Source organism: Luteimonas composti (assembly GCF_042678665.1).
GTDB classification, from domain to species: domain Bacteria; phylum Pseudomonadota; class Gammaproteobacteria; order Xanthomonadales; family Xanthomonadaceae; genus Luteimonas; species Luteimonas composti.
This window is the reverse complement of the sequence record NZ_JBHTKU010000002.1, coordinates 727162-898450: the sequence shown is the minus strand read 5'-3', so window position 1 is coordinate 898450 and position 171289 is coordinate 727162. Positions and strand designations below refer to the sequence as shown.

Sequence of the window (171289 nt, the reverse complement as noted above, 5' to 3'; positions counted from 1 at the left end):
CAAGATGGACAGTCATCCACCCGCCAGACGCCCGCACAAGTCACCTGCGCACACTGTCAAAGATCTTCGAAACACCGGCCTCAGCGCCTGGGTTTCGCCCCGAAGCATTTCGCCCCAGGGAGCCGCACATTCTGTCACGGCCTTTCCGCTTCGTCAACACCCCGCGAGGGGCTTCGACCTCCCTTCAGCGTCCGGCCCGTGGGGGCGTTTCGTCGAAGGGAGCCGCATATCCTAGCGCGCTTTTCGGTTTCGTCAACTTCTTGTGAAGCCTGGTTGGCGAGATCCGTTCAGCGGGCCGGCAGAACCTGCGTGCGGGCCGGAAATGATAGGCCCACACCGGTGACATGTCACCCCGTCTCACGAAGCGACCGGTGCAGAAGTTCTCAGCGCAAGGCCGCAAGCGCCTGCGTCAGGATCCGCGCGGGTGGCAGATGGATGCCGATGGCGAACACGTCCGGCTCGCCGGCCGGCAACTCGAGGGCGGCGAACTGGCTGTCGAGCAGGGCGACGGGCATGTAATGGCCCACACGCTCGTCCATCCGGGTGGCGACGAGGTCGCGATCGCCCTGGAGGAACAGGAAACGCAGCGGCAGGCCGGTCTCGCGCAGCATGTCGCGGTGGCGGCGGCGCAGGCCCGAAAACGCGAGCGCCACCCGCTCGCCCGCGGCGACGCGGCGCTGCAGTTCCGCGGCAATGCGCTCCACCCAGGGCAGGCGCATTTCGTCCGTGAGCGGGCGGCCACTGGCCATATGCGCCCGGGCCTGGGGAGTGTGGAAGTCGTCGGCGTCCAGGAAGGTGGCGGGCCAGGCGTCCGCCAGCGCGCGACCGATCGTGGTCTTGCCGCTGCCCGACACCCCCATCACCACCGCCACCGACACCTCGCCCGCGCTCATGCCGGCAGCTCCACTCGGACCGAGTAGCGGCGTCCCGGCTCGATGCCGGAGATGCGGCTGCCCAGCAGCGGCGCCCCATCCACTTCGACGCGCTGCGATGCCAGTCCACCCATCCGCACGATCTCCACCTCGAAATCCGCTCCACGGAAAACGCGGCGGGCCCGCACGCGCGGCCAGTGGGAGGGCAGCTGCGGCGCGACCTGCAACCCGTCGCCATCGCCACGCAGCCCGAGCAGCGATTCGATGATGCAGCGGTACATCCAGGCTGCGGTGCCGGTGTTGAACAGCTGGCTCGAACGCCCCGCGGTACGCGGGTGCAGTCGCCACGCGCCGCGGTAATAGTTGGGGACGAACACCGGCAACTGGCCGCGCTGGAGGCACTCGTCCGGGTCCGGGCCGGTGAGCATGGTGCGCAGGCTCCACCAGGCGCGATCGGCCTCGCCGCGGGCGTACAGCGCATGCATCCAGAACGCCGCGGCGTGGTTGTAGACCGCGCCATTCTCGGCCGAACCGGGGAACTTCTGGGTCAGGCGGCCCACGTCCTCGCGCATCCCGGTATACGGCGGGCCGAGCATGGCCATGCCGTGCGGAGAAGCGAGTTCGGCTTCGACCGCGGCGATCATCCGTGCCTGCCGCGACGGATCGGCCGCGCCGCTGAGCATCGCCCAGCTCTGCGGGTTGAGGTAGATGCGCCCCTCGGCATCGTGCGCGGCGCCGAACACCACGCCGTCGTCGGTGATGCCGCGCGCGTACCAGTCGCCATCCCACAGCTGCGCGTTGACCGCCGCATTGAACGAGGCGGCCCCGTCGCGGAACTCGGCCACCTGCGCGGCGCGGCCGGCGCGCTCGCAGACGGCAGCCCACAGACCGAGCGCATGGGCGCTGGCCAGCGACAGCCAGCCGGACACGCCCCGCCCCTTCCAGCCGACCATGTTCATCGGATCGCACCAGTCGCCCTGCGCGATCCAGCTCAGGCCGCGGTCGTCGCGCTGCGCGAGCAGCCAGCGCATCGCGCGGTCGATGCGTTCGGCGACGGTGGCGACCTGGCCACGCGCATCGGCGACGGTTTCGCCGAGCAGCGCGTCGTCGCCGGTCTCGTCCAGGTAGGCCTGCAGGCAGACCGGAAGCCAGACGCAGTGGTCGGTGTGCGGGACCTGGTTGATGTACTTGAGCTGCGCGCCCTCGGCCAGCAGGATGCCGTCCGGCATGGCGCCGCTGTCCTCCTGCTGCGACAGCGCCAGCAGGAAGGAGGCACGCGCGGTGGAAGGCTTCAGGTAGGCCATGCCCATCTGGTCCTGCAGGTAGTTGCGCGTCTGCGGATCGGTGGTCAGGCGGTTGGAATCGCCGTGGTAATACACCTGCCGCGGCAGCCAGTGGTTGGCGAACGCGTCGAACCAGGGATCGGGGGTTTCGATCTCGATGCAGCCCCGTGCCTCCGCGAGCCTGGCGACGGAAGCGGCGGCCGCCACGGCGAACCCGCCGGGCGCGAGGTAACGCTGGCGCAGCGCGACGATGTCGGCCTCGTCCTTCGCCGGTGCGAACACGAAGTGGAACTCCTCGGCCGCGCCGTCCGCGAGCGAGAGGCGGTACTGCAGGGCGGCCACCGGCGTCTCGTACAGCGCGTCGCCGTTGCCCAGCGACGCATCCAGCACTCCGTCGGGCGCGTGCAGTCCGCCAGCGCCCTCGAACGCGGCCTGGTTGGCCTCCCAGGCGTCGGGCGCGCGATCGTGGAGCAGGACGGTCCGGTCCTTGAAGTCGCGCTGGCGGAACCAGTCCTCCACCTTCTGGTAGGGCGTCACGCTGTCGCAGACGATGCCGCCGAGGTCCGCGCGGTAGCGGCCGGACTGGTTCATCCAGGACATGTATCCGACCGGAAAATACGGATACAGGGACAGCCGGCGCGCGCGTCCCGACACGTTGCGCACGCGCAGGGTCCACAGTTCGGCGACGTCGTCGGCGGGAAGACGGACGGCCAGTTCGATCTCGAGGCCGCCGCTGCGCACCGTCCAGGCCGCGTCGGCGGCACCGACGGAGAAGCGGAACGCCTCGGGCTCGCGATTGACCGGCGCATGCGGCACCGAGAACAGCGCGCCGTCGTCCTCGTCCTTCACGTAGCAGAAGCGGCCCGGATGGTGCGCGTAGTAGGGCTGCTCCGGCTGCATGAAGGTTTTCGCCTCCAGCGCCGGTGCGTGCGCGTACTTCGCCGGTTCGGGCTGCATGAACTGGGCGGTGGCGTAGCCGCGGCAGTTGAGCTGCAGCAGCATGCGACGGTTCCACAGGAAGGTAGATGCCTGCGGCATCGCCGTGGGACTGGTCAGCACGCAGCGGCGGCCGCCGCCCTCGAACGCGCAGGGCCCGTCACTCACGTCGTCGATTCCCGCCGCGCCTGCAGCTCGGCCTGCACCTGTTCCAGCGCGCGGTCGTCGAGCGGGTAGAACCGCATCACCCAGGCCGCGAGCAGCGCCACCACGCCGGGGATCACGGTCAACAGCAGGGCGATGCCCTGGCGCGAGGCGTCGCTCTGCGCCTCGTTGGCCACGTAACCCAGCGCCGCCAGCACCCAGGCGATCAGCGCCGAGGCCAGCGCGCCTCCGAGCTTCTGCGAGAACGTCGCGGCCGAGAACGTCATCGCGGTGGCCCGGCGGCCGGTCTTCCACTCCGTGTAGTCGGCGCAGTCGGCGTACATGGAGAAGGCCAGCGGCGACTTCGGACCCAGCAGCAGGCCGATCAGGGTGTTGATGCCCAGCAGCAGCCAGACCTGGTCGGGCGGCACCAGGTACATCGCGCAGCTGAGCACGCCCACGGCGGCCATCAGCCACATCATCAGGCGCCGCTTGTCCACGTAGCGCGTCATCAATGGCGTCAGCGCAGCGCCGATCGCCAGCGCGACCGAATACACGCCCAGGAAGGTACCGGTGAGTTCCGGCTGGCCCACGTAGTACTTGAGGAAGTACACCAGCGAGCCGCTGCGCATCACGATGGTCACCATGATCACCAGCGCCAGCACGAACAGCACCAGCCAAGGCCGGTTGTGCAGCAGGTCGGCGATGTCCTGGCGGATCGCGCTGCGCTGCGACGGGGGCGGCGCGATGCGCTCGCGGGTGGACAGGAACACGGTGGCGAAGGTGGCCGTCGCGATCAGTCCGTACAGGGCCAGCGTGAGCTGCCAGCCCAGGGCCTCGTCGCCGCGCCCCAGCCAGCCGACGAGATCGAGCGTGAGCCAGCTGACCAGGGTGGTGCCGGCGAAGGCGGCGATGAAGCGGAAGCTGATCAGGGTGGTGCGCTGCTGGCTGTCGGCCGTCATCACCCCCGACAGGGCCGAGTAAGGCATCGAGAGCACGGTGTAGGCCAGCATCATCAGGCTGAATGTGGCGTAGGCCCAGAGCAGCTTGCCGCCCTGGTCGAGGTCGGGAACGGTCCAGGTCAGCACGCCGGTGACGGCCAGCGGCAGCGCGCCCCACAGCAGGTAGGGACGGAACCGGCCCCAGCGGGTGCGGGTCCGGTCGGCCAACGCACCGATCAGCGGGTCGGTGATCGCGTCGACGATCTTGGTCACCAGCATCATCGTGCCAACCGCGGCCGCGGCCAGGCCCATGACGTCGGTATAGAAGATCAGCAGGAAGGCCGAGATGTTGGCCCAGTAGAGGTTGAAGCCGAAATCGCCGATGCCGTACCCGGCCTTCTCGCGGAAACGCAGGCGCGCGCGCGCGCCGCCGTCCGCACTGGTGGCTGCTGGCTGGACCATGTTCCTCCCGTCCACGCCGATGACCGGCGGCTGTGCCGGCATGGCGTGGTAGCGCTACCAAGAGTGCCGGGATCGGGGCGCCTTGGCAAACGCGGTTGCGGATGTCACCGATGTCCGTCTTCCGGGCGCGGTCGTGGAACGGTGACGCCGGCAGGCCGGGCCGCCCGTTGTCCCCGGGGGGCCGGCGACCGCGAGGTGTCAAGCCTTGTCCCGTCCGTCCCGCCCCCCTACCCTGCCCCTGCCCGCCTGGCCCCGGCCGCGATGTCCCGCTTCGTCCATCTCCACCTCCGCAGCGAGTATTCGCTGGTCGACTCGACCATCCGCATCCCGGACCTGGTCAAGCGCTGTGCCGCGCTCGGACAGCCATCGGTCGCGATTACCGATCGCAACAACCTGTTTTCGCTGGTGAAGTTCTATCGCGCGGCGGAAGGCGCGGGGATCAAGCCGGTGGCCGGCGCCGACGTGATGGTCGCCGAGGGCAACGACCAGGCCTGGCTGCTGACCCTGCTGGTGCGCGACCATGCAGGCTATCTGTCGCTGTCGCGCCTGCTCAGCCGCGCCTGGATGCAGGGCCACCGCAACGACGGCGTCGTGGTCCGCCCCGAATGGCTGGCCGACGACGCCACCGGCCTGTTCGCCCTGGCCGGACGCCACAGCCTCGCCGGCCAGCAGCTGGCCGGCGGGCGCGACGACCTCGCCGGCCAGGCCTTGGCCGACCTGCAGCGCGTCTACGGGGAGGACTGCTTCCTCGAGCTCACCCGCTGCGGCCTGCCGGGCGAGGACGACTTCAACGGATTCGCGCTGCAGGCCTCGTCCGCGCGCGGCATTCCGGTGGTGGCCAGCAACGACGTGCGCTTCCTCGACGCCGACGGCTTCGAGGCCCACGAGGCGCGCGTGTGCATCGCCTCCGGGCGGGTGCTGGACGACCCCAAGCGGCCGAAGGACTACGCGCCGGGCCAGTACCTCAAGTCCAGCGAGGAAATGGCCGCGCTGTTCGCCGACATTCCCGACGCGATCGACAACACGGTCGCGCTGGCGCAGCGCTGCAACCTCGAGCTGCGGCTGGGCACCTACTACCTGCCCGCCTACCCGGTACCGGACGACGAGACGCTCGACACCTGGATCGCGCGGCAAGCGCGCGATGGCCTGGAGCGGCGCCTGGCCAAGTACCCGCTGGCGCCCGGCCACACCCGCGAGAGCTACTTCGAGCGGCTCGAAGTGGAACTGGGCGTCATCATCAAGATGGGGTTCCCGGGCTACTTCCTGATCGTCTCGGACTTCATCAAGTGGGCCAAGGAGCACGGCATCCCGGTCGGGCCGGGCCGCGGCTCGGGCGCCGGCTCGCTGGTGGCCTGGGCGCTGGAGATCACCGATCTCGACCCGCTGCCCTACGACCTGCTGTTCGAGCGCTTCCTCAACCCCGAACGCGTGTCGATGCCGGACTTCGACATCGACTTCTGCATGGACCGCCGCGACGAGGTGATCGACTACGTGGCGGCCAAGTACGGCCGCGACCGCGTCAGCCAGATCATCACCTACGGCACCATGGCCGCCAAGGCGGTGCTGCGCGACGCCGGCCGCGTGCTGGGCCACCCCTACGGCTTCGTCGACGGGCTGTCGAAGCTGATCCCGCTGCAGCCGGCCGACCCGCTGTCGCTGGAGGATGCGATCGGGCGCAGCAAGCGCGCGCAGAAGGACAGCAATTACGTCGTCGCCGAGTTCAGGCAGCGCTACGAGGAGGAGGACGAGGTCCGAGACCTGGTCGACCTCGCGCTGCAGCTCGAGGACCTGACCCGCAACGCCGGCAAGCACGCCGGCGGCGTGGTGATCGCGCCCTCGCCGCTGTCGGACTTCTGCCCGCTGTTCGCCGAACACGACGAGGGCGGGCGCGGCCGCAACCCGGTCACCCAGTTCGACAAGGACGACGTGGAGGCGGTCGGCCTGGTGAAGTTCGACTTCCTCGGCCTGCGCACGCTGACGATCATCGACTGGGCGGTGAAGGCGATCAACGCGCGCCGCGCCGCGGCGGGCGAGGCGCCGCTGGATATCGGTGCGCTGCCGCTCGACGACCAGGCCAGCTACGAGCTGTTCGCGCGTGGCGACACGGTGGCGGTGTTCCAGTTCGAATCGCGCGGCATGCGCGAGCTGCTCAAGCGCGCCAAGCCCGATACCTTCGAGGACATCATCGCGCTGGCCGCGCTGTTCCGCCCCGGTCCGCTGGGTTCGGGCATGGACCGGCAATGGTGCGACCGCAAGCACGGCATCGAGGAGGTCAGCTACCCGCATCCGGCGCTGGAGCCGGTGCTCAAGCCCACCTACGGCGTCATCGTGTATCAGGAACAGGTGATGCAGATCGCCCAGGTCCTGGCCGGCTATTCGCTCGGCGGCGCCGACCTGCTGCGCCGCGCGATGGGCAAGAAGAAGCCCGAGGAGATGGCCAAGGAGCGCGCCAAGTTCGAGGCGGGCGCCGCGGCCAACGGGGTCGACGCCAGGACCGCGACCCAGATCTTCGACCTGATGGAGAAGTTCGCCGAGTACGGCTTCAACAAGTCGCACTCGGCCGCCTACGCGCTGGTCGCCTACCAGACCGCGTGGCTGAAGGTGCACTACCCGGCCGAATTCATGGCCGCGGTAATGTCTTCGGACATGGACAACACCGACAAGGTGGTCGGCTTCCTCAACGAAGCCAAGGCCATGGGCCTGACCGTACTGCCGCCGGACGTCAACGCCTCGGCCTATATGTTCGAGGCCATCGACGGCGAGGAGGACGGGCAGGGCCGCCGCACCACCATCCGCTACGGCCTGGGCGCGGTGAAGGGCGTCGGCCGCGGCGCCTGCGAGGCGATCATCGAGGCGCGCGGCGGCGGCTATGCAGACCTGTACGAGTTCTGCAAGCGCGTCGATTCGGGCCGGCTCAACCGGCGCACGCTCGAGGCGCTGATCCAGGCCGGCGCGCTCGATGCGCTGGCGGCCAACCGCGCCTCGCTGATGCTGCAGCTGCCCGAGGTGCTCAAGGCCACCGACCAGATCGCGAAGAACCGGGCGGCCGGCATGTTCGACATGTTCGGCGGCGGCGGCGACGCCGACATCCACATCGAGCTGCCGACCTGCGACGAGTGGCCGCTCAAGCAGAAGCTCGACGGCGAGCGCGATACGCTCGGCCACTACCTCAGCGGCCATCCGCTCGATCCCTACCGCGACGAACTCCGCGGCCTGGTCGGCCACGACCTGGGCCAGCTCGACCAGCTGTGGGCGGGCCGATCGGAGTCCGAATCGCGCGGCTGGCGGCCGGAAACCACGGTGGTGATCGCCGGCCAGGTGATCGCGATGCGCAAGCGCGGCGATTCCCAGGCATTCGTGCAGATCGAGGACGGCCGCGGGCGGCTCGAATGCGCCTTCTTCGCCGAGGAGTACTTCAGCTACGCCTCGCTGCTCACGCGCGACCGCATCCTGGTGATCGAGGGCGGACTGCGCGAGGACGAGTTCAGCGGCGGCTTCGCGCTGCGCGCGCGGCGCTGCTGGGATTTCGAGCAGGTCTGCGCGCAGAACGCGCAGGGCCTGTCGCTGCGCCTGGACCTGCGGGTGGCCGGCGCGCTGGAGCGCGTCGAATCGCTGTTCGCCCAGCACCGGCCCGGCAGCACCCCGCTGCGCTACGAGCTGCTGCTGCCCTCGGGCTCGACCGGCAAGCTGGACGTGAACGGCGCGCACGGCGTGCGCGTGGCGCCGGACCTGCCCTCCACCCTGCGCAGCCTCCCCGGCGTGCGCCAGGTGCGCCTGTCGCTGCAGCGGCCCTGGGTCGGCGGCTGACGCGACAGGCGGCGCCCGCCGCGGCCCACCGTACGGTCCGGACGCCCGGGTACGGTGGCGAGCGGTCCAGTCGGCTAGACTTTCCGCTTCCCTGCAGCAGTCCCGGGCATGAATCCCAATTACCTCGACTTCGAGCAGCCGATCGCGGACCTCGAGGCCAAGATCCACGAACTGCGCCAGGCCAGCAACGGCCCGGCGGTCAACATCGATACCGAGATCCACGCGCTGCAGGACAAGCTGCGCAAGCGCACCGCGCACATCTTCCGCGACCTCAGCCCCTGGCAGGTCTCGCAGCTGGCGCGGCACCCGATGCGTCCGTACACGCTGGACTACATCAAGGTGTTCTGCGACGAGTTCGAGGAACTGGCCGGCGACCGCGCCTACGCCGACGATCCGGCGATCGTGGGCGGGCTGGGCCGCATCAACGGCCGTTCCGTGGTGATCATCGGCCACCAGAAGGGCCGCGACACCAAATCCAAGGTGCGCCGCAACTTCGGCATGCCGCGCCCGGAGGGTTACCGCAAGGCGCTGCGCCTGATGAAGATGGCCGAGCGCTTCAGGCTGCCGCTGCTGACCTTCATCGACACGCCGGGCGCCTACCCCGGCATCGGTGCGGAAGAGCGCGGCCAGTCCGAGGCCATCGCCCGCAACCTGATGGAGATGGCCGAGCTGAGGACGCCGATCCTGTGCACGGTGATCGGCGAGGGTGGTTCGGGAGGCGCGCTGGCGATCGGCGTCGGCGACCGCACCATCATGCTCGAGTACAGCACCTACTCGGTGATCTCGCCCGAAGGTTGCGCCTCGATCCTGTGGAAGGACGCGGCCAAGGCGCGCGATGCCGCCGAGCAACTGGGCCTGACCGCGCGCCGCCTGCGCGGCCTGGGGCTGGTGGACAAGGTGGTGCGCGAGCCGATCGGCGGCGCCCACCGCAATCCGCGCCAGACCGCGATCCGGCTCAAGACGGTGCTGATGAACGAGCTCGACGCGCTCGAACAGCTGCCGCTGGATGAACTGGTCGCCGCGCGCTACCGCCGCCTGCGCGGCTACGGCGCCTACGAGCACGCCTGAGACACGCGCCGGAGCGGCGCGGTGAACAAGGGGGAGGCGGTGAACCGGCCCGAGCCCAGCACGTCCGGCGCCCTGCCGGCCGCACTGCCTGCGCCATCCTGCGAAGGCCCGATGCTGGTGGGCTACAGCGGCGGGCTGGATTCGACCGTGCTGTTGCACCTGCTCGCCCAGAGCGACCAGATGCGGCGCCGCGGGCTGCGCGCCCTCCATGTCCATCACGGCCTGCACGCGGACGCCGACGAGTGGGCGCGGCACTGCATCGACCTGTGCCGGGAACTCGATGTCCCGATCGACGTCGTCCGGGTGGCCGTCGCAGGCGACACCGGCGACGGCCTCGAGGCGGCGGCGCGCGACGCCCGCCATGCCGCCTTCGCCGAGTGCCTCGGCGAAGGCGCGATCCTGGCGCTGGCCCACCATCGCGACGACCAGGCCGAGACCTTCCTGCTGCGGGCCCTGCGCGCCTCGGGTCCAGACGGGCTCGGCGCGATGCGCGCGTGGCGACGCTTCGGGCGCGGCTGGATGTGGCGGCCCCTGCTCGAACTGCCGCGGCAGGCGCTGCTGGCGCACGCACGCGCCCATGGACTGCGCTGGATCGAGGATCCATCCAACGCGGATGACGCGCACGACCGCAATTTCCTGCGAAACAAGGTGATGCCGCTGCTGCAGGCGCGCTGGCCGCATGCAGGCGCCGCCTTCGCGCAGGCCGCCGGCCTGCAGCGCGAAGCGTCCGCGCTGCTGGAGGAAATGGACGCACAGGCGCTGGCCATGGTCCGTACGGTCGATCCCCGCTGCCTGCACGTCGCGTCCCTGGCGGCGCTGCCTGCGCCGCGACGCGCACGCGTGCTGCGCCGCTGGGTCGCCGAAACCGGCCTGCCGCCGCTGCCGGCGCGGGCCATCGCTGAACTCGCCCCGCTGCTCGCAGCGGGCCCGAACCCGCGCGGCGAGTTCGCCTGGTCCGGCGCCGCCATCCGTCGCTGGCGCGGCCTGCTGTACGCCGGCTTGCGTCCACCTCCGCCGGATACCGCGCCGCGGTACTGGGACGGGCGGGCCGCGCTGCACTGGAGCGGCGGCGAGCTGTCGCTGACGCCGCCGGGACCGGCGGGCGAACCCCGGGACGCCATCACACCGCGTTTCGTCGTACGCTCCCGTCAGGGCGGCGAGCGCATCACCCTGCCCGGCCGGCGCCATTCGCATGCGCTCAAGCACGTGCTGCAGGACCTCGGCGTGCCGCCCTGGAGCCGGGAGCGGTTGCCGCTGCTGTTCGACCCGGAGGGCGAGCTGCTGGCCGCCGGCGACCTGGTCCTCTCGGCCCGCTTCGACGCCTGGTCGCGCAACACCGGACGGCGCCTGTCCTGGCGCGGTTGAGCGTCGCGCACATGCCGTCCGCGGGCGGCTGGCTTACACTGCGCGCATGGGCCAGAAAGCCGACACCACGACCTCCGACGCCTCGCCCGTCGCCGATTTCGAGTCCTCGCTCGACCAGCTCGAACAGCTGGTGGAGAAGATGGAGCACGGCGAGATGAGCCTGGAGGAATCCCTCGCCGCCTACGAACGCGGCGTGGGCCTGTACCGCCACTGCCAGCAGGCGCTGGAGCAAGCCGAACTGCGCGTGCGCCTGCTTGCCGATCCCGACGCGCCGGAGCGGGCCGAACCCTTCCCCGGCCTCGATGGCGACGCCTGACCCCGCGGGGGGCCTGCTCCAGGCCGACCTGGCCCACTGGCGCAGCCGCACCGACGCCACGCTCGCGGCCGCGTTCGACGCCCTGGAAGGCCGGACCGAACCGCGCCTGCTCGCGGCCATGCGCCATGCGGTACTGCTCGGCGGCAAGCGGATGCGCCCACTGCTGACCTACGCCGCCGGCCTGGCCTGCGGCGCCGACATCACCCGCCTGGACGCCCCCGCCGCGGCGGTGGAGCTGGTGCATGCCTACTCGCTGGTGCACGACGACCTGCCGGCCATGGACGACGACGCCCTGCGCCGCGGCCAGCCCACCGTGCATGTGGCCTTCGACGAAGCCACCGCGATCCTGGCCGGCGATGCGCTGCAGTCATTGGCCTTCGCCCTGCTTGCCGATGCGCCGGTGCCCGACGCCGCGCGCGTGTCGATGCTGGCCGAACTGGCCGGCGCCGCCGGCGCGGCCGGCATGTGCGGCGGGCAGGCTTTCGACCTGGCGGCCACCGGCAGCGCGATCCCGCTGGACGCCCTGGAACGGCTGCATGCACTCAAGACCGGCGCGCTGCTGCGTTCCGCGGTGCGCCTGGGCGCGATCGCGGCCGGCGCGGATGCCGCGGCGCGCGACCGGCTGGACGGCTTCGCACAGGCGCTGGGGCTGGCCTTCCAGATCCGCGACGACCTGCTCGACATCGAGGGCGACAGCGCCACGCTCGGCAAGACCGCCGGCAAGGACGTGGCGCAGGACAAGGCCACCTTCCCCGCCCTGCTTGGCGTCGAGGCCTCGCGCGCGCGCCTGCGCGAACTCGCCGCGCGGATGTCGGAGGCCCTGGCCGGCTTCCCCGGCGACACCGCCGCGCTGGCCGAACTGGGCCGGCGCTCCATCGAGCGCGCGCACTAGCCAGCGCGCAACGTCGCGCGATCCCGGGCCTCGCGTGCCCGCGATGATCATCCCGCGCGCCGCCGTCGCCATCGTCTTCACATCGGTTAGAGTGCCGGCCATGCGCCGCACTACCGTCCTGCTGCTGCTCTCGTGCCTGCTCGCCTGCAGCGGGCTCGCCCAGGCCTGGGACGGGCATGGCCATCGCCTCGTCGCGAGGCTCGCCGAACCCCACCTGCATCCGGACGCCCGCGCCGAAGTGCAACGGCTGCTGGCGCTGGAGGGCGCCAGCCGGATGCACGAAGTGGCCAGCTGGGCGGACGACCTGCGCAGCGGTGAGTCTCCGCTGGCGAAGGAATCTGCGCGCTGGCACTTCGTCAACATGGCCGAGGACGGCTGCGCCTACGATGCCGCCCGCCACTGCCCCGAGGGCGACTGCGTGGTGGCCGCGCTCCACAAGCAGGCCGGCATCCTGGGCGACCGCGACCAGCCGGATGCCGAGCGCCTGCAGGCGTTGAAGTTCGTCGTCCACTTCGTCGGCGACATCCACCAGCCGCTGCACGCGGGCTACGGTCACGACCGCGGCGGCAACCGCGTGCAGGTGCACGTGCACGGCAAGGGCAGCAACCTGCACGCGCTGTGGGACGAGGACCTGCTGGCCACGGCGGGGCTGGACGAAGCCGCGCACGCGGACAAACTGCAGCTCACCGAGGATCGGTTGCCCGCCGATGTCGGCCCGTATACGCCCTCGGCCCCGGCGGTGTGGGCCGAGCAGTCGTGCCGGATCGCCACTGCGCCAGGGGTGTATCCGGACGAAGCGAAACTGGGCGAAGCCTACCTCCGGCAGCATCTGCCGACCGTCGAGCGCCAGGTACGGCTTGGGGCCGCGCGGCTGGCCCGCCTTCTCAACGAGGTACTGGCCTGAACGGCACAGGTTCGTCATTGCCCGCCTGCCGCCTGGCGTGGCCGTCCTGGGCCTAGTTCCTGTAGAACCCGCTCGAACAGTTGCTGTAGATGACCTCGCAGGCGAGCCCTTTGTGGGCACGGCGGCAAGCATCGAGCACCAGGCTGCTGGCGTCTTCTGCCGACGGGGCCGCAACATGGTACGTCGGCATGACCGGCTCCGGTCCACCGGGCTTTGCGATGGCTGCGCAGCTGTCGCGATAGGTAAAAAACACTTCGCAATCCTCGCCGCCAGCCGATTTGCACCCCCTGATCGCGCCGCGAGCCGCCGCCTTCGGGGATCTCGTCCCTGTCGAGACCCCGATGATGGACTGCGCGCCATTCCGGGCAAAGGCACCCCACCCGGGTCGCCAGGTCGGCTCCGTCCGGGGAAACATGATCCACGGGATTCCACCGCCACCCGGGCCGCAGCGCGCCGAACCCACCGCCACGCCCTGGGGGCACGCGGTCTGGGCCAGCACCGGGCCACAGCCGGCAAGAAGTACAACCGAAACCAGGGCTACCTTGCGCATCGAGCCATTCCGAATCGACAGGTCTGCTGACGGATGTCGGAGTGCATCGCGGCGCCGAGTCGGCGATGGCTGATCGCCGACTCGACGGACCCTCCTGCTACCGCAGCGGATTGGCGTTGATCGCCTCGCCCTTCCGGCCGCAGGCAGGGGGGTTGGTCATCCCGAGACTGAGCAGGTTGCCGCCGTTGATGATGCAGGTGAACTCCTTGCCATCGGCAGCCTTGAGGCTGGCGTAGGTATTGGTCCCCTCCGTACGCCGGCTCACCAGGGTGAGTTCGGCCGGGTCGTAACCGAGCGCGCCAGCCGACTCGGAGCGGATCCGATCGTCGCTGAGCGAGTTCGTTCCAGAGGCCAGCGAGGTGCAGCCGGACAGGGCCAGCGACAGCACGACGGCGCAGGTGCAGGTGTTGAGTCCATTCATGGGTGTGTTCCTTCCATTCGCGGCCCGGAAGCGGAATCGTCGAGGTGGGCCGGGCCTCTCCGATAGGCAACGCCGGTCGGGCGCCGCCGTTGGGCATCAGCGCGCACCCGGCTGTCCCGGTGCCCCGTAGGTCGGCTGGTTGAAGGCGCTGTAGGGATTGAACTGGCCGAGCGTGCCCTGGAACAGCATCGCGGCCATCGGCGGCGCGCTGACGATGAGCGCGGTAAGAATCAGGCCCAGGCCGCCCTGCTGCATCGCCATGGCGGTCACGCTCTCGCTGCCGGGCACGAGCATCGAGGCGACCCAGAACGCCATGCCCACTGCGATGACCATGTCCAGCGCCAGGGTCACCATCACGCTCAGCAGTGCCATCGAGAACAGCGTACCGACGCCGAAGAACAGCCAGCGCTGGAACAGCGACCGCGTCTGCTCGAACAACAGGCACAGGATGAACAGCGGCCCAAGCGCCACCACCAGCCCGATCGCGATCTTGTTGAGCAGCAGCGCGGTCGCGGCCATGATCGCGGGCCCGCCGAGGCCAACGCTGGTCAGCAACAGCGCGCGCTCCTTCTGCGACTGGGTGACCACGTTGTCCCGCACATCCACCGCGTCGATCGCCTCCAGCGCCACCTGCATGATCGCCAGGGCCCGGTCGATGTCCTCGTAGGCGCCTTCGCTGTCCTCGCCGGTCATGGTTTCGTTGATCGTCCTGCTCAGGCCATCGCTCAGGGTCTGGTAGATGGAGCCCCAGGACACCGCCACGCCCAGGGCGATGCCGACGATGAAGGTGGCCCGCAGCGAACTGACCACGAGGGCCATCATCGATTCGCGCGACTGTCCGGTCACGACCCGATAGCCCTGCAGCATGATCCACAGGGTCAGCAGGGTGATGCCGAGTCCACCCAGCACCCGGACCACGCGTGCGCCGAGGTTGGGCAGGTATTCCCCGATCAGTTCGTCGTCGAGGAAGCTGCTGATCTCGCTGAAGAAGACCATGTTCGGCAATCCCGCCTGGGGGAACAGCCACCCGAACGCCGCATTCGCCAGCCCTGGGTCGAGAACGTCCATATTCCTGCCTTTGCCGTTCATGGTGGTGCAGCCTGGGGCCCGTCCGTCAGCGGTCGCGACGACGCGCCACGCCCAGCGCCGCCTTCAGGGTGCCGTATTGCACCGCGGTGTCCATCAGCCCGGCGATGCCCCCCTTGCGCGCGGCCTCGTCGCTGAAGGCGGCCTGCCCGAGCCAGACCTGCTCGGTATGCAACGCCTGCAGCGCGGCATCGTAGGCGCCCAGCAGTGTGCTGGCGTTCTGCACATCGGTGGTGACACGCGCCTCGAGCTGGGCGATGTTGTTGTCGACGCGGTCCAGCGCGCCCGGCTGGTCTTCCGGCACGTTCTCGGCCTGGCGCCGGATCTCGTCCATCTCCCGGTCCCGCTCGGAGAGCCGGTTGAGGATCTTGACCATGACGTTGTAGCGGGTGTTCTCGGTCTGCACGATCGCCATGCAGTTCTGGAGCTGGCGCCGCGAGATCTCCGCGATCCGGGCCGGCGCCCTCGGCAGCGAGTCGGCGCTGCCGCAGCGCTCGTCGACGAAGTCGTTGAGTCCACGCTCTGCCAGGGTCTCGCGATAGCCGGCACCACCCTTGAAGGCCTGGCCGCGGACGTACTTCTGTTCGAGATCGCGCAACTGCGCTTCGTACTGCTGGATCTGACGGCGCAACTGGTCGTACTTCTGCTGGTACTGGGCGATCCAGGCGAGCTTGTTGGTGATCGTGTGCGCCGGGTCCGCCACGATCGCCTGCCCCGACGCCAGCGGCACCCACATGCATCCGGCAACCAGGGCCGCCACGACGGCGGGCCTCTGGACCAGGCGCTTCATGCGTTCCCTGCTCATTTCCGCTACTCCCTGATGGCGGGCTCCAGCCCGGATTCGTTGCCCCGTCCATGGCTGGCGACGGGGGCCGCACGGCCGGCCGCGCCTTCCCCTGCCCGCCCCGCACCGCTCGCCCGCGCGCCCTTGCGCTCGCGCTGGAAGCGCGGCAGCCACTGCTCGGGCGACAGCTCGGCTTCGCCGCCATCGAGCGCCCGCGATTCCTCGGCGAGGATGCGATGCATCACTGCGATGTTGTCGGTACTGGCGGAGATCACCGCCAGCGCGTCCTCGAGTCCGCGCAGGTTGAGCTGGCAAACGGTCGAGACATGGCCCTGCTTGACCAGGAAACTCCGCGAGCGCTCGTCCAGGCTCTTGACCACCTGGTACTCGGCCTCGGTCAGTTTCAGCCCCTCGATGTAGTCGTCCCGCGATGCGCCCGGATTGGGCAGCAGGATCAGGGTGGCGGTCTGTTCGATCAGCGCGGCCGAAATATCGCTGCCCAGCGCGTCCTCCGGACTCTGGGTGGCGAAAATTCCGAAGCCGTTCTGCTTGCGGATGGTCTTCTGCTTGTTGCGGGCGAACTCCTTGAGCTCCCCGCCGCCTGCGAGGATCTTCCAGAACTCGTCCATCACGTAGATCAGCCGCCTTCCGTCGATCAGATCCTCCAGCCGGTGCAGCAGGTAGCTGACCACGGGCACCCGGACCTCGGCGTTGTCGATGACGTCGGTGTAGTCGAAACCGATGATGTTGGCCCGGTCGAGGTCGATGATGTCGACCGGGTTGTCGAACACCCAGCCCAGCGCATGCCCGGCCGTCCACTTGCGCAGGCGCGCGTACAGCCCGTCGTCGCCCATGTTGGGCAGGCTCTTCTGGAAGTTTGTCATCGAGCGCAGGTGCGGCGGCATGTCCAGCATGGCCGCGACGGCACGGTGGATGTCCTCGTCCTCGCTGGCGGTGTAGTGCGCCTTCCCCGCCAGCGTCTTGACGAGGTTGCCGAGGAACTGCGCGTTGGCATCGGTGTTCTCGCACTGGAACGGGTTGAACCCGGTGGGCTCGCCGTTCGCCAGGGCCAGGTAGTTTCCGCCGCAGGCGCGAACGAAGATCTCGGCGCCGCGGTCCTTGTCGAAGAAGAAGATCGTAGGGGGCGGGTCGTACTTCTGGACCTGGCTGAGCAGGAAGTTGATCAGCGCCGTCTTGCCGGTGCCCGACTTGCCGATCACCATGGTGTTGGCGATCGCCTTTTCCCCGAGCGAGTTCTCGGCCGGGTGGGTGGCGTGGAAATTGAAGTAGTACGGCTGCCCGTTGGTGGTCTGCAGCGCGGTCACGCATTCGCCCCAGGGATTGTTGTACCGCTTGCCGGTCGCGAAGTTGTGCAGCGGCGACAGGCCGAGGAAGTTGAGCGAACTCACGTTCGCGATGCGGGTCCGGTACTTCCAGTTGCCCGGGAACTGCGAATAGAACGAGGCGCAGGCCGCCAGGTCCTCCTTGGCCGATACGAAGCCGGCGTTGGACAGCTCGGCCCTGGCCGTGGCGAGGTTGCGCGAGAGCTGCTGCTGGTCGCCGGCGTACAGCGTCATGATGAAGTGGTATTCGCCCAGGACGAAGTTGCCCGAGGCCACCTGGTCCATGGCCTGGTCGAGTTCGGCGATCTGGCTGACCGCCTTGTCGCCCGACGAGATCATCATGCCCTTGGTGCGGTCGAGTACCTTCAACGCGTCCTGGCGGCCCATGGGGCTGAACGAATGGGTGATCACGTACTCGAAATCGAGGTACTTGAGCCCGTTGAGGATGCCCGGCCAGGTCGCGTCGGAGTATTCCTTGATGTTGAGGATCGCGCCGAAGTGGTGCCCGCCCCCGGGCGTGGTGATGGCGAAGTCGCCGCCGCGAGGCGAGAACTTGTGGCGGCTCACCGGCAAGTAGTCGCAGACCGGCGCGCGGAGCACGGGCACCGGCTCGCGGATCCGGTTGAGCAGGTAGCCGAACAGTTCCAGCGTCTGGGAGAACACGACCCCGTTCGCACCCTCGTACATCCCGAGGCGCACCGGCGCATGGTCCCTGAGCACCGCCTCGAGATTGCCGGCCAGTTCCAGCAGACGCGCGACGGCCTGGTCCTGCTCGGCCTGGAGGCGGGCAATTGCCGTCGACCGTTCGACCAGGCGCTTCCCGCCGACGACCGGCCGATAGATCATCGTCAGGTACAGCTCGTTCTGCATGATCTTCTGCGCGGAGAGCGCCGCGTAGTACTCGTCCGACAATTGCTGGTTGAAGGCTTGTCCGTAGGCGCCGCCGACCTGCACGCCGCCGCGCCGGCGCAGGTCGTGTACCCAGAACGCCACGTTGACGAAATCCGGCGCGCGCAGGGTCTGCAGCATCCGGTTGAAGGTGGAGTGGCGATGCTCCAGATCCCATTCCTCGCGGCCGACGAAGGGCAGTCCGTCCAGCCGCCAGGTCAGCAGGAAATCCCCGCCCGTCGTCTTCACCACGTGCTGGGCCACGTGCGAAGACAGCGGGACGAACTCGGCGACGGCGGTGTCCGCGACGGCCATGGATTCACCCATCCCTCGCGGGGAGCTGGAGGTCCCTGCGATAGCTGTTCGGGGAAAAGGCCCAGGCGCCGTCGTGCAGGCGGACGTTTCGGGCCTTGCCCCGGAATTGCCACCGCAGGCCAAGCAGCCGGAAGATCATCTCGTCGCGCCGCGCCATCTGGCGCATGACGAAGATCACGACCGGCAGCAGGGCCAGGAAGAACATGTTGAGGTAGAAGGTCAGCAGGAGGCACGCGCCGGCCCCGATCGCGAAGGGCACGTAGGGCACCCCCATGAACATGGCCGGGCGCGTGCAACCCCTGAACAGCACATCCTTATGCATGCTGGAGCAACTGGGCGGCGAGCATGGCGGTGGACGTGACGTCGTCCGGCAGCAGCATCCGCGCGATCTGGCTCGCCGCGCCGATCAGGAAGCCTCCGATCAGTACCGGCGCGACATCGCCGATACGCTTGTGGTTGAAGGCGATCTGGTAGCCCGCGAAGATCACCGCGATGGTCACCACTGCGATCGAGGCCACGTTGAGCAGCGAGTTGATATTGGTGAAGAACGTCTCGACCCGCCCCCGGGCGCCGGTGCCGTCCTGGGCGAGGACGAGCAGCGGCATGGCGACTGCGGTGGCGGCCACCAGGGCCCGGCTGCCGGCGCCGGTGAGCCGGGTCTTGGCGTTGCTGTATGCGGTGTGCTTCATGGCGGACTCCAGGTATGTGGTGGTTGCACTGAGGTGAAGGGAACTTCCACGCGCCGGCCGGCGCGCTTGCCGCTAGAACACGAAGGCCGTATCGGCGGACGGGTCGGCCTGCGACGGCGCCAACGGACGCGCGGGGCGCGAGGCCGCGGCCATCGGCTGGACGAGAACCGGCGCATCCGCGCCTTGGGGCGACGCTGGACCGGGGGTCAGGCGGGAGGACGGACCTGGCGTGGCCATGCCGGATCCCGCCGGCACACCCGCTTCCGATGCCACCATGGCCACCTGGGCCCGGCGCGAGAGCAGCGAGCGGCCGGGCTCGGCAGCGGCGCCCTGCGTGCGGGCGCGGCGCTCCACCAGTCCGACGGGCGGCGCGTCCTGCCGCGCCACTGCCGCGCCCCAGGCGTCGAACACCTTCTGCACGTAGCCATGCCGGAACCCGGTGACGAAGTTGCCGGAGTAGTAGCAGCTCAACGCCTTGCCCCAGTCCTGTCCGGCGCGACGATGGCAGTCCGCCAGGATCCTGGCGCCCGCCCGCAGGTTCGGACAGACGTCGAAGGCGCGCTCGTAGGAATCGAGTCCCTGGCTCGCCAGGTTGTAGCGATTGACCTGCGCCAGGCCCAGCGAGAAGTTGTAGCCCTCGCGCTCGAGCATGCGGGCCGTCGACACCGCCTCATCCAGCGTCCGTGGCTGGCGCTCGAGGCGCCCACCCACCACGCCGATCGCGTAGCGGTTGAAAGACGACTCGACCCGGACCACGTGCCGCATCACTTCCGCAGGCACCGCCAGTTCTGCGCACCCCATCAGTTCCATGCCAGGCAACATCGTCAGCGTCCTCCACGGGGGCCAGGCCACGCGGTGGATGCGCCATCCGCCGCACAGGGAACCTTGCGCGCAGCCGCGACCTGGCCATTCATGCGAAGGCCCTCGCGGGGTCGAAGTCGATGCCGGTGATGTACCTCCGGCCTGCGTGCGCCTTGATGTGCACCACGATGTCGATGGTCATGCGCAGCAAGCGCTTGATCACCTCGAACTCGAGCCCGGCACCTTCGGCCGACGCCTTCACCATCAACGCCAGCTGGTCCCAGGCCTGCTTCGTGCTGCCGGCATGGCAGCTTGTGATCGATCCGGGGTGCCCCGAAGCGCAGTTGCGGATGAAGTAGAAGGATTCGTCGCCGCGCAACTCCGCCAGGATGATCCTGTCCGGCTTCATTCTCAGGCAGGCCTCCATACAGCTGCGTGCGGTGACGTTGCTCGTCGACTGGCCGCCCTTCGAGTACAACAGGTGGACGACATTGGGCTGGCGCAGGAACAGTTCGCGTGCGTCCTCGATGGTCACCAGCCGCTCGGCGTCGGGGATGTGGTGGACCAGCGACTTCATGAAGGTGGTCTTGCCGCTGCCGGTCGCCCCGGCTACGACGATGTTCTTGCGGTACTGCACCGCCTTGCGGAAGAATTCGGCATAGCGGCGTTCGCGCTGCAGCTGCAGCAGCTCGCGGTCGTGCTCGCCCAGGTCCTCGCCCTGCTCGAGAATCTCGTCGAAGAAGCCGTCCGCTTCGTATTCCTCCAGGGTCTTGCCGAATTTCGCAGGCAGCCGGATCGTGATCGACACCCTGCCGGCATCGCAGGCCGGCGGGATCACGAACTGTGCGCGCTGGCCGGTCGGAAAGGTCAGCGAGACCATGGGATCGGCGTCGGTGATCCGCTGCCCGGTGTTGCTCTCGTTGACCACCGCGGTGCAGAACTGCCGTGCGCGCTCGAACGTGAGCATCGGCACGTCATTGCGGCGCCAGCCGTCGCGTGTCTCCAGATACAGCTCGCCGGGCCGGTTGATGCAGATCTCGGTGACGTCGACCGAGTCCATGTGGGACCCGATGCCGAGCAGGCGGTACTGGTAGTCCAGAAAGTCGTTGGACACCGCCGCGGTGGCTGCTGCGCCGTTCATTGCATCCCCCGCTGCAGCACGGCCGAGAAGTCCACGTCCCGGGCCACGTAGACGTTCACGACCGTGCCCTGGTTGATGGTCACCGTCGGCGGGCGGGCCATGTTGCGTTCCAGCACCATGTTGGCCAGGCGCTCCATGGTGCGCGCGGTGTTGCTCTCGTACGGACTCTGCACCACTACACCGTTGGCGATGGAGGTCTCCTGCGGTCCGTGTTTGGCGCCCGCATACTTGAATGCATCGCTGAGCATGCTGATCAGCAGCGCGGACCCGATCCGCTGGCCCCAATGGGCCGAGTAATCTCCCGGGTTGCCCGCGGCGCCCAGCATGTCCACCCCAGGGCTACGCATATTCACGTCCAGGCCAGTGGGGGTGGTCACGCGATCCCAGACCACCGCCACCCGGTCGCCGACGATGGCGTCCTTCTCGTAGCTGCCCGAGACCTTCGACCCGCGCGGAAGCAGCAGTCGGCGGCCGGTGACCGAATACACCGGCTCGGTCACCACGCATGAGGTATATCCAGGGAAATCCGAAATCACCCGCGACTGCAGCACGCAGCGTATGTACGTGCCACGCAGCAGCAGCGTGTCCGGGTTGTAGAGGGGCTTCGCGCTCGCTTCGCCCCGGGGCGCCTGCTCGACGACCGAAGGCTGCGGATTTCCCGCCGCCATCATCAGCCGCGCGTACTCCTCGGGAGGCAGCATGCCCGGCACGTCGCCGGCATCGCCCGGCTGACCGACGAAGCCCGCCACGTCCTGCATGCGCCGCTCCTGGAGCGTCAGGCCACGACGCTCCGGCCAGGCCGGCGCCGGCAGCGACGCGGGCATCGAGACGGGGCCTGCCTCCTGCTGCAACGGAATGTGCGGCAGCGGCGGCAGTTCCGCGACCGGCGTCGCCACGGATCGTTCAGGGGGCAGCTCGGGCAGGTCGCGAGGCGCGGCCGGGATCACCACTTCCTCGCTGCGCGGCCTGGGACCACGATCATCGGCGCGCGTCATCGCACCGCTGAAGATCCAGTATGCGGCGCACAGCAGCAGCAGCACGATGCCGCCCAGGAAGAGCAGCGCCTTCCGGTTGAGGCGCTGCATTTCCACCACCTGCAGCCTGGGTGCGTCTGCGTCCAGGTCCGGCTCGAAACCGGCCTGTCGCTCCTGGTAGGGGTTGGCCGCCGCGGATGCGCCTCGCCGGCCCTCGTCATGGGGTGTCTGCGTCACGATTCCGGGCTCCTGCGCAAGCCGACGACGTGGTCGCCATGCCGAAGGACGAGGTAGGGATAGGTACCGTGCACGACGATGGTGTCGCCCTCGACCGTTGAGTTGACGACGAACTCTTCGCCCCGTTCGCTGTCCCGCGCGAACACCGCGGGAAAGTTCCCGCTGGGAAAGCGCGTGCGGTCGCCCATGCGGATGTAGGTGAAGCGCATGTCGTCGTACACCGTGGCCGGGACCAGCCATCCCGGATCGCGCTTGCGATGCGCGTACTCGTAGTTGAAGTGGTAGTGCCTGTCCGGATGCAGCCGCGTGCTCAGCTCGTCCGCGGCCTGCGGTTGCGCCGCTTCCGCCTGCGCGCCGCCGAAGGCGGTGTCGCTCGGATAGCGGAAGCGGATCCTGTACTGCACGCCCGCGGCCTTGGCCTGCTCCAGGCGACGCCAGTCCGCGGCCACCACCTTGAGTTCGAAGATGTAGGCGTGCGCCGCGGTCCGCACCATCAGGTTGGTGTCGACATCGACGTTCTTCGGCTTGAGGTAGAACACGTTGTCGCGGCGACTGAGATCCCAGCCGCCGCTGAATCCCGTGCTGTAGTCGAGGATGTCCTCGTGCGGGCTGAGCTCGATCTGGGTGGTGATCCCCAGGCCCGTGCGCACCGGATACACCTGGTCGGGCCGGTACTCGTATTCCTCGATCACCTGGGCGCGCGACACGCCTGTGCACGCCAGCAACGGAACGAGCAGCAGCAATCCACGCAGTTGGCGGGTCATCGTCGACAGGCTCCTCATGGGTTGGCGACCTCGTTCACCGCGGCAGGGGCACTGGCCGTGGCGGCGGCATCGCCCGACAACGGAGTGCCTCCCGGTTCGCTGGAGGGAAGCGGGCCCGGGCGTACCGCAGGACCGGGCACCGGAAACTCGGGCGGCGGCGCGGGGGCCGGCGCGTAGTCGTTGTCGACGCGGTAATTGACCACGCGGAAGCCGAGCGGGTTGAGCAGCCGGTCTTCGTCGCCGAGGCGCAGGTCCGGGTCGTACTTGAATTCGAGCGTGGCGATCCTGTTGTCGAGCGGTTCCGCGCGTCCCCTGCCCTTGTCGTACAGGCTGCGCTGGAAGCGCACGGTCGCGCCGGTGGGTCGCCGTCCGGGTCCCGCACCGATCAGCACGATGCTCTGGATGCGTACGCGCACGGCGCGCGCGGAGCCGTAGAGACGGCCCGGTCGTTCCGGGTTGCTCTCCGAATGCAGCGCGATGTAGGCAGGCGCCACTTCGCTGCCGGCCATCGCCAGGGTGGTCCGCCAGTTGCGTTGCCCGATCAGGCCCGAGTCGTAGGCTTCGCGGGACAGAACGAACTGCGCCACGTTGCTTTTGTTGATCGCTTCCTCGACGGTCACGTCGCGGTCGTGGAAGTCGCCGACCAGGCGCGCCACCGTGGCGGTGCCCGTGTAGGGGTCGGCCATCACCAGATACGGAACCCGCTCCTTGAGCGGCAGGAACAGCAGATAGCCGCCGGCCAGGACCAGCGACATCGCCACCGCGCAGCCGGCGACGATCCACGCCCGCCGCTCGCTGCGGCGCATGCGCTCGACCAGGGTGAGCTCGTAGCTCACGCCTTGCTCGATGGCCCTTTCGATCCCGGGCGGGGCGGCAGTCCGTTTGCCGAACATGGGGATCCTCTATCCATCCAGTCCGGGGCCAGCGCGCGTCTCGCCGCGCATTCTCTGGCTGACCACGATCTGCGTGCGCTCCACCGTGACCTGCACGCCGTGTTGGGCGTAGGCGGCCGAGAGCGCCGCCGCGGCCTGCTCGAGGCTGGTCGTACGGATGCCGCCGACCGGACCATGCAGGGTGTAGTCGTTGGGATGCTGGTAGGACAAGGTCATCCGCCCGTCGCGCGCCCAGCGCGACAGCATCGTCTTGAGCGTGCCGTCCGCCGGCGAGGCCTGGTAGACGTAGGCCTGGTGCAGCGGGATCGCCTGCGGCGCATCCGCGAAACGGTTGACCGGTCTCCAGCGCCCGCCGACGTCGGTCGCCGGCGGCGTGGCGCAGGCGCACAGCAGGGTAAGGACGCACACGGCCATGACGTAGCGCACTGCGCCCGCACGTGGCGCGACGCCACGTCCGCGCAGCCGCGCCGCCCGGCAGGACAATCGGAAAACGCGAACCGGCACGAGCGCCCCGTGGGCGACGCGCACTCGATCGATCACAGACGAACGCCGGATACGGGCTCCGGCCCCGGGCGCAAAATCCATTTGCTTGACACTCCTTGTTCCCCGCGGATCCCGGCGCGAAGGCCAGGGCATCCAGCACTGCTCACTGCTGTGCTGGGGCGAACATAAGCCCAGCTCCACGCAGCAGTCAAGCCCGGTGTGCTGTAGGTTTTTTCTGGCGGACGCGTACGCGTCACGTCGCGGATCGGCGCCATGGTGAAGGTTTCAGCGGCAATGCCGCCGCAGGATCCGATCCGCAGGCCCGATGGCCCGTGCGGGGCACTGCGTCCACCGCCCGTCGCCTTCGACCTCCGTCGCATTGCCCGGTCTCTTCGAGCGGCGTAGCGTCGAACCGCAGTCAGGTCGCGCGCCATCGCGGGACACACGGCTCCATCAACCCCGCTCCCGCCAGCGGCGCGTTCCCAAGCCAGCGACGGCCGTCCCGGCCGCCGGCAACGCGGAGGTGGACCATGGTGTTGCAGCAGATACGTTCGAACCGCGACGGCGCGCAGTCCGCGCGCCTGGACGTCAACCGCATCCTCGGGATCAGCAGCACGCTGGCGCTCAACGTGCTGGCGCTGGCGATGCTGCTGGCGCCGATGACCCTGCCCGCGCCGGTGCAGCGCCCGGCGCCGGCGGTCAATCCGCAGATCGTGCAGATCGTTCCGGTGGAACGCACGCTGCCGCCGCCGTTGCCGCCGCAGGTGGTGCCGGTCGTGCCACCCCGCGTGCAGCCGCGTGCGGTGCCGCGCGACACGCCGGTCGCGCCGCCGGTGGCGGACGTGCCGGTGCTGGTGGAGCAGGGCGAGTTCATCGAGGCCGCGCCGGAGGTGACGCCGCAGGCGACCGGGCCGGCGTCGATCGGGCCGGGCCCGGCGACCGGCATGCAGCTGCAGTACGCGCACGCGCCCTCGCCGGCCTATCCGCCACGGGCGGTGCAGCAGGGGCTGCAGGGCGAAGTGCTGCTGCGCGTGCTGGTGGGCGTGGACGGGCGACCGCTGGAGGTGCGGATCGAGCGCAGCAGCGGCCACGCGATCCTCGACCGCGAAGCGATGCGCCACGTGCGGCGCCACTGGCGCTTCATGCCGGCGCTGCGCGACGGGCAGCCGGTGCAGGCGGTGGGGCTGGTGCCGGTGGATTTCCGGCTGGACCGGTACTGAGGGTCAGTGCGAGCCGCCTGGTGCGCGGCTCGCACCCTCAGCTGCGGTGATACGGGTGGTTGGCCAGCAGGGAAGCGGCGCGATACAGCTGCTCGGCGAGCACCAGCCGCACCAGCATGTGCGGCAGGGTCAGCGGCCCGAGCGACCACTGCTCGTCGGCGCGCGCCAGCACCTCGGGCGCGTGTCCCTCGGGGCCGCCGATGAGGAAAGCGAGATCGCGCCCCTGCCCGCGCCAGTGCTCCATGCGCTGCGCGAGCTGCTCGGACGAATGGGCGCGCCCGCGCCCGTCGAGCGCGACCACGAGGGTGCTGCGCGGCACGGCCGCCAGCACCCGCGCGCCTTCGTCCTGCATCGCACGCGCGGCGTCGCGGCCCTTGCCGCGCAGGCCAGGTTCGACCTCCACCAGCTCCAGCGGCAGCCAGTGCGACAGTCGCTTGCGGTACTCGGCGAAGCCCTCCGCCACCCAGGCCGGCGCGCGCTCGCCCACGGCGATCAGGCGGGCCTTCATGGGCGCGCCACTGCGCTGCGGCCTGCATGCGCCGCTCCATGGGCCGCTACGCGAGCCGTCGCGCGCGCGCTGGCGAGGGCATGGGGACCGGCGCCTTCTGGTGGTCCCGGGCAGCCAGGCATGGTCGTCCCCGACCGGCAATTGCGGATCATGGGCGAAGTATCCCATCCGGCGCCCGCGCTCCCCAAACGGCTGGCGGTTGCGGCAAACTCGGCCCGATGAAGACGATCGAAGTCCGCCATCCCCTGGTCCAGCACAAGATCGGCCTGCTGCGCGACGCCTCGCTCAGCACCAAGGGCTTCCGCGAGCTGGTGACCGAGCTGGGGACCCTGCTCGCCTACGAAGCCACCGCCGACCTGGAGACCGAGGCCGCGACGATGCGGGGCTGGGCAGGAGACGTCACGGTGCGGCGCATCGCCGGCGCCAAGATCACCCTGGTGCCGATCCTGCGCGCCGGCCTGGGCATGCTGCCGGGCGTGCTGGCGCTGATCCCCGCCGCCAGGGTGAGCGTGGTCGGCCTGCAGCGCGACGAGGAAACGCTGCAGCCGGTGCCCTACTTCGAGCGCCTGACCGGCCGGCTGGACGAGCGCGATGCGCTGATCCTGGATCCGATGCTGGCCACCGGCGGCACCCTCGTCGCCACCATCGACATGCTCAAGCGCGCCGGCGCGCGCCGCATCAAGGGCGTGTTCCTGGTCGCCGCGCCCGAAGGCCTGCAGGCGCTCGAGGCGGCGCACCCGGACGTCGAGGTCTACACCGCCGCGATCGACGAGCGGCTCAACGAGAAGGGCTACATCCTGCCGGGGCTGGGCGACGCCGGCGACCGCATCTTCGGCACCCGGATGTAGCGGTCGCCGCGGCATCGCACCGCGCTACTTCGCGCAGCGCTCGGCTCAGCGCGCCGCTGCGCCCCCTGCCCCATCGCCGGCCGCGGCAGGCGTCAAGGACTCGATCGCGGCCGCCACGTACACCAGCGGCGCATTCCAGTTGATCGCGATCTCGTTGCTGGCGTAGCTGCAGTCGTGGTCGATCCATGACAGTGCCGGCAGCTTCGACGGATATTCCACCGGACAGTCCACCGTGTCCTGCTGGCGCGGATTGGGTCCGCCGGACAGCAGGCCCGGCACCGGCTCGTCGACGCCGTCCGCCTGCGAAGGCCGGTGATGGATGTGCATCGGCGTACGCAGGCCGTGCCCGGTCACGAACGACACGCCCAGCGGATTGCGGCCCAGCACGTAGTCGAGCTGCGACTGCGCGGCGTCCAGGAGATCGCGGCGCTGCGACAACCGGTAGCCCTGCACCAGCATCAGCGCCTGGTTGAGCGCCTGGGCGCTGCTGCCCCAGACGAAATCGGCATCCTGCATCGCCACGCGCCAGGGCGATGCCTGCGACACGTCCGCCAGTCGGGTGGCGAACCCCTCGACCTCGCGCGACACGCGCTCGCGCAGGGCCGCGGGCAGGCGCGTGCGATGGCGGGCCAGCGAGCTCCAGCCCAGGCTGCCGACCCTCGCCCACGACGGCACGTCGGGCGCGGCGGCGTGCCGCCCGAACTCCGCCAGCAGGGCCTCGTCGCCATCGAGCAGGTACAGTTCGGCCGCCGCCCAGGCGAATTCGTCGTCCAGCGAGGCATCGCCATAGGCGCCGGTATGCACGTCCTCCGGCTGCCGGTACACGACATCCGGATGCGCCTGCGCCCAGTCCCAGGCGCGCACGGCGGCCGTGCGCATGCGCGCGGGCACGCCGGGGAACTGCGCTTCGAACGGCGCGTACACGCGCGCGGCCATCGCCATGACCGCGGCGAAGTCCAGCGCCGCCGCGGTGCTCTTCTGCACGACGTAACGCGGCTCGCGCGCCTCGGCAGGCATCACCAGCCCGTCGAATCGCAGGTTGGTGAGCTTGTGGTAGACGCCGCCGTCGCCTGGATCCTGCATCTCCAGCATCCAGCGCAGGTTCCACCAGGCTTCGTCGAGCAGGTCGGGCACCGCATTGCCGCTTTCCGGAATCGCCAGCTCGCGGCCGCGGAAGAAATCCGGGAAGTCCTCCCACGCCGCCAGCAGCGTGTACATGGTGATCGCCGAGTTGACCACGTACTTGTTGTAGTCGCCGGCGTCGTACCAGCCTCCCGGTGCCGAGAGCAGCGTCCCGGCCGGACGCGCGGCCGTCGCGGCGGACGGATGCACCCGCACCCGCGTGTCGGGGTGGCCGGCGGCACGCGCGTAGCGCCCCGCGTGGGCGGGGTCCAGCGCGGTGCCCGAGCGGTTGAAGTAGTAGCCCTTGAGCGCGGCGTCGGCCAGCGAGGCATACGGTTGCCCTGTCACCAGCAGCGGATCGCCGATCTGCCTGCCTTCGACATGCAGGCGGTAGCGGCCCGCCGGCAGCGCACCCAGATCGGCGATGGAGGCGTCACGTCCGGACGGCGACCAGGTCCGCGGCGGCGTGAGCGCTCCTTCCAGCACCACCTCGCCGCTGTCTTCGGCCGTGACCTGGAAGCGGCCACCTGCGGCGCCTTCCACCATCGCCAGCTTGGAAGCCGCGGGATGGAATCCGAGCTGGTTGAAGCGTGCCTGCGGCCCGTGCGGCTCGGCGGTGTCTGCGAGGACGGAGGCGGCGGGCGCGAGGGCCAGCGCCAGGGCGATGATCAGACGGGATGGCTTGTGCATGTCCCGATGCTGGCCGCGATGGCGGTACCGTGCAAGCAGGGCCTCAGCGCAGACCGGTCCGGCTGGGCCGGCCTGAGCCGACCCAGCCGAACCTGCGCTTTGCATCCAGCATTTCCCTGCGGCACCGCTCCTGATGGCATCCGTCCCTGGAGCCGACGCGACCACGGTGCAACCCTCGGCGAAACCGGCCTTGCAAGCAACGGGCCAAGAGGTCCAAAACACGTCAATATCGCTGACAGTCCAGAATCTGCACTAAACCTATCAATACCTTGCGAAGTAATGCCAACGAAGCTGGACAAGCGTTGTCAATCTTACTGACCGGACAGTATCGCTGACAACAGCCCATCCGGCGTGCTATATCGGAGCCTGTTCGCAGTGGAGCCAGGCATGAAGTTGAGCACCCGCATCCGGACCTCACGGGTGCGCGCAGGCCTTTCCCAGGCCGGGTTGGCCGAAACCCTCGGCGTGAGCCGCAGCGCGGTCGGCAACTGGGAGAGCGCACGCGGCGGCGTGCATCCCTCGAGCGAGCGGCTGGCCGAGCTGGCGCTGGCCACCGGCGTGTCCTACGAATGGCTCGCCACCGGCCGCGGCACGCCCATGACGCCCAGCGACGGCATCCCTGCGGCCGATGCCGAGTTCGTCGACGACCTGGTCGAGCGGCGCCTGCTGCAGGGCTTCCGGGCCTGTCCCGAATCGCTCAAGCAGGCGATCCTGGTACTGGTCGAAGCGCAGCTGCCCGCGCAGCGCGCGCGCCGGCCGCGCGGCGGCGGCTGACGGCGCCCGGAACTCAGACCAGCTGCAGCGCCAGCATCTGCCAGAGACCGGCCAGCGCCAGTGCCAGCAGCACTGCGAGGGTCAGCGCGGTGCCGAGGAAGCGGCCCAGCGAGTAGCCGGCCGAGGCACCCAGGCCGGCGGCATGCAGCACGCGCCCGGCCAGCAGGCCGAGGCCGCAGGCCCAGACCATGGCGGGCGCTGCGCCGCACAGCTCCAGCAGGGCGAGCATCAGCAGCGCGAGCGGCACGTACTCGGCGAAGTTGGCGTGCACGCGCACGCGCCGAGACAGCGTCTCGTCGCCGCCGCTGCCCAGGCCAATCCGACGCTCGCGCCGCATCAGCACCACGCGCAGCGAAAGCCCCAGGTAGACCAGTGCATGCAGCGCGGCGATGAACAGGCTGATGCGCGGCGTCATGGCGTCGGTTCCTGCGACAGCTGGCGCGCGGCGAGGCGCGCATGGCGGTGGATGGCAGAGTAGCGCCCGCGTTCGTCGCGCGCCAGCTGGACCAGCGCGACGTCGGGATCGTGGGCCAGGAACAGGTGCACGTCGCGCGCCAGCTTGTCCTCGAGGAAGCCGGCTTTCTCGTCGATCAGCAGTTCGGGACAGCGGTCGTAGCCCATCGTGATGGGTACGTGCACCCAGGGCACGCCCGGCACCAGGTCGGCGCAGAACACCACGCCGCCGTGCGGCGCGCCGTCGCGCAGGTCGGGACCGAGGATCTCGGCCAGCATCATCCCCGGCGTATGGCCATCGCTGTAGTGGAAGCGCACCGTATCGCCCAACGAAGGCGTGCGATCGCCATCCACGAACTCGATGCGGCCCGAGGCCTCGAGCAGGCGCGGCAGTTCCGGGATGAAGCTGGCGCGGTCGCGCGGATGCGGGTTGCAGGCGCGCATCCAGTGGCGGCGCCCGAGCACGAAGGTCGCGTTGGGAAACAGCAGCTCCGGCCCGCGTCCCTCCGCCCACGGCGCAAGCAGGCCGCCGGCGTGGTCGAAGTGCAGGTGGCTGAGCACCACGACGTCGATGTCGGTGTGCTCGAAACCGGCTTCGCGCAGCGAGTCGAGCAGCACGTGCCGGCTCTCGGCCACGCCGAAACGCTCGCGCATCGCCGGGTCGAAGAAGGCGCCGATCCCGGTCTCGAACAGCACCGCCCTGCCGTTGAGCGGCGTCGCCAGCAGCGCGCGGGTGGCCAGGCGGATGCGGTTGAGATCGTCCGGTTCGGCCCACTTGGCCCACATCGCGCGCGGCGCGTTGCCGAACATCGAGCCGCCGTCGAGCCGCTGGGTATTGCCTTCGATCGACCAGAGTTTCATGAGCCCCATCCTGATGGCAGGAGCGCCCTGCCCTCCCGCGACGAAACACGGCGCATTCCAGCAGCATGACCCTGCGCCGGCCAGTGCCGGCGCCGCGCCGCTAGCGCGCGACCGCCTCCACCGCCGCCTTGCCGACCGGGTTGCGCGGATCGCTGCCGCCGTGCAGCGTGTCGTCGCGCAGGTTCCACTCGACCGTCTGCAGGTTGCCCCACACATGGCTGGACCCGCGCCCGCCGGCGGCCTCGTCGCCCGGCAGCTTGAGCGTATGCCCCAGCGCGCGCAGCGCCTCCGCCACCTCCGGCGGGAAAGCGCCGCTCTCGGCCTCGACCACGTCCGGCATCCACTGGTGGTGGTAGCGCGGCAGCGCGGCCACGGCCTGCGCGCCGAGGCCCGCGTCGTAGCCGAGGATGCCCAGCAGCACCATGGTGATGATGCGGCTGCCGCCCGGCGTGCCGAGCGCCACGACGCGCTCGCCGGACTGCATGAAGGTGGGCGTCATCGAGCTGAGCATGCGCTTGCCCGGCTCGGGGGCGTTGGCGTCGTAGCCCATCACTCCGAAGGCGTTCGGCGTGCCGGGCTTGAGCGCGAAGTCGTCCATCTCGTTGTTGAGCAGCACGCCGGTACCCGGCGGCACCAGACCCGAGCCGAACAGCAGGTTGACCGTCTGGGTCACCGCCGCGCGGTTGCCCTCGGTGTCGATGATGGAGAAGTGCGTGGTCTCCTCGTCCTCCAGCGGGGTCCGCTCGCCCGAGAGCATGTCGCTGGGCGTGGCCTTTGCCGGATTGATGGTCGCGCGCAGGCCGGCGGCGTAGTCGGCGCTGGTCAGCAGCCGCTGCGGCACCTGCACGAAATCGGGATCGCCGAGGTAGAAGGTGCGGTCGCGGAAGGCGCGGCGCATCGACTCGACCACCAGGTGGGTGCGTGGCGCGGCGTCGAGTTCGTCCAGGTCCCAGCCTTCCAGGATCTGCAGCATCTGGGCAAGCGCGATGCCGCCCGAGGAGGGCGGCGGCGCGGTGGTGATCTCCCAGTCGCGGTAGCGGAAGCGGATCGGCTCGCGCTCCTTCACCGTGTACGACGCCAGTTCTTCTGCGGTCCACTCCCCGCCTTCAGCGTTCACGCCCGCCACCAGCTTCGCGCCGACTTCGCCGCGGTAGAACCCGTCGAAGCCGCGCTCGGCCAGCAGCTCCAGGGTGCGGGCAAGGTCGGGCTGGCGGAACAGTTCGCCTTCCTTCGGCGCCTCGCCGCTGGCAAGGAACACCTCGCGGGTGCCGGGATACCGCTCCATCACGTCGCGCCGCTGCTGGTAGCCGCGGGCGAAGCGCGCATAGACGGGGAAGCCCTCGCGCGCCACCCGGATCGCCGGCGCCAGCGAGGTCGCCAGCGGCAGTCGACCGTACTTCTCCGCCACGTGCACGAAGGCCGCGGGCAGGCCCGGGATGCCCACCGACCACGGGCCATTCATCGCGCGGTCGCGGTCGAAGGAACCGTCGGGCTTGAGGTAACGCTCCTGCGTGGCCGACGCCGGCGCGGTTTCGCGCGCATCGACGAACACGTCGCGGCCGCTCCCGGCATCGTGCAGCAGGAAGAAGCCGCCGCCGCCGAGGCCCGAGGAGATCGGTTCGACCACCGACAGCACCGCCGATACCGAAATCGCAGCGTCGAAGGCGTTGCCCCCCGCCCGCAGGGTTTCGAATCCGGCATCGGTGGCAAGTTCATGCGCCGACGCGATGGCGGCCCCCGGCGGATGCGCGGGCCGCGCCTGTTGCGCAAGCGCCGCGGGCGACGCGAGGAAGACGACCAGAAGGAGCGTACGGAACAGCCTTGTCACGGATTCGCCTCCGGGGCTTGGGGGTCGGGCGCGCCGCCCTGCAGGCGCAGCAGCTTGGCCAGCAGCTGCTCGTGGCTTTCGGGATGGACGGGGTCGGGGTCGATGCAGTCGACCGGGCACACCATCACGCACTGCGCCTCGTCGAAATGGCCGACGCATTCGGTGCACAGGGCCGGATCGATCACGTAGACGGTTTCGCCCTGCGTGATCGCACTGTTGGGACAGGCCGGCTCGCAGACGTCGCAGTTGACGCAGAGCTCGTTGATCTTCAGGGCCATGCGCGCATTGTATGCCCTGCGGCGCGCGGGGCCGTTCCATGCGTGGGACGACCTGGCCCGGGACCCCGGCGGGCCGCCTTGCGCAGGCCCGGATCGTCATCTGCCGGGCGGGCCCTAGCCCGCGCGGCAGGCGGGAAGACGGGCTTCCCGGTGACCGCGCCCGCGATGCGGGCGCGGCCGCTGGATCACTTCGCTTCGACGAACACGTACTCGACGCCGGCCGGCTCGACGGCGGCGCGGACGCGATCGTTGTTGGCGTTGTCGCCGATGTAGACCACGCGCACGCCCTTCATGGTGTCGGGCGTCACGGTCTCGAACGCGGCCACGACCAGGTCGGCCGTCTTGGTCGGGTCGAGGCCGGCGTAGGCCAGGATGTTGCCCTTCACGATGCCGCGGGCCACGTCCATCTTGGCCTTGTCCAGGAGGCGGTTGTACTCCTCCGGGTCGTCGGGATTCTCGTTGGCCGGCACGCGGTAGACGTAGGGCTGGGCGGTGATGCCGTCCATGTGGCGCGGCACCTGGTCGCTCAGGTAGGCCTGCCAGGCGGCCTTGTCGTCCGTGGTCGGCGCGGCAACCGGCGCGCGCTCGACCGGCGCGGCCTCCTCCTTCTTGCAAGCGGCGAGCGGCAGCACCAGGCAGGCCGCCAGGGCCAGGCTGTTGAACAGTTTCATTGCGAAGACTCCGGGTGTGGTGTGGGGATGACGGTCATCATTCGGCTTCGCGCCGCCATTCGGCCTGCAGCGCTTCGGCCACGGCCGCGGGCACGAAGCCCGACACATCGCCGCCCAGCCGCGAGATCTCGCGCACCAGCGACGATGAAATGAATCCATGCTGCTCGGCCGGGGTGAGGAACAGGGTCTCCACCTCGGGGATGAGATGGCGGTTCATGCTCGCCATCTGGAACTCGTATTCGAAGTCCGACACGGCGCGCAGGCCGCGCAGCAGGATGCCGCCGCCGACCTCGCGCACGAAATGCGCGAGCAGGCAGTCGAACCCGCGCACCTCGACGTTGGCGTGGTGCGACAGGGCTTCGCTCGCCAGCCGCACGCGCAGGTCCAGCGACAGCGTCGGCCGTTTCGACGGGCTCGCCGCCACGCCCACCACCAGGCGCTCGCACAGCGGCGCGGCGCGGTCGACCAGGTCGATATGGCCGTTGGTGATCGGGTCGAAGGTACCGGGATAGACCGCGGTGCGGGTGCGGGCCGGGCTCATGATCGGTGCGGTTTCGCGGGCGAGGACGTGATCGCGGCCAGTGTAGCAGCGCAGCCGCGGCGCGGTTCAGCCGCGCCGGTACAGCGCGTGCCGCGTTTCCCGGGTCGTGCCCTCGCGGTGCAGCCGCCAGTCCGCGTGCGGCTGGATGTTGCGCTGCAGCGGCGCCTCGACATACAGCCAGGCCTGGCCGGCCATCCACGGGCCGAGCCGCTGCAGCGCGGTGTCCCACAGGTCGCCGCCGAACGGTGGATCGACGAAAGCCAGGTCGAACAGGCCGTGCAGCGGCGCGCGCAGCAGGGCCAGCGCATCGGCCTGGACGATCTTCGCCGCGTCGCCGCCTTCGAGCCTGGCTGCCGTCTCGCGCAAGGCTTCGCACTGGCGCGCGTCGCGCTCGACCAGCAGCGCCTCGCGCGCCCCACGCGAGATCGCCTCGAAGCCCAGCGCGCCGCTGCCGGCGAACAGGTCCAGCACGCGCGCGCCCGGCAGTACCGGCTGCAGCCAGTTGAACAGCGTCTCGCGGGTGCGGTCGGAGGTCGGCCGCAGCCCTTCGGCGTCGGCGACGGGCAGGCGCGTGCCGCGCCAGCGGCCGCCGATGATGCGCACGCTGCCGGACATGCGCTTCACGGCGCGGGCGCCACCTTCTGCGCGGCGATGTAGCCGCGCACCTCCTCCTCCAGCACCGGCAGCGGCACCGAGCCCAGGTTGAGGATGGTGTCGTGGAAGCCGCGCTGGTCAAACCGCGCGCCGAGCTCGCGTTCGGCTTCCGCGCGCAGGTCGAGGATGGTGCGGTAGCCGAGGTAGTAGGCCAGCGCCTGGCCCGGCCAGGAGATGTAACGGTCGACCTCGGTCGTCACGTCGTGCCGGGCCAGCGCGGTGTGCCCGGCCAGGTACTCGATGGCCTGCTCGCGGCTCCAGCCGTATTCGTGCAGGCCGGTGTCGATCACCAGCCGGGCCGCGCGCCACATCTCGAAGGTGAGCCGGCCGAACTCCTCGTACGGCGTCTCGTAGATGCCCATCTGCGTACCCAGCCATTCGGTGTACAGGCCCCAACCCTCGCCGTAGCCGGAGAAGTAGGTCTGCTGGCGGAACTCCGGCCGCGCCGGGGCCTCCAGTGCCAGCGCCGCCTGGAAGCTGTGCCCGGGCGCGCATTCGTGCACCACCAGCGCCGGCAGGTTGTAGAGCGGGCGCGACGGCAGGTCGTAGGTGTTGAACAGGCAGGCCTCCAGGCCACCGCGGCCGGAGGTGTAGATCGGCGCGATGTCGTCGGGCACCGGCAGGATCGTGAAGCGGTAGCGCGGCAGCGTGTTGAACGCGTACTTGAGCTGGCCATCGACCTTCTTGGCGATGTAGGACGCGGTCGCCAGCAGTTCGCGCGGCGTGCGCGCGTAGAACTTCGGGTCGGTGCGCAGGTACTGCAGGAACTCCTCGAACGAACCCTCGAAGCCCGCGCGCGCCATCACCTCGCGCATCTCGGCCTGGATCCGCGCCACTTCGCGCAGGCCGATCTCGTGGATCTCGCGCGGGTCCATGTCGCGGGTGACGTATTCGCGGATCTGGGTGCGGTAGAACGCGCGCCCGTCGGGCAGGTCGCTGGCGGCGAGCGTGGTGCGCGCCTGCGGCATGTATTCCTCGCGCATGAACTCCAGCAGCTGCGCATAGGCCGGCACCACCTGTTCGAGCACCAGCGCGCGGCCTTCGGCCTGCAGCTGGCTGCGGCGCGGTTCCGGGATCGAGGCCGGCATGCCCTCGAGCGCCGCCAGGAACGGATTGCCCGCATCGGTGCGGGTGTAGGGCTCGATGGTGTCGTCGCGGCCGTCGATGGTGGCGCGGGGCACGCTCCAGCCGCGCGCCAGGCCCTGGCGCATGTTGGCGATGTGCTGCGCGAAGTGCGCCGGCACGTCGCGCAGGCGGCCGAACAGGCGCTGCCAGTCGGCTTCGCGCGGGTAAGGCTGGCGCGGCGCCAGGTAACCCCAGAAGAACGAGTCGCTGTTGAACGGCGCCTCCCAGGTGCGCCAGGTGGCCGAGTTGTAGTCGGCCTCCACCATGCTGCGGAACACCGCGGCGTTGATCCGCTCCTGTGGCGACAGCGCGGCGGGGTCGATCGCGTCCAGCGCCCCGAGCACCTGCTTCCAGTAGCGGGCGCGGCGCTCCCAGTCCGCCGGCGCGATGGCGGCCATGCGCGAGGACGCCTGCCAGCGGCCGTCGATCTTCTCGCGCGCGAACTCCTGCTGCCGCCACTCCCATTCCTGCGTGTACAGCGCGCGCAACGCATCGTCGGCGCTGGCGGGCGCCGGCAGCGCCTGATCCGCACCGGCTTCCGGCGCCTGCGCCAGTGCCCCCTGGCCGAGCGGGAACGCAAGGGCCAGCGACAGCGACAGGGCAAGCGGGAGGGCACGGGACTTCGGCATCGGGAACTCCGGGACGACGGGTTGGAGGCAGGCGATGGAACCCGATCCGGTCCCGTCTGCCAAGGGTCCGCGGTCACGGGGCGCTGCGGGGCCGGTGGTAGCATGTCCGGCCTTCGGACCACCCCCGCCGGTCCGCATTCCGCCCGATGATCCGACTGTTCGGCCGCAAGAAGCCAGAATCCGCCACCGCAGACGACGCGCGCGGAAGCAGTGGAACGGGCGAACGCCGGGGCTTCAGCATCGAGGAGCTCGCGGCCGCGTTCCCGGATGCGGCGCCCGCGCAGGACGCTCGTCCGGCGGATGCTCTTGCGGCCGAAGAACCCGCCGACGCGCTCGTTGAGGCCAGGCAGGCGGCACCGGTCGAACCCACGCCGGCGGCGGCACCCGCTGCGCCGCCGCCTGCAGCTGCGCCGGCAGAAGTGCCTGCACCTGCACCTGCACCTGCACCTGCACCTGCACCTGAACCTGAACCTGCGCCTGCGCCTGCAGCCGCGCCTGCACCCGCACCTGCACCCGCGCCTGCACCGGCCGCGGCGACGCCCACGCCGGTCGCGCCCGAAGACACATCCGCGCCGCCCGCCCCCGCCGGCAAGCCCGGCTGGCGCGACCGCCTGCGCGGCACCATGTTCGCGCGCAGCGTCGGCGGGCTGTTCTCACGCAACCCGCGCCTGGACGACGACCTGCTCGACGAGATCGAGACCGCCCTGCTCACCGCCGACGTCGGCGTGGCCGCCACCACCGAACTGGTCGAAGGCCTGCGCAAGCGCATGAAGGCGCGCGAATTCGCCGACGCCGCGGCGCTGCGTACCGCGCTGCGCGGCGAACTGGTCGCGATGCTGCGGCCGATCGCGCGGCCGCTGCAGATCGACGCGCGGGCGCGACCCTTCGTGGTGCTCACCGTCGGCGTCAACGGCGTCGGCAAGACCACCACCATCGGCAAACTGGCGCGCCGCTTCCGCGACGAGGGGCGTTCGCTGATGCTGGCTGCAGGCGACACCTTCCGCGCCGCCGCGGTTGCGCAGCTGCAGGCCTGGGGCGAGCGCAATGGCGTGGCCGTGATCGCACAGGGCCAGGACGCGGACCCGGCTTCCGTCGCGTTCGACGCGCTGCAGGCGGCCAGGGCGCGCGACACCGAAGTGCTGATCGCCGACACCGCGGGCCGCCTGCATACCCAGCAGGGCCTGATGGCCGAACTAGGCAAGATCCGCCGCGTGCTGGGCAAGATCGATGCGTCCGCACCGCATGAGGTGCTGATGGTGATCGATGGCACCACCGGCCAGAACGCGCTGTCGCAGCTGCGCCAGTTCCACGCGGCGGTGAACGTCACCGGCTTGGTGGTGACCAAGCTCGACGGCACCGCCAAGGGCGGCGTGGTGTTCGCGCTGGCGCGCGAGTTCGGCATCCCGATCCGCTTCGCCGGCATCGGCGAGCGTCCCGAGGACCTGCGCGTGTTCGACGCCGAGGCCTTCGTGGACGCGCTGCTGCCCGAAAACCTCGGGTGAGCCTGCCGCCGCGCCCGGCCAGGCCGCCGCAGGCGCGCCGGCGCTGGCGACGGCTCCTCCTGCTGCTGCCGCCGTCGCTGCTGGGCCTGCTGCTCGTGCTCGCGCTGGTGGCATGGCTGGCGCTGCCGCCCGCACGCCTGGTGCCGATGGTGCTGGCGCGGATCGGAGCATCGATCGGCCTGGAGATCAGCGCCGAAGGCGATGCCGCCACGCGGCTGGGCCGCCATCCGCTGATCGTGGTGCGCAACCTGGTCGCACGCGAGCCGGGCGCGGAGCGTGCACTGTTGCGCGCGCGGCGCGTGGAAGTCGCGCTGCCCTGGCGCACCATCCGCGGCCTGGGCGATCCGCTTGCGCTGGTCCGCGTCGAACTCGACGGGCCGGTGCTCGACCTCCCCGCCCTGCAGCCATGGCTCGCCTCACGCCCGTCCGGCGAGGGCCGCCTGCCCACGCTGGAGGAAGGCCTGCACGTGCGCGACGGGCGCATCGACGGCGCGGGCTGGAGCGTCGAGGCGATGGAGCTGACGCTGCCCCGGCTGCGCGGGGATGCGCCGGTACGCGCGCGGGCTACGGGGCGCTACGACGACGGGGCCACGCGCGCGCCGTTCGCCCTCGCCGCGACCCTGCAGCGGCCCGCAAGCGGTCGCGGTTTCGCGGTGGTGGGCGCGGTGGCGCCAGCGCGCGCCGGCTGGCGGCTGCCAACCAGCATCACCCTGTCCGGTGCCCTCCACTGGCAGGACCGGCTGGCCCTGCTGCCCGCCCGGTTCGGCGCAAGCGGGCGTTACCTCGCCGGGGAGACCGACATCCCGTTCGCGCTCGGACTGCACGGTCCGCTGCGCGCGCACGCGGGCGCATGGACCCTGCTTCCGGCCGGCATCGCGCTGCGCGGCGGCGGACTGGTGCCGGAACTCGATGCGCGTGGCGCGTTCGCGATCGGCCAGCGCCTGCGGCTGCAGATCGACGGCCGCATCGCGCACTGGCCCGAGGCCTGGCCGACCCTGCCGCCGCCGCTGGGCGCATCGCGACAGCCGCTGGCGCTATCGGCCGGCTATCGCGGCCTGTTCGATTTGAGTGCGCCACTGGCGCTGCGCGTAGTGCGCGACGACCTGCGCTTCGACGGGCGGCTCCACATCCCGGGGCTCGTCGACTGGGCATCCACGCTGGACCAGGGCAGCCTGCTGCCGCCGCTGGAGGGACGGCTGGAAGCCGAGGCGATGGAGATTTCCGGCGCGCGGCTGGAAGGCGTGCGGATCGAGTTCGACGACGATGCGGAGAGGGGCCCGTGAGCGACGCCTCCGTCGACCATTACGCAAGCCGGCTGCTGCAGTGGTTCGACGTCTCCGGGCGCCACGACCTGCCCTGGCAGCATCCGCGCACGCCCTACCGCGTATGGCTGTCGGAGATCATGCTGCAGCAGACCCAGGTGCGGGTGGTCGTGCCCTACTTCGAACGGTTCGTTGCAGCCCTGCCGGACGTGGCCTCGCTCGCGGCGGCCTCGCTCGACGAAGTGCTCGCCCTGTGGTCCGGGCTCGGCTACTACGCCCGCGCGCGCAACCTGCACGCCGCGGCCCGGCGCTGCGCCGAACTGCACGGCGGCGAGCTGCCGCGCGATTTCGGCGCGCTGCTGGCGCTGCCCGGCATCGGGCGCAGCACCGCCGCGGCAATCCTGTCCCAGGCCTGGGGCGATCGATTCGCGATCCTCGATGGCAACGTCAAGCGCGTGCTGTGCCGCGTGCACGGCGTGGACGGCTGGCCCGGCCTGCCCGCGGTCGAGAAACGACTGTGGACGATCGCCGACGCACAGCTCCCCGGCGTGCCCGAGGGGCGCATGGCCGACTACACCCAGGCGCAGATGGATTTCGGCGCCACGCTGTGCACCCGCCACGATCCGGCCTGCATGCTGTGCCCGCTGCAGGACGATTGCGTGGCGCTGCGCACGGGCCGCGTCGACGACCTGCCCACGCCCAGGCCCGGCAAGCCATTGCCCGAACGCCAGACCATCGCCTTGCTGCTGCGCGACGCCGAAGGCCGCGTGCTCCTGCAGCGACGCCCGCCGACAGGAATCTGGGCCTCGCTCTGGTCGCTACCGGAACATGCCGACGGCGATGCGGCGCGCGCGTGGTTCGACCGCCACGTCGGACCCGGCTATGACGAGGGCATGCCCCTGCCCGCCGTGGCGCACGCGTTCACCCACTTCCGCCTGAGCCTGCAGCCGCTCGCCTGGCAGCCGGTATCGCTGCGCGCCGCGGTGCGCGAGGACGCGAACCTGCGCTGGCTGGCACGCGACGCGCTGGCCTCGCTCGGCATTCCCGCGCCGATCCGCAGCCTGCTGGAAGCCACCCCGGATCCCTGACCGGCTGGCTGGCGGTGGTCGATCGGTCCACGCGCGCCGCACGGGCCGCGCTCCTACAATGGAGGCCGCCATCCATCCGAGCGCACGCCATGGCCCGAACCGTCTTCTGCAGTTACGAGCAACGCGAAACCGAGGGGCTCGACTTCGTGCCCTGGCCCGGCGAACTGGGCAAGCGGGTGTTCGCCAGCATCGGCAAGCAGGCCTGGGCGGCGTGGCTGGCGCACCAGACGATGCTGATCAACGAGAACCGCCTGTCCCCGCTCGATCCCAAGCACCGTGCGTTCCTCGAAGAGGAAATGCAGAAGTTCCTGTTCGGCGGCGGCGCGGACAAGCCCGCAGGTTACGTGCCCGAGGGCTGAGCGAAACCGCCCTGTATCAGGAGCCGGCGTCGGCCTCGCGCTCCTGCACGCGCGCTTCGCGCAGTTCCCTCTCCGAGGCGCGCAGGGCCTTGACGTCGAGCGGGCGGATCTCCCGGATGTGGCAGGGCAGCCGCATCGCGCCCGCACCCTGCGCGATGACCTTGTCGAAGCGCGCGTGCACCTGGTTCATCTGGCTGGTCAAGCCGATGGCCGGAGCGAACTCCAGGTCGTTGCACGGCCCCTGCAGGCTCAGCAGCCAGGCCTCCGACGGGCGGGTCCAGACCGCCAGCGCGCTGTCGCCCAGCGGCGTCCAGCCGTTGATGCTGCCGAAGAAACGGAAACTTCCCACCGGTTCGCCGGCGTGCGACTGGTAGAGGGCGAGCTTCTCGGCGTCGCGCAGTCCGGTGTCGGACGCACAGGCCGACAGCGCCATCGCTGCGGCCAGCGCCGCCCCCGCCCAGGAATTCCTGCTGCCCATCGTGGCCTCCCGCGGCAACCGCCGCATTGTCCCGGTTGGATTCATGATGCGCCGCGGCCGGCGCGCCGGCATCAGGAACCGTCCGGGGGTTCAGCACCGGGTCGGCATCGCTCGCGGGAGGAGCGGATGCGACAATGCACCGATGCACCCATCGCACAGTCGGCATGACGTCCATCCCTGGTGAGTCCCGCTTCGGCACCGTCATCGTCGGCGGCGGGGCGGCCGGCGTCCTGGTCGCCATCCGGCTGCTGATGGACCGGCGCGAGGCCGGGCCTGTCGCGATCGTCGAACCCGATGCGGTGCTCGCGCGCGGCGCGGCCTATGCCACCGGGCGCGAGGAACACCTGCTCAACGTGGTCGCCGGACGGATGAGCGCGATCGCCGAGCAGCCCTCCCATTTCGTCGATTTCCTGGCGCAGGACGGCGCCGGCGACCAGGCGGGTCTGGCCGACCGCTTCGCCCCCCGCCGCGACTACGGCCGCTACCTGCGGTACACCCTCGCCTCCCTGCCGGACGGGCGCGCGCCTGTGCACCTGCGCGAGCGCGCGGTGGACATCGAGCGCGATGGCGAAGGCTTCGTCGTCCACCTCGGCTCCGGCGCCCGCATCGCCGCGCGCCACGTGGTGCTCGCAGTGGGCAATGCGCCTCGCCCCCTCCCCGACTACCTGCAGCATCCAGGCATGCGCCTGGCCGAGGCCTGGGACTACGAGGCCGTGCAGGCGATCGAACCCGGCGCCGCGGTCTGCATCCTGGGTTCCGGTCTGAGCATGGTGGATGCGGTACTCAGCCTCGATGCCCGCGGCCACCGGGGCCCGATCCATGTGTTGTCGCGGCACGGGCTGATGCCGTTGGCGCATGCGCGCACCGGTCCGCAGCTCGGCCAGGGCGTGGACGACCTGCTGCCGCTGGGCATCCTCGAACGCTGGCGCATGCTGCGCCGGCGCGTCGCCGACGCCGTCGCCGCGGGCGAACCCTGGCAATGGAGCTTCGACCGGCTGCGCCATCACGGCCAGGCCCTGTGGCGATCGCTCGACGACCGCCAGCGCCGCCGATTCCTGCGGCACGCCGTGCGCTACTGGGACATCCACCGCCACCGCATCGCGCCGCAGGTGGCCGACACGCTCGCGCGCCTGCGGGACACGGGCCAGCTCCAGGTGAGCCCGGGCCGGCTGCGTTCGATCAGCGCCGACCCGGCGGGCGGCAGCCAGGTGCATTTCCGTCCGCGCCACGGCCAGCGCGAGCGCGTGCTGCTCGCGGACTGGATCGTCAACGCCACCGGCGTGGAAACCAATATCGACCTGCGCCCGGGCGCGCTGCTTGCGGCATTGCGCGAGCGCGGCCTGGCCCTGCCCGGCCCGCAGGGACTGGGCCTGGCGAGCAGCGGAATCGGCCTGGTGCTCGACCGCCGCGGCAAGCCGGACCCCGCGCTCTACGTGCTGGGGGCGCTGCGCATCGGCGACCTGTGGGAAAGCATCGCCATCCCCGAATTGCGCGAGCAGGCGCGCGACATCGCCGCGTCCATCCTGGACGCCGGGACGAAGGCGTAGGGAATCCGGGTCGCCCCCGCAGGCCTCAGCCGCAGGTCGCGATGACCACCGAAGTGCCGCTCCCCATCGGCACCAGCACCGCCGTCGGGCGGCCGGTTTCCACGTAGCGGCGCGAGGCCAGCGTGTGCGCTTCCTCGATCGCCTGCAGCTTGGTGGGAAGGTAGGGCGCCTCGGCCTCGGCAACCCCCTGGCCGCGCACCCGCCAGCCTCCGCAGGAGGCCTCGATCTCGAACAGTTCGCGCATCATGGTCCGGCACCTTCAGAAAAAGGCGCCCCGGCTGGTCTGGCGTCCGGCCCGACCCGCGTCCCTGCAGCGCCATACTCCGATGCGCGCTGCCGGGGCAGGAGCAAGCTTGCGCCGCCGGTCACGTTTACGCTGTCAGGCAGCCGCCCGATCGCATGTAGGAAAAGTCCTACAGCGTCAGGACGCGTCGCCCAGGCAACAAAAAACCGCCCATGCGGCGGTTCTGTCCACGCTCCAACAAATGGTGGCCGGGGAGGGAATCGAACCCCCGACACGGGGATTTTCAATCCCCTGCTCTACCAACTGAGCTACCCGGCCACGCGCTCCGGCGCTGGGCCGTGCGAGCCGCGCATGATACGGGCGGGCGCCCGTTCGGGCAAGCCGGGCCGACATCGTCCGCCACCGGTCGCGTCCCGGTGCAGCCTGCAGGGAGGCCCGCGGGGTTCGCCGGGCGGGCCGCCCGGCCGCTTCCGTACCTCGTAGTATCCTCCGCTCGTCCGTGGCGAAGATGGGGTCGCGATGAAGTCTGGATGGCGTGTGCCGGCAATGCTGCTGGCGGTGTTCCTGGTGGCCTGTTCGAGCGGCGGTACGCCGCGGCGGGTGTCCGATCCGGCGGCGAGCCTGCAGCAGCTGACGGTCGAAGCCGACGGCCGCTGGTCGATCGAGCTCCGGCTGCAGAACTACAGCAGCGTGCCGATGCGCTTCGACGCGGTGTCGCTGGCCTTCACCGTCGAGGAACTCGGGGCCGGCACCCTGGCCGCGCAGCCGGCGCTGACCATCGGCCCCGAATCGGCCGACGTGGTCACGGTGGCCTTCGACCCTTCGCCGGACGCGCGCCTGCTGCTGGCCGGGCGCCTGGCCGACGGCCGCGGGGTGCAGTACCGGCTGGAGGGCACGGTCAACGCCGCCCCCACCGACCGCGGCAAGGTCCGCGACTACAAGGTCAAGCGCGACAGCCGGCTGAGTCCCGTGCCCGGCCTGCCCGGCGTGCTGCGCTGAACGCAGTCCATTCCTTCGACGAGTAACCGATGAGCAGCTATTCCGCGCCCCTGCGCGACATCCGCTTCACCCTGTTCGACCTGCTGGACGTCGAATCCAGCTTCGCCAGGCTCGGCTTCGACGAGGCCGGCCGCGACCTGGTCGACCCGATGCTCGACGAGGCCGCGCGCTTCGCCGGCACCGTGCTGGCACCGCTCAACAAGGCCGGCGACGAACACGGCGTGCGCTACGACAAGGACAGCGGCAGCGTGACCACCGCGCCGGGCTTCGCCGAGGCCTACCGCCAGTTCACCGAAGGCGGCTGGAGCGGGCTGTCGGCGCCGGCCGAGTTCGGCGGCATGGGCCTGCCGCACGTGGTCGGCATGCCGCTGGAGGAAATGATCAACTCCGCCAACCTGGCCTGGGGCAACTTCCCGCTGCTGTCGCATGGTGCGGCCAATGCGCTGCAGCACCACGGCGAGGACTGGCAGCGCGAAGTGTTCCTCGGGAAGCTGGTCACCGGCGAATGGACCGGCACGATGTGCCTCACCGAGCCGCACTGCGGCACGGATCTCGGCCTGCTCAAGACCCGCGCCGAACCCGCCGCCGACGGCGCCTACTCGATCACCGGCACCAAGATCTTCATCACCGCCGGCGAGCACGACCTCACCCCGAACATCGTCCACCTGGTGCTGGCGCGACTGCCCGACGCACCGGCCGGCAGCAAGGGCATCTCCCTGTTCGTGGTGCCGAAGTTCAAGGTCGGCCGCGACGGCGCGGTCGGCGAGCGCAACGCAGTGCGCTGTGGCGCGGTCGAACACAAGATGGGCATCCACGGTTCGGCCACCTGCGTGATGAACTTCGACGGCGCGCAGGGCTGGCTGGTCGGCCAGCCGCATCGCGGCCTGATGGCGATGTTCACCATGATGAACACCGCGCGCCTGGGCGTGGGCCTGCAGGGGCTGGGCCTGGCCGAGCGCGCGCTCCAGAACGCGCTGCGCTACGCGCGCGAGCGCCTGCAGTCGCGTTCGCTCTCCGGGCCGAAGTATCCCGACAGGCCGGCCGACCCGATCATCGTGCAGCCGGACGTGCGCCGCATGCTGCTCACCTGCAAGGCGCTGGTCGAAGGCGGCCGCGCGCTGGGCTACCACGCCGGCCTGCAGGTCGACCTCGCCGCGCACGCCGGCAGCGAGGAAGAACGCAGGCAGGCCGACGACCTGCTCGGCTTCCTCACCCCGATCGTCAAGGGCTGCCTGACCGAATGGGGCGTGGAGTGCACCTACCACGCGCTGCAGTGCTTCGGCGGCCACGGCTACATCGCCGAGCACGGCATGGAGCAGCTGGCGCGCGATGCGCGCATCACCACCCTGTACGAGGGCACCACCGGCATCCAGGCGCTCGACCTGATGGGCCGCAAGACCATGCAGCTGCAGGGCGCGGGACTGAAGGTGTTCCTGGGGATGGTGCAGGCCTTCTGCGAGCAGCAGGCCGGCAACGCGGCGCTGGCCGAGTTCGTCGGGCCGCTGGCGGAGAAGGCGAGGGAATGGCAGGGGCTGACCATGGCCATCGCCAAGCGCGCCGCGGGCGACCCGGAGGAGATCGGCGCGGCCGCGCACGACTACCTGTTCTACTCGGGCTACATGGTGCTGGCCTACTGGTGGGCGCGCAGCGTCGCCGCGGCGGAAGCCTCGTCGCAGCCGCAGGCGTTCAGGGACGCCAAGCGCGAGACCGCGCGCTTCTACTTCGCGCGCATCCTGCCGCGCACCCTGGCGCACAAGGCGGCGATCGAGACCGGCCCGGCGCCGCTGCTGGCGCTCGACGAGGCGGCGTTCGACGCCTGACCGAGGTGGCGCGGCGCTCCCAGCACCGCGCGCGCCAGCGCCACGGGTCAATGGAAACGGCGCCTCTGCGGCGCCGTCTCCATGTCCCGCAGCCGGTAGATGCGGCGCCCTAGAGCACGCCGCGCAGCCAGGGACCGGTGATCGCGAAGGTGATGCCCGGCGTCTGCGCGTTGACGAACAGCGTCTGCCCGTCGTGGCTCCAGCAGGCGCCGGCGAACTCGGTGGCGCGGTAATCGCCCTCGGGCACCGATTTGCCGGCGTCGGCGATCTGCGACGAGGTGAGTTCGATGTTGTTCTTGGCCAGGTAGAACGACTCGCCGTTGCGGGTCAGGCCGATCAGGCGCGCGCCGGGCCCGTAGCGGTCAGGACTGGCGCCACCGTCCTCGCACAGCACCACGCCGCCGCGCGGGCTGACGGTGATGTTGTCGGGATTGTGCGCGGCCAGCTGGTCGCCGCTGACGAACAGCGCGCGCAGGCGCTGGGTCGCCAGGTCCAGGATCCAGACCGCGCCATTGCCGGCGCCCTTGCGGCCGCTGGCGTCCACCCCCGTGCTGGTGTCGACGATGAACAGCCTGCCGTTGGCGTGGAAGATGCCTTCGCAGCGGCTCATGCGCAGCGCGCCTTCGCTCCAGGCCTGGGCGAAGGGACCGCTCAGGGTCTCGCCGGCACTGATGTCGGGGAAGCCCGGGGGCGCGGCGATCGCGTCCATGTCCGGATCCGGGATGTCCACCCATTCCAGCTCGAACGTCTGTCCGATCCGCGCCACGGTCAGGTCCGCGTTGCGCCGGCCCTTCACCCGCGCGGCCTGCAGCCTGCCGCCGTTCTCGAGGGACCCCGGGCGTCCGCGGCGGTCGTTGGGCAGGAAGCGGTAGAAGGCGGACTTGTTGCGATCGTCCTCGGTCAGGTAGACCGCGCCGCTGCGCGGATCGATCGCCACCGCCTCGTGGCTGAAGCGCCCCAGGCCGAGCAGCGGATGCCCCGTCGTGCGAGCCGCCTCCGGATGCACCTCGAAGACATAGCCATGCCGCCTGCCCGTGCTGGAGACCTCGTTGCTCTTGATCTCCTCGCAGCTGAGCCAGGTGCCCCACGGCGTCGGCCCGCCGGCGCAGTTGACCAGGGTGCCTCCCAGGCTGGCCTCGGCATGCGTCCACCTGCCGTTGGAATAGCGCAGCGTGGTGGTCCCGCCGGCGGGCCTGCCACCGCCGAATACCCCGGTGTCGTACATGCCCGGGGCCTGGATCGGTGTACCGGTGCGGCGTTCGTGGTTGCGCACCAGGACGGTTTCGTAGTCCGCGGGCAGCCTGCCCCGCGGCGGAACCGGACGCCGCTGCGGCAGCATCACGGCCATGCCGTCGTGGCTGCCCGGACAGGGCGTGCCGTCGTCGAGGCGGTCGCCGGTCCAGGCGAAGCTGCTGTAGTGGAATCCGCGCGGCAGCAGCAGCAGTGGCAGGCCCGTGCTGCGATCGCGCACCGGGGCGAGCGCTCCATACGGGCTGGCAATGGGCGCGAGGCGCATCCCATCGCCGCCGACGCCATGCTGTCGCGCCTGCAGGGCGCCGAGACTGCCCATCGCGCCCATGGCCATCAGCGCCGCCGAGCCCTTCAGCAACCTGCGGCGGTCCGGATCGATCGCGTTCATCGCTTGCACTCCTGGCGTCTGCGGGGGATCGACTGACCGTAGGCGCGCCACATAACGCAGCGATGACAGCGCCATGACGGCTGCCGGCGCTGTCGTTTCGACAGCCACCCCGTCGCATGCGCCAGGTCGCCTCGCGCGGCAGCGCCGGGAGTACGATGCAGCCGGCGAATCGCGTCCGATGCCACCGCGCCGCCGCGTTGGACTGTCCAGCCCCGCTGCAGGCCACCGATGAAGCAACGCATCCACTTCGTGCGCACCGCGGACCAGGTCACCCTGGCCTGGGCCGAAGGCGGGCGTGGCCTGCCGCTGGTCAAGGCGTCCAACTGGCTCACCCACCTCGACTACGACTGGGAAAGCCCGGTCTGGCGCCACTGGACGCGCTTCCTGGCCGAGCACTTCCGCTACATCCGCCACGACGAGCGCGGCTGCGGGCTGAGCGACCGCCATCTCGGCGATCTGTCGTTCGACAGCTGGGTCGGCGATCTCGAGCGCGTGGTCGACGACGCCGCGCCCGGCCGGCCCTTCGTGCTGCTCGGCATCAGCCAGGGTGCGGCGACCGCGGTGGCCTACGCGGTGCGCCACCCCGAGCGCGTCTCGCACCTGGTGCTGTACGGCGGCTACGTGGTCGGCGCGCGCCGGCGCGACGACGCCGAGGCCGCGCGCCTGTATGGCGCGGTGGTCGAACTGCTGCGCGCCGGGTGGGACGCGGGCAATCCCACCTTCCGCCAGCTGTTCACCTCGCGCTTCATCCCCGACGGCGACGCCGAGCAGCTGGGCTGGTTCAACGAACTGTGCTTGAAGACCACGCGCGGCGATATCGGCGCGACCCTGATGGAAGCGCGTGCGGACATCGACGTGCGCCACCTGCTGCCGCTTGTGCGCGTGCCGACCCTGGTGCTGCACGGGCGCCGCGACCAGATCGTGCCGTTCGAGGAAGGCGTGCGCATGGCGAGCGCCATTCCCGGCGCCGAGCTCGTGCACCTGGATTCGCGCAACCACGTGCTGCTCGAGCACGAGCCGGCGTGGCGGCAGTTCATGGATGCGGTGCTCGCCTTCACCGGTCAGCCGGCCGGCCGCGCGGACGCCGCGGACGATGGCATCGCCACGCTCAGCCCGCGCGAGCGCGAACTGCTCCCGGCGCTGTGCGAAGGCATGAGCAATGCGCAGATCGGCTGGCGCCTCGGGATTTCCGAGAAGACCGTGCGCAACCACGTCACGCGCCTGTACGCCAAGCTGGGCGTGCGCAGCCGGGCCGAGGCCATCGTCTACATGCATCGCCGGGCCCCGGCCTAGGGACCGGGACATTCGTCCCGCCGCCCTGGCTGCCCAATGCTTCCATCGGGACAAGCTTCATCTGGGCGGAGCGTGCGGCACGTCACACGATCACGACTCCCGCCCCTCGGAGTCGCCCATGACCCGGATCCTCGCCCTGCTCTACAGCGCCTTCTGCTACCTGGTGTTCCTCGCCACCATCCTCTACGCCATCGGTTTCGTCGGTGGCTTCGCCGTGCCCAGGCACATCGACAGCGGTCCGTTCGCGGGCACCGGCTTCGCACTGGCGGTCGACCTCGCCCTGCTGGCCCTGTTCGCCGTGCAGCACAGTGGCATGGCGCGCCCGGGATTCAAGCGCTGGTGGACGCGGATCGTGCCCGCGCCGGTTGAACGCAGTACCTACGTGCTGGTCTCGAGCCTGGTGCTGCTGCTCCTGTTCGCATGCTGGCAGGCGCTGCCGCAAACGGTGTGGTCGGCGGACAACGGCATCGCCCGCATCGCGCTGTCTGTCCTGTCGGGCACCGGCTGGGCGCTGGTGTTCAGCAGCACCTTCCTGATCAGCCATTTCGAACTGTTCGGCCTGCAGCAGGCCTGGCGGGGGCGCGTGCAGGCGGGCGACGCGGTACCGCCATTCGTCACCCGCGCCTTCTACCGCATCGTCCGCCACCCGCTGATGCTGGGTTTCCTCATCGCCTTCTGGGCGACGCCCACGATGAGCCTCGGACACCTGCTGTTCGCCCTGGCCACCACCGGCTACATCCTGTTCGCGGTGAAGTGCCTGGAGGAGCGCGACCTGCTGAAGTTGTATGGCGACACCTACCGCGACTACCAGCGCCGGGTGCCGATGATCCTGCCGCTGCCTCGACGGGGCGGCTGACGCGCCCACGCAGCGACCGGGTCGCGGGTGCCGCGGCCCGGTTGCGCACTCCCGCGCGAATCGCGTTATGCTCGGGTTCCGATGGAGTCTGACAGAGCGCAGCTTCGCGTGATTCCCACCGGAATCCCAGGGATTCCGGACGGCGCCGTCGCCCCTGTCCTCCCCGCCCCGCACTCGCTGCCGCACCGGCTGGATTCGGTGCGGCTGCTTTCGCTCGACGCCCACGGCCGCGCGCTGAACTGGATCAGCTGGCAGGACGCGGCCTGCCTGTACGCCCGCGAGGCGGTGGCCTGGACTCTCGGCGATCCCTGCCTGAGCGTGCATGGCGGCATCAGCCGCCTGACCGGCGCGCGCAGCACGCTGGACCTGCACCCGATCATCGCCGCGCGCGGCCAGGTCCGCCCGCAGGCGCTCGACCCGACGCCGGCGCTCACCAATGCCTCGCTGTTCGCGCGCGACCAGTACCTGTGCATGTACTGCGGCAAGGGCTATGCCCGCCAGTTGCTGACCCGCGACCATGTGGTGCCGCTCTCGCGCGGCGGCCGCGACATCTGGGAGAACGTGGTCTGCGCCTGCTTCCAGTGCAATTCGCGCAAGGGCGGGCGCACCCCGCAACAGGCCGCGATGCCGCTGCTGGCCGTGCCCTACCGGCCGAGCTGGATCGAGCACCTGATCCTGTCCAACCGCAACATCCTGGCCGACCAGATGGCCTTCCTGCGCTCGCACCTGCCCAGGCGCAAACGCGGCCGCCAGTAGCACGGGTCGGCTACACTCGCCCGACCTTTCGGAGCGAAGCCACGCAATGCCCCTGACCATCGGCCTGGCCGGGATGGACCCTGCAACCGAAACCGCCCTCCGCGCCGCCTTCCTCGAGGCCAACCAGCGGCTGGGCGAGCGCTGGCAACTGCTTCCCGAAACCCAGGCCGACCACATCGTGGTCGACATGGACAGCATGTACGGCCCGATGAGCTGGCTGCGCCTGCACGCCGCGGGCAAGCGCGTGGTCGGACTGACGTCCGCCCCGCGCGCGCAGACCGACTTCCGTCTGGGCCGTCCGTTCAGCGCCGACTCGATGGCCGCGCTGCTGCAGGAGATCGCCGTGCAGGGCGACGCCGCTCCGGTCGCGGCCGCGGTGGCCACCGGCGCCGCCGCGCCGACCTCGGCCCCCGCCGCATCGACTCCTGCGCCGGCGGCAACGGAGCCCGCCGCACCGCCCGCACCGCCCGCCGCGCCCGCGCCGACCGCGTCGACCGAGCCCACCGAGCCGCCAGCGGCCAGCGATCCGGCCGAGTCCGTGGCGCCTCCGCCCGCCATTGTCGCCCCCGAACCTACCACCCTGTTCGGCCGGCTGGCCGCGGGGACACTGCGCGGCCACTTTCGATACCGCCGCCCGAGCGGGCCGACCCTGCTGGTCGATGCGGACGCGCGGACCTACCACGGCCCGGCCGCACTCAAGCCCCTGCTGCCCTACTTCGAGGGCGAGCTGGCCGACGGCGCGCTCGAGCCCTTGGACGCCGACGCCTTCGCGCGCGAGGCCGCCGGGATCGGGCCGGCGCAGCCGCTCACCCGGCTGCTCTGGCTGGGGGGACTGGCCAGCGGCCGGGGCAGCCTGCTGCCCGGGCACGATCCCGAGGCCCGCTACCGGCTCAACCGCTGGCCGCAGACCGAGCGCGAGTTCCCGCGCCACTTCCGCATCGCCACGGCAATGATGAAGGCGCCGGCCACGCTGGCCGAGGTGGCGGCGGCCAGCGGCATCGCGCTGGAGGAGATCGTCGACTTCGTGAACGCGAACCTCGCCACCGGAGCAGCCGAGGCGGTGGTCGAAGTGGCGCCCGAACCGGCCCCGCCGGCGCGGACCGGGGGCCTGCTGGGGCGCCTGCGCGGACGCTGATTCCTCGCGCCTCCTGCACGTCGCGCGGGCGGCGCGGGATTACAATGCCCGGATGATCGATTCCCAGCGCTATCCGCGCCTCGCGCGCATCGGCAACCCCGCCGAACTGCGTGCGTTCGACGAGGCGGAACTGCCTGCCGTCGCCGACGAGCTGCGCAACTACCTGATCGAGTCCGTCGGCAAGTCCGGCGGGCATTTCGGCGCCGGGCTGGGCGTGGTCGAACTGACCACCGCCCTGCACTGGATCTACGACACGCCGCAGGACCGCATCGTCTGGGACGTCGGCCACCAGTGCTACCCGCACAAGATCCTGACCGGGCGCCGCGACAGCATCCATACCGTCAAGCAGGCCGGCGGCGTGGCGCCGTTCCCCAAGCGCGAGGAAAGCGAGTACGACACCTTCGGGGTCGGCCACTCCAGCACCTCGATTTCCGCCGCGTTGGGCATGGCGATCGCCAACGCCCGCGCAGCCGCGGCCGGCGACGCGGCGCCGCGCAAGGTGGTGGCGGTGATCGGCGACGGCGCGATGACCGCGGGCATGGCCTACGAGGCGCTCAACCATGCCGGTGGCATGGATCCCGAGCCCGACATCCTGGTCATCCTCAACGACAACCGCATGTCGATCAGCGAAGCCGTGGGCGGGCTGACCCGCATGCTCGGCCGCATGACCGGCAGCCGCACGCTCAACGCGCTGCGCGAGGGCGGCAAGAAGCTGCTCGGCGACAAGAACAAGCCGCCGGCGCGCTTCGTGCGCCGCTGGGAGGAGCACTGGAAGGGCATGTTCGTGCCGTCCACGCTGTTCGAGGAAATGGGCTTCCACTACACCGGCCCCATCGACGGACACGACGTCAGGACGCTGGTGGAGACGCTGCGCACGCTCAAGGGCCTCAAGGGCCCGCAGCTGCTGCACGTGATCACCACCAAGGGCAAGGGCTACGAACTGGCCGAGGGCGACCAGATCGGCTACCACGCGGTCTCGCCGTTCGATCCGTCCAAGGGCGTGGTGCCCAAGGCCGGCGCGGCCAAACCGACCTACACCGACGTGTTCAGCGACTGGCTGTGCGACATGGCGGCCGACGACGTGCGGCTGATGGGCATCACCCCGGCGATGCGCGAAGGCTCGGGCCTGGTGCGTTTCAGCAAGGAGTATCCCGATCGCTACTTCGACGTCGCCATCGCCGAGCAGCATGCGGTGACGCTGGCCGCGGGCATGGCCTGCGAAGGCGCCAAGCCTGTCGTCGCGATCTACTCGACCTTCCTGCAGCGCGGCTACGACCAGCTGGTGCACGACGTGGCGATCCAGGGCCTGGACGTGCTGTTCGCGATCGACCGCGGCGGCGTGGTCGGGCCCGACGGCGCCACCCACGCGGGCAACCTCGACCTGAGCTACCTGCGCTGCGTGCCGAACATGGTGGTGATGGCCCCGGCCGACGAGCGCGAATGCCGGCAGATGCTGAGCACCGGCTTCCGCCATGCGGGTCCGGCGGCGGTGCGCTATCCGCGCGGCACCGGCCCCGGCGTGGCCGCGGGCAAAGCGCTGGACACGCTGCCCATCGGCAAGGCGGAGGTGCGTCGCCGCGGCGCGCGCATCGCGCTGCTCGCGTTCGGCGCGCTGGTCCCCGCCGCCGAACAGGTCGGCAAGGAACTGGGCCTGACCGTGGTCAACATGCGCTTCGTCAAGCCGCTCGACCGCGAGCTGCTGCTGGCGCTGGCGCAGGACCACGAAGGCTTCGTGACCCTCGAGGACAACGTGGTGATGGGTGGTGCCGGCTCGGCGGTGCTCGAACTGCTGCAGGCCGAGGCCGTGCTGCTGCCGGTGCTGCAGCTCGGCCTGCCCGACGCCTTCCAGCACCACGCCAGCCGCGAGGCGCTGCTGGCCGAAGCCGGACTCGACGCCGCCGGCATCCGCGCCGCGATCCTGGCGCGCTGGCCGCGCGAGGGCGACCAGCGCACCCGCCTCTCCGCCTCGGGCTGACCGGCCTTGGTCGCCTGGGGGGAGGAGGCGCTTCGACAGGCCGGCGGGATCGCCACGCCGGCCCACGCATCGGGGCCGCCATGACGCGAGCCGGCCTGGACCGCCCGGCCGAGCACCGGCGCGGCACGTCCCACGGCATGGATCGCCTTCCCGACCTCACCTACCGCTTCCGTCTGCTCGGCATGGGCCTGGGTGGGCTGTGCATCGGCGCGGTGCTTCACGAGAACGGTGCCGGCCCGCTGCAATGGGCGCTGCTCGCGTTCACCGCGCTGCTCTGGCCGCACCTGGCGCTGCAGCTGGCCCGGCGCAGCGGTTCGCCCTTCCGGACCGAAACGCGCAATCTGCTGCTGGATTCGGCCCAGACCGGCTTCTGGGTGGCGATGATGCAGTTCAACCTGCTGCCTTCGGTGCTGCTGTTCACCCTGGTCACGGTGGACAAGATCAGTACCGGCATTCCGCGCCTGTGGCTGTGGTCGCTGCCGGCCTTCGCCGCCGGCGTGCTGTGCGGGGGGCTGTCGACCGGCTTCGCGGTACGCGTGGACACCAGCATGGTCGAACTGCTGTGGTCGCTGCCGGTGCTCACCATCCACACCATCGGCGTGGCGCTGGCGGTCAGCCACATGGGCCAGAAGATCCGCCACAAGAGCCGCCAGCTCGACGAACTGAGCCGTACCGACTCGCTGACCGGCCTGCCCGTGCGCCGGCACTGGCTGGAGCTGGCCGACCACGCCCTGCGCCTGCATCGCGACGAAGGCGTGCCGACCACCCTGCTGCTGCTCGACATCGACCACTTCAAGGTCGCCAACGACCGCCACGGCCATTCGGTGGGCGACGAGGTGTTGCGCGCGGTCGCGGGGGCGATCCGCGCCACGCTGCGCCCGGCGGATGCGGCCGGTCGCTACGGCGGCGACGAATTCGGCGTCCTGCTGGGCGGCCTGTCCGCCGGGCAGGCGCAGGCCCAGGCCGAAGCGATGCTGGCCGCGATCCGCGAAGCCGGCATCGGCGGGCTGCCCGGCGCGCGCATCACCGCTAGCATCGGGATGGCCCCGGCCCAGGCCGGGCATGCCACGGTCGAGCAGTGGATCGACGAAGCCGACGCGGCGCTCTACCGCGCCAAGCACGCCGGTCGCGACCGGGTCGGCACCTGATCCCCGCTCAGGGCGCCTCGACTTCGTAGCCGCGTTCCTTCAACCGCGCCAGGTAGCCCTTGGGCGAAGTCACCATGGCCAGGGGCAGCATCGCCAGGCTCACCGCGTCCCTGGCGAGCGCCTCCTCGGCCGCGTCCAGCCACATGGTCTCCAGCCTGGGGCCCAGGTCGGTCACGCCCAGGCGCCGGGCCAGCGCGCTGCCGGTCACCGCTTCGATGCAGGCGCCGTACTGGCTGTCCACCGGCAGCGCCAGCAGGGACGCCGTATCGCCCGTGGCCCAGGCATTGGCGCGCCGCCGCATCGCCTCCAAGTCGGTCTCGATCCGCGCCAAGGTGCGCGCGAAGCAGTCGGTATCGGCCAGCGCGGTGTCCTGGAACTCGCGGATGGCGGACTTCGGGTCTTCCACGTGCAGCTTGAAGTTGACGCCGCGCAGGGGCACGTCGTGGCGCTTGGCCATGCGCCGCACTTCCTTGTCGACCACGTGGTCCAACGTCAGGCCGGAACGGCGCATCGCGGCTTCATACAGCTCCTGCGCGGCGAAGATCGGGCGCCAGCGCTCCACGCCGCCGTCGCGACCGATGTAGCGTTGCTTCAGCGGTGCCCAGCGCGCGTACAGCCCGGCCGGCACCACCTCCTGCAGGCGGCGCCCGTCGGGGTTGCGCCGGGCCTTGAGCAGCGATGGCACCAGCATCAGGCTGCGGAACACGCCGACATCGGCATCCAGCGTGAACGACGGCGGCAGCAGCACCCGCTGCGCGCGCGCCACCACCGATTCCACCCCGGCCGATTCCCACTCCATCCGCCGCGGCAGCGGCGACAGGGTCGCCAGGACGTACAGCGTGTGCCCGTCCTTGCGGACTTTCCACAGGCCGGGACCCGGCAACGCACCGGAGACCACCACCGTTTCGTGGTCGACGATCGCCGGGGCGGCAGAGCCCGGCCCGAGGCCGTCGTCGACGGGCTGGCCGGTGTCCTGGGCGACGAGGGCGGAAGACACAAACAGCCACAGTGCCGCGCCGGCCAGCCATGCGTATCTCATCCTGCGTTCCCTCGCGGCGGGCGGGAGGCCGCCGGCGTCAACGCTGGACCACGTCGAGGCGCGACAGTTCCCAGCCCAGCGGCGTTCCAGGTTCGAGCAGTTCGAATCCTTCCCAGAGGAAGCCCGGCGCGACCACGCAGGTCGCCAGCGCGTGGCGATCGAGCGCGCGCGCCGACTGCCAGACGCCTGCCGGGACGATGCAGGTCGTGGCCCGACCTTCTCCCGCCGCGCCCAGGACGTACTGCTCGATCGCCGCGTCGCCTTCCCGATGCAGCAGAAGTTGCAGCGGGCCGCCATCATCCCAGTGCCAGCATTCGTCCGCATCCACCCGGTGCCAGGCGCTGCGCTGCCCAGCCTCGAGCAGGTAGCGGATCGCGGTCATCGCCGGGCGGCGCCGGCCCTGGACCACCACTTCGAGGGGCGAGGCATGGATGCGCCGGTAGTACCCGCCTTCCGGATGCGGTTCCAGGCCGAGAGCATCGATCCAATGGCCTGCGCAATCGTCCATGGCCGCGAGTATCGGCGATGACGGCGCGCACGCCCACCCGCGCTCAGGAGCGCTTGCGGTCCCCGCGGTCGCCCTGCCCGGACTTCACGTCGGTCCTGGCCTTCTTGCGCACGTCCTGCGACAGGGAACGGCCGAGATCGTCGCTCTCCTTGAACCGCCCTTCCTCGTCGCGCCGCACGAGGCGCTTGTCGCCGTTGGGCGCGATCAGTTCGCGCTTGCCGCTGTGCTTGCTCGTTGCCATGACGGAACTCCATCGCGTTCGACGCGCACAAGCTACGTCGACGAAGCGGAGCGGCCCGTGAAACCGAGCCAGCCGTCCAACCGTCCTGCACCGCTGCGTCCGGCACCGCCACGTTGGTGGACACTGGCGGCCTTGGGCGAGGCAGGTGCAAGTCTCGCTGCCCCTCCGGACGATGGAATTCCAGCGCCGCGACAGCGTCCTGGGTGGACGGTCCTCCGCCGGCGTGGCGCCATGCAACGTACTACCCGCATGCCATGCAAGCGGTTTGCGGTGCGCAGTTACCGGGCGCGCATCGATATACGGCCGCGCTTCTGCCGGAAATCGATCGCGCCATCGATCCGAACGTACTGATGCCGTCGAACGCCTGGCACGCGGCTTCACCCCACAAGACGGTCTGGATCCGCGCCTCACTCGCGTCGCAGTTGCAGTTGCTAGGTTCGCGTTAAATCCCGCGGACAACGTCACAGAACAGCCGGAATCACTTCATCTTCACAAACCCAGCCTTATTCCAACGCTACCTGAAGGCAGGTCGGGGGCGCTTACCTAAAGGTCGCTATATTCCCCGGGTCCCAGACGAAGGAGCACTGAAATGTTCGAGAACAAGCGACATCTGCTGAAGGCCGGCACGCTTGCCGTGGCGATGGTTGCCGCTGCGGGTCTTTCCGGCTGCGCCACCTACGACGACGAGTTCGCCACCATCAACTCGCGCCTCGACCAGCTCGACACGCGCGTGCAGGGCGCGGCGCAGAGCGCCGAAGCGGCCAACCAGTCCGCCCAGCAGGCCAACCAGCGGCTCGACCAGATCGAAAGCCGCGTCCAGCAGCTCGAAGGCGCACCGCGCCGCGCGCCGCGAGGCTGATGGCGCGGCGTTGTCTGTAACGAAGCAAGACCGGGTGCCGGTGGCCTGTGTTGCAGGCCACCGGTGTCCCGCGGCGACCAGATCCGTCCAGAAGGAAAGCAGCATCGCAATGCCCACACGTCCGAGCTTCCGCGCCGCCTGCAGCGCACTGGTATGCGCGCTCGCGTTCGCAGGATCCGCCCTGGCCAGCCCCGCCGACGCCGCCTCCGGGCCGGTCGTCGCCGTGGACCAGCTTCCGCGCGGGCAGGAAGTATCCGAGACGGTGATCGAGCTCGCCGGCTGGGTGGTCGCGACCCAGGACAGCCAGGGCTATCCGTTCGCGATCATGGACAAGGACGCCGCGCAGATCCTGGTGTTCGGCGGCGATGGCCGCCTCCGTGGCGCCGCGCCGGGCCTGTTCGGCTCTGCGGTCGGCGACCACACCGCGCCGGGGGTCGCGGGCCTTGCGCTGCGCGAGATTCCCGGGCGCGACCGCACGACGCCCGCCGGCCGGTTCGTGGGCGGGTACGGCCCTTCCATCGACGCCGGCCGCGTGCTGTGGGTGGACTACGAGTCCGCGGTTTCGATGCATCCAACGGCGACCGGAGTACCGGCAGAGAAACGCCCCCAGCGCCTCGCATCGCCGACGCCGGACGACAACCGCGTCACCCACGGCTGCATCAACGTCTCGCCCGAGTTCTACGAACAGGTCGTCCGCCCGACCTTCGAGCGCGGCGGGGTGTTCTACGTGCTGCCGGACACCGATTCGCTGGAGGACACCTTCCCCGAATTCGTGCAGAGCCGGGAGACCGCGCAGCGCGGCGACACCAGGCGCGGGCGTTCTGCCGCCCGCTGAGCCGCGCTGACGCGGGCCCGAACGTCGCAGCGCTCCCGACCGGCGCCGGCACGGGGCGAGAGGCCGCGTTCGATGTCCCGCGACCGCGTCGAGCTGATTCGGTGGCGGTGCATCCAGGAGGCGATCCGCGCAGTTCGCCTGCAGCGCTCCGCCCATGGGTGGGCCCAGACGTCGCATACGAAAAAGCCCCGGGGTTCCGGGGCTCTGCGGGGTTCCGGGGAGAACCCGTGACGCTGAATTGGTCGGGGTAGCCGGATTCGAACTGACTACATCACCTTATGAATCAAAGAATTACGGAATGCAGCGGCTGACACCTTACGTAGCAGCCCAATGGCTAGCTGGCTCAATAGGTTGCCACCGCCGATCAGACCCCGCCCGTAACACTGTTCCGTATTCACCAAACATAGCACCGAATTCGCGCGATGTCGGGCTCCACGACGGGCTGGTTCGGCAGAAGTTTCGAGGCGTGTGATCCCGCGGATCGAGCGTTGCCCTCCGGCTTCCGTGGCCGTCAGTCCTGGGCGCTAGACGAAGCCATGCTCGACTGCCCGCTCCCAAGCTTCCTTCAGCTTCGTTAGGCGAAGCCCGCGCGGCCTGAACTCCGAAGTGATCGCGGCCCATCCGACCAGTTCCGCCTCACCTCCTGTCAGGACCTCCGCCGACTTGTTCCACTCGTGGAGCCGTTTCCAAGCCCCCGACTTCCAGAGCAGGGCCGACTTGCTGCGCCAATCTTCCCGCCGCCGAACCATCTGCTTCTCTGGTACCAGCGAGGCGCGGAACTCCGCTGACAACTGGACGGCGCTGTCCTCCACCCGCTCCCAACACGCCTCGCGCTTGACCCACTCGGTGATCAGGCGGTTGCGCACCTGCTCCTCAGGAATCTCCTGGAGCAGCGGCAAGACACGCTCTGCAATGCGCATGGCCTCCTGCATGAAGGGCTCCGGCGCGCGCTGAGCCCGCCATATCGCCTCATAGTTGGGCTGCAAGCCTTCGGCCCGCATCCGACTGCTCATCAAGGAAAGCGTGTAGGTGGTCAGCGGACGAAGGATGGACCCCGGATACCACTTCTGCGCCGGGATCGCGGCATCGACGGCACGGGTCAGGATCGCCCTGCCCACCAAACGCTGGTAGTAGGCGGAATCGAAGTCGGATGGATCAATGTTCCATGCCTTCTCGATGATCTTGCCAAACGCAGCAATGTTCTTCTGCGCACCCGAACTCACTTGGTGTGGCGCCCCCTCGAATGTCGTGTCGTAACGGGCGACATCGGTCTTGGTCAGCACCTGCTTCTTGGGGTTGAGCATCTGCCATGTCTTGGCTGCCAAGCCCGACTTCCGTCTGAGTTCGACCTTGTAGCTGCCGGTTGTCCGCTCGAAATACCAGTAGCTTGGCGCATCGCCAGGTTTGCCAGGCGGTGCGAGCGTCTCGCGCGAAATGCCCTCAAGCCTCTTGAAGTAGGCGTGCCCGGCAAACAAATCGGACGCCGAAACCGCGTTTTGGGCATTCGCATAGCGGGCGATATTTCGGACCGCATCCTCGAACCCCTCTTCCGGCAGGCGGGACAACTTCATTTGCACGCGGACCTTGGACAGGTCCAGCCCCGCCTTTCTGGCCCAATAGAGTGATGCGGTCGTCTGGCCACCGTTGACTATCTGAAGCCCTTTCACCTTGATGATCTCCGTATGCCCCATCTCATGGATGTCGGTGATCAGGCTGGAAACCGTGACGGTTAGACCGTTGTTGAAGGCGAAGAACATCTCCGGCTCCTTGCGCAGTGTCTCGCGGATGCCCTTGTTGACCTTTCGGTTGTCCCCCAGAAACGCACGCACGTTCTGCTCCAAAATGCGTCCGCCGAAGCGGTCATAGAGGTCAGCAAGGATCCTTCCAGGCATGACGCACATAAAGGAGTCGTAGCGTGAATCGCTATCCAAGTCCGCGGGCAAAGCTGGAATACCTTCCTCGTACTCGCTGAGGAAATCGATCACGATCTCCTCGCGGCCGCCAATCGAAGCCTCCACGCGAGCAAGCCGGGCGATGTCCCATATCTGGACCTGCACCTCCATGGCGCCAAGAGACACCTCAGGGATCCTCCCAAGCGAGGTGCTGATGGGCCGATCAGAGATGAGGTAGATGCAGGCCTTGGTCATCTCGTCGGATGACGCCAGCGAGAAGGTCTCGCGGGACAGCGCATGCGCGGGATGACTGTCATCCCACTGGTCCGCGATCGAGTCGTGGACACTTCCCTCAAGAAAGCGGTATCCGCCTTGGATCAGGCGCTTGACCTCGTCCGTCATCATCGGCGCCGGATCTTCAGCGCCGGAGAACTCGCACACGATGAAGTTCAGGACCCCATCACTGGGCGAATAGCTATAGGCGTCAATCTGGATATGCCCGCCCCTGCGGTTCTGACCATGTGCCCTGCACAGGTGGTATTCGATGAACTCCTCGCCTGATTCAAGAACCTGGCATGCGCGGTCAATGAACCTCGCACTGAGATAGTCCCCACCTGCAACAGCGTCTGCCCGGATCTCTCCGAGCAGGGCTTCGCGATAGCGTACAACTTCCTCGTCCATCAATCCCCCTTGGAAATCCGTCCACCCAGCACAGCTTCAATGTCCGTCCCGAAAGCGCCCAAGTGAGTCGCATCCAGGACGTATTGCACCTGGGGGATACGCGCATCCACATCTGTCCGGGTCAATCGGGGAAACCCGGCAAGCACGTCGAAGGCCATGATGCCCGCCACATTGTAGGCATCAACGTCGTAGGCTTCCTGCCGTATGTAGCCGCGCCTGAGCAGTGCTGCATGAAGCGCATCCTCCTCCGCAACCCCACAGTCCATCGCGGTGGACGCAAGGCGATCGCACAGGCCGTTGAGGGAGATTGCATCGCCCGCATCCGATAGAACCAGCTCGATAACCACCAGCGACAGCGGCAGATGGGCAGAGTCAAGCTGTTCGAGCGACGAGATCTGGACGTGCTGCCGCGCGCCGGCCACCCGGGTCTTGACCTCGATGATCCGGGTATCGAATGCAAAGTCTTGGGGGTGGTCGTCCGGCGCGACCCAGGACGTCAAGGCCGCACCGAAGCTACGCCGCGCGATCAGGCGTTCAAGAACATAAAGCTCGCCAATGAGCCCCCGGACCTCATGGGGCGGCATCGCGCTCGTGCGCGCGCGCGTCATCAAGGAATGCCAGTGTGAAAGGCGCCGGAACACGCTGGCGCTAGCGGTGGATCGCGACTTTTCGTTCCCTGACCAAGCGATCACGTCATTGCACAGTGTCAGGAACACATCACGATCATCCGGCTCACGGAGGAACATCCGCGCCTCGAAGCCATCCTGTCCCTCCTCGACCTCCAGCGAAAGTCCGCGGGGCTTCGGCAGGCGGTACGGAACGCGAGCTGGGTCAACTCCGCGAAAAAGCAGTCCGGGAGCTCCATCAGCGGCCTTGACCCAGTAGATATCGAGAGGATGTTCGGCTGCGACCCGTTGGCCTATCAACCGCTGCGTCACAGATCCAAGTTCGGACCAAGGATCGCTACTCATCCCCCGTGGCCTCGTCATCCTCATCCTCGGCCCCGCCATAGAGCTCGCGATAGGCGATCAGGTTGGCCGTATAGAGCACCAGGCTGTCCCTCTCGTTGGCTACCAGCCCAGGGAAGCTGAGCCCATAGGCGGCGTGGATATCGCCACGGACTTCCACGTCCTCACCATTCTCCGCCTTGACCTTCGTCTTTGTCTTCAGGAGGTGGAGCATCAACAGCGGGCGCGTCCGCTGCTCGCGAAAGACGTGATCAGGAATGCTCTTCTTCGACTCCCCATGGGTGGCCCGGGCCGCCGCAAGCTCTTCTTCGGTCAGGCCAATGCGCTCGACGCCACGGGACGCAACTCGGCGTTTTGTTCCGGACACGAGGAGCGCATTTGCGGAACGCGCATTGCTGCGCTTCTCGACGATGCGCTCCTGAAGACCGACCGCCAGCCCATGAACATCATTAACGTCATCGTCCACTGCCTTGGCGCGGGAACTCGACACAAGGACCACGTCCCACTCATCCAGAGTGCGATCCCGGATGTAGGTGGTCAGCGGCGCTGGCTGCATCTCGAGCTGACCAGGGTGCGTTCCAAACGACGAGATGAAATCGAGGACAGCATCTGCCCTCACCTTCCGGAAGAGATGGCTCGAAAGCTCACCCTCGGGATCCACCGCCTCGGGCTTTCCGTACGCCTTCAGCATTGTGTCAACGATCGTCCTGACCGCATCGATGTTGCGTTCCCGGGCCGTTTCCGAGTCGACGAGGACGGACGTCTCCACGAGCTTTCCGGCAAGGCCGACCTCACGGACCACCTGTTCCGTGTTGCGCATCTTATCGCGCGCCGTAACCATCAGTGTTCCGGGGTGGCTGCGCACGGCAAGCCCGAAGTCCATTGGGGTCAGACCATGGAGCTCCATTCGCTTGATTTCGTCGCGTAGCTCTTCGGTCGCGTCGGCGATGAACCCATACCAGTCGCTCGCCTCGGGACGGAGAAAGAGCCGGCACAAATCCTTGAAGCCGTCCCGGTATCCGAACCAGCGCCCCATCTGCAGGAGCGTGTCATACATCTGCGTGTTGCGAAGGAAGTAGCTGACGGTCAGCCCTTCCAGGGTAAAGCCACGCGACAGCGAGTTTCCGCCTACAGCAATGACGTTCAATCCGGTTTCGGCATGCGCACGGTAGTCCAGCTTTCCGGCCGCCTTCGATGCGTTGATCTGCACGACAGACATTCCGGCTGCGGCTTGGTGAAGCTGGGCTTGAATGGCTTCCCACGTTTCGTCGCCGCCCGCATAGTGCTTCCTCCATGTGTCATGGAGCGAACGCATTGTTGGATCGCCAAGCGCCGCCCCTGGGGGCATCGCGTGCCGGTTCTGAACGGCGGACTGCACTCCCACAAGATGCCGCGAGATTTCCTTCGCGACCTCGCCCTGTACCCGCGTGAATCGCGAGACGTTCACCAGCATCGAATGATGTCGGTTTCCCTGTCCACGCAGGATCCGGATGGCCTTGGATAGCACGAAGCAATCGATGGCTTCGACGAGGCTTGCATGCAGGCCATCGACGGGCCAATCGATCCTGTGCTTGACCGGCAGCCATTCCTCCGTTTCCGTCAGGTCGACTGTCAGGGTATCCGCATCGTCGGATAAGAAAAACTCATTGGCACCCACATAGTTAGATGGCGCATCGAGACCAACGATGAAGTCTCGCGGGAAAAGATCCTTGCCCTGATCCGAGTTCTCGGAGTCCGGATCGATGAAGATGTTGGCAAACGGAGTCGCCGTGTACCCAATGTAGGCGTTCCGGGTCGACAGGCTCAGCAGCTCGCGGATCAGCCGGTTGATCGTCCGCGGCGCATCGGGATCCTTCGAGGTGTCGACGGAGGCATTGTCGGCCTCATCGTCGATCACGAGCATGGGAAGGGTGAGTCCACCGTGCGACGCGCTGGTGCCCCTGATCCAGTCGATCACATTGTTGAGGATCGACGGGTTCTTCTTTACAACCAAGATGACCGGTTCTGCGCTGTTCTGCAAAGGATTGCCGAGGCTCTCTGCCTTGACACGGCTGAAATCGTGGGCCCGGCTGGTGTAAGCCGTGGCAGTAAAGGCTGGGTTTAGTTCGCCCACTCCCACCCGATCAACATTGGTCTGGCGGCTGAGGATCTGGTCGCTGTCCCGGCCAACGAAGCCGTGGTCTACGCGTTCTTGGGTCTGGGAGCGGAGATTGTTGTGGACACCTGCGATTAGGATGATGAGCCGATAACCGACGTCAGCAGCCTTGTTGATCACCCCGAGATAGTTGGCCGTCTTGCCGCTCTGAACATGCCCGACCACGAGCCCGCGTCGAGACCACTTTCCTTCGACCGTCGGGTCTCCTGCGAGATCGACAATCGTGTCGGTGACACTGGCAACCGCATTGACGACGTGCTCGGACATGCCTCCAGCAATCAGGTAGCTACGGTAACGCTGCCAATACCGGAAGCTGACCTCATGTGCCCGGCTGCGAAGCCACGGCTTGTGTCCACTCGCTTGAATGGTATGGGCCGGGCCAAGCACAACCTCGAACTCCCGTTCCAGCTGCCTCGCAGCCCCGACGATGTCCTCTTCGGTTGGCGTGGGATTGAGGAATGGAAGCGCCGCGAGGTCGCGAACGACTTCGAGGATCTGTGCGGGCGTCTGGGCCGCACGCTGGGCCATGGCCATGCGCGCTAAGCCGAGAAGTTGGTGGTGCGTCATCCGTAAATCCTCATTCCTGAATTCGACGCAGGCCTGAAAGCAGTGTGCGTGCGTGTGGCTGGCCTGCGAACACGGGCGTCGCCAGGATCTTCTCCGCTATGGCGACTGGCAGGGTGTCCCTTCCCGGAACCATGGCCTCGACAAACGCTGCGAGCATTTGCCTGAGCGCCTCGGTATCGACGTCGCCCTGCCGCACGCCCTTTGGGGTGGCAGCGATGTCCGAGAACAGCGTCTCGAGCGGAAGGGTCGCCTCGATGGCGAGCAGGACGGCCTCCGTCCCTCCCCGTGCGCCGGCAGCACGCCGGAGATCCTCGATGATCGGATGGTCCCTGCGGATCTCGTAGCGCAGCTTCCCGCGATCTTCCACTCGCTGCCAAAGCGACAGACCCGATGTGGCCGCCTGCCGCGTGCCTCGGTAGGTATACGGACGGCGGGCAGACTCCGTCATGCGTTCGACCAGTGGTCGCAGCCGGGTACTTACAATCGCAGGAACTCGCATCCGCGATTTCCGGACATCAATGCTCCACTCCGAGTCGAGCGCAGTCGGGACGTCAACCCGCACCCGCAGCAGCTTCGTGAGCTCGGCGCGTCGTGCCATGCCCAGCCAAGAGCCACCGGAAACCAACCTTCTGGCACGGTAGATATAAAGGCCCTGCGTCTCGATAAGGCTGGATCCGAGTTCCATTGCCTCAAGCTGGTCCGTTGTCAGCCGCTGATGATGTGGCAGGGTGAAGCCTTGGACGATGATCTCTCCAGTTCCGATGCTCAGGGTCTCGACCTCATGGGCATCTGAATGGGGAGTCATGCGCCGGGCGAAAGGGTCAACGGGTTCGACAGTTGCTCCATTGATGAGAATGGCGACTTCGGCAGGCGGATCGCCGGGATCAGGCGCAATGAAACGATGGAACGTCAGTGCAAGGTGAGCGCGGGCGCTGCTGAACATCTGGTTGAGCGCAGCATAGATCTCGTTCGCATCGTCGCTCAGCGCATCCAGGCGATCGAGCTTCTGCCAGAGAACCAGCGTGCCATTGGCACCGATCCGGTCCACCAGGGGAAGCCGGGAAATCTCGTGTTCGTCGAGGAGACGGAGGATCCATTCATCCTTCTCGACGACCAGATCCAAGTCCCAGCACCGCGCAGCGAGCTCTCCGCCCTTCCGCGAAACCACCGTAAGCCGCCGACATTGCGAGAAGGATGCAGTCTTCAGACCCAAGCCAAATCGCCCCAGATCACCCGCGTCCCGCACCTCACGGGGACTTCGGCTCCCATGCTGCATCGCTTGGGTGAGCTCTGCCGGAGCCATGCCCCAGCCGTTGTCGAGAATTCCCAGATATGGCCCTGCAACCGGATCGACATCGTTGACGATGTCGATCCGCGTCGCCTCGGCCGAGATGCTGTTGTCGACGATGTCTGCGAGCGCGCTCTCAAAGGAGTAGCCGATGTCTCGCATGGACTCCATCAAGCGCGCGGCGCTAGGCCTTAGCGTCTTGAACCTCGAATCTTCTTCCGTCATCCCCTGTCCCCTTGGCGCCCCCGCGCTGCGGCTGCGCCCCCCCCTGCGGAGGTCCCCAGCCCGCACTCCGTTTCACAATACCTGCTCAGATGGCCCTAGCCAATCTCGTGGCCTGAGATGGAAATCTTTGACAGTCATGGGCGCGCCTGCGATCCTGGCGCCCCCCTGACCGCACGTGCCGCCTCGATGTCTAAATCCTCCATCCCCGTGGTCGACATTTTCGCGGGCGCGGGCGGGCTCGGAGAGGGCTTTGAGGCGCTGGGAGGGGGCAATCGGTTCCATGTGGCCCTCTCGGCGGAGATGGATCGCCACGCCGTCCAGACCCTACGCACCCGCGCCTTCTTCCGCAGCTTCCCGAACGGTGAAGCACCGCGAAGCTACTACCAATATCTCCGCGGTGAGCGCAGCGCCCCATGGACGGATGACACCAGGAAGATGTGGGACGCCGCGGCGCACCGTGCCTGCCAGCTGGAACTCGGACGGATCGACCATGACAGATACCTTGATGAACGGATCGCCGCAATCGCAGAGGATGCAAAGCGGCGTCAGCGCCCTTGGGTACTCGTAGGTGGCCCGCCCTGCCAGGCGTTCTCGCTCGTTGGCCGTGCCCGCAATCGCGGTATTGCGGACTATGTGCCTGAGAACGACGGGCGCCACTTCCTCTATCAGCACTACCTCCACATTCTGGCGAGGCACAAGCCGGCGGCATTTGTCCTGGAGAACGTCAAGGGGATGCTGTCTTCCCAAGTTGGCGGCGCCCACATCTTCAAGGCCATTTTCGACCAGCTCCACCTTCCGGGTGGCGCAAACGGCCCCCGCTACCGCATCGAGCCGCTCGTTAAGCCAACAGGCTCAGGATGGCAACCCAAGGACTTCATCGTGCGCGGCGAGCGCCTCGGCCTCCCACAGACGCGGCATCGCGTGATCCTGATCGGCGTCCGCAGTGACGTCCCGAGCATCACGCCCTTGGCTGATGACCACGAGCCGGTACACCTCTCGCAAATGCTGCGCGGGGTTCCCGAACTCCGTAGCAGCTCAACCACCGAGAAGATTGACTCATGGCCCAGGTTTGCGGCACGTTGCCTTGCCCAGTGCAGTGACTACGCCAAGGATGTGGACACGGCCACGGCCAAGCATCTGAAATCTCTGGTCCCCCAAGTTCGGGACGGCTTGGACCTCGGCACCGGGGGGCGGTGGATGGAATGGTTTGAGGCGCCGCGTTATCCCAAGCATCTCCATGCACTAATGCGCGATCCCAAGGTCGATGGCATGGTCCAACACGAGACGCGACCACACATGACGCGGGACCTGTTGCGTTACGCGTATGCAGCTGCGTTCGCGCAGGTGCACGATCGCTCACCGCGTGGCGCGCAGGAGTTTCCCGCGGATCTCCATCCGAAGCACCGCAGTTGGGCCAGCGCCAAGGCCTTTGTCGACCGCTTCAAGGTGCAGCGCAGCGAGGCGCCATCATCCACAATCACGAGCCATCTCGCGAAAGATGGGCACTACTTCATTCATCCGGACCCGACACAGATGCGGAGCCTCACCGTGCGTGAGGCTGGAAGGCTCCAGACCTTCCCGGACAACTTTTTGTTCGAGGGCCCGGCCGGTGCGCAGCGTAGACAGGTTGGAAACGCAGTGCCCCCATGGCTTGGCCATCAAGTGGCCAGCGTGTTGAGCAACGTGCTGAGCTGATCACGCTGGCTGCCCGATCTCGGTCGACTCCTCGTCCGAGCCAATGAATTGCGCTAAATCTGCGATCGCCTGACGCGGATCCCGACGCAGGGCGCACTCCCAGACCACAGCGACCCGCCAGCCGCAAGCCCGTAGTGCCTCAATAGCTGCCGCGTCTCGCCGGATGTTGCCGGCGATCTTCTCTGTCCAGAATTCGGTCCGGGTCTTGGGGATGCGGTAGTAAGGGCACCCCGCATGGCCATGCCAAAAACAACCGTGAACGAATACGGCCGTGCTCCATTTGGGCAGGACGAGATCCGGCCTCCCCGGCAGTCCCCTACGGTGCAGGACAAAGCGGAAGCCCAAAGCGTGAAGGCCAGAGCGCACGAGGCGCTCGGGCTTCGTGTTGGTTCCCCGGATACCGGACATCATCCGGGACCTGGTTTCGGAGCTGATCTTCTCGGGCATGTGGCGATTATCCGGGCTTCGGGCGAGGGCCATGTGCTTGCCACAGGTCGCTCCTAGCCAGAGAGACCGCTGCTCGCATGCCCTCTATAAGGTCAGACCGGAAGCCCTCCGACTTCGGCGTCATGGGATGTGGGTGGTGCCGGCCTTCCTAGGGCTTCGTCCCGATGGTCTCGCCGAGCAAATCCAGATCTGGCGGCTTGAGAACTCGGCAGCCTGATCACTGCCTGCCAGGGGCGCTCTGTGCACCCCAACAGCAGCGACCGACCACGGTCACGGACCGGCTTCTGAGTCTGCTTCGACAGGATCGGACTTCGCGGTGACCCTCGAAGAACGTTTTGCCGGCGCCTAGGGTGCCTACGGCTGGATCTGGCCCAGCTCTTCCAGTGGCTAGGCATCTGTGGCGAGAGCGCTATTAGCCCTTACAGCAACACCTGTCTTCAGAGCTATGGGGTACGCGCCATGTAGCTCATGCGTTTTCCTAGATGTTTCCATGCGCTACATCAGTCTCATCGCACATCAGGGTCCTGCATGCGCTCTAGTTTTGCCCGGCCCTGCAGACCCTGTGAGAACAACGAAACACCCGTCTAAAATATGAATACTTCAATGATTTCAAGGAGTTAAACATGACGACTAGCCAAGACGTCGCCGACTACCTGACCACCCTGATCAAGCGATCCGGCAAGACGCAAGCACTGATCGCAAGGGAGTGCGGCTTTGCGACCGCCAACATGATCACGATGCTTAAGAAGAACCAGTCCAAGATTCCGCTCGGCCGAGTGCCTGCGCTCGCCAAGTCTCTGGGAGTGGACCCGGGCGAGATGCTCAACCACTGTCTGCAGGCTTACGAGCCCGAACTGTACCGTGTCCTTGCGGGGATTTTGCCCGCAATGCTGATCTCCCAGAAGGAGTTCAAAATCATCCAGGCGCTGCGTATTGCCTCGAAGTCCGGTGCGTTCTCAACCTGACCTTCTGCATGCTGGAAGGTCGTTAGCTTTAAATAAGAAAACCTGTCGAGAGGAGGCAAACAGTCCCCTTACCCCAACTAAGAGGCTTGGAGGCTGCCGCTCCTACACGAACCTGTCGCGAGGAACTCCACTTCAACACGCACAATCTTGTCGCGGTATCGAGACGAAGGGGTCAGGCTGACTCGATATGCTCATCGGACGCCGCTGCGTGGCTTTCGCACAGTGCGGGTGCTCCGGTCCGAACTCTTCTAGAGCGGGCTACAAGACAGCGCGAACATATGGAGGCCGATAACGCTGTCAGGGTCTACCAGGAAGCCCATGGGCTGTGGCTAGGGGCTCAATCGGCCCTAGACTTGCGTTGGTCTGGGAGTTCGTGTCGAGTGGGGCGTCTGCCTACGCCCGTCTAGCTATACAGCTAGGTATACGAGTACCCCGATTGCATCCCGGGCCAACTGACATCGCAGTAGTCAGTGCCCGCTTATTATCGCCGAATGCACTCAGGCGTTCAAGCCGAAGGCGATCGTTGAGCGGCTCTCGCGACGGGCACATGCTGATGCAAGGTCGCCGATGCTAAGCATCAGGGCCAGCGCGCAAGTGTTGTCAAACTTGACCAGCACCGCGGCCTCTGCGGGTGGTAGCTCGCGCCCAGAAGCTGCCTGGGCACATCCGAACTGCTCAGCTAGCCGCTCAACGCCCGCCGCTCGGGCGGGGCCAGCGGCCCATATAGGGCCACGCACGCAGGAGGTGGCACGCCGACGCTCGGCCCGGCAGCTGCGGCCTATGCCTTCAGCAACTCAAAGTCGACCGACGGGTACGCTGCCTTGCTGATCAGCGCGTGCCCCTGCTTCACCGAAAGATCGACCTCGCGACCATAGTGGCTGGTCATCCTTGCCACGTTGACGTCGTGGCCAAGGAGCCGCCCGATGTCGAAGTCCTGCACGCCGCCCCGGCGAAGGGCGTCAGTCAGCGTGTGGCGCCACCTGTGGGTACCGCCCAGGTCACTACCCTTGACCCTAATGCGCGCTAAGAACTTGCGGAACCACTTACCGGCGTGGGTCGAGTGCCTGCCGTCCGCGTCCAAGGGTACCTGGTAGAAGATGTCCCGCTGACTGGCAGCTGCGGCGCTCTGGACGAATCCCACGAGGCCAAGCTCCAACAATTGCGGATGGACCGGAAGTTCCCTACGAGACGACGCGTTCTTGAGCGACTGCCCTACCCCTTCATCGGTAAAGTCAAAGATCCAAACTCCGTCCACCTGCCGGACGTCCTGCACGCGAAGCTGTACAACCTCATTTAGCCGCGCTCCCGTGAACGCCAGAATCATCGGCAGCCAGAACCTCCAATCGCGAACACGGTACCTTCCGGGTTCGAGCTGGTTCTTCTCGGATTCGCAGCCCACGAAGGCACGGGCGTTCAGGATGGCAGCCACCTGGGCGTCGGTGAAGGGCTCCATCCGAGCTGAGTCGGTGCGGGGCGGCAAGCTGACCCTGAAGTTGCTCGCGTCAACGCCGTCGACGTTCTCTTCCAGCCAAGTGCCGAACGCTGAGATCGTGCTCAGCTTGTTCCGAATGGACGCTGCCTTGAGGGTGGGATGCCCGTCTTTCTTATTCCGCTCAACGGCTTTCGCCGGGGACAGGCCGGGATACAGCTTCTCCATGCGCGCCGGAAGATAGCTGAGCAGATTCTTGTACGCCATCAGGTCTGCCTTGCGGTATTCCGTAACCGGCTTGTCTCCCGCGCTTTGGGAGAGCTGGCGAATAGTCGCCCAGCGGTCCTTCAGGCCGCTCTTACCGAGGTTGGGATGTCGTTCGGCGAGGTACAGGCCGAAGTAGTACCTAATCCCCTCCGCCCGCTTCGAAGCAACCCTGTCCCGGCAGGTGTCGGCACGCCCGGAAATCGGGACAACCACATCATCATCCGGGCTGTACTCGCCCCGATCCCTAGCGGCGGCTGTGCCCAGAACACCCAGCCAGGTTTTCAACAGGTGCCGCCCAAACGTCCTGTAGGCGGAGTCCCCACGGTTGATCCGCCAGCCGTGCCTGCGTGCTGCGTCGCTGATAGCCCAGTCCACCAGATGGAACTCGTTGTCGACCAGAGACTGGCGCAAGGCATCCGCCAGGTGCCCACGTCGTTCCGTCGCTGTCTCGGCAGTCTGCGCCATTGCTTCCACCCGGACGTAATCGCTGTTCGCGAGCGCCTGCAATTGCGTCCATTGAGGGTTGGCGTCCAGTTGGGAGCGCACAAGCTCGGCTCGGCGCAAGATCTCGCTGCGCGAGGGACGGTGCAGCCGCTCCCTCTCATCCGCGACAAGCTCGTCGGCCCTGAATTCGAACGCTGCAGCCTGCAGGTCCTGATCAGATGGAGCAGTCAGGGCGCGCCCCCCGGCAGCGCGAAGACTTGCCTCCTCTTCCTTGAACTCGCGGCGGATCCGGACAATCTCTTCCGAAGAGCGGTCGCGTGCCACTCCCAGGTCCTTGGTGCGGAGGCTACGCAGGACCTCGCGGCTCCCTCGGTGCCCCGCCCGGTCCTGCCGCAGATCCTGGAGCGTGGTAGGGGTGGCCACCCGGACGTAGTAGGTGGCCCCGCGCCGCAAAAGGTTGGTTGTCACGCCGATTCTCCTCTGCTCGTCGAACGGAGCGCCGTTGCAGCACTCCGTAACACTCAGACGTAGCAGTCCAGAACCGTTCCCGAAGTCGCATCTAGGTTGAAGGTGACCCCGCCCCTAGAAAACCCTTTCGGATCAACTAGTTGGCGGGACTGGCAGTCTCCTGCCACCTTCAGTATAGAAACGAACAACACAAAAATTGGTCGGGGTAGCCGGATTCGAACCGACGACCACTTGTCCCCCAGACAAGTGCGCTACCAGGCTGCGCTATACCCCGGTTGGGTGGCGATTATACGCGACACGGCGGACAAGGGGTCTGAATCCGTACCCCGATCCGGGCGGCGTGAGGCTTCAGCGCTTGAGCAGCGCCAGGATCTCCTCCAGTTCCATGCGCACCTGGCGCACGATCTGGCTGCTCATCGCCGATTCCTGCTTCGCGCCCTCGCCTTCCAGGCGCAGGCGCGCGCCGCCGATCGTGTAGCCCTGCTCGTAGAGCAGGCCGCGGATCTGGCGCACCATCAGCACGTCGTGGCGCTGGTAATAGCGGCGGTTGCCGCGGCGCTTGACCGGCTTGAGGCTGGGGAACTCGGTCTCCCAGTAGCGCAGCACGTGCGGCTTGACGTCGCACAGCTCGCTGACCTCGCCAATGGTGAAGTAGCGCTTGGCCGGGATCGGCGGAAGTTCGCGGTTGCTGCCCGGATCAAGCATCGCGCGGCCCGGTGTAGGTTTCGACGCGTTCCTTGAGCTTCTGGCCCGGACGGAAGGTGACCACGGTGCGCGCGGAGATCGGGATCTCCTCGCCGGTCTTGGGGTTGCGGCCGGGGCGCTCGTTCTTGCGGCGCAGGTCGAAATTGCCGAAACCCGACAGCTTCACCTGGCGCCCCTGCTCGAGGCCCTCACGCAACACGCCGAAGAACGCGTCGACGAATTCCTTCGCCTCGCGCTTGTTGAGCCCGACTTCCTCGTAGAGCTTTTCGGCCATTTCCGCCTTCGTCAACGCCACGCCTTTCCCCCGGGTACTACGTCAGCCTCTGATCCTGGCGCCATGCTCCTGCTGCAGCGCGGCGATGACCGCAGCCACCACGACATCCACGTCGCTCTCGGTGAGAGTGCGCGAATTGTCTTGAAGAATCAAGCCGGTTGCGAGACTTCTGAATCCTGGATCGACCCCTTTTCCGACATAACGGTCGAACAACCGCAGTTCGGCCAGCAGCGGGCCGGCGGCCTGTCGGATGCTGGCTTCCAGCGCCGCCCAGGGCACGCCCTCCGGCGCGACGAAGGCCAGGTCGCGACGCACCGACGGGAAGCGAGAGAGCGCGGCGGCCCGCGGCACGCTGCGGCGGCGCAGCGGCTCCAGGTCGAGCTCGAAGGCCAGCAGCGTGCCCTCCAGGTCCAGCGAGCGCACCAGCCGCGGATGCAGTTCGCCGATCCAGCCCAGCGTCACCGGGCCCTCGCCATCCACGCGTACGACCTCGGCGCTGCGGCCCGGATGGCCGTGCGGCGCGCTGGCGGGACGGAACTCCAGGCGGGCGCCGGCACAGGCGGCCAGGCTCTCGAGATCGCCCTTGAGGTCGTGGAAATCTGCCGGACGCGCACTGGCGCCCCACTGCTCGGCCTGGGCGCCGCCCTGGATCACCGCGGCCAGGCGCGCGGTCTCCACCGGGGCCTCGCCCTGCGCGGCCAGGTCGAAGACCTTGCCCAGCTCGAACAGCCGGACGCGCGACTGCTGGCGCGCCAGGTTGCGCGCCGCCGCGGCCACCAGGCCGGGCAGCAGCCGCGTGCGCATCACGCCCAGCTCGGCGCTGAGCGGGTTGGCCAGGGCCACGCCGCCGGCATCGGCCTGCCAGGCCTGCAGCAGCGACTGGTCGACGAAGGCGAAGTTCACCGCCTCGAAGTAGCCGCGCGCCACCATCTGCGCGCGCAGCTCGTCCTCGCCCACGCGCGTCTCGCTGGGCACGGCGATGCGCGACGCGCCGCCGGGCAGCGTGGTCGGGATCGCGTCGTAGCCGTGGATGCGCGCGACCTCCTCGATCAGGTCCTCCTCGATGGCGATGTCGAAACGGCGGCTGGGCGGCAGCACGCGCCAGCCCGCATCGGTGGCCGAGACCTCCATGCCCAGCGCGCGGAGGATCCGCGCCACCTCCGCGTCCGGCACCCCCAGGCCCAGCACCCGCGCCAGGCGCGCGCGGCGCAGCGCGATCGGCTGCGGCTGCGGCAGGTGCGCCTCCAGCGACGCCTCGACCACCGGGCCGGGCTGGCCGCCGGCGGCGTCGAGCACCAGGCGCGTGGCCAGTTCGATCGCGGCGCGCGGCAATGCCGGATCGACGCCGCGCTCGAAGCGGTGCGCGGCGTCGGTATGCATGCCCAGGCGCCGGCTGCGGCCGATGATCGCCGCCGGCGCGAAGTGCGCCGATTCCAGGAACACGTTGCGGGTGGCGTCGGTGACCCGGGTATCGAATCCACCCATCACGCCCGCCAGCGCGACCACGCGGTCGGCGTCGGTGATCGCGAGGAACTCGTCGTCCAGCGCGACGTCGCGCCCGTCGAGCAGCTTCAGCGTTTCGCCCGCGCGCGCGCGGCGCACGCCCACCGGTCCATGCAGCAGGTCGCGGTCGAAGGCGTGCATGGGCTGGCCCAGCTCGAGCATCACGTACTGGGTGACGTCCACCAGCAGGCTCACCGGGCGCACGCCGCTGCGGCGCAGGCGCTCGGCCATCCAGACCGGCGTGGGCGTCGCGGCGTCCACGCCCTCGATCACGCGGCCGAGGTAGCGCGGCGCGTCGGCGCCGGCATGGAGCTCCACCGGCAGCGCGGCCTCGATCACCGCCGGCACCGGCGAAGCCTCGAACGGCGTCACTTCGCCCCCGGTGGCGGCCGCCACGTCGAAGGCGATGCCACGCACGCTGAAGCAGTCGGCGCGGTTGGGCGTGAGCTTGATCTCGATGCTGGCGTCGGGAAGGCCCAGGTACCCGGCCAGCGGGGCGCCGACCGGCGCGTCGCCGGGCAGTTCCAGCAGGCCCGAGGCATCGGCATCGATGCCCAGCTCCTTCGCGGAGCACAGCATGCCGTTGGACTCGACCCCGCGCAGCTTGGCGGCCTTGATCGTGAGCTCGCCGATCCGGGTGCCGATGGTGGCCAGCGGCGCGACCAGGCCAGCGCGCGCGTTCGGCGCGCCGCACACGATCTGCAACGGCTCCCCCTGACCGGCGTCGACCTGGCACACCTGCAGGCGGTCGGCCTCGGGATGCCGCTCGGCCGAGACGATGCGCGCCACCACCACGCCGTCGAGCGCCTCGCCCAGCGGCGCCACGTCTTCGACCTCGAGGCCGATCGCGGTCAGGACCTCGGCCAGTCGCTCGCGCGTGGCGTCGGTGGGCACGTGCTGGCGCAGCCAGTTTTCGCTGAATTTCATGGATTGAAATCCGTGATTCGTGATTGGTGATACGTGATTCGAAACAGCACCAGCGGGCGACCGGAGACCGCGACGGCAATCCGCTTCTGCGAATCACCAATCAAGAATCGGTCACATCCCTCAGGCGAACTGCCTGAGGAACCGCAGGTCGTTGTCGAAGAACGCGCGCAGGTCGTCGACGCCGTAGCGCAGCATCGCCAGGCGCTCGACGCCCATGCCGAAGGCGAAGCCGGTGTAGCGCTCCGGATCGATGCCGACCGCGCGCAGCACGTTCGGATGCACCATGCCGCAGCCCAGCACTTCCAGCCAGCGGGTGCTGCCGTCCGGGCGCTGCCAGGCGATGTCGACCTCGGCGCCGGGCTCCACGAACGGGAAGTAGCTCGGGCGGAAGCGCATCTCGAAGTCGCGCTCGAAGAAGGCGCGCACGAACTCGGCCAGGGTGCCCTTGAGGTCGGCGAAGGTGGAGTGCTCGTCCACCAGCAGACCCTCGCACTGGTGGAACATCGGCGAGTGGGTCTGGTCCGAATCGGAGCGGTACACCTTGCCCAGCGCGATCATGCGCAGCGGCGGCGCGTGCTGGCCCATGTAGCGCACCTGCACGCCCGAGGTGTGGGTGCGCAGCAGGCGGCCATCGCCGAAGTAGAAGGTGTCGTGCATCGCGCGCGCCGGATGGTGCGGCGGAAAGTTCAGCGCCTCGAAGTTGTGCCAGTCGTCCTCGATCTCGGGGCCGTCGGCCAGGTCGTAGCCCAGGCGGCCGAAGATGTCGGCCATGCGCTGCATGGTGCGGCTGACCGGATGCACGCCGCCGCGGCCGCCATCGCGCCCCGGCAGGGTCACGTCGATGGACTCGCCGGCCAGGCGCGCGTCGAGTTCGGCGTCTTCCAGCGCGGCCTTGCGCGCCGACAGGGCCTGACCGACCGCGTCGCGGACGCGGTTGATCGCCTCGCCCGTGGCCTTGCGCTGGTCGGGCGGCAGCGCGCCCAGCGACTTGAGCTGCGAGGTGATGCTGCCGCTCTTGCCCAGCAGGGCGACGCGCAGCGCTTCGATCGCCTCGGCGGTGGGAGCCGCGGCGATGTCGGCCAGCGCCTGGCGGGACAGTGATTCGATGTCGCTCATCGAAAGCTTCCTATGGTCCGGAGCCGGTCCGGGATGGTGCCGCCTCGCGCCGGACGCGCCTCGCCGCCCTGGGGGAGGAGGCTTGCCCGGGAAGAACGGACCCCTGAAAAAACGAATGGGGAAGGACTTGCGCCCTTCCCCATGCGTGTACCCAGCTTGTCTCCCGGCAACCGCCCGCGCATGCGCCGGCGGCTGCGACGGGACACGTGCATTACGCCGCGAGCGCGCCCTTCGCCTTCTCGGTCAGGGCCGTAAACCCGGCCGCGTCGTGCACGGCGATGTCCGCCAGCACCTTGCGGTCCAGGGTGATGCCGGCCTTGAGCAGGCCGTTCATGAAGCGGCTGTAGCTCATGCCGTTGAGGCGGGCGGCAGCGTTGATGCGCGCGATCCACAGGGTGCGGAAATTGCGCTTCTTCTGCTTGCGGCCGATGTACGCGTACTGCTCGGCCTTGATGACGGCCTGCTTGGCGACGCGGAAGACCTTGCGGCGGGCGTTGTAATAGCCCTTCGCGCGGCCGATGACCTTCTTGTGACGGCGGCGCGCCTGCACGCCACGCTTGACTCGTGCCATTGTTCAGCCCTCCTCAGAGATACGGAAGCATGCGGTCCAGACGGCCCGCGTCCTCGGCACGAACATGGTTCGTCTGCCGCAGGTTGCGCTTCCGCTTGGTCGCCTTCTTGGTGAGGATGTGGCTGGTGTTGGCGTGGCCGGCCTTGTACTTGCCGGAAGCGGTCTTCCGGAAGCGCTTGGCCGCGCCGCGATGCGTCTTGATCTTGATCTTAGACATTGCGGGTCCTGGGGTCGTTTCTAGTACTGGCCCGGGCGGCGCCCGCATCCGCGGGCACGCTTTCCATCCTGCCTGGCCGGTTTGTAAGCCGCTGATCCCGCAGGGAATCAGGGCAGGTCCAAAGTGGTGCGTACAGCCTCCGGACGAACCGGAGCCGGGCATTATGCCCGCTGGGGGTTTCCAGCGCAATCCGGGCGTCTTTGCCTCCGATGCAGTGGAAGCAGGCACAGCGCCGCGGAGACGACGCCGCTCCCGCAAAAGCGAAGCGCGCCTGGCGGCGCGCTCCACCCTTCACCCTCCCCCGTAACGGGCAGAGGGGAACGGGTCGCCTCACGCTTCGGCGCGTGAGCTCACTTCTTCTTGGGCGCGATCATCATTACCATCTGCCGCCCCTCCAGGCGCGGGCGCGATTCGATGACGATGTCCTCGCCGAGGTCGGCCTCGATCCGCGCGGCCATCTCGCGGCCGAGCTCCTGGTGGCTCATCTCGCGGCCACGGAAGCGGATGTTGACCTTGATCTTGTCCCCTTCCTCGAGGAACTCGCGCATCTTGCGCAGCTTGATCTGGTAGTCGCCCTCGTCGGTGACGGGGCGGAACTTCACTTCCTTGATCTCGACCTGCTTGGACTTCTTCTTGGCCTCGTTGGCCTTCTTCTGCATCTCGAACTTGAACTTGCCGAAGTCCATGATCTTGCAGACCGGCGGATCCGCGTTGGGCTGGATCTCGACCAGGTCGAGGCCTTCATCCTCGGCCATCTTCAAGGCTTCGTCGCGCGACAACACGCCGACCATCTCGCCGTCGGACCCGATCACGCGCACGCGCGGCACGCGGATCTCGTTGTTGCGTCGATTCTGCTTGTCCTGGGTGCTAATACTGCGTCTCCGGAAAGGGGAAGGCGGGCACGCTCAACGGCGCCCGCCAGGGCCGTAGGTACGGATTTTTAACGGATTCGGGCCGCGATACAACCGTCAGCCGCGGTTTTCCGACAGCAGGCGTTCGGCAAAGGCCGCCATCGTCATGCTGCCCAGGTCTTCGCCCGAGCGGGTGCGGACCGCCACCGCGCCGGCCTCCTTCTCGCGCTCGCCCACCACCAGCAGGTAGGGGACACGCTGCAGGGTGTGCTCGCGGATCTTGTAGCCGACCTTCTCGTTGCGCAGGTCGGACTCGACCCTCAAACCCTTTGAATTCAGGAACTTGGCCACCTCCACAACGGCGTCGGCCTGGGCGTCGGTGATGTTCATCACCACCGCCTGGACCGGGGCCAGCCAGGCCGGGAACTGGCCGGCATGGTGCTCGATCAGGATGCCGATGAAGCGCTCCATGGAGCCCACGATCGCCCGGTGCAGCATCACCGGGTGCCTGCGCTGGCTGTGCTCGTCCACGTACTCGGCGCCCAGGCGCCCGGGCATCATGAAGTCCACCTGCATGGTGCCCAGCTGCCAAGTGCGGCCGATGGCGTCCTTGAGGTGGTACTCGATCTTGGGGCCGTAGAAGGCGCCCTCGCCCGGCAGCTCCTGCCACTCCACGCCGGAGGCGCGCAAGGCCGAACGCAGGGCGTCCTCGGCCTTGTCCCAGGTGGCGTCGTCGCCGAGGCGGTTGTCCGGGCGCAGCGCGATCTTGATCTGGATATCGTCGAAGCCGAAGTCGGCATAGACCTTCAGCGCCTGGGCGTGGAACGCGCGCACCTCGGACTCGATCTGCTCCTCGGTGCAGAACACGTGGCCGTCGTCCTGGGTGAAACCGCGCACGCGCAGGATGCCGTGCAGCGCGCCGGACGGCTCGTTGCGATGGCAGGACCCGAACTCGCCGTAGCGGATCGGCAGGTCGCGGTAGCTGTGCAGCCCCTGGTTGAAGATCTGCACGTGGCCCGGGCAGTTCATCGGCTTCACCGCGTAGGTCCGCTTCTCGGACTCGGTGAAGAACATGTTGTCCTGGTAGTTGTCCCAGTGGCCGGACTTCTTCCACAGGCTCACGTCCAGGATCTGCGGGCAGCGCACCTCGCCGTAGCCGGTCTCGCGGTACACGCGGCGCATGTACTGCTCGACCACCTGCCACACGCTCCAGCCCTTGGGGTGCCAGAACACCAGGCCCGGGGCCTCTTCCTGCAGGTGGAACAGGTCCTGCTGCTTGCCGATGCGGCGGTGGTCGCGCTTCTCGGCTTCCTCGATGCGCTGGATGTAGGCCTTGAGCTGCTTCTCGTCGGCCCAGGCGGTGCCGTAGATGCGCTGCAGCTGCTCGTTCTTCGAGTCGCCGCGCCAGTAGGCGCCGGAAATGCGGGTGAGCTTGAAGGCCTTGAGGAACTTCGTGTTCGGCACGTGCGGGCCGCGGCACATGTCCACGTATTCCTGGTGGTGGTACAGGCCCATGGCGGTGACCTCGGGGCCCATGTCCTCGATCAGGCGCAGCTTGTAGTCCTCGCCGCGGGCCTTGAAGACGCCGATGACCTCGTCGCGCGGGGTCATCTTCTTGACCACGTCGTAGTCCTGCGCGATCAGTTCCTTCATGCGCTGCTCGATCGCGGCCATGTCCTCGGGGGTGAACGGGCGCTCGGACCAGATGTCGTAGTAGAAGCCGTCCTCGATCACCGGCCCGATCACCATCTTCGCGTCCGGATACAGCTGCTTGACCGCATGGCCGACCAGGTGCGCGCAGGAGTGGCGGATGATCTCGACGCCCTCGGGATCCTTCGGCGTGAGGATCTGCAGGCTGGCGTCGTGGTCGATCAGGTCGCCGGCATCGACCTGGCGGCCGTCCACCTTGCCGGCCACGGTGGCCTTTGCCAGCCCGGGGCCGATCGACTGCGCGACCTCCATGACGGTGACGGGATGGTCGAACTCGCGGCGGCTGCCGTCGGGAAGGGTGATGGTGATCATCGGCGTGGCTTCGGGATGCGGGGTGGAAACGGCCACCGGCTGGGGCGGCGGGGCGCGGCCGCGCGGCGGCCACAAAAAAAGCGCCACGAGGGCGCCCTGCGGGTGACCTCGGCGGCGTTCAGCGCTGGGCGGTGGTAGTGCTCATGTCGCACGCTCGGCCGGCGTTTCCGCAGGCCACCCGTGGAAAGGTGGGAACCTGCTGATTCTAGCAGGAAAACGGGGTCGGCGGCAGCGCGGAGACGGGCGTGGCATCATCGGCGCATGAGCATCCGCGGCAGGCCGACCTCCCTCGACATCGCACATCTGGCCGGCGTCTCCCAGCCCACGGTGTCGCGGGCGCTGCGCGGCAGCCCGATGGTCAACGAGGAGACCCGCAAGCGGATCCTCGCGATCGCCGAGCAACTCAACTACAAGGTCGACAAGAACGCGTCGGGGCTGCGCCGCCAGCATGCCGGCACCCTGGCCCTGCTGCTGTTCGAGGACCCGACCGCCGACGAATCCCACATCAACCCCTTCTTCCTGCCGATGCTCGGTTCGATCACCCGCGCCTGCGCGCGGCACGGACAGGACCTGCTGATCTCGTTCCAGCAGTTGTCCGACGACTGGCATGCCGAATACGGGGACAGCCACAAGGCCGATGGCCTCATCCTGCTGGGCTACGGCGACTACCTGGCCTACCAGGGCAAGCTGGCCAAGCTGGTGGAACAGGGCACGCCGTTCGTGCGCTGGGGCGCGGTGATGCCGGACCAGCCCGGCCTGTCGATCGGCTGCGACAACATCGGCGGTGGGCGGCTGGCGGGTGAGCACCTGGCCTCGCTCGGGCACCGGCGCGTGGCCTTCCTCGGCGACGCGTCCAACCATTACCCGGAGTTCCTGGACCGTTTCGCCGGCTGCGACGCGGCCCTGCGCGAGGCCGGTGGGCCGGGCCTGGATCGCGCCCTGCAGGTCGATGCCGAAAGCGCCGAGGATTCCGGCTACGCCGCGGCCATGGCCCTGCTCGATCGCGGCCTGCCCTTCGATGCCGTGTTCGCGGCCAGCGACCTGATCGCGATCGGCGCGATGCACGCCTTCCGCGAGCGCGGCCTGCGCATCCCGGAGGACGTGGCGATCGTCGGCTTCGACGACATCCCGGCCGCGCGCATCGCCACGCCCGCCCTGACCACGGTGGTGCAGGACACCATCCGCGCCGGCGAGCTGCTGGTCGACGCGCTGATGCGGCTCATCAACGGCGAGACCCCCGACAGCACCCGCATGGCGACCTCGCTGGTGGTGCGCAAATCGGCGGGCGCGCCGTCCGCGTAAGGACGCGCGACCGCCGCAACCGTGTCGTCGCCGCCGCCGTCACCGCGCCATGCGGCGCGCCAGTTCGGCGAGCAGCGCGGGCGCATCCAGCGGCTCGTCGCGCAGCAGCACCCTCGCCCCGTGCGCCGGCACGCGCAGCGCGACGCGTTCGCCGATCCGGACCGACTCGCCGCCCATCCCGTCGCGCCACTGCCCCGGCTGCACCAGCTCGTCGAGCACGATCTCGCGCTCGGCGTCGCCCTTGTTCAGCAGCACCAGCGCGGTCTGGGCCACGCCATCGTGCTGGTAGACGCGGTAGAACGCGGCCTCGTCGCCGTCCAGCCGTAGGTTGAGCTGCAGCCCGCGTTGCAGCGCCGGGGACTCGCGGCGCAGCGTGGCGATGCGCTGCAGCGGCGCGAAGATCGGGCTCTGCGGCGCGGCATCCACGCCCGCCTGCCCGAAGTAGCTGCGGTTGCCGGCGTGTTCGGCGCGCCCGCGCATGAAGCCGGCCTCGGAACCGTAATAGAGCACCGGGATCCCGCGCGCGGTGAACAGCCAATTGTGCGCGTCGATGAAGCCTTCGTCGCTGGCGTCGATGCGCGGCATGTCGTGGTTGTCGTAGAAGGTCGCCAGGTCGTAGGGATTGGCGTAGGGGCCGCCTTCCAGGTACAGCGCCTCGCCCAGGCGCTCGAAGCCCGCCTGCCCGCTGCCGAACACCGCCACCATCGCGCTCTTCATCGGGAAATCGAGCACGCTGATGCCGCCGTTCTCCGCCAGCGTGAACGGCGCGATGTTCGCGGCCACGTCGTCGAACGCCTCGCCGAACATGTACATGCCCGGGTGTTCGGCGCGGACGCGGTCGGCGAACGTCTTCCAGAACGACAGCGGCTGGTGGCGGATGGTGTCGATGCGCAGCGCGTCCACGCCCTGCCCGATCCAGTGCAGGTAGGCGTCGACGAGGTAGTCCATCACTTCGGGATTGTCGGCATCGAGGTCGCTGAGCTGCGCCAGGTCCGGCCTGGTGTTGTAGAAGCGGTGCAGCGGATTGTTCACCGGATCCAGTTGCTCCGGCGGCAGGTTCCCGTGGTCGGCGACCAGTTGCCCGTCCGCATCGAAGAGCTGGCCGAACTGCGGCTGCGCCACCGGCATGGTGAAGGCCGGCGAACCGTGGTTGCCGACCACGTCGAGGATGGTCTTGAGGCCGGCCTCGCGCAGGCCGCGCGTCAGCCCGGCGAAATCGAGGTCGTCGCTGGGCAGGTGTTCGTCCAGCCGATGGAAGTTCACGCCCCAGTAGCCGTGGTAGCCGGTCTTGCCGCGGTCGGTGCCGAAGCCGGTGCAGGTGATCTCCTCGCCGCCGGTGAAGGCCTGGTCCGGGTTGTCGACGATCGGCGTGGTCCACACCGCGGTGAAGCCGAGGTCGCGGATGTAGCGCGCGTTGTCGAGCAGGCCGCGGAAATCGCCGCCGAGGTAGCCGACGTTGCCGGCCACGCCGTCGCACGGCGCCAGCGGGATGTCGAAGGTCGGGTGCGCGCCGCCCTGGTCGCGATGGTCGTTGGCCGGATCGCCGTTGACGAAGCGGTCGGTCAGCACGAAGTAGATCGCCTCGGAGGCGAACGGCTCCAGGGTGCCGTAGACCTCCGCGGGCGGCGGGTCGGCGGGCTTGCCCGAACAGGCCGCCAGGCACAGGGCCGCGGACAGGACCGCGAGGATTCGCTGCTGCATGCTCACTCCACTCCGGCGCGCACCGCGCGCGCTTTCGATTCGGTCCGGATCCACAGGCAGCAGGCGCCGGCGAGGATCATGCTGGCGCCGCCGATCGACAGCGCCCAGACCGGCTGCCCGCCGAACAGCGCGCGCAGCAGGAAGCCGAGCAGGCTGGCCGCGACGATCTGCGGGATCACGATGAAGAAATTGAAGATGCCCATGTACACGCCCATCTTCCCGGCGGGCAGGCTTTCGGACAGCATCACGTAGGGCAGCGACAGGATCGACGCCCAAGCGAAACCGACGCCCACCATCGACAGCAGCAGCCACTGCGGGTCGCGGACCACGGCGATCGACAGCAGCCCGATCCCGCCCAGCGCGAGGTTGGCCAGGTGGCTCCAGCGCGGACCGAACGCGCGCACCATCCACGGGATCGCGATCGCGGCCAGCGCGGCGAAGCCGTTGTACGCGGCGAACAGCACGCCGACCCAGTTGGCGCCCTCGTTGTACGCGGCCGACGTCGGATCGCTGCTGCCGAAGTGCACGCCGGCTACCGCCGCGGTGGTGTAGATCCACATCGCGAACAGCGCGAACCAGGAGAAGAACTGCACCACGGCCAGGCGACGCATGGTCGAGGGCATCGCGCGCATGTCGGAGACGATGGTCGGCAGCATGCCGCCGGGCGGGAGCGCCCGCGCCAGCAACAGCAGCAGGCCGTAGCCGGCGACCATGCCCGCCAGCACGTACAGCATCCGGTCCCAGCCGCGGGCAAGGATCAGCGCGGCCAGCGCCGCGCCCGCCAGCAGCCAGCCCAGCGCGACGCCGGCCGGCGCCTCGCCGCGCGCATGCGGCGCGTGCCCGGGCTCGGCATCGTCGAAGGACGCCAGCACCTGCGGCGGATACTCGCGGCTGCGCAGCACCGTCCAGCCGATCGCCGCGAACACCACCGCGCCGCCCAGGTAGAACGCGTAGCGCACCGTGTCCGGCACCTCGCCCGGCGCGGCGGTATTGGCCACGCCCCACTTCGCCAGCAGCCACGGCAGCAGGCTGGCGACCACCGAGCCGACGCCGATGAAGAAGCTCTGCATCGCGAATCCGGCCGGCCGCTGCCGCGGCGGCAGCTGGTCGCCGACGAAGGCGCGGAACGGCTCCATCGAGATGTTGATCGCCGCGTCCAGGATCCACAGCGTGCCGGCGGCGATCCACAGCGCCGGCGAGTTCGGCATCACGAACAGCGCCAGCGTGGTGACGATCGCGCCGGCGAGGAAGTACGGGCGCCTGCGCCCGAGCCGCGTCCAGGTGCGGTCGGAGAAATAGCCGACGATCGGCTGCACCAGCAGCCCGGTCAGCGGCGCGGCGATCCACAGCCCCGCCACCTGGTCGACTTCCGCGCCCAGCGTCTGGAAGATGCGGCTGACGTTCGCGTTCTGCAGCGCGAGGCCGAACTGGATTCCCAGGAATCCGAAGCACATGTTCCAGATCTGCCAGAACGACAGTTGCGGCTTTTCGGTCATCGACGGCGGTCCAGATTACGGAGCGCGCATTCTCCGCTGTTGTGGATCGCCGTGCCTTGCGGCGATGCAACATCGCGGCTGGACCGCAGGCGCTCCGCATTGACGCAAGAAACGGCAGGACGCCATGGCGTTTTCCGCGATTCGGCCCGCACGCACGCGTGTCGCGCCGGGAAGCGCTGCCTCGCGGGTGCATACGTATTCATGCCGCCGCGCGTCTTCCGGCAGGGGTCCGGCGCGAGTGCGCTGTGGAATAGTGTCGCCGCTCCGTGGGTGCCGCCGGCGCCCCGTAAAGGATAGGGATGCGATGACGGCTGAGCAGTGGTGGCGTGGCGCGGTGATCTACCAGATCTACCCCCGCAGCTTCATGGACACCGACGGCGATGGCGTGGGCGACCTGCCCGGCATCGTCGCGCGCCTGGATTACGTCGCCTCGCTCGGGGTGGACGCGATCTGGATCTCGCCGTTCTTCAAGTCGCCGATGGCCGACTTCGGCTACGACATCGCCGACTATCGCGACGTCGACCCGCTGTTCGGCACCCTCGACGACTTCGACCGCCTGCTGGCCAAGGCGCATGGGCTGGGCATCCGGGTGATGATCGACCAGGTGTTCAGCCACACCTCCGACCAGCACGACTGGTTCTGCGAAAGCCGCCTGAGCCGCGACAACCCGAAGGCCGACTGGTACGTGTGGGCCGATCCGAGCGAGGACGGCACCCCGCCCAACAACTGGATGTCGCTGTTCGGCGGCGTCGCCTGGCGCTGGGAGCCGCGCCGCGAGCAGTACTACCTGCACAACTTCCTGTCGTCCCAGCCGGACCTGAACTTCCACAACCCGGAGGTGCAGGCCGCGACGCTGGACAACGTGCGCTTCTGGCTCGACCGCGGCGTGGACGGCTTCCGCCTGGACGCGATCAACTTCTGCTTCCACGACCGGCAGCTGCGCGACAACCCGCCCAAGCCCAAGGACATGCGCACGGGCCGCGGCTTCAGCCCGGACAATCCCTACGCCTACCAGTACCACTACTACAACAACACGCAGCCGGAGAACCTGCCTTTCCTGGAATCGCTGCGGCAGCTGGTGGACCGGTATCCCGGCACCACCACGCTGGGAGAGATCTCGTCCGAGGACTCGCTGGCCACCACCGCCGAGTACGTCGACGAGCGCCGGCTGCACATGGGCTACAGCTTCGAGCTGCTCACCGACGATTTCAGCGCCGCGTACATCCGCGGTACCGTCGAGCGGCTGGAAGCGGCGATGACCGAAGGCTGGCCGTGCTGGGCGATCTCCAACCACGACGTGCAGCGCGCGGTCACCCGCTGGGGCGGCGCCAACCCCCCGCCGCAGCTGGCGCGGATGCTGGTCGCCCTGGTTTGTTCGCTGCGCGGCTCGGTCTGCATCTACCAGGGCGAGGAGCTGGGCCTGCCCGAGGCGGAGGTGCCGTTCGAGGCCCTGCGCGACCCCTACGGCAAGATGTTCTGGCCGAACTTCAAGGGCCGCGACGGCTGCCGCACCCCGATGCCCTGGAGCGACGGCGACCGCGGCGACTTCACCACCGGCACGCCCTGGCTGCCGATCCCGGAGTCGCACGGCGTGCGCAGCGTGACGGCGCAGGAACGCGATCCGGATTCCACGCTCAACGCAACCCGGCGCTTCCTCGCCTGGCGGCGGACGCAGCCGGCGATCGCCCGCGGCAGCATCCGGTTCCTCGACGTCCCCGAACCGGTGCTCGCCTTCGTGCGCGAGCACGAGGGCCGGCAGGTGCTGGCGGCATTCAACCTGTCCGCCGCTCCCGTTGCCATCGAGTTGTCCGCTGGCGCAGTGCAGCCGATCGACGGACACGGCCTGGACGGCGGCCGACTGCACGAGGGCCGCTTGCACCTGCCAGCCTATGGCGCGTGGTACGGCGGCGCCGAAGCCGCCGCCTCGACGGCCGCCGACCACCGCGAAGCGCTGCCGGCCCGCGCCTGAGCGTTCCGCCGGCAGGCCACCCGGCCCGCCGCCCGAGACCGAGGAGCCCGACAGCACGATGATCCGCCCTGCCCTGACGCCGTTCGCCGCGCTGGCCCTGCTGGGGATCGCGAATGCCGTACATGCGACGGCGCCCCTGCCTTCGCTTGCCGACTGCGACATGCCGGGCTTCGCGCGCACGCTCGTCGCGCAACCCGACACGCGGCGCATCGCCGCACGAGCCCACTGGCTGGACGCGCACACCCTCCGCTGGCCTGGCGAGCAGCTGCGGGCTGGCGAGCGTTTCCGGCTGTACCACGCCGCACGCGGTGGGCTGCAGGCCGGCCATGGCGCAACGGTGCAGGGCGCCGATACCGTCCTGACGCTGCAGCCGGCTTCCGGGCAGCTGCCTGCCCGGGTTGCGCAGCGCTTCGCCTTCGTCGGCGCGGGCGCGACCCTGGCCATCGACGATCACGATGCAGCGGCCGTGGGCGAGTTGCTGCGCGGCCAGCTGCTGCTGGTGCGCGAGGACGCGCAGGGCCGTGTGCTGGCGACCACGGCGCTGCAGCACGCCGGCGCGCTCGACGCGCTGTATGCGCAAGCCGCCGGGCACCAGGCACTTGGTGTCGAGCTGGACGGCGCCGACATCCGGCTGGCGCTGTGGGCGCCGACGGCCCATGCGGTGGCGGCCTGCCTGTACGACGGCCCGCGCGGCGCCGCTTCCGCGCTGGTTCCGGCGCGGCGCGACGCGGCCAGCGGCATCTGGTCGCACGACGGCGGCCGCGACCTTGCCGGCCGTTACTACACCTGGCTGGTGGACGTGTACGTGCCCGGCACCGGCCTGGTGCGCAACCGAGTCACGGATCCCTACTCGGTCGGCCTCTCGGCCGATTCGCGCCGCAGCTGGATCGCCGACCTCGATGATCCCGCGCTGAAGCCCGACGGCTGGGACGATTCGCGCGCGCCCGCGCTCGCCGCGCAGACCGACATGGCGATCTACGAACTGCACGTGCGGGACTTCTCGATCCACGACGCGACGGTGCCGGAAGCCGACCGCGGCCGCTACCTCGGCTTCACCCACCTGGAATCGGACGGAATGCGCCACCTGCGCGCGCTGTCCGAGGCCGGCATGACCGACGTGCACCTGCTGCCGGTGTTCGACATCGCCACCATTCCGGAAACCGGCTGCACCACGCCGCAGGTACCGGATGCCGCGCCGGACAGCCCGCTCCAGCAGGCCGCGGTGATGGCCCAGGCCGCCACTGACTGCTTCAACTGGGGCTACGATCCCTTCCACTTCAACGTGCCGGAAGGCAGCTACGCCAGCGATGCCGACCACGCGGCGGTGCGTATCCGCGAGTTCCGGCGCATGGTGATGGCGCTGCACGGCATCGGCCTGCGCGTGGGCATGGACGTGGTCTACAACCACACCTCCGCCTCCGGGCAGGACGGCAGGTCGGTGCTCGACCGCATCGTGCCGGGCTACTACCACCGCCTCGACGAGGCCGGCGCCGTCACCCGCTCCACCTGCTGCGAGAACACCGCCACCGAGCACGCGATGATGGCGCGGCTGATGATCGACTCGGCCGTACTGTGGGTGAAGCATTACGGCATCGATTCGTTCCGCTTCGACCTGATGGGCCACCAGCCGCGCGAGGCGATGGAGCGGCTGCAGCAGGCGGTCGACGCCGCCGCGGGGCGGCGCGTGCAGCTGATCGGCGAAGGCTGGAATTTCGGCGAGGTGGCCGACGGCGCCCGCTTTGTTCAGGCCTCGCAGGACTCGCTGGGCGGCTCGGGCATCGGCACGTTCAGCGACCGCGCGCGCGATGCGCTGCGCGGCGGCGGGCCGGCCGACAGCGGCACCACGCTGCTGCGCGAACAGGGCTGGCTCAACGGGCTCGTTTACGCGCCCAACGCGCATGCCGATCCCGCCCGCCCGCGCTCCGACCTGCTGCACGCGGCCGACCTGGCCCGCGTAGGCCTGGCTGGCACGCTGCGCGAGTACCGCATGACCGCAGCCGACGGGCGCGTGAAGCGCCTGGACGAGATCGACTACAAGGGCCAGCCCGCAGGCTACGCCAGCGCGCCGGGCGAAGTGGTCAACTACGTGGAGAACCACGACAACCAGACGCTGTTCGACATCAACGTGTTCAAGCTGCCGCGCGACACCACGGCAGAGGATCGCGCGCGCGTGCAGGTGCTGGGCATGGCGCACACCGCACTGAGCCAGGGCGTCGCCTACTTCCACGCGGGGCTGGAGACGCTGCGCTCGAAGTCGCTGGATCGCAACAGCTACGACTCCGGAGACTGGTTCAACCGCTTCGACTGGACCTTGCGCGACAACTTCTTCGGCACCGGGCTGCCGCCCGAGCGCGACAACGGCGCCGACTGGCCGCTGATGCGGCTGCTGCTGGCGGACTCCTCGATCAAGCCGCAGCCGCGGGACATCGTCTTCGCCCGCGACGCCCTGCTCGATCTGGTGCGCATCCGCGCCAGCACTTCGCTGCTGCGCCTGCGCGATGCGGGGGACATCCAGCGCCGGCTCCGCTTCCCCAATACCGGCCCCGGGCAGAATCCGCTGGTGCTGGTCGGCCACCTCGACGGCCGCGGCCTGGCGGACGCGCGGTTCGACGAACTGCTCTACTTCATCAACGCCAGCAGCGATGCGCAGACCCTCGACCTGCCCGAACTGCACGGGCGCCGCTACGTGCTGCATCCGGTCCACCTGTCGGCGCAGGCGGCGGACACGCGCCCGCGCGAGTCGGCCCGGCACGATCCCGCGCAGGGGCGCTTCGTCGTCCCGGCGCGGACGGCCCTGGTGTATGTCACGGAGTAAGCGTCCTGCGCCGCACGCTGCGTTCGGGCGCCGCCGCAGTGCTGCCGTTGCCGGCCCTGGCGCACGCAGCGGCGCTGCGTTGGCTTCGTCCACCGGCGCACTACAGGCGGCGGGACGGAAAGACGGCAGCTGTGCCGCACCGGCTCCGCCTTGCAATCTGACCAGCTGGTGCCGCTACGCCTGCAGACGCTTGTTTTTCCGCATGAATACGTATGCAGGGCGGCCCGGCTGCTGTGCGCCGCGCCTACCATTCCCTCATGCGGGCTCGCATACCGTCGGCATATTCGCCGGCGTCTTACCGTAGAAACAGCATTCCTTCGGGAGGGGACAATGTTGAAACCGGAACGCACCCTGTTGAGCGTCGCGCTCGCAGCCGCCATCGCGTTGACTGCAACCCACGCGCATGCCCAGACGGCGGCGACGCAGGATCCGCAGGAAGCCAACGAGATGATGGAACTGGACACCGTCGTCGTGACCGGCATCCGCCGCGGCATCGAAGACGCGATTTCCACCAAGCGCGAAGCGACTTCGATCGTCGAGGCCATCTCGGCCGAAGACATCGGCAAGCTGCCGGACGTCAGCATCGGCGAATCGATCTCGCGGCTGCCTGGCGTCTCCGCCCAGCGTGTCGCCGGGCGTGCACAGGTGATCAGCGTCCGCGGCCTGTCGCCGGACTTCTCCACGACGCTGCTCAACGGCCGTGAAATGGTGAGCACGGGCGACAACCGCAGCGTCGAGTTCGACCAGTACCCGTCCGAACTGGTCAGCGGCGTGACCATTTACAAGACCCCCGACGCCGGGCTCATCGGCCAGGGCCTGTCGGGCACTCTGGACATGCAGACGGCGCGTCCGCTGAACTTCTCGGACACCGTCGTGGCGGTCAGTGGCCGCTACCAGGAATCCTCGCTGGGCTCGGCCGCCAACATCGGCGACGACGGCGGCCGTTTCAACGCCAGCTATATCGACCAGTTCGCCGATGGCACCATCGGCCTGTCGATCGGATGGTCGCACTCGAACACGCCCATCCATGAAAACCAGGTGGGCCTGTACGAGCCGTGGCAGGCGGTCGGCGACAACTGGCGTCCGGGCATTCCCGCCGGCACCTATTACTCCGATGGCATCAAGGCGCTGCGCCGCACGGGCGAGCTCGAGCGCGACGGCGTGATGGCGACGCTGCAGTACCGCCCCTCGAACGCCTGGACCAGCACCCTCGACCTGTTCTACTCCAAGGCCGAGCAGGTCGACACCGCGAACCAGTTCGAAGTCCATATCGGCGACTTCAACGGCGGTTTCGATCGACTCGACGTCACCGATCCGCGCTTCAACGACAACGGGACGTTCACCGGCGGCACCGCCAACAACGTGTACCCGCTGGTTCGCGGCATGTACAACAGCCGCGAGGACAAGATCGAGGCCGCCGGCTGGAACAATGACTTCAGCGTGGGTTCGGCGCGCATCGTCGCCGACGTCAGCTGGTCCCGGACCACGCGCGACGAACTGAGCCTCGAGAACAACCTCCAGCTGATGCCCCAGCCGCAACTCGACAGCGTCGAGCTGGACCTGCGCAACGACGGCTTTTCGCAGCTGACGCCGGGCCGTGACTACTCCAATCCCGACACGCTGTTCCTGACCGGTACCATCTACGGCTCGGGCTACGGCAAGACCCCGCGCGTCGAGGACGAACTGACGGCGTTCAAGCTCGCCGCATCGCTGCCGTTCGATGGATTCATCTCCGACCTCGATCTGGGCCTGAACTACGCGGACCGCTCGAAGAGCAAGCGACAGCCGGAAGGCAACATCAATCTCGGCGCGCAGGGCGACACCACCATCGCCGGCGACCTGCAGTACGGGCTGGTGGATCTCGGTTTCGCCGGCGTGGGCTACATCCCATCCTGGAATGTCCCGGGCGCCGTCGCGCGCTACATGACCTTCAATCCGGTCGAAGATCTCGACTATCTGATTCCGAAGGCCTGGACGGTCGACGAGCAGATCAGCACCGCGTTCGCCAAGGCGAACCTCGACACGACGTGGGGCAGCGTCGGCGTGCGCGGCAACTTCGGCGTCCAGATCCAGCACGCGGACCAGTCCTCCAGCGCGAACTACTGGGACGGCTCGCAGCCGGTGGGCAGCCAGGTGATCCCGATCACCAAGGGCAAGACCTACACGGACATCCTGCCCAGCCTGAACCTGGCATTCCTGTTCGAGAACGAGAGCACCCTGCGTGTCGCATTGGCCCGCCAGGTGGCGCGGCCGCGCGTCGACCAGATGCGCGCGTCGATGGAATTCGGGGTCGACACCGCGACCGGCATCCCCGGAGCCGGCGGCGGCAACCCCGAACTCGATCCGTGGCGTGCGAACGCGTTCGACATTTCCTACGAGAAGTACTTCGGCAACCGGGCGTATGTGGCCGCGGCGTATTTCTACAAGGACCTGCGCAGCTACATCTACACCCAGACGCGCGACGGCTACGATTTCACCGACCAGGTCGCGTCCTGGCTCGAAGCCAATGGCGACACCTTGCCGCCCGGGACCGTGATCCAGAACACAGGCCGCTATTCGGCGCCGTTCAACGGCTCCGGCGGCAAGCTGCAGGGCCTGGAACTGTCGGCATCGCTGCCGCTCGACCTGGTGTTCGGCGACGCCATGCGCGGTTTCGGCGTGATCGCCAGCGCCAGTTTCAACGACAGCGACATCACCATCCTCGCGCCGGAGAACCAGAGCAGCGTCGGTAGCGATCCGATCACCCTGCCGGGCCTGTCCGATCGCGTCTACAACCTCACTGCGTACTTCGAGCGCAACGGATTCGAAGCGCGCGTGAGCCAGCGCCGCCGCTCGGACTTCATCGGCGAGATCGGCAACTTCTCCGGCGAGCGCACCCTGCGTTACGTGGTGGGCGAGAGCATCACCGACGCGCAGGTGAGCTACAGCTTCGGCACCGAGAGCGCACTGGCCGGCATGACCCTGCTGCTGCAGGCGAGCAACCTGACCGACGAGTCCTACAGGACCTATTCGGGCACCGAAGATCGCCCGCTCGAGCGCATCGAGTGGGGCCGGACCTACCTCCTCGGCGTGAATTACCGGTTCTGATTCCCTCCCACCGGGTACGCCATCCACCCGCCGGACTCCTCCTCCGGCGGGCTTTTTTTGATGCGCAGGCCGGTTTCAGGCCCGCCCGTCGTACAGGCACGCTGTCGCCTTTGCCAAGCACCAGGCGCAAGGCAGTCCCCAGCGCCGTCAGCGGCGCTTCGATCACGGCGAGTACTGGCCGGGCCATCCGGCGCATACGCCGCAATCCGCAACCTTGAGCGCCGCCGTCGCGCAGCCATGAGCGACGGGCGCGACGGGTCGGCGCGAATGCCGCGCCCCCTGGCCAGACGCTGTCGCCGGGACCACGCATGACCTCCAGGCACAAAAAAACCGCCTGCCGGCGGTTCTCTGCCCAAAACCCACAGCCCCCAGGCTGTCTGTTTTGGTGGGCGGTACAGGGTTCGAACCTGTGACCCCTACCATGTCAACGCGAAGCTGCACCCTACGCACTCAGTAGGTTGGCGCTGCAGGCCGCATAAAGCCGTCCCGTTGCATCCGGACGCATCCGCCGATATCGTCAGTTTTGCACTTACACGCGCACTTACGGACGGTGGCACCATGAAAGCGAAGCTCACGCCCCGCACGGTGGAGGCGGCCAAGCCCCTGGCCAAGCCCTACGAGATCCACGATACCGATCTCCGTGGTCTGCTGCTGCGCGTGCAGCCCTCGGGCGTGAAGTCGTACATCGTCACCTGGAGCCGCGGCAAGCGCCGCACGCTTGGCCGCCACCCGGTGATGACCGTCGCACGCGCACGCAATGCCGCCTTGGCCGCGCTGTCGGAGTCGGCAGAGCACGGCGCCCCGCTCGCCGTCATCGAGGCGGCCAAGCCGAGGCCGGTCACTCTTGGCGCCTTCATCGCGGAGCACTACGCGCCGTGGGCCAAGGCGAACCAGAAGGCCGGCCAAGAGACCATCGACGCCATCCGGGCGGTGTTCGGCAGCCTCTTCGATCGCGAGCTGGCCAGCCTCTCGGCGTTCGACTTCGAACGCATCAAGGCCGCGCGGCTCAAGGCCGGCATCAAGCCGGCCACAGTCAACCGCGATCTGTCGCGCGTGCGCGGCGCCCTCTCCCGCGCCGTGGATTGGGGGATGCTCGCCAGCCACCCGCTCCGCACCGTCAAGCAGGCGAAGGGGGCCGACGACAGCCGCGTCCGCTATCTCAGCCAGGATGAGGAGGCCGCTCTGCGCGCGGCGCTGGCAGAGCGCGAGACAGTGCGCCGCCGGCAACGCGAGTCGGGCAACCGCTGGCTCGAGGAGCGCGGCGCCGCTCCGCGGCCCGTCTGGCCAGCGGTTGGCTTCACGGATCACCTGCTGCCGATGACGATCCTCGCGCTGAACACGGGCATGCGTCGCGGCGAACTGCTCGGGCTCACCTGGGCGGACGTCAACCTGCAGGCCTGTACGCTCAAGATCGCGGCCGGCAACGCGAAGTCGCGCAAGGCGCGGCACCTGCCGCTGAACGCCGAAGCGCTTGACGTGCTGCAGCGCTGGCGCGCGCAGCGGGCCGGCACTGGCCTGGTGTTCCCTTCTGCGGGCGGCGGGCGTCTGGGCAGCATCAAGCGCGCCTGGGAGACGCTGTGCGAATCAGCGGAGATCCGCGACTTCCGCTTCCACGACCTCCGGCACACGTTTGCCAGCCGGCTGGTGATGGCAGACGTTGACCTCAACACGGTGCGCGAACTGCTCGGGCACGCGGATATCCGAATGACCCTGCGCTATGCGCACCTGGCGCCTGAGAAGCTCGCGGATGCTGTCGCGAAAATAGGGCGCCGCTAGCGAGACCGCTTGCGGCGTGCGGTCTTGGCGGGGGTTCCACGGGAATCAGGCACAGCGTCTACCAGTGCTTCCGCCCGCCGCGCCTCATGTTCCTCGATCATCCTGATCACCTCAAGGTTCGCACCGGTGAGGCGTGCGATTTGCTCTGCCATTGAGCGAACCTTGAGGCTCAACTCATGCTCACCCGCCTCCCCTATCGTCGCGCCGGCGAACGACTCCTGCAGGCGGTGGACTATCTCCGCGTTCAGCGAGCGCGCGGACTGGCGCGCGGCCGCCTCCAGCCTTTCCCGGAGTTCTAGGGGCATCCGAAGTCCGAAGGGGTTGATCTCTCTGCTCATCTGCGAAGTCTAGCTACACCGTGTGTTGACATCCATGGATTCACGGTGTAACTATGGCTTCACCGTGTAGCTATACAACGGGACACGACGGGACGACAGGACAGAGGAGAACAACATGGTCACAGCCAAATTGGCTTATCCGATCGACGAAGCTTTCCAGCTGATCAGCGTTTCCCGGACCAAGGGATACCAGCTGATCGCCGACGGCACCCTCAAGACCTATAGAGCCGGCAAGCGCCGCCTGTGCAGCCACGCTGCCCTGGTCGCCTGCCAGAAGGCCATGGAGAAGGCCGCGGACGGGAGGAAGGCCGCATGAACGCCGCCGCCCACATTCCGACGGCGAGGGACGTGCTGACCCAGGCTCGCCGGTGCGCCGGCCTGATCGACGTCCTGCGCGCCGAGATCGAGCAGGAGATCGGCCCACGTGAGGCAGAGCTGATCGGGCTGGCCGACGACTTGGCCGCACGCCTCTACCGAGTGTTCTGGGCAACCCCTGGCGGCGGAGAGCCCTCCTTCACCGGCGAGGCCGTCCTCAAGCTCTCCGGCCTCGCCGGAAGGCTGCGCGCCACGACTTACGCCATGCACGAGATGGCCGTTCGAAGTGCGCAGCCAGGGGAGGCGCTGCACGACGACCCGGACGGCCTGCTCGGGTGGATGCAGTGCGTCGCCGACGATCTCGCGAGCGAGATCGTGGCGGGCATTGAGCAGGCGATCGAGGGCAACGAACCCCCGCGCCCCCGGGTGGAGGTTGGCGCGCGCAACAGCGGCGCGGCAGCGTCGCAGGTGGCGCGACTGGTCGGGTCAAGCATGGACCGGCATGGGTCCTCCCTGGCGGCGGCCTGACGCGGGTAATTCGGACCGCGTTTGCGGGGTAGTCAGCAGCCTTCATCGTTACTGAAATCTGGAGGGGCCATGGCCCGCACCATCAATCACGCTGGGATCATCGACCAGTTCTTCGGCGCGCTCGTCGGCGGCCGGCTTCAGGGCGTCCGGCCGCAAGCCGCGCTCGCGGTAGACGTCCACCGCCTCTATCTCGCCTGGGCCCAGCGGGAGGACCTGCCGGCGACGCCGTCCGCGGCATCCTTCTGTCGCTACATCAGCGATCGCTACGGCATCAAGTGCGCGCGCAAGCGCTATGCGGAAGGCGCCTTCATCGTCGGCCCCCGCTCCGTTCTCTACCTGGCCGGGCCGGTGCACTCGGGCTATGGCCAGGAGCCGGACAACCTCGGCCGGCAGATCGCGGACTTCCGCCACCAAGCCGAACTGTATGCCGGCCCGCTCGAGTCGGTGCGCGAACACGCCGCACCGGTGCCGGCACGGGTGCGCTAACCGGTGCGCGCACAAACCGCCATTTTCTGCGGCAGTGCAGCCTGTGCGGGGACTTTCGCCTCACACGTGGGCGCGTGCGCAGGCGCGCATGCGCGCCCGCCTGGGCGCGTGCGGGCGCGGGCTTCGTGCCCGCACAGCCGCACAACCGCGCAACCACGCCAGTTGTGCGTGCACCGGTGGGCGCACTCGTCCCCGCACCGTGCCAGTGCCCGCACAGCGGCGACTCGCGACGCGCGCGCACCTTCCTTCCCCACTTTCGAAAGAAAAATGGAGGGAGGCCGGGCACCCGAGTGCCGCACGCAAGACCTGCAACGCGACCTTGGCGTTGCAGCGACGCCAGCTGCAACGGCAAGAATGGCGCAGCTGCGCGGCTGCAACGCGTGCAACGGCAAATTCCGCCTCACGCGTGGGCGCGGGCGCGCAGGCATGCGCGCATACGCGCGGGCGTGCGCGCGCACACGGGCGGCACGCGTTGCAGGCGTTGCACGCGTTGCAGCGGCGCCGCGCCGCGCCTGGCGCCAGATCGTACGCGTTGCACCAGGCGTTGCACCGGACCGCGCTGCCGTCGCACGCGCGATTTCCTGTCTCCCCTTCTGGAAAAGAAAGATGACGAGCCCTCTGAAGCCTGCCCGCCGTCGCCTGCCCACCCCTCGGCATCTGCTCTGCGCGCTGCTGCGCGTCTGGGGGCGCGAATCCGCGGCGCCTGCTCCTCCATCACCCGGGGGCGGGGGTGACACTGATTCCCGTGAAACGCTTCTGCTGCGGCGCACGGCGCGCTGGCCAGACGCCGACTTGGCCGGGCTGGAGGTGCGCTGATGGGCAACGCGCGCATCACAGCCAAGCTGCCGGCCCTGCCCGCGCCGGAGTTCTTCGCACGCGCTGAGCATTCGATCATCACCCGCGACGGCGCGGCGATCCTCACCTTCGATCCGAGTACGCGCTCGGGCTTCATCTACCAGGTCGCGACAGGGGCCTGGCTGATCAGCTCGCCGGTCAGCTTCGGGGAATTCGCGCTGCTGGTGGTGGGCTCGGGCTACGCGGTCGACGACAGCGAGGACGCCCGCCGCTGGCTACGCGCGTGCGGCGCTGAAGGCGGCAGCATCCCGCCGCACCCTCCTGGTGGCCGCCGGCACTGATGGAGACGTTCCAGGACAAACTGGAGCGCCTTGAGATTGCTACCCGGATGGGTGCCTTGCCGGAGGGCCTCGGGGAATGGGCGTGCGCTGCGTTGAAGGAGCTAGCGCGAATTCGGGAACAGCGCGACTCGCTCCCTGTTGCCGTCGCCAAGGCTCTTCGGAACGACCGCATCACGGCCGCAGCGATGCTGCTGGCAGAGCCCTCACCCTACCGCAGCGCGGCGCTGCTGCACGCCCACGCGGCCCAGGTTGCGCGCCAGTGGACGCGCCTCGGTGCGTACGACCTGGGCGCCGACTCTCCCCTCGCCCACCTGCATGCCGCGAACGGCTGGTATGAACTCCCAAGCGAACGGACCTATCTGCGGCTGCTGACAAAACAGGGCTAGTTTTGTCAGCGGCAGCCTCCCGATGATGGGGGCATGCCCAGACAATCCTTCTCCCCGGTCAAACTCCCGCCGCTCTCCCCCCAGCTGCGTGAGCAGCTTGAGAAGCTCCGCCCGCAGGCGCGCCACCCGGCCGACACTGGCTCGATGGAGGTGCGCGCAGACGCCGACGGCGGGAACGTCGAACTGTTGATCTATGGGGCAATCGGCGCGAGCTTCTGGGGAGAAGAGTCGGTTCTGGCGCGGGATGTGATCGCTTCGCTCCAGGGCCTGAAGCCCCGCACGATCAACGTCCGAATCAACTCCTACGGCGGAATTTGCCACGACGGCGCGGCGATCTACAACGAGCTTCGTCGGCAAGCATCGGCTGGCGCCCGCATCATCGTCGCCATCGATGGCGTCGCATGCTCCATGGCTTCAATGATCGCAATGGCTGGTGACGAAGTCAGTATGCCGCCTGCCGCCCTGATGATGCTCCATGCGCCTTTGGGAGTGCTGTACTTCGAGGGCAACGCAGCGCAGCTCGAGGAGTCGGCAGCCGAGTTACGCGACACGCTTCTCGCCTGGGGTCGCGCCCTCGCCACCGCCTATGCCCGCAAGACCGGCCGGCCCATCGACGAATTCGAGGCCATGTGGGCGAGCGGCAAGGACTATTGGTACACCGCCGATGAAGCGCTCGGATTTGGCCTCTGCGACCGGATCTCCGATGACGCATCCGAAGCCGCAGGCACAGGCCAAAAAGCCACAGCTCTCCGCGACTTTCTGGTGGCAATTGCGCCCGAGCGCGGCGACCACATTCGCGCGGCTTTCCGCCCGCACCACCAGAGCGGCGACCGCCGCGGAGAAAAACACATGCCTCAGAACCAGAATCAGGGACGCGCCGAGATCATCGCGGCCGAACGCGAGCGCGTCGCCGAGATCCGTGGGCGCGCCACGCCCTTCTTCGGTCGCTTGGACGGGGTCGGGGAGCGCATCCGCGCCCTGGCCGACCGTGCGATCGAGGATGGGTCGTCGGCCGATGCCTTTGGCCAACGCCTCCTCGCTGTGCTTGCGGAGGGCGTCGAACCGATCGGCAACCGTTTCGAACCTGATGGCGCGCCGCTGGAGCGCGGCGGCCGCGGCAGCGCTTTCATCCGGGCGGCCAGCGACGTGCTGGCCATGCGGGGCGGCATCCAGATCGACGAGCCGCACGCGGGCGTGCGCGACGTGCGCGCCATGTCGGTCTCCGAGATCGCGCGCAGCTGCCTGAGCCGCGACCAGCGCGACCGCGGCCTGTCTGGGGCCGCAGCGATCCGTGCCGCGCTCTCCACCAGCGACTTCCCGGCCATCCTGGGAGATACCATCCAGAAGGCGCTGCGCCGCGGCTATGAGCAGGAACCCGGCACGCATTCGGCCTGGGTGCGCCGCAGCTTCGTTCCGGATTTCAAGGAACTGAGCCGCGTCATCCTCGGTGCGATGCCGGATCTTCTGCCGGTGCTCGAGGGCGGCGAATACAAGCACGGCGCGGTCGACGAGGACAAGTCGGTCCCGTTCAAGGTGGAGAAGTTCGGCCGCATCATCGAAGTGACCTGGGAGATGCTGGTCAACGACGACCTCGGCGCGCTGACGCGCATTCCGCAGGGGCTCGGCCAGGCTGCGCGGCGCAAGGAAGCGGACCTGGTGTACAGCCTGTTCGACGGCAGCGGCCAGACCATGCAGGACGGCAACGTCCTCTTCCATGCCAGCCACAACAACCTGGCCAGCAGCTCCACGGCGCTGGACGAGTCCGCGCTGGCCAAGGGCCGCCTGCTGCTGCGCAAGCAGACGTCGGTGGGCGGCGGTGCGCTCAACCTCACGCCGAAGTTCCTCCTGGTCCCGCCGGAAATGGAAAGCGCCGCGGAGAAGGTGCTCGCCGCCAGCTCGATCCACGTTTCTGCCGGGCTGGAGAACGCCACGCCGGAGTGGATCCGTCGCCTGCAGCTGATCGTGGAAAGCCGCCTGCCGTCTACGGCCGCTTACCTGCTCGCCGACAACAACCAGATCGACACCGTCGAACTGGCGACGCTGGAGGACGAAGCGCCGACGATCGGCAAGCCGATCGGGCCGCACGTGTCTGAAGAAGATGGCTTCGACAACGACACCAAGAAGTTCAAGGTCCGCCTGACCGCCGGCGCCCGCTTCCTGGATTGGCGCGGCGTGGTGAAGCTGCCGATCGGCAGCTGATTTCCGCGCACGCCGCAGCGGGATCCTTCTTCGGCGAGCGTGCGTGCTGGTGGGCGCCACCCGGACCAGCTGCAGGTGTCCGTGACAACAGCAGCAACGTGGGCGGAGGTCATGCCGTGACCGCGTAGGCCCGGCGCTCCGGCGCCGGGCTTCTTCTTTCTTATCACGACAGAGGACGCAATCGAATGTCGCTACCGAACGTGGAGCAGCTTGCTGCGTGGCTGAAGAGCCGGCGCTACGTATGGGGATGGCGCTTGCGCTACTGGTGGATGGACACCCCAAGCGGTGCGCGCGCGCACGTGGTGAGCTTCTGCCTCGCAGTGCTCGCCACCGTTGGCCAGCTCGCAAGGATGGCCGTGGCTGCCCACTCGCCTCCGACTGCCGAGGAGCCCCTTCAGGCGGTGCCCTTCTGGGTTGTGCAGTTAATCATCCTGGTGGTCGCCGGCGTGGTGGCCTATGCACTGCGACCGAAGCCGCAGCCGCCCGAACAACGCAAGGTCGAACCGCCCACAGTTGAGGACGGCACCGCGGTGAAGGACTACGGCGGCACGGTCTGGATCGAGCACGACGACAACTTCCTCCTCGCGTGGAAGGTGGTCGGACAGGATCCGATCTACGGAGAGGGAGGCAAGAAATAGGGCAACGCGACGTCTCCAGCCGCCGCCCAGAACCACACGCGCACGGCGCCGCTATGGCCGCCGGTCGGGCCCGGATCTTCGCACTCGGTCACGGACGCCGGCGCGCGGGCGGGCGCACAGTCCACTGGCCAGCAGCGCACGGCCCACGACGCGACCACACAGCCTGGAGCCCTCCCGACGTGCGTGCGCCCTGGAAAGGGCGCAGCTGGCGCCGCCCTAACGCTTACGTGTGCGCCGGCGTGTGGACCCGGCATCTCGAGCAGTTCCAGCAGCCGGACGGCACCTGGCAGCCCATCGGCTGGGTGCTGGTGGGCCGGGCGGCGAGCGCTACACGCACGCGGACGGCCCGGACGTGACCAGGTTCACCCGCGAGGCATTGCAGGGCCCGACCGATGAACTCAACGCCGGCGGCGGCCATCTCCGGTCCTGAGACGCCCAGACGTACGCTGCCCCTATGCTCCCCGACGACTTCCACTGACGGCATGGCTAGGCGGCGAGGCGCTGCGCTTCGCGCAGCGCTGCCTGGCCACCGTGCTCCACTGGATGAGGGCCGGTGCCGAGCCAATACACGCCCGGACAGCGTGGGCCAGCGCTACGCATTCTTCGCCACCTACGCCACGGGCCGGCGATACGTCGAAGCCTGGGCGCGCAAGTGGGAAGCGGAGATCAGGCCGAGGGTAGCGACCCGGCCACCCTGTACGGCGGCCGTCGATGCGAGCTCCGGCCCCCGGAACAGTCGAGACCACCCACCGTCGCCGCACCCGCCGGCGATGACAGGCGCGACCGCGGATGCTGGCCGAGCTGCCTCTCCGCAGGGTTCGCCTTCGTCCCTGGGTATCAGGCCCGGCTAGTGCAACATGCAGATGATGCGCGCGCCCTTGGGTGGCAATCGCCCAGACTCACTCGCCAAGGAACTCATCCGGATGCCGACGAGGCCCTCCCTGACACTTCATGTCTGTGGCTCCTTGATGCCGTCGCGACGGCGACTGGGTAGCCCGGTTAAAGGGCGACTATGGTCAAGCTCAACGCCGCCCCGCAATGCGCATCAAGCCCACAGCCAAGCGCGCGCGCCCAGAAATATCAGGTTATGACGCCCTTGCCTTCTTCGCGCTGCTTCTCATCAATCAGTGCAGCATGCACGAATCTGTGCAGCTCGATGATCTGAAGAGGGATCAGCATCGAACGCACGAAAGAGAGAGCCAACACTCCGAATGCTACTGGCACCAACCAATAGGCCACAGACGCGGCAGATTCATGGAGCCCAGTAACGGCTCCAACCACACCCAAGGAAACTATATGGTTGATCAAAGTAAGCCATTGCGAGAAGAGCAAGTGATTGCTCTTCCGAACAAACTGTTTGAGTTGTACTGAGTGAAGGCTCTTGGCTGCTTCCACCTTCCCGGTAAAAAGCATCGTCGTGATCATGAACCCCGACACGATCGTCAAAAGGGTAATGACGGCCTTCCATCCATCGGCTGACGCTGCGATCCAGCCGTGCTTCTGGAGCAGGTATCCACCTCCGCCAGCGACCAAGAGCAGCAACCCATAAAAACCGACGTACCGCACCCACACCGCGCCTGCGGGCGCAGCGTCGCACGCAGCAGCACGCACAACACGTGCCGCTGACACTAGATCATCAGGCAAGACATGATCGGGTAGAGGCATGGCAGCGGTAGCGAACCTCATGACTTCTTCAGGAAATAGCCGTTTGCATCGATTAGCCGTGCGCTCGCGTCCGCATCGAATGCGAGCGCGTTCACATACTGAACCATGCTCGTCTCAATTTCAGTGACGGCGGGCTTGCCAGGCCCAACTTCTTGAACTTCGATCTGGATCTTCTCTCGGTACTTGTCCAATTCGGCGAGGCTTGTCTTGTCATTAAATACCACTGAGATCCCGGAGAGCCCGGTTGCCCCCTCACTCTCGTCCACCCAGTTCAATACCATGTCAGGATCGAGCTCATCGTTGCTGGGTGCTTCAATCGATGCGCTGATCTGCTTGAACTTCTGGTTCTTGGCACCAGCCTGATCAAACATGCTTTCAAGCAGCGCGCCGACCGAGTTAGGCTCCGGAGTGAAGTCGCCATTGACCCTAGCAACCACGCGACGCACTCCTTTGTGCACCTTCGCCAGCGTCTTGAAGTCGCGACCAGGAACATCCTCTGCCTGCAAGCGGGGGAATTTCCCATTCACATGGCGGCGAACTAAGTCGCGAATCGCGGCCAAAATTATTGGAAGAGCGCCATATACACGCGCGTTTTCAATGATCAGGCATTCCCCGTAGACCAGGCAGGCTACCCGCTCAACGATCTCGACGATCTCCCCATCTGGGTTCTTAATCGGATCGGCAGTAACCGTTGCGGAGGCCGCATCGAAATCTTGCACGACCTGGTCCGGTGTCCTTCCGGCGGTATAGATGTATGCATGAAATAGCACACTCTTCCCGTCCTTCTTTGTCGGCTCAAGAAAGACGCAAGCCTTGCCAGGCTTCACCTTCTGTACGACGGGGTAGTGTCGATCACGGACAGTGGACGCCTTCGAGAACAGCGCCTTCAAAGCTACGTGCAGGTCGAGTGGGTGCAGCGCAGGAAAGCGCGCTTGATCGACACAAACGACCTTTTTACACAGCAACGTCCTTGCCACGACAGCCATTCAGATCCCCAATTCGCCCTAGGAGGGCCCCCGTGCGGCAGCCTAGCATGGGGTGGAAGGGGGACCGCGCGATCCAAAGCCGCCTTCACCCGGCGCAGCGACCTCGCTTGCACTTATGGGGCACTTACGGGTGCAGAGGCGGTGAAGCGACGACGGGGAATTACCATCAAAGAGACTGAAAAGTCAGCCACTTAGATGGTGGGCGGTACAGGGTTCGAACCTGTGACCCCTACCATGTCAAGGTAGTGCTCTACCGCTGAGCTAACCGCCCGAAAAGCTCGAAACACGACCGGGCTGGCCCGGCGCTCCCTGCCCCGCGGAAGGGGTCGAAGGGCCCACCGTCACGGCGGGAGGCGAATTCTATCCGAAGCCGGCGAGAGTTGCCATCGGGGGCTCGCGGGGCTCATCGCGGTATGGTGCTGATCGGTGGCAGGACTGTCTCGCCCTTTGGCATTGATCCCTCCCCCGCCTGCGGGGAGGGCCGGGGCAGGAGGAGGCACAGGTCGGCATGGTCCCCATCGCGCGCTTCGCGCGCGCGCCCATCCCAACCTTCCCCCGCAAGCGGGGGAAGGAGCGAAGCACCGGGGATATCCCCCACCTGCGGGGGAAGGAGCAAAACATCCAGGCGCGCCGCCTCCCGCAGGCGGAGGAAGAGGCGCGAAGCCCGACTCAACCCGCCAGCGTCGCCTCCCTGATCTTCCGGATCTCGTCGCGGACCCGGGCGGCCTCCTCGAACTCCAGGTCGCGGGCGTGCTGGTACATCTGCTGCTCCAGCGCCTTGAGCCGGCCGGCCAGCTTGGCGGGATCCAGCGCGGCATAGTCCTCCGCCTGGTCGGCGACCCGCCTGGCCTTGCCGGCGGCCGCACGGGCGGCCGCGGGTTCGTCGCGGGCGCCCTCCATGATGTCCATGACCGCGCGCACCACCGACTGCGGGGTGATGCCATGGGCGGCGTTGTACTCGACCTGCTTCTGCCGGCGCCGGTCGGTCTCCTCGATCGCGCGCTTCATCGAATCGGTGACGCGGTCGGCGTACAGGATCGCCTTGCCCCGCAGGTTGCGCGCTGCGCGACCGATGGTCTGGATCAGCGAGCCGGTGGAACGCAGGAAGCCTTCCTTGTCCGCATCGAGAATGGCCACCAGGGAGACCTCCGGCATGTCCAGTCCCTCGCGGAGCAGGTTGATACCCACCAGCACGTCGAACTTGCCAAGGCGCAGGTCGCGGATGATCTCCACGCGCTCGACCGTGTCCACGTCCGAGTGCAGGTAGCGCACGCGCACGTCGTGCTCGCCGAGGTACTCGGTGAGGTTCTCGGCCATGCGCTTGGTGAGCGTGGTGATCAGCACGCGGTCGCCCATCGCAACGCGCTGGTTGATCTCGCCCAGCACGTCGTCGACCTGGGTGGCCACCGGCCTGATCTCGACCTCCGGATCGATCAGGCCGGTCGGACGCACCACCAGCTCCACCACCTGCCCTTCCGACTTCTCGATCTCGTACTTGCCCGGCGTGGCGGACACGAAGATGGTGCGCGGCGAGCGCAGCTCCCACTCCTCGAACTTGAGCGGGCGGTTGTCCAGCGCCGACGGCAGGCGGAAGCCGAACTCGACCAGGGTCTCCTTGCGCGAGCGGTCGCCCTTGTACATGGCGCCCACCTGCGGGACGGTGACGTGCGATTCGTCGATCACCAGCAGCGCATCGGGCGGCAGGTAGTCGAACAGGCAGGGCGGCGCCTCGCCGGGCATGCGGCCGGTGAGGTGGCGCGAATAGTTCTCCACGCCGGTGCAGTAGCCCACCTCGGCCATCATCTCCAGGTCGAACTGGGTGCGCTGCTGCAGGCGCTGCGCCTCGACCAGCTTGTTCTGGGCGTAGAACTGCTCCAGCCGCTGCGGCAGCTCGAGCTTGATCGCCTCGATCGCCTCGAGCGTGGTGCGGCGCGTAGTCACGTAGTGCGACTTGGGATAGATGGTGTAGCGCGCCAGCGAACGCCGCGCTTCGCCGGTGAGCGGATCGAACTGGGTCAGCTTCTCGATCTCGCCGTCGAACAGCTCGATGCGCAGCGCCTCGTCGTCGGACTCGGCCGGGTGCACGTCCACCACCTCGCCGCGCACGCGGTAGGTGCCGCGACGCAATTCGGTGTCGTTGCGCGTGTACTGCATCTCGGTCAGGCGGCGGATCAGCTCGCGCTGGTCGATGCGCTCGCCCCGCACCATGTGCAGCACCATCCGGAAGTACTCGTTCGGATCGCCCAGGCCGTAGATGGCCGAGACCGTGCACACGATGATCGCGTCGCGCCGCTCCAGCAGCGCCTTGGTCGCCGACAGCCGCATCTGCTCGATATGCTCGTTCACCGAACTGTCCTTCTCGATGAAGGTGTCGGTGGACGGCACGTAGGCCTCGGGCTGGTAGTAGTCGTAGTAGCTGACGAAGTACTCGACAGCGTTGTGCGGGAAGAACTGCTTGAACTCGCCGTACAGCTGCGCGGCCAGGGTCTTGTTCGGCGCCATCACCAGGGTGGGCTTCTGCACCCGCTCGATGACGTTGGCGATGGTGTAGGTCTTGCCGGAGCCGGTGACGCCCAGCAGGGTCTGCCGCGCCAGACCGCTCTCGAAGCCCTCGACCAGCTTTTCGATGGCCTGCGGCTGGTCGCCCGCCGGCTTGTAGGGCGAGACGAGCTGGAAGGTGGCGGGGTGCAGGGCCTGGGACATGGGGCGGATGCGGGCGGGAAACCCAGTGTAGCGGCAGTCCGTGATGGGGACGGTTGGGGCGTTTTCCTACCCCGGCGGCCACCGCTCACCGACGCCCCCGCCCTCGCGATCCGTTCATGCTGGCCCTCCATGGCCAAGGAGGGCGATGAGATGGATGCAAGGATGCGGGGGTTCACGCTGGTCGAAACCGTGCTGGCGACGGCTATCCTGGCCCTGCTGGCGGCGCTCTCGCTGCCGGCGTTCGGCGCCCTGCTCGAGCGGCAGCGCGCCAATGCGGCGATGGGGGCCCTCTCTGCGCAGATGCAGCTGGCGAGGATGGCGGCGATCACATATCGCAGTCCGGCCGTGCTGTGCCCGTCCAGCGACGGCGGGACATGCGACGGCGGCACCGACTGGAGCGGCGGATGGATGCTCTTCCTGGACCCCGACGGGAACCAGCGGCCGGACACTACGGATGAGGTCCTCAGGGTCGAGACCGCGCCGGACCGGCAGGGTGTGCGGGTCGTGGGCACGACCGGCCGGCCGCGCCTCCGCTACATGCCGGATGGGCGCAGTGCCGGCACCAACCTCACGCTGTCGGTCTGCGGTGCGACGGGCGAACTGCTCGGCGCGGTGATCGTGAACAACATGGGTCGGCCCCGGTCGTTCCGGCCGACCGCGCCCGCCGCCTGCCCCGGCTGAATGGAGCGCTGGGCCGCTTGCCCCGGCACGGAGCGTGCGTCTACAATTTCCACCCCGCCCGAATAGCTCAGCCGGTTAGAGCACTTGACTGTTAATCAGGGGGTCGTTGGTTCGAGTCCAACTTCGGGCGCCAGATTCGAAAAAGCAAGAGGCCCGCAGCGATGCGGGCCTCTTGCTTTATGCGTTCGGGGCGTCTACCAGCACCCCGCCGTGGTCGGCGCTTTCGCCCCCGCCTGAGTGATGCTCAGCGTGCCGCAAGAGTCCCCGGCCTGCGGCGTACCTGAGCGCGGCGCCGCGGTGACTCGGTAGGTCTTGGCTCCCACATTGTCGACGTTCATCGTGTAGAACTGCAGCGCGTCCGGATCGCAGCGTGCCGAGAGCGTCGCGGCGGCCGGATGTCCCGTATAGCGCAGGGCCGTGGTGTAGTACCGCTCCATTCCCTGCGCCATCGCCGCGGCGCAAGCGGCCCCTGCCGCACGACGGGACTTGCGGACGTGTTCGTTGTAACTCGGCAGCGCGATCGACGCGATGATTCCGATGATCGCCACCACCACCATCAGCTCGATGAGACTGAAGCCCGGCGCATATCGTCTAGGTGCAACCGCTCGGTCACGCATCACTCACCCCTTATTTCGCGCCAGGACGCCCGATCCCAGCGCGGCGACAATGTTCTGGTGCCGCGCACGTCGGACCCGGCCGAGCCACCGACCACGAAGCGGCCTCGCAGCAGGTTCGGTAGCGTCGGCATGCCGCCACCCACGTTCACCGACCCCACGGGCCGGTCGCCCACCACCTCGTCCGTCGTGGTCCCGTCCCCATCGAGGTCGAAGTAGGACCCCCCTGCGCTCGTCCCGGTGAACGCGTCAAGTGCGTTGATGAACCCCGATCCACCGGACTCACAGGCATCGCCAGTCGGAATGATGCTGGCCGTGATCAGGAAAGTCGCAACGACCTGGGCATCCTGGACCACCCGTTCACCCGCGACCGGCAGGTCGATGAACCAGCCCTTCGAACCCGCTGGAAGTGGCGTCTTCTCCTGGAACCCCCGGACGGGGTAGCCATTGGTCACGCCGGTAGTGACCTCCACCGTGCGCTGGGTCAGATTGGCGCCGGTCCCGGCGCGCACGATCGCGGTACCGTCGTCCACGAAGCCGTACATGCTCTGGGTCGCAACGCTGCCGACATCTTCGGCTGTGATGTAGCGCCCCGTGCCGAAGAAAATCCAGCGCTGGTTGGTCAATGGGTGTGTGGCGATAGTCAGGGCCCCGGTAATGGGCTGGGACACGCCCCCCGCCGAGGCCGTGAACAAACTCGTCCCGGACCATTCGGCGGGCGCCGCACTGGTCAGGTCGAACTTCCATACGTTGCCCAGCATGTCTCCGGCGTAGACGTACGCCAGCGTCCTCCCATCGGGTCCAAGAACGCCGGTGGGCGCTGATAGCCCATTGGAGGTTCCGGTCGGCCCCACCGCGATCTCCCGGATGACGTCACCCGTGGCCAGATCGAGGACGATCAGTGCCGCCCTCCCGCTGGTGCTGTTCAGTCCGTTGCCCAGCAGCACCGCGTTTTTCCCCGCGGTCGCGTCGTTGACCCTGGCGAGGATGGGGCGGCCGAGCACAAGACCCATGTTCCCAAGGGGCGTGTCGGCCCGTTCCCACTCGATATTAGCACTGGCGCCGAAGGATGCTGGGGTGGTCACGTCTAGCGCGAACAGACCCTTGCCTCCCTTGCCCAGGGCGCCCACCAGTATGTTCTGCCCGGGCGTCTGCTGGCGGGAACTCACCACCACCGGGCCATCCACGAAGTACTGGTGCGAGTAGTCCGGACGGCTCAGGTTACCCAGTGCCTTCCAGTTGATGATCCCCGGCAGATAGGCGAACAGCTCGTTGCCGTTGGCCGCGTCGATGGCGTGCAACATCCCGTCGTTCGCACCGACGTAGATGGTGTTGGTTTCGGGTACGAAGGCGGGCGACGAACCGATGATGTCGCCAAGGAGATGGTTGCGATTGCGCAGGTAACCGCCTGTCTGGCTCTGCTCCAGCGTCCTTGCGCCGGCGATGTACGCGGCGTTGTTCGCGCCGCTTACCGGAGCCGGCAGCAGCGGACCCTGCCGCTGCAGGCTTGCCAACTGCGCGGTCGTCGCGTTCGAGGGGAACGCGAGCGGTATGGCATTCGACGTCGTCGGCGTGCGCGTGACCCCGTCGAAGTGTCCATTGGATGTGTATACCTTGCGCCCCGAGCTCGGGATTCCCTTGGACGCGCACCAGCCGTTTGCCGGCTGGTTGGGCCCGGAGCAATCGACCGTCTCCGCGCCACCGCTCACGCTGACGGGCTGCGAACGCAGTTCGCCGGTCCAGACGCTCGACACATAGTTCGCCTGGAACACGCGCGTGCCGGCGTCGAGCGAGGTGGAATTTGCAGCCACGTTGGAGAAGGAGCCGGTGCGCTCGACGATAGCGGCCAGCGCCGACCTGAGACCCTCGGTGAATTCGTCGGGATCCGACGCCGCCACGAAAGCGCCACGGGAGTTCACGGCGGCGTGCAGGAGATCGTCGATACGCGTCGCATTTTCCGAAGGCATGGGGTCGGGCCATGCGTTGTAGTCCGCGGGCACTTCACCAACGCTCCGGAAACCGGTGTTTCCGGTCAGGCCGATCGAAAGCCCGAACGTCACCATGTGTTGCCAGAACGCCGGATTGGTGGATCCGTTCGTCGGTACGATATTGCGCATCCCTTCCCGCAAGTCCGTCTTCCAGTAGTGCATGGCGACGTCGGCAAGGGTTCCCTCCGAACCGCCGTGCGAGTCGCTGAACGGTGCGCTGGCCGTGTAGGTGTACGACGCGCCCGTACTGGGTTCGTTGATGGTATCGCTGCTGGTCCCATCCGCATTGCCGACCCGGCTGCCGGAAGGATAGTTCGACCAGTCGTTCCAGTATCCGTCGGTGGTCAGGATGGTGAAGTTCTGCCTGCACGCGAGCTGGGCACTGCCGGATTGCGGTCCATACGGCCCGGTCGCTGCATCACTGCTGAAATACTGCCCGGCCTGGTGCAGGGCGCCATGCAACGGCGTGCCGCTCTGTCCGATCGAGTTGTGGAGCCGGCTGTACCATTTGCTGCGGTTGTCGTGGGTCGTTCCGGAGATGGTCACGTCCTCGAACAAGCCATCGTTGTACTCGACGGGAATCGGCACAGCCTGACGCGGCCAGTTCGTGGTCGTCTGCCCGCCATTTCGCTGCCAGATCGTGCGGAAGCCGACACGGACATTGTTGCCGAGCTCGCTGAAAGCAGCGCTTGCACCGGCTTTCGCCGCCTTCATGCGGGTGCGGTGGTAGGAGAACCAAGTCGCGTAGTTTTGCCGCTCGGCGGCGGCGGTGCGCCCTGTCGGGGTAATCTCGGTGCAGTTGCGCCAGGCGGTCCCACTGCTGCTGATCGAACAGCCCGTGCTGCCGTCCCGCGTTTCGTAGGAATACGTGACGGTCACCCTGCCGGTAAAATTGGTCTGCGCATAGAGCCGGACGTGGTACCTAGCCTCCAGCGGCGATGCGACGGTGACCACCTCGGCGTTGCCGCTGGCGATCCCCCGGTGATCATATTGCCCAGTCGTCGGGTCTGCGCCCCGCCGCACATAAAGGTCGGCGGCGCGCCCTGAGCCGCCCCCACCACTGCTGGAGATCACAAGATTGTAGGCGTTGGCCGGAACGTCGATGACCCAGCTATTCCACGCCGGCCTGTAGCTGCCAGCATTGATGGTACCTGTGCCGGAGTCTCCGAGCGTATCGGTCGAGGGATCGCCGGGCGTGTTATCGCTCGAGTAGGCGAGCAGTTCGCTGCGGATGACCCGACGGTCAGGCAGGATCTGGAACCGATAGTAGTTAGCTTGCGTACCGAGGTAGGTGGGGTCAGTATTAGCCGTATTCTTCGGCACATAGAATGTCTGGGTGCCTCCGCACACTTCCGTCCCCCCCGAAGTAAACTCGTCGGTCCCCACGGGCGTCTGGTTCTTGTTGTACCTACGGCAGCTGTTCTCGTCGGCCAGATCGATGGTATTGCCGCCCACGAGATTGAAGCTTCCGTAAACCGCGTCATAGTCCGTCCCGCCAGTGAGCTGGTGACCGTCAGCGCCGACCCAAGGTTGATAGTCCTTGGCGGGGTTGTAATAGACAGCGTTGTGCACGTAGGTGCGGGTTGTCCAGGTATTCGAAACCGCACTCGCAGGCATGGCATCGAATGCCATCGACCCGGAGTCGTCCAGGATGAACAGGATATTCGGCGGCACCCTGGATCCGGTCGTCAGTGGATCGTCCGGAATCACGAAATTGGCACTTGCCGGCCATGCCAGCATTGTGGCGAAGAATGCCATTGCCGCAGCGCGTATCGGCGCGGGGGCATACGACACGGGTCGGCCCATAGCGTGCGACTTGCTGCTCGTGGTCTTCTTCATGTTTAAGTCCCAGGGTCCGGGATTCGACTGATGATGTTGGCCTGCATGACGACGTCGGCGCGGCCGGCACTGCGTGTACGGGCAGTCACGCGGTACATCGGGCTGAAACAGTCCAGAGTAGGAGGAAGCTGATCGCAGCTGCCCTTTCGCGCAGGCCCTTGGCCCAGATACTCGATCCAGTACTGCGGCGGGGCCGGGATCAGGGTCGTGTCGTACTGCGTGCTCGGCAGATCCCTCCACGACGGTGCCGAGCCGGTCGGGCAGATCCCCAGAGCCGTACAGTTAGCCGCGGTGGGTACGACGGTGTCCCAGGTTCCACCGCCGAGAACCTGTTCCTGCGCAAAGCGGAGTGCCGCCTCGGTGGCCTGCACAGCAAGGTTGCGGTCACGCAGGTTCGCGCTCATGCGTTCCTGCATCGCCGAGCTGCGCAGGACGGCGATACCAAGCACCGAAACTGCCACCAACAGGATGAGCACGACGACTAGCGAAACGCCGGCTTGGTGATCCCGCCGCCGGACGGAATGATGAGTCAGCAGCCTCACAGCGTACGCCCCCTCATGCTGACGACATTGGAAACAGTGCGCGTCAGGGCATTGCCGTCCACGTCGGCCCCCTGCAAGGTCAGGGTGATCCGTACCGCGATGACGTCCCGCCAGTCGGCCGGCGCTGCGGTGTAGTTGGTGGCACCGTCCCGGAGGTAGGTGAAGGCGATGCTCTGCACGCCCTCGGCCACCTCTTCCGCAACGCCGCCATTACGTGAGACGAATAGCGAACTGCCTCCCCGGCCGTTGTCGTTGACGAACCAGTTCACGTCGCGGAAGCGCGCAAGCACGACCGCGGCCGGGGGAGCGTACGGATCGGCCGTCGGGATATAGCCACCAGGAAGCGCCGCGAACGAGACCGTCCGATTCGCCAGTGCGGTCGCCTGCACTACATGGGTCTTGCGCGCGTTGCAGAGGATCAGGAAGTCGTTTACCTGAAACACATCGCTCGCCTGCGCAACGTCGGCCGAGTTCAGTGTGACCGAGGTGGCAGTGGAGCTGCTTACCCTGAAGGCGGTGTCGTCGCCTGAAACCACCCTGAGTGAGGAGGTCGAGCCGCTGACCGCGCTATCGCGGAACTGCGCGGTCTGGGCCCCAGCGCCCTCGACAACCGAGAAGTTGGAGCAGGACGAGCCGCCAGCCGCCCTGATGTCACGCGACATCAACTCGAAGGCAGCGCGCGCACTCTCCTGGATGCGGGCGAGACCCTCGTTCGAACGGAACGTACTCTGGCTGGACTGGAAAATGGCAAAAGCCGCGCCGATGACGATGATGCCCAGCACCATCGCGATCATCAGCTCGACGAGGCCGAAACCGCGCCCTGCGCGGTAGGCCCGCCCTCGCGCGACGCGCCCGCTCATATCCGCGTCCTGGTCACGAAGCTCCGGGTTCCACCACCGGCCCTGGAGTCATCCCACGTGACCGTCACCACGCACGCGGCGGGACAACCCGCAATCTGCCCGCAGGTCGTCGTATCGGCGACCGTGCCGCCGATGTTCGTCTTCAACGTCGAGATCCAGTTGGCGAGATCGTTCTGCGCCAGCGAGCCGCCCGCGCCTACGGCGCAGACCGCCCCCCCCGTGTTGTATGCATTCGCATTCGTCCGGTTTGCACGCATGGCTTCGATGATCGCATTGCTCTGCATCACCGCCTGGCTGGCCTCCAGCGAACTCTGCCCACCCCGCAACGCCAGCGACTGCATCGCGGCCACGCCGAGCAATCCGATGCCGAGGATCACCACGGACACGAGAATCTCGATCAGGCTGAGACCGTGCATCCGTCGGCGTGAACCGGGACGGCCGGGCATGGGTCGCCGCGCCGCAATAGAACGTGCCATCACGAGCAACTCCCTCCTCCACTGGCCTTTGCTGTCCGGACGCCGCCCCCCAGCATCACGGTCACCACGCGCTGGTTCTCGGCTGGATAGTTCGTCGGCATGCAGACGGTCAGCGTCTGCTCGGCGTCGACTAGACCGGACGAGCGGAAGCGGATTCCGCCCGAGGGCCCTTGCAACTGAATGTCGCCAGTCGGCGTCTCGTCCCGCATGATGTCGATGACGTCGCTTCCCGCCGCCGCCGAGGCGGCGTTGTCCCGGCCGCGCACGATCCAGCGGGACCAGTTGGTCTGATTCGCGCAGGTCGTACCGTTCGCACTGGCGCAGACTGTCACTGCCGCCCCCCGGCGGATGGCTTCTGAACGCGCCAGCTGGAGGGCGGAGACAAGATTGTCGTTGGCCGCCACGATGCGGTTCGCATTGACAAGGCCAGCCATCGCCGGGACGCCCACGACCGCCAGTATCCCGATGACCGCCACAGTCACCATCAGCTCAATCAGGGTGAAGCCGCTGGAGGAACGCCGCGCGGGCCCACGTACTCGACGGATCATCCGGATGCCATCCCCAAGGTTCCACACAGTACATTACGACCGCTGGCTAGAGGGCTCCAGCAGTCCTAGACGAACGGCGCAATTCGACCGCCAGATGGCTACACTCGACCATGTCCTCCCCGGTGCCCGTACCTGGAAGCCGCACCGATGCATTCGCCCCACGCCAGTCCCCGCCCGTTGGACCTGCTCTGGCAGCCACGTACGCTGCTCTGGATCGTATTGGCCGGCGAGTCGCTGGCAGCGGTGCTGGCATTGGCGCCGGGACACGCGGGACGCCTCGCCTACTTCGGCCTGGCGTCCTTCGCAATTCAGTGGGTCTTCATCACGTCCCTGTGCCTGCTCTACCTGACCAGGCGATGGCTGATGCGCGCCTCCCCGCCGTTGATCGCCAAGGCGGGGCTGGCATCCCTCCTGCTCAGCACCTGGTTGATCGCAGGGATGGCGTATCTGGTTCTCCCGGGGCTCGGAATCGACCCGGCAGCGGGCTGGCCGACGTTCACCGCCCAGATCACGCTGATGTCCTTGACGGTGGGGCTGCTGGCGTTGGCCGTGTTCCAGGCACAATGGCACGCCCGCCGGCTCGCGGTACGGGCCAAGCAGGCTGAAGTCGATGCCCTGCAGGCTCGGATCCGCCCGCATTTCCTGTTCAACGCCCTCAATACCGGCATCGCGCTGGTGCATGCCCGCCCACAGGCGACCGAACGATTGCTTCTGGACCTGTCAGATCTGTTCCGGGCCGCGATTTCAGGGCAGGAACATGTTTCCCTCGCGGAGGAGCTAGCCCTGACCCGGCGGTATCTGGAAATAGAACGCCTGCGCTTCGGCGACAGGCTGGAGGTACATTGGGACATCGCGGAAGAGTCCGGCGACCTCGCCAGGCTTCCCATTCCGCCCTTGTCGATACAGCCGCTGGTGGAAAACGCCATCAAGCACGGCATCGAGCCCAGTCGCAGCGGCGGCCACGTCGCGGTGTCTTTGCGCAGCACACCCGACGCGATCGCGATCGACGTGCGCAATTCGCTGCCGGTGGGTGGGTCGCGGACAACTGGCGGCCATGGCATCGGACTCAGCGCGGTTCGCTCGCGCATCCAGGTCTTCACCGGGGGCGAGGGCGGCGTGGAGGTCTCCGAAGCCGATGGCGAACACATCGCCACCCTGACCCTCCCGCTGCCGGGCTAGTTCCGCGCCGGCGTCCCGGCCGGCGACATCGGATCCGGGACGCGCCATCGGAGTCGGCACCGCCCGGATCGGTCGCTCGCTGTCCTCAGGCGATCACCTGGTAGCAGGGCCGGTACTCGCCCGAGATCTTCATGCGACGCTGCTGGACGAAGGCGCGCAGCAGCGCGTCCAGCGCCTGCATGATGTCCTGGTCGCCGTGGATCTGGAACGGCCCGAACTCCTCAACCCGGCGCATGCCGTCCTCCTTAACGTTGCCGGCGACGATTCCGGAAAACGCGCGGCGCAGGTCCGCGGCGAGGTCCTGCGGCCGGCGGCCGTGGCGCAGGTCAAGCGCGGCCATCGCCTCGTGCGTGGGCACGAACGGCTGCTGCACGTCGAGCGGGATCGCCATGCCCCAGTTGAAGAAGAACGAATCCTTGTGCGCGATGCGGTATTCGCGAACCTTGCGGATGCCCGCCGTCATGCGCTTGGCCACCTTCTCCGGATCGGCCACGATGATCTCGTAGCGCGATGCGGCGGCCTCGCCCAGCGACAGGCGGATGAACTGGTCGATCTGCTCGAAGTACGGCGCCGAGGCGGTGGGGCCGGTCAGGATGAAGGGGAACGGGATGCCCGCATTCTCCTCGCGCAGGAGGATGCCGAGCAGGTACAGGATCTCTTCGGCCGTGCCGACGCCGCCGGGAAACACGATGATGCCGTGGCCGAGCCGGACGAAGGCCTCCAGGCGCTTCTCGATGTCGGGCATGATCACCAGCTCGTTGACGATCGGGTTCGGCGACTCGGCGGCGATGATCCCCGGCTCGGTGATGCCGATATAGCGCGGCCGCCGCTTGCGCTGCTTGGCGTGGGCGATGGTCGCCCCCTTCATCGGCCCCTTCATGGCGCCCGGACCGCAGCCGGTGCAGATGTCCAGGCCGCGCAGGCCCAGCTCGTAGCCCACGTTCTTGGTGTACTGGTATTCCTCGCGCCCGATCGAGTGGCCGCCCCAGCAGACCACCAGGTTGGGATCGGCCGGCTGCAGCGCGCGCGCGTTGCGCAGCAGGCCGAACACCGCGTTGGTCAGGCCGGAGGAAGTTTCCAGGTCCTCGGCGTACTCGGGGCCGAGTTCGATCGCGGTATAGGCCAGGTCCCGCACCACGGCGAACAGCAGCTCGGCCACGCCGCGGATGATCTCGCCGTCGACGAAGGCCATGGCAGGCGCGTTGAGCAGGTCGATGCGCAGGCCGCGGTCGTGCTGCAGCACCTGGATGTCGAACGAGGGATACAGCTCCTGCGCTGCGCGCGGGTCGTCCGAGGCGCTGCCGCTGGTCAGCACCGCCAGCGCGCAGCGACGCAACAGGTCGTGCATGCCGCCCGCCGATGCGTCCCTGAGGCGTGCAACCTCGTCGCGCGAGAGGACGTCCAGACCGCCCTTGGGATAGATCCTTGCGCTCACCACGGGCAGCGAAGTCGCTGCCGCTTCATTCTTGGCCTGTTCCATTCTTGCTCTCTCTTCAGGCTGGCGACTGTAGCGCAGCCGCCCCCGGAAACGGAAACGGCCGGGTCGCCCCGGCCGTTCCGATACTACGGATTGCGCTTGATCAGAACTTGTAGCGGAAGCCCAACTGGACCGACCACTGCGACACGCCCTGGTCGAAGCCGTCCGCGTCGCCGTTGGCCACCGCCGGGGCATCGGCGAAGCGGTAGTTGTAGACGTACCGTCCGTCGTAGATGCCCTGGACCGTCGCCACCCGGCTGTTGGCGAAGAAGCCGTAGTCGTAGATGTGGCCCCAGTCGCTGTTGATCAGGTTGCCCACGTTCTGGATGTCGAGCCACAGCTCGGACTTGTGCCCGCTCATGAAGCCGGGCAGTTCCTGGCTGAAGCGCAGGTCGAAGGTGTTCACCCAGTCGGCACGGAAGCCGTTGGCCGGTGCCGTGCTGCCGGCGTAACGGGCCAGCTCCTGGTTGCTCTCCAGCCACTCGAAGAACGCGTTCTCCATGGCGGCGTCGGGCGTGAACACACCGGCGCTGCTCAGGTTGCCGAACAGCACGTCGCCACGGCCGGCCGGCACGTAGAACAGGTCGTTGCCGGCGCGCGAATCGCCGTTGGCGTCGTTGACGAAGACATAGCTGAACGGACGACCGCTGCGGCCTTCGTACACCAGGCCAACGCGGGTTTCGTAATCGCCGAAGAAAGCATGCTTCCAGTTCAGCGACGCAGAGAAGCGGTCGCGGATCTCGTAGCGCGAGCGGGTGGTGAGATCCTCGTTCGTGTTGAACGCGTACTGGTAGTTGTAGCCGGAGCTGGCGGTGGAACTGGTCAGCGGACCCACTTCCGTGGCGTGGGTGTAGGTGTAGCCGAGGTTCCACGACCAGTTGCCGTCCACCGACCAGGGCTTGGCCAGGCTGAAGGTGAACTGCTCGGTGCGGCCGCCGCCGGTGTTGCGGATCAGGTACACGTTGTTGAAGCGCGGGTCGCGGCCATAGCGCGCGTCGCTGCCGGTCCAGGCGCGGCCGCTTGCGGCCGGATTGAAGTACATGTCGCGGCCGTCGGGCCCGATGTAGTTCGGCACGGGGCCGCGACCCGGCACCGGCACGTCGCCGATGTTCAGGCTGTTGTAGTAGAGGCCGTCGTTGACGCGGGTGAACATGGCCTCCGCCGACGCGACGATGCCGTACCACGGCAGTTCGTGGTCGTAGGCCAGGTTGGCCTTCCACACCGACGGCAGCGCGAAGTCGCGGTCGACGAAGTTGACGTTCTGGGTGGGCAGCACGCCCGGGCCCGCAGGCGGCGTCTGGTTCAGGCCGTCCGGGTTGAACGGCACGGTCGGATCGAACGCGGTGTAGTTGTACGAAACGTAATTGAAGCCGGTCGTGTTGAAGCTGTTGCCGACCCACACCTGCGGGGCATCGCCCTGGAACAGGCCCACGCCGCCGCGCAGCTGGCTGGGCAGCTCGCTGTCGAAGGTGTAGTTGAAGCCGAGGCGCGGCTGCAGCAGGAAGCCGCCGTCGAACACTTCGCTGTTGTCGTAGCCGAAGTACTCCGACGCTTCCCGGTTGTAGGCCGGGCTCGGGCTGACGCTCGGCTTGTCGGCACGCAGGCCCAGGGTCAGGGTCAGGTTCGGGTTGACGTACCAGGTGTCCTGCACGAACAGGCCGAGGTTGCGGTTCGCATACACCGCCGGGATCGAGTTCGGCGAGGTCTCGGCGCTCAGGTTGTACGTGCTCCAGCGGCCGGCTGCGAAGTTGTCCAGGCCATAGAACGTGTAGGTGCCCCAGCTGTTGGCGCCGTAGTAGTTGTAGATGTCGTTGTCGCTGTAGCTCACGCCGAACTTCAGGTCGTGGTCGCCCAGGGTCAGGGTGCCCGCACCGTAGAAGTCCCAGGTTTCAGTCATCAGTTCGTTACCGTGCGTGTTGAGCTCGGTACCGAGGTAGATCGAATCGCCCGTCGGCGCGGCCTCGTTGCCCTCGAAGAAGATGCGGATGCTGGGCGCGGTGCTGTCGGTCACCCGCAGCGCCTTGTAGTCGCGGAACGACAGCTTGAACTCGGTGGAGAAGGTGTCGGTCCAGTCGCTGAACAGCTGGCCGACGTAGCTCTCGACGCTCTTCTCATGGGTGTACCAGTACGAGCTCAGCGAGACGCTGGACGAGCCCATGCCCTGGATGCGCAGCTTGTCCTGGACCAGCTTGCTGTAGCGCAGGCTGGCGCGATGGTTGTCGTTGATGTTCCAGTCGAGCTTGAGCGCGTACTCTTCCAGGTTGGTATCGGCGTTGCTGCCCAGGCCGCCGGCATTGAAACCGTAGCCCTCGGCGATCTGCTGCGCGCGCTCGATGTCGCCCATGTCGATCACGGGCTGCGGGCGGCCCAAGGCGGTGGTGGACAGGTCGTGGCCCGGCGCGGCCTGCTTGAACTTCTCGTAGTTGGCGAAGAAGAACAGGCGATCCTTGATCAGCGGGCCGCCGAAGGTCGCGCCCCAGGTCTCTTCGCTGGTGAAGCCGTTGAACGGAACGCCGTCGGGGTTGTCCCCGAACCAGTCGCCGTCGCGGTAGGTGCCGTACACCGAGCCGCTGAATTCATTGGTGCCCGACTTGGTGACCGCGTTGATGTTGGCGCCGGAAGCGCCGGCGATGGTCACGTCGTAGTTCGACAGGTTGATGTCGATCGCTTCGATGGCCTCCATCGCGACCGGCTGGCGCCGGGTCGTCATGTTGTTGCCTTCCAGGCCGAAGGTATCGCTGGCAGAAACGCCGTCGATGCTGATCGAGTTGTAGCGCGGGTTCTGGCCGCCGGCCGAGATCGAGCCTTCGGCGCGGTTGATGAAGGTCACGCGCGGGTCCAGGCGCATGTAGTCCTGGATGTTGCCGCCGATCGAGGGCAGCGCCTCGATGGTGGAGCGGTCGACGTTGGTGCCCGTGCCCATCTTGGTCGAGCTGAACAGGTCGAGGCCGCCGGCCACGCCGACCGCGGTGACGGTACCCAGGGTGGTCACGTCGCCGGTCAGTGCGGCGTTGACGTTGTTGACCTGGTTGAGCGCCAGGAACACGTTGTCCTCGGTCTTGGTGCCCTGGCCGGACTTGGTGATCGTGATCTCGTACGGACCGCCGACGCGCAGGCCGCGGGCGTTGTAGCGGCCGCTGGCGTCGGTGGTGGCGCGGCTGACCGTGCCCGACTCGACGTGGGTGATGACGACTTCCGCGCCCGCGACCGGCTGGCCAGTGCTGTCGGTCACCAGGCCGCCGACGCCGGCGGAGGTGCTCTGGGCGAATACGGGAGCTGCGGCGAGCGCAGCGATCAGACCGATCGACAGTTTCGACAGTCGGATCCGGTTGCGGTGGGTCATGGGTTTGCCTCGATGCGGGGTGGTCGTGGTGGCGGTGCTGCGCCTGTACGCGTCCCCGACGCTTTGCGCGCGGCAAGGATCGGGTGGCGACAGGGTTAACTTCAGATTAACACATTAACCGTTTCACATGACAGCGAAACGACAGCTGTCATGGCATGGAAGTCCTTGTCCCTGCTGGATTTCATCTCGAATCCAGATGATGTGCGCAAGTGCTTGTTGTTGCTATGCAACATCAGCCCGGCAGGGCCAGCCTCAGGTAGCCGGAGAGGCCATCGAGCAGCATCTGCACCGAGATCGCCACCAGCAGCATGCCCATGAGGCGCTCGATCGCGGTCAGCGCGCGCGCGCCCAGCAGGCGGTACAGCCAGGTGGCCGAGAACAGGATCGCCGAAGTCGCCGCCCAGGCCGCGAGCAGGGCCAGGCTCCACTCGCCCAGACGGTCGGGTTCCTTGCTGCCCATCAGCATCACCGCAGCCATGCCCGACGGACCGGCCACCAGTGGAATCGCCATCGGCACGATGAAGGGTTCGCCGCCGGGGATCTCGCCCATCAAGCCTTCCGGCGGCGGGAAGATCATGCGGATGCCGATCAGGAACAGCACGATGCCGCCGGCGATCGCCACCGACTCCTGCCGCAGGTGCATCGCGTCGAGCGCGTATTTGCCCGCCCACAGGAACAGCATCAGCACCGCCAGCGCGATCAGCAGTTCGCGCGCCAGCACCACGCGCTGGCGCCGCGGCTCGAGCCGGCGCAGCAGGCTCAGGAACACCGGGATGTTGCCCAGTGGATCCAGGATCAGGAACAGCAGCAGGGCTGCCTGGAGAATGGTCATGGCGAGGCCAGCAGCCCGATGCAGTCGTCGGCATAGCGCGCCGGATCGCGCGCCAGGCGATCGCCCTCGGCGGCGTAGGCGCGGGCGCGCAGCGGCGTACGCATCGGCCCGGGGCGCAGGGCGCGCACGCGCAGCGGCGTGGAGGCGTTTTCGGCGTCGAGCATGGCCACCAGCGCCTCCAGCCCGTGCTGGGCGATGCCGTAACCGCCCCAGTACGCGGGCGCGGTGCAGGGCGCCGGGTCGATCGCGAACACCAGGGTGCCGGCATCGGAGGCGCGCAGCAGCGGCAGGCAGGCCTGGCTGAGCCACCAGCGCGCGGTCAGGTCCACGTGCAGCGACCGCGCGAAAGCGGCCGGGTCGGTGTGCTCGAGCGGGGTGAGCCCGGCGAAGTCGGCCGCACAGTGCACCAGGCCGTCGAGCCGCCCCGGCCCCTCGCGCAGGCGCGAGGCCAGCTCGGCGTAGTCGTCGGGCGCGGCGCCCTCCAGGTCGAGCGGATACAGCAGCGCCTCGCCGCCGGCGTTCTCGATGGCGTCGGCCAGCTGTTCGAGCTTGCGCGACCTGCGTCCCAGCAGCACCGGCGTGGCCCCGGCCCGGGCGCAGGCCAGCGCCACCGCGCGGCCGAGGCCGCCGCAGGCGCCCGTCACCAGGACCACGCGGCCCTGCAGCGCGCCCTCCGGCGTCGCGGACGCCGCGCTCACGCCTTCTGGACTTCCGCGATCATGCGCGCCAGCTCGCCGCTCTCGTGCAGCTCGAGCGTGATGTCGCAGCCACCGATCAGTTCGCCGTGGATGAACAGCTGCGGGAAAGTCGGCCAGTTGGAGAAACGCGGCAGGTTGGCGCGCACCTCCGGATCGGCGAGGACGTTGACGGTGTGGATCCCGGTGGCGCCGTCGGCCTTGAGCACCTCGATGGCGCGGCTGGAAAAGCCGCACATCGGGAACTGCGGCGTGCCCTTCATGAACAGCACGATCGGATGGGTTTCGACTTCGGCCTTGATACGGTCCAGCGGCGTCATCACGCAACTCCAGTGCGGCGGCGGGCCGGGACGGCCGCCACCGGAAATTCGGTTTTGCGTATTGTATGCCGCGCCCCGCCGCCCTGCTCCCGGACCAGACGCCCCGCCATGCCGATCGAACTGTCGCCGCTGCCCTGCGAACCGGGTGCGTTCGCGCCGCATCTCGCGCCAGAGACGGTGGCGCGGCACCGCGAGGCGCAGCAGGCCGGGCTCGACGCGCTCAATGCCCTGCTCGGCGCAGGGGCGGACACCGACCCGGCCGAAGCGCCGCCGGCGCTCGCCGATCTCGCCCGCCAGGCGCGCGGCGCCCTGGCCGCGCGCGCGGCCCAGGCCTGGGCTGAGGAATTCCACTGGGCCGCGCTGCGTCCGGCGGACGGCGCCCCTCGCGAGCCGCGCGGCCCACTGGCCGACGCGATCGCGCAGGTCTTCGGCGATCACCGTCGGCTGGCCGAGCGCTTCGCCGACGCGGCGACGCGGCTGCCGGGTCCAGGCTGGCTGTGGCTGGTGCGACGCACCGACGGACGCCTGGCGGTCCTGGCCACGCCGCGTTCGACCACGCCGCTCACCGGCACCGACACGCCGCTGCTGGCGTGCTGCCTGTGGCCGCACGCACTGCCGGCCGACGCGGCCGACGCCCGCGATCAGCACCTGGCCGCGTTCTGGGCGCTGGTGGACTGGAAGGTGGTGGCGGCGCGGCTGCCGTAGCCGCGCGCGGATCAGCCGTCCGCGGCGCCGAGCGCGTCGAGCACCGGCGCGACCTGCGCCTGCCGTCCCAGCCCCTCGCCAGCCGCGCGCAGCGCGCGCGCCAGCGCCTGCGCATCGTCCGCGCGCAGCGTGGCATGGCCGACCTTGCGCCCGGCGCGGGACTGCTTGCCGTAGTCGTGCCAGTGGCCACCGGGCTGCGCCAGTACCGGGCCGGCCGGCGGCATCTCGCCGATCCAGTTGAGCATGCAGGACACCCCCCGCGCCGCGGTGTCGCCGAGCGGGAGCCCGAGCACGGCGCGCAGGTGGTTCTCGAACTGCGAGGTCTCCGCGCCCTCGATGGTCCAGTGGCCTGAGTTGTGCACCCGCGGCGCCATCTCGTTGGCCAGCAGCTTGCCGCCGCGGCTGAACAGCTCGAGCGCGAACACGCCGACGTAATCCAGCCGCTCGGCCAGCAGGCGCGCATATGCATGCGCCTGCCCGGCCACGGTCGGGTCGCAGGCGGCGGGTGCCAGGCTCGCCGACAGCACGCCGTCGACGTGCCAGTTCCGGGTCAACGGCCAGGTGCGGAATTCGCCGTCGCGGCCGCGCACGGCGACCACGCTCAGCTCGCGCTCGAAGGGCACGAAGGCCTCGAGGATCAGCCCGACCGTCGACGCCTGCGCACCCAGCGCCTGCCAGGCGGCCTCGACCTCGTCCAGCGAACGGATCCGGAACTGGCCCTTGCCGTCGTAGCCCAGGCGCCGCGTCTTCAGCACCGCGGGCACGCCGACGCGGGCGACCGCATCGTCGAGCGATTCGCGCGTGTCGACCGCGGCGAACTCCGGCACCGGGATGCCGAGCTCGCGGAACAGCGTCTTCTCGGCCAGGCGGTCCTGCGCGGTCGCCAGCGCGAGCGCGCCCGGATGCACCGGCACCCGGCCGGCCAACAGCTCCGCGCTGGCCGACGGGACGTTCTCGAAATCGAACGTGGCCACGTCGATGCGCGCGGCGAACGCGGCCAGCGCGGCCGCGTCGTCATAAGCGCCGACCTGCAGCGGCGCGCAATGTCCGGCGCAGGCGTCCTCGGCGGGGTCGAGCACCGCGAAGCGCAGGCCCATCGGAATCCCCGCCAGCGCCAGCATGCGCGCCAGCTGGCCGCCGCCCAGGATGCCGACCGTCGCCATCGCCCGGCTCACCTGCGCGGATCGTCGGCGCCCGCGACCTCGTCGGTCTGGCGCTGGCGGAACGCGGCCAGCGCCGCGGCAACCGCGGACTGGTCGTTGGCGAGCATCGCCGCGGCGAACAGCGCGGCATTGGCCGCGCCGGCCTGGCCGATGGCGAAGGTGGCCACCGGGATGCCGGCCGGCATCTGCACGATCGACAGCAGCGAATCCATGCCGTTGAGCGCCCTGCTCTGCACCGGCACTCCCAGCACCGGCACCGCGGTCTTGGCCGCGAGCATGCCCGGCAGGTGCGCCGCGCCGCCAGCGCCGGCGATGATCGCGCGCAGTCCGCGCGCCTGGGCCGTGGCCGCGTACTCGAACAGCACGTCGGGCGTGCGATGCGCCGACACCACCCGCACTTCGTGCGCGATGCCTAGCGCCTCGAGCTTCTGCACGGCGTGCTGCATGGTCTCCCAGTCGGAGCGCGAACCCATCACGACCCCGACCAGCGGGCTTGCAGGTGAAGCGGACATGCGGTGTCCCCGGACCCAAAGACGTATTCTAGCGGTTCATCCGATCGCCTTCCCCCCATGGACCGCAAGCTGCTCGATCTCCTCGTCTGCCCCACGAGCCGGCAACCGCTGGCCCTGCTCGATCCCGCCGGCCTGGCCGCACTCAATGCCGCTGCCGCGGCGGGGACCCTGCGCCGCGCCGACGAAGCCGCGCAATCGGCGCCGCTGCGCGAGGCCCTGGTCACGCGCGACCGAAAGCTGGTCTACCGCGTCGACGACGGCATCCCGGTGCTGCTGGCCGAGGAAGCGATTCCCACCGGCCAGATCGCGGATTTCCCGAAAGGCTGAGGCGCGCAGCGCCCGGCTCCGTCGACGACGGGACTTCCCGACACCCGCGCCGGCGCGTGGCCGGCTTCTCCAACAGGGGACTGCCATGTCCGACCGCACGCCATTCCAGCCCTGGCCCGACCCCCGGCAGGTGGAAGCCGACGTGGCCCGCGCCCTGGCCGAAGACGTGGGGTCGGGCGATGCGACCGCCGCCCTGCTCCCCGACGGGCCGGACCAGGCCTACCTGCTGTGCAAGGAGGACGCGGTGGTCTGCGGACGGCCCTGGTTCGACGCCTGCCATCGCGCACTCGATCCGCAGGTGCGCATCGACTGGCGCGTGGCCGAGGGCGATCGCGTGGCCGCCGGTACCGTGCTGGCCACGCTGCAGGGGCGCGCGCGCGCCCTGGTCAGCGCCGAGCGCGCATCGCTCAACTTCCTGCAGACGCTGAGCGGCACCGCCACCGCGACCGCCGCCCATGTCGCCGCGGTCGCCGGCACCGGCGCGCGCATCCTCGACACACGCAAGACGCTGCCCGGGCTGCGCGCCGCGCAGAAATACGCCGTGCGCACCGGCGGCGGCGACAACCACCGCATGGGCCTGTACGACGCGGTGATGCTCAAGGAGAACCACGTGCGGGCGTTCGGCTCGGTGGCCGCGGCGATCGCCGCCGCACGCGCCGCGCAGCCGGGCCTGCCGCTGATCGTCGAGGTCGAGACGCTGGCGGAACTGCGGCAGGCGCTGGAGGCCGGCTGCGACCGGATCCTGATCGACGACTTCGACGCCGAGGCCCGGCGCGAAGCGGTACGGACCGCCCACGGCGCGCCCTACGATGGGCGCATCCCGCTGGAGGTGTCCGGCGGCGTCGACCTCGAAGGCCTGCGTGCGATCGCGCTCGACGGCGTCGACTGCATCTCCATCGGCGGTCTCACCAAGCACGTGCGCGCGGTCGACCTGTCGCTCAAGCTCGGCCCGACGCCGGCCTGAGCCCGACGCCCGCGCCGCGAATGCAGCGATTGCATTCGCCGGCCGGCGCCGCCACATTGCCGCCATGCCCGATTTCCCCACCCTGATCGTCCTGATGATCGTCGGCGCGGGCGCCTACGCCTGGTGGAACTCTGCACGTGCCGCCGCGGAGCGTGCCGCGGCCGTGGGCCGCAGCGCCTGCCAGGCGGCGGGGGTGATCTGGCTGGACCAGAGCGTGCACGCCAACGGGCTGCGCCTGCGCCGCCACGCCGACGGCCGGCTGGGCCTGGAACGCAGTTTCCGCTTCGAGTATTCCGAGGACGGCATGCAGCGCCACGTGGGCCGGCTGGTGCTCCACGGGGAGGAACTGGTGGGGTTCAGCGGCCCGGCGCGTGCCACCCAGGTGGTGGGCCTGCACTGAGCGGGCTGGCCGCGCGCCGTGGCCGGCGTCGCTGCGCCGCGGCTACTTGATCACGCGCAGGTGCGCGCCGCGCTTCGGCGCGTCCTCGCCCGGCGTATCGTCCGGCGGCGTCGGTTCGTCGTCCGGGGGCGCGGTGGCGCCGGAATCTTCCGGCAGCGCCATGCCCTGCCCGGTCTCGCGCGCATAGATCGCCAGCACCGCCGACACCGGCACCACGACCGGATGGCTGACGCCACCGAAGCGCGCGGTGAAGCGCACCGCCTCGTTGTCCAGCTCGAGCTTGGCCACCGCGCGGTCGGCGATATTGAGCACCACCCGGCCTTCCTTGACCGTATGCGGCGGCACGCGCACGCCGGGCAGCTGCGCATCGACCAGGATGTGCGGGGTCATGCCGTTGTCGGCGATCCATTCGTACAGCGCCCGCAGCAGGTACGGGCGGTGGCTGGTCATGCTGGGCGGGGATTCGGACATCGCAGGTTCCGGGTCGGGCCGGACGCAGGCGACTGCGTGCGGCCCGGCGGCATCACTCCGGCAGCTCGCGCAGGTGTCGCTCCTGCGGGGTGAGGCTGCGGGCGAAACCGGGGTTGCGGAAGATACGGTTGCCGTATTCCTCGATCACCTTGCCGTCCTTGGGGAGCGGCACGTCCAGCGCCGGCAGGCGCCAGATGATCGGCGCCATCGCGCAATCGGCCAGGCTCATTTCCGGGTTGAGGAAGAACTTGCTGGCCTTGAACAGCGGGATCGAGGCGGTGAGCAGTTCCTTCAGCCGCTTGCGCCCGGCCTCGGCCTGCTGGCGACCGCCGAACTGGATCGCCTGCACCTGGGGTACCCAGTCGTGCTCGATGCGCAGCATCGCCAGGCGCAGGCGCGCCCGCGACAGCGGATCGACCGGCATCAGCGGCGGATGCGGGTAGCGCTCGTCGAGGTATTCGCTGACCACGCTGGCCGCGTACAGCACCTGGTCGCGCTCGACCAGGGTGGGCACCGAGTGGTACGGGTTGAGGTCGATCAGGTCGGGCGGCGGATTCTGCGCGTCGACCGGGATCAGGTCGTAGGTGACGCCCTTCGCGGCCAGGACCAGCCGCACCCGGTGGCACAGCACGTCGTCGACGGACGAAAACAGGGTGATTGCATTGCGCATACGTGGACTCGCTGCCATCAACGGCTTCTCCCGCGGCCGGAATCCGCCGGCCGCACGGCGCCGCCTGCCCCTCGCAGTCGGTCGCCCGGTCTTCGCCCCGACAACGCCAGGACGCGGCGGCCCGCTGCCGGGCCACGCCGCCCCGCCGCATCACCGGATCAGTGCACGTCCCTCCAGTACTCGTTCTTCATCAGCCACGCCAGCAGCGTGAGGAACGACAGGAACAGGATCACCCACACGCCGATGTTGGGGCGCTTGAGCGCCGCCGGCTCGCCGGCGTACTCCAGGAACGCGGTCACGTCGCGCACGGTCTGGTCGAACTCGGCCGCGCTCTGCGTGCCGGGCGATGCGACCTCGAGATGCTCGACCGCCGGGTCGCCGCCGTCGGCGCCCTGCTCGGCGTACACCGCGTGCTGCAGGCCCTGCTGCTTCCAGAACGGGTTGGGCATCGAGGCGTTGGGGAACAGGGTGTTGTTCCAGCCCAGCGGACGGGTTTCGTCGAGGTAGAACGACTTGAGGTAGGTGAACACCCAGTCGCTGCCGCGCACGCGGGTGATCAGGCTCAGGTCCGGCGGCACCTGGCCGAACCAGCGCGACGCCTGCTCGGCCGGCATCGAGGAGACGATGTGCTCGCCGAACTTGGCGCCGGTGAGGTTGAGGTTGTTCATCACCTCGTCCTCGGTCAGCCCCAGGTCCTCGGCCATGCGCGAGTAGCGCAGGTACTTGAGCGAGTGGCAGCCCGCGCAGTAGTTCATGAACAGCTGGGCGCCGCGCTGCAGCGAGGCGCGGTCGGACAGGTCGGTGCCCGCGTGCTGCACCGGACCGCCGCCCGCGGCCAGCGCGGCGAACGACAGCAGCATGCCGGTGGCGAAGACCGCCAGGCGGGAAAGGATGGTCTTAGTCATGCGTCGTCACCCGTTCCGGTACCGGCTTGGTCTTGTCGATCGCCGTCCACAGCGGCATGGTCAGGAAGAACAGGAAGTAGAAGGCGGTCAGGAAGCGGCCGACGATGGTCTCGACCGGATCGGTACCCGGGCCGGCGCCGATCTTGCCCAGCCAGATGAAGGCGACCGCGAACAGGCCCAGCAGCACCTTCGACATCAGGCCGCGGTAGCGGTACGACTTGACCTTGGCGCGGTCGAGCCACGGCACTGCGAACAGGATCGCGATCGCGCCGAACATCACCAGCACGCCGCCGAGCTTGTCCGGCACCACGCGCAGCATCGCGTAGTAGGGCGTGTAGTACCACACCGGCTTGATGTGCTCGGGCGTCACCAGGCGGTTGGCCTCGGTGAAGTTGTCGTGCTCGAGGAACCAGCCGCCGAACGCGGGCGCGAAGAAGATCACGAACGCGCAGACGATCAGGAAGAAGCAGACGTAGAAGCTGTCCTTCACCGTGTAGTACGGGTGGAACGGCACGCCGTCGGCGGGCGCGGTCTTCGACCAGCGGTTGCCCTTCGGGCCCTTCTTGATCTCGACGCCGTCGGGGTTGTTGGAACCCACTTCATGCAGCGCGCCGATGTGCAGCACCACCAGCAGCAGCAGCACCAGCGGCAGCGCGATCACGTGCAGGGCGAAGAAGCGGTTGAGGGTGGCGTCGGAGGGCAGGTAGTCGCCCATGATCCACTCGGTCAGCCCGTTGCCGATCACCGGGATCGCGCCGAACAGCGAGATGATCACCTTGGCGCCCCAGAACGACATCTGTCCCCAGGGCAGCACGTAGCCCAGGAAGGCCTCGGCCATCAGCACCAGGTAGATCAGCATGCCCAGGATCCACACCAGCTCGCGCGGCTTCTGGTAGCTGCCGTACATCAGGCCGCGGAACATGTGGATGTACACCACGATGAAGAACATCGAAGCGCCGGTGCTGTGCATGTAGCGGATCAGCCAGCCCCACTCCACGTCGCGCATGATGTACTCGACCGAGGCGAAGGCTTCCTCCGCGCTCGGCTTGAAGTGCATCGTCAGGAAGATGCCGGTCAGGATCTGGTTGACCAGCACCACCATCGACAGGACGCCGAAGATGTACCAGATGTTGAAGTTCTTCGGAGCGTAGTACTCCGACATGTGCTTGCGGTAGAACGGCGAGAAGCCCGGCGCACGCAGGGTGAACCAGTCCCACACGCCGTTGACGCCGCGCTGGATCATGTTGCTCATCTCATGCCGCTCCCGGGTCGACGCCGATCACGACGGTCGCGTCGTCGGCGAAATGGTGCGGCGGCACCACGAGGTTGGTCGGCGCCGGCACGCCCTGGTAGACGCGGCCGGCCATGTCGAACTTCGACTTGTGGCAGGGGCAGAAGTAGCCGCCCTTCCACTCCGGGTCGAACGGCGCCGGGCGGATCTCGGCGACCATTTCCGGCGAGCAGCCCAGGTGCGTGCACAGGCCCACCAGCACCGAGATCTCGGGCTTGATCGAGCGCAGCTCCGGGTTGGCCTCGCTGATGTAGGCCGGCTGCTGGTCGGCGTTCTCCGAACGCGGGTCGCGCAGCTGGTCGTCGAGGGTCGGCAGGGCCTCCAGGATCGCCTTGGAACGCTTGACGATCCAGATCGGCTGGCCGCGCCACTCCACGATCAGGCGCTGGCCGTCCTGCAGGGCGCTGATGTCCACGGTCACCGGCGCACCGGCGAGCTGGGCGCGTGCGCTGGGGTTCCAGGACTTGATGAACGGCACGGCCGCGAAACCGGCCCCCACCGCGCCCACGGCCGCCGTGGTGGCGGTCAGGAATCTGCGCCGGCCCAGGTGGTCGGGTGCCCCGTCTTCGGGGTCGAATACCGCTTCGTTGGCCATCCGGCTCTCCGCGAAACTTCTTAGGTAGCTGTTTTTGATGTGGCTGGCGCGTGCGGCCCCGTCCCCGGAGGCGGACGCGCAAAGAACGCCGAAGTGTAGCGGAACGCTGAATGCGGCGACAACGTCTGCCTGTGCGGAGTGCTGGATTCCCGAGCCGGATCAGCCCCTTGCGTGGATCGTCGCCGGCATGCGCGCGGCGACCCGCCGACGGCGGAGCGCGCAGGAATCCGCCGGCCTTGCGGCAGACGGAGGGCGTGGCAGGGCGGCGGACGCCGCCGTCGGCTCAGTTGGACGCGATATGGCCGCGGTAGCGCTCGGCCAGCTGCGCGACGCGCACCACGTAGCGCTGGGTTTCGCTGTAGGGCGGCACGCCCTTGTGGCGGTCCACCGCGCCCTCGCCTGCGTTGTAGCCGGCCGCGGCCAGGGTCAGGTCGCCGTTGAAACGCTTCAGCAGCCAGGCCAGGTATTCGACGCCGCCGCGGATGTTCTGCGCCGGGTCGTAGGCGTTGGCGACGCCGAAGCGGCGCGCGGTGGCGGGCATCAGCTGCATCAGACCCTGGGCCCCGGCGCGCGAGAGCGCATTGGGATTGAACGCCGATTCGGCGTGCATGATCGCCCGCACGATCGCCTCCTCGACCCCGAACTCGGTGGACGCGGAGCGGATTTCCGCGGCGTAGGCCGAGGTGTTCAGGCGCACGTTGCCGAAGTTCACCCCCGGCAGCGGCGCGCATGCGTAGCAGGTCTCGAAGAAGCTGTAGTTGATCGTGCGGACCGCGCCCGCCCCCGCACCGCCGCGCGGACGCTGGCTGGTGTAGTGGCGCACGCCGTCCTTGACGTAGGAGTACACCTGCCCCTGCTGCAGGCGGCGGGTGGACTGGGCCGGCACCGGGCTCGTGCCCGAGACCTGGACAGGCTTCGGGGCCGGCGTGGTGGCGCTGCCGCCCATGAAGGTGGCCGGGGGGTTGCTGTGGACGCCGGCCGGCGAGCCGGCGACGGGGTTGGCGGGCGATGCGCTGCCCGAGCCGGGCGCGGCGGCCGGGCGCGCGGCGGGCCGCGACGGCGCGCTGCGGTAGTTGCTCACCGCCACGCAGCTGGCGCCCTTGACCCGCTTGCTGACGTAGCTGCGGGTGCCGTCGGCGGCGTCGCAGCGATAGATGGTGCCCGCCCACGCCGGCGCGGCCAGCGCCATCAGCGCCAGTCCGGCAATCGCAAGCAGTCCCCGCCCCCCTTTCATGCGCGCAGTGTCCACCCTTGTCGCTACCCTGCCAAGTCCTTGATTGTTAAACGGCGCACGGTTTGGAAATCGGACGCGGGTGCGCGGGCGGCCGCGGCAGCCCCTAAACTGTCGCGTCTCGCGCGCCGCGGTTCACCGCCCCGCTGGCCGCGACAGCCCCGCGAGGGGCCGCCTCCGACCCACCGCCCTCCGGCCCGGACTCACCGCCGTGCCCCGGAAACGCCCATGATCGAACTGCCCATCCTCCCGGAATCGGCCGCTGCCGCCCCCGTCGCGGCGCGCGGCAAGCTCTTCATCCAGACCCACGGCTGCCAGATGAACGAGTACGACTCGGCCCGCATGGCCGACGTGCTCGCCGCCAGCGAGGGCCTGGAGCTGACCAGCAACGTCGAGGAAGCCGACGTGGTCCTGGTCAATACCTGCTCGATCCGCGAGAAGGCGCAGGAGAAGGTGTTCAGCCAGCTCGGCCGCTGGAAGGCGCTCAAGGCCGGCGGCCGCGACGTGATCATCGGCGTCGGCGGCTGCGTGGCCTCGCAGGAAGGCGAGGCGATCGTGAAGCGCGCGCCCTACGTCGACCTGGTGTTCGGTCCGCAGACCCTGCACCGCCTGCCCGAGCTGATCCGCGCCCGCCGCGAGCAGCAGCGCCCGCAGGTGGACATCAGCTTCCCCGAGATCGAGAAGTTCGACCGCCTGCCCGAGCCGCGCGCGGAAGGTCCGAGCGCCTTCGTCTCGATCATGGAGGGCTGCTCGAAGTACTGCAGCTTCTGCGTGGTGCCCTACACCCGCGGCACCGAGATCAGCAGGCCGTTCGAGGACGTGCTGGTGGAGATCGTGCAGCTGGCCGGCCAGGGCGTGCGCGAGGTCAACTTGCTGGGCCAGAACGTCAACGCCTACCGCGGCGCGATGGAGGGGGCGGACGAACTGGCCGACCTCGGGCTGCTGATCCGCACCATCGCGCAGATCGACGGCATCGACCGCATCCGCTTCACCACCTCCCACCCGCTGGAGTTCTCCGACTCGCTGGTCGAGGCCTACCGCGACGTGCCGCAGCTGGCCAACTACCTGCACCTGCCGGTGCAGTCGGGCAGCGACCGCATCCTCGGGGCCATGAAGCGCGGCTACACCGCGCTGGAGTTCAAGCAGAAGCTCCGCAAGCTGCGCGAGGTGCGCCCGGACATCTCGATCAGCTCGGACTTCATCGTCGGCTTCCCCGGCGAGACCGACGCGGATTTCGAGAAGACCATGAAGCTGATCGAGGACGTGGGCTTCGACCAGTCGTTCTCCTTCATCTATTCGCGCCGCCCGGGCACGCCGGCCGCGGACCTGCCCGACGATGTCTCCGACGAGGTCAAGCACGCGCGCCTGTCGCGCCTGCAGGCGACGATCAACGCCAACGCGGCGCGCATTTCGCAGGCGATGGTGGGCAGCGTGCAGCGGGTGCTGGTCGAGGGCCCTTCGCGCAAGAATCCCGCCGAACTCACCGGCAAGACCGAGAACATGCGCTCGGTGAACTTTCCGGCACCGTCGCGCCTGGTCGGCCGGTTCGTCGACGTGGTGATCACCGAGGCGATGAGCAATTCGCTGCGCGGCCGCGTGGCGGGAGTCGAGGGCGGCGCGACGAGCTAGCGGCCCGGGCGCGCAGCGGCAATCGCGTCGCCACGGCAGCGCCGGCTGGCGCGGCTCAGGGCGCGCGCCGCCACAGGGTCCGCCCCTGCGCGCCATCGAGCACCCACCAGCGACCGTCGTCCGACACCTGCACGGCAAGCTCGACGCCGGCGCCTGCCGGCAGACGCACCGCCGACAGCCGCTGTGCGAGTTCCGTCGGATCCGGATGCAAGGCCCGCAGCGTGGCCCGCCCCAGCGGCGCGCCGGGATCCGACTGCGCATCGGCCACCCCGGCGGGCAGCGGCGCGATGCGCTCGTCCACGACGCCGCATTGCGCGTCCAGCCAGACCTGCTGGCGCAGCATGCCGGTGCCGTCCGAATGCGAGTAGGCGGCCACGACCGCTCCCTCGCCATCCACCGCCAGCAGGCGGTCCGCTTCCACCCCTTCGGCGCGACACGCCGGTGCGCCGGCGCGCCAGAGCTGCGGCACGTCGGCGATCACCCAGAGCGCCCCGTCCGGCGCGACGCCAAGGTCCGCGACCAGGCTGCCGACCGGCACGCGGCGTTCGCCCGCGCCGGCGCGGTCGTCGAGCGCCAGCACCCGCACCTCCTCACCGGCCGCCCAGGCGATCCAGTCCTGCGCGGGACCAAAGGCGACCGCCCCTGCGCCCTGCAGCGGCCGGGGGTCGACCAGGTGCAGACCGGGGTCGGCCGGGTGTCGCTCCGCCGCGGCCTGGGGCGCGGCGGAGGCACGATCGCCCGAAGCGCCGCATGCAGCGAGCAGGCAGGCGAACAGGGCCGCGGCCGCGCCGCGGCGAGGCGGCGCCCAGGCGCCGGCCGGTTGCAATGGCGGTGGCTTCATGCCGCCGGAGTCTGCCAGATCGCCTGCGCGCTCACGGCTGCTGCCCGATATCCATCCGGTCCCAGACGCCTTCCAGCCCGTCGCGGCCATGGGTGGCGATGAAGTCGCCGGCATCGCTCGCGCCGAATCCCGGGTGGTATTCGACGTGCGGGCGATCGGGGTTCTGCCAGCGCCCGCCCCAGGTCAGGCCCTGCGCTTCGGCGATCTCGCCGTAGCGGGTCCAGTTGCCGTCCTCGGGCCAGGACGGCTGTCCGGCGGGCGTGCTGAACACCACGTCCGCGCCGAGTCCGTAGTTGTGCCATGACTGGCCGCCGCGCGCGTTGGTGACCCGCTGTCCCGGCTCCGTGCGACCCTGCGCGTACAGCTGGTCCTGGTGCGCGAAGGTGCGGTAGACCAGGTCCATCTGCATCGCCATGCCTTCCTGCCGGGCGCGCACCAGGGTGTCCTTCACCCGGTCCGCGAACTGCCGGTTGACGTTGGCATCGTCGAGGCGGCCGCGGCGGTCGGCCGGGTGCAGGTCGAGCAGGGTCGACAGTTCGCCGTCGATGGTTTCGCGCAGCTGCACGCGCGCGGACAGGTCGGTATAGACATTGCGCGCCTGCTCCTCGCCATCGAGCCGCACCACGCCGTCGTTGGTGATCGTGCCCGCCTGCCGCCCGTCCGCATCCAGCAATGCGCCGTGGTCGATCGAGTAGACCTGCCCGCCGATCGTGAGCGTGCCGGCGTCCGGCGAGACCAGCGCATGCGCGGCCGCGAAGTCCTCGCCCAGCGCCTGCGCGATGCGTCCTTCGACATAGGCCGCGGTCGCGGCGTTGGGCGCGGCCATGAAATCGTCCAGCGCCTGCACCCGCCGTGCGTCGTCCAGGGCGTAGGCGTCGAGTCCCGCGACCAGCCGGTCCAGCGCCTGCAGCGCCTGCGGGTTGTTCGCCAGCTCGGCCCGGATCTCCTGCTCGCGGCGGCTGGCGGCGGACGGCGCGGCCGCGGCCGTCGCATCGGCGGCTGCCCGGGTGGCGCCGCTCGCATCGATTCCGGTATCGGTGGCGCTGGTCATCGCCGCTCTCCCTGCAGCCGGTGGGGCGGTCCACGCTATCGCCGCGCCGGCGTCGGCCGCAGCTGGGGCGGACCCCAGCCTTGCCGCCGCGTGTTCCGGAAGCGTGACGCGTGCACGCCGCCACGGGGTTCCGGCTAGTCGAGGCGTTTGCGGAACCGTAGGATCGCCAGCGTCATCGTCACCACGGTGAAGGCCAGCAGCGCCAGCACGCCGGGCCACAGCTCCGCCAGCGTGGCGCCACGCAGCATCACCCCGCGCACCAGGCGCAGGAAGTGCGTCATCGGCAGCACCTCCGCGCCCCACTGCACCACGTCGGGCATGCCGGCGAACGGGAACATGAAGCCCGAGATCAGGATCGACGGCAGGAACACGAACATCGCGATCTGGATCGCCTGGAACTGGGTGGTGGCACGGGTGGAGATCAGCAGGCCCATGGCCAGGTTGGCCAGGATCAGCAGCAGCGAGGCGACGTAGACGTCCAGCAGGCTGCCGCGCAGCGGCACGTCGAACATCCAGATGCCCAGGACCAGGATCAGCGTGGTCTGCACCAGGCCGATCACCGCATAGGGCAGCACCTTGCCGATCATCAGTCCGGCGCGGCTGAGCGGGGTGGCGATCAGCAGCTCCATGTTGCCGCGCTCGCGCTCGCGCACCAGGGCCATGGCGGTGAACATGGTCATCGTCATGGTCAGGATGATGCCGATCAGGCCGGGCACGATGCTCACCGCCGAGCGGCGCTCGGGGTTGTAGAAGCTCACCACCTCGATCTGCGCCGGCGGCGCCTGCGCGCGGCGGCCGTTCACCGCCTCCAGCGGCAGCTGCGCCAGCTGCACGGCGGCGGCCTGGACCACGGTGTCGGTGCCGTCGACCATCACCTGCACCGCCGGCCTGCCGTCGATCAGCCGGCGCTCGTAGTCCGGCGGCAGCACGATCGCGGCGCTGATGCGGCCACGCCGCAGCTGCTCCATCGCCTGCGCCGGGCTGTCGCCGACGCCGGTGATCTCGATGATGCCGGTGGCGCGCATGTCCATCACCGCCGCGCGCGAGGTGGCGGTGTTGGCCTGGTCGACGATCATCGCGTCGAGGTTGCGCGGGTTGAAGTTGATCGCGTAGCCGAACAGCAGCAGGTCGATCACCGGGATCGCCACGATCAGCAGCATGCTGATGCGGTCGCGCCGGAGCTGGCGCAGCTCCTTCAGCACCACCGCCCACAGCCGGCGCCACGACGTCATGCCGCGGCGTCCCCGCCACGGCCGCGGGTGGCGGCGACGAACACGTCCTCGAGGTTGGCGGACGCGGGCAGCACCTCGGCCGACAGCGAGGCCCCGTGCAGCGCGCGCGCCACCGCCTCGGCGCCGTCGCGGCCCGGCGCCGAGAGCACCCGCAGGCTGTTGCCGATCTGGGCCACGCTGAGCACGCCCGGCAGCCCCGAGAGCAGCCGCTGCGCGTGACGCGGCTGGGCGGCGCGCACTTCCACGCTGCGCCCCTCCAGCGCCGCGGCCAGTTCGCCGGGCGCGCCGTCGGCCACCAGCACGCCGCGGTCGAGGATGGCGATGCGGTGGCAGCGTTCGGCTTCGTCCATGTAGTGGGTGGACACCAGCAGGGTGGTGCCGGCGTCGGCCAGCTCGAAGAGCTTTTCCCAGAAGTCGCGCCGCGATTCGGGATCCACGGCGCTGGTGGGTTCGTCCAGGAACAGCAGTTCCGGCTTGTGGATCACCGCGCCGGCCAGGGCCAGGCGCTGCTTCTGGCCGCCGCTCAGGGTGCCGGCCAGCTGCGCCTGCCGGTCCTCGAAGTGGTACAGGCCGAGCAACTCGTCCACGCGCCGGCGCGCATCGCCGCGCGGCAGGCCGTAGACCGCGGCCAGGAACTCCAGGTTCTCGCGCACGGTGAGGTCCTCGAACAGCGAGAACTTCTGGGTCATGTAGCCGATGCGCAGGCGCAGCGCGTCGGCCTCCCCGGGCACGCGCAGTCCCAGCACCTCGATCTCGCCTCCGGTCGGGGTGAGCAGGCCGCAGAGCATGCGGATCGTGGTCGACTTGCCCGAGCCGTTGGGGCCGAGGAAGCCGTAGACGTGGGCGCGCGGGACGGTCAGGTCGACATGGTCGACCGCGGTCAGCGCGCCAAAGCGCTTGACCATGCCGCGCGCGCGGATGGCCGCGTCGGGCCCGGGGATCGCCGCAGGCGCGTCGCTCACTGGGCGAATTCCACCCGCAGCGGCAGGCCCGCGGGAAGTTCGGCCACGCCCTGTCCCTCCAGCTGCACTTCGGCCAGGTAGCTCAGCCGCGCAGCGTCCTTGCCGGTCAGCGCGTAGTACGGGGTGAAGGTGGGCTCGCTGCGCACCATGCGCACGCGGCCGGGATAGCTGCGGCCGCCATCCGCGCCCACGTGCACGGTGGCCGCGTCGCCCACCCGCACGCCGACACGCAGCGGCTCGGGCACGTAGACCCGCGCGTAGGGCGCCTCGCCCACCAGCATGACCGCCAGCGGCGCGCCGGGCGCCGGCTCGTCGCCGAGACGGTAGGGCAGGCTGTCGACCCGGCCGGCGCGCGGCGCCACCACGTCGAGCTTGCCGGTGGTCACCGACTGCGCGCGCAGCTGCGCCTCGGCCGCGGCAAGCGCCGCCTCGGCCTGGGCGATCTGTTCGGGCCGCACGCCGCCCTGCGCTTCCGCCAGCGCGGCACGCGCCGCGGCGACCTGCGCATCGGCGGTGCCGGCGGCGGCGCGCGCGCGATCGACCTCGGCGGCGGCGACCAGCTGCTGCGATCCGAGCGGCTGCAGGCGCGCGAGATAGGCGCGCGCATCGCGCGCCTGCGCCTGCGCGGCGGCCAGGTTGGCGCGCAGCTGGTCGATGTCCTCGCGACGGGCGCCGTTGCGCAGCTCTTCGAGCAACTGGCGCTGGCGCGCAGCCTCGGCCTCGGCGGCGGCGAGCTGGGCATCGCCGCGCGCCTGCTCGAGGCTGAGGATGCGGTCCCCCGCCTCCACGCGTTCGCCCTCGCGCACCGCGATCCCGACGATGCGCTCGGCGGCGGGCGCGGGCAACGCGATGCGGTCGAACTCGAGCGTGCCCAGGGCGCTGGGGGCCTCGTGGCGGCAGGCCGCCAGCAACAGCACGACGACGCACAGGCCGGCGGACCACGCGCGGCGGGACATGGACCGGGTCATTGCGGAAGCTCCAGCCCGCGCAGCAGCAGCGCGAGCGCGTGGCGGCGGATGTCATCGATGCCGAGGTCGCCGCTGTCGAAGATCTGGCGCCAGATCGGCGTTCCGGCGGCCGGGAACAGGGTCAGGCCCACGACCGAGACCATCAGCAGGCGCGGGTCCAGCGCGGGGTTGAGGCGGCCCGCCGCCTGCTCGACGGCGAAGCGGTCGGCCAGCACCCGCGCGATCTGCGGGGCGAGGTCGTGCACCAGCAGGTCGCGCAGGCTGCCGCCCTCGCTGACCACCTCGCGGATCCACAATGGCGCCAGCCAGGCGTGCTCGCGCACCATCGCGCACAGCGTGTCGACGAAGACGCTGAGCACGTCGCGCATCGATGCGTCCGGCATGCCCAGCAGCACGTCGCGGACGCGCGCGAATACCGGCATCAGCCGCTCGGCGATGACCGCCTCGCGCAGGCCGGCCGCGTCGCCGAAGTAGTAGTGCAGCAGCGCCGGGGTGACGCCCGCCGCGCTGGCGATGTCGCGCAGGGTGGTGGCCGCGATCCCACGCTGCACATAACAGTCGAGGGCGGCGTCCAGCGCCGCGGCGCGGCGACCGGCATCTCCGGCCGGCCGGCCCGGAGCGCGCCGGTGGGGCTGGCCCGCCTTCGCGGTCCGGGTACGGGGTTCCTGATCCATGTCCGCAATATTAATTGCACAATCAATTAATGGACGAACGCCGGATGAACGCCAGCGTCGCGACGGGCCGATGCGGCGCGGTGCGCTACCCTGCGCCGCCTATGGCAGACCAGACCCAGCGCGACTTCACCCTCGACCCGGCCGATACCGAGCGGCTGGCCAACCTCGCCGGCCCCTTCGACGGCCACCTGCGGCAGATCGAACTCCGGCTCGGGGTCGAGATCGCCAACCGCGGCAACGTGTTCCGCGTCAGCGGGCCGGACGACAAGACCGTGTCCCGGGTCGAACGCCTGCTGCGCGACCTGTACGAGGAGGCGGCCGGCGAGACCTTCGACAGCAACGCCATCAACCTGCGCCTCAACGAGGCCAACGTCGACCGCGCCGGCGACACCACGCCGCAGGACGTGGCGATCCGGGTCAAGCGCGGCACCATCCGCGGCCGCGGCGCCAACCAGGCGAAATACCTGCACGCGATCGCCACCCACGACATCAACTTCGGCGTCGGCCCGGCAGGCACCGGCAAGACCTTCCTCGCCGTGGCAATGGCGGTCGAGGCGCTCAACGAGTCGCGCGTGCAGCGGCTGGTGCTGGTGCGCCCGGCGGTGGAGGCCGGCGAGAAGCTCGGCTTCCTGCCCGGCGACCTCAGCCAGAAGGTCGATCCCTACCTGCGCCCGCTGTACGACGCGCTGTACGAGATGCTGGGCGTGGAGAAGGTGCTCAAGCTGCTGGAGCGCAACGTCATCGAGATCGCGCCGCTGGCCTACATGCGCGGGCGCACGCTCAACGACGCCTTCGTGATCCTGGACGAGGCGCAGAACACCACCATCGAGCAGATGAAGATGTTCCTGACCCGGCTGGGCTTCGGTTCGACCGCCGTGGTCACCGGCGACATGACCCAGATCGACCTGCCGCGCCACGTGAAGTCCGGACTCAAGGACGCGATCGAGGTGCTGCGCGACGTCGGCGGCGTGAGCTTCACCTTCTTCGAGGCGCGCGACGTCGTGCGCCACCCGCTGGTGGCGCGCATCGTGGATGCCTACGACCGGCGCGATGCGGACGCAGTGGAGCCGGCCGCTGGCTAAGCGCCCAGGCCGGGCCGCGCCCGCGCGCAGCGACCCGGTTTAGACTGGCCGCCATGACCCAGGGCCCGATCCGTCTCGACATCGCCGTCGGCTACGCCACCCCGCGCAAGGGACTGCCGTCGGCGGTTTCGTTCCGTCGCTGGGCGACGGCCGCGCTGGCCGGGCGCATCCGCGAGGCCGACCTGGCGATCCGCCTGGTCGGCAGCAAGGAGGGCCGCGCCCTCAACCGCCACTACCGCGGCAAGGATTACGCGACCAACGTGCTCAGCTTCCCGGCCGATCTGCCGGAAGGATTGCCGCCCGGCGTGCGCATGCCGCTGCTGGGCGACCTGGTCATCTGCGCGCCGGTGGTGGCGCGCGAGGCGCGCGAACAGGGCAAGTCCCTGAATGCGCATTACGCCCACCTCACCGTGCATGGCGCGCTGCATCTGCTGGGCTGGGACCACGAGGACAGCCGCGAGGCCGATGCGATGGAGCAGCTCGAGCGCGAGATCCTCGCCGGCCTGGGCCTGGACGATCCCTACGCCTTGCCGGGCGACTGAACCTCAGAGGCAGTCGATCAGGCCGTCCATCACGGTCTGCCGGAGGCCGGGCAGCGGCGCATACAGCGGCTCGTCGACCGCCAGCGCCGCAAGCAGCTGGTCGATCGTGGTGCCGGCCGCCAGCGGCGTGCGGCACTGCCAGAACGCCCGTTGTACGCCGATCCGTCCCGTCGTCTGGGCGATCTCCTCGTGGCTGGCGGCGAAGGTCCATACGCACATGCCGATCCGTCCGCTCCCGCGATGCGCCGAGCAGCGGAAGCGCAGTGGCTGGATGTTGGTGTACTCGCCCTCGCAGAACGTGTCGCCACAGATCCAGTCGAAATCGCGGCGCAGGCCGCGGGTGAGCTCGAACCAGGCCTCGTACTGCGCGTCGGTCTGGAAATACTCCGTGGCATCGCCGTAGCCGGGGTCGGCCGCAGCGGCCGGGCCGAGGGGCAACAGGCAGGCCAGCAGGCCGATGGCCAGCATCCGGATCGGGGTCATGGCGTCCTCCTTGACGCGTTGTCGGGACGGCAAGCATCAGCCACCAGCCGGGCCCCGGCCGGTCGGTGGACCCCGCACCGGCCCGTGAGGGATCGGCGCGTAGTCCCGTGGGTGGAATCCGCTGCGGCATGCCGGGCGGATTCCGGCGCGCGCCCGCAGCGGTTTCCCGGGAATCCGGCAACCTGCCTGGAGCCCTGCGGCCGCAGTCCATGGGCCGGGGCCGGCACCGAGCCAGGAACCCGGACGCGACCCGCCCGGCGAGCTGCCGGGCCCCGCCGGGATCCGGGCGGGCCGGTCGAGTCCTGCCGCCGAGGTCCCCGGCCGCGCAGACCCCGTGACGAGCCGCCGCTGCTCCGGAGCCGACGACGCCCGTCCCCGCACCGGGCCGGATCGGGCGGCCGCCAGCCCGGCAGTTGGGCCGGACCGGCCGGCCGGGTAGACTTGCCCTCGCCGCCCCCCACGGGCGTTTTCTGATCAAACACTTACTGCGATGTCCGAGGACGACAGTAGTAGCGCCGCCGAGATTCCGGAAAAACGGCGCAGCTGGCTCGAGCGACTGAGCTCGGCCATCTCCGGCGAACCCAGCACCCGCGAGGACCTGGTCGAGCTGCTGCGCGACACCCATTCCGACGGCCTGATCGAGGCCGACACACTGCGGATGATGGAGGGCGCGCTGGCCGTGTCCGACATGACCGTGGGTGACGTGATGGTGCCGCGCGCGCAGATGGTCGCCCTGCCCGCGGAGGCGCGGCTGCTCGACCTGATGAAGCAGGTGGTCGAGTCCGGCCATTCGCGCTTCCCGGTGCACGGCGAGGACAAGGACGAGATCCTGGGCATCCTGCTGGCCAAGGACCTGCTGCGCGGCGTGGTGGCCGACAACGGCCCGCGCACCGTGCACGAGGTGCTGCGCCCGGCCGTGCTGATCCCCGAGTCCAAGAAGCTCAACGTGCTGCTGCGCGAGTTCCGCCAGTCGCGCAACCACATGGCGATCGTGATCGACGAGTACGGCGGCGTGGCCGGCCTGGTGACGATCGAGGACGTGCTGGAGGAAATCGTCGGCGAGATCGACGACGAGCACGACGACGCCGAGGACCCGGACGCGCTGATCGCCGCCCAGGCCGACGGCCAGTACGTGGTGGACGCGCTCACCCCGATCGCCGATTTCAACGAGCGCTTCGGCGCGGATTTCAACGACGACGAGTACGACACCATCGGCGGGCTGGTCACGGCCGAGATCGGGCACCTCCCCGAGGCGGGCGAGGAACTCACCCTGGGGCGTTTCGGCTTCCGCATCGCCCGCGCCGACGCGCGTCGCCTGCATGCGCTGCACGTGAGCGTGCATGCCGACGGCGGGACCGACTGAGGTGCGGCTGGCCGCGGGCCGGCCGGCGCCGCGCCCCTGCACCGGTACCCGGACCCTCGCAGCCGCGGCGTGGGCGTTGTCGGCCGTGCTGCTGGTCCTGTTCGCCGCCCCGCCACTGCACGCCGCGCCGCGCATCGGCGTGGCGACGATGCAGCCGGGCGAAATCTTCTTCGAGCGCTTCGGCCACAACGCGATCGTGGTCGACGAGCCGGCGCTGGGCGAGCCGGTGTCCTACAACTTCGGCTACTTCGACATGGAGGAGCCCGACTTCGTGTCGCGTTTCGTCCGCGGCGACATGCGCTACCGGCTGGTGGCGCTGCCGCTCTCGCAGGACATGGCCTACTACCGCGAGGTCGGGCGCGGGGTGTCGGTGCAATGGCTCGACCTGGACCCCGCGCAGGCGCGCGCGCTGGCCGACGCCCTGGCCCGGAACGCCCTGCCCCGGAACGCGGTTTACCGCTACGACTACTTCACCGACAACTGCTCCACGCGCGTGCGCGACGCGCTCGACGATGCGCTGGACGGCGCGCTGCAACGGCGGCTGGCGAGCCGCTCGCGCGGCAACACCTACCGTGGCGATGCGGTGCGGCTGGCCTCGCCGGCACCGTGGATGTGGCTGGGCTTCGACCTCGGGCTGGGGCCGTCGGCCGACCGGCCCAACTCGCTGTGGCACGACGCGTTCGTGCCGATGCGGCTGGCCGATGCGCTGTCGGACATCCGCCTGGAAGACGGTCGCCCCCTGGTGTCCTCGACCGAAACGCTGCTGCCGCACCGGCTGCCGCCGGAGCCGCCCGAAGCGCCGCGGCCGTGGTGGCCCTGGCTGCTGGGGGGGCTGGCCCTGGCCATCGGCATGCTGGCGCTGCGGCGCCGCCAGGAGCTCCTGGCCGGTGCCGCGCTGGCGTTCTGGACGGTCGGCGGCATGCTCGGCCTGGTGATGGTGTTCCTGTGGTGCTTCACCGAACACCGGTTCGCCTGGGCCAACCAGAACCTGCTGCTGCTGTCGCCGCTGTCGCTGCTGCTGCTCGGCGGTGGCTGGCGCATCGTGCGCGGGCGCGACGGCGGTGCGCTGTTCCGCGGGCTGCTGTGGACGTTGGCGACGGCCGCGGTGATCGCCCTGTTCCTGCACCTGCTGCCGGTGCTGCCGCAGCGCAACGCGCACTGGATCGCGCTGCTGTTGCCGGTGCACCTCGGCCTCGCGTTCGCCCTGGGCAGGCGCCGGCGCGACTGAGCGCGATCGAGGCGCGTCGCCGACGCATCCCGGTTCACCGCGCATGCGCCAAGGTTGCCGCCCGCGTTGCGCTGGCGCAGGATGCCGCGATGGAGCAGCCGCCCTTCGCCAACCCGCCCAGCGTCATCAACTGCATCGTCTATGCGCGCGACGGCGTGCACCGCGACGTCCCCCTGGCCGAAATCAGCGAACTGCTGGCGCGCGATGCCGACAGCTTCGCCTGGATCGGCCTGTACGAACCCGACGACGCCGTGCTCGAGCGCCTGCAGGACGAGTTCGGCCTGCACGACCTGGCCATCGAGGACGCGCACAAGGCGCACCAGCGGCCCAAGATCGAGGCTTACGGGCACTCGCTGTTCGTGGTGGCCAGCACCGCCCAGGTGGTGGCGCAGAAGATCGCCTACGGCGAGACCCACCTGTTCTTCGGTCCGCGCTACCTGGTCACCGTACGTCACGGCGCCTCGCTATCCTACGCGGCGGCGCGCGCGCGGCTGGAGCGCGAACCGGAACTGCTGGCGCTCGGCCCGTCGTTCGGCCTGTATGCGGTGCTCGACGCCATCGTCGACAACTACGTGCCCATCGTCGACGAGTTCAAGTCCACCCTGCCGGCCCTGGAGCAGGACATCGTCAGCGAGTCCTTCGACCGCTCCACCGTGATCCGCCTGTACGACCTCAAGCGCGAGCTGACCTACATGCAGGTCAACGTGGCCCCCATGCAGGACGTGCTGTCGCAGCTGGTGCGCAGCAGCAGCCCGCTGATCCCGGAGGAGGTACGGCTGTACCTGCGCGACGTGCTCGACCACAGCCTGCGCATCAACCAGACCATCGAGGTGCTGCGCGACATGCTGGGCACCGCGCTCACCGTCAACCAGGCGCTGGTCACCCAGGCCCAGGGCGAGGTGGTCAAGCGCCTCGCCGGCTGGGCCGCCCTGCTGGCGGCGCCGACGCTGATCGCCAGCTGGTACGGCATGAATTTCGCCAACATGCCCGAACTGCATGGGCGCTGGAGCTATCCGGCCCTGGTCGGCGTCGTGGCGCTGGTGGTGCTCGGGCTCTATCGCTACCTGCGCAAGGTCCGCTGGCTCTGACCCGGCCTGTGGCCTGCCCCACGGTTTGACCAAAGTCCAATACGGCAGGCGCGTTGCGGCGCAGCATTGCGATTGACACCAATCGGCGTAAAAGCCCACTTTGGCGTTCCCCCATCGCGAGGCTGGCCATGAAGTCTGGATTCGGAAAGATCGGCTGGGCATTGCTTGCCCTGCTCGGCGCGTTCTGCCTGGGTACCGTGGCCCTGCGCCGTGGCGAATCGATCAACGCACTGTGGATCGTGATCGCCGCGGTCTCGATCTACCTGGTCGCCTACCGCTACTACGGCCTGTTCATCGCCCACCGGGTGCTGGGGCTCGACCCCACCCGGGCGACCCCCGCGGTGCTGCGCAACGACGGCCTGGACTTCGTGCCGACCAACAAGCACGTGCTGTTCGGCCACCACTTCGCCGCGATCGCCGGCGCCGGCCCCCTGGTCGGCCCGGTGCTGGCCGCGCAGATGGGCTACCTGCCCGGCACGCTGTGGCTGATCGCCGGCGTCGTGCTGGCCGGCGCGGTGCAGGACTTCATGGTGCTGGTGATCTCCAGCCGCCGCGACGCGCGCTCGCTGGGCGACCTCGTGCGCGAGGAGATGGGCAAGATCCCCGGCACCATCGCCCTGTTCGGCGCCTTCCTGATCATGATCATCATCCTGGCGGTGCTGGCGATGATCGTGGTGAAGGCGCTGGCCGAAAGCCCCTGGGGCATGTTCACGGTGATCGCGACCATCCCCATCGCGATCTTCATGGGCGTGTACATGCGCTACATCCGGCCCGGCAAGATCGGCGAGATCTCGGTGGTCGGCATCCTGCTGCTGGTGGCCGCGATCTGGTTCGGCGGCGACGTCGCCGCCCATCCCACCTGGGGTCCGGCCTTCACCTTCACCGGCACCCAGATCACCTGGATGCTGATCGGCTACGGCTTCGTCGCCGCGGTACTGCCCGTCTGGCTGCTGCTGGCGCCGCGCGATTACCTGTCCACCTTCCTCAAGATCGGCACCATCGTCGGCCTCGCGATCGGCATCCTGATCGTGATGCCGGAACTGCGCATGCCGGCGCTGACCCAGTTCACCGACGGCACCGGGCCGGTGTGGAAGGGCTCGATGTTCCCGTTCCTGTTCATCACCATCGCCTGCGGCGCGGTCTCGGGCTTCCACGCCCTGATCAGCTCCGGCACCACGCCCAAGCTGCTGGCCAACGAGCGCCACGCGCCCTACATCGGCTACGGCGGCATGCTGATGGAGTCGTTCGTGGCGATCATGGCGATGGTGGCCGCGGCGACCATCGACCCGGGCGTGTACTTCGCGATGAACAGCCCGGCCGCGGTGATCGGCACCGACGTCGCCAACGCCGCCCAGGTGGTCTCCAGCTGGGGCTTCACCGTCACCCCCGAGGTGCTCACCGCCACCGCGGCCGACATCGGCGAGAACTCGATCCTCTCCCGCGCCGGCGGCGCACCGACCCTCGCGGTGGGCATCGCCCAGATCTTCCATGCGGTGCTGCCGGGCGAAGGCATGATGGCGTTCTGGTACCACTTCGCGATCCTGTTCGAGGCGCTGTTCATCCTCACCGCGGTGGACGCCGGCACCCGCGCCGGTCGCTTCATGCTGCAGGACCTGCTCGGCAACTTCGTGCCGGCGATGCGCAAGACCGAGTCCTGGGGGCCGAACCTGATCGCCACCGCCGGCTGCGTGGCGATGTGGGGCTACTTCCTGTACGTGGGCGTGACCGACCCGCTGGGCGGCATCAACATGCTGTGGCCGCTGTTCGGCATCGCCAACCAGATGCTGGCCGGCATCGCGCTGATGCTGTGCACCGTGGTCCTGTTCAAGATGAAGAAGGACCGCTACGCCTGGGTATCGATCGTGCCGACCGCGTGGCTGCTGGTGTGCACCACCTACGCCGGCTGGATCAAGATCTTCGACGACAACCCGGCCGTGGGCTTCCTGGCGCAGGCCAACCGCTACCGGGCGGCGATCGCCAACGGCGAGCTGATCGCCCCGTCCAAGGACCTGGCCGGCATGTCGCAGATCATGTTCAACAACTACGTCAACGCGGGCCTGACCGCGCTGTTCCTGCTGGTGGTGCTGAGCGTGCTGTTCTACTCCATCGGCGCGATCCGCAAGGCGCGGGCCAGTGCCACGCGCACCGATCGCGAGACGCCCTACGTGGCGCTGACCGAAGCGCAGCAGAAGGCCTATCTCTGATGGCCGGCGCACTCGTCCCGCTCGACCACTTCGCCACCCACAAGGTGGTGTGGCGACGGCTGGTGCAGACCGCGCGGCTGTGCTGCGGCATCCCGGACTACGACAACTATGTCCGGCACATGCTGGAGAAGCATCCGGACCGCGAGCCGATGGACTACAAGACGTTCTTCCGCGAACGCCAGGAAGCCCGCTTCGGCGGGCGCAGCGGGTTCCGCTGCTGCTGAAGGTCGCGACCGGACACACGGGAAAGGCGAAGCGCAGGCTTCGCCTTTCTTGTCTGGCGCCGCGGCAAGCACGCGCGCGGACAAGTATCGGGTCCGTTCCATGCGGGCGCCCCCGGGGGGGCGCCTGCCGGCAACGACGGAACCGCGGGGCCCAGCTCTTCCCGGAGCAGAGAGAACAAACCGGCAAAACCGCGGCTTCGCGCTCCCGGTGACGGGGATGGCGGCCTACTGCCCCGCCATCAGTCGCAGCACCTGACCGACCCAGTACGCGATCAGGGTGCCGGTGGCGTAGCCGATGGTGCCCAGCAGCACGCCCACGGGCGCCAACGTCGGATGGAACGCGGCCGCGACCACCGGCGCGGACGCCGCGGCACCGATGTTGCCCTGCGAACCGATTGCGAAGTAGAACAGCGGCGCCCTGACCAGCTTCGCCGCGCCCCACAGCACCAGGATGTGCACCAGCATCCAGACCGCACCCAGTGCGAGCAGCCAGGGCCGGTCGGCGAGCTGCATGAAGTCCATCTGCATGCCGATGCTGGCGATCAGGAAATACAGGCAGGCGCTGCCGATCTTGGCCATGCCCGCGTTCTCCAGCCGCCGCATCGGCGTGAAGCTGAGCAGCAGGCCGGCCACGGTGGAACACACCACCACCCACACGAAGCCCGAGTCGAGGCTGAAGCGCGAGGCGTTCTCCACGTTGGCCGCGAACCAGGCGGCCAACGGATTGGCCACCGCATGCGCCAGGCCGACGATGCCGAAACCGATGCCGATGATCACCATCAGGTCGGTCAGCGTCGGAATGCGCGCGTTGGCCGCCTCATACGCTTCCAGGCGCGATTTCATACCGTCGATGGCGCGGGTGTCGGCGCCGCTGCGCGCGTCGATGGTGGCCGCGCGCCCGGCCAGGAACAGCAGGGTCGCCATCCACAGGTTGGCAATGGCCACGTCCACCACCGCGAACTGGCCGAACAGGGTCGCGTCCACCTCATAGACCTCGCGGATCGCCACCATGTTGGCGCCACCGCCGATCCAGCTGCCCGACAGCGCCGCCATGCCCTTCCAGACATCGCCGGCCACCACGTCGGGCTTGATCCACTCGAACAGCTGGAACGACACGATCGCGCCCAGCGCGATGCCCAGCGTACCCATGCAGAACACGAACAGCAGTCGCGGGCCGAGGCCGATCACGCCCTTCAGGTCGATGGTCATGGTCAGCAGCACCAGCGCCACCGGCAGCAGCACGCGGCTGCCGATCGGGTTGTAGATCGCGCCCTGGGTGCCGTCGATCAGGCCAAGGGTGTTGTAGAGCGCCGGCACGAAGTAGCACAGCAGCAGTGCCGGCACCCAGGTGAAGAATTTTTTCCAGAACGGCGTGGGGCCACTGGCCAGCCAGAAGATCAGGCCGAGCGTGGCGGCGATCAGGCCGAACACCACGATGTCGTTGGTGATCAGTGCAGTCGAAGGTGCGGCGTTCTCGATCGCCATGGGCGGCTCCGTTGGGTGGCGCGATCGTTCCGCGCAAAGGGAAAGCCGGCTCGCGCCGGCTTTCCGCGGGACTCACTGGCCGATGTGCTTCTTCAGCCAGGCGTTGACGGTATCGTGCCAGAGGATGCTGTTGTGCGGCTTGAGCACCCAGTGGTTCTCGTCGGGGAAGTACAGCAGCTGCGACTCGATGCCGGCGCGCTGCAGCGCGGTGAAGCTCGACAGGCTCTGGTCGATCGGCACGCGGAAGTCGTTCTGCCCGGCCACCACCAGCGTCGGCACCTTCCACTTGTCGATGTGGCGCGCCGGGTTGAACTTCTCGTAGGCCTCGGGATTGGCCGCGACGGTGCCGCCGAACTCCCATTCGGTGAACCACAGCTCCTCGGTCACCAGACCCATCGAGCGCGTGTCGAACACGCCGTTGTGGTTGACCAGGCACTTCCAGGCGTCGTTCCACTGGCTGGCGATCCAGTTGACCATGTAGCCGCCGTAGCTGGCGCCCAGCGCACAGGCCTTGTCGCCGTCGAGGAAGTCATACTTCGCCAGCGCCGCCGCCCAGCCCTTCTGCAGGTCGACCAGCGGCTTGCCGCCCCAGTCGCCGGTGATGGCGTCGGTGAAGGCCTGCCCGTAACCGGTGGAGCCGTGGAAGTCGATCATCACCACCGCATACCCCTGCCCGGCGTACGTCTGCGGGTTCCAGCGGTAGCTCCAGCCGTTGCCGAAGCTGCCCTGCGGGCCGCCGTGGATCAGGAAGGCGACCGGATAGCGCTTGCCCTCCTCGAAGCCGGACGGCTTGACCACGTAGCCATAGACGGTGGCGCCGCCCGCGCCCTTGAAGGAGAACTGCTCGTAGGCGCCGAACGCGACGTCCGGCAGCCGCTCGGACGCGGTCGGCGTGATCTGGCGCAGCTGTGCGCCATCGCCCTGCACCACGTACAGCGTATCGCCGCTGTCGATGGCGTTGCGGGTCAGCGCGATGGTCTCGCCGGCGACGTCGTAACCCGACACGCTGCCGTCGCCGACCAGTTCGGTGACCTCGCCGCTGGCGACATCGACGCGGAACAGCGGGTACTCGCCGACGCTCTGCGCGGCGACGTACAGCGAACGACCGTCGGCCGCGGGCTTGAGGCTGCTCGGCGAGCGGTCCCAGTCCGGCGCGACCTCGCGCACCGCGCCGCTGGCCACGTCCATCGCCATGATCGCGAAACGGTCGGCCTCGAAGCCAGGGCGCTTCATCGCGCGGTAGTAGAGCGTCGCGCCGTCTTCGCTGAACACCGGGCCGGCGTCCCAGGCGGGATTGGCCCCGGTGAGGTTGACCGGCGCGCCGCCGTCGAGCGGCAGCCGGTACAGGTCGAAGTTGGTCGACCACGGCTCGGTCCGGCCGGCGATGCGCACGCTCGCGACCACGTGGCTGCCATCCGGTGCCCAGGCGTAGTCCTCGGCACCGCCAAAAGGCTTCCCGGGTATATCGCCATCGATCGTACCGCTCAGCGCACTGGCGCTTGCGACGGGCTTGCCGCCTTGGGCAGGCAGTTCGGCGAGGAACAGGCGGCTGCGGCGGCCGTCGCTCCATGTGTCCCAGTGGCGCACGAACAACTGTTCGTAGACGCGGCCACTGGCCTTCCCCGCCTTGCGCTCGTCGAGGGTCTTCTGGGTGCAGGCGAAGTCTGCGTCGCATTCGGCGAAGGTGTCGGCGCTGAAGGCCACGCGGCGGCCGTCCGGCGAGAGCTGGTAGCTGCCCACGTCGAGCGCGAAGCCGGTGAGCTGGCGCGGTTCGCCACCTTCGACGGGCAGGGCGTAGAGCTGCTGGCTGCCGCCCTTGGCGCTGAGGAAGTACAGGGTCCGGCCGTCCTTCGAGAAGCTGGGCGAATTGACGTTCCAGCCTTCGGGCGTGATCCGCTTCGGCGGCGCCGCGTCGCGGGTGAGCAGGTTGCGCGCGTACAGCGCCGTGGTCGCCTTCAACCCCTCGTCCACGCTGCGCTGGGCGAACACCACCATGCGGCCGTCGGGCGCGAGCAGCGGCGAAGACACGCGGTCGAGCTTCACCAGGTCGCGGACGTCGAAGCCGCGCGCATCGGCCAGGGCGGGCAGCGCCGCGAGCAGGCAGATCGGCAGCAGGGCATGTCGCAGCGTCATTCAGGCCACTCCGGGAAAGGGAATGGCCGGGATGGTAGGCGCTCGCGCCGGCCGCGGCAAAGGACGTCCGGCACATGCGCCGGACGTCGCGACTGCGGCCGGAGGCGGCCATGCAAGCGTGCGCAGGCACGCGTGCACGCAGCCCAGCGGCTCACCGCCCAGTCCCGGCACTTCGTCCCGGCAACTGCGGCAACCGCGCATGTCATTCACGTTGGGCCCGGGCGCCACCAACAACCATCAGCAACGCGCGCCGGGCAATCCCTTATTGGAGAACCGCGTCGAGCGCCGCCTGCCACGGGGGCAGGACGATGCCGAAGTCGCGCTCGAGCCGCCCGCAGTCCAGCCTCGAGCAGGCCGGACGCCGCGCCGGAGTGGGGTAGTCGGCTGTCGCGATGGCGACCACGCACGGCGCCGTCGCGATCCGGCCCAGCGTCGCGGCGCGCGCCAGCACGGCCGTGGCGAAGCCATGCCAGCTCGTTCCACCCGCGGCGGCGACATGCCAGGTGTCGGACGAGGCCGGCTGGCGGGCAAGGATCGCCGCAGTCGTGTCGGCGACCAGGCCCGCGGAGGTGGGGCTGCCCCACTGGTCCGCGACCACCCGCAGTTCCTGCCGCTCGCCTGCGAGCCGCAGTATCGTGCGCATGAAGTTGTGGCCGCGGTCGGCGTAGACCCAGGCCGTGCGCAGGATCATGTGGCGCGCGCCGCTGGCGCGCACCGCCTCCTCGCCGGCGAGCTTGCTGCGGCCGTAGGCGTTGATCGGCGCGACCGGGTCGTCTTCGCGATATGGCCGGTCAGACTGGCCATCGAACACGTAGTCGGTCGAATAGTGGACCAGCAGCGCATCGCGCGCGGCGCAGGCGGCGGCCAGCGCCGCCGGCGCGTCGGCGTTGATGCGGAAGGCCGCCTCGGGCTCGGATTCGGCGCGATCCACGGCGGTATAGGCGGCGGCATTGACCACGATGTCCGGGGCGATGCGCCCGACCAGCGCACCCAGCGCCTCGGGCTGTTCGAAATCCGCGGCCTCGCAGGCCCCGCCGCCTTCCACGCGGCCGTTGCGGGTGGTGCAGACCACGTCCCCGAGCGGGGCGAGCGCGCGGCGCAGTTCGTGGCCGACCTGCCCGTTGGCGCCGAGCAGGAGGATCCTCACGGCGCGGCGGCGGGCAGGCGGTCGGGCGGCACTTCGGCCAGGAACGGCGCCTTCGCGTCCTTGGCCGAGAGGCGCGGCTGCGCCAGCGGCCAGTCGATGGCCAGGTCGGCGTCGTTCCAGCGGATGCCCGCGTCGCAGGCCGGGTCGTAGGTCGCGGTGCACAGGTAGCTCACCAGCGCGCGCTCGCCCAGCACGACGAATCCATGGGCGAAGCCCTCCGGGATCCAGATGTGGCGGCGGTTGGCCGCGCTCAGCACCGCCGCGGTCCAGCGCCCGAAATGCGGGGATCCACGCCGGATGTCCACCGCTACGTCCCAGATCTCGCCTTCCAGCACCGAGACGTACTTGCCCTGCGGCTTCGGCCACTGGTAGTGCAGTCCGCGCAGTACGCCCGGCCCCGACCAGGACACGTTGCCCTGCACGAACCCAAGCGCGAGGCCGTGCGCGGCAAGGCGGTCGTGGTTGAACGACTCGTAGAAGAAACCGCGCTCGTCCTCGAACACGCGCGGTTCGATCACCAGGCAGCCGGGCAGGTCGGTCTCGATCACCCTCACGGCACGAATCCGCGCTCGGGCAGGCCCAGCAGGTACTGGCCGTAGCCGTTGCCAGACAGGGGCGCGGCCAGCGCGCGCAGCTGCGCGTCGTCGATCCAGCCGTTGTTCCAGGCGATCTCTTCGGGACAGCACACGCGCAGCCCCTGCCGCGCCTCGATCGTGCCGATGTAGTTGGACGCCTCCAGCAGCGACTGGTGGGTGCCCGTGTCCAGCCAGGCGTAGCCGCGCCCCAGCCGCTCGAGCTGCAGCTCGCCGCGCTCGAGGTAGCAGCGGTTGAGGTCGGTGATCTCGAGCTCGCCGCGCGCGGAGGGCCGGAGCGTCGCCGCAAGGTCGCTGGCGCGGCCGTCGTAGAAGTACAGGCCCGTCACCGCGTAGTGCGAACGCGGCTGCGCCGGCTTCTCCTCGATGCCGACCACGCGACCGTCCGCGTCGAACTCGGCGACGCCGTAGCGTGTGGGGTCGGAGACCCAGTAGCCGAAGATGGTGGCACCGTCATCGCGCGCGTCCGCGCGGCGCAGGATGTCGGTCAGCCCGGGGCCGTGGAAGATGTTGTCGCCCAGCACCAGGCAGCTCGGCGCGCCGTCGAGGAACTCGCGGCCGATCAGCAGCGCCTGCGCCAGCCCGTCCGGACTGGGCTGGGCCGCGTACTCGATGCGCATGCCCCATTGCGAGCCGTCGCCGAGCAGGGACTGGAACAGCGGCTGTTCGTGCGGGGTGTTGATGACCAGCACCTCGCGGATGCCCGCCAGCATCAGCACGCTGAGCGGGTAGTAGACCATCGGCTTGTCGAACACCGGCAGCAGCTGCTTGCTGACGGCGCGGGTGATCGGATACAGCCGCGTGCCCGATCCGCCGGCCAGCACGATGCCCTTGCGTCGGCTCATGCCCCCATCCCCATCCGCTCCAGGCGGTAGCTGCCGTCGAGCACGCGACGCACCCAGTCCTGGTGCGCCAGATACCAGTCGACGGTGTCGGCCAGGCCTTGCTCGAAACTGTGCGCCGGGCGCCAGCCGAGCTCCTCGCGCAGGCGGGTCGCGTCGATCGCGTAGCGGCGGTCATGGCCGGGGCGGTCGGCGACGAAGCGGATCTGCGAGGCGTAACCCTGCCCGTCCGCCCGCGGGCGGCGCGCGTCGAGCAGGGCGCAGACCGCCTCCACCACCTCGATGTTGCGAAGCTCGGCGTCGCCACCGACGTTGTACGTCTCGCCCACCCGTCCCTTGGCCAGCACCGTGCGGATCGCTTCGCAGTGGTCGGCCACGTACAGCCAGTCGCGCACCTGGCGGCCGTCGCCGTAGACCGGCAGGGTTTCGCCCGCCAGCGCCCGGGTGATCGCCAGCGGGATCAGCTTCTCCGGGAAGTGGTAGGGGCCGTAGTTGTTGGAGCAGTGGGTGGTGAGGACCGGCAGCCCGTACGTATGGTGGAAGGCGCGGACCAGGTGGTCGGACGCCGCCTTCGATGCCGCATACGGCGAGTTGGGCGCGTAGGGACTGGACTCGGTGAACCTGCCGGTCTCGCCGAGCGCGCCGTAGACCTCGTCGGTGGACACGTGCAGGAACCGGAACGCCGCACGCGCTGCGCCGTCGAGCGAGGCCCAGTACTCGCGCACCGCCTCGAGCAGGACCAGGGTGCCCACCACGTTGGTCTGCACGAACGCCGCCGGCCCGTCGATGGACCTGTCGACGTGGCTTTCGGCGGCGAAGTTGAGGACCGCGTCCGGGCGGTGTTCGGCGAGCAGCCGCGCCACCAGAGGGCGGTCGCCGATGTCGCCATGCACGAACACGTGGGCCGGATTGCCCGCCAGCCCGGCGAGGGTGTCGAGGTTGCCGGCGTAGGTCAGTGCGTCGAGGTTGACCACGCGCACGCCGCGCGTGACCGCCTCGATGACGAAGTTGCCGCCGATGAAGCCGGCCCCGCCGGTCACCAGCCAGGTCGGCGCGGATCTGTCCTGCACGCGAGGCTGGCCCGGACCCGGCTCAGAACGGGATGTCGTCGTCGGAGAAGTCGTCGACCGGCGGCGGCTGGCGCGAGGGCGCTGGCTGCTGGCGCGGCGCGGACTGTCCGCCACCGCCGCCGTATTCCTGGCGCGGCTGGCGCGGACCGCGCTCGTAGGAGCCGCCACCGCCGCCACCGCCGCCTTCGCCGCGGCCGCCCAGCATCTGCATCTCATCGGCCACGATGTCGGTGTAGTAGCGCTTCTGGCCGTCGTCGCCGGTGTGCTCGCTGTAGGTGATGCGCCCTTCGACATAGACCTGCGAGCCCTTGCGCAGGTACTCGGCCGCGATCTCGCCGAGCTTGCCGAAGAAGGTCACCCGGTGCCACTCGGTCTTTTCCTGGTTGTTGCCGTCGCGGTCCTTGCGCACCGAGGTGGTGGCGAGGCTGATCTTGGTGACGGCCATGCCGCCCTGGGTGTAGCGGGTTTCCGGGTCGTTGCCGAGATTGCCGACGAGAATCGCCTTGTTGATGCCGCGGGCCATGGTGTTCCTCAGGTGTCGCCGGCGAGCCCGGCGAAGGGCATTGCATTATAGCCACGGCCCGCCAGGGGTCGGCCCAGGCCGTGGCGGGGGGTCGGACTTCGCCGCATTCCGGGGCACCGGCTTCACCGCCCCGGTTCGTATAATCGCCTGTTCACCCACGTACGGACCGTCCATGGCCCTCCCTGCCGCCGCCGCGCCCGGACTCGACCTGCCCGCCATCCAGGCGCTGGCCGCCGCAGACATGGCCGCCATCGACGCCCTGATCCGCGACCGCCTGTCCTCGGACGTGGTGCTGATCAACCAGATCGCCGAACACATCGTCTCGGCCGGCGGCAAGCGCCTGCGACCGATGCTGGTGGCCCTGGCCGGGCGCGCCACCGGCCCGGTCGACGCGCGCCACCACCAGCTGGCGGCGATCGTCGAGTTCATCCACACCTCGACCCTGCTGCACGACGACGTGGTGGACGAATCGGACCTGCGCCGCGGCCGCAGCACCGCCAACGCACTCTGGGGCAACGCGCCGAGCGTGCTGGTGGGCGACTTCCTGTATTCGCGCAGCTTCCAGCTGATGGTCGAGCTGGACAGCATGGCGGTGATGCGGCTGCTGGCCGACACCACCAACCGCATCGCCGAGGGCGAGGTGCTGCAGCTGCTGCACGTGCGCAATCCCGATACCGACGAAGCCGCCTACCTGGGCGTCATCGAGCGCAAGACCGCGGTGCTCTTCGCCGCCGGCACCCGCCTGGGCGCAATGGCCTCGGCTGCGGACGAGACGGTCCAGGCGGCGCTGTACGACTACGGCATGCAGCTCGGCTACGCCTTCCAGATCGCCGACGACGTGCTCGACTACAGCGGCGACGCGCAGGCGCTGGGCAAGAACCTGGGCGACGACCTGGCCGAGGGCAAGGCGACCCTGCCGCTGATCCACGCCATGGCGCACGCCGACGCCGGCGCGCGCGCGCGGCTGCGCACCATCATCGAGCAGGGCGAGGTCGGGGCGATGCCGGAGGTGCTGGACGCGATCGCGCGGGCCGGCAGCCTCGAGTACAGCCGGTCTCGCGCGCGCGAGCACGCCCTGGCCGCCGAGGCGGCGCTGGCGCCGCTGCCGGAGAACGAGGCCGTGGCCGCGCTGCGCGGGCTGGCGCGCTACGCGGTGGACCGCGTGTACTAGCGCCTGTGTCCCGCGCTGCGCCGGCAGCAGCCCGACGCAGCACCCCTGCGGCGGTCAGTCGCCGAACACCTCGTCGAAGAAGCCGTCCATGATCCGGTACGCGCGCCGCGCGGCGCGTTCGTCGTAGCGGCAGTTGCTGGCCGGGTCGCTGCCGGCCGACGGCTCGGCGAAGCAGTGCACGGCGCCGCTGAAGTCGACGAACTGCCAGTCGGCGCGAGCCGCATCCATCTCGGCCTCGAAGGCCTGGATGTCGGCATCGCTGACGGCCTTGTCGTCGGCGCCATTGAGCACCAGCACCGGCGCACGCACGCGTTCGGCGGTGGCCGACTGCGCGCCCGGCGCCAGGCCGCCGTGCAGGCTGACCACGCCGGCGAGGTCGGCGCCGGCGCGCGCCAGCTCCAGCACGGCCGATCCGCCGAAACAGAAGCCGAGCGCACCGATGCGGCCCGCGTCCAGCGGCGCGCGACCGGCCTGGGCCTTGAGCGTGTCCACGGCTGCCTGCATGCGCGCGCGCAGCGGGCCGCGGTCTTCGCCGCGCAGCGCTCCGGCGAGCTTGCCTGCCTCGCCGCTGTCCTTCGGCTGGCGGCCCTTGCCATAGACGTCGGCCACCAGCACCACGTAGTCGTCGCCGGCGATCGCGCGGGCGCGCTCCAGCGCGTCCTCGGTCACGCCCATCCAGTTGGGAACCATCACCAGGCCGGGCCGGGAGGCGTCGCCTTCGTCGTCGTAGACCAGCCAGCCGCTGAAGCGGTCCTCGCCGACGGTCCATTCCAGCGGCTCGGATTTCATCCTCGCCTCGGCGGGCGCGGCATACAGCGCGGCGGCCAGCAGGCCGGACAGGGCGAGGAGGCGGTGCATGGGCGGACTCCGGTCGGAAAGCGGCAGCCTAGCGCAGGCGGAGTGGCGGGGGGCGGAGTGGCTGAATGGCCGAGTGGCGGGGGGCGACTTCGGCAGGCGCCGATGGGCCGCTCTGTCCGGACTTCGGTGGCCCCCACCCCGGCCCTCCCCCGCAGGCGGGGGAGGGAGAGTCGCCGCAGTCGGGAAGGGAGAGCCCGCCGCAGTCGGGAAGGGAGAGCCCGCCGCAGTCGGGGAAGGGAGAGCCCCCCCGCAGGCAGGGGAGAGTCCGCCGCAGTCGGTCGCGGTCTCGGCCCCGAAGTTTGTCCGATTGCCCGTCTCCGCTCGCGGATGGAGCCGGCCCGGACGTCGGCCCCCTCCCCCGCCTGCGGGGGAGGGTTGGGGTGGGGGCCAACCGCAGCCGCGCCGCCGGCCCGCCGTCAGGCGATCCCGATCCCAGGAATCGCGGTGATCGCCTCCGGATCGAACCCCGCCAGCCGCGCGAAGTTGCGGCCCCGTTCGGCGTAGTCGCGATAGGCCCCAAAGCTAGGTGCGCCCGGCGACAGCAGGACCACGCCTTCACCTCCCAGTGCTTCGCGGGCCTGCTCCATCGCCCCGGCCAGGTCGCCCGCCGCGACAAGGGCGAACCCCGCCTCCGCCGCCACGGGCGCGAGCAGGCTGTGGATCCGCGGCCCGTTCTGCCCCATCGTCACCACCGCCACCGGCGCATGCGCGCGCATCGCCTCGGCGAAGGGCGTCCAGTCCAGCCCGCGGTCGTGCCCACCGACCAGGATCGCCACGCGCCGGTCGCGGTAGACCTCCAGCGCGGCCAGGCTGGCGTGCGGCGTGGTGCTGATCGAGTCGTTGACGTAGTCGATGCCATCGCGCGCGCCCAGCGGCTGCAGGCGATGCGGCAGCGGTCGGAAACCGGCCGCATGCGGCGCCAGCGCCGCCGCATCCAGCCCCATCGCCTCGATCGCCGCCATCACGCCGCAGAGGTTGCCGCGGTTGTGGCGGCCCGGCAGCGGCAACGCGCGCGTATCGAACACGTCCTCGTTGCCGCGCCACAGCGCGTCGCCGCGCAGGTGCCAACCGTCCTCCCGCCCGAACCAGCGCACGTCGCTGTCCGGCAGCCGCAACGACGCCAGCCGTGGGTCGGCTGCATTGAGCACCGCGATGCGGGGACGGGCATCGGTCAGCAGCGACAGCTTGTCCTCGACGTAGCGCGCCTCGCCGCCGTGCCAGTCGAGGTGCTCTGGAAAGATGTTGGTCACCAGCGCCAAGCCGGGCCGGGTGCCGCTGCGCGCCACATCGCGGGTCTGGTAGCTCGACAGCTCCACTACCCAGTAATCCGCCTGGCCATCGACCAGGTCCAGCAGCGGCTGGCCGATGTTGCCGGTCAGCGCGGTGCGATGCCCGCCGGCGCGCAGCAGGTGCGCCAGCAGCGCCGACGTGGTGCTCTTGCCCTTGGTCCCGGTCACGCAGAGGGTACGCGCGTCGGCGCGCTCCGCGAACCACAGCGTGGTGCCGCCGATGAAGCGCGTGCCCCGCTCCGCGGCGGCCAGGGCTTCCGGCCGATAGGGACTGATGCCCGGCGACTTGATGACCACGTCGAAGGCCGACAGTCGCTCCGCGCTCGCGTCGGTCTCCACCACCAGCGCCTCGTCGCCGAGCGCACGGGCTTCTTCCGCTTCGGTGGCGCTGCAGAACAGGGTCAGCCGTGGCGGAAAGGCGTCGCCTCCGACGGCCGTACCGCCGCGCGCGCGCAGCGCGTGCCAGGCGGCGCGCCCTTCCCGGCCCCAGCCCCACAGCGCGACCTTCCGGCCGCGCAGCGAGGCGATGTCAGTCGGCGAATCGCGCACGCAGGCGCTCCCACCGCGGCGCCGGGATGCCGTGTTCCTCGTCCGGCACCAGCAGCGCGTCGACCCCCTTCTCGCCCGCCTCGAGCTGCGGCGCGATCTCGCGCGCGAATCGCGCCACCACCGCGTCCTCGCGCCACTCCGGCCGCGCCGCCAGCGTCGCCATCGCCGCGCGCGACTCGCGGCCCTCGCCTACGCACTCGAACGGCTTGTGGTCGCGGTATTCGAGCAGCGCGTCGAAGCCCGGCACCTGGGTGGCGTCATCGAGCAGGTTGCGGCCGAAGATGCCGACCAGGCGCGGCTTGGGCATGAACGGCGCCAGCGCCAGGAACACGAAGTGGCACTTCGGGCACACCCCGCACCAGCGGTTGACCGGGCGCTCGCCCAGCAGGTGGAAGTTGCGGTTGCAGCTGGAAAAGTGCGCGTCGTACTGGTCGATGCGCGCGAACTGGCGCGCCACCGCCAGCTCGCTGAGCGGACGCAGCAGCGAGTAGTAGCGCAGGTCCGCGGCCACGTGGCTGCGCAGGTGCGCGGCGAAGGCGCGCTCGAACGCCCAGCCCTTGGACCACTGGTGGTTCACCTCGCCGGTGCCCTCGATCAGGCTGCCGTAGCTGGCCGAGCGTTCGTTGGAGAACACCACCTGGTCGACGCCGCCGACGACGGCGGCGAACGCCATGATCGCCGAGTTCACGGCGGTCACCGGGATGTGCCCGTTCCAGGCGCCCGCGCGGTTGTAGTCGAACAATTCCGCCGCCAGCTGGCGCCCGATGTTGAGGGTCGGCAGACCGGTGCGCTCGGCGCAGGCGCGGATCAGCTGCGAACCCCCGATCCACGTGACCGTCTGGGCGACGTCCAGCGCACGCAGCGCCTCGATGCTGACCAGCGAATCCTTGCCGCCGCCGATCGCCACCAGCGCATGCGGCTGCAGCCCGGCTTCCGGCGCTGGCGCAGCGGCGGCCGCCTGCGCCGGAAAGCGCACGCGGCCGCGCAGGTCCAGGCCATTGCGGTAGGCGAACTCGCCCAGGCCGTGCAGGTAGAGCTCGTCCATCAGCGCGGCGGTGGCCGCGTCGATGGCATAGCCGTCGATCCGGATCTCGCCCGGCACCGCGGCCTTGTAGTAGCTCACGCCCGCGACCAGGTGCAGCAAGCGCAGGGCCTGGGTCGCGGCGGCCTCGCGCGCCGCGTCGAGCGCGAACGGCGCGCCGGGCAGGGTCACCGTCTCGACCAGCTCCGGCCCGTCGTCGAAGCCGTACACCAGCTGCGCGACGCCGCTGCCGGCATCGAAGCCGCAGCGCACGAAACGGAAGGCGCGGATCGCATCGCGGTCGAACACCCACTGGCTCATTCGATGATGTCCTCCGCCGGCAGGGCGCGCAGGTTGTAGGTACTGGCCATGGTGTAGCCATAGGCGCCGGCGTCGGAGACCAGCATCAGGTCGCCCGCCTCCGTCGCGGCCGGCAGCTTCACCCGGTGGCCGAACACGTCGCTGGATTCGCAGATCGGGCCGACCACGTCGAAGTCGGCGATGTCCTGCGCGTCCAGCCGCGACAGGTTCACGATGTCGTGCCAGGCGTCGTACAGCGCCGGGCGGATCAGCGCGTTCATGCCCGCGTCCATGCCGACGCGGTGCACGCCATCCTTCTCCACCACCTGGCTGCAGCGCGCCAGCAGCACGCCGGACTCGGCGACCATGAAGCGGCCCGGCTCGATCGCCAGCTGGAAGCCGGGGTGGAGCGCCTTGACCTCGGCCAGGCCCGCGGCCCAGTCGTCCAGGTCGAAGGGTTCGTCGTCGGCCGCATAGGGAATCGGCAGGCCGCCGCCGATGTCCAGCACCTCGACCGTGCCGATGCGCCGGGCGAAACCGGCCATCTCATCGACCATCTGGCGCCAGTGCTCGCGCGTCTCCACCCCGCTGCCCAGGTGCGCGTGCAGGCCGGTGACGCGCACGTCCAGGCGCCGCGCGAGCTCGATGAACTCCTCGACCCGGCCGGCCGCCAGGCCGAACTTGGACGCCTTGCCGCCGGTGGTGACCTTTTCGTGGTGGCCGTCGCCGTGCCCCAGGTCGATGCGCAGCCACAGGCTGCGCCCACGGAACACCTCCGGCCAGCGCTGCAGCAGTTCGCAGTTGTCCACGGTGACGTTGACGCCACGCTCGAACGCCTCGCGGTATTCGTCGATCGGCGCGAAGCTCGGCGTGAACAGCACGCGCGCCGGGTCGAATCCGGGCACCGACGCGAGCACGTGCCGCACCTCGCCGACCGACACGCACTCCAGGCCGAATCCCTCGGCAGCGACCGCGCGCAGGATCGCCGGGTGCGAGTTGGCCTTGATCGCGTAGTAGCGGCGGTCGATCGCGCCGACCGCCAGCAGCTGGCGCGCGCGTTCGCGCACCGTCGGCAGGTGGTAGACGTAGCGCGGCGTCCCGGCCTCGGCCAGCGCCAGCAGGCGCTCGCGAGCGCCGCGCCACCACGGCACCGGGCGCGGCCGCGTGGTGCCGAGGATGTCCTTCCAGCGCGGCCCGAACACCGCGGTCTCGTACACCGGCATCGCCCCCGAGTCGATCAGTTCGGCGTGCAGCACCGGCAGCAGGCCGTCGGCATCGGCCTCGTCGATCACGAAGGTCAGGTTGAGGTCGTTGGACGACTGCGAAATCATGTGCACGCGCTCGCGGCCGAACGTGGCCCACACATCGGAGAGCTTGTGCAGCAGCGAGCGCATGCCCAGGCCCACCAGGGTGATCGCGGCGCAGGGCGCGATCACCTTCACCCGGCAGATCTGCGCGAGGTCCTCGGACAGGCGCGCCAGCACGTCGGTGCTGACCAGGTTCTCGCTGGGGTCGAGCGAGACGGTGACGTTGGTCTCGGCCGAGCCGATCAGGTCGACCGACAGCCCGTGGCGGCGGAAACGCTCGAAGATGTCGGCCAGGAAGCCGACCGACTGCCACATGCCCACCGTTTCCATCGACACCAGCACGATGCCGTTGCGGCGGCTGATCGCCTTGACGCCCGGCACGGGCGCGGCGCTGCCATCGATGCGCGTGCCCGGCAGCCCGGGGCGTTCGGTGTCGAGGATCGACATCGGCACGCCGCTCACCCGGCACGGACCCAGCGACCGTGGATGCAGCACCTTGGCACCGGTGGTCGCGATTTCCTGCGCCTCGGCGTAGTCCAGGCGCGTGAGCAGGCGCGCGTCGGGCACTTCGCGCGGGTTGGCGGTGAACATGCCCGGCACGTCGGTCCAGATCTCGACGCCGCGCGCGCGCAGCAGGCCGCCGAACAGCGCGGCGGAGGTGTCCGAGCCGCCGCGCCCCAGCACCGCGGTGCCGCCGTCGCCGTGCCGGGCGATGAAACCCTGGGTGATCAGCAGCCGGGTCGGCTGCGCGGAAAAGCGCGTGCGCCAGTCGTCGTCGGCCTCGCGCCGGCACGAGACCGACAGCCGCCTGCCCCAGTCGCTCTGGTTGGGCAGCTCGATCGCATCGAGCCAGTCGCGCGCATCCGCCCAGCCGATGTCCAGCCCCTGCGCGTGCAGGTACGCCGCGCCCAGGGTCGAGGACAGCAGCTCGCCCTGGGCCAGTACTTCCGCCTGCCAGTCGAGCGCGCGCGTGCCCGCGCGCGGATCGGTCGCCAGCGCGCACAGCCCGTCCAGGCTCGCGCCGAGCACCGCGTCGGGATCGAGCTCGAGCTCGCGCACGAAGGCGCGGTGGCGTTCGACCAGCGCGTCGACGCGCGTCGACGCATCGGCGGCGCCGTCGGCGATCGCGGTCAGTTCGTTGGTTACACCCGAAAGCGCCGACACCACGACCAGCACGCGGCCCCCGCATTCGTCCGCACGTTTGCGCGCCAGCCGGCCGATCGTGTCCCAGCGATGGCGTTGCGACACCGAAGTGCCGCCGAACTTGAGCACGACCCAGGGCGTGCCGGTCGAAGGAGAGGGCATGGGGGCGAATGGATTCCGGTATAACGGGCGGCCCGTCCGCGCGCGCGGACGGAAGCGCGATTCTACCTACACAGGCCATCCCCCACATGCCCCCACGCCGCTACCTGCAGCTCGACGTGTTCGCCGACCGGCCCGGCGCCGGCAATCCGCTCGGCGTCGTGCTCGATGCCGAGGGGCTGGACGACGCGACCATGCAGGCCATCGCCCGCTGGACGCGCCTGCCCGAGACGACCTTCGTCTTTCCCGCGCCGGGCCCGCAGGCCAGCTACGGCATCCGCATCTTCAGCCCGCGCCGCGAGGTGCCCTTCGCCGGGCATCCCAGCGTCGGCACGGCCCACGCGGTGCTGCAGGCGGGCCTGGCGACGCCGCGCGACGGCCTGCTGGTGCAGGCCGGCATTGCCGGCGAGCTGCCGCTGCGCGTGGATGGCGCCGGCAGCGCGCGTACGATCGCGGTGCGTACGCCACGCGCACGCATTGTCGAAGTGGCCGATGCCGCGCATCCACAGTTGCGGGACGCGCTGGCGGGGCTGGCGACCGGAGCGCTGCCGCCGGCCCTGGTCGACGGCGGCCGCCGCTGGTGGCTGGCCGAACTGGCCAGCGAAGCCGAGCTGCGTGCCGCCACGCCCGACTGGGCGGCGGTCGAACGCCTCGCCCACGCCACCGACAGCATGGGCCTGTGCGTGTTCGCGCGCGGCGGCGGGCTGGACTACGCGCTGGCCGTGCGCGCCTGGGTCGGCCAGACGGCCTGCTTCGAGGACGCGGCGTCGGGCGCGGCCAACGCCACGCTGGCCGCCTGGCTGGCCGCGCGCGACGCGCTCCCCGGCCGCGACGGACGCTACCGCGTCAGCCAGGGCCGCGAAGTCGGTTTCGACGCGATCATCGAACTGCAGGTGGACGAAGCCGGCGACGTCTGGTCCGGCGGCCGCGTGCAGACCGTGCTCGAGGGCACGATCGACTGGCCGTCGGCCTGACCGGAACGCGGCGCGTCGACGCGCGCCGCGAGATGCACTCGACCTCGTAGACCGGCGCGCCGTCGACCCAGGTCGAACGCACCTCCAGCCCGACGAGCTCCGCCGGCGCCACCGACAGCGGATCCTTCGCGAGCACGACGAAATCGGCCTGCAGCCCGGGCGCGAGGCGACCAGTCAGCGCTTCGTCGTGGTTGGCCCAGGCCGCGTCCGCGCTGAAGCCGCGCAGCGCCTCGGCGACGGTCAGCCGTTGCGCCGGCAGCCAGCCGCCGGGAGGCTGCCCTTCGCGATCCTGGCGCGTCACCGCCGCGTACAGCCCCAGGCGCGGATCGGGCGATTCGACCGGGAAGTCCGAGCCCAGCGCCAGCCGCACGCCGGCCCCGGCGAAGCTGCGCCAGGCATAGGCGCCGGCGATGCGCTGCCCGCCCACCCGGGCCTGCGCCCAGGGCATGTCGGAGGTGGCGTGGGTGGGTTGCATCGAGGCCACGATGCCGAGCGTCGCGAAACGCGAGATGTCCGCCGGATTGATGATCTGCGCGTGCTCGATGCGCCAGCGGTGGTCCGGGTCCGCGCCCTCCAGCGCACGCGCATAGGCGTCGAGAACCAGGCGGTTGCCGCGGTCGCCGATCGCGTGCGTGGCGACCTGCAGGCCGCAGCTGCGGGCGCGCTCGAGCAACGCACCGAAGCGCGCCGGCTCGATCAGCACCAGCCCGCGGTTGCCCGGATCGTCGCTGTAGTCCTGCGCCAGTGCCGCGCCGCGGCTGCCCAGCGCGCCATCGATCAGGAACTTCACCCCGCGCATCTGCAGGCGCCGGCCCGGATGCGTGTACGCACCGTGGTCGCAGAGCCAGTCCAGCGCGCGGTCGTCGCCATTGGCGTAGGCGCTGATCCGCAACGGCAACCGGCCTGCGTCGGCGAAACGGCGCAGCTGTTCGAAGTCCGCCAGCGACGTGCCCATGTCGTGCACGCCGGTCAGCCCATGGCGCACCGCCTCGGCCAGCGCCAGCGACAGCGCGCGGTCGGCGTCGTCCTGGTCCATCTCCGGCGCCACCGCGGCGACCAGGCGTTCGGCGTCGTCCACGAACACGCCGGTGGGTTTGCCGGCCGCGTCGCGCACGATCAGGCCGCCCGGCGGCTGGCCCTGCGCGAGCAGCTTCGCGGCAGCAGGATCGGCCGCGATCGCGCGCAGCACCGCCGAGTTCACCCAGCCCGCGTGGCCATCGACCCGCCCCAGCCACACCGGCCGCTCGGGGAACGCCGTGTCCAGGTCGGCGACGGTGGGAAACTCCTGCTCCGGCCAGTCGTTCTGGTCCCAGCCGCGGCCGACCAGCCATTCGCCTGCGGGGAGATCGCGCTCGAATGCACGCAGGCGCTCGAGGATCTCCTGCTTGCTGCGGGTGCCGACCAGGTCGACGCGGGTCAGCGCCAGGCCGAGACCGACGATATGGCCATGGGCGTCGATCAGGCCGGGCACGACGGTCGCATCGCCGACGTCGAGCCGGCGCGCATCCGGGAAACGCGCGCCGAGTTCGGCGGCATCGCCAACGGCCAGGATTCGCCCGTCGTCGTCCCAGACCAGCGCTTCCGCCAGCGGACGTTCGGGATCGGAGGTATGGATCTTCGCCGCCTGCAGCAGCGTCTCGTTACCCGCCGCCGATGAGCAGGCGGCAGCGCAGAGCAGAGCCAGGAAAGACTTGCGGAACATGGGCGACATCCCTTCGGGCGGTGCGCCGATGCTACAGCCTCGCCGCGGCGCGCACCGGGCGCGCCGCCGGGGTCACTCGGGGCGTACGTCGACCCGCACGCGGATGCGGTCGCCCGGGTGGTAGCTGGTGCGCGTGGTGTACTGGCGCCCGGCGTACTCGTAGGTCACGTCGTAGCGGTCGACCGCGCGCTCGTAACCGTCGCGGCCATCGGCGTCGTAGCGGTCGTAGCCGCCGTCGCGATAGGGATCGGGTTCGCAGACGGTGACGTAGGCATCGCGCTGGCGGCGGTTGGCGTCGTAGATGCCGCGACCGGCCGCGCCGCCCACCATCGACCCGACCGCGGTACCGATGTAGCGTCCGCTGCCGCCGCCGACCTGGCTGCCCAGCACCGCGCCGGCGATCCCGCCGATCACGGTCGCCACCAGGCGCCCGTTCTCGTCGCGACGCGACTGGCCGTAGGGGTCGCCATAGCCGTCGTAGCGGCGGTCGCCGTACCCGTCGCGATAGGGATCGCTGCTCACGTATCCGTCGCGGCGGGTCTGGCAACGGCGCCCGTCGTTGACCGGGCGGCTGCGGCCGTCGAACACCGGATCCACGCGCACCACCCGCGCCCAGTCGTATCCGTCCTGCGCGTACGCGTCGCGCGCTGCATCGCGATAGCGGTCCTGGTCCTGCCAGTCGCCCGGCGAACGGTGGCTGTAGTCGCCATAGGGGCGGTCGTAGGTCTGCGCCGCGGCGGCGCCCGGCAGCAGCAGCGCAATGGCCAGCGCGATCCCGATGGGCTTCATGGCAGTCTCCCGCGCCGGACGGTGGCGCAGGCGCAGATGCTGGGCGCGTGGCGCTAACGCGGGCCTGAACCCGCTTGCGCCGGGGGCCGGCGTTTACCCGGCCGACAGCCAGGCCAGCGCCTGCGCGGCGCAGCCGGCGGCGCCGCGCCCCAGCAGCGGGCCGACGTGGCTCACCGCCTGCGCCTGCAGCAGCGACCCGCCCCAGTCGCGGGCCAGCGCCGCGGTCAGCGCGGGTGGCACATCGTCGTCGACCATCGAGGCGATGCACAGCAGGCGGCATTCCGGCCGTTCCAGCTCGATGCCCGCATAGGCCTCGCGCATCGCCAGCCCGCTCTCGTCGCGCCAGTTGCGGAAGGCGAACAGCGCCGTCGCTTCGTCCGCGTCGGGCAACGCCCGGCGGGTGCCGGTGAGCCGCGCGTCGCGTTGCCACGGCACGACATCCGGCCAGTCGCGGCCGGGCAGCTGCGCATGCCATGGCGCGGGCGGCAGTGGATTGACCATCACCAGGGCATCGGCCGCGTCGGCGCAGGCGGCCGCGAGCAGGCCGCCGAGGCTGGCGCCGACCACGGCGCGAGGACGCGGCAGGCGCTCGAGCCCCGCGCGAACCTGGGCGAGGTAGTCGTCGAATCCGGTCAGCGCCAGGCCACCCGGCGCCGGCTGCAGGTCCGGCGTTTCCACGCGCAGCTGCGGCGTTTCGAACACGCCGCGCCAGACGGCCCATTCCCAGCCGCCACCGCCGCCGCCGTGGACCATCAGCACCGACCGGATCGTTTCACCCAAGCAGTTCCGCCTCCAGCGTCACCGGCACCGCGCTGAGCGCACGCGAGACCGGACAGTTCTGCTTGGCATCCTCGGCGATCTCGCGGAACTTCGCCGCGTCCAGGCCGGGGACCCGCGCCTTCATCTTCAGCCGGATCGCGCTCAGCGACGGCCCGCCTTCCATCGACAGGTCGACCTCGGCGCTGCCGTCCAGCGATTCGGGCGGATGCCCGGCTTCGCTCAGCTTGGCCGACAGGGCCATGGTGAAGCAGCCGGCATGCGCGGCGGCGATCAGCTCCTCCGGATTGGTGCCCTTCTCGTCGCCGAAGCGGCTGTTGAATCCGTAGCGCGTGCCGTCAAGCAGGCCGCTGGCCGGGGTCGTCAGCGTGCCGCGGCCGCTCTTGAGGTCGCCTTCCCAGTGGGCGCTGGCCTTGCGCGAAATACCCATCGTGTCGCTCCGTGTCGGGGAAAGCGGCCAGCGTACGGAGCGCCGCGTTACTTCCGCGTATGGCGCTGGTCCGCGCAGCGGCGCGTCTGCTGCGTCGCAACGCGCCCGCCGCCGCGCGACGCGCTAAGGTGTCCGCCCGCCATGACCGCCCCTCGAGCGAACGCTCGAACGGCAGCGTTCCTCCCGCGGACAGCCATGACGGCGCCATGCGGACCACCGCAGGGGCCCGGCCATGCGCGCCGGCCTTCCCGCGTCGTCGTCCGCCCATCCGGCGCCGGACACCGGCGCGAGCCCACCAGGGAGGACACGGCACCATGCCCCACTCGACACAGCAGATCCGCAACGTGGCCCTCGCGGGCCACCCCGGCGCCGGCAAGACCACCCTGTTCGAAGCCCTGCTGCATGCCGGCGGCGCGATCCAGACGGCAGGCACGGTCGAACGCGGGACCACGGTCTCCGACTTCGACCCCATCGAGAAGCAGCGCGGCCACTCCATCGACGCCGCCATCGCCAGCTTCGACGCCCGGACCGGCGACGGCCGGTCCCTCCACCTCAACCTGATCGACCTGCCGGGCTATCCGGACTTCCGCGGCCCGGCCCTGGCCGCGCTGGCGGTCGTGGACACCGCCCTGGTGGTGGTCGATGCGGCCGGCGGGGTCGAGTACGGCACCCGGCGGCTGATGGCGCGCGCCAGCGAGCGCGGCCTGTGCCGGGCGATCTTGGTCAACCGCATCGATGCCGAAGGCGCCGATCCCGGCCGCGTGCTGGAACTGCTGCGCGAAGCCTTCGGCCCGGAAGTGCTGCCGCTCAACCTGCCCGCCGACGACGGCAGCCGCGTGCTCGACTGCTTCGGCAGCGACCAGGGCGAGAGCGACCTGGGTCCGGTCGCGGACTGGCACCGGCGCATCCTCGACCAGGTGGTGGAGATCAACGAGACGGTGATGGACCACTACCTGGAACTGGGCGAAGACGGCCTGTCGGGCAGCGAACTGCACGAGGCCTTCGAGCAGTGCCTGCGCGAGGGACACCTGGTGCCGGTCTGCTTCGCCTCGGCGCGCAGCGGCGTCGGCATCGATGCGCTGCTGGACATCGCTGCCCGCCTGTTCCCGCATCCCGGCGAGGCCAATCCCCCGCCCTTCATGAAGGGCGAGGGCAGCGCCGCGCAAGCTTTCGCGACCGCACCGGACCCGGACGCGCACGTGGTCGCCGACGTGTTCCGCATCGTCCACGACCCCTTCGTCGGCAAGCTGGGCGTGTTCCGCGTCTACCAGGGCACGCTGCGCAAGGACAGCCAGCTGTTCGTCGACGACGGGCGCAAGCCGTTCAAGGTCGGCCACCTGTACCGGCTGCGCGGGCGCGAGCACGTGGAGATCGACCAGGCGGCGCCCGGCGACATCGCCGCGATCGCCAAGGTCGAGGACCTGCACCTGGATGCGGTGCTGCACGACAGCCACGACGAAGACCACATCCACCTGGCGCCGGTCGCCTTCCCGAAGCCGATGTTCGGGCTGGCGGTCAGCGCCGGCAGCCGCGGCCAGGAGCAGAAGCTGGCGACCGCGCTGCACCGGCTGGCCGAGGAGGATCCCTGCTTCCAGGTCGAGCACGAGGACGAAACCAACGAAACGGTGATCCGTGGCCTGTCCGACCTGCACCTGCGGGTCAACCTGGAACGCCTGCGCGACCGGTTCGGCGTAGAGGTCGACACGCGCCCGCCGCGCATCGCCTATCGCGAAACCATCTCCACCGGCGCCGAAGGACACCACCGGCACAAGAAGCAGACCGGCGGCGCCGGCCAGTTCGGGGAGGTGTCGCTGCGGGTGGAGCCGCTGCCGCGCGGGGCGGGTTTCGAGTTCGTCGACGAGGTCAAGGGCGGGGTGATCCCGGGCCAGTTCCTGCCGGCGGTCGAGAAGGGCGTGCGCCAGGTGCTGCGCTCGGGCGCGAGCTCGGGCCATCCCATGCAGGACCTGCGCGTGGTGGTGCACGACGGCAAGCACCATCCGGTCGACAGCAAGGAAGTCGCCTTCGTCGCCGCCGGGCGCAAGGCCTTCCTCGATGCGATCGGCAAGGCCGCGCCGCTGGTGCTCGAGCCGATCGTCGACCTGGCGGTGCACGCGCCGGAACAGGCGATGGGCGACATCAGCGGCAGCCTCGCCGGCAAGCGCGCGCGCATCAACGGCACCGACGCCACCGGCAACGGCGAGATCGCGATCACCGCCCAGGTGCCGCTGTCCGAGCTGGAAGGTTATGCCGCGGAGCTGAAGTCGATCACCGCCGGGCGCGGCCGCTACAGCCTGGATTTCAGCCACTACGAGGCGGTTCCGCCGCAGGTCCAGCAGGCGCTGGTGGCGGCGTATTCGCCCCGCCACGACGACGATTGAGCGCGCGTTCGATGGCCCCCGCCGTTGCCGCCGCGCTGGCCGACGCGATCCTCGTCCTGCACGTGGGCGTGGTCGCGTTCGTGGTGCTGGGCGCGCTGGCGGTCCTGGCCGGCGGCCCGCTCGGCTGGCGCGTGGTCCGCCGACGCGGACTGCGCGCCACCCACCTCGGGCTGGTGCTGGCGATCGCACTGCAGGCCTGGCTGGGGCGTCTGTGCCCGCTCACGACCTGGGAGCAGGCGTTGCGAATCCGAGCCGGGCAGCACACTTACGGCGGTTCCTTCGTGCAGCACTGGCTGTCGCGGCTGATCTTCTTCGAGGCGCCCTGGTGGGCATTCGTCCTGGGTTACAGCGCGTTCGCCGCGCTCGTGCTCGGCGCCTGGTGGCGCTGGCCACCCTTCCGGCGGCGGTCGCGGACCGGACCGGCGCACTGACGCACAACTGCCCGCGGACGCTTTTTTTTCGCGGTTTCCTATTGGCGAGGCCTTGCGGATGCCCTACATTGCGCCTGCCGGCACGTTCGGCCAGATCAGAACGCAGACCACACAGACGAGGGAACACACACCCATGGCAAAGAAGAAGGCCCCGACCAAGAAGGCGGCTGCTCCGAAGAAGGCTGCCAAGCCTGCTGCCCCCAAGCCGATCAAGGAAGCCCTGAGCAAGTCGGGCCTGGTCGCGCACATCGCCGACGCCACCAGCGTCGCGGCGAAGGACATCCGTGCGGTGCTGGGCGCGCTCGAAGGCGCGATCCACGCTTCGCTCAACAAGAAGGGCGCGGGCAGCTTCACCCTGCCGGGCGTGGCCAAGTTCAGCGCGGTCAACGTGCCGGCCAAGCCGAAGCGCAAGGGCATCAACCCGTTCACCAAGGAAGAGCAGTGGTTCGCCGCCAAGCCCGCCTCGGTGAAGGTCAAGGTGCGTCCGCTGAAGAAGCTCAAGGACGCCGCGGCCTGATCGCCGGCGAACTCGAAGCGACATCCGGAACGGGACGGCAATTGCCGTCCCGTTTCCTTTTGGGGGGTTAGGATGCGCGCATCCCCCACTGGACGACACCCATGAGCCTCAACGGATTCCTCGACCACCTGCTCAAGTCCGCGGCGCCGACCACGCTGTCGGACAAGGACGGCCGCGGCGGCCTCGGCGGCATGCTGGGATCGGATTTCGGCAAGGGCGCGATGACCGGCGGCGCGCTGGGCCTGCTGCTGGGACGCAACAAGACCAGCCGCAAGCTCGCCACCTACGGCGGCCTGGCCGCGCTCGGCATGATGGCCTACCGCGCCTATGGCGACTACCGCGCGCAGCAGGGCGCGCCGGTGCAGCCGCAGACGGTCGATCGGCTGCCGCCGCCGCAGGCCAACCTGCATGCCGAGGCGATCCTGCGCGCCCTGGTCGCCGCGGCCAAGGCCGACGGCCACATCGACGCGCGCGAGCGCGAGGTGATCGAAGGCGAATTCGCACGGATGGCGCCGGGCGCGGACGTGCAACAGTGGATGAAGGCCGAGCTGGACAAGCCGCTCGACCCGGCCGAGGTGGCGCGCGCGGGGTCCACGCCCGAGATCGCCTCGGAGATGTACCTGGCCAGCCTGGTCGCGGCCGACGACCAGAACTTCATGGAACGCGCGTACCTGGACGAACTCGCGCGCCAGCTGGGGCTGGACGAGGCGCTGAAGCAGCGCCTCGAGCAGGAGTACCGCAGCGCGGCGGCGTGAAGCGGCGCGCTGCGGCGGGTAGGATTCGGCATCGCCATGGGGCATCGATGATGGACAAGCGGTTCTGGATCTGCGGCACCGTGGTCTCGTTCGCGGCGCTGCTGCTGTCGTTCCTGGTCCACGGCCTGCTGCTGGCGCCGGACTACGCGGCGCTGGTGCACGAGTATCGCGACGCGCGCGACGGCGCGCGGCAGCTGCCGTGGGTGCTGCTGGCGCACGCCCTGCTCGGCTTCGCGATGACCTGGATCTTCAGCGTCGGCTTCGCGCACGATCGCCGGCCGCTCCGGCAGGGCCTGCGTTTCGGCGTGGCGATGGCGCTGGTCGCGGCCGTGCCGGCCTGCCTGCTGGCCTACGCCGCACAGCCGCTGCCGGCCGGCTTCATCGTCCGCCAGGCGGCGCTCGGCAGCGCCAGCATGGTCCTGCTGGGCCTGCTGCTGGCCTGGCTGCAGCCGCGCCGCCGCGCATTCACCGCGCCGCACTGACGCTGCGCATGCAGGCGCGCGCGGCACACTGTCGCGCCCTTTCCGCACCGGGGTCCTCGATGCCACGCCGCTTCGCCACTTCCATCGCCGGGACGCTCTGCCTGGCCTCGTTCATCGCCCTGACCGGCTGCGGCGACTCCGAGCCCGTCGTGGCGGAACAGGACAGCACCCACGCGCCACTTCCCGGACCGCAGCAGGCCGGCGGAGCCGTGACCGACATGCCCGCGGCGCCGGGACCGGGGGAAGTTCCGCTGGCCGGATCGGCGCCTCCTCCGCCGCCACCCGAACATCCCCCGGTGGACGGCGTCGCGGGCCTGCCGCCGCTCGAGGACAATCCCGAGGCCGGCCTGCTGGCCACGCCGCCGCCCGCAGGCGCGCCGGATCCCCAGGCCGCGCCCGCCGCGACGGTCGAGGATCCGCGGGACGTGCTGCGCCGCTACTACGCCGCGATCAACGCGCGCGATTTCGCCACCGCGCAGGCCGCATGGATCGAAGGCGCCGGCGCGGCCGCGACGCTCGCGCAGGACTTCGCCAGCGCCACGTCGGTGGAGCTGACCGTGGGCGAACCACGGCCGGCCGAGGGCGCCGCGGGATCGGTCTACGTCGAGGTGCCGGTGACCGTGACCACGATGCGCGCCGACGGCAGCCGCCAGCACCAGGCCGGGCGCTACACCCTGCGCCGCTCGCAGGTGGACGGCGCGAGCGCGGCGCAGCGCAACTGGCGCATCGCCGCCATCGACCTGCGCGACGCCGTGGGCTAGCTGCCGGCGCTCCTCACAGCTCGAACCGGTAGCTGAGCTTGACCAGCAGCTGCTCGTCGTCGCGCAGGCCGAAGCTGTCGCCGAGCGCGCCGCCCAGGCCATCGGCGATGTCACGGCGCTCGAAGCCGCCGCGGCCATACACCACGTACAGGTAGGA

154 protein-coding genes and 4 tRNA genes (1 of these 158 cut by a window edge) are annotated in these 171289 nt (G+C 69.2%); 61 read left to right on the top strand and 97 right to left on the bottom strand.

Annotation, left to right across the window (positions count from 1 at the left end; all coding sequences use genetic code 11):
* Positions 1-383: 383 nt before the first annotated feature.
* The 3 genes from ACFQ2D_RS08805 to ACFQ2D_RS08795 form a co-directional block, all read right to left on the bottom strand.
* Complete coding sequence (locus ACFQ2D_RS08805; protein WP_280942296.1) at positions 384-893, bottom strand: gluconokinase; 510 nt, start codon at positions 891-893, stop codon at positions 384-386.
* Entirely contained in the window at positions 890-3193 is a 2304-nt protein-coding gene (locus tag ACFQ2D_RS08800) for a GH36-type glycosyl hydrolase domain-containing protein (protein WP_280942368.1), read from the bottom strand. Before ACFQ2D_RS08800 ends, ACFQ2D_RS08805 begins: the two co-directional genes overlap by 4 nt.
* A gap of 62 nt (positions 3194-3255) precedes the next feature.
* The gene (locus tag ACFQ2D_RS08795; RefSeq protein ID WP_280942297.1) at positions 3256-4638 is read right to left on the bottom strand and encodes an MFS transporter; all 1383 of its coding nucleotides are present in this window, start codon (positions 4636-4638) and stop codon (positions 3256-3258) included.
* A 261-nt stretch (positions 4639-4899) separates the two neighbouring features.
* Here ACFQ2D_RS08795 and dnaE point away from each other — a divergent pair, with 261 nt between their 5' ends.
* The 6 genes from dnaE (at position 4900) to ACFQ2D_RS08765 (ending at position 12990) form a co-directional block, all read left to right on the top strand.
* On the top strand, positions 4900-8445 hold the full coding sequence (gene dnaE, locus ACFQ2D_RS08790) for a DNA polymerase III subunit alpha (protein WP_280942298.1): 3546 nt from the start codon (positions 4900-4902) through the stop codon (positions 8443-8445).
* A gap of 108 nt (positions 8446-8553) precedes the next feature.
* Positions 8554-9513, top strand: coding sequence for an acetyl-CoA carboxylase carboxyltransferase subunit alpha (locus ACFQ2D_RS08785; RefSeq protein WP_280942299.1), 960 nt, complete (start codon positions 8554-8556; stop codon positions 9511-9513).
* A 111-nt stretch (positions 9514-9624) separates the two neighbouring features.
* Entirely contained in the window at positions 9625-10878 is a 1254-nt protein-coding gene (tilS, locus tag ACFQ2D_RS08780; RefSeq protein ID WP_342457127.1) for a tRNA lysidine(34) synthetase TilS, read from the top strand.
* Positions 10879-10924: 46 nt separating this feature from the next.
* Positions 10925-11194, top strand: coding sequence for an exodeoxyribonuclease VII small subunit (locus tag ACFQ2D_RS08775; RefSeq protein WP_280942301.1), 270 nt, complete (start codon positions 10925-10927; stop codon positions 11192-11194).
* 13 nt (positions 11195-11207) lie between these two features.
* Positions 11208-12086 carry a farnesyl diphosphate synthase gene (locus ACFQ2D_RS08770; RefSeq protein WP_386795620.1) on the top strand — a complete coding sequence of 293 codons (879 nt, stop codon included), beginning with the start codon at positions 11208-11210 and terminating at the stop codon, positions 12084-12086.
* Between the two features lie 100 nt (positions 12087-12186).
* Complete coding sequence (locus tag ACFQ2D_RS08765; RefSeq protein WP_280942303.1) at positions 12187-12990, top strand: S1/P1 nuclease; 804 nt, start codon at positions 12187-12189, stop codon at positions 12988-12990.
* 52 nt (positions 12991-13042) lie between these two features.
* Here ACFQ2D_RS08765 and ACFQ2D_RS08760 read toward each other — a convergent pair whose 3' ends face one another.
* From ACFQ2D_RS08760 to ACFQ2D_RS08700, 13 genes are all read right to left on the bottom strand, one after another.
* Entirely contained in the window at positions 13043-13405 is a 363-nt protein-coding gene (locus ACFQ2D_RS08760) for a DUF4189 domain-containing protein (RefSeq protein ID WP_386795619.1), read from the bottom strand.
* Between the two features lie 232 nt (positions 13406-13637).
* Positions 13638-13961, bottom strand: a complete 324-nt coding sequence (locus tag ACFQ2D_RS08755; protein ID WP_280942304.1) for a hypothetical protein — start codon at positions 13959-13961, stop codon at positions 13638-13640.
* Between the two features lie 96 nt (positions 13962-14057).
* The gene (locus ACFQ2D_RS08750) at positions 14058-15029 is read right to left on the bottom strand and encodes a type IV secretion system protein (RefSeq protein WP_280942305.1); all 972 of its coding nucleotides are present in this window, start codon (positions 15027-15029) and stop codon (positions 14058-14060) included.
* Positions 15030-15075: 46 nt separating this feature from the next.
* Complete coding sequence (locus tag ACFQ2D_RS08745; RefSeq protein WP_280942306.1) at positions 15076-15852, bottom strand: hypothetical protein; 777 nt, start codon at positions 15850-15852, stop codon at positions 15076-15078.
* Positions 15853-15857: 5 nt separating this feature from the next.
* Positions 15858-18377: a VirB4 family type IV secretion/conjugal transfer ATPase gene (locus tag ACFQ2D_RS08740; protein WP_280942307.1), complete on the bottom strand. Its 2520-nt coding sequence runs from the start codon at positions 18375-18377 to the stop codon at positions 15858-15860.
* A 4-nt stretch (positions 18378-18381) separates the two neighbouring features.
* The gene (locus ACFQ2D_RS08735; RefSeq protein WP_280942308.1) at positions 18382-18699 is read right to left on the bottom strand and encodes a type IV secretion system protein VirB3; all 318 of its coding nucleotides are present in this window, start codon (positions 18697-18699) and stop codon (positions 18382-18384) included.
* The gene (locus ACFQ2D_RS08730) at positions 18692-19066 is read right to left on the bottom strand and encodes a TrbC/VirB2 family protein (protein ID WP_280942309.1); all 375 of its coding nucleotides are present in this window, start codon (positions 19064-19066) and stop codon (positions 18692-18694) included. Before ACFQ2D_RS08730 ends, ACFQ2D_RS08735 begins: the two co-directional genes overlap by 8 nt.
* A gap of 72 nt (positions 19067-19138) precedes the next feature.
* Positions 19139-19876 (bottom strand): lytic transglycosylase domain-containing protein, encoded by a 738-nt coding sequence (locus ACFQ2D_RS08725; RefSeq protein ID WP_386795618.1) that lies wholly within the window; start codon positions 19874-19876, stop codon positions 19139-19141.
* A 100-nt stretch (positions 19877-19976) separates the two neighbouring features.
* Positions 19977-21008 carry a P-type DNA transfer ATPase VirB11 gene (virB11, locus tag ACFQ2D_RS08720; RefSeq protein WP_280942310.1) on the bottom strand — a complete coding sequence of 344 codons (1032 nt, stop codon included), beginning with the start codon at positions 21006-21008 and terminating at the stop codon, positions 19977-19979.
* The gene (locus ACFQ2D_RS08715; protein ID WP_280942311.1) at positions 21005-22219 is read right to left on the bottom strand and encodes a TrbI/VirB10 family protein; all 1215 of its coding nucleotides are present in this window, start codon (positions 22217-22219) and stop codon (positions 21005-21007) included. The genes virB11 and ACFQ2D_RS08715 overlap by 4 nt, the downstream gene beginning before the upstream one ends.
* The gene (locus tag ACFQ2D_RS08710; protein ID WP_386795617.1) at positions 22216-22992 is read right to left on the bottom strand and encodes a TrbG/VirB9 family P-type conjugative transfer protein; all 777 of its coding nucleotides are present in this window, start codon (positions 22990-22992) and stop codon (positions 22216-22218) included. The genes ACFQ2D_RS08715 and ACFQ2D_RS08710 overlap by 4 nt, the downstream gene beginning before the upstream one ends.
* 5 nt (positions 22993-22997) lie before the next feature.
* Positions 22998-23819: a virB8 family protein gene (locus ACFQ2D_RS08705; RefSeq protein WP_280942313.1), complete on the bottom strand. Its 822-nt coding sequence runs from the start codon at positions 23817-23819 to the stop codon at positions 22998-23000.
* Positions 23820-23885: 66 nt separating this feature from the next.
* Positions 23886-24290 carry a hypothetical protein gene (locus tag ACFQ2D_RS08700; RefSeq protein ID WP_280942314.1) on the bottom strand — a complete coding sequence of 135 codons (405 nt, stop codon included), beginning with the start codon at positions 24288-24290 and terminating at the stop codon, positions 23886-23888.
* A 599-nt stretch (positions 24291-24889) separates the two neighbouring features.
* Here ACFQ2D_RS08700 and ACFQ2D_RS08695 point away from each other — a divergent pair.
* Positions 24890-25579 (top strand): energy transducer TonB, encoded by a 690-nt coding sequence (locus ACFQ2D_RS08695; RefSeq protein ID WP_280942315.1) that lies wholly within the window; start codon positions 24890-24892, stop codon positions 25577-25579.
* Positions 25580-25616: 37 nt separating this feature from the next.
* Here ACFQ2D_RS08695 and rlmH read toward each other — a convergent pair whose 3' ends face one another.
* Positions 25617-26087: a 23S rRNA (pseudouridine(1915)-N(3))-methyltransferase RlmH gene (rlmH, locus tag ACFQ2D_RS08690; protein ID WP_280942316.1), complete on the bottom strand. Its 471-nt coding sequence runs from the start codon at positions 26085-26087 to the stop codon at positions 25617-25619.
* A gap of 218 nt (positions 26088-26305) precedes the next feature.
* Between rlmH and upp the strand changes: the two genes are divergently transcribed.
* The gene (gene upp / locus ACFQ2D_RS08685) at positions 26306-26935 is read left to right on the top strand and encodes a uracil phosphoribosyltransferase (RefSeq protein WP_280942317.1); all 630 of its coding nucleotides are present in this window, start codon (positions 26306-26308) and stop codon (positions 26933-26935) included.
* A 45-nt stretch (positions 26936-26980) separates the two neighbouring features.
* Here upp and ACFQ2D_RS08680 read toward each other — a convergent pair whose 3' ends face one another.
* A complete protein-coding gene (locus ACFQ2D_RS08680) occupies positions 26981-28747 on the bottom strand; it encodes a glycoside hydrolase family 9 protein (protein ID WP_280942318.1) in 1767 nt (588 codons plus the stop codon).
* A gap of 387 nt (positions 28748-29134) precedes the next feature.
* On the opposite strand from ACFQ2D_RS08680, the gene ACFQ2D_RS08675 reads away from it, so the two are divergent.
* Positions 29135-29521 carry a helix-turn-helix domain-containing protein gene (locus ACFQ2D_RS08675; protein WP_280942319.1) on the top strand — a complete coding sequence of 129 codons (387 nt, stop codon included), beginning with the start codon at positions 29135-29137 and terminating at the stop codon, positions 29519-29521.
* 13 nt (positions 29522-29534) lie between these two features.
* Here ACFQ2D_RS08675 and ACFQ2D_RS08670 read toward each other — a convergent pair whose 3' ends face one another.
* From ACFQ2D_RS08670 to ACFQ2D_RS08635, 8 genes are all read right to left on the bottom strand, one after another.
* Positions 29535-29936: an MAPEG family protein gene (locus tag ACFQ2D_RS08670; protein ID WP_280942320.1), complete on the bottom strand. Its 402-nt coding sequence runs from the start codon at positions 29934-29936 to the stop codon at positions 29535-29537.
* Complete coding sequence (locus tag ACFQ2D_RS08665; protein ID WP_280942321.1) at positions 29933-30835, bottom strand: MBL fold metallo-hydrolase; 903 nt, start codon at positions 30833-30835, stop codon at positions 29933-29935. Before ACFQ2D_RS08665 ends, ACFQ2D_RS08670 begins: the two co-directional genes overlap by 4 nt.
* Before the next feature lie 100 nt (positions 30836-30935).
* The gene (gene ggt / locus ACFQ2D_RS08660) at positions 30936-32663 is read right to left on the bottom strand and encodes a gamma-glutamyltransferase (protein ID WP_280942322.1); all 1728 of its coding nucleotides are present in this window, start codon (positions 32661-32663) and stop codon (positions 30936-30938) included.
* On the bottom strand, positions 32660-32941 hold the full coding sequence (locus ACFQ2D_RS08655) for a YfhL family 4Fe-4S dicluster ferredoxin (RefSeq protein WP_280942323.1): 282 nt from the start codon (positions 32939-32941) through the stop codon (positions 32660-32662). The genes ggt and ACFQ2D_RS08655 overlap by 4 nt, the downstream gene beginning before the upstream one ends.
* A 185-nt stretch (positions 32942-33126) precedes the next feature.
* Positions 33127-33612: a hypothetical protein gene (locus ACFQ2D_RS08650; RefSeq protein ID WP_280942324.1), complete on the bottom strand. Its 486-nt coding sequence runs from the start codon at positions 33610-33612 to the stop codon at positions 33127-33129.
* 37 nt (positions 33613-33649) lie between these two features.
* Positions 33650-34153 (bottom strand): pantetheine-phosphate adenylyltransferase, encoded by a 504-nt coding sequence (coaD, locus tag ACFQ2D_RS08645; RefSeq protein ID WP_280942325.1) that lies wholly within the window; start codon positions 34151-34153, stop codon positions 33650-33652.
* Positions 34154-34219: 66 nt separating this feature from the next.
* The gene (gene rsmD / locus ACFQ2D_RS08640) at positions 34220-34768 is read right to left on the bottom strand and encodes a 16S rRNA (guanine(966)-N(2))-methyltransferase RsmD (protein ID WP_280942369.1); all 549 of its coding nucleotides are present in this window, start codon (positions 34766-34768) and stop codon (positions 34220-34222) included.
* Positions 34769-34773: 5 nt separating this feature from the next.
* Entirely contained in the window at positions 34774-36561 is a 1788-nt protein-coding gene (locus tag ACFQ2D_RS08635) for a DUF885 domain-containing protein (RefSeq protein WP_280942326.1), read from the bottom strand.
* A gap of 146 nt (positions 36562-36707) precedes the next feature.
* On the opposite strand from ACFQ2D_RS08635, the gene ftsY reads away from it, so the two are divergent.
* The 4 genes from ftsY (at position 36708) to ACFQ2D_RS08615 (ending at position 40772) form a co-directional block, all read left to right on the top strand.
* Entirely contained in the window at positions 36708-38063 is a 1356-nt protein-coding gene (gene ftsY / locus ACFQ2D_RS08630; RefSeq protein ID WP_280942327.1) for a signal recognition particle-docking protein FtsY, read from the top strand.
* Positions 38060-39346, top strand: a complete 1287-nt coding sequence (locus ACFQ2D_RS08625) for a hypothetical protein (RefSeq protein WP_280942328.1) — start codon at positions 38060-38062, stop codon at positions 39344-39346. The genes ftsY and ACFQ2D_RS08625 overlap by 4 nt, the downstream gene beginning before the upstream one ends.
* On the top strand, positions 39343-40413 hold the full coding sequence (gene mutY / locus ACFQ2D_RS08620; protein ID WP_280942329.1) for an A/G-specific adenine glycosylase: 1071 nt from the start codon (positions 39343-39345) through the stop codon (positions 40411-40413). Before ACFQ2D_RS08625 ends, mutY begins: the two co-directional genes overlap by 4 nt.
* Positions 40414-40502: 89 nt before the next feature.
* Positions 40503-40772, top strand: coding sequence for an oxidative damage protection protein (locus ACFQ2D_RS08615; protein WP_280942330.1), 270 nt, complete (start codon positions 40503-40505; stop codon positions 40770-40772).
* Positions 40773-40788: 16 nt separating this feature from the next.
* On the opposite strand, the gene ACFQ2D_RS08610 is transcribed toward ACFQ2D_RS08615, so the two are convergent.
* Complete coding sequence (locus ACFQ2D_RS08610; protein WP_280942331.1) at positions 40789-41250, bottom strand: DUF6491 family protein; 462 nt, start codon at positions 41248-41250, stop codon at positions 40789-40791.
* Positions 41251-41414: 164 nt separating this feature from the next.
* On the opposite strand from ACFQ2D_RS08610, the gene ACFQ2D_RS08605 reads away from it, so the two are divergent.
* Positions 41415-42797: an FAD/NAD(P)-binding protein gene (locus ACFQ2D_RS08605; RefSeq protein ID WP_280942332.1), complete on the top strand. Its 1383-nt coding sequence runs from the start codon at positions 41415-41417 to the stop codon at positions 42795-42797.
* 25 nt (positions 42798-42822) lie between these two features.
* On the opposite strand, the gene ACFQ2D_RS08600 is transcribed toward ACFQ2D_RS08605, so the two are convergent.
* Both ACFQ2D_RS08600 and ACFQ2D_RS08595 read right to left on the bottom strand, forming a co-directional pair.
* Positions 42823-43044: a hypothetical protein gene (locus ACFQ2D_RS08600; RefSeq protein ID WP_280942333.1), complete on the bottom strand. Its 222-nt coding sequence runs from the start codon at positions 43042-43044 to the stop codon at positions 42823-42825.
* A 239-nt stretch (positions 43045-43283) separates the two neighbouring features.
* A tRNA-Phe gene (locus tag ACFQ2D_RS08595) sits at positions 43284-43359 on the bottom strand.
* A gap of 201 nt (positions 43360-43560) precedes the next feature.
* On the opposite strand from ACFQ2D_RS08595, the gene ACFQ2D_RS08590 reads away from it, so the two are divergent.
* Together ACFQ2D_RS08590 and ACFQ2D_RS08585 are read left to right on the top strand one after the other, a co-directional pair.
* Entirely contained in the window at positions 43561-44040 is a 480-nt protein-coding gene (locus ACFQ2D_RS08590; RefSeq protein ID WP_280942334.1) for an NDR1/HIN1-like protein, read from the top strand.
* Positions 44041-44069: 29 nt separating this feature from the next.
* A complete protein-coding gene (locus tag ACFQ2D_RS08585; protein WP_280942335.1) occupies positions 44070-45860 on the top strand; it encodes an acyl-CoA dehydrogenase C-terminal domain-containing protein in 1791 nt (596 codons plus the stop codon).
* 109 nt (positions 45861-45969) lie between these two features.
* On the opposite strand, the gene ACFQ2D_RS08580 is transcribed toward ACFQ2D_RS08585, so the two are convergent.
* Positions 45970-47499: an alkaline phosphatase PhoX gene (locus ACFQ2D_RS08580; RefSeq protein ID WP_280942336.1), complete on the bottom strand. Its 1530-nt coding sequence runs from the start codon at positions 47497-47499 to the stop codon at positions 45970-45972.
* 228 nt (positions 47500-47727) lie between these two features.
* Here ACFQ2D_RS08580 and ACFQ2D_RS08575 point away from each other — a divergent pair, with 228 nt between their 5' ends.
* The 6 genes from ACFQ2D_RS08575 to ACFQ2D_RS08550 all read left to right on the top strand — a co-directional run bounded on the left by ACFQ2D_RS08575 (position 47728) and on the right by ACFQ2D_RS08550 (position 54662).
* The gene (locus ACFQ2D_RS08575; protein ID WP_280942337.1) at positions 47728-48792 is read left to right on the top strand and encodes an alpha/beta fold hydrolase; all 1065 of its coding nucleotides are present in this window, start codon (positions 47728-47730) and stop codon (positions 48790-48792) included.
* Between the two features lie 118 nt (positions 48793-48910).
* Complete coding sequence (gene mddA, locus ACFQ2D_RS08570; protein WP_280942338.1) at positions 48911-49648, top strand: methanethiol S-methyltransferase; 738 nt, start codon at positions 48911-48913, stop codon at positions 49646-49648.
* 81 nt (positions 49649-49729) lie between these two features.
* A complete protein-coding gene (locus ACFQ2D_RS08565) occupies positions 49730-50404 on the top strand; it encodes an HNH endonuclease (protein WP_280942339.1) in 675 nt (224 codons plus the stop codon).
* 46 nt (positions 50405-50450) lie between these two features.
* Positions 50451-51539 carry a hypothetical protein gene (locus ACFQ2D_RS08560; protein WP_280942340.1) on the top strand — a complete coding sequence of 363 codons (1089 nt, stop codon included), beginning with the start codon at positions 50451-50453 and terminating at the stop codon, positions 51537-51539.
* 52 nt (positions 51540-51591) lie between these two features.
* A complete protein-coding gene (gene dxs / locus ACFQ2D_RS08555) occupies positions 51592-53514 on the top strand; it encodes a 1-deoxy-D-xylulose-5-phosphate synthase (RefSeq protein ID WP_280942341.1) in 1923 nt (640 codons plus the stop codon).
* A gap of 80 nt (positions 53515-53594) precedes the next feature.
* Positions 53595-54662, top strand: a complete 1068-nt coding sequence (locus ACFQ2D_RS08550; protein ID WP_280942342.1) for a diguanylate cyclase — start codon at positions 53595-53597, stop codon at positions 54660-54662.
* 7 nt (positions 54663-54669) lie between these two features.
* Here ACFQ2D_RS08550 and ACFQ2D_RS08545 read toward each other — a convergent pair whose 3' ends face one another.
* The 3 genes from ACFQ2D_RS08545 to ACFQ2D_RS08535 are packed head-to-tail and all read right to left on the bottom strand — an operon-like array spanning position 54670 to position 56450.
* Positions 54670-55701, bottom strand: a complete 1032-nt coding sequence (locus ACFQ2D_RS08545) for a TraB/GumN family protein (protein ID WP_280942343.1) — start codon at positions 55699-55701, stop codon at positions 54670-54672.
* Between the two features lie 37 nt (positions 55702-55738).
* Positions 55739-56209, bottom strand: a complete 471-nt coding sequence (locus ACFQ2D_RS08540) for a cupin domain-containing protein (RefSeq protein ID WP_280942344.1) — start codon at positions 56207-56209, stop codon at positions 55739-55741.
* Between the two features lie 43 nt (positions 56210-56252).
* Positions 56253-56450 carry a hypothetical protein gene (locus ACFQ2D_RS08535; RefSeq protein WP_280942345.1) on the bottom strand — a complete coding sequence of 66 codons (198 nt, stop codon included), beginning with the start codon at positions 56448-56450 and terminating at the stop codon, positions 56253-56255.
* Positions 56451-57039: 589 nt separating this feature from the next.
* On the opposite strand from ACFQ2D_RS08535, the gene ACFQ2D_RS08530 reads away from it, so the two are divergent.
* Entirely contained in the window at positions 57040-57309 is a 270-nt protein-coding gene (locus ACFQ2D_RS08530) for a hypothetical protein (protein WP_280942346.1), read from the top strand.
* 148 nt (positions 57310-57457) lie between these two features.
* Positions 57458-58144 (top strand): hypothetical protein, encoded by a 687-nt coding sequence (locus ACFQ2D_RS08525; RefSeq protein WP_280942370.1) that lies wholly within the window; start codon positions 57458-57460, stop codon positions 58142-58144.
* 524 nt (positions 58145-58668) lie between these two features.
* Here ACFQ2D_RS08525 and ACFQ2D_RS08520 read toward each other — a convergent pair.
* From ACFQ2D_RS08520 to ACFQ2D_RS08505, 4 genes are read right to left on the bottom strand one after another with little or no spacing between them, the layout of a single operon-like run.
* On the bottom strand, positions 58669-60717 hold the full coding sequence (locus tag ACFQ2D_RS08520; RefSeq protein WP_280942347.1) for an AIPR family protein: 2049 nt from the start codon (positions 60715-60717) through the stop codon (positions 58669-58671).
* Positions 60717-61688 carry a PD-(D/E)XK motif protein gene (locus ACFQ2D_RS08515; protein WP_280942348.1) on the bottom strand — a complete coding sequence of 324 codons (972 nt, stop codon included), beginning with the start codon at positions 61686-61688 and terminating at the stop codon, positions 60717-60719. Before ACFQ2D_RS08515 ends, ACFQ2D_RS08520 begins: the two co-directional genes overlap by 1 nt.
* Positions 61681-64407 carry a Z1 domain-containing protein gene (locus ACFQ2D_RS08510; RefSeq protein WP_280942349.1) on the bottom strand — a complete coding sequence of 909 codons (2727 nt, stop codon included), beginning with the start codon at positions 64405-64407 and terminating at the stop codon, positions 61681-61683. The genes ACFQ2D_RS08515 and ACFQ2D_RS08510 overlap by 8 nt, the downstream gene beginning before the upstream one ends.
* A 10-nt stretch (positions 64408-64417) precedes the next feature.
* The gene (locus ACFQ2D_RS08505) at positions 64418-65857 is read right to left on the bottom strand and encodes an ATP-binding protein (RefSeq protein ID WP_280942350.1); all 1440 of its coding nucleotides are present in this window, start codon (positions 65855-65857) and stop codon (positions 64418-64420) included.
* Positions 65858-66037: 180 nt separating this feature from the next.
* On the opposite strand from ACFQ2D_RS08505, the gene ACFQ2D_RS08500 reads away from it, so the two are divergent.
* The gene (locus tag ACFQ2D_RS08500) at positions 66038-67615 is read left to right on the top strand and encodes a DNA cytosine methyltransferase (RefSeq protein WP_280942351.1); all 1578 of its coding nucleotides are present in this window, start codon (positions 66038-66040) and stop codon (positions 67613-67615) included.
* Here the strand turns inward: ACFQ2D_RS08500 and ACFQ2D_RS08495 are convergent, their stop codons facing one another.
* On the bottom strand, positions 67616-68062 hold the full coding sequence (locus ACFQ2D_RS08495) for a very short patch repair endonuclease (RefSeq protein WP_280942352.1): 447 nt from the start codon (positions 68060-68062) through the stop codon (positions 67616-67618).
* A gap of 623 nt (positions 68063-68685) precedes the next feature.
* On the opposite strand from ACFQ2D_RS08495, the gene ACFQ2D_RS08490 reads away from it, so the two are divergent.
* Complete coding sequence (locus ACFQ2D_RS08490; RefSeq protein WP_280942353.1) at positions 68686-69027, top strand: hypothetical protein; 342 nt, start codon at positions 68686-68688, stop codon at positions 69025-69027.
* A 778-nt stretch (positions 69028-69805) separates the two neighbouring features.
* Here ACFQ2D_RS08490 and ACFQ2D_RS08485 read toward each other — a convergent pair.
* The 10 genes from ACFQ2D_RS08485 to thrS form a co-directional block, all read right to left on the bottom strand.
* The gene (locus ACFQ2D_RS08485) at positions 69806-71635 is read right to left on the bottom strand and encodes a site-specific integrase (protein WP_280942354.1); all 1830 of its coding nucleotides are present in this window, start codon (positions 71633-71635) and stop codon (positions 69806-69808) included.
* Between the two features lie 197 nt (positions 71636-71832).
* A tRNA-Pro gene (locus ACFQ2D_RS08480) sits at positions 71833-71909 on the bottom strand.
* 74 nt (positions 71910-71983) lie between these two features.
* Positions 71984-72340 carry a MerR family transcriptional regulator gene (locus ACFQ2D_RS08475; protein WP_280942355.1) on the bottom strand — a complete coding sequence of 119 codons (357 nt, stop codon included), beginning with the start codon at positions 72338-72340 and terminating at the stop codon, positions 71984-71986.
* Positions 72333-72635 (bottom strand): integration host factor subunit alpha, encoded by a 303-nt coding sequence (locus tag ACFQ2D_RS08470; protein WP_280942356.1) that lies wholly within the window; start codon positions 72633-72635, stop codon positions 72333-72335. The genes ACFQ2D_RS08475 and ACFQ2D_RS08470 overlap by 8 nt, the downstream gene beginning before the upstream one ends.
* A gap of 21 nt (positions 72636-72656) precedes the next feature.
* Positions 72657-75044, bottom strand: a complete 2388-nt coding sequence (pheT, locus tag ACFQ2D_RS08465; RefSeq protein WP_280942357.1) for a phenylalanine--tRNA ligase subunit beta — start codon at positions 75042-75044, stop codon at positions 72657-72659.
* Between the two features lie 120 nt (positions 75045-75164).
* Positions 75165-76160 (bottom strand): phenylalanine--tRNA ligase subunit alpha, encoded by a 996-nt coding sequence (pheS, locus tag ACFQ2D_RS08460; RefSeq protein ID WP_280942358.1) that lies wholly within the window; start codon positions 76158-76160, stop codon positions 75165-75167.
* Positions 76161-76371: 211 nt separating this feature from the next.
* Positions 76372-76731 (bottom strand): 50S ribosomal protein L20, encoded by a 360-nt coding sequence (rplT, locus tag ACFQ2D_RS08455; protein ID WP_280942359.1) that lies wholly within the window; start codon positions 76729-76731, stop codon positions 76372-76374.
* Positions 76732-76744: 13 nt separating this feature from the next.
* Positions 76745-76948, bottom strand: coding sequence for a 50S ribosomal protein L35 (gene rpmI / locus ACFQ2D_RS08450; RefSeq protein ID WP_280942360.1), 204 nt, complete (start codon positions 76946-76948; stop codon positions 76745-76747).
* Between the two features lie 350 nt (positions 76949-77298).
* Entirely contained in the window at positions 77299-77820 is a 522-nt protein-coding gene (infC, locus tag ACFQ2D_RS08445) for a translation initiation factor IF-3 (RefSeq protein ID WP_280942371.1), read from the bottom strand.
* Between the two features lie 96 nt (positions 77821-77916).
* Complete coding sequence (thrS, locus tag ACFQ2D_RS08440) at positions 77917-79821, bottom strand: threonine--tRNA ligase (RefSeq protein ID WP_280942361.1); 1905 nt, start codon at positions 79819-79821, stop codon at positions 77917-77919.
* A 261-nt stretch (positions 79822-80082) separates the two neighbouring features.
* Between thrS and ACFQ2D_RS08435 the strand changes: the two genes are divergently transcribed.
* Entirely contained in the window at positions 80083-81123 is a 1041-nt protein-coding gene (locus tag ACFQ2D_RS08435; protein ID WP_280942362.1) for a LacI family DNA-binding transcriptional regulator, read from the top strand.
* Positions 81124-81162: 39 nt separating this feature from the next.
* Here the strand turns inward: ACFQ2D_RS08435 and ACFQ2D_RS08430 are convergent, their stop codons facing one another.
* The gene (locus tag ACFQ2D_RS08430; protein WP_280942363.1) at positions 81163-82824 is read right to left on the bottom strand and encodes an alpha-amylase family glycosyl hydrolase; all 1662 of its coding nucleotides are present in this window, start codon (positions 82822-82824) and stop codon (positions 81163-81165) included.
* Positions 82825-82826: 2 nt separating this feature from the next.
* Positions 82827-84320 (bottom strand): MFS transporter, encoded by a 1494-nt coding sequence (locus ACFQ2D_RS08425; protein WP_280942364.1) that lies wholly within the window; start codon positions 84318-84320, stop codon positions 82827-82829.
* A 304-nt stretch (positions 84321-84624) separates the two neighbouring features.
* Between ACFQ2D_RS08425 and ACFQ2D_RS08420 the strand changes: the two genes are divergently transcribed.
* The 4 genes from ACFQ2D_RS08420 (at position 84625) to ACFQ2D_RS08405 (ending at position 93967) form a co-directional block, all read left to right on the top strand.
* Positions 84625-86289 carry an alpha-glucosidase family protein gene (locus ACFQ2D_RS08420; RefSeq protein ID WP_280942365.1) on the top strand — a complete coding sequence of 555 codons (1665 nt, stop codon included), beginning with the start codon at positions 84625-84627 and terminating at the stop codon, positions 86287-86289.
* 58 nt (positions 86290-86347) lie between these two features.
* The gene (locus ACFQ2D_RS08415; protein ID WP_280942366.1) at positions 86348-89104 is read left to right on the top strand and encodes an alpha-1,6-glucosidase domain-containing protein; all 2757 of its coding nucleotides are present in this window, start codon (positions 86348-86350) and stop codon (positions 89102-89104) included.
* 330 nt (positions 89105-89434) lie between these two features.
* Complete coding sequence (locus ACFQ2D_RS08410) at positions 89435-92191, top strand: TonB-dependent receptor (protein ID WP_280942367.1); 2757 nt, start codon at positions 89435-89437, stop codon at positions 92189-92191.
* 558 nt (positions 92192-92749) lie between these two features.
* Positions 92750-93967 carry a tyrosine-type recombinase/integrase gene (locus tag ACFQ2D_RS08405; RefSeq protein ID WP_386795595.1) on the top strand — a complete coding sequence of 406 codons (1218 nt, stop codon included), beginning with the start codon at positions 92750-92752 and terminating at the stop codon, positions 93965-93967.
* Here the strand turns inward: ACFQ2D_RS08405 and ACFQ2D_RS08400 are convergent.
* Positions 93964-94305, bottom strand: coding sequence for an Arc family DNA-binding protein (locus ACFQ2D_RS08400; protein ID WP_386795594.1), 342 nt, complete (start codon positions 94303-94305; stop codon positions 93964-93966). The genes ACFQ2D_RS08405 and ACFQ2D_RS08400 overlap by 4 nt on opposite strands.
* A gap of 115 nt (positions 94306-94420) precedes the next feature.
* Here ACFQ2D_RS08400 and ACFQ2D_RS08395 point away from each other — a divergent pair, with 115 nt between their 5' ends.
* The 7 genes from ACFQ2D_RS08395 (at position 94421) to ACFQ2D_RS08365 (ending at position 99993) form a co-directional block, all read left to right on the top strand.
* Positions 94421-94621 (top strand): hypothetical protein, encoded by a 201-nt coding sequence (locus ACFQ2D_RS08395; protein WP_386795593.1) that lies wholly within the window; start codon positions 94421-94423, stop codon positions 94619-94621.
* Positions 94618-95148, top strand: a complete 531-nt coding sequence (locus ACFQ2D_RS08390; protein WP_386795592.1) for a hypothetical protein — start codon at positions 94618-94620, stop codon at positions 95146-95148. The genes ACFQ2D_RS08395 and ACFQ2D_RS08390 overlap by 4 nt, the downstream gene beginning before the upstream one ends.
* Positions 95149-95217: 69 nt before the next feature.
* Positions 95218-95634, top strand: a complete 417-nt coding sequence (locus ACFQ2D_RS08385; RefSeq protein ID WP_386795591.1) for a hypothetical protein — start codon at positions 95218-95220, stop codon at positions 95632-95634.
* Positions 95635-96449: 815 nt separating this feature from the next.
* Positions 96450-96770: a hypothetical protein gene (locus ACFQ2D_RS08380; protein ID WP_386795590.1), complete on the top strand. Its 321-nt coding sequence runs from the start codon at positions 96450-96452 to the stop codon at positions 96768-96770.
* Positions 96770-97156: a hypothetical protein gene (locus ACFQ2D_RS08375; RefSeq protein ID WP_386795589.1), complete on the top strand. Its 387-nt coding sequence runs from the start codon at positions 96770-96772 to the stop codon at positions 97154-97156. Before ACFQ2D_RS08380 ends, ACFQ2D_RS08375 begins: the two co-directional genes overlap by 1 nt.
* A gap of 33 nt (positions 97157-97189) precedes the next feature.
* Positions 97190-99355: a head maturation protease, ClpP-related gene (locus ACFQ2D_RS08370; RefSeq protein ID WP_386795588.1), complete on the top strand. Its 2166-nt coding sequence runs from the start codon at positions 97190-97192 to the stop codon at positions 99353-99355.
* Positions 99356-99540: 185 nt separating this feature from the next.
* Positions 99541-99993: a hypothetical protein gene (locus ACFQ2D_RS08365; protein WP_386795587.1), complete on the top strand. Its 453-nt coding sequence runs from the start codon at positions 99541-99543 to the stop codon at positions 99991-99993.
* 1080 nt (positions 99994-101073) lie between these two features.
* Here ACFQ2D_RS08365 and ACFQ2D_RS08360 read toward each other — a convergent pair.
* The 4 genes from ACFQ2D_RS08360 to uvrB all read right to left on the bottom strand — a co-directional run bounded on the left by ACFQ2D_RS08360 (position 101074) and on the right by uvrB (position 105347).
* A complete protein-coding gene (locus ACFQ2D_RS08360) occupies positions 101074-101679 on the bottom strand; it encodes a hypothetical protein (RefSeq protein ID WP_386795586.1) in 606 nt (201 codons plus the stop codon).
* On the bottom strand, positions 101676-102644 hold the full coding sequence (locus ACFQ2D_RS08355; RefSeq protein WP_386795585.1) for a hypothetical protein: 969 nt from the start codon (positions 102642-102644) through the stop codon (positions 101676-101678). The genes ACFQ2D_RS08360 and ACFQ2D_RS08355 overlap by 4 nt, the downstream gene beginning before the upstream one ends.
* Positions 102645-102840: 196 nt before the next feature.
* Positions 102841-102915, bottom strand: a tRNA-Val gene (locus ACFQ2D_RS08350).
* 398 nt (positions 102916-103313) lie between these two features.
* Positions 103314-105347: an excinuclease ABC subunit UvrB gene (gene uvrB, locus ACFQ2D_RS08345; protein ID WP_280943375.1), complete on the bottom strand. Its 2034-nt coding sequence runs from the start codon at positions 105345-105347 to the stop codon at positions 103314-103316.
* Positions 105348-105476: 129 nt separating this feature from the next.
* Here uvrB and ACFQ2D_RS08340 point away from each other — a divergent pair, with 129 nt between their 5' ends.
* Positions 105477-106028 carry a GspH/FimT family pseudopilin gene (locus ACFQ2D_RS08340; RefSeq protein ID WP_280943374.1) on the top strand — a complete coding sequence of 184 codons (552 nt, stop codon included), beginning with the start codon at positions 105477-105479 and terminating at the stop codon, positions 106026-106028.
* Positions 106029-106084: 56 nt separating this feature from the next.
* Positions 106085-106161: transfer RNA gene (locus ACFQ2D_RS08335), tRNA-Asn, on the top strand.
* A gap of 61 nt (positions 106162-106222) precedes the next feature.
* On the opposite strand, the gene ACFQ2D_RS08330 is transcribed toward ACFQ2D_RS08335, so the two are convergent.
* Genes ACFQ2D_RS08330 through ACFQ2D_RS08305 form a run of 6 tightly spaced genes read right to left on the bottom strand, consistent with a single transcriptional unit; the run spans position 106223 to position 112895 of the window.
* Positions 106223-106645 (bottom strand): type IV pilin protein, encoded by a 423-nt coding sequence (locus tag ACFQ2D_RS08330; RefSeq protein WP_280943373.1) that lies wholly within the window; start codon positions 106643-106645, stop codon positions 106223-106225.
* Positions 106645-110469: a pilus assembly protein gene (locus ACFQ2D_RS08325; protein ID WP_280943372.1), complete on the bottom strand. Its 3825-nt coding sequence runs from the start codon at positions 110467-110469 to the stop codon at positions 106645-106647. Before ACFQ2D_RS08325 ends, ACFQ2D_RS08330 begins: the two co-directional genes overlap by 1 nt.
* Positions 110470-110471: 2 nt before the next feature.
* On the bottom strand, positions 110472-111011 hold the full coding sequence (locus ACFQ2D_RS08320) for a pilus assembly PilX family protein (RefSeq protein ID WP_280943371.1): 540 nt from the start codon (positions 111009-111011) through the stop codon (positions 110472-110474).
* Positions 111008-111871: a prepilin-type N-terminal cleavage/methylation domain-containing protein gene (locus ACFQ2D_RS08315; protein ID WP_280943370.1), complete on the bottom strand. Its 864-nt coding sequence runs from the start codon at positions 111869-111871 to the stop codon at positions 111008-111010. Before ACFQ2D_RS08315 ends, ACFQ2D_RS08320 begins: the two co-directional genes overlap by 4 nt.
* On the bottom strand, positions 111868-112287 hold the full coding sequence (locus ACFQ2D_RS08310; RefSeq protein WP_386795583.1) for a type IV pilus modification PilV family protein: 420 nt from the start codon (positions 112285-112287) through the stop codon (positions 111868-111870). Before ACFQ2D_RS08310 ends, ACFQ2D_RS08315 begins: the two co-directional genes overlap by 4 nt.
* Before the next feature lie 59 nt (positions 112288-112346).
* The gene (locus ACFQ2D_RS08305; protein ID WP_280943368.1) at positions 112347-112895 is read right to left on the bottom strand and encodes a GspH/FimT family pseudopilin; all 549 of its coding nucleotides are present in this window, start codon (positions 112893-112895) and stop codon (positions 112347-112349) included.
* A gap of 177 nt (positions 112896-113072) precedes the next feature.
* On the opposite strand from ACFQ2D_RS08305, the gene ACFQ2D_RS08300 reads away from it, so the two are divergent.
* Positions 113073-114074 (top strand): sensor histidine kinase, encoded by a 1002-nt coding sequence (locus ACFQ2D_RS08300; RefSeq protein ID WP_386795582.1) that lies wholly within the window; start codon positions 113073-113075, stop codon positions 114072-114074.
* An 85-nt stretch (positions 114075-114159) separates the two neighbouring features.
* Here the strand turns inward: ACFQ2D_RS08300 and ppnN are convergent, their stop codons facing one another.
* The 5 genes from ppnN to grxD all read right to left on the bottom strand — a co-directional run bounded on the left by ppnN (position 114160) and on the right by grxD (position 120741).
* Positions 114160-115554 (bottom strand): nucleotide 5'-monophosphate nucleosidase PpnN, encoded by a 1395-nt coding sequence (gene ppnN, locus ACFQ2D_RS08295; RefSeq protein WP_280943366.1) that lies wholly within the window; start codon positions 115552-115554, stop codon positions 114160-114162.
* A 100-nt stretch (positions 115555-115654) separates the two neighbouring features.
* Positions 115655-118894, bottom strand: coding sequence for a TonB-dependent receptor (locus ACFQ2D_RS08290; protein ID WP_280943365.1), 3240 nt, complete (start codon positions 118892-118894; stop codon positions 115655-115657).
* Between the two features lie 232 nt (positions 118895-119126).
* Entirely contained in the window at positions 119127-119726 is a 600-nt protein-coding gene (locus ACFQ2D_RS08285; protein WP_280943364.1) for a YhgN family NAAT transporter, read from the bottom strand.
* A complete protein-coding gene (locus tag ACFQ2D_RS08280) occupies positions 119723-120424 on the bottom strand; it encodes an SDR family NAD(P)-dependent oxidoreductase (RefSeq protein WP_280943363.1) in 702 nt (233 codons plus the stop codon). The genes ACFQ2D_RS08285 and ACFQ2D_RS08280 overlap by 4 nt, the downstream gene beginning before the upstream one ends.
* Complete coding sequence (gene grxD / locus ACFQ2D_RS08275; protein WP_280943362.1) at positions 120421-120741, bottom strand: Grx4 family monothiol glutaredoxin; 321 nt, start codon at positions 120739-120741, stop codon at positions 120421-120423. Before grxD ends, ACFQ2D_RS08280 begins: the two co-directional genes overlap by 4 nt.
* Positions 120742-120849: 108 nt before the next feature.
* Between grxD and ACFQ2D_RS08270 the strand changes: the two genes are divergently transcribed.
* Positions 120850-121446, top strand: coding sequence for a Fe-Mn family superoxide dismutase (locus ACFQ2D_RS08270; RefSeq protein WP_280943361.1), 597 nt, complete (start codon positions 120850-120852; stop codon positions 121444-121446).
* A gap of 11 nt (positions 121447-121457) precedes the next feature.
* On the opposite strand, the gene ACFQ2D_RS08265 is transcribed toward ACFQ2D_RS08270, so the two are convergent.
* Both ACFQ2D_RS08265 and purE read right to left on the bottom strand, forming a co-directional pair.
* The gene (locus tag ACFQ2D_RS08265; protein WP_280943395.1) at positions 121458-122609 is read right to left on the bottom strand and encodes a 5-(carboxyamino)imidazole ribonucleotide synthase; all 1152 of its coding nucleotides are present in this window, start codon (positions 122607-122609) and stop codon (positions 121458-121460) included.
* An 8-nt stretch (positions 122610-122617) separates the two neighbouring features.
* Positions 122618-123121, bottom strand: a complete 504-nt coding sequence (gene purE / locus ACFQ2D_RS08260) for a 5-(carboxyamino)imidazole ribonucleotide mutase (protein ID WP_280943360.1) — start codon at positions 123119-123121, stop codon at positions 122618-122620.
* Between the two features lie 57 nt (positions 123122-123178).
* Between purE and ACFQ2D_RS08255 the strand changes: the two genes are divergently transcribed.
* The 3 genes from ACFQ2D_RS08255 (at position 123179) to ACFQ2D_RS08245 (ending at position 124812) form a co-directional block, all read left to right on the top strand.
* Positions 123179-123448, top strand: coding sequence for a Trm112 family protein (locus tag ACFQ2D_RS08255; RefSeq protein WP_280943359.1), 270 nt, complete (start codon positions 123179-123181; stop codon positions 123446-123448).
* A gap of 85 nt (positions 123449-123533) precedes the next feature.
* Positions 123534-124412 (top strand): carboxylating nicotinate-nucleotide diphosphorylase, encoded by an 879-nt coding sequence (gene nadC / locus ACFQ2D_RS08250; protein WP_280943358.1) that lies wholly within the window; start codon positions 123534-123536, stop codon positions 124410-124412.
* 64 nt (positions 124413-124476) lie between these two features.
* The gene (locus tag ACFQ2D_RS08245) at positions 124477-124812 is read left to right on the top strand and encodes a DUF3301 domain-containing protein (RefSeq protein WP_280943357.1); all 336 of its coding nucleotides are present in this window, start codon (positions 124477-124479) and stop codon (positions 124810-124812) included.
* Positions 124813-124854: 42 nt separating this feature from the next.
* Here ACFQ2D_RS08245 and ACFQ2D_RS08240 read toward each other — a convergent pair whose 3' ends face one another.
* The 6 genes from ACFQ2D_RS08240 to ACFQ2D_RS08215 form a co-directional block, all read right to left on the bottom strand.
* Complete coding sequence (locus ACFQ2D_RS08240) at positions 124855-125283, bottom strand: ClpXP protease specificity-enhancing factor (protein ID WP_280943356.1); 429 nt, start codon at positions 125281-125283, stop codon at positions 124855-124857.
* 52 nt (positions 125284-125335) lie between these two features.
* Positions 125336-125971, bottom strand: a complete 636-nt coding sequence (locus tag ACFQ2D_RS08235) for a glutathione S-transferase N-terminal domain-containing protein (protein ID WP_280943355.1) — start codon at positions 125969-125971, stop codon at positions 125336-125338.
* A gap of 140 nt (positions 125972-126111) precedes the next feature.
* A complete protein-coding gene (locus ACFQ2D_RS08230) occupies positions 126112-126858 on the bottom strand; it encodes a cytochrome c1 (RefSeq protein ID WP_280943354.1) in 747 nt (248 codons plus the stop codon).
* A complete protein-coding gene (locus tag ACFQ2D_RS08225; protein ID WP_280943353.1) occupies positions 126851-128110 on the bottom strand; it encodes a cytochrome b in 1260 nt (419 codons plus the stop codon). Before ACFQ2D_RS08225 ends, ACFQ2D_RS08230 begins: the two co-directional genes overlap by 8 nt.
* Before the next feature lies 1 nt (position 128111).
* Positions 128112-128744 (bottom strand): ubiquinol-cytochrome c reductase iron-sulfur subunit, encoded by a 633-nt coding sequence (gene petA, locus ACFQ2D_RS08220; RefSeq protein WP_280943352.1) that lies wholly within the window; start codon positions 128742-128744, stop codon positions 128112-128114.
* Between the two features lie 283 nt (positions 128745-129027).
* Positions 129028-129978 carry a lytic transglycosylase domain-containing protein gene (locus ACFQ2D_RS08215; protein ID WP_280943351.1) on the bottom strand — a complete coding sequence of 317 codons (951 nt, stop codon included), beginning with the start codon at positions 129976-129978 and terminating at the stop codon, positions 129028-129030.
* A gap of 225 nt (positions 129979-130203) precedes the next feature.
* Between ACFQ2D_RS08215 and miaB the strand changes: the two genes are divergently transcribed.
* A complete protein-coding gene (miaB, locus tag ACFQ2D_RS08210; protein WP_280943350.1) occupies positions 130204-131604 on the top strand; it encodes a tRNA (N6-isopentenyl adenosine(37)-C2)-methylthiotransferase MiaB in 1401 nt (466 codons plus the stop codon).
* A 55-nt stretch (positions 131605-131659) separates the two neighbouring features.
* Here the strand turns inward: miaB and ACFQ2D_RS08205 are convergent, their stop codons facing one another.
* From ACFQ2D_RS08205 to ACFQ2D_RS08180, 6 genes are all read right to left on the bottom strand, one after another.
* Positions 131660-132445 (bottom strand): hypothetical protein, encoded by a 786-nt coding sequence (locus ACFQ2D_RS08205; RefSeq protein WP_280943349.1) that lies wholly within the window; start codon positions 132443-132445, stop codon positions 131660-131662.
* 31 nt (positions 132446-132476) lie between these two features.
* Positions 132477-133496 carry a M15 family metallopeptidase gene (locus ACFQ2D_RS08200; RefSeq protein WP_280943348.1) on the bottom strand — a complete coding sequence of 340 codons (1020 nt, stop codon included), beginning with the start codon at positions 133494-133496 and terminating at the stop codon, positions 132477-132479.
* Positions 133497-133630: 134 nt separating this feature from the next.
* Positions 133631-134728 carry an ABC transporter permease gene (locus tag ACFQ2D_RS08195; protein ID WP_280943347.1) on the bottom strand — a complete coding sequence of 366 codons (1098 nt, stop codon included), beginning with the start codon at positions 134726-134728 and terminating at the stop codon, positions 133631-133633.
* Positions 134725-135633, bottom strand: a complete 909-nt coding sequence (locus ACFQ2D_RS08190; protein ID WP_386795616.1) for an ABC transporter ATP-binding protein — start codon at positions 135631-135633, stop codon at positions 134725-134727. The genes ACFQ2D_RS08195 and ACFQ2D_RS08190 overlap by 4 nt, the downstream gene beginning before the upstream one ends.
* 53 nt (positions 135634-135686) lie before the next feature.
* Entirely contained in the window at positions 135687-136646 is a 960-nt protein-coding gene (locus ACFQ2D_RS08185; protein ID WP_280943346.1) for an HlyD family secretion protein, read from the bottom strand.
* 8 nt (positions 136647-136654) lie between these two features.
* Positions 136655-137332: a TetR/AcrR family transcriptional regulator gene (locus ACFQ2D_RS08180; RefSeq protein ID WP_280943345.1), complete on the bottom strand. Its 678-nt coding sequence runs from the start codon at positions 137330-137332 to the stop codon at positions 136655-136657.
* A gap of 101 nt (positions 137333-137433) precedes the next feature.
* Between ACFQ2D_RS08180 and ACFQ2D_RS08175 the strand changes: the two genes are divergently transcribed.
* Positions 137434-138414 (top strand): PhoH family protein, encoded by a 981-nt coding sequence (locus ACFQ2D_RS08175; protein WP_280943344.1) that lies wholly within the window; start codon positions 137434-137436, stop codon positions 138412-138414.
* A gap of 53 nt (positions 138415-138467) precedes the next feature.
* A complete protein-coding gene (gene ybeY, locus ACFQ2D_RS08170) occupies positions 138468-138956 on the top strand; it encodes an rRNA maturation RNase YbeY (RefSeq protein WP_280943343.1) in 489 nt (162 codons plus the stop codon).
* A gap of 3 nt (positions 138957-138959) precedes the next feature.
* Here ybeY and ACFQ2D_RS08165 read toward each other — a convergent pair whose 3' ends face one another.
* A complete protein-coding gene (locus ACFQ2D_RS08165; RefSeq protein ID WP_280943342.1) occupies positions 138960-139439 on the bottom strand; it encodes a hypothetical protein in 480 nt (159 codons plus the stop codon).
* 490 nt (positions 139440-139929) lie between these two features.
* On the opposite strand from ACFQ2D_RS08165, the gene ACFQ2D_RS08160 reads away from it, so the two are divergent.
* The 5 genes from ACFQ2D_RS08160 (at position 139930) to ACFQ2D_RS08140 (ending at position 145546) form a co-directional block, all read left to right on the top strand.
* Entirely contained in the window at positions 139930-140802 is an 873-nt protein-coding gene (locus ACFQ2D_RS08160; protein ID WP_280943341.1) for an HlyC/CorC family transporter, read from the top strand.
* The gene (locus tag ACFQ2D_RS08155; protein WP_386795581.1) at positions 140780-142030 is read left to right on the top strand and encodes a lipoprotein N-acyltransferase Lnb domain-containing protein; all 1251 of its coding nucleotides are present in this window, start codon (positions 140780-140782) and stop codon (positions 142028-142030) included. The genes ACFQ2D_RS08160 and ACFQ2D_RS08155 overlap by 23 nt, the downstream gene beginning before the upstream one ends.
* An 89-nt stretch (positions 142031-142119) precedes the next feature.
* Positions 142120-143118, top strand: coding sequence for a magnesium and cobalt transport protein CorA (locus ACFQ2D_RS08150; RefSeq protein WP_280943339.1), 999 nt, complete (start codon positions 142120-142122; stop codon positions 143116-143118).
* 128 nt (positions 143119-143246) lie between these two features.
* On the top strand, positions 143247-145322 hold the full coding sequence (locus tag ACFQ2D_RS08145) for a carbon starvation CstA family protein (protein WP_280943338.1): 2076 nt from the start codon (positions 143247-143249) through the stop codon (positions 145320-145322).
* On the top strand, positions 145322-145546 hold the full coding sequence (locus ACFQ2D_RS08140; protein WP_280943337.1) for a YbdD/YjiX family protein: 225 nt from the start codon (positions 145322-145324) through the stop codon (positions 145544-145546). Before ACFQ2D_RS08145 ends, ACFQ2D_RS08140 begins: the two co-directional genes overlap by 1 nt.
* Before the next feature lie 225 nt (positions 145547-145771).
* On the opposite strand, the gene ACFQ2D_RS08135 is transcribed toward ACFQ2D_RS08140, so the two are convergent.
* From ACFQ2D_RS08135 to ssb, 7 genes are all read right to left on the bottom strand, one after another.
* Complete coding sequence (locus ACFQ2D_RS08135) at positions 145772-147031, bottom strand: DUF819 family protein (protein ID WP_280943336.1); 1260 nt, start codon at positions 147029-147031, stop codon at positions 145772-145774.
* A gap of 72 nt (positions 147032-147103) precedes the next feature.
* Positions 147104-149164 carry a dipeptidyl-peptidase 5 gene (locus ACFQ2D_RS08130; RefSeq protein WP_280943335.1) on the bottom strand — a complete coding sequence of 687 codons (2061 nt, stop codon included), beginning with the start codon at positions 149162-149164 and terminating at the stop codon, positions 147104-147106.
* Between the two features lie 262 nt (positions 149165-149426).
* Positions 149427-150311, bottom strand: coding sequence for a dTDP-4-dehydrorhamnose reductase (rfbD, locus tag ACFQ2D_RS08125; RefSeq protein ID WP_280943334.1), 885 nt, complete (start codon positions 150309-150311; stop codon positions 149427-149429).
* Positions 150308-150865 (bottom strand): dTDP-4-dehydrorhamnose 3,5-epimerase, encoded by a 558-nt coding sequence (gene rfbC, locus ACFQ2D_RS08120; RefSeq protein WP_280943333.1) that lies wholly within the window; start codon positions 150863-150865, stop codon positions 150308-150310. The genes rfbD and rfbC overlap by 4 nt, the downstream gene beginning before the upstream one ends.
* Positions 150862-151749, bottom strand: coding sequence for a glucose-1-phosphate thymidylyltransferase RfbA (rfbA, locus tag ACFQ2D_RS08115; protein WP_280943332.1), 888 nt, complete (start codon positions 151747-151749; stop codon positions 150862-150864). The genes rfbC and rfbA overlap by 4 nt, the downstream gene beginning before the upstream one ends.
* Positions 151746-152816 (bottom strand): dTDP-glucose 4,6-dehydratase, encoded by a 1071-nt coding sequence (gene rfbB, locus ACFQ2D_RS08110; protein ID WP_280943331.1) that lies wholly within the window; start codon positions 152814-152816, stop codon positions 151746-151748. The genes rfbA and rfbB overlap by 4 nt, the downstream gene beginning before the upstream one ends.
* A gap of 22 nt (positions 152817-152838) precedes the next feature.
* Entirely contained in the window at positions 152839-153339 is a 501-nt protein-coding gene (gene ssb, locus ACFQ2D_RS08105; protein WP_280943330.1) for a single-stranded DNA-binding protein, read from the bottom strand.
* 172 nt (positions 153340-153511) lie between these two features.
* Between ssb and ACFQ2D_RS08100 the strand changes: the two genes are divergently transcribed.
* A complete protein-coding gene (locus tag ACFQ2D_RS08100; protein ID WP_280943329.1) occupies positions 153512-154510 on the top strand; it encodes a polyprenyl synthetase family protein in 999 nt (332 codons plus the stop codon).
* A gap of 54 nt (positions 154511-154564) precedes the next feature.
* Here the strand turns inward: ACFQ2D_RS08100 and ACFQ2D_RS08095 are convergent, their stop codons facing one another.
* From ACFQ2D_RS08095 to ACFQ2D_RS08080, 4 genes are all read right to left on the bottom strand, one after another.
* Entirely contained in the window at positions 154565-155368 is an 804-nt protein-coding gene (locus ACFQ2D_RS08095; RefSeq protein WP_280943328.1) for a dienelactone hydrolase family protein, read from the bottom strand.
* A gap of 416 nt (positions 155369-155784) precedes the next feature.
* On the bottom strand, positions 155785-157206 hold the full coding sequence (murD, locus tag ACFQ2D_RS08090; protein ID WP_386795580.1) for a UDP-N-acetylmuramoyl-L-alanine--D-glutamate ligase: 1422 nt from the start codon (positions 157204-157206) through the stop codon (positions 155785-155787).
* Positions 157187-158548 carry a UDP-N-acetyl-alpha-D-muramoyl-L-alanyl-L-glutamate epimerase gene (gene murL, locus ACFQ2D_RS08085; protein WP_280943327.1) on the bottom strand — a complete coding sequence of 454 codons (1362 nt, stop codon included), beginning with the start codon at positions 158546-158548 and terminating at the stop codon, positions 157187-157189. Before murL ends, murD begins: the two co-directional genes overlap by 20 nt.
* A complete protein-coding gene (locus ACFQ2D_RS08080; protein ID WP_280943326.1) occupies positions 158545-161139 on the bottom strand; it encodes a bifunctional aspartate kinase/diaminopimelate decarboxylase in 2595 nt (864 codons plus the stop codon). The genes murL and ACFQ2D_RS08080 overlap by 4 nt, the downstream gene beginning before the upstream one ends.
* Before the next feature lie 86 nt (positions 161140-161225).
* Between ACFQ2D_RS08080 and ACFQ2D_RS08075 the strand changes: the two genes are divergently transcribed.
* Positions 161226-162110 (top strand): PhzF family phenazine biosynthesis protein, encoded by an 885-nt coding sequence (locus ACFQ2D_RS08075; RefSeq protein WP_280943325.1) that lies wholly within the window; start codon positions 161226-161228, stop codon positions 162108-162110.
* Here ACFQ2D_RS08075 and ACFQ2D_RS08070 read toward each other — a convergent pair.
* From ACFQ2D_RS08070 to ACFQ2D_RS08055, 4 genes are all read right to left on the bottom strand, one after another.
* Entirely contained in the window at positions 162016-163812 is a 1797-nt protein-coding gene (locus tag ACFQ2D_RS08070) for an amidohydrolase (RefSeq protein WP_280943324.1), read from the bottom strand. The genes ACFQ2D_RS08075 and ACFQ2D_RS08070 overlap by 95 nt on opposite strands.
* 72 nt (positions 163813-163884) lie before the next feature.
* Positions 163885-164601, bottom strand: coding sequence for a glycine zipper 2TM domain-containing protein (locus tag ACFQ2D_RS08065; RefSeq protein WP_280943323.1), 717 nt, complete (start codon positions 164599-164601; stop codon positions 163885-163887).
* Positions 164602-164694: 93 nt separating this feature from the next.
* A complete protein-coding gene (locus ACFQ2D_RS08060; RefSeq protein ID WP_280943322.1) occupies positions 164695-165381 on the bottom strand; it encodes an alpha/beta fold hydrolase in 687 nt (228 codons plus the stop codon).
* Positions 165374-165808, bottom strand: a complete 435-nt coding sequence (locus ACFQ2D_RS08055) for an OsmC family protein (protein ID WP_280943321.1) — start codon at positions 165806-165808, stop codon at positions 165374-165376. Before ACFQ2D_RS08055 ends, ACFQ2D_RS08060 begins: the two co-directional genes overlap by 8 nt.
* Positions 165809-166122: 314 nt before the next feature.
* Between ACFQ2D_RS08055 and fusA the strand changes: the two genes are divergently transcribed.
* The 6 genes from fusA (at position 166123) to ACFQ2D_RS08025 (ending at position 171132) form a co-directional block, all read left to right on the top strand.
* Positions 166123-168186 carry an elongation factor G gene (gene fusA / locus ACFQ2D_RS08050; RefSeq protein WP_280943320.1) on the top strand — a complete coding sequence of 688 codons (2064 nt, stop codon included), beginning with the start codon at positions 166123-166125 and terminating at the stop codon, positions 168184-168186.
* Positions 168187-168197: 11 nt separating this feature from the next.
* Positions 168198-168617: a DUF2784 domain-containing protein gene (locus ACFQ2D_RS08045; protein WP_280943319.1), complete on the top strand. Its 420-nt coding sequence runs from the start codon at positions 168198-168200 to the stop codon at positions 168615-168617.
* 133 nt (positions 168618-168750) lie between these two features.
* Positions 168751-169134 carry an HU family DNA-binding protein gene (locus tag ACFQ2D_RS08040; protein ID WP_280943318.1) on the top strand — a complete coding sequence of 128 codons (384 nt, stop codon included), beginning with the start codon at positions 168751-168753 and terminating at the stop codon, positions 169132-169134.
* A 101-nt stretch (positions 169135-169235) separates the two neighbouring features.
* The gene (locus tag ACFQ2D_RS08035) at positions 169236-169889 is read left to right on the top strand and encodes a tellurite resistance TerB family protein (RefSeq protein ID WP_280943317.1); all 654 of its coding nucleotides are present in this window, start codon (positions 169236-169238) and stop codon (positions 169887-169889) included.
* Positions 169890-169939: 50 nt separating this feature from the next.
* Positions 169940-170371, top strand: coding sequence for a hypothetical protein (locus ACFQ2D_RS08030; RefSeq protein WP_280943316.1), 432 nt, complete (start codon positions 169940-169942; stop codon positions 170369-170371).
* 59 nt (positions 170372-170430) lie between these two features.
* Positions 170431-171132, top strand: a complete 702-nt coding sequence (locus ACFQ2D_RS08025; RefSeq protein ID WP_280943315.1) for a hypothetical protein — start codon at positions 170431-170433, stop codon at positions 171130-171132.
* A gap of 13 nt (positions 171133-171145) precedes the next feature.
* Here ACFQ2D_RS08025 and ACFQ2D_RS08020 read toward each other — a convergent pair whose 3' ends face one another.
* Positions 171146-171289: the final stretch of a DUF5916 domain-containing protein gene (locus ACFQ2D_RS08020; protein WP_280943314.1), read on the bottom strand. The gene runs 2103 nt beyond the window's last position; only the last 144 of its 2247 coding nucleotides appear in the window; its start codon lies beyond the right edge, outside the window — the gene reads right to left on this strand; its stop codon occupies positions 171146-171148.

What these genes read in the sequence shown, in the direction of transcription:
- ACFQ2D_RS08095 (WP_280943328.1), bottom strand. Translation starts at nt 155,368, where the DNA reads ATGCACCGCCTCCTCGCCCTGTCCGGCCTGCTGGCCGCCGCGCTGTAT.
- dnaE (WP_280942298.1), top strand. Translation starts at nt 4,900, where the DNA reads ATGTCCCGCTTCGTCCATCTCCACCTCCGCAGCGAGTATTCGCTGGTC.
- fusA (WP_280943320.1), top strand. Translation starts at nt 166,123, where the DNA reads ATGCCCCACTCGACACAGCAGATCCGCAACGTGGCCCTCGCGGGCCAC.
- ACFQ2D_RS08375 (WP_386795589.1), top strand. Translation starts at nt 96,770, where the DNA reads ATGGAGACGTTCCAGGACAAACTGGAGCGCCTTGAGATTGCTACCCGG.
- pheS (WP_280942358.1), bottom strand. Translation starts at nt 76,160, where the DNA reads ATGAGCGACATCGAATCACTGTCCCGCCAGGCGCTGGCCGACATCGCC.
- ACFQ2D_RS08365 (WP_386795587.1), top strand. Translation starts at nt 99,541, where the DNA reads ATGTCGCTACCGAACGTGGAGCAGCTTGCTGCGTGGCTGAAGAGCCGG.
- ACFQ2D_RS08510 (WP_280942349.1), bottom strand. Translation starts at nt 64,407, where the DNA reads ATGACGCACCACCAACTTCTCGGCTTAGCGCGCATGGCCATGGCCCAG.
- ssb (WP_280943330.1), bottom strand. Translation starts at nt 153,339, where the DNA reads ATGGCCCGCGGCATCAACAAGGCGATTCTCGTCGGCAATCTCGGCAAC.
- ACFQ2D_RS08575 (WP_280942337.1), top strand. Translation starts at nt 47,728, where the DNA reads ATGAAGCAACGCATCCACTTCGTGCGCACCGCGGACCAGGTCACCCTG.
- ACFQ2D_RS08395 (WP_386795593.1), top strand. Translation starts at nt 94,421, where the DNA reads ATGGTCACAGCCAAATTGGCTTATCCGATCGACGAAGCTTTCCAGCTG.
- ACFQ2D_RS08425 (WP_280942364.1), bottom strand. Translation starts at nt 84,320, where the DNA reads ATGACCGAAAAGCCGCAACTGTCGTTCTGGCAGATCTGGAACATGTGC.
- ACFQ2D_RS08195 (WP_280943347.1), bottom strand. Translation starts at nt 134,728, where the DNA reads ATGACGTCGTGGCGCCGGCTGTGGGCGGTGGTGCTGAAGGAGCTGCGC.
- ACFQ2D_RS08265 (WP_280943395.1), bottom strand. Translation starts at nt 122,609, where the DNA reads ATGGCGACGGTCGGCATCCTGGGCGGCGGCCAGCTGGCGCGCATGCTG.
- ACFQ2D_RS08330 (WP_280943373.1), bottom strand. Translation starts at nt 106,645, where the DNA reads ATGCGTGACCGAGCGGTTGCACCTAGACGATATGCGCCGGGCTTCAGT.
- ACFQ2D_RS08380 (WP_386795590.1), top strand. Translation starts at nt 96,450, where the DNA reads ATGGGCAACGCGCGCATCACAGCCAAGCTGCCGGCCCTGCCCGCGCCG.
- ACFQ2D_RS08750 (WP_280942305.1), bottom strand. Translation starts at nt 15,029, where the DNA reads ATGGACGTTCTCGACCCAGGGCTGGCGAATGCGGCGTTCGGGTGGCTG.
- ACFQ2D_RS08490 (WP_280942353.1), top strand. Translation starts at nt 68,686, where the DNA reads ATGACGACTAGCCAAGACGTCGCCGACTACCTGACCACCCTGATCAAG.
- ACFQ2D_RS08240 (WP_280943356.1), bottom strand. Translation starts at nt 125,283, where the DNA reads ATGTCCGAATCCCCGCCCAGCATGACCAGCCACCGCCCGTACCTGCTG.
- ACFQ2D_RS08655 (WP_280942323.1), bottom strand. Translation starts at nt 32,941, where the DNA reads ATGGCCCTGAAGATCAACGAGCTCTGCGTCAACTGCGACGTCTGCGAG.
- rpmI (WP_280942360.1), bottom strand. Translation starts at nt 76,948, where the DNA reads ATGTCTAAGATCAAGATCAAGACGCATCGCGGCGCGGCCAAGCGCTTC.
- ACFQ2D_RS08075 (WP_280943325.1), top strand. Translation starts at nt 161,226, where the DNA reads ATGCCCCCACGCCGCTACCTGCAGCTCGACGTGTTCGCCGACCGGCCC.
- ACFQ2D_RS08535 (WP_280942345.1), bottom strand. Translation starts at nt 56,450, where the DNA reads ATGGCAACGAGCAAGCACAGCGGCAAGCGCGAACTGATCGCGCCCAAC.
- ACFQ2D_RS08150 (WP_280943339.1), top strand. Translation starts at nt 142,120, where the DNA reads ATGGAGCAGCCGCCCTTCGCCAACCCGCCCAGCGTCATCAACTGCATC.
- petA (WP_280943352.1), bottom strand. Translation starts at nt 128,744, where the DNA reads ATGGCCAACGAAGCGGTATTCGACCCCGAAGACGGGGCACCCGACCAC.
- ftsY (WP_280942327.1), top strand. Translation starts at nt 36,708, where the DNA reads ATGATCCGACTGTTCGGCCGCAAGAAGCCAGAATCCGCCACCGCAGAC.
- ACFQ2D_RS08255 (WP_280943359.1), top strand. Translation starts at nt 123,179, where the DNA reads ATGGACCGCAAGCTGCTCGATCTCCTCGTCTGCCCCACGAGCCGGCAA.
- ACFQ2D_RS08245 (WP_280943357.1), top strand. Translation starts at nt 124,477, where the DNA reads ATGCCCGATTTCCCCACCCTGATCGTCCTGATGATCGTCGGCGCGGGC.
- dxs (WP_280942341.1), top strand. Translation starts at nt 51,592, where the DNA reads ATGATCGATTCCCAGCGCTATCCGCGCCTCGCGCGCATCGGCAACCCC.
- ACFQ2D_RS08155 (WP_386795581.1), top strand. Translation starts at nt 140,780, where the DNA reads ATGCCGACGGCGGGACCGACTGAGGTGCGGCTGGCCGCGGGCCGGCCG.
- ACFQ2D_RS08205 (WP_280943349.1), bottom strand. Translation starts at nt 132,445, where the DNA reads ATGAAGCCACCGCCATTGCAACCGGCCGGCGCCTGGGCGCCGCCTCGC.
- ACFQ2D_RS08560 (WP_280942340.1), top strand. Translation starts at nt 50,451, where the DNA reads ATGCCCCTGACCATCGGCCTGGCCGGGATGGACCCTGCAACCGAAACC.
- ACFQ2D_RS08565 (WP_280942339.1), top strand. Translation starts at nt 49,730, where the DNA reads ATGGAGTCTGACAGAGCGCAGCTTCGCGTGATTCCCACCGGAATCCCA.
- ACFQ2D_RS08190 (WP_386795616.1), bottom strand. Translation starts at nt 135,633, where the DNA reads ATGGTCAAGCGCTTTGGCGCGCTGACCGCGGTCGACCATGTCGACCTG.
- ACFQ2D_RS08310 (WP_386795583.1), bottom strand. Translation starts at nt 112,287, where the DNA reads ATGCACGGTCTCAGCCTGATCGAGATTCTCGTGTCCGTGGTGATCCTC.
- ACFQ2D_RS08580 (WP_280942336.1), bottom strand. Translation starts at nt 47,499, where the DNA reads ATGAACGCGATCGATCCGGACCGCCGCAGGTTGCTGAAGGGCTCGGCG.
- ACFQ2D_RS08540 (WP_280942344.1), bottom strand. Translation starts at nt 56,209, where the DNA reads ATGGACGATTGCGCAGGCCATTGGATCGATGCTCTCGGCCTGGAACCG.
- ACFQ2D_RS08160 (WP_280943341.1), top strand. Translation starts at nt 139,930, where the DNA reads ATGTCCGAGGACGACAGTAGTAGCGCCGCCGAGATTCCGGAAAAACGG.
- ACFQ2D_RS08415 (WP_280942366.1), top strand. Translation starts at nt 86,348, where the DNA reads ATGATCCGCCCTGCCCTGACGCCGTTCGCCGCGCTGGCCCTGCTGGGG.
- ACFQ2D_RS08755 (WP_280942304.1), bottom strand. Translation starts at nt 13,961, where the DNA reads ATGAATGGACTCAACACCTGCACCTGCGCCGTCGTGCTGTCGCTGGCC.
- ACFQ2D_RS08180 (WP_280943345.1), bottom strand. Translation starts at nt 137,332, where the DNA reads ATGGATCAGGAACCCCGTACCCGGACCGCGAAGGCGGGCCAGCCCCAC.
- ACFQ2D_RS08605 (WP_280942332.1), top strand. Translation starts at nt 41,415, where the DNA reads ATGACGTCCATCCCTGGTGAGTCCCGCTTCGGCACCGTCATCGTCGGC.
- ACFQ2D_RS08515 (WP_280942348.1), bottom strand. Translation starts at nt 61,688, where the DNA reads ATGAGTAGCGATCCTTGGTCCGAACTTGGATCTGTGACGCAGCGGTTG.
- ACFQ2D_RS08730 (WP_280942309.1), bottom strand. Translation starts at nt 19,066, where the DNA reads ATGAAGCACACCGCATACAGCAACGCCAAGACCCGGCTCACCGGCGCC.
- ACFQ2D_RS08785 (WP_280942299.1), top strand. Translation starts at nt 8,554, where the DNA reads ATGAATCCCAATTACCTCGACTTCGAGCAGCCGATCGCGGACCTCGAG.
- ACFQ2D_RS08070 (WP_280943324.1), bottom strand. Translation starts at nt 163,812, where the DNA reads ATGTTCCGCAAGTCTTTCCTGGCTCTGCTCTGCGCTGCCGCCTGCTCA.
- rlmH (WP_280942316.1), bottom strand. Translation starts at nt 26,087, where the DNA reads ATGAAGGCCCGCCTGATCGCCGTGGGCGAGCGCGCGCCGGCCTGGGTG.
- ACFQ2D_RS08585 (WP_280942335.1), top strand. Translation starts at nt 44,070, where the DNA reads ATGAGCAGCTATTCCGCGCCCCTGCGCGACATCCGCTTCACCCTGTTC.
- ACFQ2D_RS08400 (WP_386795594.1), bottom strand. Translation starts at nt 94,305, where the DNA reads ATGAGCAGAGAGATCAACCCCTTCGGACTTCGGATGCCCCTAGAACTC.
- coaD (WP_280942325.1), bottom strand. Translation starts at nt 34,153, where the DNA reads ATGAGCCCGGCCCGCACCCGCACCGCGGTCTATCCCGGTACCTTCGAC.
- ACFQ2D_RS08285 (WP_280943364.1), bottom strand. Translation starts at nt 119,726, where the DNA reads ATGACCATTCTCCAGGCAGCCCTGCTGCTGTTCCTGATCCTGGATCCA.
- grxD (WP_280943362.1), bottom strand. Translation starts at nt 120,741, where the DNA reads ATGACGCCGCTGGACCGTATCAAGGCCGAAGTCGAAACCCATCCGATC.
- ACFQ2D_RS08305 (WP_280943368.1), bottom strand. Translation starts at nt 112,895, where the DNA reads ATGATCCGTCGAGTACGTGGGCCCGCGCGGCGTTCCTCCAGCGGCTTC.
- ACFQ2D_RS08325 (WP_280943372.1), bottom strand. Translation starts at nt 110,469, where the DNA reads ATGAAGAAGACCACGAGCAGCAAGTCGCACGCTATGGGCCGACCCGTG.
- upp (WP_280942317.1), top strand. Translation starts at nt 26,306, where the DNA reads ATGAAGACGATCGAAGTCCGCCATCCCCTGGTCCAGCACAAGATCGGC.
- ACFQ2D_RS08230 (WP_280943354.1), bottom strand. Translation starts at nt 126,858, where the DNA reads ATGACTAAGACCATCCTTTCCCGCCTGGCGGTCTTCGCCACCGGCATG.
- ACFQ2D_RS08530 (WP_280942346.1), top strand. Translation starts at nt 57,040, where the DNA reads ATGTTCGAGAACAAGCGACATCTGCTGAAGGCCGGCACGCTTGCCGTG.
- ACFQ2D_RS08665 (WP_280942321.1), bottom strand. Translation starts at nt 30,835, where the DNA reads ATGAAACTCTGGTCGATCGAAGGCAATACCCAGCGGCTCGACGGCGGC.
- ACFQ2D_RS08600 (WP_280942333.1), bottom strand. Translation starts at nt 43,044, where the DNA reads ATGATGCGCGAACTGTTCGAGATCGAGGCCTCCTGCGGAGGCTGGCGG.
- ACFQ2D_RS08355 (WP_386795585.1), bottom strand. Translation starts at nt 102,644, where the DNA reads ATGGCTGTCGTGGCAAGGACGTTGCTGTGTAAAAAGGTCGTTTGTGTC.
- ppnN (WP_280943366.1), bottom strand. Translation starts at nt 115,554, where the DNA reads ATGGAACAGGCCAAGAATGAAGCGGCAGCGACTTCGCTGCCCGTGGTG.
- ACFQ2D_RS08545 (WP_280942343.1), bottom strand. Translation starts at nt 55,701, where the DNA reads ATGAGATACGCATGGCTGGCCGGCGCGGCACTGTGGCTGTTTGTGTCT.
- ACFQ2D_RS08370 (WP_386795588.1), top strand. Translation starts at nt 97,190, where the DNA reads ATGCCCAGACAATCCTTCTCCCCGGTCAAACTCCCGCCGCTCTCCCCC.
- ACFQ2D_RS08775 (WP_280942301.1), top strand. Translation starts at nt 10,925, where the DNA reads ATGGGCCAGAAAGCCGACACCACGACCTCCGACGCCTCGCCCGTCGCC.
- ACFQ2D_RS08225 (WP_280943353.1), bottom strand. Translation starts at nt 128,110, where the DNA reads ATGAGCAACATGATCCAGCGCGGCGTCAACGGCGTGTGGGACTGGTTC.
- ACFQ2D_RS08420 (WP_280942365.1), top strand. Translation starts at nt 84,625, where the DNA reads ATGACGGCTGAGCAGTGGTGGCGTGGCGCGGTGATCTACCAGATCTAC.
- ACFQ2D_RS08270 (WP_280943361.1), top strand. Translation starts at nt 120,850, where the DNA reads ATGCCGATCGAACTGTCGCCGCTGCCCTGCGAACCGGGTGCGTTCGCG.
- ACFQ2D_RS08635 (WP_280942326.1), bottom strand. Translation starts at nt 36,561, where the DNA reads ATGCCGAAGTCCCGTGCCCTCCCGCTTGCCCTGTCGCTGTCGCTGGCC.
- ACFQ2D_RS08390 (WP_386795592.1), top strand. Translation starts at nt 94,618, where the DNA reads ATGAACGCCGCCGCCCACATTCCGACGGCGAGGGACGTGCTGACCCAG.
- pheT (WP_280942357.1), bottom strand. Translation starts at nt 75,044, where the DNA reads ATGAAATTCAGCGAAAACTGGCTGCGCCAGCACGTGCCCACCGACGCC.
- ACFQ2D_RS08405 (WP_386795595.1), top strand. Translation starts at nt 92,750, where the DNA reads ATGAAAGCGAAGCTCACGCCCCGCACGGTGGAGGCGGCCAAGCCCCTG.
- ACFQ2D_RS08435 (WP_280942362.1), top strand. Translation starts at nt 80,083, where the DNA reads ATGAGCATCCGCGGCAGGCCGACCTCCCTCGACATCGCACATCTGGCC.
- ACFQ2D_RS08520 (WP_280942347.1), bottom strand. Translation starts at nt 60,717, where the DNA reads ATGGACGAGGAAGTTGTACGCTATCGCGAAGCCCTGCTCGGAGAGATC.
- ACFQ2D_RS08290 (WP_280943365.1), bottom strand. Translation starts at nt 118,894, where the DNA reads ATGACCCACCGCAACCGGATCCGACTGTCGAAACTGTCGATCGGTCTG.
- ACFQ2D_RS08695 (WP_280942315.1), top strand. Translation starts at nt 24,890, where the DNA reads ATGGTGTTGCAGCAGATACGTTCGAACCGCGACGGCGCGCAGTCCGCG.
- ACFQ2D_RS08740 (WP_280942307.1), bottom strand. Translation starts at nt 18,377, where the DNA reads ATGGCCGTCGCGGACACCGCCGTCGCCGAGTTCGTCCCGCTGTCTTCG.
- ACFQ2D_RS08040 (WP_280943318.1), top strand. Translation starts at nt 168,751, where the DNA reads ATGGCAAAGAAGAAGGCCCCGACCAAGAAGGCGGCTGCTCCGAAGAAG.
- murL (WP_280943327.1), bottom strand. Translation starts at nt 158,548, where the DNA reads ATGAGCCAGTGGGTGTTCGACCGCGATGCGATCCGCGCCTTCCGTTTC.
- ACFQ2D_RS08030 (WP_280943316.1), top strand. Translation starts at nt 169,940, where the DNA reads ATGGACAAGCGGTTCTGGATCTGCGGCACCGTGGTCTCGTTCGCGGCG.
- purE (WP_280943360.1), bottom strand. Translation starts at nt 123,121, where the DNA reads ATGTCCGCTTCACCTGCAAGCCCGCTGGTCGGGGTCGTGATGGGTTCG.
- ACFQ2D_RS08410 (WP_280942367.1), top strand. Translation starts at nt 89,435, where the DNA reads ATGTTGAAACCGGAACGCACCCTGTTGAGCGTCGCGCTCGCAGCCGCC.
- ACFQ2D_RS08675 (WP_280942319.1), top strand. Translation starts at nt 29,135, where the DNA reads ATGAAGTTGAGCACCCGCATCCGGACCTCACGGGTGCGCGCAGGCCTT.
- ACFQ2D_RS08215 (WP_280943351.1), bottom strand. Translation starts at nt 129,978, where the DNA reads ATGAAAGGGGGGCGGGGACTGCTTGCGATTGCCGGACTGGCGCTGATG.
- ACFQ2D_RS08185 (WP_280943346.1), bottom strand. Translation starts at nt 136,646, where the DNA reads ATGTCCCGCCGCGCGTGGTCCGCCGGCCTGTGCGTCGTCGTGCTGTTG.
- ACFQ2D_RS08680 (WP_280942318.1), bottom strand. Translation starts at nt 28,747, where the DNA reads ATGCACAAGCCATCCCGTCTGATCATCGCCCTGGCGCTGGCCCTCGCG.
- ACFQ2D_RS08130 (WP_280943335.1), bottom strand. Translation starts at nt 149,164, where the DNA reads ATGACGCTGCGACATGCCCTGCTGCCGATCTGCCTGCTCGCGGCGCTG.
- ACFQ2D_RS08550 (WP_280942342.1), top strand. Translation starts at nt 53,595, where the DNA reads ATGACGCGAGCCGGCCTGGACCGCCCGGCCGAGCACCGGCGCGGCACG.
- ACFQ2D_RS08135 (WP_280943336.1), bottom strand. Translation starts at nt 147,031, where the DNA reads ATGGCGATCGAGAACGCCGCACCTTCGACTGCACTGATCACCAACGAC.
- ACFQ2D_RS08430 (WP_280942363.1), bottom strand. Translation starts at nt 82,824, where the DNA reads ATGCAGCAGCGAATCCTCGCGGTCCTGTCCGCGGCCCTGTGCCTGGCG.
- ACFQ2D_RS08175 (WP_280943344.1), top strand. Translation starts at nt 137,434, where the DNA reads ATGGCAGACCAGACCCAGCGCGACTTCACCCTCGACCCGGCCGATACC.
- miaB (WP_280943350.1), top strand. Translation starts at nt 130,204, where the DNA reads ATGATCGAACTGCCCATCCTCCCGGAATCGGCCGCTGCCGCCCCCGTC.
- ACFQ2D_RS08795 (WP_280942297.1), bottom strand. Translation starts at nt 4,638, where the DNA reads ATGGTCCAGCCAGCAGCCACCAGTGCGGACGGCGGCGCGCGCGCGCGC.
- ACFQ2D_RS08035 (WP_280943317.1), top strand. Translation starts at nt 169,236, where the DNA reads ATGAGCCTCAACGGATTCCTCGACCACCTGCTCAAGTCCGCGGCGCCG.
- ACFQ2D_RS08725 (WP_386795618.1), bottom strand. Translation starts at nt 19,876, where the DNA reads ATGGAACTGATGGGGTGCGCAGAACTGGCGGTGCCTGCGGAAGTGATG.
- thrS (WP_280942361.1), bottom strand. Translation starts at nt 79,821, where the DNA reads ATGATCACCATCACCCTTCCCGACGGCAGCCGCCGCGAGTTCGACCAT.
- ACFQ2D_RS08100 (WP_280943329.1), top strand. Translation starts at nt 153,512, where the DNA reads ATGGCCCTCCCTGCCGCCGCCGCGCCCGGACTCGACCTGCCCGCCATC.
- rfbA (WP_280943332.1), bottom strand. Translation starts at nt 151,749, where the DNA reads ATGAGCCGACGCAAGGGCATCGTGCTGGCCGGCGGATCGGGCACGCGG.
- ACFQ2D_RS08315 (WP_280943370.1), bottom strand. Translation starts at nt 111,871, where the DNA reads ATGAGCGGGCGCGTCGCGCGAGGGCGGGCCTACCGCGCAGGGCGCGGT.
- ACFQ2D_RS08145 (WP_280943338.1), top strand. Translation starts at nt 143,247, where the DNA reads ATGAAGTCTGGATTCGGAAAGATCGGCTGGGCATTGCTTGCCCTGCTC.
- ACFQ2D_RS08200 (WP_280943348.1), bottom strand. Translation starts at nt 133,496, where the DNA reads ATGACCAGCGCCACCGATACCGGAATCGATGCGAGCGGCGCCACCCGG.
- ACFQ2D_RS08500 (WP_280942351.1), top strand. Translation starts at nt 66,038, where the DNA reads ATGGAAATCTTTGACAGTCATGGGCGCGCCTGCGATCCTGGCGCCCCC.
- ACFQ2D_RS08735 (WP_280942308.1), bottom strand. Translation starts at nt 18,699, where the DNA reads ATGCATAAGGATGTGCTGTTCAGGGGTTGCACGCGCCCGGCCATGTTC.
- ACFQ2D_RS08385 (WP_386795591.1), top strand. Translation starts at nt 95,218, where the DNA reads ATGGCCCGCACCATCAATCACGCTGGGATCATCGACCAGTTCTTCGGC.
- ACFQ2D_RS08065 (WP_280943323.1), bottom strand. Translation starts at nt 164,601, where the DNA reads ATGAAGCCCATCGGGATCGCGCTGGCCATTGCGCTGCTGCTGCCGGGC.
- ACFQ2D_RS08760 (WP_386795619.1), bottom strand. Translation starts at nt 13,405, where the DNA reads ATGTTTCCCCGGACGGAGCCGACCTGGCGACCCGGGTGGGGTGCCTTT.
- ACFQ2D_RS08140 (WP_280943337.1), top strand. Translation starts at nt 145,322, where the DNA reads ATGGCCGGCGCACTCGTCCCGCTCGACCACTTCGCCACCCACAAGGTG.
- ybeY (WP_280943343.1), top strand. Translation starts at nt 138,468, where the DNA reads ATGACCCAGGGCCCGATCCGTCTCGACATCGCCGTCGGCTACGCCACC.
- ACFQ2D_RS08590 (WP_280942334.1), top strand. Translation starts at nt 43,561, where the DNA reads ATGAAGTCTGGATGGCGTGTGCCGGCAATGCTGCTGGCGGTGTTCCTG.
- ACFQ2D_RS08745 (WP_280942306.1), bottom strand. Translation starts at nt 15,852, where the DNA reads ATGAGCAGGGAACGCATGAAGCGCCTGGTCCAGAGGCCCGCCGTCGTG.
- ACFQ2D_RS08165 (WP_280943342.1), bottom strand. Translation starts at nt 139,439, where the DNA reads ATGACCCCGATCCGGATGCTGGCCATCGGCCTGCTGGCCTGCCTGTTG.
- ACFQ2D_RS08805 (WP_280942296.1), bottom strand. Translation starts at nt 893, where the DNA reads ATGAGCGCGGGCGAGGTGTCGGTGGCGGTGGTGATGGGGGTGTCGGGC.
- ACFQ2D_RS08615 (WP_280942330.1), top strand. Translation starts at nt 40,503, where the DNA reads ATGGCCCGAACCGTCTTCTGCAGTTACGAGCAACGCGAAACCGAGGGG.
- rplT (WP_280942359.1), bottom strand. Translation starts at nt 76,731, where the DNA reads ATGGCACGAGTCAAGCGTGGCGTGCAGGCGCGCCGCCGTCACAAGAAG.
- ACFQ2D_RS08505 (WP_280942350.1), bottom strand. Translation starts at nt 65,857, where the DNA reads ATGCGAGACATCGGCTACTCCTTTGAGAGCGCGCTCGCAGACATCGTC.
- ACFQ2D_RS08080 (WP_280943326.1), bottom strand. Translation starts at nt 161,139, where the DNA reads ATGCCCTCTCCTTCGACCGGCACGCCCTGGGTCGTGCTCAAGTTCGGC.
- ACFQ2D_RS08360 (WP_386795586.1), bottom strand. Translation starts at nt 101,679, where the DNA reads ATGAGGTTCGCTACCGCTGCCATGCCTCTACCCGATCATGTCTTGCCT.
- ACFQ2D_RS08610 (WP_280942331.1), bottom strand. Translation starts at nt 41,250, where the DNA reads ATGGGCAGCAGGAATTCCTGGGCGGGGGCGGCGCTGGCCGCAGCGATG.
- ACFQ2D_RS08800 (WP_280942368.1), bottom strand. Translation starts at nt 3,193, where the DNA reads ATGCCGCAGGCATCTACCTTCCTGTGGAACCGTCGCATGCTGCTGCAG.
- ACFQ2D_RS08235 (WP_280943355.1), bottom strand. Translation starts at nt 125,971, where the DNA reads ATGGCAGCGAGTCCACGTATGCGCAATGCAATCACCCTGTTTTCGTCC.
- tilS (WP_342457127.1), top strand. Translation starts at nt 9,625, where the DNA reads ATGCTGGTGGGCTACAGCGGCGGGCTGGATTCGACCGTGCTGTTGCAC.
- ACFQ2D_RS08700 (WP_280942314.1), bottom strand. Translation starts at nt 24,290, where the DNA reads ATGGCCGTGTGCGTCCTTACCCTGCTGTGCGCCTGCGCCACGCCGCCG.
- nadC (WP_280943358.1), top strand. Translation starts at nt 123,534, where the DNA reads ATGTCCGACCGCACGCCATTCCAGCCCTGGCCCGACCCCCGGCAGGTG.
- ACFQ2D_RS08650 (WP_280942324.1), bottom strand. Translation starts at nt 33,612, where the DNA reads ATGAAACTGTTCAACAGCCTGGCCCTGGCGGCCTGCCTGGTGCTGCCG.
- ACFQ2D_RS08045 (WP_280943319.1), top strand. Translation starts at nt 168,198, where the DNA reads ATGGCCCCCGCCGTTGCCGCCGCGCTGGCCGACGCGATCCTCGTCCTG.
- ACFQ2D_RS08670 (WP_280942320.1), bottom strand. Translation starts at nt 29,936, where the DNA reads ATGACGCCGCGCATCAGCCTGTTCATCGCCGCGCTGCATGCACTGGTC.
- ACFQ2D_RS08340 (WP_280943374.1), top strand. Translation starts at nt 105,477, where the DNA reads ATGGCCAAGGAGGGCGATGAGATGGATGCAAGGATGCGGGGGTTCACG.
- ACFQ2D_RS08025 (WP_280943315.1), top strand. Translation starts at nt 170,431, where the DNA reads ATGCCACGCCGCTTCGCCACTTCCATCGCCGGGACGCTCTGCCTGGCC.
- uvrB (WP_280943375.1), bottom strand. Translation starts at nt 105,347, where the DNA reads ATGTCCCAGGCCCTGCACCCCGCCACCTTCCAGCTCGTCTCGCCCTAC.
- rsmD (WP_280942369.1), bottom strand. Translation starts at nt 34,768, where the DNA reads ATGTCCGGCAGCGTGCGCATCATCGGCGGCCGCTGGCGCGGCACGCGC.
- ACFQ2D_RS08055 (WP_280943321.1), bottom strand. Translation starts at nt 165,808, where the DNA reads ATGGGTATTTCGCGCAAGGCCAGCGCCCACTGGGAAGGCGACCTCAAG.
- ACFQ2D_RS08765 (WP_280942303.1), top strand. Translation starts at nt 12,187, where the DNA reads ATGCGCCGCACTACCGTCCTGCTGCTGCTCTCGTGCCTGCTCGCCTGC.
- mddA (WP_280942338.1), top strand. Translation starts at nt 48,911, where the DNA reads ATGACCCGGATCCTCGCCCTGCTCTACAGCGCCTTCTGCTACCTGGTG.
- ACFQ2D_RS08495 (WP_280942352.1), bottom strand. Translation starts at nt 68,062, where the DNA reads ATGCCCGAGAAGATCAGCTCCGAAACCAGGTCCCGGATGATGTCCGGT.
- virB11 (WP_280942310.1), bottom strand. Translation starts at nt 21,008, where the DNA reads ATGAACGGCGCAGCAGCCACCGCGGCGGTGTCCAACGACTTTCTGGAC.
- ACFQ2D_RS08475 (WP_280942355.1), bottom strand. Translation starts at nt 72,340, where the DNA reads ATGCTTGATCCGGGCAGCAACCGCGAACTTCCGCCGATCCCGGCCAAG.